At 60.4% G+C, this 228,830-nt stretch carries 200 protein-coding genes, 1 tRNA gene and 4 pseudogenes (2 of these 205 only partly in view); 89 read left to right on the forward strand and 116 right to left on the reverse strand.

Going from position 1 to position 228,830, the window contains the following annotated elements:
• The 3 genes from IF189_RS13585 to IF189_RS13595 form a co-directional block, all read right to left on the reverse strand.
• Positions 1-250, reverse strand: the 5' portion of a protein-coding gene (locus IF189_RS13585) for an efflux RND transporter permease subunit (RefSeq protein WP_085709791.1). It extends 2,942 nt beyond the left edge of the window; 250 of the gene's 3,192 nt are visible here — the first part of the coding sequence; its start codon is at positions 248-250; its stop codon lies off the left edge, out of view.
• A gap of 15 nt (positions 251-265) precedes the next feature.
• Entirely contained in the window at positions 266-1,519 is a 1,254-nt protein-coding gene (gene mexE / locus IF189_RS13590; RefSeq protein ID WP_085709792.1) for a multidrug efflux RND transporter periplasmic adaptor subunit MexE, read from the reverse strand.
• Positions 1,520-1,711: 192 nt separating this feature from the next.
• Positions 1,712-2,638 carry an HTH-type transcriptional regulator ArgP gene (locus IF189_RS13595; protein WP_134826781.1) on the reverse strand — a complete coding sequence of 309 codons (927 nt, stop codon included), beginning with the start codon at positions 2,636-2,638 and terminating at the stop codon, positions 1,712-1,714.
• A 190-nt stretch (positions 2,639-2,828) separates the two neighbouring features.
• On the opposite strand from IF189_RS13595, the gene IF189_RS13600 reads away from it, so the two are divergent.
• The 3 genes from IF189_RS13600 (at position 2,829) to IF189_RS13610 (ending at position 4,761) form a co-directional block, all read left to right on the forward strand.
• Complete coding sequence (locus tag IF189_RS13600; RefSeq protein WP_134826782.1) at positions 2,829-3,107, forward strand: hypothetical protein; 279 nt, start codon at positions 2,829-2,831, stop codon at positions 3,105-3,107.
• Positions 3,108-3,141: 34 nt separating this feature from the next.
• On the forward strand, positions 3,142-3,426 hold the full coding sequence (locus IF189_RS13605) for a hypothetical protein (RefSeq protein ID WP_134826783.1): 285 nt from the start codon (positions 3,142-3,144) through the stop codon (positions 3,424-3,426).
• 150 nt (positions 3,427-3,576) lie between these two features.
• Entirely contained in the window at positions 3,577-4,761 is a 1,185-nt protein-coding gene (locus IF189_RS13610; RefSeq protein ID WP_192553484.1) for a sugar transporter, read from the forward strand.
• Between the two features lie 153 nt (positions 4,762-4,914).
• Here the strand turns inward: IF189_RS13610 and hxsA are convergent, their stop codons facing one another.
• The 5 genes from hxsA to IF189_RS13635 form a co-directional block, all read right to left on the reverse strand.
• Positions 4,915-5,523 carry a His-Xaa-Ser repeat protein HxsA gene (gene hxsA, locus IF189_RS13615; RefSeq protein ID WP_192553485.1) on the reverse strand — a complete coding sequence of 203 codons (609 nt, stop codon included), beginning with the start codon at positions 5,521-5,523 and terminating at the stop codon, positions 4,915-4,917.
• On the reverse strand, positions 5,520-6,755 hold the full coding sequence (gene hxsC, locus IF189_RS13620; RefSeq protein WP_192553577.1) for a His-Xaa-Ser system radical SAM maturase HxsC: 1,236 nt from the start codon (positions 6,753-6,755) through the stop codon (positions 5,520-5,522). Before hxsC ends, hxsA begins: the two co-directional genes overlap by 4 nt.
• Entirely contained in the window at positions 6,755-8,242 is a 1,488-nt protein-coding gene (hxsB, locus tag IF189_RS13625) for a His-Xaa-Ser system radical SAM maturase HxsB (protein WP_192553486.1), read from the reverse strand. Before hxsB ends, hxsC begins: the two co-directional genes overlap by 1 nt.
• On the reverse strand, positions 8,239-8,538 hold the full coding sequence (gene hxsD, locus IF189_RS13630) for a His-Xaa-Ser system protein HxsD (protein ID WP_192553487.1): 300 nt from the start codon (positions 8,536-8,538) through the stop codon (positions 8,239-8,241). Before hxsD ends, hxsB begins: the two co-directional genes overlap by 4 nt.
• Positions 8,539-8,895: 357 nt before the next feature.
• Positions 8,896-9,810, reverse strand: a complete 915-nt coding sequence (locus IF189_RS13635; protein ID WP_085709803.1) for a LysR family transcriptional regulator — start codon at positions 9,808-9,810, stop codon at positions 8,896-8,898.
• 270 nt (positions 9,811-10,080) lie between these two features.
• Between IF189_RS13635 and IF189_RS13640 the strand changes: the two genes are divergently transcribed.
• From IF189_RS13640 to pgm, 4 genes are all read left to right on the forward strand, one after another.
• On the forward strand, positions 10,081-11,103 hold the full coding sequence (locus tag IF189_RS13640) for a zinc-dependent alcohol dehydrogenase family protein (RefSeq protein WP_085709804.1): 1,023 nt from the start codon (positions 10,081-10,083) through the stop codon (positions 11,101-11,103).
• A 546-nt stretch (positions 11,104-11,649) separates the two neighbouring features.
• Positions 11,650-13,104 carry a hypothetical protein gene (locus IF189_RS13645; protein WP_134826785.1) on the forward strand — a complete coding sequence of 485 codons (1,455 nt, stop codon included), beginning with the start codon at positions 11,650-11,652 and terminating at the stop codon, positions 13,102-13,104.
• A gap of 46 nt (positions 13,105-13,150) precedes the next feature.
• Complete coding sequence (locus IF189_RS13650; RefSeq protein ID WP_134826786.1) at positions 13,151-14,551, forward strand: PLP-dependent aminotransferase family protein; 1,401 nt, start codon at positions 13,151-13,153, stop codon at positions 14,549-14,551.
• Between the two features lie 109 nt (positions 14,552-14,660).
• Entirely contained in the window at positions 14,661-16,307 is a 1,647-nt protein-coding gene (gene pgm / locus IF189_RS13655) for a phosphoglucomutase (alpha-D-glucose-1,6-bisphosphate-dependent) (protein ID WP_134826787.1), read from the forward strand.
• 62 nt (positions 16,308-16,369) lie between these two features.
• Here the strand turns inward: pgm and IF189_RS13660 are convergent, their stop codons facing one another.
• Positions 16,370-17,065 carry a pirin family protein gene (locus IF189_RS13660; RefSeq protein ID WP_134826788.1) on the reverse strand — a complete coding sequence of 232 codons (696 nt, stop codon included), beginning with the start codon at positions 17,063-17,065 and terminating at the stop codon, positions 16,370-16,372.
• A gap of 279 nt (positions 17,066-17,344) precedes the next feature.
• On the opposite strand from IF189_RS13660, the gene IF189_RS13665 reads away from it, so the two are divergent.
• Positions 17,345-19,819 carry a UvrD-helicase domain-containing protein gene (locus IF189_RS13665; protein WP_192553488.1) on the forward strand — a complete coding sequence of 825 codons (2,475 nt, stop codon included), beginning with the start codon at positions 17,345-17,347 and terminating at the stop codon, positions 19,817-19,819.
• Between the two features lie 57 nt (positions 19,820-19,876).
• Here the strand turns inward: IF189_RS13665 and IF189_RS13670 are convergent, their stop codons facing one another.
• The gene (locus tag IF189_RS13670) at positions 19,877-20,149 is read right to left on the reverse strand and encodes a DUF1652 domain-containing protein (protein ID WP_096820481.1); all 273 of its coding nucleotides are present in this window, start codon (positions 20,147-20,149) and stop codon (positions 19,877-19,879) included.
• A 263-nt stretch (positions 20,150-20,412) separates the two neighbouring features.
• Between IF189_RS13670 and IF189_RS13675 the strand changes: the two genes are divergently transcribed.
• From IF189_RS13675 to IF189_RS13740, 14 genes are all read left to right on the forward strand, one after another.
• The gene (locus tag IF189_RS13675; protein WP_114882900.1) at positions 20,413-21,228 is read left to right on the forward strand and encodes a helix-turn-helix domain-containing protein; all 816 of its coding nucleotides are present in this window, start codon (positions 20,413-20,415) and stop codon (positions 21,226-21,228) included.
• A 51-nt stretch (positions 21,229-21,279) separates the two neighbouring features.
• On the forward strand, positions 21,280-22,686 hold the full coding sequence (locus IF189_RS13680; RefSeq protein ID WP_192553489.1) for an NAD(P)/FAD-dependent oxidoreductase: 1,407 nt from the start codon (positions 21,280-21,282) through the stop codon (positions 22,684-22,686).
• 29 nt (positions 22,687-22,715) lie between these two features.
• Positions 22,716-23,060 carry a cupin domain-containing protein gene (locus IF189_RS13685; protein WP_085709811.1) on the forward strand — a complete coding sequence of 115 codons (345 nt, stop codon included), beginning with the start codon at positions 22,716-22,718 and terminating at the stop codon, positions 23,058-23,060.
• A gap of 56 nt (positions 23,061-23,116) precedes the next feature.
• Positions 23,117-24,202: a polyamine ABC transporter substrate-binding protein gene (locus tag IF189_RS13690; protein ID WP_114882904.1), complete on the forward strand. Its 1,086-nt coding sequence runs from the start codon at positions 23,117-23,119 to the stop codon at positions 24,200-24,202.
• A gap of 403 nt (positions 24,203-24,605) precedes the next feature.
• Complete coding sequence (locus tag IF189_RS13695; RefSeq protein ID WP_134826791.1) at positions 24,606-26,063, forward strand: serralysin family metalloprotease; 1,458 nt, start codon at positions 24,606-24,608, stop codon at positions 26,061-26,063.
• A 92-nt stretch (positions 26,064-26,155) separates the two neighbouring features.
• Positions 26,156-26,584, forward strand: coding sequence for an AprI/Inh family metalloprotease inhibitor (locus tag IF189_RS13700; RefSeq protein ID WP_167748758.1), 429 nt, complete (start codon positions 26,156-26,158; stop codon positions 26,582-26,584).
• Between the two features lie 204 nt (positions 26,585-26,788).
• A complete protein-coding gene (locus IF189_RS13705; RefSeq protein WP_134826792.1) occupies positions 26,789-28,573 on the forward strand; it encodes a type I secretion system permease/ATPase in 1,785 nt (594 codons plus the stop codon).
• Positions 28,570-29,919 carry an HlyD family type I secretion periplasmic adaptor subunit gene (locus tag IF189_RS13710; protein ID WP_134826793.1) on the forward strand — a complete coding sequence of 450 codons (1,350 nt, stop codon included), beginning with the start codon at positions 28,570-28,572 and terminating at the stop codon, positions 29,917-29,919. Before IF189_RS13705 ends, IF189_RS13710 begins: the two co-directional genes overlap by 4 nt.
• 2 nt (positions 29,920-29,921) lie before the next feature.
• The gene (locus IF189_RS13715) at positions 29,922-31,289 is read left to right on the forward strand and encodes a TolC family outer membrane protein (RefSeq protein ID WP_134826794.1); all 1,368 of its coding nucleotides are present in this window, start codon (positions 29,922-29,924) and stop codon (positions 31,287-31,289) included.
• 42 nt (positions 31,290-31,331) lie between these two features.
• On the forward strand, positions 31,332-34,283 hold the full coding sequence (locus IF189_RS13720) for an autotransporter serine protease (RefSeq protein WP_192553490.1): 2,952 nt from the start codon (positions 31,332-31,334) through the stop codon (positions 34,281-34,283).
• Positions 34,284-34,381: 98 nt separating this feature from the next.
• A complete protein-coding gene (locus IF189_RS13725) occupies positions 34,382-37,468 on the forward strand; it encodes an autotransporter serine protease (protein ID WP_192553491.1) in 3,087 nt (1,028 codons plus the stop codon).
• Between the two features lie 57 nt (positions 37,469-37,525).
• The gene (locus IF189_RS13730) at positions 37,526-39,214 is read left to right on the forward strand and encodes a polyurethanase (protein WP_134826797.1); all 1,689 of its coding nucleotides are present in this window, start codon (positions 37,526-37,528) and stop codon (positions 39,212-39,214) included.
• Positions 39,215-39,364: 150 nt separating this feature from the next.
• Positions 39,365-41,218: a polyurethanase gene (locus IF189_RS13735; RefSeq protein WP_192553492.1), complete on the forward strand. Its 1,854-nt coding sequence runs from the start codon at positions 39,365-39,367 to the stop codon at positions 41,216-41,218.
• 163 nt (positions 41,219-41,381) lie between these two features.
• Positions 41,382-41,756 (forward strand): hypothetical protein, encoded by a 375-nt coding sequence (locus tag IF189_RS13740; RefSeq protein WP_134826799.1) that lies wholly within the window; start codon positions 41,382-41,384, stop codon positions 41,754-41,756.
• A 60-nt stretch (positions 41,757-41,816) separates the two neighbouring features.
• Here IF189_RS13740 and IF189_RS13745 read toward each other — a convergent pair whose 3' ends face one another.
• On the reverse strand, positions 41,817-42,041 hold the full coding sequence (locus tag IF189_RS13745) for a YgdI/YgdR family lipoprotein (protein WP_192553493.1): 225 nt from the start codon (positions 42,039-42,041) through the stop codon (positions 41,817-41,819).
• Between the two features lie 198 nt (positions 42,042-42,239).
• Here IF189_RS13745 and IF189_RS13750 point away from each other — a divergent pair, with 198 nt between their 5' ends.
• The 3 genes from IF189_RS13750 to IF189_RS13760 are packed head-to-tail and all read left to right on the forward strand — an operon-like array spanning position 42,240 to position 48,137.
• A complete protein-coding gene (locus tag IF189_RS13750; RefSeq protein WP_192553494.1) occupies positions 42,240-43,892 on the forward strand; it encodes a VRR-NUC domain-containing protein in 1,653 nt (550 codons plus the stop codon).
• The gene (locus IF189_RS13755; protein WP_192553495.1) at positions 43,889-46,207 is read left to right on the forward strand and encodes an ATP-dependent DNA helicase; all 2,319 of its coding nucleotides are present in this window, start codon (positions 43,889-43,891) and stop codon (positions 46,205-46,207) included. The genes IF189_RS13750 and IF189_RS13755 overlap by 4 nt, the downstream gene beginning before the upstream one ends.
• A gap of 10 nt (positions 46,208-46,217) precedes the next feature.
• A complete protein-coding gene (locus tag IF189_RS13760; RefSeq protein WP_192553496.1) occupies positions 46,218-48,137 on the forward strand; it encodes a PAS domain-containing sensor histidine kinase in 1,920 nt (639 codons plus the stop codon).
• A gap of 2 nt (positions 48,138-48,139) precedes the next feature.
• Here IF189_RS13760 and IF189_RS13765 read toward each other — a convergent pair whose 3' ends face one another.
• Both IF189_RS13765 and IF189_RS13770 read right to left on the reverse strand, forming a co-directional pair.
• Positions 48,140-49,483 carry a cation:proton antiporter gene (locus tag IF189_RS13765; RefSeq protein ID WP_192553497.1) on the reverse strand — a complete coding sequence of 448 codons (1,344 nt, stop codon included), beginning with the start codon at positions 49,481-49,483 and terminating at the stop codon, positions 48,140-48,142.
• A gap of 141 nt (positions 49,484-49,624) precedes the next feature.
• Positions 49,625-50,779, reverse strand: a complete 1,155-nt coding sequence (locus IF189_RS13770; RefSeq protein WP_192553498.1) for a MalY/PatB family protein — start codon at positions 50,777-50,779, stop codon at positions 49,625-49,627.
• Between the two features lie 312 nt (positions 50,780-51,091).
• On the opposite strand from IF189_RS13770, the gene fdnG reads away from it, so the two are divergent.
• The 7 genes from fdnG to IF189_RS13805 all read left to right on the forward strand — a co-directional run bounded on the left by fdnG (position 51,092) and on the right by IF189_RS13805 (position 60,146).
• Positions 51,092-54,157 carry a formate dehydrogenase-N subunit alpha gene (gene fdnG, locus IF189_RS13775; protein ID WP_192553499.1) on the forward strand — a complete coding sequence of 1,022 codons (3,066 nt, stop codon included), beginning with the start codon at positions 51,092-51,094 and terminating at the stop codon, positions 54,155-54,157.
• A complete protein-coding gene (fdxH, locus tag IF189_RS13780; protein ID WP_134826807.1) occupies positions 54,158-55,093 on the forward strand; it encodes a formate dehydrogenase subunit beta in 936 nt (311 codons plus the stop codon).
• Complete coding sequence (locus tag IF189_RS13785) at positions 55,090-55,743, forward strand: formate dehydrogenase subunit gamma (RefSeq protein WP_114882931.1); 654 nt, start codon at positions 55,090-55,092, stop codon at positions 55,741-55,743. Before fdxH ends, IF189_RS13785 begins: the two co-directional genes overlap by 4 nt.
• A gap of 3 nt (positions 55,744-55,746) precedes the next feature.
• Complete coding sequence (gene fdhE / locus IF189_RS13790) at positions 55,747-56,673, forward strand: formate dehydrogenase accessory protein FdhE (RefSeq protein WP_134826808.1); 927 nt, start codon at positions 55,747-55,749, stop codon at positions 56,671-56,673.
• A 48-nt stretch (positions 56,674-56,721) separates the two neighbouring features.
• Positions 56,722-58,128, forward strand: a complete 1,407-nt coding sequence (gene selA, locus IF189_RS13795; protein ID WP_134826809.1) for an L-seryl-tRNA(Sec) selenium transferase — start codon at positions 56,722-56,724, stop codon at positions 58,126-58,128.
• Positions 58,125-60,044, forward strand: coding sequence for a selenocysteine-specific translation elongation factor (selB, locus tag IF189_RS13800; RefSeq protein WP_192553578.1), 1,920 nt, complete (start codon positions 58,125-58,127; stop codon positions 60,042-60,044). The genes selA and selB overlap by 4 nt, the downstream gene beginning before the upstream one ends.
• Before the next feature lie 6 nt (positions 60,045-60,050).
• Positions 60,051-60,146 (forward strand) — tRNA-Sec (locus IF189_RS13805).
• Positions 60,147-60,156: 10 nt separating this feature from the next.
• Here IF189_RS13805 and IF189_RS13810 read toward each other — a convergent pair.
• The 3 genes from IF189_RS13810 to IF189_RS13820 form a co-directional block, all read right to left on the reverse strand.
• On the reverse strand, positions 60,157-61,452 hold the full coding sequence (locus tag IF189_RS13810; protein WP_192553500.1) for an OprD family porin: 1,296 nt from the start codon (positions 61,450-61,452) through the stop codon (positions 60,157-60,159).
• 79 nt (positions 61,453-61,531) lie between these two features.
• Positions 61,532-62,866, reverse strand: coding sequence for an ATP-binding protein (locus IF189_RS13815; RefSeq protein WP_192553501.1), 1,335 nt, complete (start codon positions 62,864-62,866; stop codon positions 61,532-61,534).
• Entirely contained in the window at positions 62,863-63,588 is a 726-nt protein-coding gene (locus IF189_RS13820) for a response regulator (RefSeq protein WP_134826812.1), read from the reverse strand. The genes IF189_RS13815 and IF189_RS13820 overlap by 4 nt, the downstream gene beginning before the upstream one ends.
• A gap of 146 nt (positions 63,589-63,734) precedes the next feature.
• Here IF189_RS13820 and IF189_RS13825 point away from each other — a divergent pair, with 146 nt between their 5' ends.
• Positions 63,735-64,061: a hypothetical protein gene (locus IF189_RS13825; protein ID WP_192553502.1), complete on the forward strand. Its 327-nt coding sequence runs from the start codon at positions 63,735-63,737 to the stop codon at positions 64,059-64,061.
• Entirely contained in the window at positions 64,061-64,741 is a 681-nt protein-coding gene (locus IF189_RS13830; protein WP_192553503.1) for a DUF3313 domain-containing protein, read from the forward strand. Before IF189_RS13825 ends, IF189_RS13830 begins: the two co-directional genes overlap by 1 nt.
• Positions 64,742-64,752: 11 nt before the next feature.
• Here IF189_RS13830 and IF189_RS13835 read toward each other — a convergent pair whose 3' ends face one another.
• The 3 genes from IF189_RS13835 to IF189_RS13845 form a co-directional block, all read right to left on the reverse strand.
• On the reverse strand, positions 64,753-66,039 hold the full coding sequence (locus IF189_RS13835; RefSeq protein WP_192553504.1) for a carbohydrate porin: 1,287 nt from the start codon (positions 66,037-66,039) through the stop codon (positions 64,753-64,755).
• An 83-nt stretch (positions 66,040-66,122) separates the two neighbouring features.
• Positions 66,123-68,528 (reverse strand): glucose/quinate/shikimate family membrane-bound PQQ-dependent dehydrogenase, encoded by a 2,406-nt coding sequence (locus tag IF189_RS13840; protein ID WP_192553505.1) that lies wholly within the window; start codon positions 68,526-68,528, stop codon positions 66,123-66,125.
• Positions 68,529-68,796: 268 nt separating this feature from the next.
• Positions 68,797-69,930: an aminotransferase class V-fold PLP-dependent enzyme gene (locus IF189_RS13845; protein ID WP_192553506.1), complete on the reverse strand. Its 1,134-nt coding sequence runs from the start codon at positions 69,928-69,930 to the stop codon at positions 68,797-68,799.
• A 148-nt stretch (positions 69,931-70,078) separates the two neighbouring features.
• On the opposite strand from IF189_RS13845, the gene IF189_RS13850 reads away from it, so the two are divergent.
• Positions 70,079-70,690 carry a dTMP kinase gene (locus IF189_RS13850; RefSeq protein ID WP_192553507.1) on the forward strand — a complete coding sequence of 204 codons (612 nt, stop codon included), beginning with the start codon at positions 70,079-70,081 and terminating at the stop codon, positions 70,688-70,690.
• Here the strand turns inward: IF189_RS13850 and IF189_RS13855 are convergent, their stop codons facing one another.
• A complete protein-coding gene (locus IF189_RS13855; protein WP_192553508.1) occupies positions 70,691-71,257 on the reverse strand; it encodes a TetR/AcrR family transcriptional regulator in 567 nt (188 codons plus the stop codon).
• Between the two features lie 118 nt (positions 71,258-71,375).
• On the opposite strand from IF189_RS13855, the gene IF189_RS13860 reads away from it, so the two are divergent.
• From IF189_RS13860 to IF189_RS13870, 3 genes are read left to right on the forward strand one after another with little or no spacing between them, the layout of a single operon-like run.
• A complete protein-coding gene (locus IF189_RS13860; RefSeq protein ID WP_192553509.1) occupies positions 71,376-72,533 on the forward strand; it encodes a MexC family multidrug efflux RND transporter periplasmic adaptor subunit in 1,158 nt (385 codons plus the stop codon).
• Positions 72,534-72,560: 27 nt separating this feature from the next.
• The gene (locus IF189_RS13865) at positions 72,561-75,692 is read left to right on the forward strand and encodes an efflux RND transporter permease subunit (protein WP_192553510.1); all 3,132 of its coding nucleotides are present in this window, start codon (positions 72,561-72,563) and stop codon (positions 75,690-75,692) included.
• 4 nt (positions 75,693-75,696) lie between these two features.
• Positions 75,697-77,100, forward strand: a complete 1,404-nt coding sequence (locus tag IF189_RS13870) for an efflux transporter outer membrane subunit (protein WP_192553511.1) — start codon at positions 75,697-75,699, stop codon at positions 77,098-77,100.
• A gap of 83 nt (positions 77,101-77,183) precedes the next feature.
• On the opposite strand, the gene IF189_RS13875 is transcribed toward IF189_RS13870, so the two are convergent.
• The 3 genes from IF189_RS13875 to IF189_RS13885 all read right to left on the reverse strand — a co-directional run bounded on the left by IF189_RS13875 (position 77,184) and on the right by IF189_RS13885 (position 79,816).
• Positions 77,184-77,750 (reverse strand): TetR/AcrR family transcriptional regulator, encoded by a 567-nt coding sequence (locus IF189_RS13875; protein ID WP_192553512.1) that lies wholly within the window; start codon positions 77,748-77,750, stop codon positions 77,184-77,186.
• A gap of 134 nt (positions 77,751-77,884) precedes the next feature.
• A complete protein-coding gene (locus tag IF189_RS13880) occupies positions 77,885-78,805 on the reverse strand; it encodes a LysR family transcriptional regulator (protein WP_192553513.1) in 921 nt (306 codons plus the stop codon).
• A gap of 36 nt (positions 78,806-78,841) precedes the next feature.
• On the reverse strand, positions 78,842-79,816 hold the full coding sequence (locus IF189_RS13885) for a quinone oxidoreductase family protein (RefSeq protein WP_192553514.1): 975 nt from the start codon (positions 79,814-79,816) through the stop codon (positions 78,842-78,844).
• A 274-nt stretch (positions 79,817-80,090) separates the two neighbouring features.
• On the opposite strand from IF189_RS13885, the gene IF189_RS13890 reads away from it, so the two are divergent.
• Positions 80,091-80,750 carry a carbonic anhydrase gene (locus IF189_RS13890; protein WP_085709845.1) on the forward strand — a complete coding sequence of 220 codons (660 nt, stop codon included), beginning with the start codon at positions 80,091-80,093 and terminating at the stop codon, positions 80,748-80,750.
• A gap of 189 nt (positions 80,751-80,939) precedes the next feature.
• Here IF189_RS13890 and IF189_RS13895 read toward each other — a convergent pair whose 3' ends face one another.
• From IF189_RS13895 to IF189_RS13910, 4 genes and pseudogenes are all read right to left on the reverse strand, one after another.
• The gene (locus IF189_RS13895) at positions 80,940-81,299 is read right to left on the reverse strand and encodes a DUF6124 family protein (protein ID WP_085709846.1); all 360 of its coding nucleotides are present in this window, start codon (positions 81,297-81,299) and stop codon (positions 80,940-80,942) included.
• Positions 81,300-81,954: 655 nt separating this feature from the next.
• Complete coding sequence (locus tag IF189_RS13900) at positions 81,955-85,035, reverse strand: AAA family ATPase (protein WP_192553515.1); 3,081 nt, start codon at positions 85,033-85,035, stop codon at positions 81,955-81,957.
• A complete protein-coding gene (locus IF189_RS13905; RefSeq protein ID WP_225739964.1) occupies positions 85,032-86,849 on the reverse strand; it encodes a hypothetical protein in 1,818 nt (605 codons plus the stop codon). The genes IF189_RS13900 and IF189_RS13905 overlap by 4 nt, the downstream gene beginning before the upstream one ends.
• Positions 86,850-87,039: 190 nt before the next feature.
• Positions 87,040-87,300: pseudogene (locus IF189_RS13910) on the reverse strand (PhnE/PtxC family ABC transporter permease); the annotation flags it as partial.
• 343 nt (positions 87,301-87,643) lie between these two features.
• Between IF189_RS13910 and IF189_RS13915 the strand changes: the two are divergent.
• The 3 genes from IF189_RS13915 (at position 87,644) to IF189_RS13925 (ending at position 90,310) form a co-directional block, all read left to right on the forward strand.
• Positions 87,644-87,916 carry a hypothetical protein gene (locus IF189_RS13915; RefSeq protein ID WP_192553516.1) on the forward strand — a complete coding sequence of 91 codons (273 nt, stop codon included), beginning with the start codon at positions 87,644-87,646 and terminating at the stop codon, positions 87,914-87,916.
• Between the two features lie 358 nt (positions 87,917-88,274).
• A complete protein-coding gene (locus IF189_RS13920) occupies positions 88,275-88,622 on the forward strand; it encodes an effector-associated constant component EACC1 (RefSeq protein WP_192553517.1) in 348 nt (115 codons plus the stop codon).
• Positions 88,619-90,310, forward strand: a complete 1,692-nt coding sequence (locus IF189_RS13925; RefSeq protein ID WP_225739965.1) for an OmpA family protein — start codon at positions 88,619-88,621, stop codon at positions 90,308-90,310. Before IF189_RS13920 ends, IF189_RS13925 begins: the two co-directional genes overlap by 4 nt.
• A 228-nt stretch (positions 90,311-90,538) precedes the next feature.
• Here IF189_RS13925 and IF189_RS13930 read toward each other — a convergent pair whose 3' ends face one another.
• From IF189_RS13930 to IF189_RS13955, 6 genes are all read right to left on the reverse strand, one after another.
• Positions 90,539-91,132, reverse strand: a complete 594-nt coding sequence (locus tag IF189_RS13930; RefSeq protein ID WP_192553519.1) for a hypothetical protein — start codon at positions 91,130-91,132, stop codon at positions 90,539-90,541.
• Positions 91,133-91,230: 98 nt separating this feature from the next.
• Positions 91,231-91,998, reverse strand: coding sequence for a phosphonate ABC transporter, permease protein PhnE (gene phnE / locus IF189_RS13935; protein WP_192553520.1), 768 nt, complete (start codon positions 91,996-91,998; stop codon positions 91,231-91,233).
• On the reverse strand, positions 91,995-92,822 hold the full coding sequence (locus IF189_RS13940) for a PhnE/PtxC family ABC transporter permease (RefSeq protein ID WP_192553521.1): 828 nt from the start codon (positions 92,820-92,822) through the stop codon (positions 91,995-91,997). Before IF189_RS13940 ends, phnE begins: the two co-directional genes overlap by 4 nt.
• Positions 92,816-93,613, reverse strand: a complete 798-nt coding sequence (locus tag IF189_RS13945; RefSeq protein ID WP_192553522.1) for a phosphonate ABC transporter ATP-binding protein — start codon at positions 93,611-93,613, stop codon at positions 92,816-92,818. The genes IF189_RS13940 and IF189_RS13945 overlap by 7 nt, the downstream gene beginning before the upstream one ends.
• Positions 93,610-94,470 carry a putative selenate ABC transporter substrate-binding protein gene (locus IF189_RS13950; RefSeq protein WP_085709856.1) on the reverse strand — a complete coding sequence of 287 codons (861 nt, stop codon included), beginning with the start codon at positions 94,468-94,470 and terminating at the stop codon, positions 93,610-93,612. The genes IF189_RS13945 and IF189_RS13950 overlap by 4 nt, the downstream gene beginning before the upstream one ends.
• Positions 94,471-94,570: 100 nt before the next feature.
• Positions 94,571-95,467, reverse strand: a complete 897-nt coding sequence (locus tag IF189_RS13955; RefSeq protein ID WP_192553523.1) for a LysR family transcriptional regulator — start codon at positions 95,465-95,467, stop codon at positions 94,571-94,573.
• A gap of 165 nt (positions 95,468-95,632) precedes the next feature.
• Between IF189_RS13955 and IF189_RS13960 the strand changes: the two genes are divergently transcribed.
• The gene (locus IF189_RS13960; protein WP_192553524.1) at positions 95,633-96,382 is read left to right on the forward strand and encodes an SDR family NAD(P)-dependent oxidoreductase; all 750 of its coding nucleotides are present in this window, start codon (positions 95,633-95,635) and stop codon (positions 96,380-96,382) included.
• Between the two features lie 10 nt (positions 96,383-96,392).
• Here IF189_RS13960 and IF189_RS13965 read toward each other — a convergent pair whose 3' ends face one another.
• Together IF189_RS13965 and IF189_RS13970 are read right to left on the reverse strand one after the other, a co-directional pair.
• On the reverse strand, positions 96,393-97,064 hold the full coding sequence (locus IF189_RS13965) for a paraquat-inducible protein A (RefSeq protein ID WP_085709859.1): 672 nt from the start codon (positions 97,062-97,064) through the stop codon (positions 96,393-96,395).
• On the reverse strand, positions 97,061-97,657 hold the full coding sequence (locus IF189_RS13970; RefSeq protein WP_134826832.1) for a paraquat-inducible protein A: 597 nt from the start codon (positions 97,655-97,657) through the stop codon (positions 97,061-97,063). The genes IF189_RS13965 and IF189_RS13970 overlap by 4 nt, the downstream gene beginning before the upstream one ends.
• A 166-nt stretch (positions 97,658-97,823) precedes the next feature.
• Here IF189_RS13970 and IF189_RS13975 point away from each other — a divergent pair, with 166 nt between their 5' ends.
• Entirely contained in the window at positions 97,824-98,510 is a 687-nt protein-coding gene (locus IF189_RS13975) for an alpha/beta hydrolase (RefSeq protein ID WP_134826833.1), read from the forward strand.
• A gap of 23 nt (positions 98,511-98,533) precedes the next feature.
• Here IF189_RS13975 and gstA read toward each other — a convergent pair whose 3' ends face one another.
• Complete coding sequence (gstA, locus tag IF189_RS13980; RefSeq protein ID WP_134826834.1) at positions 98,534-99,145, reverse strand: glutathione transferase GstA; 612 nt, start codon at positions 99,143-99,145, stop codon at positions 98,534-98,536.
• Between the two features lie 107 nt (positions 99,146-99,252).
• Here gstA and IF189_RS13985 point away from each other — a divergent pair, with 107 nt between their 5' ends.
• Both IF189_RS13985 and IF189_RS13990 read left to right on the forward strand, forming a co-directional pair.
• Positions 99,253-100,149 carry a transcriptional regulator GcvA gene (locus IF189_RS13985; protein WP_192553525.1) on the forward strand — a complete coding sequence of 299 codons (897 nt, stop codon included), beginning with the start codon at positions 99,253-99,255 and terminating at the stop codon, positions 100,147-100,149.
• Between the two features lie 122 nt (positions 100,150-100,271).
• Complete coding sequence (locus IF189_RS13990) at positions 100,272-100,697, forward strand: cupin domain-containing protein (protein WP_134826836.1); 426 nt, start codon at positions 100,272-100,274, stop codon at positions 100,695-100,697.
• Between the two features lie 98 nt (positions 100,698-100,795).
• Here IF189_RS13990 and IF189_RS13995 read toward each other — a convergent pair whose 3' ends face one another.
• The gene (locus IF189_RS13995) at positions 100,796-100,957 is read right to left on the reverse strand and encodes a hypothetical protein (RefSeq protein ID WP_167748760.1); all 162 of its coding nucleotides are present in this window, start codon (positions 100,955-100,957) and stop codon (positions 100,796-100,798) included.
• Between the two features lie 185 nt (positions 100,958-101,142).
• Between IF189_RS13995 and IF189_RS14000 the strand changes: the two genes are divergently transcribed.
• Both IF189_RS14000 and IF189_RS14005 read left to right on the forward strand, forming a co-directional pair.
• Positions 101,143-101,601, forward strand: coding sequence for a GNAT family N-acetyltransferase (locus IF189_RS14000; RefSeq protein WP_134826837.1), 459 nt, complete (start codon positions 101,143-101,145; stop codon positions 101,599-101,601).
• A gap of 108 nt (positions 101,602-101,709) precedes the next feature.
• A complete protein-coding gene (locus IF189_RS14005) occupies positions 101,710-103,140 on the forward strand; it encodes an amino acid permease (protein WP_134826838.1) in 1,431 nt (476 codons plus the stop codon).
• A 13-nt stretch (positions 103,141-103,153) separates the two neighbouring features.
• Here IF189_RS14005 and IF189_RS14010 read toward each other — a convergent pair whose 3' ends face one another.
• A complete protein-coding gene (locus tag IF189_RS14010) occupies positions 103,154-103,573 on the reverse strand; it encodes an organic hydroperoxide resistance protein (RefSeq protein ID WP_065258996.1) in 420 nt (139 codons plus the stop codon).
• Positions 103,574-103,698: 125 nt separating this feature from the next.
• The gene (locus IF189_RS14015) at positions 103,699-104,316 is read right to left on the reverse strand and encodes a LysE family translocator (protein WP_134826842.1); all 618 of its coding nucleotides are present in this window, start codon (positions 104,314-104,316) and stop codon (positions 103,699-103,701) included.
• A 66-nt stretch (positions 104,317-104,382) separates the two neighbouring features.
• On the opposite strand from IF189_RS14015, the gene IF189_RS14020 reads away from it, so the two are divergent.
• Positions 104,383-105,300, forward strand: a complete 918-nt coding sequence (locus tag IF189_RS14020) for a LysR family transcriptional regulator (protein WP_192553526.1) — start codon at positions 104,383-104,385, stop codon at positions 105,298-105,300.
• Positions 105,301-105,313: 13 nt separating this feature from the next.
• Here IF189_RS14020 and IF189_RS14025 read toward each other — a convergent pair whose 3' ends face one another.
• Positions 105,314-106,687, reverse strand: a complete 1,374-nt coding sequence (locus IF189_RS14025; protein ID WP_192553527.1) for a sensor histidine kinase — start codon at positions 106,685-106,687, stop codon at positions 105,314-105,316.
• Positions 106,665-107,357 carry a response regulator transcription factor gene (locus IF189_RS14030; protein ID WP_119430041.1) on the reverse strand — a complete coding sequence of 231 codons (693 nt, stop codon included), beginning with the start codon at positions 107,355-107,357 and terminating at the stop codon, positions 106,665-106,667. Before IF189_RS14030 ends, IF189_RS14025 begins: the two co-directional genes overlap by 23 nt.
• Positions 107,358-107,473: 116 nt before the next feature.
• On the opposite strand from IF189_RS14030, the gene IF189_RS14035 reads away from it, so the two are divergent.
• The 4 genes from IF189_RS14035 (at position 107,474) to IF189_RS14050 (ending at position 113,923) form a co-directional block, all read left to right on the forward strand.
• Positions 107,474-108,163: a response regulator transcription factor gene (locus IF189_RS14035; protein ID WP_114882989.1), complete on the forward strand. Its 690-nt coding sequence runs from the start codon at positions 107,474-107,476 to the stop codon at positions 108,161-108,163.
• Positions 108,164-108,267: 104 nt separating this feature from the next.
• Positions 108,268-109,686, forward strand: a complete 1,419-nt coding sequence (locus tag IF189_RS14040) for an efflux transporter outer membrane subunit (RefSeq protein WP_192553528.1) — start codon at positions 108,268-108,270, stop codon at positions 109,684-109,686.
• The gene (locus tag IF189_RS14045; RefSeq protein ID WP_192553529.1) at positions 109,683-110,849 is read left to right on the forward strand and encodes an efflux RND transporter periplasmic adaptor subunit; all 1,167 of its coding nucleotides are present in this window, start codon (positions 109,683-109,685) and stop codon (positions 110,847-110,849) included. The genes IF189_RS14040 and IF189_RS14045 overlap by 4 nt, the downstream gene beginning before the upstream one ends.
• On the forward strand, positions 110,846-113,923 hold the full coding sequence (locus tag IF189_RS14050) for an efflux RND transporter permease subunit (protein WP_192553530.1): 3,078 nt from the start codon (positions 110,846-110,848) through the stop codon (positions 113,921-113,923). Before IF189_RS14045 ends, IF189_RS14050 begins: the two co-directional genes overlap by 4 nt.
• A gap of 3 nt (positions 113,924-113,926) precedes the next feature.
• On the opposite strand, the gene IF189_RS14055 is transcribed toward IF189_RS14050, so the two are convergent.
• Together IF189_RS14055 and IF189_RS14060 are read right to left on the reverse strand one after the other, a co-directional pair.
• A complete protein-coding gene (locus tag IF189_RS14055) occupies positions 113,927-114,991 on the reverse strand; it encodes a YncE family protein (RefSeq protein WP_192553531.1) in 1,065 nt (354 codons plus the stop codon).
• Between the two features lie 37 nt (positions 114,992-115,028).
• Positions 115,029-116,888, reverse strand: coding sequence for an ABC transporter ATP-binding protein (locus IF189_RS14060; protein WP_192553532.1), 1,860 nt, complete (start codon positions 116,886-116,888; stop codon positions 115,029-115,031).
• A gap of 296 nt (positions 116,889-117,184) precedes the next feature.
• Between IF189_RS14060 and IF189_RS14065 the strand changes: the two genes are divergently transcribed.
• Entirely contained in the window at positions 117,185-117,625 is a 441-nt protein-coding gene (locus tag IF189_RS14065; RefSeq protein WP_085709877.1) for a hypothetical protein, read from the forward strand.
• 60 nt (positions 117,626-117,685) lie between these two features.
• Here the strand turns inward: IF189_RS14065 and IF189_RS14070 are convergent, their stop codons facing one another.
• From IF189_RS14070 to IF189_RS14120, 11 genes are all read right to left on the reverse strand, one after another.
• Entirely contained in the window at positions 117,686-118,231 is a 546-nt protein-coding gene (locus IF189_RS14070; RefSeq protein ID WP_192553533.1) for an NADAR family protein, read from the reverse strand.
• Positions 118,232-118,326: 95 nt separating this feature from the next.
• Positions 118,327-118,932, reverse strand: coding sequence for a hypothetical protein (locus IF189_RS14075; RefSeq protein WP_192553534.1), 606 nt, complete (start codon positions 118,930-118,932; stop codon positions 118,327-118,329).
• A 669-nt stretch (positions 118,933-119,601) separates the two neighbouring features.
• Entirely contained in the window at positions 119,602-120,006 is a 405-nt protein-coding gene (locus IF189_RS14080; RefSeq protein ID WP_134826852.1) for a DUF4259 domain-containing protein, read from the reverse strand.
• A gap of 107 nt (positions 120,007-120,113) precedes the next feature.
• Positions 120,114-120,569, reverse strand: a complete 456-nt coding sequence (locus IF189_RS14085) for a hypothetical protein (protein ID WP_192553535.1) — start codon at positions 120,567-120,569, stop codon at positions 120,114-120,116.
• A gap of 250 nt (positions 120,570-120,819) precedes the next feature.
• Positions 120,820-121,839 carry a 4-hydroxy-2-oxovalerate aldolase gene (gene dmpG / locus IF189_RS14090; RefSeq protein ID WP_114883010.1) on the reverse strand — a complete coding sequence of 340 codons (1,020 nt, stop codon included), beginning with the start codon at positions 121,837-121,839 and terminating at the stop codon, positions 120,820-120,822.
• A 10-nt stretch (positions 121,840-121,849) separates the two neighbouring features.
• A complete protein-coding gene (locus tag IF189_RS14095) occupies positions 121,850-122,791 on the reverse strand; it encodes an acetaldehyde dehydrogenase (acetylating) (protein WP_192553536.1) in 942 nt (313 codons plus the stop codon).
• A 58-nt stretch (positions 122,792-122,849) separates the two neighbouring features.
• On the reverse strand, positions 122,850-123,641 hold the full coding sequence (locus IF189_RS14100) for a 2-keto-4-pentenoate hydratase (protein WP_192553537.1): 792 nt from the start codon (positions 123,639-123,641) through the stop codon (positions 122,850-122,852).
• Positions 123,638-125,389 carry a bifunctional 3-(3-hydroxy-phenyl)propionate/3-hydroxycinnamic acid hydroxylase gene (locus tag IF189_RS14105; RefSeq protein ID WP_192553538.1) on the reverse strand — a complete coding sequence of 584 codons (1,752 nt, stop codon included), beginning with the start codon at positions 125,387-125,389 and terminating at the stop codon, positions 123,638-123,640. Before IF189_RS14105 ends, IF189_RS14100 begins: the two co-directional genes overlap by 4 nt.
• Before the next feature lie 13 nt (positions 125,390-125,402).
• On the reverse strand, positions 125,403-126,413 hold the full coding sequence (locus IF189_RS14110) for a VOC family protein (protein WP_134826857.1): 1,011 nt from the start codon (positions 126,411-126,413) through the stop codon (positions 125,403-125,405).
• 9 nt (positions 126,414-126,422) lie between these two features.
• Positions 126,423-127,292 (reverse strand): alpha/beta hydrolase family protein, encoded by an 870-nt coding sequence (locus IF189_RS14115; RefSeq protein ID WP_134826858.1) that lies wholly within the window; start codon positions 127,290-127,292, stop codon positions 126,423-126,425.
• Positions 127,293-127,461: 169 nt separating this feature from the next.
• The gene (locus IF189_RS14120) at positions 127,462-128,067 is read right to left on the reverse strand and encodes a TetR/AcrR family transcriptional regulator (protein WP_085710178.1); all 606 of its coding nucleotides are present in this window, start codon (positions 128,065-128,067) and stop codon (positions 127,462-127,464) included.
• Positions 128,068-128,262: 195 nt separating this feature from the next.
• On the opposite strand from IF189_RS14120, the gene IF189_RS14125 reads away from it, so the two are divergent.
• Positions 128,263-129,336 carry an amidohydrolase family protein gene (locus IF189_RS14125; protein WP_134826859.1) on the forward strand — a complete coding sequence of 358 codons (1,074 nt, stop codon included), beginning with the start codon at positions 128,263-128,265 and terminating at the stop codon, positions 129,334-129,336.
• A gap of 110 nt (positions 129,337-129,446) precedes the next feature.
• A complete protein-coding gene (locus IF189_RS14130; RefSeq protein WP_134826860.1) occupies positions 129,447-130,742 on the forward strand; it encodes an OmpP1/FadL family transporter in 1,296 nt (431 codons plus the stop codon).
• Here the strand turns inward: IF189_RS14130 and IF189_RS14135 are convergent, their stop codons facing one another.
• The 11 genes from IF189_RS14135 to IF189_RS14185 all read right to left on the reverse strand — a co-directional run bounded on the left by IF189_RS14135 (position 130,743) and on the right by IF189_RS14185 (position 143,122).
• Positions 130,743-131,696, reverse strand: coding sequence for a fumarylacetoacetate hydrolase family protein (locus IF189_RS14135; RefSeq protein ID WP_134826861.1), 954 nt, complete (start codon positions 131,694-131,696; stop codon positions 130,743-130,745).
• A 67-nt stretch (positions 131,697-131,763) separates the two neighbouring features.
• On the reverse strand, positions 131,764-132,882 hold the full coding sequence (locus IF189_RS14140; protein WP_413038523.1) for a VOC family protein: 1,119 nt from the start codon (positions 132,880-132,882) through the stop codon (positions 131,764-131,766).
• A gap of 163 nt (positions 132,883-133,045) precedes the next feature.
• Positions 133,046-134,287, reverse strand: coding sequence for an OprD family porin (locus tag IF189_RS14145; protein WP_134826863.1), 1,242 nt, complete (start codon positions 134,285-134,287; stop codon positions 133,046-133,048).
• A 103-nt stretch (positions 134,288-134,390) separates the two neighbouring features.
• The gene (locus IF189_RS14150; protein WP_225739967.1) at positions 134,391-135,446 is read right to left on the reverse strand and encodes an amidohydrolase family protein; all 1,056 of its coding nucleotides are present in this window, start codon (positions 135,444-135,446) and stop codon (positions 134,391-134,393) included.
• Between the two features lie 101 nt (positions 135,447-135,547).
• Positions 135,548-136,756 carry a 3-(3-hydroxy-phenyl)propionate transporter MhpT gene (gene mhpT, locus IF189_RS14155; RefSeq protein WP_192553539.1) on the reverse strand — a complete coding sequence of 403 codons (1,209 nt, stop codon included), beginning with the start codon at positions 136,754-136,756 and terminating at the stop codon, positions 135,548-135,550.
• A gap of 85 nt (positions 136,757-136,841) precedes the next feature.
• Complete coding sequence (gene dmpG, locus IF189_RS14160) at positions 136,842-137,852, reverse strand: 4-hydroxy-2-oxovalerate aldolase (RefSeq protein ID WP_192553540.1); 1,011 nt, start codon at positions 137,850-137,852, stop codon at positions 136,842-136,844.
• Between the two features lie 10 nt (positions 137,853-137,862).
• Positions 137,863-138,798, reverse strand: a complete 936-nt coding sequence (locus tag IF189_RS14165; RefSeq protein WP_192553541.1) for an acetaldehyde dehydrogenase (acetylating) — start codon at positions 138,796-138,798, stop codon at positions 137,863-137,865.
• A 12-nt stretch (positions 138,799-138,810) separates the two neighbouring features.
• Positions 138,811-139,599, reverse strand: coding sequence for a 2-keto-4-pentenoate hydratase (gene mhpD, locus IF189_RS14170; protein WP_134826867.1), 789 nt, complete (start codon positions 139,597-139,599; stop codon positions 138,811-138,813).
• Positions 139,600-139,613: 14 nt separating this feature from the next.
• On the reverse strand, positions 139,614-140,492 hold the full coding sequence (locus tag IF189_RS14175; protein WP_134826868.1) for an alpha/beta fold hydrolase: 879 nt from the start codon (positions 140,490-140,492) through the stop codon (positions 139,614-139,616).
• 16 nt (positions 140,493-140,508) lie between these two features.
• Positions 140,509-141,462 (reverse strand): 3-carboxyethylcatechol 2,3-dioxygenase, encoded by a 954-nt coding sequence (mhpB, locus tag IF189_RS14180; RefSeq protein ID WP_192553542.1) that lies wholly within the window; start codon positions 141,460-141,462, stop codon positions 140,509-140,511.
• A gap of 1 nt (position 141,463) precedes the next feature.
• Positions 141,464-143,122, reverse strand: coding sequence for a bifunctional 3-(3-hydroxy-phenyl)propionate/3-hydroxycinnamic acid hydroxylase (locus tag IF189_RS14185; protein ID WP_192553543.1), 1,659 nt, complete (start codon positions 143,120-143,122; stop codon positions 141,464-141,466).
• Between the two features lie 135 nt (positions 143,123-143,257).
• Between IF189_RS14185 and IF189_RS14190 the strand changes: the two genes are divergently transcribed.
• Positions 143,258-144,052, forward strand: coding sequence for a DNA-binding transcriptional regulator (locus IF189_RS14190; RefSeq protein WP_192553544.1), 795 nt, complete (start codon positions 143,258-143,260; stop codon positions 144,050-144,052).
• Between the two features lie 579 nt (positions 144,053-144,631).
• Here the strand turns inward: IF189_RS14190 and IF189_RS14195 are convergent.
• The 4 genes from IF189_RS14195 to IF189_RS14210 form a co-directional block, all read right to left on the reverse strand.
• Positions 144,632-144,865, reverse strand: a complete 234-nt coding sequence (locus IF189_RS14195) for a hypothetical protein (protein ID WP_134826873.1) — start codon at positions 144,863-144,865, stop codon at positions 144,632-144,634.
• A gap of 135 nt (positions 144,866-145,000) precedes the next feature.
• Positions 145,001-146,488, reverse strand: coding sequence for an aldehyde dehydrogenase family protein (locus tag IF189_RS14200; RefSeq protein ID WP_134826874.1), 1,488 nt, complete (start codon positions 146,486-146,488; stop codon positions 145,001-145,003).
• Between the two features lie 201 nt (positions 146,489-146,689).
• Positions 146,690-147,511 (reverse strand): molybdenum cofactor biosynthesis F family protein, encoded by an 822-nt coding sequence (locus tag IF189_RS14205; RefSeq protein ID WP_192553545.1) that lies wholly within the window; start codon positions 147,509-147,511, stop codon positions 146,690-146,692.
• An 85-nt stretch (positions 147,512-147,596) separates the two neighbouring features.
• Positions 147,597-148,253 (reverse strand): helix-turn-helix transcriptional regulator, encoded by a 657-nt coding sequence (locus IF189_RS14210; RefSeq protein WP_192553546.1) that lies wholly within the window; start codon positions 148,251-148,253, stop codon positions 147,597-147,599.
• Between the two features lie 232 nt (positions 148,254-148,485).
• Between IF189_RS14210 and IF189_RS14215 the strand changes: the two genes are divergently transcribed.
• The 4 genes and pseudogenes from IF189_RS14215 to IF189_RS29145 form a co-directional block, all read left to right on the forward strand.
• Positions 148,486-149,655: a p-hydroxyphenylacetate 3-hydroxylase oxygenase component gene (locus IF189_RS14215; RefSeq protein ID WP_192553547.1), complete on the forward strand. Its 1,170-nt coding sequence runs from the start codon at positions 148,486-148,488 to the stop codon at positions 149,653-149,655.
• 73 nt (positions 149,656-149,728) lie between these two features.
• Positions 149,729-150,679: a p-hydroxyphenylacetate 3-hydroxylase reductase component gene (locus IF189_RS14220; protein ID WP_192553548.1), complete on the forward strand. Its 951-nt coding sequence runs from the start codon at positions 149,729-149,731 to the stop codon at positions 150,677-150,679.
• 579 nt (positions 150,680-151,258) lie between these two features.
• A pseudogene (locus tag IF189_RS29140) lies at positions 151,259-151,474 on the forward strand (PAS domain-containing protein); the annotation flags it as partial.
• A gap of 105 nt (positions 151,475-151,579) precedes the next feature.
• Positions 151,580-151,762, forward strand: a pseudogene (locus IF189_RS29145) (methyl-accepting chemotaxis protein); the annotation flags it as partial.
• A gap of 83 nt (positions 151,763-151,845) precedes the next feature.
• On the opposite strand, the gene IF189_RS14230 reads toward IF189_RS29145, so the two are convergent.
• Complete coding sequence (locus IF189_RS14230; protein ID WP_192551736.1) at positions 151,846-153,174, reverse strand: hypothetical protein; 1,329 nt, start codon at positions 153,172-153,174, stop codon at positions 151,846-151,848.
• Positions 153,175-153,453: 279 nt separating this feature from the next.
• Here IF189_RS14230 and IF189_RS14235 point away from each other — a divergent pair, with 279 nt between their 5' ends.
• From IF189_RS14235 to IF189_RS14255, 5 genes are all read left to right on the forward strand, one after another.
• Positions 153,454-154,953 carry an APC family permease gene (locus IF189_RS14235; protein WP_134826881.1) on the forward strand — a complete coding sequence of 500 codons (1,500 nt, stop codon included), beginning with the start codon at positions 153,454-153,456 and terminating at the stop codon, positions 154,951-154,953.
• Positions 154,934-155,533: a DUF3156 family protein gene (locus IF189_RS14240; RefSeq protein ID WP_134827120.1), complete on the forward strand. Its 600-nt coding sequence runs from the start codon at positions 154,934-154,936 to the stop codon at positions 155,531-155,533. The genes IF189_RS14235 and IF189_RS14240 overlap by 20 nt, the downstream gene beginning before the upstream one ends.
• Positions 155,534-155,632: 99 nt before the next feature.
• On the forward strand, positions 155,633-156,595 hold the full coding sequence (feaR, locus tag IF189_RS14245; protein ID WP_134826882.1) for a transcriptional regulator FeaR: 963 nt from the start codon (positions 155,633-155,635) through the stop codon (positions 156,593-156,595).
• Between the two features lie 99 nt (positions 156,596-156,694).
• Positions 156,695-157,915 (forward strand): multidrug effflux MFS transporter, encoded by a 1,221-nt coding sequence (locus IF189_RS14250; protein ID WP_192551737.1) that lies wholly within the window; start codon positions 156,695-156,697, stop codon positions 157,913-157,915.
• Between the two features lie 54 nt (positions 157,916-157,969).
• Positions 157,970-158,572 carry a TetR/AcrR family transcriptional regulator gene (locus IF189_RS14255; RefSeq protein ID WP_134826884.1) on the forward strand — a complete coding sequence of 201 codons (603 nt, stop codon included), beginning with the start codon at positions 157,970-157,972 and terminating at the stop codon, positions 158,570-158,572.
• Positions 158,573-158,720: 148 nt separating this feature from the next.
• Here IF189_RS14255 and IF189_RS14260 read toward each other — a convergent pair whose 3' ends face one another.
• Together IF189_RS14260 and IF189_RS14265 are read right to left on the reverse strand one after the other, a co-directional pair.
• On the reverse strand, positions 158,721-159,086 hold the full coding sequence (locus IF189_RS14260; protein ID WP_192551738.1) for a cupin domain-containing protein: 366 nt from the start codon (positions 159,084-159,086) through the stop codon (positions 158,721-158,723).
• Between the two features lie 32 nt (positions 159,087-159,118).
• Complete coding sequence (locus IF189_RS14265; protein WP_134826886.1) at positions 159,119-160,417, reverse strand: NAD(P)/FAD-dependent oxidoreductase; 1,299 nt, start codon at positions 160,415-160,417, stop codon at positions 159,119-159,121.
• Between the two features lie 336 nt (positions 160,418-160,753).
• On the opposite strand from IF189_RS14265, the gene tyrS reads away from it, so the two are divergent.
• Together tyrS and hpaR (IF189_RS14275) are read left to right on the forward strand one after the other, a co-directional pair.
• The gene (gene tyrS / locus IF189_RS14270) at positions 160,754-161,989 is read left to right on the forward strand and encodes a tyrosine--tRNA ligase (RefSeq protein WP_192551739.1); all 1,236 of its coding nucleotides are present in this window, start codon (positions 160,754-160,756) and stop codon (positions 161,987-161,989) included.
• 66 nt (positions 161,990-162,055) lie between these two features.
• On the forward strand, positions 162,056-162,478 hold the full coding sequence (hpaR, locus tag IF189_RS14275) for a homoprotocatechuate degradation operon regulator HpaR (protein ID WP_192551740.1): 423 nt from the start codon (positions 162,056-162,058) through the stop codon (positions 162,476-162,478).
• 128 nt (positions 162,479-162,606) lie between these two features.
• Here the strand turns inward: hpaR (IF189_RS14275) and IF189_RS14280 are convergent, their stop codons facing one another.
• From IF189_RS14280 to IF189_RS14320, 9 genes are all read right to left on the reverse strand, one after another.
• Positions 162,607-164,061: an NAD-dependent succinate-semialdehyde dehydrogenase gene (locus tag IF189_RS14280; RefSeq protein ID WP_192551741.1), complete on the reverse strand. Its 1,455-nt coding sequence runs from the start codon at positions 164,059-164,061 to the stop codon at positions 162,607-162,609.
• Positions 164,062-164,075: 14 nt separating this feature from the next.
• Positions 164,076-164,876 (reverse strand): 4-hydroxy-2-oxoheptanedioate aldolase, encoded by an 801-nt coding sequence (hpaI, locus tag IF189_RS14285; protein ID WP_192551742.1) that lies wholly within the window; start codon positions 164,874-164,876, stop codon positions 164,076-164,078.
• A 15-nt stretch (positions 164,877-164,891) separates the two neighbouring features.
• Entirely contained in the window at positions 164,892-165,695 is an 804-nt protein-coding gene (gene hpaH, locus IF189_RS14290; protein ID WP_192551743.1) for a 2-oxo-hept-4-ene-1,7-dioate hydratase, read from the reverse strand.
• A 12-nt stretch (positions 165,696-165,707) separates the two neighbouring features.
• Positions 165,708-167,012: an MFS transporter gene (locus IF189_RS14295; protein ID WP_192551744.1), complete on the reverse strand. Its 1,305-nt coding sequence runs from the start codon at positions 167,010-167,012 to the stop codon at positions 165,708-165,710.
• 60 nt (positions 167,013-167,072) lie between these two features.
• On the reverse strand, positions 167,073-167,483 hold the full coding sequence (locus IF189_RS14300) for a 5-carboxymethyl-2-hydroxymuconate isomerase (RefSeq protein WP_192551745.1): 411 nt from the start codon (positions 167,481-167,483) through the stop codon (positions 167,073-167,075).
• 76 nt (positions 167,484-167,559) lie between these two features.
• Complete coding sequence (gene hpaD, locus IF189_RS14305) at positions 167,560-168,483, reverse strand: 3,4-dihydroxyphenylacetate 2,3-dioxygenase (RefSeq protein ID WP_192551746.1); 924 nt, start codon at positions 168,481-168,483, stop codon at positions 167,560-167,562.
• Positions 168,484-168,551: 68 nt separating this feature from the next.
• Complete coding sequence (gene hpaE / locus IF189_RS14310; RefSeq protein ID WP_134826895.1) at positions 168,552-170,012, reverse strand: 5-carboxymethyl-2-hydroxymuconate semialdehyde dehydrogenase; 1,461 nt, start codon at positions 170,010-170,012, stop codon at positions 168,552-168,554.
• A 5-nt stretch (positions 170,013-170,017) separates the two neighbouring features.
• Complete coding sequence (locus IF189_RS14315) at positions 170,018-170,800, reverse strand: fumarylacetoacetate hydrolase family protein (RefSeq protein ID WP_192551747.1); 783 nt, start codon at positions 170,798-170,800, stop codon at positions 170,018-170,020.
• A gap of 13 nt (positions 170,801-170,813) precedes the next feature.
• The gene (locus IF189_RS14320; RefSeq protein WP_134826897.1) at positions 170,814-171,473 is read right to left on the reverse strand and encodes a fumarylacetoacetate hydrolase family protein; all 660 of its coding nucleotides are present in this window, start codon (positions 171,471-171,473) and stop codon (positions 170,814-170,816) included.
• A gap of 180 nt (positions 171,474-171,653) precedes the next feature.
• Between IF189_RS14320 and hpaA the strand changes: the two genes are divergently transcribed.
• From hpaA to hpaR (IF189_RS14335), 3 genes are all read left to right on the forward strand, one after another.
• Positions 171,654-172,556: a 4-hydroxyphenylacetate catabolism regulatory protein HpaA gene (hpaA, locus tag IF189_RS14325; RefSeq protein WP_192551748.1), complete on the forward strand. Its 903-nt coding sequence runs from the start codon at positions 171,654-171,656 to the stop codon at positions 172,554-172,556.
• A 215-nt stretch (positions 172,557-172,771) separates the two neighbouring features.
• Positions 172,772-173,986 (forward strand): Bcr/CflA family multidrug efflux MFS transporter, encoded by a 1,215-nt coding sequence (locus IF189_RS14330; protein ID WP_192551749.1) that lies wholly within the window; start codon positions 172,772-172,774, stop codon positions 173,984-173,986.
• Between the two features lie 222 nt (positions 173,987-174,208).
• Positions 174,209-174,631 (forward strand): homoprotocatechuate degradation operon regulator HpaR, encoded by a 423-nt coding sequence (gene hpaR / locus IF189_RS14335; protein ID WP_192551750.1) that lies wholly within the window; start codon positions 174,209-174,211, stop codon positions 174,629-174,631.
• Positions 174,632-174,740: 109 nt separating this feature from the next.
• Here the strand turns inward: hpaR (IF189_RS14335) and IF189_RS14340 are convergent.
• The 20 genes and pseudogenes from IF189_RS14340 to IF189_RS14435 form a co-directional block, all read right to left on the reverse strand.
• Positions 174,741-174,932, reverse strand: a pseudogene (locus IF189_RS14340) (D-amino-acid oxidase); the annotation flags it as partial.
• Between the two features lie 175 nt (positions 174,933-175,107).
• A complete protein-coding gene (locus tag IF189_RS14345) occupies positions 175,108-175,623 on the reverse strand; it encodes a cupin domain-containing protein (protein ID WP_134826950.1) in 516 nt (171 codons plus the stop codon).
• Between the two features lie 119 nt (positions 175,624-175,742).
• Positions 175,743-177,353 (reverse strand): gamma-glutamyltransferase family protein, encoded by a 1,611-nt coding sequence (locus IF189_RS14350; RefSeq protein ID WP_192551751.1) that lies wholly within the window; start codon positions 177,351-177,353, stop codon positions 175,743-175,745.
• Positions 177,354-177,378: 25 nt separating this feature from the next.
• Positions 177,379-178,470, reverse strand: a complete 1,092-nt coding sequence (locus IF189_RS14355) for a polyamine ABC transporter substrate-binding protein (RefSeq protein WP_192551752.1) — start codon at positions 178,468-178,470, stop codon at positions 177,379-177,381.
• A gap of 20 nt (positions 178,471-178,490) precedes the next feature.
• Positions 178,491-179,270, reverse strand: coding sequence for an amino acid ABC transporter ATP-binding protein (locus IF189_RS14360; protein ID WP_119428152.1), 780 nt, complete (start codon positions 179,268-179,270; stop codon positions 178,491-178,493).
• Between the two features lie 2 nt (positions 179,271-179,272).
• Positions 179,273-180,049, reverse strand: coding sequence for an amino acid ABC transporter permease (locus IF189_RS14365; RefSeq protein ID WP_085709894.1), 777 nt, complete (start codon positions 180,047-180,049; stop codon positions 179,273-179,275).
• An 11-nt stretch (positions 180,050-180,060) separates the two neighbouring features.
• Positions 180,061-180,867 carry an ABC transporter substrate-binding protein gene (locus tag IF189_RS14370; protein ID WP_192551753.1) on the reverse strand — a complete coding sequence of 269 codons (807 nt, stop codon included), beginning with the start codon at positions 180,865-180,867 and terminating at the stop codon, positions 180,061-180,063.
• A 79-nt stretch (positions 180,868-180,946) separates the two neighbouring features.
• On the reverse strand, positions 180,947-181,615 hold the full coding sequence (locus IF189_RS14375) for a GntR family transcriptional regulator (protein WP_192551754.1): 669 nt from the start codon (positions 181,613-181,615) through the stop codon (positions 180,947-180,949).
• A gap of 270 nt (positions 181,616-181,885) precedes the next feature.
• Positions 181,886-182,761, reverse strand: a complete 876-nt coding sequence (locus IF189_RS14380; protein WP_192551755.1) for an SDR family oxidoreductase — start codon at positions 182,759-182,761, stop codon at positions 181,886-181,888.
• Between the two features lie 25 nt (positions 182,762-182,786).
• On the reverse strand, positions 182,787-183,935 hold the full coding sequence (locus tag IF189_RS14385) for an acetyl-CoA C-acetyltransferase (protein ID WP_192551756.1): 1,149 nt from the start codon (positions 183,933-183,935) through the stop codon (positions 182,787-182,789).
• Between the two features lie 24 nt (positions 183,936-183,959).
• Positions 183,960-185,015, reverse strand: a complete 1,056-nt coding sequence (locus tag IF189_RS14390) for an acyl-CoA dehydrogenase family protein (protein WP_134826957.1) — start codon at positions 185,013-185,015, stop codon at positions 183,960-183,962.
• A gap of 10 nt (positions 185,016-185,025) precedes the next feature.
• Positions 185,026-186,192 carry an acyl-CoA dehydrogenase family protein gene (locus tag IF189_RS14395; protein ID WP_192551757.1) on the reverse strand — a complete coding sequence of 389 codons (1,167 nt, stop codon included), beginning with the start codon at positions 186,190-186,192 and terminating at the stop codon, positions 185,026-185,028.
• 10 nt (positions 186,193-186,202) lie between these two features.
• A complete protein-coding gene (locus IF189_RS14400; RefSeq protein ID WP_192551758.1) occupies positions 186,203-186,958 on the reverse strand; it encodes an enoyl-CoA hydratase family protein in 756 nt (251 codons plus the stop codon).
• An 11-nt stretch (positions 186,959-186,969) separates the two neighbouring features.
• A complete protein-coding gene (locus IF189_RS14405; protein WP_192551759.1) occupies positions 186,970-188,037 on the reverse strand; it encodes an NAD(P)H-dependent flavin oxidoreductase in 1,068 nt (355 codons plus the stop codon).
• 2 nt (positions 188,038-188,039) lie between these two features.
• Positions 188,040-188,912, reverse strand: a complete 873-nt coding sequence (locus IF189_RS14410; protein ID WP_192551760.1) for an enoyl-CoA hydratase — start codon at positions 188,910-188,912, stop codon at positions 188,040-188,042.
• A gap of 24 nt (positions 188,913-188,936) precedes the next feature.
• Complete coding sequence (locus IF189_RS14415; protein ID WP_192551761.1) at positions 188,937-189,731, reverse strand: CoA-transferase subunit beta; 795 nt, start codon at positions 189,729-189,731, stop codon at positions 188,937-188,939.
• 12 nt (positions 189,732-189,743) lie between these two features.
• Positions 189,744-190,625, reverse strand: coding sequence for a CoA transferase subunit A (locus IF189_RS14420; protein ID WP_134826962.1), 882 nt, complete (start codon positions 190,623-190,625; stop codon positions 189,744-189,746).
• 11 nt (positions 190,626-190,636) lie between these two features.
• On the reverse strand, positions 190,637-191,533 hold the full coding sequence (locus IF189_RS14425) for a VOC family protein (protein ID WP_134826963.1): 897 nt from the start codon (positions 191,531-191,533) through the stop codon (positions 190,637-190,639).
• Positions 191,534-191,865: 332 nt separating this feature from the next.
• The gene (locus IF189_RS14430; protein WP_134826964.1) at positions 191,866-192,987 is read right to left on the reverse strand and encodes an LLM class flavin-dependent oxidoreductase; all 1,122 of its coding nucleotides are present in this window, start codon (positions 192,985-192,987) and stop codon (positions 191,866-191,868) included.
• A gap of 124 nt (positions 192,988-193,111) precedes the next feature.
• On the reverse strand, positions 193,112-194,296 hold the full coding sequence (locus IF189_RS14435) for a flavin-dependent monooxygenase (protein WP_192551762.1): 1,185 nt from the start codon (positions 194,294-194,296) through the stop codon (positions 193,112-193,114).
• A gap of 257 nt (positions 194,297-194,553) precedes the next feature.
• Here IF189_RS14435 and IF189_RS14440 point away from each other — a divergent pair, with 257 nt between their 5' ends.
• The 6 genes from IF189_RS14440 (at position 194,554) to IF189_RS14465 (ending at position 201,073) form a co-directional block, all read left to right on the forward strand.
• Positions 194,554-195,069, forward strand: a complete 516-nt coding sequence (locus tag IF189_RS14440) for a flavin reductase family protein (protein ID WP_085709909.1) — start codon at positions 194,554-194,556, stop codon at positions 195,067-195,069.
• A 9-nt stretch (positions 195,070-195,078) separates the two neighbouring features.
• The gene (locus IF189_RS14445; RefSeq protein ID WP_192551763.1) at positions 195,079-196,758 is read left to right on the forward strand and encodes an FAD-binding protein; all 1,680 of its coding nucleotides are present in this window, start codon (positions 195,079-195,081) and stop codon (positions 196,756-196,758) included.
• Positions 196,746-197,501, forward strand: a complete 756-nt coding sequence (locus IF189_RS14450) for a glucose 1-dehydrogenase (RefSeq protein WP_085709911.1) — start codon at positions 196,746-196,748, stop codon at positions 197,499-197,501. Before IF189_RS14445 ends, IF189_RS14450 begins: the two co-directional genes overlap by 13 nt.
• Before the next feature lie 13 nt (positions 197,502-197,514).
• The gene (locus IF189_RS14455) at positions 197,515-198,600 is read left to right on the forward strand and encodes a ferredoxin--NADP reductase (RefSeq protein WP_192551764.1); all 1,086 of its coding nucleotides are present in this window, start codon (positions 197,515-197,517) and stop codon (positions 198,598-198,600) included.
• A gap of 100 nt (positions 198,601-198,700) precedes the next feature.
• Positions 198,701-199,447, forward strand: a complete 747-nt coding sequence (locus tag IF189_RS14460; RefSeq protein WP_114883131.1) for an SDR family NAD(P)-dependent oxidoreductase — start codon at positions 198,701-198,703, stop codon at positions 199,445-199,447.
• A gap of 69 nt (positions 199,448-199,516) precedes the next feature.
• The gene (locus IF189_RS14465) at positions 199,517-201,073 is read left to right on the forward strand and encodes a FadD3 family acyl-CoA ligase (RefSeq protein WP_134826970.1); all 1,557 of its coding nucleotides are present in this window, start codon (positions 199,517-199,519) and stop codon (positions 201,071-201,073) included.
• Positions 201,074-201,112: 39 nt separating this feature from the next.
• On the opposite strand, the gene IF189_RS14470 is transcribed toward IF189_RS14465, so the two are convergent.
• Complete coding sequence (locus IF189_RS14470) at positions 201,113-201,982, reverse strand: SDR family NAD(P)-dependent oxidoreductase (protein ID WP_134826971.1); 870 nt, start codon at positions 201,980-201,982, stop codon at positions 201,113-201,115.
• On the reverse strand, positions 201,979-203,724 hold the full coding sequence (locus IF189_RS14475) for an FAD-dependent oxidoreductase (protein ID WP_192551765.1): 1,746 nt from the start codon (positions 203,722-203,724) through the stop codon (positions 201,979-201,981). Before IF189_RS14475 ends, IF189_RS14470 begins: the two co-directional genes overlap by 4 nt.
• Positions 203,725-203,985: 261 nt before the next feature.
• Between IF189_RS14475 and IF189_RS14480 the strand changes: the two genes are divergently transcribed.
• The 3 genes from IF189_RS14480 to IF189_RS14490 all read left to right on the forward strand — a co-directional run bounded on the left by IF189_RS14480 (position 203,986) and on the right by IF189_RS14490 (position 207,993).
• On the forward strand, positions 203,986-205,563 hold the full coding sequence (locus IF189_RS14480) for a DUF1302 domain-containing protein (RefSeq protein WP_192551766.1): 1,578 nt from the start codon (positions 203,986-203,988) through the stop codon (positions 205,561-205,563).
• 23 nt (positions 205,564-205,586) lie between these two features.
• Entirely contained in the window at positions 205,587-206,966 is a 1,380-nt protein-coding gene (locus tag IF189_RS14485; protein WP_192551767.1) for a DUF1329 domain-containing protein, read from the forward strand.
• Positions 206,967-207,042: 76 nt separating this feature from the next.
• Positions 207,043-207,993, forward strand: coding sequence for a 5'/3'-nucleotidase SurE (locus IF189_RS14490; protein WP_192551768.1), 951 nt, complete (start codon positions 207,043-207,045; stop codon positions 207,991-207,993).
• Positions 207,994-208,039: 46 nt separating this feature from the next.
• Here IF189_RS14490 and IF189_RS14495 read toward each other — a convergent pair whose 3' ends face one another.
• The 3 genes from IF189_RS14495 to IF189_RS14505 are packed head-to-tail and all read right to left on the reverse strand — an operon-like array spanning position 208,040 to position 210,901.
• The gene (locus tag IF189_RS14495; protein ID WP_192551769.1) at positions 208,040-209,152 is read right to left on the reverse strand and encodes a 3,4-dihydroxy-2-butanone-4-phosphate synthase; all 1,113 of its coding nucleotides are present in this window, start codon (positions 209,150-209,152) and stop codon (positions 208,040-208,042) included.
• Entirely contained in the window at positions 209,149-210,075 is a 927-nt protein-coding gene (locus tag IF189_RS14500; protein ID WP_134826977.1) for an alpha/beta hydrolase, read from the reverse strand. The genes IF189_RS14495 and IF189_RS14500 overlap by 4 nt, the downstream gene beginning before the upstream one ends.
• Positions 210,062-210,901, reverse strand: a complete 840-nt coding sequence (locus tag IF189_RS14505) for an SDR family NAD(P)-dependent oxidoreductase (RefSeq protein WP_192551770.1) — start codon at positions 210,899-210,901, stop codon at positions 210,062-210,064. The genes IF189_RS14500 and IF189_RS14505 overlap by 14 nt, the downstream gene beginning before the upstream one ends.
• 144 nt (positions 210,902-211,045) lie before the next feature.
• Between IF189_RS14505 and IF189_RS14510 the strand changes: the two genes are divergently transcribed.
• The 3 genes from IF189_RS14510 to IF189_RS14520 all read left to right on the forward strand — a co-directional run bounded on the left by IF189_RS14510 (position 211,046) and on the right by IF189_RS14520 (position 213,649).
• Positions 211,046-212,089, forward strand: coding sequence for a Rieske 2Fe-2S domain-containing protein (locus IF189_RS14510; RefSeq protein ID WP_192551771.1), 1,044 nt, complete (start codon positions 211,046-211,048; stop codon positions 212,087-212,089).
• 132 nt (positions 212,090-212,221) lie between these two features.
• Positions 212,222-213,352 (forward strand): helix-turn-helix transcriptional regulator, encoded by a 1,131-nt coding sequence (locus IF189_RS14515; RefSeq protein WP_192551772.1) that lies wholly within the window; start codon positions 212,222-212,224, stop codon positions 213,350-213,352.
• Between the two features lie 129 nt (positions 213,353-213,481).
• Positions 213,482-213,649 (forward strand): hypothetical protein, encoded by a 168-nt coding sequence (locus tag IF189_RS14520; protein WP_167748764.1) that lies wholly within the window; start codon positions 213,482-213,484, stop codon positions 213,647-213,649.
• Between the two features lie 79 nt (positions 213,650-213,728).
• Here IF189_RS14520 and dmpG (IF189_RS14525) read toward each other — a convergent pair whose 3' ends face one another.
• The 4 genes from dmpG (IF189_RS14525) to IF189_RS14540 are packed head-to-tail and all read right to left on the reverse strand — an operon-like array spanning position 213,729 to position 217,334.
• Positions 213,729-214,763, reverse strand: a complete 1,035-nt coding sequence (dmpG, locus tag IF189_RS14525; protein WP_096821416.1) for a 4-hydroxy-2-oxovalerate aldolase — start codon at positions 214,761-214,763, stop codon at positions 213,729-213,731.
• A 13-nt stretch (positions 214,764-214,776) separates the two neighbouring features.
• Positions 214,777-215,685: an acetaldehyde dehydrogenase (acetylating) gene (locus tag IF189_RS14530; RefSeq protein WP_085709925.1), complete on the reverse strand. Its 909-nt coding sequence runs from the start codon at positions 215,683-215,685 to the stop codon at positions 214,777-214,779.
• 18 nt (positions 215,686-215,703) lie between these two features.
• The gene (locus IF189_RS14535; protein WP_134826981.1) at positions 215,704-216,495 is read right to left on the reverse strand and encodes a fumarylacetoacetate hydrolase family protein; all 792 of its coding nucleotides are present in this window, start codon (positions 216,493-216,495) and stop codon (positions 215,704-215,706) included.
• Positions 216,492-217,334, reverse strand: a complete 843-nt coding sequence (locus tag IF189_RS14540; protein ID WP_134826982.1) for an alpha/beta fold hydrolase — start codon at positions 217,332-217,334, stop codon at positions 216,492-216,494. Before IF189_RS14540 ends, IF189_RS14535 begins: the two co-directional genes overlap by 4 nt.
• Positions 217,335-217,496: 162 nt before the next feature.
• Between IF189_RS14540 and IF189_RS14545 the strand changes: the two genes are divergently transcribed.
• Both IF189_RS14545 and IF189_RS14550 read left to right on the forward strand, forming a co-directional pair.
• Entirely contained in the window at positions 217,497-218,270 is a 774-nt protein-coding gene (locus IF189_RS14545) for an SDR family oxidoreductase (RefSeq protein WP_192551773.1), read from the forward strand.
• A gap of 23 nt (positions 218,271-218,293) precedes the next feature.
• Entirely contained in the window at positions 218,294-218,749 is a 456-nt protein-coding gene (locus IF189_RS14550) for an SRPBCC family protein (protein WP_134826984.1), read from the forward strand.
• A gap of 42 nt (positions 218,750-218,791) precedes the next feature.
• Here the strand turns inward: IF189_RS14550 and IF189_RS14555 are convergent, their stop codons facing one another.
• The 6 genes from IF189_RS14555 to IF189_RS14580 are packed head-to-tail and all read right to left on the reverse strand — an operon-like array spanning position 218,792 to position 224,024.
• Complete coding sequence (locus IF189_RS14555; protein WP_192551774.1) at positions 218,792-219,175, reverse strand: steroid Delta-isomerase; 384 nt, start codon at positions 219,173-219,175, stop codon at positions 218,792-218,794.
• The gene (locus IF189_RS14560; protein ID WP_134826986.1) at positions 219,176-220,378 is read right to left on the reverse strand and encodes an acetyl-CoA C-acyltransferase; all 1,203 of its coding nucleotides are present in this window, start codon (positions 220,376-220,378) and stop codon (positions 219,176-219,178) included. It lies immediately after the preceding gene.
• Positions 220,375-220,863 carry a MaoC family dehydratase gene (locus IF189_RS14565; protein WP_134826987.1) on the reverse strand — a complete coding sequence of 163 codons (489 nt, stop codon included), beginning with the start codon at positions 220,861-220,863 and terminating at the stop codon, positions 220,375-220,377. The genes IF189_RS14560 and IF189_RS14565 overlap by 4 nt, the downstream gene beginning before the upstream one ends.
• Before the next feature lies 1 nt (position 220,864).
• Complete coding sequence (locus IF189_RS14570; protein ID WP_192551775.1) at positions 220,865-221,647, reverse strand: SDR family oxidoreductase; 783 nt, start codon at positions 221,645-221,647, stop codon at positions 220,865-220,867.
• Between the two features lie 14 nt (positions 221,648-221,661).
• Positions 221,662-222,855, reverse strand: a complete 1,194-nt coding sequence (locus tag IF189_RS14575; protein WP_134826989.1) for an acyl-CoA dehydrogenase family protein — start codon at positions 222,853-222,855, stop codon at positions 221,662-221,664.
• Positions 222,852-224,024 carry an acyl-CoA dehydrogenase family protein gene (locus tag IF189_RS14580; RefSeq protein ID WP_192551776.1) on the reverse strand — a complete coding sequence of 391 codons (1,173 nt, stop codon included), beginning with the start codon at positions 224,022-224,024 and terminating at the stop codon, positions 222,852-222,854. Before IF189_RS14580 ends, IF189_RS14575 begins: the two co-directional genes overlap by 4 nt.
• Before the next feature lie 636 nt (positions 224,025-224,660).
• Here IF189_RS14580 and IF189_RS14585 point away from each other — a divergent pair.
• The 4 genes in view from IF189_RS14585 to IF189_RS14600 are tightly spaced (at most 36 nt apart) and all read left to right on the forward strand, a layout consistent with a single transcriptional unit that may run on beyond the window.
• Positions 224,661-226,535, forward strand: coding sequence for a 3-dehydroquinate synthase (locus tag IF189_RS14585; protein ID WP_192551777.1), 1,875 nt, complete (start codon positions 224,661-224,663; stop codon positions 226,533-226,535).
• Positions 226,532-227,422, forward strand: coding sequence for a UbiA family prenyltransferase (locus IF189_RS14590; protein ID WP_134826992.1), 891 nt, complete (start codon positions 226,532-226,534; stop codon positions 227,420-227,422). Before IF189_RS14585 ends, IF189_RS14590 begins: the two co-directional genes overlap by 4 nt.
• Positions 227,419-228,174: an EboA domain-containing protein gene (locus IF189_RS14595; protein WP_192551778.1), complete on the forward strand. Its 756-nt coding sequence runs from the start codon at positions 227,419-227,421 to the stop codon at positions 228,172-228,174. Before IF189_RS14590 ends, IF189_RS14595 begins: the two co-directional genes overlap by 4 nt.
• A gap of 36 nt (positions 228,175-228,210) precedes the next feature.
• Positions 228,211-228,830, forward strand: partial view of a TatD family hydrolase gene (locus IF189_RS14600; RefSeq protein WP_134826994.1) — the 5' portion only. The gene runs 265 nt beyond the window's last position; the window shows 620 of its 885 coding nt (coding positions 1-620); it begins with the start codon at positions 228,211-228,213; its stop codon lies off the right edge, out of view.

Here is a 228,830-nt window from a genome sequence, read left to right on the forward strand (position 1 = left end):
ACTGCGAGGACATGTACAGCATGTTCTCGACGCCGGTGATGGCTTGCTCCAGTGGAGCGGCCACGGTTTCACCGATGACTTTGGGGTTGGCGCCCGGGAAGTTGGCACGTACCACCACGGTTGGCGGCACGACTTCCGGATATTCGCTGATCGGCAACTGGAACAGCGAGATCGCACCGGCAATCAGGATCAGCAGCGAAAGCACCGCTGCGAAGATCGGCCGTGAAATGAAGAATTGGGAAAAATTCATCGGAGTTGTCGTCCCTTAACCGCGTGGGGTCGCAGCAGCCAGTTTCACAACCGATCCCGACGCGCCTTTGGCAGGTGCGACTTTGGGCAGGTTGCTGGCTTCCAGCGCTTGTCGTTGTTGAGCGAGAGCGGCAATGGTTTGCTCGCTGGCCATCGGGATCACTTCAGGGGATACCGGAGAACCAGGGCGAACCCGTTGCAGACCCTTGACGATGATGGTGTCGTCCTTGTTCAGGCCGCTGCGCACGATGCGCAGACCTTCGATCTTCGGACCGAGCTCGACGGCGCGGTAGGCGGTCTTGTTGTCGCCATCCATCACCAGCACGAACTTCTTGCCGAGGTCGGTGCCGACCGCTTCATCGTTGATCAACATGGCGTTGTAGGTGCCGCTGCCGACCAGTTTCAGACGCGCATACAGGCCCGGGGTGTAAGTGCCGTCGCTGTTGTCGAACACGGCGCGACCACGAATGGTGCCGGTCTTCGGGTTGACCTGGTTGTCGACGAAGTTCATCTGGCCCAGGTGCGGATTGCCGTCTTCGTTGGACAGACCCATGTACACCGGAGTGGTCGCGCCGCGCTGACCCTGACGGGCGAGTTGGGTGTATTTGAGGAAAACACGCTCATCCGCGTCGAAGTAGGCATAGACCTTGTCGGTGGAAACCACGCTGGTCAGCGGGGTGGTGTCGGCGGTCACCAGGTTACCGGCGGTGATCTCGGCCCGGCTGACGCGGCCACTGATCGGTGCGGTTACACGGGTGAAACTCAGGTTCAGTTTGGCCAGATCCAGTTGCGCTTGCAGGGCGCCGACAGCGGCACGTGCTTCCTGTGCAGCACTGGTGCGCGAGTCAGCCAGTTCGGCGGAAATGGCGTTGCTGGCACGCAGGCGTTCGCCACGGCCGGCTTCGTTTTCACTGCGGGTGGCGTTGGCGCGAGCCTGGGCTACGAGGGCTTCAAGGCGGCGAACCTCGGCCTGGAACGGACGCGGGTCGATCTGGAACAACAGGTCGCCTTTCTTGACCAGTGCACCTTCGGTGAAGGCGACTTCGTCGATCTGGCCGGAGACCCGTGGACGGATTTCAACGGTTTCCGGCGCCTCGAGGCGCCCGGTGAATTCGTCCCACTCGTTGACCGGTTGTTCCAGCACCTTGGCCACGCTGACCTTGGCAGCAGGCATGGCGGCGGCGGTTTCTGGAGTCTTGCCGCAGGCGCTCATCACCATCACGGCCAACAGAGCCAACGGGAAGCGCAAATGTTTGAGTGATTGTTCCATGGATGCATCCGCCAATGTATTGAAGATGGGCGGATGATGCTCGGCAGGTAGATAGCAAACGAATCGAATGACACGAAGGTAACTATCATTCGGAATGATATAAGACCGAGCGAAGCCCTCTAGCATGCACCTTTCGTTAGGGGGCTATCAATATGGTCGATGACAAATCTGTGTTGCCGCGAATGCAACGGTTCATTTTTTCGGCATGGTGGAGCGTTTGATCGCCGTTTTGCTGCTCAAGATGCGGCGCGCGGCATGTACTGCACGTTCGGAGAGCATTTCCATGCGCGGTGATTGCAGGTCCCAGGCGTGCCAATAGAGCTCGACATCAGTGAAATGACCCGGCGCCAGATCCACCAGATCCCGATTTTTCAGCAGGTCGCTCACCTGCATGTACGGCACCATCCCGTATCCGAGGCCGCGACGTATGGCTTTGAGGCGGGCCTCGGGAAGTGACAGGTAATGGGTCGGATAAGCATCTGCCTGCAGACCGAAACGTGACCGCATGAAATCAGACTGCAAAGTGTCCTTGCGCGAATAAGCGAAAACAGGTGCCTTTCGCGCAGCCGTGCGGGTCAGACCCTTGGCAAACCAGCGCTCCTGAAAGGCGGGCGATGCCACCAATTGGTAGCGTACCGATCCCAACAATTCTGCAAAACATCCACGCATCGGCTGTGAGCGCGTGCCGATGCAACCGATGACCTGGCCACTTTCCAGTAATGCATAGGTGTGGTCCTGATCGTCGACCACGACGTCGAGCAGGATTTTTTCGCTGACGAATATCTCGGCCAGCGCAGGGAAAAACCAGGTCGCCAGCGTGTCCCCGTTGACGGCTATGACAACCCGCAGATGGTCTTTTTCGTCACCGGTCAGGTCGTTGAGGAGTTCCTCTTCGAGCACCGTTGCGCGGCGAAGATAGAGCATCAGCTTGCGTCCGGCCTGAGTGGGTTCGCACGGTCGCCCGCGCACTACAACCGAGCTGCCCAGGCGAACTTCCAGTGCGTGTATCCGTTGCGATACCGCCGACGGCGTCACGTTGAGCCGTTCCGCGGCCTTTTCGAAACTGCCGCTGTCGACGACGGCAAGGAACGCCTGCATCTGTTTTGCATCGAGTTGCATGGCCGCCAGTCTCGTTAAGTTTTTCTAATCCGCACTGAAAGATACTTCGTTTTTCTTCATCTTGGTACCGAACTGCTCAATCATTTCATCACCGCGATCTGACAGATTCAGACCCGCACAGACGTTGCGCTATTGACCACACAGGGGGGCGCGTTATGAGGAATGAAATGTCCAGCGATCGATGCCTGCCATGAAACTCAACATGATCATTGCTGTGAGCGCTGTCGCATTGGTCGGCAACTATATCTGGCAGTCCCACGACTTGAAGCTCGGCCCCTACGAATATCAGGCGTCGGCGAATGCTCTGCTATCGAGACACACCCACTCAGGGGCGCGTCAGCTGGCCTTGGACAAGGCCTGCAAAAAGTGTGCATCGCTTGGCAAGCAGCTCGGCGAGTTTGAAGTTCAATCTCGCTTGCCGCTGGATCCTGAGAATGAAGTCGCCCACGTGACGTTCGTCTGCAAGTGATTTCAAACAGCGCCTTTTACCGATGGAGAAAACCATGAAGTTCATTATTTTCACGTTGTGCGCGATGCTTTTGAGCGCTTGTGCCACCTCTGTTCAGAACTGGTCCAGGCCGGGCGCAAGTGTCTCTGACATCCAGCACGACAAAGCTGAATGCCAGTATCAGGCCAAAGCCGCAACGGCCAGCTACCACTCCACACCGGCAGCAAATGACCAGACTCACGGCATGGGCAGCGCCGTGGGGGATGGCATCGTTATCGCTGAAAAACAGATCGATCTGACCAATGATTGCATGCGGGTCAAAGGCTATGCCGGCCAATGACGCACGCCTGTATCCCGAGCGCCGAGAGTTTCACCCCCATGATGAACCCGTCCGCGTTTCTTTATAGTAGAGTCGCCATCGAACCACCTGTCGTCTGAGGCTTTCCGGCAATTGGTGTACGCAAAACCGACAGATGGACACGACTTTCAAATGAGCAACTCTACGACGACCACCAGCGGCAATTGGTATGCGGTCATTGCGCTGGCACTGGCAGCATTCGTCTTCAACACCACCGAATTCGTCCCGGTCGGCCTGTTGAGTTCGATCGGCAGCAGCTTCGACATGACGTCGGCTCAGGTCGGCCTGATGTTGACCATCTATGCCTGGGTGGTGTCGCTGACGTCGCTGCCCATCATGCTGCTGACGCGCAACGTCGAGCGGCGCAAGTTGTTGATCGTGCTGTTTGCGATGTTCATCGTCAGTCACATTCTGTCGAGTGTGGCGACCAGCTTCGCCGTCCTGTTGCTGAGCCGGATCGGCGTGGCGTTATCCCATGCATTGTTCTGGTCAATCACCGCTTCGCTGGCCGTGCGCCTGGCGCCGCCGGGCAAGCAGGTCCAGGCGTTGGGCTTGCTGGCGACCGGCACATCCCTGGCGATGGTGCTCGGTATTCCCCTCGGCCGGATACTGGGCGAGGCGATGGGCTGGCGAGCCACCTTCATCGCGATCGCAGTCTTGGCGGCTACGCTGGTGTTCTGGCTGGCGAAGGTCTTGCCGTTGTTGCCGAGCCAGAACTCGGGCTCGCTCAAAAGCTTGCCGTTGTTGTTGAAGCGACCGGCGCTGGTGGCGATCTATGTCCTGACGGCCATGGTCGTGACAGCTCACTTCACCGCCTACAGCTACATCGAGCCTTTCGTTCAGGTCGTAGCGGGCATGAGTGGCGAGACGGTCACGCTGATCCTGCTGTTATTCGGCGGCGCGGGGATTTTCGGATCGCTGTTGTTCAGCTGGCTGCACCGGTACAGCCCGCAGCGCTTTCTGATCGTCGCCGTGTCGTTGCTCGCGTTGTGTCTGGCGTTGCTGTTGCCTTTGAACGGCGAGGTTTCCTACCTGTGCACCCTGAGCCTGTTCTGGGGAATGGCGATCATGGGCTTCGGTCTGGCATTGCAGTCCAGAGTTCTGGTGCTGGCACCTGACGCGACCGATGTGGCCATGGCGCTGTTTTCGGGGATCTACAACATCGGCATTGGCGGCGGGGCGTTGATGGGGAGTTGGGTGGGGAGCCAGTTTGGTTTTGCTTATGTTGGGGTAGTAGGCGGGATGCTGGCGGGGTTGGCGTTGTTGATTTACTGCCTGTCGGTCTATCGCTTGGCCCGGCCTGGGGCTTCTGGTTGAGTTTTTGAACCGCTTTGCTACAGGAAAAATACCGATGGCAAAGCGGTTTCGGCAATACTTCAGAGACTATCCGGATCCCCTGTTTTAGCCATTTCTACAGCTTTGCCGGGTCGAAATGATTGTTGCTGGCGAGGCGCTTTAACTTGAAGCGGTTTATGGAATCTTGATCCCCAATGCATTCAGCGATGGGGTATCCATCCGACCATGCACGGTCAGCCCACTATCTGACTGAAAGGCCATCAATGCACCACGAGTTGCCTTGCCCATAACCCCATCAATGGTGCCTTGGTAATACTGGCGCACCATCAGCGCGGTCTGCACACGGGTGACCAGGTTGCTTTTCTGCTCGTTGGTTGCGCGACTCTTTGAAGTGCTCGAACTTGTCCCGCTGGTAGTGCCAGACGACTGATAAAGGCTGTTGCTGCTTGAGGTGCTGCTCGAAGTACTCGGCGTGCTGTAACTCCGAGTGCTGGTAGCGGGTGGGCTGTAGTAGCGAGGTGCGCTATACCCACCGGAGCCGCTGTAGTGAGAACTGTGCGAACTGTGGGACCGGTGTGAACTGTGCGAGCGATGTGCCGCGTAGATGTTCACGGCGTCTGGCGCATTGAGTGTATCGATAAACACCGGAGGCTGAATCTTGTCGCTAGGTTGCCAGCTCGTATCGGCGAGCGGCATATGGCCTGCCTGTGCCAGGGTAGTTCCTGCAATTGGCAGAAGGGTGATTCCACTGATCATGACTTTCCAGCGATCAAGCAATTTCACTGTGCACTCCTTGCGTAGGCGCTAAAGGCCTCGGGCGATAGTCGTTGTATGCCGCGGCTTTGCCAGCGGTCGGTGTGGGATTTGAAGAAGCCAGAGCAATGTTTGACGGCAGAGCATTGCCGGCAGGTATCGATGAATAGGTTCTTCCAGTCCGAGATGCTCTGGCGGGCGAAACGCGAGAGGTGGGCCGGGATCAGGCACAGGGGCAAGTTGTAGATCGAAACCGGCACTCCGCGGTTGAACAGGAAATACACGGCTTGGCTCAACGACTCCTGATAGTCCAGCGGGTCAATCCACAGTTCTTCGTAGTTCTTCCTGGCCAGGCCGGTACTTTCGATACCCATCAGCGCAACATGCCGCACGAAGGGCAGGTTCCTGAACACATAGTGGGCGAGCTCTGGCAAGCGTGGCGTGGTCAGGCGATTGAGCACTACGCGTATCTCGATGATCTGGTTGGCTCGGGCCAGGTTGTAAAGGCCCTGCAGGGTTTCGCTGAACGCGCCCGGAGCCTGTACTACATGATCATGGTCTTCGGCATTGTCCGCATACAGTGGAATGCCCCAGCTCAACTGAGGATGGCCAACGGCAGTAAGTGAAGCGCCCCAGCTCGGGTCGTTGAACAAGCGGCCATTGCTGAGCACATGAATGGATTTCTGCGGTAAGACGACTTTGCACTTGGCCAGGATTTCGAGCAGGCCGTCGCGATAAAGCGTTGGCTCTCCGCCACTGATTCCCAGATTTTCCTCGCCTGGGTCCATCAGGTCTATCAGCCGTAGGTTCTCTTCGATATGCCAACGGTCATCGATATCTTTGGGCGGCTGCGAGCACATCAGGCAAAGGCTGTTGCAACGATCTGTCATGAACAACAGGTTGCTGTCCGAGCCGCGTCGATAAAGCACTCTTACCAAAGCGTTGCCCGGTGTGATGGCGATAACATCACCGGGCTGTACAACTTCCGCATCTTTGGGGGTGTGCAGGTGTAGCCGTTCGCTGTCGAATTCGCCTATCAATGGCTCTGGAGTCAGAAATCCACCCAATGGCAACGAAAGCATGTGCGGATTCCGTTGCAGTTCATCATTTGGCAACCAAAGCAATAGGTCGCCGAACTCGGCGTTACCGGCACAAACAGCCAAGCCTTGCTCGATGAACTCATTCAGAGTGATGACCTTGAGCAGTTTTGGCTCGTGCAGGTGAAGGATTTCGAAATGGGTATCTTTGCGTAGCATCGCTATCAGGTCCTGTAACCCGGAAAACGAACATCGCTGTAGGAGCGTCTGTTCAACCAGGACAGCAGCACTCTTTGTACATTGTCGTCGCCGTCGCGAAGCAAACCGAACAAATGCTTCAGCAGCCCCATGTTCTTCTTGCAGAAGTTGCTGAATACTCGGTGTCCGATCGGATCGCCCTGGCGAGCATAGTGTTCGACAGGGTCTGCACCGCAGTAGGGGACCAGCGCGCAGTCCGAGCAACCGGGCAGTGCTTCCGCAATGCCACTGGCAAGCAATGCATCCATGACGGGCGATGCCAGCAGCTCAGGTAAGGGTTGCCGGACGGTACCAAGCCTCAAGCCGTCTTCGCCCATTTCCAACAACATCCGGGCTTCGTCCGAGGGATAGACATAGCCGTCATAGTTGTAAACCAGCGCTGCGGTACCCGCGCCGGTGGGGGAGCGCAAGTCCACGTAGCCAGAGGAGAAGGGCGTCAGGATATTCTTCAGCAGCAGGCTCGTGTAACTCTCCGAAAGGTATACGCCTTGCTGATTGATCTTCAACAAATAGGCCAGTGCTTTATGGTAGAAGGCCAGGTAGCGCTCAATCGGGTAATCAAGGCGATGGGCACTCTTGGTGGCGAACCCATAAGGGCTCAGTGGCCGAAGCGAGATGCTGGAAAAGCCCTGGCTTACATACTCGTCGATGATCGCTTCAGGCTGTTCGAGGCTTCTTGATGTCAGTGTGGTCAGCGCGGAAACCGCATCATGCCCAAGACGCTCACGGACCCACTGGATGCCTTTCACAGTGCGCTCGTAGGAGTCTCGTGAAGGGGTGGGGCGGTTGGCATTGTGCAAGGCTGCCGGCCCATCAAGCGAGGTCGAAAACTGGATGCGATTTTGTTCTGCGAAGTCGAGTATTTCCTCCGTCAGATGGTGCAGCGTGGTGGTGATGACGAACTGGATATCCCGTTGTTCGACCACGTTTCGCTCAACGACTGATTCGACAATCTGGCGGACGCGCTCGAAGGCCAGAAGCGGCTCGCCACCTTGAAACTCCACAGTCAGGGCAGGAGCGTTCGATTCGAACATGCGATCGACCGCTGCCTGTGCATCCGCTTCCGTCAGGTCGTGGCCGGATCCTCCCAGAGGGGCTCGCGACACCTGGCAGTACTGGCAGGTGTGGTTGCAGCGCAATGTAACCACGAACAAGTGCAGTGCAGGGCCCTGGAAAAGAAAGTCCTTGCGACTGCGATACTGCGCGGCCATTTCCGGGAGCGGGTCGTGGCGGCCTGGTTCGTAGATGAAGTGGCGAGCCAGCAGGTCCTTGTAAAAAGGCGTACCTGTTTGGACATCGAAGTAACTTAGGGCTCGTAATTGCGCGTCGTTCACGTGCATGAACTCACCGGTATCGGAGGTGAGCAGGATGTCACGATCATGTCCCGTGTTCATGCGCATGAATCGGAAAGGCAGCAAGCGGTAGTGCTTGGCGTCTGTCGCAATAATGGTCACTGGGAAATCCCACATCCAGCGAGCGCAGCTCGGGCCAGGACTTCGCGCAACCCTACTGTTTCTCGGTTGATATGGTCGCGTAGGGCGAAGTCGTTCAGTTGCTGAAGGATCAGCGAGTGAACCCGCTCCGGGGAAAGCGTTAGCCTTGTTTCAACGGGGTGAGCCGTGAGAGTTATCTGATTGGTCTCACTACCGACCTGGATCGTGACGGTGTCGGCCAGGGAATAAGCTGCGCGTTGCACCACACTGAGCGGGTAGGCTGCGCTGTCGAGTTTCAGCGTGACTGGCCATGTCATCGGAACCGATCCTTCAAATCCGTTGGAAACGTGTGGATTTTGCCGGTTGCCGAGGCATTGTGCCATCACATTTTTTATATTTGCACACATTTGTCCGGCGAGGCGGTGCTGTACTCACTCGGTTAAGCTATCGATAAGAGATAAGGCCAAGGGCTCATATAAACCTCGCTGCGAAGCGTGAATGAGCGAGTAGCCGCTGCACAAAAGCACGTCTAACGAGCTTGCATGGAGCAGTCATTTGAGCAGGGCAAGGAACTTGTCGAAGGGGGCGCCGCCGGAGAGGCGATGCCCTTTGTCTCGACCAGAAAACTCGTAAATGAGCGGAATATAACGGGCGCCGATGTAGTTGAAGTTGGCTTACAGGCTATCCGGATCCCCAAAAAACATCTGAATCCGCGACCGCAACCACCGTTCCCCCGGATCGTTATCCTGCGACCCACGCCACGCCATGTGCAGTTCAAACGTGCGCGTCGGCAGCGGTGGATCTTCCGCTCGAACGCCACCCGCAGACGTCAGCGCATCAGCCGTGTAATCCGGCACGGTCGCGACGATGTCGGTTCCGGCCAGCAACGTGCTCAAGCCGTTGAACTGCGGCACGGCCAGCACCACGTGGCGTTTGCGGCCGAGTTTTTCCAGTTCTTCATCGATAAAGCCGCTGAGGTCGCCGGCGAACGACACCAGCGCATGGGGGCGGGCGCAGTAGTCGTCCAGGCTCAGTGGTCCCGGCACGGTGTCGGCGCGCAGCAGTTTTGGCTGGCTGCGGCGCAAGACCTTGCGCTTGGCGTTGGCCGGCAGGTCGGTGGTGTAGCTGACGCCGATGGAGATTTCGCCGGAGGCGAGCAGGCCGGGCATCAGGATGTAGTTGACGCGGCGCACCACCAGCACGATCCCCGGTGCCTCGGCACGCAGGCGCTTGAGCAGCATGGGCAGCAACGCGAATTCGACGTCGTCCGACAAACCGATCCGGAATACCGAGGTGCTGGTGGCCGGGTCGAATTCGGCGGCACGGCTTACCGCTGTCGAAATCGAGTCCAGGGCAGGCGAGAGCAGGGCGAAGATTTCCACCGCACGGGCGGACGGTTCCATGCTGCGCCCGGTGCGTACAAACAGCGGATCGTCGAACAGACCGCGCAGGCGCGAAAGCGCCGCGCTGATCGCCGGCTGGCCGAGAAACAGCTTTTCCGCCGCGCGGGTTACGCTGCGTTCGTGCATCAGGGTTTCGAATACGATCAACAGGTTCAGGTCGACACGACGCAGGTCATTACGATTCATCTGGAGTCCTGGCAGAGTCATCAAGCTTGACGAGAGCGACCATATGAGAACAATGGCCGGCATGAATCTTACGGGGAAAGGCTGGTACTCTGCACCGGGTAATTCAGCTTTACTGAGAAGGATGCAGCAGTTTTTTCATGGATTTGCTCAATGCTGGCCATACTGCGGAATCAATGACAGGCATGTCGACTATTAATAGCCACTGATAGTCTTGGCTGGAAAGCCCAGATAGAGTTCAGGGCATTAGAGGTTACTTTGACGAGGTTTGCGATGTCCCGCACGATCCGTTTTCACAAGTTTGGTCCGGCCGAGGTGCTCAAATGCGAAGAGCATGCGGCCGCTCAGCCAGGTCCTGGCGAAGTGCAGGTGCGTGTCGAGGCGATCGGCATCAGCTGGTATGACACGCTCTGGCGTCAGAACCTGGCGTCGTCGCAGGCTCGCCTGCCTTCGGGCCTGGGCCATGAAATGGCGGGTGTGGTCACGGCCATTGGCGACGGTGTCGAAGACCTGATCGTCGGTGACAAGGTGGCCAGCTTCCCGGCCGAGAGCCCCAATGACTATCCGGTCTATGGCGAACTGATCGTTCTGCCACGTACCGCGCTCACCCGTTATCCGGACGTGCTGACCCCGATCGAGGCCAGCGTGCATTACACGCCGCTGTTGATCGCCTATTTCGGTTACGTCGATCTGGCGCGAGTCAAACCCGGGCAGTTTGCCCTGGTCACTGACGCCAGTCATTGCGCCGGTCCGTCGTTTGTCCAGCTGGGCAAAGCGCTGGGTGTGCGCGTGATTGCCGCCACGAAAACCGCTGAAGAGCGCGAATACCTGCTTTCCCTCGGTGCCGAGAAAGTGATCGTCACCGAAGAAGAAGACCTGTTGATGCGGATCAACAAGATTACCGACAACCGCGGCGTCAACGTCGTGTTCGATGGTCTCGGCGGCCCGCAGATGTCGCTGCTGGGCGATGTACTGGCTCCTCGCGGCAGTCTGGTGCTGTATGGCCTGCAAGGTGGCAACCAGACGCCATTTCCGGCGTGCGCAGCGTTCCAGAAGAACATTCAGTTCTTCGTGCACTGCATCGGCAACTTCACCGGCAAGCCGGAGCTGGGCATCGTCCAGGATCACGTCGCGCTGCAACGTGCCCTGCGTGACATCAACCAGCTGACGGCCGACCGCGTGCTGGTTCCGCTCAAGACCCGGGTCTTCCCGTTCAACGAGTTTGTCGAAGCACACCGCTACATGGACGAATGCCCTTGCCGTGAGCGGGTCGCCCTGCAAGTCGAACCTGCCTGACTTTTGTGATCAGAGTCCGTGGCCCCACGGACTCTTGTGCGTTCCATCCCTCAGACCATGAGAAACCCTGGGCGCGATGCCTGGGGGCGTTCAGCAACTGAACTGGTTTTTACTCTTGATCTGTATCTTCTAATCGCCATCCAGACCCTGATAATTGAATGACTACTTTCATCTCAAGGAATGAGCTATGTCTGTGCATTCTGTTTACTTTGCGCAATACCGGACAATAGTGGCTAGCCGATATTTCAGATTCTGTTTAATTGCTGTAGGGCGACCCGGTAATCCCTTCTTTTTTTCTTGTACTCATCATGTGCAAGCCATTGTAAGAATTTTCCTAGGAAAACTTCTGTGTCGAGAAAAGCCTGTAAAGACGCGGGCTTGCGGCGTGCGGTTGGTGAGTTTCAATTGTTGCGAGCTTAACTGTTTCAAATAACTACAAAAACTTAAGTGTTAGCATTTCAGCGTCTATTAATTAATGAAGAGTGATTGCGTATCCGGCGTTCGTGGCTGCGCAATATAAAACCTTTGATATCGGGTGAAGTACTGATGAGCACGATCCATGACCAGGCAATGAACTATGTCTACCAGCAAGTATTGCAACGATTGCTGAGTTTCTTTTCCCGTGCCGAACGCACGGCATTGCAGCTGTTGATTCAGCGATTGGCGGTAGCCGCCGGGGGCATGGATCGTATCGGTGAGTTCAAGGTGCTGGTCACGCAATCGGGCACTCGGGATTGCTGCTACAGCCTGGCCCTGTTGCGTGCTGCGCAACTGAGTATCGCCGGACGGGCTCCGGGGACCTTTCAGTTACGGGTGGCGACCCTGCGTGGTTGCGCGACACCAGCGTCGGCATTGCACAACATGCATCGCAGCTACAGCGCCCTGTTTCTGTATGACGACCCAAGGATCGAACTGCTGATGATCGACAACCGGGAGGTCCTGCCTTTCAATCATCACGAACCCCTTTCCGACGACGGGCGCGAGGCGAACCGCATCAATTTGCTGATGGTTGGCCATCGCCGCTGCTGGAGTGAGAGCCTGGAGCTTTGGGACGATGCGTACCTGGCCACGGCCGAGTTCTACGGACAGGTCGCTCGATGGAGCAATGGTGTCGATGCACTGGTCAGCAGCGACTCCGCACGCCGTCAGGCGCACTTCCTGCAAGGTCTGGATCGTGCAGCGCAGAAGGCCGGCATGGGCGCGCTACCGAAGCGGACCGGCGGGTTCGATGAGTTGTTCGAGGTGCTGGACGGTATGGGAGGTGACTGTTATCGGGAACTCCGTGCACCAGACGACCTGCCGCCGTGGCGGCCGCTTGGCCAGTTCGAAGCCTGTCGACGCACCAGTTATATCGGTATCGATGACATCGTGGTGGGCAAGATGGAGGAGCGGTGGCCCTTGCTCAGCGATTTTCTCGGGTTTCAGACTGACGATCTGCTGTTCGAACCGGGTACCGGTGAGTCGGCGGATCCCTTGATCGCTGCCTACCTGAGCGGTCTTCAGGCTTGCTGCATCGAGGGTCGCAATTACGAAAGTGGCGTATCCGAATACCTGCAGCGTTGCCTCGCATTGATGCGTCGCCAGCATGTACCGGAGCAAACCTGCGAGCGTTTCATGGCGACGTTCGGCTCCTTGTCGGATCCGGGTGAGCATCGATCACTGGCCGCCACCGCCTTGCAAAAGAATTTCGGGCTCAATGAAGCGCAGCTGGTCTGTCTGCTGTTTGCGCCTTTCATCGAGGGCGGTGCAGGACTCGAACGTTTTCTGCGAACCTGCCATCCGGGCATGCTGGTGGCCATGCCGGACCTGCATCGCGCGATGCAGGGCTTGCACGCCCCTGAACAGGTTTTGCAATGGATGACCGATGTCAGCGGCCTGTCCGTGCAACTGATCAGCCGGTTGTATGCCATGACACCTGTCAGAGTGGCTGAGCAGGCGACGCACGCTCCGGACCTTGCCGACATCGAGGTTGCCGCAGGCGACCGCTCGGCGGAAGGTTGAGAGTGAGTGTGGTGCCCGATCGCCAAAGAATGCCGGACGCCCGCTCATGAATGCCTCGCGGGAAACCGATTTCGCCTATCAGGCGGTCTATCGCTATCTCACCCAACTGATCGATGGGCCAGGAGGCGAAGGCGCGATGCGGCTGCCATCCTTGAGGCAACTGGCCGAACGGTTGAATGTGTCGATTTCGACCATCCAGTACGCCTACGCGCTGCTCGAGAGAGAAGGCCGGGTCTATTCCGTGGCCAAGTCCGGCTATTTCGCACAGCCGGCATCCGCGGTCATGCCGCCGGGGCGAGGCAATGACTTGCTGGAAACCGTCTACGTCAACGCCAGGTGTTTCGGCATGCGCGTATTGAGCGCCGACGATCCGGCCTCGATCCAGCCGCTGGACAGCCCGCTGCTGATGCTCGAACGGGAGTTGATGCGGCAATACCCTCGGCAATCACAGGTACCGGCCCAGCCTTGTGGCGAGCTCGAGTTGCGCATGCTGCTGGCGGCTCGATACACCTCGTCGCCGACCCACTGCTGGCACGCCGAGGACGTCTATATCGGCGCTGATGTGAGAGGGGTGCTCGAGATCCTGATCGCTGTCCTTGAGCTGCGTAACGCAACCGTGGTGGTTGAATCGCCCTGTGACTGGATGGTGTTGCGCCTGTTCCAGTCTGCCGATGTGAGGGTCATCGAGCTGCCGGTGCAATCGGGCGGGGAGCTTGATCCACGGCAATTGAAGGTGCTGCTGGAAACCGAGCCGGTTCGACTGATCCTGCTGTCTTCTGTGTTGAACATGCCCCGTGGCAGTCTGACGCCTGAGGAAAATCGCGAAGCCATCGCGCAATTGCTCAGGGATCATGGAACCTGGGTGCTGGAAAACGACAGTTACAGCGAACTGGGTGACGACTGTGAACGTCGGCCTCTGCGGGATTTGCTGGACCCGGATCGTCTCCTGGTGTTTTCCACCTTCGAAAAGGTGATCGGTGTCGAAGCACCTTACGGTTTCGTGCTTGCTCGGCAGTGGCGCACCGACTTGCAACGGCACTTTCTGCTGCGCTCGTTTCGACTTTCGCCGATTCGCCAGAAGGCTATTGCCCGACTGTATGCCAGTGGTCGCGTCGATCAGCATCTCCCTGTGTTGAAGCGCCTGCTCAAGGAGCGTCGTTCCCGGTTGATCGAGTTGCTGCGCGAGGGGCTGGGCGATGCGCTGCAGATCGATGAGCCGCAGGGCGGCGCGACGGTCTGGGTGCGCTCGTCGCGCCGAGTGGTGATGGGGGCGGTGTTTCAACGTCTGCTCAAACAGCACGTGTTGATCGCACCGGGCGAGCTGTTCAGTGCACAAGGCATGCATGGGCAACACATGCGGCTGAGCGCAACAGCCAGCAGCGGGCCTGAACTGGAAGGCGTCGTCGGTTTGATCGGCGACGCGTTGCGACTGGCGCCCAATGGCTGAGCTGTTAAAAAACATCGGGGACGCACTGGATAGATCCCATCGCACTACGGTCAAACTGCCAGTAAACTCCGCTGTAATTTCCTGAACCACTCTATTTCAGAGGTTTTGCATGACACTCAGTCCTTTTGCGGGCAAACCGGCACCGGCAGAGTTGTTGGTCGACATCCCGCGACTGGTAACGGCGTATTACACCGGTCAACCCGACGCTTCGATTTCCACTCAGCGTGTGGCGTTCGGTACTTCCGGTCATCGTGGCAGCTCCTTCGACTTGAGTTTCAACGAGTGGCATGTTCTGGCCATCAGCCAGGCAATCTGCCTGTACCGCGAAGCCCAGGGCATCACCGGCCCGCTGTTTGTCGGCATCGACACTCACGCGCTGTCGACTCCGGCCGGGGCCAGTGCCCTGGAAGTGCTGGCAGCCAACGGCGTAACCGTGATGATCGCCGAAGGTGACGAGTACACCCCGACGCCGGCCGTGTCTCACGCCATTCTTTGCTACAACCGTGGTCGCACTACCGGCCTCGCTGACGGCATCGTCATCACTCCGTCGCACAACCCGCCACAAAGCGGAGGCTACAAATACAACCCTACCAACGGTGGCCCGGCCGACACCCACATCACCAAGTGGATCGAAGCCAAGGCCAACGAGCTGCTGGCGAACAAATTGGCTGGCGTAAAACGCATCGGTTACGAACAGGCGCTCAAAGCCCCGACTACGCACCGCCACGATTATGTCAACACCTACGTTGCCGACCTGATCAACGTCATCGACTTCGATGCCATCCGTGACGCCAAACTGCGTCTGGGTGTCGATCCATTGGGCGGAGCAGGGGTGCGCTACTGGTCGGCCATCGCCGACCACTATCGTCTTGACCTCGATGTGGTGAACAAGGAAGTCGATTCGACGTTCCGCTTCATGACCGTAGACTGGGATGGCCAGATCCGCATGGACCCATCGTCCAGCCATGCCATGCAAGGCCTGATCGGCCTCAAGGAGCGCTTCGACGTCGCGTTCGCCTGCGATCCGGACCACGACCGTCACGGCATCGTTACTCCGTCCGGCGGCCTGCTGGCGCCGAACAATTATCTGGCCGTGTCGATCGACTACCTGTTCCAGAATCGTCCGCAATGGCGCGCCGATGCGGCCGTGGGTAAAACCGTGGTCAGCAGCGGTCTGATCGATCGTGTAGCCAAGCGTCTGGGCCGTCGTCTGTACGAAGTGCCGGTCGGCTTCAAGTGGTTTGCCGACGGTCTGTTCGACGGCTCGCTGGGGTTCGGTGGTGAAGAAAGTGCTGGAGCATCGTTCCTGCGCAAGGACGGTGGCGTCTGGAGCACCGACAAGGACGGTCTGATCCCGGCCCTGCTGGCTGCTGAAATGACTGCCCGCACCGGTCGCGACCCAAGCCAGGCTTACCGTGCACTGACCGAAGAGCTGGGCGAGCCGTTCTCGGTACGTGTCGATGCCAAGGCCAACCCTGAGCAGAAAGCCCTGCTGAGCAAGTTGTCGCCGGAGCAGGTGACTTCGACCGAGCTGGCGGGCGAGAAGATCCAGAGCATCCTCAGCAAGGCGCCGGGCAACGATCAGGCCATCGGCGGTCTGAAAGTGATGACCGAGAACGGCTGGTTCGCCGCGCGTCCTTCGGGCACCGAGGACATCTACAAGATCTACGCCGAGAGCTTCATCGGCGACGACCACCTCAAGCAACTGGTGGCCGAAGCGCAAACCCTGGTCGATGGTGCAATTTCCACCAAGTGATCAGTGCTGAATAAAAAAGGGCGACCATGAGGTCGCCCTTTTTTTGCCCACAATCCAGCCGATCAGGCCAGATCCACCAACACGATTTCACTGTCTTCAATGGCCGTGACGGTCAGCACCGGCTCCTGGCTCACCGCGACACCGTCTCGAGCTTGTGCACGCAAGCCGTTGACTTCAATAACGCCGGTGGCCGGTACGAGATAAGCGCGGCGTCCGGCATCGAGTCGATACTCGGCGGTTTCCCCGGCCTTGATGGTGGCCGCCACCAAACGTGCGTTGGCGCGAATCCGCAGGCTTTCATCGTCACCGTCCTTGCCGCTGGCAAGCGTCACGAAACCTTCGCGCTCACCTTTGGGGAACGGTTTGGCGCCCCAGGATGGCGGTGCACCGGTTTCGGTCGGCAGAATCCAGATCTGGAAGATCTTGGTCGGGGTCGCTTCCAGGTTGTATTCACTGTGGGCGATCCCGGTGCCGGCGCTCATCACCTGAACGTCGCCTGCTTCAGTGCGGCCCTTGTTGCCCAGGTTATCCTGGTGGGTAATCGCACCTTCACGCACGTAAGTGATGATCTCCATGTCCCGATGCGGGTGGGTGGGGAAACCGGTGCCCGGGGCAATGATGTCATCGTTCCACACCCGCAGGTTGCCCCAGCTCATGCGCTGTGGATCGTAGTACTCGGCGAACGAAAAATGGTGATGGGCATCCAGCCAGCCGTGATGGGCGCCGCCCAGCGAGCTGAAGGGTCTGAGTTCAAGCATGATCTTCTCCTCATAAGGTTCGTCATGGGGCGTTTCGGCCGCAGCCACGAAGCGAGACCGGTGATTGATGGCGAGCATCATCTATCAACCAATGATCGATAAAAAGCGTAAAAAGTGCTGCATTCTCATCGAATTGACTGATGTTATAAATCTCGAAACGCTCTCATGCAGCCTTCAGTTCATCGCCTAACTCAATGACCCGTAAGCATTTCGCTAGAACTCAACGGCAAATGCAGACACCATAGCCCTCAACAGCCTCAGCCTCTGGAGTCCGTCAGCGTGGCGCAACACACCCCCGATCTTCCTCCCGAACTTCGTCCCCTGGCTGAGATGCCGTGGTTCAAACGCCTGGCGGCGCGTTTCCTCGGGCATGGTCTGACGCAATTGCGCGCCCAGCATCGGGCATCGTGGCTGCACGGCCAGGCCGATGGCTTTCGCAGCGGGCACACCGCCGGGTTCGATTACGGCTACAAGGAAGGCAAGGCCGAGGGGCTGGAAGAGGGCCGTCAGGTCCTGTTGATCCGCGACAGCCGCAGCACCGAGCACCGCGCGCCGGGGATCGACAATCACTTGTTCGATGACTGGCGCCTGCCGCTGACTGCCGAGCTGAAGAAGCGCATCAAGGCTGACGTTGCCCGCTTGCTGCCGGTCCACGCTCAGCCAAGTGTGGCGCAGTGGAAGATGATCTTCAGTGATACACCGTCAACGTCGGTGGTCGCCGGGGCGGGGGCTGGCAAATCGACCACGCTGGTGTTGCGCATCCTGCTGCTGACGCACTACCTGGGCTTTGAGCTGGATTCGATGACCGTGGTGACGTTCACCCGGGAGTCGCGCAAAGACTTCATCAGCAAACTGATCGAGCTGTTTGCCCTCTGGGGTCATTCCCTGAGCCAGAAAACCGCCCGGGATCTGGTGCGCACCTTCCATTCGCGGATTCTGCCGATGGTGCGCAGCCTGCCGGGGTTCGAGCGTTTGCAGGCGTTTGAAAACCTCAGCTTGCGACCACAGGGCGGGGACGATGACGTCGACAGCAATCCATTCGATCTGCGGATCAACGACGCCCAGCGCCAGCAGCTCAACGCCTGTTATCACCGCCTCTACACCGAAGACGAGCGTTTCCGGCAATTGATCCAGCCATTGTCCCGGCATGCCTTGCAGCTCAAGGAACTGGAGCGCGATCACCCGGACGTGCAAAAACGCATGGCAGTGACCGAACTGGCGGCCAAGCGTGACGAAGAACTGTGCGATGTGATCGAGGATCTGTGGTTTCGCGCCGGTGCCTGGCCGATCAAAGGGGTTGAGCCGAATCGTCAGACTTTCGAGATCAACGGCTCGACCTTTCACTGTCATGGCTACATCCCGAGTCTCGATGCCTGCGTCATTCTGGGTTTCGACCCCAAGGAAAACCCTCAAGTCTGCCGTCCCGATGCCAAGCTGACGGTCCGCGCAGAATGGGCCGTGAAGCGCACCCTGTTTCAAGCTTTCTGCCGTAAGCCATTGATTTGGATAGATAGTTACGAATCATCAAAGCGTGTTTTGGCCACGTTGGCCGGTGATGCCAGTGCGGGTCCCGGTTTCGATTACAAGGTCAAGGGAGAGCTCGCATCTGCCCCGTTGCTGGACTGTTTTGTCGCTGCCGCCGGTTTTATCGAGAACCTGGGCCTGGATGTACCGGACGCCGTTGGCCGCATGAGTTTCGCCAAGGATGATCCGGACCGGTTTTTCTTCGAGGCGCTGAGCCTGTTCTGGCGCGCACTGGAAGATCACTTGCTCGATCAGAAGCCGCCGGTCATGACCTACAACCGCATGTTCGCGCTGTTCAGCGAGCACTCGCCGGAAAACCTCAAGCTACTGAGCGATGAACTGCTGCGCCCCATGTCGCACCTGATGATCGACGAATTTCAGGACGTTTCACCGCAGATCGTCTCGTGGATTCGCGCCAGTCTTGCAGAGATCCGCAGCCGTGGCCCGGCGATGCACGTCGGGCGCGGTGCGCAACGTTCATCCTTGCTGTGCGTGGGCGATGACTGGCAGTCGATCTACGGCTGGCGCGGCAGTTCGCCGAGCTACTTCATGGAGTTCAACAAGGAGTTTTCCTCGCCAAGCACCACGCGAGTGATGCTCAGCGACAACTACCGCAGCCATCAGCACATCATCGACGCAGCCGAGCACATCGTTCGTGCAGCACCGGCGATTCCCGGCAAAAAAGCCAAGGCCAGCGGCGAGGAAAAGCCGTTGCAACCGGTCAACGTGCTGGAGCGCGACGACGAGGCATTGGGCCAGCGCCTGGCGGAGCACTACAGAAACGGCGATTCGATCTTGATGCTCTATCGAAAAAGTAGCGATAAGTCATTGATAGAACAACATATTCAGTCGGTAGTTAATGTTGATTCGAGCTTGCCGTACGAGTCCCGACGCTTGAAACAGCTGACCTATCACAGCGCCAAAGGCTTGCAGGCCGACGCGGTGTTTCTGCTGGGCGACTGCCAGCACCTCACCAGTTCGCCCTACAAGAATCAGGTTTACCGCATGGCCGGGCTGGGCAAGGCCGGTGACAACGAGCCTTACGACACGGCGCAGAAGGACGAAATCCTGCGTCTGGCCTATGTCGGCATCACCCGGGCGGTGAGTCATTGTTACTGGTATGTCGAACCGCAGGACGTCCAGGCAGTGAACATGCCGCGTGCGTCCGATCGGGTCGCCAAGGGCAAGCCGTTCTTCATGGACCACCGGCCAGAAAAGAAAACCGCCTGAAGCAATCGCCCACAAAAAAGCCCGCACGTAGCGGGCTTTTTATTTTATATCAATAACTTAGGCGTAACTCCTGAGCGACTCTGGAGGAACGAAAGCTTCCAGTTCATCCTCAACAGCTTCGATTATTCGTTCGACATCCGCCGCATTCATGACCGTGGCACAAGGAATGCCGGCAATGGCGATCAGGGTTTCGCCGCTGGCCCGATCGAACAGGCGGGCGATCATGCTGCCCGGTGCGTCCATCGTGGCTTCGAAACCCATGGGATGAAAATGCCAGCGCATAAGCTGGCAGGCATTGGGGAACGTGACCTTGCTTGAACCTTTGTTCATGTGTTGCCCGCCTTCTTCATCGAGCGCTTCCGTTTGCTCATGGTAGGTGGGAAGAGCCTTCATTGGCTCAACCGGTGACTGTCCTTAAAAGTAGCATCTGGATGTGAAAACCCTGTGAGAATTTTCAGGCTGTTTGGCGATTGCAGGGATTTTTTTGATGTAAGTCACGGCTGATGAAATTGTCGCCAAAGTGCCATCACGTCCGGATTGTTGATGCCGCGCCCGAAGTTGGGCAAGCTCGGTTCTTTTGCCAAGAGTCCCTTATGCACGCCGATGATGACGGCCCGCAGCAGACCCCGGCCACGGCCGAAACGGTCATGCGCTATCACCTTTGCTGGAAACACCGGGATCTGGATGGCGTCATGGCGCTGTACCACCCTGACATTCAGTACAACGATTTTTTCCAGAACCGCGTGCTCGGCCTCGACGAACTGCGCGAGTACGTTCGTGTCAGCATGCCCCGTGAATCCGACGAAGCGCTGGAGCATTGCGACCGGATCCGCATCGACGGCAATACGGCGTTCATTCAATACGAAGTGACCCTGCGTGGCGGTAATGGCCTGGTGTCTTTCCGTTCCAGCGAAGCGATTACCGTCAAGGACGCGAAAATCTGGCGGGTCAACGAATACGCATCACTGGTGCGCGAGCAGGGCTCCAGTACCTCGACGCCGAGTCAGCGTCCGGCGGCGAGCCGACTGGGCCTGTCGCCACGTCAGTTGAGTTTTATGGCCGAAGACCTGCAGCAGTATTTCCAGCGTCAACAGCCGTACCTCGATCCCGAACTGGACCTGCAACGGGTGGCGAAGGAGTGTGGTTACAGCCGCAATCAGATTTCCTATCTGCTGAACCAGGTGCTGGGGCAGAGCTTCTACCGCTACGTCAATCAGGCGCGGCTCCAGCATTTGCTGCAATCGCTGGACAACGCCACGCCGCCGCTGCGCATCGATGAGCTGGCGTTCGCTGCCGGGTTCAACTCGATTTCGGCGTTTTATAGCTGTTTCCGCCAGCACACCGGCCAGTCGCCCAAGGCTTATGCCAAACAAATTTCTTTGCGGACACGCGCGCAAGACAGTCCCTGAGGTCAGCCACTAGGATCGACGCCATCGAAATCTGGATTGGCGGAGTCTTGCATGCCGGCGTGGCGCACTATCAGTTTGTGGATGGACCAACTCGACGAGCCGCTCACCGCGCGCCCGGCGCTGGAGCAAGACCTTGACGTCGACGTGGCAATCATCGGCGCCGGTTACACCGGGTTATGGACCGCGTACTACCTGAAGAAATACGCGCCAGGCCTGGACATTGCCATTGTCGAGGCGCAAACCGCCGGTTTTGGTGCGTCCGGCCGCAACGGCGGCTGGTTGATGGGCAATCTGCTGGGCGAGGATCGCCTGCTGGCGGGCCTGTCGCCACAACAGCGCCGCGCCTCATTCGATCTGCTGCACAGCATTCCCGATGAAGTCGAAGTCGTCCTCGAACGCGAAGGCATCGACTGCGATTACCGCAAGGGCGGAGTGCTTTACTGCGCCGCGCGCTATCCCGAGCAGGAAGCCAGCCTGCGCGAGTATCTGAACAAACTGCACGCCCAAGGCCTGACCGACGACGATTATCGCTGGCTCAATCCTGAGCAACTGGCGCAGCAGATTCGCGTCGCCAAACCTTACGGCGGGATCTTCGCCCCGCATGTGGCAACCATTCAGCCGGCAAAACTGGTGCGCGGCCTGGCCCGGACCGTTCAGGGCATGGGCGTGAAGATCTACGAAAACAGTCCCGTAACCCATTGGCAGTCGGGCAGTTTGCGTACCGACAAGGCCAGCGTGCGCAGTCGCTGGATCGTACCGGCCATCGAAGGTTATTCGGTGACGTTACCGCCGCTGGGTCGTTATCAATTGCCGGTGCAGAGCCTGATTGTCGCCACCGAACCGTTGTCGGCGGCAACCTGGGACGAAATCGGCCTGAATCGTGGCCAGGCTTTCAGTGAGTTCAGCCGTCAAGTCACCTACGGCCAGCGCAGCGCCGACAACCGGCTGATCTTCGGCGCCCGTGGCGGCTATCAGTTCGCCGGCCAGTTACGGCACAACTTCGATCTGACCCGGGACGAAGTGGAGCTGCGGCGCTATCTGTTCGGCGAGCTGTTCCCGCAACTGAAAAACACCACGATCACCCACGCCTGGGGCGGCAACCTCGGCATGTCCCGGCATTTCAAGCCGCACATGCTCTGCGACCGGGCCAACGGTATTGCGCTGTCCGGCGGTTATGGCGGGGAGGGTGTCGGGGCTTCCAACCTGGGCGGCCGCACCCTGGCCGATCTGATTCTCGAGCGCGATACCGAACTGGTGCATCAGCCCTGGGTGCTGCCGGATGGTGGAATCCATGCGCTGCGCGCCTGGGAGCCGGAACCGTGTCGCTGGCTCGGCTACAACGCGATCATCAAAAGCTTCGTTCACGAAGACCAGACCCTGGCCAACCCGGCGACCGCGCCCTGGCGGCGCAAGCTTGCCAGTCGGGTGGCGGGGTTCATGGAAGGTTTCATGCACTAAACGTCGTTCAATTCCAAATAGGTAACGCAATGAGCATCACCCAATTCAAGAACACCGCCACGCTCCAACTGGACGAATCCAACCCGGTGGCCGTACCGCTCGGCACGCCGGTCGCGGTGGCATCGACCACCAGTGTCGAGCGCGACGACGGCGTCGAAACCGGCGTCTGGGAATGCACCCCCGGACGCTGGCGGCGGCAGATCACCGCCCAGGAGTTCTGCCACTTCATTTCCGGCCGCTGCACGTTCACCCCGGACGATGGCGGTGAAACCCTGCACATACAAGGTGGCGACGCACTGATGTTGCCGGCCAACACGCTCGGCATCTGGGACATCCAGGAGACCGTGCGCAAGACCTATGTCCTGATTTTCTGATTGCTTGATCCTTTTGATTGCCTGCCAACAACAATAGCCAATACAGGAATCGATCCATGATCCGAAAGACCCTCGCTCTCGCCCCCTTGATGCTCGCTGCTTCCCTTGCTCAGGCAGCGGAAACGGTCAAGGTCTACAACTGGTCCGACTACATTGCGCCGGACACCGCGAAAAACTTCGAAAAAGCCACCGGTCTCGGCGTCACTTACGACGTCTACGACAGCAACGAAACCCTCGACGGCAAATTGATGACCGGCAAATCCGGTTATGACGTGGTGTTTCCGTCCAACCATTTCATGGCGCGGCAGATTCAGGGCGGGGCGCTGATGAAGCTCGACAAGAGCCAGTTGCCGAACTGGAAGAACCTCAACCCGGTATTGCTCAAGGCCTTGCAGACCAACGACCCAGGCAACGAGCACGGTTTTCCTTACCTGTGGGGCAGCACCGGCATCGGTTACAACGTCGCCAAGGTCAAGGCCGTACTGGGCGATAACGCGCCAGTAGACTCTTGGGATCTGATCTTCAAGCCCGAATACATGGAAAAGCTGCAGAAGTGCGGCGTGGCGATCCTCGACAACGGCCCGGAGTTGCTGCCGGCAGCGCTGAACTACCTGGGGCTGCCGCATCACAGCAAGAACCCCGAGGACTACAAGAAGGCCGAAGCGCTGCTGATGAAAGTGCGCCCGTATGTCAGCTACTTCCATTCCTCAAAGTACACCAGCGACCTGGCCAACGGCGATATTTGCGTAGCGGTCGGTTTCTCCGGCGACATCCTGCAGGCGGAAAACCGCGCCAAAGAGGCGAAGAACGGTGTCGATATTGGCTATGCGATTCCCAAGGAAGGCGCCGCGATCTGGTTCGACATGGTCGCCATGCCCGCCGACGCCCCGGATGCCAAGGCCGGTTACGCCTTCATGAACTACCTGCTGCAGCCCGACGTCATGGCCGGCATCAGCAACTACGTGCATTACGCCAATGGCAATGAACAGGCCGACAGCCTGATCGACCCGGCCATCAAGAACGACACCAAGGTGTATCCGAGCCCGGAAATGATGGGCAAATTGTTCGCACTGGAGGCCATGCCGCTGAACATCGACCGGATCCGCACGCGGGTCTGGAACAAGATTCGTACCGGTAGCTGAAAAAACTGATGGAGCGGGTTTTTCCCCGCTCCGTCAGAGGCATATGACGCCCGCTGCATATGTTTATTTGTTTGATGTCACTTCGCTGGCACTGCACTAATAAAGTGCAGGAAAGTGAGACGCGGCTAACAAAAAGCAACTTACCGATATTTAATATTTAAATAAGAAATCGTAAGACAATTAGGCAAACTCACCACACTTACAACATTCTTTCAGCGGCACGCGCTTTGTTTACGGGACTTTCCCGGAATAGTTCAATTTGATCTCGAAAAATCGCTAGACGACAGATTTCAAATTGTGTCAGGTTTCTTACGCCTTCATTGGGCGAGTGATAGGACAATCTCGCCAGAGGTTGTCGCTATCGGACAAAAACTGTTCCATTGCTAAACAAGGAAGTGTGTTTATGTCGAAAGTAAAAGCTAATGCTATTGATACCGCCGAACAGGCTTTCCAGCTGAACGCGGCACCACTGGCGGCGCCAAGCTCGGCGTTCAACCAGATCAATAGCTTCAGCCATCAGTACGATCGTGGCGGCAACCTCACGGTCAATGGCAAACCCTCCTTCTCGGTGGATCAAGCCGCAACTCAACTGCTGCGAGACGGTGCTTCCTGGCACGACCTCGACGGTAGCGGCAAGATCGAACTGACCTACACCTTTCTGACCTCCAAGACGGCCAACTTCGGCGGCCTGGGTGTCACCGGTTTCAGTCAGTTCAGTGCCCTGCAAAAAGCCCAGGCGGTGCTCGCCATGCAATCCTGGGCCGATGTCGCCAACGTGACCTTTACCGAAGCAGCCAGAGGTGGCGACGGCCACATGACCTTCGGTAACTACAGCGGCGGTCAGGAAGGCGCGGCGGCATTCGCGTTCCTGCCAGGCACCGAGCCAGGCTATGACGGTCAGTCCTGGTACCTGACCGGCAGTGGATATGACGTCAACAAGAACCCGGGCGTGAACAATTACGGGCGTCAGACCCTGACCCACGAAATCGGCCACACCCTAGGCCTGTCTCACCCTGGCGACTACAACGCCGGCGAAGGCAATCCGACGTACAAGGATGCTTCTTACGGGCAGGACACCCGCGGCTACAGCCTCATGAGTTACTGGAGTGAAAGCAACACCAGCCAGAACTTCAGCAAGGGCGGTGTCGAAGCCTATGCTTCGGGCCCGTTGATGGACGATATCGCAGCGATTCAGAAGCTCTACGGCGCGAACATGTCCACCCGTACCGGTGACACCACCTACGGCTTCAACTCCAACGCCGGTCGCGATTTCCTCAGCGCGACCTCATCGTCGGACAAGCTGGTGTTCTCGGTGTGGGATGCGGGCGGCAAGGACACCTTCGACTTCTCGGGTTTCACCCAGAACCAGAAGATCAACCTCAATGAAGCCTCGTTCTCCGACGTTGGCGGTCTGGTGGGCAACGTGTCCATCGCCAAGGGCGTCACCATCGAGAACGCCATCGGCGGTTCGGGCAACGACCTGATCATCGGCAACAGCGCAGCCAACGAGCTCAAGGGCGGTGCCGGCAACGACATCATCTGGGGCGGCGGCGGTGCCGACAAGCTGTGGGGCGGTTCGGGTTCGGACACTTTCGTGTTCGCGGCCAGTTCCGATTCCAAGCCGGGTGCGATCGATCAGATCCTCGACTTTGTCAGCGGTCTGGACAAAATCGACCTGAGCGCGATCACCAATGGTTCGGGCCTGCACTTCGTCAGCGCCTTCACCGGTGCGGCGGGCGATGCCATCCTGACCTCCTCGGGCGGCAACAGCCTGCTGTCGGTGGACTTCTCCGGGCACGGCGTGGCGGACTTCCAGGTCAGCACCGTTGGCCAGGCGGCGATCAGCGACATCGTAGCGTGATGTAAAAAAGAAGGCGGCGCGTGATGCGCCGCTTTCTTTACTTGCATCGCTTTGGCCGGTAAGCAAGGCTACACGCCGGAGTGAAATTTCCTATGATCCAATTCGCTTTTACCCGCAAAGCGGCGGCGTATCTGTTGCCGGTGCTGATGATGATTTCTGGAGAAACAACCATGGCAAGCAGCCTCAGACTCGAAGATCCATCGGTATTTGCCGGGCAGTGGCAAGCGACCCTGACCGCTCGCAGCGACGCCCCCGAAGCGCAGGCGCTGCAAGACAAACCGTCAAACATCTGCCAGATCGACCTCGAAGCGAACCAGACCCTGGGCAAGGGCGCCGACTGCTTGAGCGCGTGGCTGCAGGACAGCGCCATCGGCTGGTTTCCCGACCCGGACGGTCTTTCGATCACTGGAAAGGAAGGCTCAAGAATCCAGTTTTTCAGCCGACAACGTGATGGGCTTTATCTGAGCACTTTGAAGTCAGGCCTGGTGATTACACTCGAGCGAGCTGCCAAACAGCCCTGATCACCGGAACCGACTCACAGTTTAAATATAAGGCGCCCCGTTACAGTTATAAGCGAGTCCGCAATAACGCCAACGCCGGATTTAGTCGGGAAAGTTGTTATTGAAGTGTAAGCCAATACTGACGGTGTATGTCCCGTCCTCTGTACGGGCAATTAATTGAAGTCTCGCCAAGTACGGCGGGAAATATCATTTCAGGAATAATCAATGAAGATGGCGAAGGCCCCGGCCACCGCTCCCTTATTCAAGGCGTTGGGTGACTATAAAAGTATTCTGATCAGCGTCGGATGCTTTACCGCACTGATTAACGTGCTGATGCTGGTGCCCTCCATTTACATGCTCCAGGTCTATGACCGAGTGCTGTCTTCGCAAAACGAAACCACGCTGGCGATGCTGTCGTTGATGGTGGTGGGGTTCTTTGCGTTCATCGGCCTGCTGGAGGTGGTGCGCAGCTTCATCGTCATCCGCATCGGCAGCCAGCTGGAGCGCCGTTTCAACCTGCGGGTCTATCAAGCCGCGTTCGAACGCAACCTGTTCAAGGGCGAGGGCAACGCTGGCCAGTCTCTGGGCGACCTTACCCACATCCGCCAGTTCGTCACCGGACCTGCGCTGTTCGCGTTCTTCGATGCGCCGTGGTTCCCGGTCTATCTGTTTGTGATTTACCTGTTCAATGTCTGGCTCGGCGTGCTGGCCACGGCCGGCGCGCTGCTGTTGATCGCCCTGGCGTGCCTCAACGAATACATGACCAAGAAACCACTGGGCGAAGCCGCCGGTTTCTCGCAGAAGTCCAGCCAGTTGGCCACCAGCCACCTGCACAACGCCGAAACCATTCAGGCGATGGGCATGCTTGGCTCGCTGCGCAAGCGCTGGTTCCAGGTGCATTCACGCTTCCTCGGTCTGCAGAACCAGGCCAGCGACACTGGCGCGGTGATCAGCTCGCTGAGCAAGACCTTGCGCCTGTGCCTGCAATCGCTGGTGCTGGGCCTGGGTGCCTTGCTGGTGATCAAGGGCGACATGACCGCCGGGATGATGATCGCCGGTTCGATCCTGATGGGCCGGGTGCTCAGCCCGATCGATCAGCTGATTGCCGTGTGGAAACAGTGGAGCGGGGCGAAGCTGGCTTACCGCCGTCTCGATTCCCTGCTGCAATCGTTCCCGCCGAGCGACGACGCCATGGCACTGCCGGCACCGAAAGGCCAGATCACCTTTGAACAGGTCAGTGCCGGCCCGCCCGGGCAACGCGCCGCGACCTTGCACATGATCAATTTCAATCTGGCGGCCGGTGAAGTACTGGGCGTGCTCGGGGCCTCCGGCTCCGGCAAGTCGACCCTGGCGCGGGTGCTGGTCGGCGTGTGGCCGACACTCGGCGGCACGGTGCGCCTGGACGGCGCTGATATCCATCGCTGGAACCGCGACGAACTCGGTCCGTACATCGGCTACCTGCCGCAGGATATCGAACTGTTCAGCGGCACCATCGCCGAGAACATCGCTCGCTTCAGCGAGACCGATCCGCAGAAAGTCGTGGCCGCCGCGCAACAGGCCGGGGTCCACGAAATGATCCTGCGCATGCCGCAAGGCTACGACACGCAACTGGGCGAGGACGGCAGCGGTCTGTCCGGCGGCCAGAAACAGCGTGTGGCCCTGGCGCGGGCGATTTACGGCACACCAAGCCTGGTGGTGCTGGATGAGCCGAACTCCAACCTCGACACCGTCGGCGAAGCGGCATTGTCCAGCGCCATCGTGCAACTCAAGGCCCAGGGCACCACGGTGGTGCTGGTGACGCATCGTTCTTCGGTGCTGGCCCAGGCCGACAAATTGTTGGTGCTCAACGATGGTCGCCTGCAAGCCTTCGGCCCGAGCCATGACGTGCTCAAGGCGCTGTCCGGCAACCAGCCACAACAGTCGCAACAAACTGAAAAAACCGCGCAGGCACCGGCCGGGCTCAGCATGAGCCGACAGTATCAGCCGACGACAAGGAATTCGGGTGTATGAGCAGCGCGAGCATGAACACGCAAAACGAAGCCAGCATGGAACACGACTACATCACCGAACGCCCAGAGCGCGACGCAAAGTTCTTCGCCCGCATGGGCTGGATTCTGGCACTGGCCGGCGCCGGCAGTTTCTTTGCCTGGGCGGCACTGGCGCCGCTGGATCAGGGGATCCCGGTGCAAGGCACGGTGGTGGTTTCCGGCAAGCGCAAGGCCGTGCAGTCGATGAGCAGCGGTGTGGTCAGCCGGATCCTGGTGCGCGAAGGCGAGATCGTGAAGCAGGGCCAGCCCCTGTTCCGCCTCGACCAGACGCAGGTCGCCGCCGACGTGCAATCGCTGCAGGCCCAGTACCGCATGGCCTGGGCCAGCCTGGCACGCTGGCAGGCCGAGCGCGACAACCTCAAGCAGGTGACATTTCCGGCAGAACTGAGCGACAACGCGGACCCGCGTCTGGCGCTGGTACTGGAAGGCCAGCGTCAGCTGTTCAGCAGCCGTCGTGAAGCGTTCTCCCGCGAGCAGGCTGCATTGCGCGCCAGCATCGAGGGCGCCACTTCGCAACTGGCCGGCATGCGCCGCGCCCGTACTGATCTCAATGCTCAGGCCGATTCCCTGCAACAGCAGCTGAGCAATCTGCAACCGCTGGCGGACAACGGCTACATTCCGCGCAACCGCTTGATGGAATACCAGCGTCAGCTGTCGCAAGTGCAGCAGCAACTGGCCGAGAACACCGGCGAAAGCGGCCGGGTGGAGCAGGGCATTCTCGAGTCGCGCCTGAAACTGCAACAGCACGGTGAGGAATACCAGAAAGAAGTCCGCAGCCAACTGGCCGACGCGCAACTGAAAAGCGTCACCCTGTCCGAGCAACTGACCTCCGCCGGTTTTGACCTGCAACACAGCGAGATTCTTGCGACCTCGGACGGCATCGCCGTCAATCTCGGCGTGCACACCGAAGGCGCCGTGGTGCGTCAGGGCGAAACCCTGCTGGAAATCGTCCCGCAAGGCACGCGCCTGGAAGTGGAAGGGCACCTGCCGATCAACCTGATCGACAAGGTCGGCACGCACCTGCCGGTGGACATCCTCTTCACCGCGTTCAACCAGAGCAAGACCCCGCGCGTTCCCGGCGAAGTCAGCCTGATTTCCGCCGATCAGATGGTCGATGAGAAAACCGGCGCGCCGTATTACGTGTTGCGCAGCAGCGTCAGCGATCAGGCCATGGAGAAGCTCAACGGCCTGGTGATCAAGCCCGGCATGCCGGCGGAAATGTTCGTGCGCACGGGCGAACGTTCACTCCTCAACTACCTGTTCAAACCGCTGCTCGACCGGGCCGGCTCCGCATTGACTGAAGAATAAGGATGTTCGGCTGTATGAATAAGCTTTCCATGCTGGCGGCAGCGTTCGCGCTGCTCGCGGGCAACAGTGCGGTGGCGGCCATGGGGCCGTTCGAAATCTACGAACAGGCATTACGTAACGACCCGGTGTTTCTCGGCGCGATCAAGGAACGCGATGCAGGCCTTGAAAACCGGGCCATCGGCCGCGCCGGGTTGTTGCCGAAACTGGGTTACAACTACAACAAGGGCCATAACACGTCGAAGGCCACGTCCCTCGACTCCCGGGCAAGGAACAACACTGAAGAGCGTAACTACAACAGTTACGGCTCGACCCTGACCCTGCAGCAGCCGCTGCTCGACTACGAAGCCTATGCGGCCTATCGCAAAGGCGTGGCGCAGTCGCTGTTTGCTGACGAGAACTTTCGCGGCAAGAGTCAGGAGCTGCTGGTACGGGTTCTGGACAACTACACCAAGGCCCTGTTCGCCCAGGATCAGATCGATATCGCCCAGGCCAAGAAAAAGGCCTACGAGCAGCAGTTCCAGCAAAACGAACACATGTTCAAGCAAGGCGAAGGCACGCGGACGGACATTCTTGAAGCCGAATCGCGCTATGAACTGGCGACGGCCGAGGAAATCGAAGCGCGCAACGAACAGGATGCCGCGTTGCGTGAATTGGGAGCACTGATCGGTGAGCAAGCGGTGAACATCACCGATCTGGCGCCACTGGATCAGAACTTCCAGACCTTCGCCCTGATGCCGGCCAACTACGACACCTGGCACGAACTGGCAATCAGCAACAACCCGAACCTGGCGTCCCAGCGTCAGGCTGTGGAAGTGGCGCGTTTTGAAGTGGAGCGCAACCGCGCCGGGCATCTGCCGAAAGTCAGTGCCTACGCGGCAATGCGCAAGAACGAATCGGAAAGCGGCAACACCTACAACCAGCGCTACGAGACCAACACCATCGGTTTTGAAGTCAACGTGCCGCTGTACGCCGGTGGCGGTGTGTCAGCATCGACTCGTCAGGCCAGCCGCAACATGGAGCAGGCGGAATACGAACTGGACGGCAAGACCCGCGAGACCCTGATCGAGCTGCGTCGCCAGTTCAGTGCCTGCCTGTCCGGCGTCAACAAACTGCGCGCCTATCAGAAAGCCCTGACCTCGGCCGAAGCGCTGGTGGTGTCGACCAAACAAAGCATCCTCGGCGGTGAGCGGACCAACCTGGACGCGCTGAACGCCGAACAACAACTGTTTACCACCCGCCGCGATCTGGCCCAGGCACGCTATGACTACCTCATGGCCTGGACCAAGCTGCATTACTACGCCGGCACCTTGAGCGAGCAGGATCTGGCTCGGGTGGACGAAGCATTCGGGCAAGGCCCTCGGACGCAATAACACCGTAGTTTTTACACCAAACAACAAAAACGAGTGGTGAACATGGACGTACGCTTCAAGCCGGCATCGGTCGGCACCCTGTTGCTCGCAATTTCTGTCAGCCAGGCTCAGGCGCAATACCTCGAATCCGGTCAACCCGGCGATCCAGCCAGTTGGCGTTCCGCCGAATTCCTGCGGGACTGGGGACTGGACCGGATGCAGGCCGATCAGGCCTACGCCGTCGGCATCACCGGCAAGGGCGTGAAGATCGGCGCGCTGGATTCCGGTTTCGACGCCGCCCATCCCGAGTTCGCCAGCGACCGTTATCATCCGGTGTTGAGCAGCGGCAGCTATGTCGATGGTTCGCTCTTCAGCGTCAACGGCACGCTCAATCCGAACAACGATTCCCACGGCACTCACGTGGTCGGCACCATGGGCGCCTCCCGCGACGGCACCGGCATGCACGGCGTGGCGTTCAATGCGCAGATCTACGTCGGCAACACCAACAAGAACGACAGTTTCCTGTTCGGCCCCAATCCCGACCCCCGCTATTTCAAAGCGGCGTACGACGCCCTGGCCGATGCCGGCGTGCGGGCGATCAACAACAGCTGGGGCAGCCAGCCGCCGGATGTCAGCTATCGGACCCTGGACGATCTGCACGCCGCTTACGCCCAGCACTGGAACAAGGGCACCTGGCTCGATGCCGCCGCCGACGTTTCGCGTCGCGGTGTGATCAACGTGTTCAGTGCCGGCAACAGCGGCTACCCCAACGCCAGCGTGCGCTCGGCGCTGCCGTACTTTCAGCCGGATCTGGAAGGCCACTGGCTGGCCGTGTCGGGGCTGGATCAGAGCAATCAGCAGAAGTACAACCAGTGCGGCATCGCCAAGTACTGGTGCATCACCGCACCGGGGGCAAAGATCGACAGCACCGTTCCCGACGGCGGCTACGGGATCAAGTCCGGTACCTCGATGGCTGCGCCCCATGCCACTGGCGCCCTGGCGCTGGTGATGGAGCGATACCCGTACATGAACAACCAGCAGGCGCTGGAAGTGCTGCTGACTACCGCCACCCAACTCGACGGCTCGGTGACCGATGCGCCGACCGAGCGGGTCGGCTGGGGCGTGGCCAACCTGAAGCGGGCGATGGGCGGGCCGGGGCAGTTGCTCGGCGCGTTCGACGCAAATCTGGCCTCCGGGCAACGCGATGTGTGGAGCAACGACATCTCCGACAAGGCACTGATCCAGCGCCAGAGCGAAGACCTCGCCGAACACACCGCCTGGCAGCAGACCCTGCAGGACAAGGGCTGGCAGAACGGCGTTCCGGTCGGCGCCAGCCAACAGGACCAGACGGATTACGCCGTCGGCACGGCCCGTGAGGCGGCGGCTGCCAACCGGGTGTATCAGGGCAGCCTGATCAAGTCCGGCGCCGGGCATTTGATCCTGACCGGCGACAGCACCTATCGCGGCCCGACCACGGTCAATGGCGGCCTGCTGAGCGTCAACGGCTCGCTGACGTCGGCGGTCATGGTCAATGACGGTGGCACCCTCGGCGGTTCCGGGCGGATCGGCGCACTGACCGCCAACAGCGGCGGTCGTGTGGCACCGGGCAACTCCATCGGCACCTTGAACGTCGCCGGTGACGTGACCTTCGCACCGGGCTCGACCTACGCGGTGGAGCTGTCACCGACGGCCAGCGACCGCATCGTCGCCGGCGGCACCGCGACCATCAGCGGTGCCACCGTCAGCCTGTCACTGGAAAACAGCCCGACCTTGCTCAGCACCGCCGAAGCGAAAAGCCTGCTCGGTCATCAGTACGATATTCTGCAAGCGGTGGGCGGTATTCAGGGTCAGTTCGGCGCGGTGGTGCCGGATTACCTGTTCATCGGTGGCAGCCTCGCGTCCACCGGTAACGGGATCATGCTGAGTGTCGAGCGTAACGCGACGTCTTTTGCCAGTGTCGGTCAGACGCCGAACCAGCGGGCCGTGGCCCGCGCCGTCGAAGGCATGGGTGCCGGAAATTCCGTGTACGAAAGCCTGCTGCTGTCCGCCACTGCCAGTGATGCACAGCAAGCCTTCCAGCAATTGAGCGGAGAAATTTACCCGGCCCTCGGTTCGGTGCTGATCAATGACAGCCGTCAGTTGCGCGACGCCATCGGCGAACGCCTGCACGATGCGAACAGCGCGCAAGGCAACGGCTGGGTCAAGGCCCTCGGCGCCTGGGGCACAACCGACTCGCGACACGACACCGCCGGCTACAGCACCTCGATTGGCGGCCTGCTGGCCGGTGTCGACGGTGCGCTGGACGAGCAGACCCGCATCGGTCTGGTCACCGGTTACAGCGACAGTTCGTTGAGCATGGGTTCCGGCACGCATTCTTCGGCCAAGGTCGACAGCTACCACCTCGGCGCCTATGCCGGGCATGACATCGGTGCCTGGCGTTTGAGCACCGGCGCGGCCTACAGCTGGCATCGCGCCGACGTGAAACGGGACCTGCAATACGGCGACGTCAGCGCCAAACAGAAAGCCAAGGTCGATGCCGCCACCACTCAGGTATTCGGCGAGGCAGCCTACCGGCTGAACGTGCAACCGCTGGCTCTGGAGCCGTTCGCCAATCTGGCCTACGTGCATCTGGACAGCGACGGTTTCACCGAGAAGGGCGATGCTGCGGCATTGAAAAGCAGCGGCGACCAGCGTGATGCGGTGCTCAGTACCCTCGGCGTCAGGGCGATCAAGACGATCAACCTGTCGGGCTCGCAGACACTCGATGTCAGTGGACGTCTCGGCTGGCAGCACAGCCTCACCGACATTGAATCCGAACAGCATTTGCGCTTCGCCAGCGGCAGCGCGCCGTACAGCGTCGAAAGTTCGCCGCTGGTACGCGACGCCGCGCTGGTGGGGGTACAGGCCAGCCTGGCCCTGAGCCGCGACGTACGGGTAAACCTTGATTACAACGGACAATTGGCCAGCCGCGAGAAGAGTCACGGCGTCGGCCTGAGCCTGAACTGGCAGTTCTGATGGAGCGTGATTGATCGTTCCCACGCTCCTGCGTGGGAACGATCAATCAAATGCTGAACACACGGATTTTGTGCAACATCACTAAGGAAGGTCGCTGGATGAAAAACAACAACACCCCCGCGCAATCGGGTGGATGCTTTCGCCTGAAAACCCTCAACTGCGCCTTGCTCTGCGCCATGGCCACCTGGAGTAGCGCACACGCCGCGCCCTACGTGGAAAACGGCCGGGCAGGGGACCCGGCCAGTTGGCGAAGTGCCGAGTTCAAGGCGGACTGGGGCCTTGGCGCGATCGGTGCGGATTACGCCTACGCCGCCGGTTACACCGGTAAAAACGTGAAACTGGGGATCTTCGACCAGCCGGTCTATGCCGCACACCCGGAGTTTTCCGGCCCGAACAAAGTGATCACATTGGTCACCAGCGGTATCCGCGAATACACCGACCCGTATATCCCGGTCAAAGCCGGGGATGCCTTCCTCTATGACGGTTCACCCTCGGTAGGCTCCAACGGCAAACTCGGCGCTCACGGCACCCACGTCGGCGGTATCGCGGCGGGGAGCCGTGATGGCGGGCCGATGCATGGCGTGGCGTTCGGGGCGCAGATCATCAGTGCCGACAACGGCGACCCGGGCCCGGAAGACGGCATCGTCCGTGGCAACGACGGCGCGGTGTACAAGGCCGGCTGGGATGCCCTGATCGCCAGCGGCGCGCGGATCATCAACAACAGCTGGGGCATCGGCATCACTGACCGTTTCGACCTCGGCGGCCGCGACCCGGCGTATCCGCACTTCACCGTCAACGACGCGCAATTGCAGTTCAACGAAATCCGCACGCTGCTCGGCACCAAGCCCGGCGGCGCCTATGAGGGTGCAATCGCTGCCGCACGCAGCGGGATCGTGACCATTTTTGCCGCCGGCAACGACTACAACCTGAACAACCCGGACGCCATCGCCGGCCTCGGTTACTTCGTGCCGGAAATCGCGCCGAACTGGATGACCGTCTCCGCCCTGCAGAAGAACCCGGATCAGACCAGCGCCAACCCGTACATCATGAGTACCTTTTCCTCGCGTTGCGGTTACACCGCGAGCTTCTGCGTCTCGGCGCCGGGTACGCAGATCTACAGTTCGATCATCGGCGGCACCAACGCCAGCGATCTGACCACCGGCTACGCCAACTACAACGGCACCTCGATGGCCGCGCCACATGCGGCCGGCGCCGTGGCGGTGCTGATGGAGCGTTTCCCGTACATGACCGGTGCCCAGGTCGCCAGCGTGTTGCGCACCACCGCCACCGACCTTGGCGCTCCGGGCATCGACGCCCTGTACGGCTGGGGCATGATCAACCTGCGCAAGGGCATCGACGGCCCGGCGATGTTCGTCACCGAGCAGGACATCCCGGCGGAGTTCCGCATCGAAGGTGCCTACGGTTCCAGCCAGTTCGTGGCGGATCTGCCAGGCATCGGCGCGATCATCGACGCCGGCAAGCCCACCGAGCGCGTGTGCACCGACATCACTTGCGGGCTCGACACCTGGCGTAACGATATTTCCGGCCACGGCGGTCTGACCAAGCAGGGCATCGGCACCCTGGTGATGACCGGCGCCAACACCTACACCGGCCCGACCCTGGTGAACGGTGGCCGACTGGCAATCAACGGCTCGCTGCAATCGGCGGTCACGGTCAACGACGGCGGTATTTTGGGCGGTAACGGGCGCATCGCTGCGCTGACCGCGAAAAGCGGCGGTATCGTGGCGCCGGGCAACTCCATCGGCACCTTGAACGTGGCCGGCGACGTGACCTTCGAACCGGGCTCGACCTATGCCGTGGAAGTCTCGCCCACCAGCAGCGACCGTGTAGTTGCTGGCGGCACCGCCATCATTGACGGCGCAACGGTCGCCCTGACCCTGGAAAACAGCCCGACGCTGTTGACCACGACTGAAGTGAAATCACTGCTGGGCAGCCAGTTCAACATTTTGCAGGCGGCGGGCGGCATTCAGGGGCGCTTTGGTCAGGTCTTGCCAAACTACGCGTTCCTCGGCGGCACCCTCGATTACTCCTCGGGCGGTGTTCAACTGAATGTCGGGCGCAACGGCGCTTCATTCGCCAGCGTCGGCCTGACCCCGAACCAGCGCGCCGTTGGTGCGGCCGCCGAACGTCTGGGGGCGGGCAATGCGTTGTTCGAAACCCTGCTGCTGTCGCCGACCGCGGCCGTTGCGCAGGACGCGTTCCAGCAACTGTCCGGCGAGATTCACCCGGCCATCGGCACATTGCTGATCAACGACAGCCGTTACCTGCGTGATGCGGTGGGCGAGCGTCTGCGCGAACGGGATCTGTTCGATGCCGGTGCGCCGACCGATGACCGCAGCAACGCCTGGTTCAAGGTGCTCGGTGCCTGGGGCAAGACCGATGGCGGCCATGAAAATGCCAATTCCAACAGCTCCATTGGCGGGCTGTTGCTCGGCGTTGATGGCCTGATTACTGAAGATACTCGCTTGGGTTTCGTTACCGGTTATAGCGACAGTTCTTTGAACATGGGCAGCGGCACGCACTCGTCGGCATCGATTGACAGCTATCACCTGGGTACATACCTGGGGCACCAGATCGATGCCCTGCGCCTGACCGCCGGCGCGGCTTACAGCTGGCATCGCATCGACGTCAAACGTGACCTGCAATTCGCCGGAGTCAGCGGCAAGCAGAAAACCAAACGCGATGCGACCACCGCACAACTGTTCACGGAAGCTGCCTACGATCTCGGTCTGCAGCCGATGAACCTGGAGCCGTTCGCCAATCTGGCTTACGTGCACCTGAACAGCGACAGCTTCACCGAAAAGGGTGATGCCGCCGCACTGAAGGGCGGTGAGGACAACCGTGACGCGGTATTGTCGACCCTCGGCGTTCGCGCCAAGCGCACGTTTGCCCTGTCGGACAAACATCAGCTTGAACTGGGCGCGACACTGGGCTGGCAGCACAACCTGAGCAGCGTGGATTCCGACAGTCACTTGGCCTTCGTCAATGGCAACAGTGCGTTCAACGTGCAAAGTGTGTCGATGGATCGAGATGCAGCGGTGGTCGGCGTTCGTGCCGGTCTGGCGCTGAATCGCGATGTCCGGGTCAACCTGGACTACAACGGACTGATCGGTTCGAACGAGAAGGACCACGGTGTGGGCCTGACGCTGGACTGGCAGTTCTAAGGTGTAGCGGCAGTTCTGCAGAGAACTGCCGTTTTTGAAAGGAAGAGAGAGCACGACATGGGATTGTTCGATTACAAAAATGCCGACGGCAAAGCGCTGTACAGCGATGCGATCGCGCTGACGCTGTATTCCTACACGCCGACCGGGCAGACTTTGCCCGGCACCGGGTGGTCGCCACTGGGCGCCTCGGCCCTGGGTTATCAAGGAAAGACCGACGCGAAAGGAACGTTCTTCGGCGAGAAGGACGGCTTCACCAGCGCCGAGGCGGAAGTGCTCGGCAAATACGACGCCACCGGCAAGCTGATCGGTATCGGTGTGGCCTTTCGCGGCACCGGCGGTCTGGGCTACAGCGACACCTTTGGCGACATGAAAAACAACCTGCTGGCCGCCATCGGGCCGGTGGATTACGCCAAGAACTATGCGAAGAATGCTTTCGACAACCTTCTCAAATCCGTCGCCGCGTTTGCTTCGGCCCATGGCATCGCTGCCAAGGACGTGCTGATCAGCGGCCACAGCCTCGGCGGCCTGGGGGTCAACAGCGTGGCGGAGCTGAGCGCGAGCGACTGGGGCGGTTTCTTCAAGGACGCCAACTACATTTCCTTCGCCTCGCCGACCCAGAGCAGCACCGGCACCAACGTGCTGAACATCGGCTACGAGAACGATCCGGTATTCCGTGTGCTCGACGGCACCACGTTCAGCACGGCGTCGATGGGCAAACACGACAAGCCGCACGACTCGACCACCGACAACATCGTCAACTTCAACGACAACTACGCGTCCACCGCGCAGAACCTGGTGCCGTTCAGCATCGTCAATCCGCTGAACTGGTCGGCCCACAGCTCGCTGGGCTATGCCGATGGCCTGAACCGGGTGATCGATTCGAAGTTCTACAACCTCACCAGCCAGGACTCGACCATCATCGTGTCCAACCTGGAAGCCTCGTCCCGGGGCAAGACCTGGGTCGAGGATCTGGGCCGCAGCGGCGAGCCGCACACCGGCAGCACCTTCATCATCGGCACCGACAGCAACGACTGGCTCAAGGGCGGGGCGGGCAACGACTTCCTCGAAGGTCGTGCCGGCGATGACCTGTTCCGCGATGACGGGGGCTTCAACATTCTGTTGGGCGGTCAGGGCCACAACATCTTCGACCTGCAAAAACCGTTGCAGAACTTCAGCTTCGCCAACGACGGCGACGGCACGCTGTACGTGCGCGACGCCTACGGCGGCATCAGCATGACCCGTGACATCGGCGCAATCGTGAGCAAAGAGTCCGGTTCGATGTGGAGCAGCAAGGAAATCACCTGGACCGTCACCGGCAAAGGCCTGGCCAACGGCGCCGAACTGACCCAGTACAACCATTCGCTCAACGGCGGCGCACTCGGCGACACGCTGAAAGCCACCGCTGACGGCGACTGGCTGTTCGGTCTGGGCGGCGACGATCACCTGGTCAGCGACAAGGCCCACGTGACCTTCGTCGGCGGTGCCGGCAATGACGTGATGAATGCGGTGGGTGGCAACAACACCTTCCTGTTCAGCGGCGCCTTCGGCTTCGACTCGATCAATGGCTACCAGGGCAGCGACAAACTGGTGTTCATGGGCGTGCAGGGCGCGGGGCAGGGCTACGACTACAAGCAACACGCTTCGCAGTCCGGCGCCGATACCGTGCTGAAGATTGGCGACTATGCCGTGACCCTGATCGGCGTGGGGGTGGCTAACCTGTCGGACTCGAGTTTCGTGTTCGCCTGATTCCGTGCGGGAACCACCGTGGCTTGCGGCGGTTCCCATTGGAGTTGCATGACAGAAGTGTTGTAAGGAAATGCTCCGGGGCGCCCCGAGAGGGGCGTTCTGGTTGTGAGCTATCTCTGAATAATTCCAACAAAGAGAGAGGCAACAGCAATGGGTGTGTATGACTACAAGAACTTCAGCACAGCGGATTCCAAGGCGTTGTTCAGCGATGCCATGGCCATCACGCTGTACTCCTATCACAACCTCGACAACGGTTTCGCGGTCGGCTATCAGCACAACGGCTTCGGCCTCGGGCTGCCGGCCACGCTGATCAGTGCGCTGATCGGCGGCACCGATTCGCAAGGGGTGATTCCCGGAATCCCGTGGAACCCCGACTCGGAAAAACTTGCCCTTGATGCCGTGAAGAAAGCCGGCTGGACACCGATCACCGCCTCGCAACTGGGCTATGACGGCAAGACCGACGTGCGCGGAACCTTCTTCGGCGAAAAGCCCGGTTACACCAGCGCGCAAGTGGAAATCCTCGGCAAGTACGACGCCCAAGGGCATCTCACGGAAATCGGCATCGCCTTTCGCGGCACCAGCGGCCCACGGGAAATCCTCATCGGCGACTCCATCGCCGACGCCATCAATGACCTGCTCGCAGCGTTCGGCCCCAAGGATTACGCCAAGAACTACGTCGGCGAAGCCTTCGGCAATCTGATGAACAATGTGGTGGCCTTCGCCAAGGCCAACGGCCTCACCGGCAAGGACGTATTGGTCAGCGGCCACAGCCTCGGCGGTCTGGCGGTCAACAGCATGGCGGACCTGAGCGGCAGCAAGTGGGGCGGGTTCTTCCAGGACTCCAACTACATCGCCTACGCCTCGCCGACCCAGAGCAGCACCGACAAGGTGCTCAACGTCGGCTACGAGAACGACCCGGTATTCCGTGCCCTCGACGGCTCGACCTTCACCGGCGCCTCGCTGGGCGTGCACGACGCGTCGAAAGTCTCGGCGACCGACAACATCGTCAGCTTCAACGACCACTACGCCTCGAACGCGTGGAATGTGCTGCCGTATTCGATCGTCAACATCCCGACCTGGATCTCGCACCTGCCGACGGCTTACGGCGACGGCATGAACCGGGTCATCGAGTCGAAGTTCTACGACCTCACCAGCCGTGACTCGACGATTATCGTGGCCAACCTGTCGGACCCGGCGCGGGCCAACACCTGGGTGCAGGACCTCAACCGCAACGCCGAGATCCACAAGGGCAGCACCTTTATCATCGGCAGTGACGGCAACGACCTGATCCAGGGCGGCAGCGGCAACGATTATCTGGAAGGCCGTGCCGGCAACGACACCTTCCGTGACAGCGGCGGCTACAACATCATCCTCGGCGGTTCAGGCAACAACACCCTCGAGTTGCAGCAGTCGGTGAACAAGTTCGACTTCGCCAACGACGGCGCCGGCAACCTATACATCCGCGATGCCAACGGCGGGATCAGCATCACCCGCGACATCGGCAGCATCGTCACCAAGGAGCCGGGCTTCCTCTGGGGCCTGTTCAAGGACGACGTGACCCACAGCGTGACAGCCGATGGCCTGAAGGTCGGCAACAACGTCACCCAGTACGAATCGAGCGTGAAGGGCACCAGCGGCGCCGACACCCTCAAGGCCCATGCCGGTGGCGACTGGCTGTTCGGCCTGGACGGCAACGATCACCTGATCGGCGGCGCGGGTAACGACGTGTTCGTCGGCGGCGCGGGCAATGACCTGATGGAGTCCGGTGGCGGGGCGGATACCTTCCTGTTCAGCGGCGCATTCGGCCAGGATCGGGTGGTGGGCTTCAACGGCAACGACAAACTGGTGTTCCTCGGCGTGCAGGGCGTGTTGCCGGGCGATGACTTCCGCGCCCATGCCACGTCGGTGGGGCAGGATACGGTGCTGAAGTTTGGTGCTGATTCGGTGACGCTGGTCGGGGTTTCGCTGAGCAGTCTCAGCGCCGATGGCATCGTGATCGCCTGAGGGTGACTGTGGAGAGGGAATTCTTTCCCTCTCCCTGTCAAAAGTGACTCATTGGCCACTACCTGACTCAAACCCCTGCACCAACAGGAAATGCGGACTAAAGCCATCGCATGCGCACTCGTCATGTATGGGCAAGCCGCCATTGAGTACAGGAGATTCAAACGTGAAAGGTTTCAAGGGGTATATCGGTATTGTCGGGTTGGCGCTGCTGTCGGCCAACGTCTGGGCCGATTTGCCTCACAGCTCGATTCTGAGCCGTTACGGTGTCAGCTCCGATGAATTGCCGAAACCGGCACCCACCGAGAACAGCGAACCGGTCGAAGAGAAAAGCCGCTTTCATATCCAGCCCGAACAACCGTTCGTGACCGTTCGCATCGGCGAGAACAATGAGCCCGAAATGACCGGCAACCTGAGCATCGACCGCATGGCGCAACAGGAGCGCCAACGTTGCCAGCGCCTGCAGGAAGAAATGGTCCGGCGCGGTGAACGCCCGTTGAACTGCGACGGCTCCCTTCCGGGCATGGCGTTACCCCGCTGAAGAATTAAAAAAAAGGCTGCGTTCCTACAGGATTGCAGCCTTTTTTTGTGGGAATAATCGTCAGTCTTCCTTGCGCACCGTGGCCACTTCATCGGCCTTGACCCGGATCTTCGCGCCGGAAATATCCCGGAACTCATAGAAGCCGTCTTCGGACTTGGTTTTCGGCATGTCCTGGGTCAGATACTGCGTGCCGTTCTGCAAGGTGACCACGGTCGGGGTGGAGCAACCGGCCAGCGCCATCAGCGCTACGACGGTCATCGGCATAAACAACGTCTTGAAATTCATACCCGGTAATTCCTCATTCATTTCGACCGGTGTCGGTCCTCTAACGCGGTTGGTGCCAAATCCCCGGTAAAAGTTCGATGGACTGGCGAAAAAACCTCAATCGCGGATGCCACTGATCCTTTTCCGTTTGCGCCCGTCGGGGCAGAACTGTTATCTGTACGCATAACCAGTATTCGCTTGCCATGGCCCGTTATCACCGTGACTTCCAGCCCCCTCGACGATCCGTTCTATTACCTCAACAACTTCCGGCAAGTGCTTGACTGGCTTGAGCTTCGTTATGCCGACGTGATGAGCGAAACGGAGCATGCCTTCATCCGCAACTTCAAGTCACTGCCGCGCGGCTCCCAGGGCTTGCTGGTGCGGATGGTGATGCGCAAGGGCGTGCACTTTCGGGCGGGCAAACTCAGTTATCCGGAGATTGGCAACATCGCGTTGGCTGCGCAGCCGTTGCTCGATCATGGCTGGCTGGACGAGCAAGCGCTGCTGGCGATGCCGGAGCTGTTCGATCTGCTGCTGAAGGCTGAAGTCATGCAAGCCTTCGGCCCGGCCATCGATGATCCAAAGGGTCGCAAGGTTGACTGGTTGCCGATCCTGCAAGAGCAGTTTCCCGAGTCACGCTGCTGGCATGACTGGTGCCCGGCGATTGCAGACCGATTGTTCAGCCTGACGTTGATGGAACTGTGCGACCGGTTTCGCCTGATGTTCTTCGGCAATCTGTATCAGGACTGGTCGGAGTTCGTCCTCGCCGATCTCGGGATCTACACCTACGAAAAAGTCGAGCTCGGCGCCGATTCCCGAGGCTTGCGCAGCCGTGCCGACGTCGATGCCTGCCTGTTCCTGCACGATTGCCAGCAGCGTTTCGAAGCGGGCGAGGCGATCGAGCCGATTGCCGAAGAGCTGAGCGTTTTGCAGTTCGACAACCCGTGGTTGCAGCGCCGGCTCGGCAAACTACTGTTCCAGATCGGCCAGCATTGCGAACGCATCGCCGAATTTGCCCTGGCCCTGAGCCTTTATCGCGGCTGTGCCTATCCCGGGGCGCGGTTGCGGATGATCCGGGTGCTGGAACGCTGCGGCGAATATGCCCTGGCGCTGGAGTTGGGCACGCTGGCCGAACAGGCGCCGGAAAGCGCTGCTGAACACCAGGGCCTGCAACGGGCGCTGCCACGGCTGCGGCGTAAACTTGGCGGGCCGGCGCTCAAACGCGTGGCGCCAAGACCGGTGGAACGCCTGGATCTGCACCTGCCTCGGCTCGATCCGGCGCTGTCGGTGGAATATCACGTGCAGGCGCATCTGCATGAGGACACAGGCCCGGTGCATTACGTCGAGAACAGCCTGATCAACTCGCTGTTCGGCCTGCTGTGCTGGCCGGCGATTTTCGCGCCGCTGCCGGGGGCGTTTTTCAACCCGTTCCAGCGCGGGCCGGCGGATTTGCTCCACGAGGATTTTCAGGGGCGCCGGGCCGAGCTGTTCGAGGCCTGCCTGACGGAACTCGATGACGGCCGTTATGCCGACACCATCCGCAACCGGTTTGCCGCCAAGTGGGGCATTCAATCGCCGTTCGTGTTCTGGGGCGCGCTCAATGAAGAACTGCTGGAACAAGCGCTGACCTGCCTGCCAGCCGAGCACCTCAAACACTGGTTCAATCGCCTGTTGCTGGACATCAAGGCCAACCGCGCCGGCATGCCCGACCTGATCCAGTTCTGGCCGCAGCACAAGACCTACCGGATGATCGAAGTCAAAGGCCCCGGCGACCGCTTGCAGGACAATCAACTGCGCTGGCTGGAGTTCTGCCACACGCACCAGATGCCGGTGGCGGTGTGTTACGTGCAATGGGCGGAGCAGGGCGCTTGAGCTACAGCATTGCGGTGCGGGCGTTGTGCGAGTTCACCGCCAAGAGCGGCGACCTCGACTTGCGTTTCACCCCGTCGCCCACGGCGCTGGAGGGCATCGCCGGTCACCGCACCGTCGCCTCGCGGCGTAATGACGCCTATCAAAGCGAAGTGGCGCTGGAGGGCGAGTTCCGCACCTTGAAGGTCAAGGGCAGGGCGGACGGCTACGACCCGACGCAGAACTGCCTGGAGGAAGTCAAAACCTACCGTGGCGACCTGAGCAAACAGCCGGCCAACCACCGCGCGCTGCATTGGGCGCAGGCGAAAATCTACGGCTGGCTGATGTGCTGCCGGTTGCAGCTGGAACAGATCAATCTGGCGCTGGTGTACTTCGACATCGTCAGCGAAAAGGAAACCTGCCTGGTCGAAGCCTTCAGCGCTGAAGCATTGCGCGAGTTCTTCGAACAACAGTGCGGCTTGTTCCTGGCATGGGCCGAGCAGGAAATGGCCCACCGTGAAGCGCGCAATCAGGCGGCGCAGCAACTGGGCTTTCCCCACGACAGTTTCCGCCCCGGCCAGCGTCATCTCGCCGAGTCGGTGTTCAAGGCCGTCAGTACCGGCCGCTGCCTGATGGCCCAGGCGCCCACCGGCATTGGCAAGACCCTCGGCACGCTGTTCCCGATGCTCAAGGCGTTGGCGCCGCAGCAGCTGGACAAGGTGTATTTTCTCACCGCCAAGACACCGGGGCGCAAACTGGCGCTGGATTCGGCGCAAGTGCTGTTCGATCACCATGCAACCCTGCCGTTGCGGGTGCTGGAGATGGTCGCGCGGGACAAGGCTTGCGAGCATCCCGACAAGGCCTGTCACGGCGAATCCTGCCCGTTGGCTCAAGGCTTTTATGACCGGTTGCCGTCGGCCCGTGAAGCCGCCAGTCGATTGAAGTTGCAGGATCAGGCGGCAATCCGTGAAGTCGCCGCGCAACATTCGGTGTGTCCGTATTACCTGAGCCAGGAAATGGCACGCTGGGCCGATGTGGTGGTGGCGGACTACAACTATTACTTCGACTTCACCGCGCTGCTGTTCGGCCTGGCCCAGCTCAATCAATGGAAGGTCGCGGTGCTGGTGGACGAGGCGCATAACCTGGTCGAGCGCGGGCGGCAGATGTACAGCGCCACCCTCGATCAGGGAATCTTCAACAGCGTGCGCAAAACCGCACCCGAGGCGTTGAAGAAGCCCCTGCAACGGGTCAATCGTGAATGGAATGCCCTCAATAACGCACAACTGGCGCCGTATCAGGCCTACGACAAGGCACCGGAAAAACTGCTGCAGGCGATCACGTCGTGCAGCGCGAGCATTGGCGATTACCTCAATGATCACCCGCAAGGGCTCGACAGCGGCTTGCAGAATGCCTGGTTCGAGATGCTGCAATTCGGCCGGGTCGCGGAGTTGTTCGACGCGAACTACCTGTTCGACATCAGCAAGCGCGACCTCGACCGCAAACGTCCGCTGTCGCAACTGTGCCTGCGCAACGTAGTGCCCGCCGCGCTGCTTGGCCCACGCCTGAAAGCGGCCCGCAGTTGCGTGCTGTTTTCCGCGACCCTCAGCCCGCGTCACTATTACGCCGACCTGCTCGGCACTCCGGCCGACACGGTGTGGATCGACGTTGAGTCGCCGTTCAGCGCCGAACAGTTGCAGGTGCGGATCGTCAGCCAGATTTCCACCCGGTTCACCCATCGTCAGGCGTCACTGGAGCCGATTGTCGAATTGATCGCCCGCCAGTTCGGCGAGCGCCCGGGCAACTATCTCGCGTTCTTCAGCAGCTTCGATTACCTGCAACAGGTTGCGCAGTTGCTCGCCGAACGGCATCCACACATTCCGATCTGGCAGCAATCACGGGGCATGGCCGAAGGGCAGCGGCAGGCGTTTCTCGATCAGTTCACGGCCCACAGCCAGGGCGTCGGGTTCGCTGTCCTCGGCGGTGCATTCGGCGAAGGCATCGATTTGCCCGGCGCCCGGTTGATCGGTGCCTTTGTCGCCACGCTGGGTCTGGCACAGCTCAACCCGGTCAATGAACAGATGAAACGGCGCATGGCAGCGATCTTCGGCGCCGGTTACGACTACACCTACCTGTTTCCCGGCATGCAGAAAGTGGTACAGGCCGCCGGGCGGGTGATCCGCACTCAGCAGGATCGCGGCGTGGTCATGCTGATCGACGACCGCTTCGCCGAGAGCCGCATCCAGCAGCTGTTGCCGCGCTGGTGGCAGCTCGATCATGCAGATGCGGCTTTTCAATCCGCCGGTTTGACGCATACTCCTGTTATTGAAAATCTGCTTTGAGCCAAGCCTGATGAGCGAGAACAAGAAGTCCGCTGCGATCGAAGAAATGCGCTTTCGCCTGTTGATCGATGCCGTGGTCGATTATGCGATCTACATGATCGACCCCGGCGGCATCATCACCAGCTGGAACTCCGGGGCCAAACGCTTCAAGGGTTATGAGGAAGCCGAGATTCTCGGCGAACACTTTTCGCGGTTCTACACCGATGAGGACCGCGCCGTCGGCATGCCACAACGGGCACTGGACACGGCGATCCGCGAAGGACGGTTTGAAGGCGAAGGCTGGCGGGTGCGCAAGGATGGCACGCACTTCTGGTGCCACGTGGTGATCGATCCGATCTACAGCCCGGACGGGCAACTGCTCGGGTTCGCCAAGATCACCCGCGACCTCACCGACCGCAAGATGGCCGAAGAAACCCTCAAGCAAAGCGAACAGCAATTCCGCCTGCTGGTGCAGGGCGTCACCGACTACGCAATCTACATGCTCAGCCCGGAAGGCCGCGTGACCAACTGGAACCCCGGCGCGCAACGGATCAAGGGCTATGCGCCCAACGAAGTCATCGGCAAGCATTTCTCGATGTTCTACACCCCGGAAGACCGTGAGACCGGGGAACCTCAACGGGCGCTGGAAACCGCCGTGCGTGAGGGCCGTTTCGAGAACAAGAGCTGGCGTCTGCGCAAGGACGGCACGCGGTTTCTGGCCCATGTGGTGGTCGACGCGATTCGCGGCGAAACCGGCACGTTGCTCGGTTTTGCCAAGATCACCCGTGACGTGACCGAAGCCTACCAGGCGCAACTGGCACTGGAGCAGACCCGAGAGGCACTGTTCCAGGCGCAGAAGATGCAGGCCATCGGTCAGCTCAGTGGCGGTATCGCCCATGACTTCAACAATCTGCTGACAGTGATCCTCGGCAATCTGGAAATCGTGCGTAAACGCGTCGGCGACGACCCGAAAGTCAGCCGTCTGCTGGAAAACGCCACCCAGGGCGCGCTGCGTGGCGTGTCACTGACCCAGCGCATGCTGGCCTTCGCCCGGCGCCAGGAGCTCAAGACCGAACCGGTGGACATCCCGAAACTGGTGCAAGGCATCACCGGTCTGTTGCGCAGTTCACTGGGGCCGGGGATTCGCATCGAAACGCAGTTTCCCGACGATCTTGAAGCGGTGCTCGCCGACACCAACCAGCTCGAACTGGCGGTCCTCAACCTGGCCACCAACGCCCGCGATGCAATGCCCGAGGGCGGCAGCGTGGTCATCGGCGCCGAGCCGCGAGTGGTTTTGCAGCAGAGCCAGTCAACACTCGCTGCGGGACGCTATGTCTGCCTGAGCGTGACCGATACCGGTGAAGGCATGGACGACGCGACGCTGGCCTCGGCGACCGATCCTTTCTTCACCACCAAAGGCCTCGGCAAGGGCACCGGGCTGGGGTTGTCGATGGTGCATGGTTTCATCGAACAGTTGGGCGGCCGTTTCATTCTCAAAAGCGTGAAGGGGCAGGGAACTTGCGCCGAGCTCTGGCTGCCGGTCGCCGTCGACGGCATGGCGGCCAAGCCTATGAGCCCGAGGCCGTCCATGGCGTCGGTGCCGCGACTCAGCGTGCTGGTGGTGGACGACGACAGTCTGGTGCGCACCAGCACCAGTCTGTTGCTGGAGGATCTGGGGCATCGGGTCATCGGCGCGGCCTCCGGTGCGCAGGCACTGGAGTTGTTTGATCAAGGGGAAGTGATCGACTTGATGATCACCGACATGGCCATGCCGAAAATGAACGGCGCGCAGCTGGCCCATGCCGTGCGCGTGCTCAAGCCGGATCTGCCAATCATCCTGGCCACCGGTTATGCCGAGCGCCTCGAAGGTTTTGCGGCACAACTGCCACGGCTGTCGAAACCGTTCAATCAGATGCAACTGGTGGAGATCATCGCCCAGTCGATGAAGTGAGGTCAGGCATCAGCTTGTTTACGCTGTTCGTAACGGGCAAGGAGCGGCTGGGTGCTGATCCCGTGCAGCAAAATGCTCAGGGCCACGACTGAAAGGGTGAGATCGGTACACTGCGCGGCCATTGTCTCGCCCAGGCCGTGGTTCAAGGCGTAGAACAGATAGAACAGGCTGCCGATGCCACGAATGCCGAACCAGCCGATCAACATCCGCTGACGCCACACCAGCAGTGATCCCCATGGCATCAACGCCACACAGGCCGGGCGGATGACACAGAACAGCACAGCGCCGACCCAAAGCGCCCGCCAGTCCCAATGGGTGACCAACACCACGCCGAGCAGGGTCACCAAAAACACTTCCATGGCCCGTTCCACCAGACCACCGAAAGCGAGCATGTCGCCCATCATGATCCCGGCGGCCACCTGACTGCCTTCCAGGCCTTCTGTGTCGCCATGCACGGCGTGTTGCGGTTCGACGTTCTGGTGGCCGACCACCGGTTGCACCAGATGCTCGGCCGGCGGCTGATGGGCGCCGGTGGACTTCACTTCCTCCTGCCGCAGGCCCAGTCCGGCGGCGAACACCGACAGAAAACCGTAGCCGCCCACGGACTCGGCCACCACAAAAGCGAGGGCGATCAAGGCCAGTGCCAGATAGTCGTTCGGGCTGACGGTGCTGTCTTCATTGCGCGTCTGTAACGCCAGCGTGGCCCGACCAAGGCCGCGACCCATCCAGTAACCCGTCAGCAAACCGACAGGGACCGCCCAGAACAGATCGCGCAATACCCAGTGGCTCCATTGCGCGGCCAGGCCATCGCCTTGCAGCAGCAACAGCCCGAGAATCACAAAGGGGAAGGCCACGCCGTCGTTCAAGCCGGCTTCGCCGGACAGTCCAAAGCGTACGCTGTCGACATCCCGCGCATCGTTGACCTGCACCAGCGCCGCCAGCACCGGGTCGGTTGGCGCCAGAATCGCAGCGATCAGCAACGACGGCCCCCACGACAGTTTCAGAACGTAATGCAGCAGCAGGCTGACGCCGATGATCGTCAGCACCATCACCGGGCCTGCCAGACCGAAGGCTATCCGCCAATGCTTGTCGCGCAACGGCAGCCGCAACTTCAAACCGCAGACGAACAGCGAAAACAGCACCGCGACTTCAGTCAGGTGCTCCATCCACGAGGCGGCATGCTCCAGCGGCAGTTTCAGCAGATCGAGCCCGCTCGGGCCGATACCGATGCCGAGCAACAGGCACACGGCCGATGTCGTGACCGGCATCCAGCGCAGGTACGACGAGGTCAACGCCAGCATCAGCAGGACGGCGCCCAGCACCGTTACCCAGATAATGAATGTCATGGTTCGCGGCCCGCCCTGACCATCGCGACCCGACAGGGCCATGAAGTATGGAGAGGTGCTCGCGGCGACGGTTCAGTTTTTCTCGGGGAAGAGGCGGCGGGCGCTGACTTGCACGGCGCCCGCCGTGATTGACGCGATGACTCAGGCCTGGCGCTGGACCAGCGCACGCTCCATCCGCGCAATGCCTTCTTCCAGCAGCGAACGCGGGCAACCGAAGTTCAGGCGCACGAATTGCTGGCTAAGGTCACCGAAATCGATGCCCGGGCTGAGGCCGACGCGGGCCTGTTCGAGGAAGAACTGCTGCGGATTGTCCAGGCCCAGGGCCGAGCAATCGAGCCACGCCAGATAAGTGCCCTGCGGCACGTTGATCGTCACGCCGGGCAGACGACTGCGAACCGCGTCCACCAGCCAGTCACGGTTAGCTTGCAGGTACTGTTTCAGTTCCTTAAGCCACGGCCCGGCCTCGCTGTAAGCCACGCGGGTGGCTTCCATGCCCAGCGGATTGACGCTGTCGACCATGCCGCAACGAGCGTGGTTGACGCGCTCGCGCAGGGCGCTGTCCTGAATGATCATGAACGAGGTCTTGAGGCCGGCAATGTTGTAGGCCTTGCTCGCCGACATCAGGGTGATGGTGCGTTGGGCGATTTCCGGGCTCACGGACGCGGTCGGAATGTGCACGCGACCGTCGTAGCACAGCTCGGCGTGGATTTCGTCGGAGATGATCCAGGCGTCCTGCGCCATGCAGATGTCGGCCACCGCTTGCAGTTCTTCACGGTCGAAGACCTTGCCGATCGGGTTGTGCGGGTTGCTCAGCAGCAGGGCGCCGCCACCGGTCAGGGATTCACGCAAGGCATCCAGCGGCGTGGCGTAGGTGCCGTCGGCCTGAGCGTTGAATTCCAGCTCGACCTTGTTCAGGCCCCAATGGCCCGGTGCATGGCGCAGCGGCGGGTAGTTCGGGGTTTGTAACACGACATTCTGCTGTGGCTGCACCAGCGCCTTGAGCGCCATGTTGAAACCCGACTCGACGCCCGGCAGGAAGATCAGCTCCTGCGGCTTGACCCGCCAGGCGAATTTGTTCCAGAGGTCGGCAACGATGGCCTCGCGCAGGTTGTCCTGGGCGACGCTGTAGCCGACCAACGGGTGCAGCAGACGCTGTTGCAGCGCCTCGATGACCACCGGTGGTGCCGCGAAATCCATGTCAGCGACCCACATCGGCAACACATCGGCCGCATAGCGGCTCCATTTGGTGCTGCCGGTGTCGTGGCGGTCGAATACCTGATCAAAATCGAAAGTCATGCGCGGTCTCTGAGGGCGGAGATGGGTCGTGCCGGCGATGATAAACCGCAAGTACTGCGGGAGCCACATTACCTGTGGGAGCTGGCTTGCCAGCGATAGCGGCGGGTCAGCACTATCAATGTCGGATGTGCCGACGTCATCGCTGGCAAGCCAGCTCCCACAGGGATTCATATATTTGCCCGACGGTCGGTTTTCACACAGACCACGGCGACGTTGTCTACAGTGAAAAAGTCGGCACTCGCTTGCCGCCACCGTGATTGTCCAGAAAAAACCCGGCTCAAGTACCGGGTTCCACCTGATCAGGAGTGCACGATGGATCTCAGCCGTCGTCAGTTCTTCAAGGTCGCCGGTATCGGCCTTGCAGGCTCTAGCCTGGGCGCGTTGGGCATGGCCCCGACGCTGGCCTTCGCCGAGCAGGTGCGCCACTTCAAGCTTGCCCACACCCATGAAACCCGCAACACCTGCCCGTACTGCTCGGTCGGTTGCGGGTTGATCATGTACAGCCAGGGCGATGCCGCGAAGAACGTTGCGCAAAACATCATCCATATCGAGGGCGACGCCGACCATCCGGTCAACCGCGGCACCCTGTGCCCGAAAGGCGCCGGCCTTCTGGACTTCATTCACAGTCCGGGCCGCTTGCAGTACCCGCAGGTGCGCAAGCCCGGCAGCAGCGAATGGACCCGGATCACCTGGGACGAAGCCCTCGACCGCGTCGCCGACCTGATGAAGGCCGACCGCGACGCCAATTTCGTCGAGAAGAACGCTCAGGGGCAGACGGTAAACCGCTGGCTGACCACCGGGTTCCTCGCAGCGTCGGCGGCGTCCAACGAAGCGGGTTACATCACCCATAAGGTGGTGCGCAGTCTCGGCATGCTGGGGTTCGATAACCAGGCGCGTGTCTGACACGGCCCGACGGTGGCAAGTCTTGCCCCGACGTACGGCCGTGGAGCCATGACCAACACCTGGACCGATATCGCCAACGCGAATCTGATCCTGGTGATGGGCGGCAACTCCGCTGAAGCGCACCCGTGCGGCTTCAAATGGGTGACCGAAGCCAAGGCGCACAACGCCGCGCGGCTGATTGTGGTCGACCCGAGATTTACCCGGACCGCCTCCGTGGCCGATTACTACGCGCCGATTCGTACCGGCAGCGACATCGCGTTCATGGGCGGGCTGATCAATTACCTGCTGACCGAGGACAAGATCCAGCACGAGTACGTGCGCAACTACACCGACGTATCGTTCATCGTCAAAGCCGGGTTCGGCTTCGAGGACGGGCTGTTCACCGGTTACGACGCGGCCAAACGCAGCTACACCGACAAATCCAGCTGGGGTTACGAACTGGGCGAGGACGGCTTTGCCAAGGTCGACCCGACCCTGCAGGATCCGCGTTGCGTCTATCAACTGATGAAGCAGCATTACAGCCGCTACAACATCGACCTGGCGAGCCAGATCTGCGGCATGCCGGTCGATGCGATGAAAAAGATCTGGGAGGAAATCGCCACTTGCTCGACGCCGGGCAAGACCATGACCATCCTTTACGCATTGGGCTGGACCCAGCACTCGATCGGCTCGCAAATCATCCGCAGCGCAGCGATGGTGCAATTGTTGCTGGGCAACGTCGGCATGCCCGGCGGCGGGGTCAACGCCTTGCGCGGGCACTCGAACATTCAGGGCCTGACCGACCTCGGGTTGTTGTCGAACTCGTTGCCGGGCTACCTGACCCTGCCGATGGATGCCGAGCAGGACTACAACGGCTACATCAAGAAACGCACGCAATTGCCGTTGCGGCCGGGGCAACTGTCCTACTGGCAGAACTACAGCAAGTTCCACGTCAGCCTGATGAAAGCCTGGTACGGCGCCAACGCGACTGCCGAAAACCAGTGGGCCTACGACTACCTGCCGAAACTCGACATCCCCAACTACGACATCCTCAAGGTGTTCGACCTGATGGGGCAGGGCAAGGTCAACGGCTACATGTGCCAGGGCTTCAACCCGATTGCTGCGCTGCCGGACAAGAACCGGGTGATGGCTGCTCTCGCCAAACTGAAATGGCTGGTGGTGATGGATCCGCTGGCCACCGAAACCTCGCAGTTCTGGGAAAACGTCGGGCCGTACAACGATGTGAAAAGCGCCGACATCCAGACCGAAGTCATTCGCCTGCCGACCACCTGCTTTGCCGAAGAGGACGGCTCGCTGGTCAACAGCAGTCGCTGGCTGCAATGGCACTGGAAAGGCGCTGACGGTCCGGGCGAGTCACGCACCGACGTGCGGATCATGACCGAGCTGTTCATGCGCCTGCGGCAGCGTTATCAGACCGAGGGTGGGGCCTATCCCGATCCGATCCTCAAACTCTCCTGGCCGTACAAGATCCCAGAAGAACCGTCGCCGGAAGAAATCGCCAAGGAGGTCAACGGCTACGCCACCATCGATTTCACCGACGCCACGGGCGCGGCGATCAAGGGCAATTCGCAACTGGCCGCTTTCGCCCAGCTCAAGGACGACGGCAGCACCGCGTCCGGTTGCTGGATCTTCTGTGGCAGCTGGACCGAGGCCGGCAACCAGATGGCCCGGCGCGACAACGCCGACCCTTACGGCATGCATCAGCATCAGGGCTGGGCGTGGGCCTGGCCGGCCAACCGGCGGATTCTCTACAACCGCGCCTCGGCGGACATGCAGGGCAAACCCTGGGACCCGAAAAAACGCCTGGTGTGGTGGAACGGCAAGGCCTGGGGTGGCACCGACGTGCCGGACTACAAGGCCGACGTGCCGCCGGAAGCCGGAATGAACCCGTTCATCATGAACCCCGAAGGCGTGGCGCGGTTCTTCGCCGTCGACAAGATGAACGAAGGGCCATTTCCCGAGCACTACGAGCCGTTCGAAACGCCGATCGGCATCAACCCGCTGCACCCCGAAAACAAGAAAGCCACCAGCAACCCGGCGGCGCGGATCTTCGATTCGGTGTGGGACAGCCTCGGCGTGGCCAAGGATTACCCGTACGCCGCCACCAGCTATCGACTGACCGAGCATTTCCACTTCTGGAGCAAGCATTGCCGGTTGAACGCGATTGCCCAACCGGAGCAGTTCGTGGAAATCGGCGAAGTGCTGGCGAAAGAGAAGGGCATCGCAGCCGGTGACCGGGTGCGGGTCAGCTGTAAACGCGGGTTCATCGAAGCGGTGGCGGTGGTGACCAAAAGGATCCGGCCGTTGCAGGTCAACGGTCAGGTCGTGCATCAAATCGGCATCCCGCTGCACTGGGGGTTCACCGGCCTGACGCGTCACGGTTACCTGACCAACACCCTGGTGCCGTTCCTCGGCGATGGCAATACACAGACCCCGGAATCCAAGTCATTCCTGGTCAACGTGGAGAAAATATAGATGGCCAGCCAAGACATCATCGCCCGCTCGGCCACCACGACCCCGGCACCCTCGGTACGCAATCAGGAGGAAGTCGCCAAGCTGATCGACACCACCAAATGCATCGGCTGCAAGGCCTGTCAGGTCGCGTGCTCGGAATGGAACGAGCTGCGCGACGAGGTCGGCCACAACCACGGCACCTACGACAACCCGCAGGATCTGAGCGCGGAGTCGTGGACGCTGATGCGCTTCACCGAGCACGAAACCGACGCCGGCAACCTCGAATGGCTGATCCGCAAGGACGGTTGCATGCACTGCGCCGAGCCCGGTTGTCTGGCCGCGTGCCCGAGCCCGGGGGCGATCATCAAACACGCCAACGGCATCGTCGATTTCGATCAGGACCACTGCATCGGTTGCGGTTATTGCATCACCGGTTGCCCGTTCAACATTCCGCGCATTTCGCAGAAGGACCACAAGGCCTACAAATGCACCTTGTGTTCGGACCGCGTAGCGGTGGGACTGGAGCCGGCCTGCGTGAAAACCTGCCCGACCGGGGCGATTGTCTTCGGCAGCAAGGAAGACATGAAAACCCACGCCGCCGAACGCATCGTTGACCTGAAGAGCCGAGGCTTCGATAACGCCGGTCTGTACGATCCCGAAGGCGTCGGCGGCACCCACGTCATGTACGTGCTGCACCACGCCGACACGCCGAAGATCTACGCCGGCCTGCCGGAAAATCCGGCGATCAGTCCGCTGGTGGGCCTGTGGAAAGGCATCAGCAAACCCCTGGGCCTGCTGGCCATGGGCGCGGCGGTGCTGGCCGGGTTCTTCCATTACGTGCGGATCGGCCCGAACCGCACCGAAGAGGATGACCATCCGGAACCGCCCGACACCTCGGTCCACGTGGTCGACCCGGCGGTGCACACCTTCGATCCACGCAGGGAGGACCGGCCATGAGCAACAAGACGATCCTGCGCTACACCGCCAACCAGCGCACCAACCACTGGCTGGTGGCGATCCTGTTCTTCATGGCCGGGCTTTCGGGACTGGCGCTGTTTCATCCGTCGATGTTCTGGCTGACCAACCTGTTCGGCGGCGGGCCGTGGACACGAATTCTGCATCCGTTCATGGGCGTGCTGATGTTTGTGTTCTTCCTCGGCCTGGTGTTCCGTTTCTGGCGTTCCAACTTCTTTATCGACAACGACTGGAAGTGGCTGCGGCGTATTGACCGGGTGCTGGTCAACGACGAAGAGACCGTACCGCCGGTGGGCAAGTACAACGCCGGGCAGAAGATGCTGTTCTGGACTTTACTGCTGTGCATGCTCGGGCTGTTGTTCACGGGGCTGGTGATCTGGCGCGCGTACTTCAGTCATTACTTCGGCATCACCACGATTCGCTGGGCGATGTTGCTGCATGCACTGGCCGGGTTTGTGCTGATCCTCAGCATCATCGTGCACATCTATGCCGGCATCTGGATCAAGGGCTCGGTGGACGCGATGCTGCACGGTTGGGTCAGCCGCGCCTGGGCGAAAAAACATCACGCACTCTGGTATCGCGAAGTGGAATCCCAGGATCCGCCGGAGCGACCGGTCACCAAAAAGGGCTGACACTTGCCAACCATTCTTGAACCCGGGGAAATCGAAGCGGCGGCCAGTGCGCCGCCGTTTCTGCACTTGCCGCCGCACAACCTGTTCACGCTGCGCGCCGAACGTCTGGAACACCTGGCGATCGGTCATCCGCTGGCCGACTACCTGCGCCTGATCGCCGGACTCTGCCGCGTACAGCAGCAAGTCCTCGACGATCCGCCCTCGAATGCCCCGATTGATGAGCAACGCCTTGAAGTCTGCCGACAACACGGCATGCCGCCGTTCGCCGCTGACACTCTGATCCGCGAGGACGGCTGGCAGGCGTATCTCGATGCCTTGCTGCAACGCTACGGTGCACCGGAACAACCCGCCGTCGCCGATGCCGTCACCTCGTTGCGGGTTGCCAGCTCCGGCCAGTTGCGGGCCTGGGCGGTGGCGTTGGTCAGCGGCCAGTATTCGCTGGTGCCGGCGGCGCTGGTGCCGTTTCTTGGCGCGGCGCTGCAAACGGCCTGGAGCCATTGGTTGCTCAGCGCACTGCACCTGCAACTGGCGCCCGGCAATAGCCTCGGCCAGTGCCCGGCCTGTGGTTCGCCGGCGATGGCCGGAGTGATCCGCCATCGCGGCAAACACAACGGCTTGCGTTATCTGGTGTGCTCGCTGTGCGCCTGCGAATGGCATGTGGTGCGGGTCAAATGCGTGTATTGCGAGCAGAGCAAAGGGCTGGAATATCTGAGCCTTGAGGATGATCGTCACGCTGCAAATCAGGCGCCGTTGCGGGCCGAGGTCTGCCCAAGTTGTAACAGCTACCTGAAACTGCTGTATCTGGAAAACGATGCGGACGCCGAAGCGCTGTCGGCAGACTTGAGCAGTCTGCTGCTGGACATGCGCCTGGCCCAGGACGGCTATCAGCGGCTGGCACCGAATCTGTTGCTGGCACCCGGAGACGAATAAGCAGAGCGTCTACACTCTGGCGCAACGGCTTTTTATCCGGAGCGTCTGATGCCTGCCAGTGTTGCCCAGCGTTTGCCTTCCATCGACAGTCTGTTGCGTCACAACGCCTTCCAGCCCGTGGCCGAACGACACGGGCGCGAGGCGCTGCTGGCGATGTTGCGTCAGTTGCTCGACGACTTGCGCGACTCGGTCGTGGCGGGGCAGCTCTCCGCCGTCGAGATCAGCCCTGAAGCCCTGGCCGGCAGGATTGCCGAACGTCTGGCGCTGCAACAGCGCAGTCAGGTGCGGCGGGTGTTCAACCTGACCGGCACGGTGCTGCACACCAATCTGGGCCGCGCCCTGTTGCCGGAAGAAGCCATCGACGCCGTGCAACTGGCGGCCCGCTATCCCTTGAACCTCGAATTCGATCTGGCCAGCGGCAAGCGTGGTGACCGCGATGATCTGATCGAAGGCCTGATCCGCGAGCTGACCGGCGCCGAAGCCGTCACCGTGGTCAACAACAATGCCGCCGCGGTGCTGCTGACCCTCAACAGCCTCGGCGCGCGCAAGGAAGGCATCATCTCGCGCGGCGAACTGATCGAAATCGGCGGCGCGTTCCGCATCCCCGACATCATGGCCCGGGCCGGCGTGCGTCTTCACGAGGTCGGCACCACCAATCGCACCCATGCCCGGGATTACGAAGCGGCGATCAGCCCGCGCAGCGGCTTGATCATGCGTGTGCATGCGAGCAATTACAGCATCGAGGGTTTTACCGCCCGCGTGCCGACGGCTGAATTGGCGGAGCTGGCCCATCGTCATGGCCTGCCGCTGCTCGAAGACCTTGGCAGCGGCAGCCTGCTGGACCTGACCCGCTGGGGCCTGCCGGCGGAACCGACGGTGCGTCAGGCACTGCTCGATGGTGCGGACATCGTCACCTTCAGCGGTGACAAACTGCTCGGCGGGCCGCAGGCAGGGGTGATTGTCGGGCGCAAGGATCTGATCGCGAAGATCAAAAAGAACCCGCTGAAACGTGCCTTGCGGGTCGACAAGATGACGCTGGCAGCGCTGGAAGCGGTGCTTGGGCTCTATCGCGATCCTGATCGGCTGGCCGAACGGTTGCCGACCTTGCACCTGCTGACCCGCCCGCAAGATGACATCCTCGCCCAGGCTGAACGCCTGCAACCGGCATTGGCCAGGGTGCTCGGTGAAACCTGGACTGTGACGGCGGAGAAAACACTGGGCATGATCGGCAGCGGCAGCCAACCGGTGGCGCGGCTGCCGAGCGCAGCATTGTGCGCCCGCCCTCAAGTGTCGAAACGCCTGCGCGGACGCTCGCTGCTGAATCTGCAAAGCGCATTGCGCGAATTGCCGATCCCGGTGCTCGGACGCCTCGACGATGACGCGCTGTGGCTGGATCTGCGGCAACTCGACGACGAGCCGGCGTGGCTCGCGCAACTCGGGCCGTTGCAGACATGATCGTCGGCACTGCCGGGCACATCGACCACGGCAAGACCTCGCTGCTCCAGGCCCTGACCGGACAATCCGGCGACCGCCGCCCGCAGGAGCGCGAGCGGGGCATGACCATCGACCTCGGTTATCTCTATGCCGAACTGGCGCCCGGAGCGGAGTTGACCGGGTTCATCGACGTGCCGGGCCACGAGAAATTCACTCACAACATGTTGGCCGGCGCCCAGGGCATCGATCTGGTGTTGCTCGTTGTGGCGGCGGATGACGGCGTGATGCCGCAGACCCGCGAGCATCTGGCGATTGTCGAGTTGCTGGGCATTCCCCGGGCGCTGGTGGCGATCACCAAGTGCGATCGTGTCGAGGCGGGCAGGTTGGTGGAGGTTCGCCGGCAAATCGAACATCTGTTGGCGCCCGGTCCGTCTGCAGGCGCGCCGATGCTTGCGGTTTCCAGCGTGACGGGTGAGGGCGTCGATGCCCTGCGGCAAGCGTTGCTGCAGGCGCAAGGTGAAGTGTTGAAGCGGGGGCGCGAGGGGGGGTTTCGTCTGGCCATCGACCGGGCATTCAGCGTCGCCGGTGCCGGGATTGTGGTGACGGGCACGGCGTTGTCGGGAATGGTCGCCGTGGGCGACAAACTGATCCTCGGGCCGACGGGCAAAACGGTGCGGGTGAGGGGGCTGCACGCGCAGAATCAATCCGCAGAGCTGGCGTTTGCCGGTCAACGGGTTGCCCTGAACATCAGCGCTGATCGCCTGGAGCTCGGGCACATCCATCGCGGTCAGTGGCTGCTCGCCGAAGCACTGTTCGCGCCGACTCAACGTCTGGACATCGACTTCCAGCTGCTGCCCGATGAGACGCGCACCTTCGAACACTTTCAGCCCGTGCATCTGCACCTCGGCACGCAAGACGTGATCGCCCGCGTAGCGCTGCTCGAAGGACCACGACTGCTTCCGGGCGAGCGCATGCTCGCGCAACTGCTGACCCATGTCCCGGTGCACGGCGTGAAGGGGGATCGGTTGATCCTGCGCGATCCCAGTGCCCAGCGCACGCTCGGCGGCGGTCAGTTGCTCGACCCGTTCGCTCCGGCCCGGCAACGGCGCAGCCCCGGGCGTCTGGCGCAATTGCGGGCACTGGCGATCAGCTCCAGCCTTGAGCAAGCGCTGCCAACGCTGCTGGAATACAGCGAAAGCGGCATTGATTCCCAGCGTCTGGAGCGTCAGTTCAACCGCCCGCGTGAAGGCTGGTCACTGCCGGACAACGTCCGTCTGATCGAAACCCGTCAGGGCCAGGTCCTGTTCAACGCCCAGCGCTGGGGCATTCTCAAGTTCACCTTGCTGGAGCAACTGGCGCGTTTCCATGAACTGGAGCCCGACCAGATGGGCCCGGACCGTGATCGTCTGCGGCGCTTCAGCGGACTGAACATCGAGCATTCGACCTTCATCAGCCTGCTGGAAGAACTGCGCAGCGCCGGTTCGCTCACCGCCAGCGGCCCATGGCTGCATTTGCCGGATCATCAGGTGCGCCTGAATGCCGACGACGAAACCCTATGGCAGGCGTTGCAGCCGCTGTTCGAGCAGGCCGGATTCGATCCGCCCTGGGTGCGCGATGTGGCCAAAGCCGTGAACCAGGAGGACGCCACTGTCCGGCTGTTGCTGCGCAAACTGGCGCGGCTCGGCGTGGTGCATCAGGTGGTGCGGGACTTGTTCTTTACCGACATCACCTTGCGGCAGATGGCGGCTGTGTTGTTGCGTCTGGGTGAAGAAAATCCGCCGATTCAAGTCACGGCGTTCCGTGATGCGCTAGGCTTGGGACGCAAACGCAGTATCCAGATCCTCGAATACTTCGACCGCCTCGGCCTGACCCGGCGTCTGGGCGAGGGTCGGCAAATCCGCTTCGACAACGCGCTGGCCAACCCCGGCGCCGACTGAGTTCAAGGAAGGCAATCGCGCCCGGTGGCGCGGCCGGGCTTCAAACCCGGTTGGGGACGGCATCCGTTCCCGGGCAGGTTCGACTCCGGCTGCCTTCCGCCATTTTCTGCATTCAGAAGCCCAACGGGTACTGAATCACCACGTAGATCCGGTCGATATCATCCCCCGCCTGAGCACTGTTGGCCCGATGTGAGACGTGGGACAGCTGCACCGAAAGATCCTTGGCCGCGCCGGACTGGACGATGTAGCGCAGATCGATGTCGCGCTCCCAGTGCTTGCCGCCGTCCCCTTGCTGTGGCTGGTACTGGCCGCTGTCCGGGTCGAACGGGTTGTAGGCGCCGCCCTTGGGCGCGTGGGTGCCGTCGATGTGGCTGCCGGAGACGTAGCGGGTCATGAAGTTGAGTCCGGGAATGCCGAACGCACCCAGATCCAGATCGTAGCGGGCCTGCCACGAGCGCTCGCGGGCGCCGTTGAAGTCGGCGTATTTGATCGAGTTGGCCAGATAGATCGAGTCGCCACCGACGAAATCGAACGGCGTGTCACCGTTGATGCGTTGCCAGCCGAGCATCACCGCGTGTGGGCCGAAGGCGTATTTGCCCGAGAGGCTGAACGCGGTGTTATCGATTTCCCCGGCCAGTGCCTGCCCGGTGTCGCGGGTGTGGTAGACGTTGGCGTCGAGCAGCACGCCGGACTGTTTGAAATGCAGGTTGGCGTAGTACTGGTGCCAGGTTTCGCTGAGGTCGGACGCGTACAGCGCGCCGCCGACCGGGCTGTCACTGAACAGATCCGCGCCGATGAAGCTGATTCCGCCGGCCTTGGTGTTGGCGCCGTAGCCCTGGAAGTCGCCTTGGCCGGATGAGCTGTCCTGATTCTTGAACGCGGTGAAATGCCCGGCCACCAGATTGACGTTGTCGATTTCATGGCTGTTGAGCAGAAACCCGGTGGCGTATTCCGGTTGCAGGCGTTTGTCCGAGGTGTCGAACACCGGCGTCTCGACGGTCATTTCGCCGAAGGCGAGGGTGGTGCGCGAGGCTTTCAGTTTCAGGGCGCCGCCGGCGCTGGAATAGTCGCTTTCGCTGCGACCGTCACTGTCCACCGGCAACAGACCGGTGCCCGAATGCCCCCGGCCGCCATCCAGTTTCAGGCCATAAAAGGCATGGGCGTCGAGGCCAAAACCGACAGTTCCTTCGGTGAAACCGGATGCGAAAGTACCGATAAACCCCTGAGCCCATTCCTGTTTGTAGTTCTTGCCGCTGGGCGAGGGCGAGCGATAGTCGTTGCTCAGGAAGAAATTGCGGCTGAGCACTTCGCCCTTGGCGTCATCCAGAAAACCGCTGGCCAACGCTGTGTTGGCGACACCGCCTAGCAGCAAGGCCAGCGTGATACCCGAGGGCGAGAAACCTTTCATGTGTCAGTGACCGGCGATGGTGGAATGTCGCCGGATTGTCGTGCGGGCTACCTCTTAATGATTGAGCGGATGTGCTGAGTCAATCGACCACCGGCAAATCGATCCTCGCCACCAGCCCCGAGCCCTTGCGATTGCTCAATGTCAGCTCACCACCCTGTTCACGCACGATCGCCCGGGCCGCCGAGAGGCCGAGGCCGACGCCGCCGGTTTCACGGTTGCGCGAAGTTTCGAGGCGGAAGAACGGGTCGAACACCCGCTGCAGCGCCTCCTCGGGAATGCCCGGGCCTTCGTCGCAGATTTCGATGCAGATCGAGTGCGCGTTGCGGCTGAGTGCAATGCGCGGGCGCTCGGCGTATTTCACGGCGTTTTCCAGCAGGTTGACGATCACCCGCTTCAGGCTCAGCGGCCGGCCATCGTAGACCAGGTGGGCCGGGCCGTTGAAGTCGATGAGGATGTGCTGGTCGCGGTAGTCGTCGAGGATGGTTTGCAGCAGTTCCGACAGATCGAACGCCGTGGGTTGCTCGAGCTGTGTACCTTCGCGGAAAAACGCCAGGGCGGCGTTGATCATCGATTGCATTTCTTCGATGTCGCGAATCAGTTTCTGCTGATGATCCAGGTCTTCCATGAATTCGCTGCGCAGGCGCATCCGGGTCAACGGCGCGCGCAAATCATGGGAGATGGAGGCGAGCATATGCGTGCGCTCACCGATGAAATGCTGGATCTGCGCCTGCATCGCGTTGAAGGCGATGATGGCCTGGCGGATTTCGTGGGGCCCTTCGATCTCGATGGGCGGTGCGTTCAGGTCGACGCCAAAACGCCTGGCGGCACCGGCAAAGCGTTGCAGCGGATTGGCCAGCTGGCGGGTGGCGATCCAGGCAACCAGCAAGGTGGCGATCAGGCCCAGAGAGGCAATCACCGCGATCCGGGCGTTCAGGGTAAGGCCCCAGCTGCGTTCCGGCGGCGTGAAGGACAGCCAGCTGCCATCGGTCAAAGGGATGAGGGCGACATAGTGCGCCTGGGCACTGCCTGGCGGCCAGTCATCGGGGTTGAACACTTCGATTTCCCGGTGGCTGCCCAGCAATTGCTCCAGCGCCGGAATCTTCGAGGTCTCGACCGCTGCGCCGTCCCCGGGGAAATTGAATGAGGCGCGCTGTGCATTCCACACCACTTCAAGCGTCGGGGTGCTGGCGGCGCTCGCCAGCTGCGGGCGCAATGGGGCGGGCGCCGCCTCGATCACTCGCGTGGTCGCCGCAATTCGTTCCAAAAGGCCGGTGCGTTCGATGGGCGGGCGGGCCCAGATACCTGCTACCTGTACGAACAAGGCATTGAAAGCCAGCGAGGCGAGCATGGCCGCGACAATCGTCAGGGCGATCCGGCGACTGAGGGTGTCGCGGCGCAAGAGTCGACCGATCATGAGCGGCTGACCTTGGCGGTGAACATGTAGCCGCCATTGCGCACGGTGCGGATCAGGTCCGGGCGTTTGCTGTCCGGTTCGATCTTGCGCCGCAAACGGCTGACTTGTACGTCGATGCTGCGATCAAAGGCGTCGTGGCCCTGGCCGTGGGTCAGGTCGATCAGTTGCTCGCGGGTCAGGATCCGTTGCGGATGTTCGAGAAAAACCAGCAGCAGATCAAATTCCCCGCCGGACATCGGAATCATCACGCCCTCGGGTGAGCGCAGCTCGCGGCAGGTAATGTCCAGGTGCCAACCGGCGAAGGTCATGACCGGGCGTGCGGGCTCGCTGGTGCGATGGCCGTGTTCGCCGGCGCGGCGTTGCAATGCGCGCACCCGGGCCAGCAACTCCTGAGGTGCGAAGGGCTTGGTCAGGTAATCGTCGGCTCCCAGTTCCAGACCGACAATCCGGTCACTCAGCTCGGCCATGGCCGTCAGCATGATGATCGGGATCCCCATCTGCGCGCGGATTTTCTGGCACAGGCTCAAACCGCCTTCACCCGGCAGCATCAGGTCGAGAATGATCGTGTCCGGCCGCGCCCGGTCAATGGCCGCCCACATGGCCTGGCCATCCGTTACCACTTCGACTTCGTAGGCGTGCTGAACGAAGAACTTCTTCAGCAGGGACAGAATTTCCACGTCGTCATCGACGATCAGCAGTCTGCTCACGTTTGCAGGATCCATGAATCAAAAGAGGGCATCTAAAACCATTTCGATCGCGGGGTCATTTATTTCAATTCTGCAACATTCCTTCCGGGCGGACATCAGCCGGACATCCTCGGGCAAAAAACCTCGGGCACTCTGCCGGCATTCCATCCAAGGGGGTTCATATGAAGGATATGAAAAGCGCTTATTCGACTCAGGGGCATGGTGCCGTGCGCCCGTTGATCCTGACCCAGCGCACCACAAGCAGTGTTCTCAACGCGCCGATCTTCTTCCAGGAAACCTGCCTGGGAATCGCTCCGGACCAGAGCCAACTCGTCATGCGCCGCTACTTCGAGCGCTTCAGCCCGGCCGACAGTCATTGGGTGGAATACATCCACTCCATCCCCACGACCGAATTCATCCACTGGATCATGACCCACGGCCAGTTGCGCATCGAGTGTTCTGAAAACACCCCGTTCGGCCAGATTCAGACCGCTGGGGAAGCTCATTGATGAGAAGCACTCATTCACTGGCGCTGTTGTTGGCCGCCACATTGAGCCTGTCGGCTTGCAGCAGCAAGAAAGTCGAACCGGAAATGTATTCCGGGTTTCTCAACGACTACAGCATGTTGAAAGAGCAGCAGGCGCCGTCGGGTCAGACGGTTCTGAGCTGGGTCAGCCCGGCGTTGGCGACTGGACGTTACACCCGGGTTTATTTGGCGCCGAGTCAGTTCTATCCGCAGGTTCAGCCCACGGGGCGAATCCCACAGAGCACGTTGTCCGGTGTGACCCGCTACTACGACGCAGCCCTCCGGCAGGAACTGGGCAAAACGCTGCCGCTGGCATCCGCGCCCGGCCCGAACACGCTGGTTGTGCGGCCAGCCATCACGCAAGTCGCCACCAGCACCCAGGGCCTGCGGTACTACGAATGGCTGCCGATCACGCTGGTTGCGGCCGGCGTGAGCACCGCTGCCGGCATTCGTGATCAGGACAGTGAGATCGCCACGGAAGTGTCGATCGAGGACGGATCCACCGGTGAGGTGGTGGCGAAAGTCGTGCGCAAGGGCACGGGCGTGCCATTGGAAAACGATAAACAAGTAATGACCGCCGAGAACGTCAAAGGCGTGCTCGACGGTTGGGCCAGCGATCTGAGCCAGACCTGTGTCGCCGCGCGCAAGGTGACCGCGCGGTGACCGCCGCTACGTCACAGCGCCGCTTTTACCTGTAGACCCACCACCAGTGCATTGTCGATGTCCTGACCGGAGAACGCGCCCGGCTCGATGATGTACTGCAGGTTCGGGCGCAGGGTCAGCCACGGGGTGGCTTGATAACCGTAACCGAGTTCGATCAGCTGTTCAGCGCCGTCGATATTGGAGAGCGGCGTGCCATTGGCCAGTGCGGCGTCTTGTTGCACGTCGCGGCTGCGCGGGTTTTGCACGGCGCGGCCGTATCCCAGGGCGACGGTGTCACGCGGGCGGCCTTCGAACGGTTTGTACAGAACCAAGCCGGCGCCATACCACTTGCTGAACGGCGAAGCCGCTTCGCTGGCCGCCGAGTATTGACCGAAAGCGTGCAGGCTGCGGCCTTCGGAGGTCGGCGAACTCCACACGGCCTGATCGATCAGCAGGTAATGGCCGCCGCGACCGGACACTTCCTTGTCGCTGCCGATGCGTTTCACGTCGGAGCTGTCGTAGTAATAACCGAGCTTGTACTCGCCAGGCAGGGTGCCCGCGTGTTTGTAGACCAGTTCGACAGGCACCACGGTGCCGGTGGTGTGTTTCGGCCCCAGGTGCCAGGCGCGGCTGGAGTTGCCGTTGCTTTCGGGATCGACGTTGAACGCGGCCACGCGCAGTTGCCATTCCGGCGACAGGTCGTATTTCACCCGCACACCCAGGTGCGCGTTGGGGTAGTTGGTCCAGCCGCTGCCGCCGGACATGTTCAGCGGATGGCCGCAGAAACCGGCGTTCATGAAGTTGCAGAGAATGCCGCTGTCGAGGCCGCCGAGGTCGTTGCCCATGGCCATGTAGCCGAGTTTGACGTTCAGCGCCGGGGTGAACAGGGTGCGCTCGTAACTCAGTTCGGTCAGGCGGGTGTAGAGCCCGCCGTAGTTTTCCTGGATCGGCAGACGGTTGCCGACCAGATCTTCCGAGGCGCTGTTGCCGCGCCGGTCGTTGATGGTCAACTGGACCTTGCCGGCGTTGTCCACGCCATAGATTTTGCTCAGATCAAATTGCGCGCCGAGCTTGATGTTCTGTGAGTAACGGGCGGAGCGATGCAGGCCGCCGTCGGCGTTGTAGGCGGTTTCGCCGGTGTAGTCGCCGGTGAACTTGACGCCGTCTTCGTCGAGCTGGTGACGCAGGCCGCCCCAGTCGCCGGTCAGGGTGTTGCGGGTGAACACATTCGAATCGGTGTCAGCGAAAGCGGGCAGGGCGGTGCTGCAGGCGAGAGCGAGCAGTACGCCAGTGTGGGAAAAACGAACAACGAATGACATTGCTGAAATCCAGAGCCAAGGACATGAAACGGCGCGACACCCGAAGGTGCCGCGCGCAGTGAAATGAAGGAGGGCGCAGCGGTTTACGGCAGGGCGTACGCCATGACGTAGTCGCCACGATCAGTCGACTGACGGGCGCCACCGGCGGTGATGACCACGTACTGCTTGCCGGTTTTCGGCGACACATACGTCATCGGGCCACCCTGACTGCCGACTGGCAGACGGGCTTTCCAGATTTCTTCACCGTTGCCGCTGTTGTAGGCGCGCAGGTAGAAGTCCTGAGTGCCGGCGATGAAGATCAGGCCACCTTGAGTCGACAGGGTGCCGCCGAGGGTCGGCAGACCGATCTTGATCGGCAGGTGCATGCGGATGCCCAGGGGACCTGTGTCTTCAACGGTGCCGACCGGAACCTGCCAGGCGACTTTCTGGGTCTTCATGTCGATCGCGGTCAGGGTGCCGAACGGCGGTGCCTGGCACGGAATGCCGGCCACCGACAGGAAGCGGTTCTTGTTGACTGCGTACGGCGTACCTTTCAGCGGAACGGCGCCCATGCCGGTGTTCAGCGCTTCGCCACCGGAGGTCGCTTCACCTTTGTTCTGCGACGGAATCATCTGAATCCACAGGCCCAGACGCATGTCGTTGACGAAGATGAAACCGTGCACCGGGTCAGTGGAGATGCTGCCCCAGTTCATGCCGCCCAGCGAACCCGGGAAGCTCAGGGACTTGTCGGTGCCCGGCGCGGTGTACAGGCCTTCGTAACGCATCGACTTGAAGTCGATGCGGCACAGCAGCTGGTCGTACGGGGTAGCGCCCCACATGTCCGACTCGGTCAGGTGCTGAGCACCGATCTGCGGCATGCCCACGGATTTCGGCTGGGTTGGCGAGTACGGTTCGTTCGGAATGTTCGACGCCTTGACCGGTACTTCCTTGACTTCGGTCAGTGGCTTGCCGGTGGCGCGATCCAGCACGTAGATCTGCCCGGCCTTGGTGCCGATCACCAGCGCCGGTACGGTTTTGCCGTCCTTGGTGAAGTCGATCAGGCTCGGCTGCATCGGCAGGTCGAAGTCCCAGAGGTCGTTGTGCACGGTCTGGTACACCCACTTTTCTTCGCCGCTGTTGGCGTCCAGCGCCAGGATCGAAGCGCCGTAGGTGTGATCGAGTTTGTTGCGTTCAACACCGTAGATGTCGGTGGACGAACTGCCCATCGGCAGGAAGACCGTGTTGGTTGCCGGGTCGTAAGACATCGGCGCCCAGCTGTTCGGCGTGCTGCGAACATAGGTCTTGCCATCGGCCGGGGCCTTTTTATCCTGCGGGTTGCCCGGGTCGAAGGCCCAGCGCATCGCACCGGTCATCACGTCGAAACCACGGATCACGCCGCCCGGCATGTCGGTCTGCACGTTATCCGCCACGCGACCGCCAACGACCACGGTGGTGCCGGCCATCAGTGGCGCGGAGGACAGTTGATAGTAGCTGTCCGGGACATCACCCAGACCGGCCTTCAGATCGACCTGGCCATTGTTACCGAAACCCTGGCAGAACTCGCCTGTGTCGGCATCGACCGCGATCAGGCGGGCGTCGATGGTGTTGGTCAGCAGACGGCGGGTGCAGTTGGCGGCCGGAGCGACCGGGGTTTCGGTGACTGGCGAGCTGGCCGGTTTGGCGACGGCTGCGCTGGCATCGAAGTAGGCCATGCCACGGCAACGCTGCCAGACTTTCGATTGGGCGTTGATCGCGTTTTTCCAGAGTTCCTTGCCGGTGTCGGCATCCAGCGCAATCAGGTTGTTGTGCGGGGTGCAGATGAACACCTTGTTGCCGATCTGCAGCGGGGTCAGCTGGTCTTCGGCGCCATTGCCGTCGCTCTCGGCGATGTCGCCGGTGTGGTAGGTCCACGCGACTTTCAACTTGTCGACGTTGCTGCGATTAATCTGGTCCAGCGCAGCGAAGCGGCTGCCGCCTTCGGTGTTGCCGTAGTGCGCCCAGTCTTTCTGCGCTTTTTCCGGCTCGACCGGCGTCAGGCCCGGGCCGGTGCCGGTAGGGGCGACGGTCGGGTGAGCCACGAACATGTTGCCGGCAGCGACGGCCAGTCCAACTGCCAGCACAGCGGCAACGCCATATGCACCGCGACCCGCAACGCCGCCATTGGCGCGTTTCAGCATCGGGTAAACCAGCGCAACCGCCAGACCTACGGCGCTGAACATGAACAGACGCGAGAACACCGGCCAGAACACCAGGCCCGCATCGCTCACTGCCCAGATCGCAGTCCCGACCAGAAACGCTGCGAACAGCCAGGCGCCGGCAGGCTTGCGGCGAGCGATCAGCAGACCGGACAGGGCCATGACCAGACCACCCACCAGGAAGTACCAGGAGCCTCCCAGGCTGACCAATTTCACACCGCCAGCCGCCAGTGCCAGGCCGAGCAGGGCGATGATCACCCCGAGCCCGACCAGAATGAATGTTGATATGCCCGAGAGGCGTTGACTCTGCTTCACGTTGAATGTCCCGTTGAAATGAGGCGGGCAGTATATCGTTAGGTAACTACCTAGTTAAATCACTAATTCAGAATGAAAGGGTTTTTTGCGCTCAATGGTGCGACGAATCGACGCTGGCCTTGTCCTCGCGGGTCTTAAGGGACTATTGAAACGGTGGGAAAGTCTTTTATTTGCCAGCAGATATGGAATTTATGACAGGTTGCTCGCGGCCTGGTGGTTCCCGCCGAACAGGATCGGCGGGAGCGGGATTTGCGGACAAGATAAGAGCTTAGCTAACCATCACTTCTTCCAGTGCCTGCTCAAGCGTGCTGACCGTACGCTCGATGTTGTGCAGCTTTTCCAGTCCGAACAGACCGATACGGAAGGTCTGGAAGTCGGCCGGTTCATCGCACTGCAGCGGCACCCCGGCGGCGATCTGCAGGCCGTGGCTGGCAAATTTCTTGCCGTTTTTGATATCGGCATCATCGGTGTAGCTCACCACCACGCCCGGGGCCTGAAAGCCGACGGCGGCCACGCTTTTGAAGCCTTTGCCGGTCAACATGGCGCGCACCCGATCACCCAGAACCTGTTGTTCGCCGCGGACCTTTTCGAAACCGTAGGCTTTGGTCTCGTTCATTACGTCGTTGAACCGCGCGAGGGAATCACTGGGCATGGTCGCATGGTAGGCATGTCCGCCCTGTTCGTAGGCCTGCATGATCTGCAGCCACTTCTTCAAGTCGCAGGCGAAACTGCTGCTTTGCGTGTGCTCGATGCGCTCGAGGGCCAAGGAGCTGAACATCACCAGGGCGCAGCAAGGCGAGGCGCTCCAGCCTTTCTGCGGTGCGCTGATCAGCAGGTCGACGGCGCATTTGTGCATATCAACCCAAAGTGTGCCGGAAGCGATGCAGTCCAGCACGAACAGCCCTCCCACCGCATGCACAGCGTCGCCGACGGCCCGCAGGTAATCGTCGGGCAGGATAATCCCTGAAGAAGTTTCAACGTGGGGTGCAAAGACAATCTGCGGCTTGTGCGTGTGAATGGCTGCCAGGACTTCGTCCAGAGGCGGCGGGGCATAAGCCGCCTGGCGACCCGTTTCGACCGGTCGGGCTTTCAGCACCGTAGTCGCCGCCGGGATATTGCCTGTCTCAAGGATCTGGCTCCAGCGATAACTGAACCAGCCATTGCGTATCACCAGACATTGCTGGCCGGTGGCGAACTGTCGTGCCACCGCTTCCATGCCGAAGGTGCCGCTGCCCGGAACCACCGCAACGCCCTCAGCGTTGTAGACCTGTTTCAGGGTCCTGGAAATATTCTTCATCACCGCCTGAAATGACTGCGACATGTGGTTGAGCGAGCGGTCGGTGTAGACCACGGAGTACTCGACCAACCCCTCAGGATCGATACTGGGGTATAGCTTTGACATGGGGTGACTCCTTCTGTGATTCCCTGGCAGTCAAAAGGTCTGGCGAACATCATCGGGAAGCAAGTTTAGGCAAAGGGCACGGATGAGCTGAGTGAATTGCAGAAATGAGGATAGAGTGGTCATCAATGCCTCAATCGTTGTGTGAAAAATGAATCGTCCGCTGTTTGTTTCTCTGGATGGGCCAAAAGGAACCGGCAAAACCACATTACTGGAAGCGGTGACGGCAGTCCTGAGGGCCGACAACAAGAAAGTCATCCGGCTTTGCGAGCGAAAAAGCGATCCGCACCGGGGTGCCACCATGGCCCTCGTCAACGAACTCGCCAGAAATCACTCCCGGGATCTGGAGTGGTCTGTGTGTCAGCGCTTTGCTGATAGCCGTAGCTGGATCTCCCGGCATGTGCTGACTGAACAACCGCCGGGCAGCATTATCCTGATCGATCGCTGGTATCCGTCGGACGCCGCGTTTCGCCATACTGTCTCGTTTGCAGAGATTCTCCGGTTGAACATCGAGCGAAACGTGCAGGTGCCAGACCTGCATGTCGGCGTCGTCACCGCGCCGGATATTTCATGGGCCAGGGCCAAGGCACGGTCCAGAGGACTGGGCGGTACTGTGATCCAGAGGCACGCGGAGCATGTCGCGTGTACGGAGATGTTCGAGCAAGCGGCTGTCGATAACGGCTGGGTTTTGTGCCGCAATGAAGGCACGATCGAAGACGCAACGATGCAGGTGGTTTCCGAGATCCGTAAATTGTTTGGCTGATCAAGAAAGACACCGAGCAGCCAGCACCCCATTCAAAAACATTTGTTCAAGCGTCCGCGCCGAATCGGCGTGGGCCGCGCGCCCGCGCAGTTCGGCATCCACCAGTCCGTAGACCAGCGATATGAACAGCTCGGTAAAGATTGCCGCGGTGATATCGATGCGAAACAACCCTGCCTGCTGGCCTCGCAAAAAGAACCCGTCCAGCGCCTCCAGATAAAACAGCCAGCGCCTGCCACCCTGTTCCAGGTCGAGGAAGTCAGGGCGGTATTGCGCCATCAGAAAGGCCAGCAGCTCGCGGTGGGCGAGGTGTCCCCGGATCAATCGGCGCAGCGCCTCCAGCGGTTCCAGTTGCTGCAGGTCGGCGTTGTCGATGATCAGCTTCAGCGTGCCCTCGGCGTGTTCCTCCAGTTTGGCTGTCAGGTTTTCCCGTGTTCCGCAGTAGCGGTGCAGGGTGGCCTTGCTCACGCCTGCCTGTTGCGCCAGTTCCTTCATCGTCGCCCGCGGCCGGTTGGCCACGGCCAGGGTCAGCGACTTGAGCAGCTGTTCATCATGGGAAATCGAGTTCATCAGAGGCCTTGAGCGGTGTTCATATAAGATTCACAAAATACCCACATGAGACATAATTGACTCATTAGGATTTGAAACGTAGCATTCGCGCCAAATTCGATCAAGCCTTGGGTGAGTTATGGGCAATTTGCGTGCGGTAGGAATGGCGGGTTCGCTGGCAGTCGCCATTGCGTTGGCCGGGTGTGGGCCGGCAAGTGAACAAGCGGCGGTGGCGGAAGTGGCGCGCCCGGTAGAAGTGGTGGCGGTGAAGACCGAGCCTTTGGCGCTGACGTCGGAGCTGCCGGGCAGGGTGGAACCGATGCGCGTCGCGGAAGTGCGCGCACGGGTACCGGGCATCGTGATGCAGAAGCGTTTTGAAGAAGGCGCGGATGTGAAGGCCGGGGATCTGTTGTTCCAGATCGACCCGGCACCGCTCAAAGCGGCGCTGTCCCGGGCCGAAGGTGAACTGGCCCGCGCCCAGTCCGTTGCGCTTGAGGCTCAGGCTCGGGTCAAGCGTTATGAACCGCTGGTGAAGATCGAGGCGGTCAGCCAACAGGATTTCGACAGCGCCATGGCGGATCTGCGCAGCGCTCAGGCAGCTACGCGTTCGGCTCAGGCCGATCTGCAAAGCGCCCGGCTGAACCTCGGTTATGCCTCGGTAACCGCGCCGATTTCCGGCCGCGTCGGCCGTGCGCTGGTCACTGAAGGAGCGTTGGTCGGGCAGGGGGACGCGACGTTGATGGCGCGGATTCAGCAACTGGATCCGGTGTATGTCGACTTCACCCAATCGGCTGCCGACGCGCTGCGTCTGCGCGAATCGCTCAAGGACGGAAAACTCTCCGCCGACGACAACAAGGCACTGTCGATTCGCGTCGACGGTACCAACTACGAGCGTCAGGGTGCGCTGATGTTTACCGATGTCGCCGTGGATCGCGGCACCGGGCAGGTGTCGTTGCGCGGCAAATTCACCAATAGCGACGGCGTGCTGTTGCCGGGCATGTATGTCCGCGTGCGTACGCCACAGGGCACCGACAGCCAGGCCATTCTCGTGCCGCAACGCTCGGTGCAACGGGGCAGTGATGGCACTGCTCAGGTGATGGTGGTCGGCGCAGACGAGCGGGTCGAAGCGCGCAGTGTGGTCACCGGCGCCATGCAGGGTTCGCGCTGGCAGATCAGTGAGGGCTTGAAGGCGGGCGATCAAGTGATCGTCGGTGGTCTTGCCGGACTGCAACCGGGGGCCAAGGTCGTACCGGGTCAGTCTCAGGCCGTGGCTCAGTCGTCCGAGTCGAAACAATAAGGGCGCCGTCGCCGCGAGGATTTCCCGATGTCCAAGTTTTTCATCAAACGCCCGAACTTTGCCTGGGTGGTGGCGTTGTTCATCTCACTGGCCGGCCTGCTGGTCATCCCGATGCTGCCGGTGGCGCAGTATCCCGACGTTGCGCCGCCGCAGATCAAGGTCACGGCGACCTATCCCGGTGCCTCGGCGAAAGTGCTGGTGGACTCGGTCACCAGCGTGATCGAAGAGTCGCTCAACGGTGCCAAAAACCTGCTGTATTTCGAGTCCACCAACAACTCCAACGGCATCGCCGAAATTGCGGTGACGTTCCAGCCGGGCACTGATCCGCAGCTCGCTCAGGTCGACGTGCAAAACCGCCTGAAAAAGGCTGAGTCGCGCATGCCACAAGCGGTTCTCACCCAAGGTCTGGAGGTGGAGCAGGCCAGTGCCGGTTTCCTGCTGATCTATGCGCTCAACTATAAGGAAGGCACCCAACACACCGACACGACCGCGCTGGGCGACTACGCCGCGCGCAACATCAATAACGAACTACGTCGGGTGCCGGGCGTCGGCAAGCTGCAATTCTTCTCCTCTGAAGCCGCGATGCGCATCTGGCTCGACCCGCAGAAACTGGTGGGCTACGGGCTGTCCATCGACGACGTGAGCACCGCGATTCGCGGGCAGAACGTTCAGGTGCCGGCCGGCAGTTTCGGCAGCACGCCAACCAGCAGCCAACAGGAGCTGACCGCCACGCTGGCAGTGAAAGGCACTCTGGATAATCCGGAAGAATTCGCACGCATCGTTCTGCGCGCCAACGAGGACGGCTCGACGGTCAAGCTGGGTGACGTCGCCCGCGTGGAAATCGGCCAGGAGAGTTACAACTTCAACTCGCGTCTGAACGGCAAGCCAGCCGTGGCCGCGGCGATCCAGTTGTCGCCCGGTGCCAACGCAATCCAGACCGCAACCGCCGTCAAGGAACGCCTGGCCGAACTGTCGGCGTACTTCCCGGACGACGTGGAGTATTCCGTTCCCTACGACACCTCGCGTTTCGTCGACGTCGCCATCGAGAAGGTGATTCACACCCTGATCGAGGCGATGGTGCTGGTATTCCTGGTGATGTTCCTGTTCCTGCAGAACATCCGCTACACGCTGATTCCGTCGATTGTGGTGCCGGTGTGTCTGCTCGGTACGCTGGTGATGATGAACCTGCTGGGCTTCTCGGTGAACATGATGACCATGTTCGGCATGGTCCTCGCCATCGGCATTCTGGTAGATGACGCCATCGTGGTGGTGGAAAACGTCGAGCGGATCATGGCCGAGGAAGGGTTGTCGCCGGTCGACGCGACGATCAAGGCCATGGGGCAGGTATCCGGCGCGATCATCGGTATCACCTTGGTGCTGTCGGCGGTGTTCATGCCGCTGGCGTTCATGTCCGGATCGGTGGGTGTGATTTACCAACAGTTCTCGGTGTCGCTGGCGGTGTCGATCCTGTTCTCGGGCTTCCTCGCGCTGACGTTTACGCCGGCGCTGTGCGCCACGCTGCTCAAGCCGATTCCGCAGGGGCATCATGAAAAGCGCGGCTTCTTCGGCGCCTTCAACCGTGGCTTTGCGCGGCTCACCGAGCGTTACTCGATCCTCAACAACGGACTGGTCGCTCGTGCCGGCCGCATGATGCTGGTGTATGTGGGCATTATCGCGATGCTCGGTTACTTCTACCTGCGTTTGCCGGAGTCGTTCGTGCCGGTGGAAGACCAGGGCTACATGATCGTCGACGTCCAGTTACCGCCGGGCGCAACCCGTACCCGTACCGAAGCCACTGGTGAACAACTGGAACGCTATCTCGCCTCCCGTGATGCGGTGCAGTCGATGTTCCTGGTTTCGGGCTTCAGCTTCTCCGGGATGGGCGACAACGCGGCGCTGGCATTCCCGGTGTTCAAGGACTGGTCGCTGCGCGGCGAAGATCAATCGGCGATGGCCGAGGTCATGGCGCTGAACGAACAATTTGCCGTGACCAACGACGGCGCCGTGATGGCGGTGCCACCGCCACCGATTGACGGCCTGGGCAACTCCGGCGGTTTCGCGCTGCGTCTGCAGGATCGCGGCGGCCTCGGTCGCGAAGCCTTGCTCGCCGCCCGTGACCAGGTGCTCGGTCAAGCCAACGGCAACCCGAAAATCCTCTACGCCATGATGGAAGGCCTGGCTGAATCGCCGCAATTGCGCGTAGTGATCGACCGTGACAAGGCGCGCACCCTGGGCGTGAGTTTCGAGTCCATCAGCAGTGCGTTGTCCGCCGCGTTCGGTTCCGAAGTGATCAACGACTTCACCAACTCTGGCCGTCAGCAACGAGTGGTGGTGCAGGCCGAGCAGGGCGACCGGATGACCCCGGAAAGCGTGCTCAAACTGTACGTGCACAACAGCGCCGGCAATCTGGTGCCGCTGAGCGCCTTCGTCACCACGCATTGGGAGGAAGGCCCGGTGCAACTGGTGCGCTACAACGGTTATCCGTCGATCCGCATTGTCGGTGACGCCGGGCCGGGTTACAGCACCGGTGAAGCCATGGCGGAAATGGAGCGAATCGCCGCGCAATTGCCGGCCGGTTTCAGCTACGAGTGGACGGGGCTGTCGTATCAGGAAAAGGTTTCCAGTGGTCAGGCGACCCAGCTGTTCGCGCTGGCGATCCTGGTGGTGTTCCTGTTGCTGGTGGCGCTCTACGAGAGCTGGGCGATTCCGTTGACGGTAATGCTGATCGTGCCGATTGGTGCCATCGGCGCAGTGCTCGCAGTGATGGTCGCCGGCATGCCCAACGACGTGTATTTCAAGGTGGGCCTGATCACCATCATCGGTCTGGCGGCGAAGAACGCGATTCTTATCGTCGAGTTCGCCAAGGAACTGTGGGAGAAGGGCTACAGCCTGCGTGACGCCGCCATCGAGGCCGCACGGCTGCGCTTCCGTCCGATCGTCATGACTTCCATGGCCTTCATCCTCGGTGTAGTGCCGCTGGCATTGGCCACCGGGGCAGGGGCGGCGAGTCAGCGTGCCATCGGTACCGGTGTGATCGGCGGGATGCTCAGCGCGACGTTGCTGGGTGTGCTGTTCGTACCGATCTGTTTTGTCTGGGTGCTGTCGCGGTTGCGCAGCAAACCCTCGCCTGTCGAACAACCCGCTTTGGTTCAGGAGTGATTCCATGCGTATTTCAGCTTTCTCTACGCTGGTGATCGCCCTGCTGTTGGGCGGTTGCTCGCTGGCACCGACTTATGAACGTCCAGTAGCGCCGGTTGCGGAGCACTGGGCGGGAGAGACGACGAAGCAGGGCAGTCCGATCAATCAACTGGCGTGGCAGACGTTTATCGTCGACCCCGAACTGCGCCGCCTGGTGGTGATCGCCCTGGATAACAACCGCTCACTGCGCCAGACGCTTCTGGACATCGAACAGGCCCGGGCGCAATACCGCATTCAGCGGGCGGACCGGGTGCCGGGCTTGAATGCCGGCGCATCCGGCAATCGTCAACGCTTGCCAGCGGATCTGGCCAGCAACGGCCAGGCAGGCGTTGCCAGCAGTTATCAGGTCGGCGTGTCGCTGCCGGAATACGAACTGGATCTGTTTGGCCGGATGAAGAGCCTCACTGACTCTGCGTTGCAGGAGTACCTGGCCACCGAAGAGGCGGCCCGCGCCGCGCAGATCGCCCTGATCGCCGAAGTCAGCCAGGCGTATCTGATTCACGATGGCGCCCAGCGTCGTCTGGATCTGACGCAACAAACCTTGATCAGTCGCGAGTATTCCTTCGCGCTGATCAGCCAGCGCCGCTCGAACGGTACGGCTACCGCGCTGGACTATCAGGAAGCGTTAGGGCTGGTGGAGCAATCACGCGCCGAACAGGAAAGCAATCTGCGGCAGAAACAGCAGGCCTTCAACGCGCTGGTGTTGTTGCTCGGCACCAAGGATGCGGCGAAGTCGATTCCTGAACGGCTGTCGACGGAGCCAATGCTGGTTCAGGACATTGCGCCCGACACCACCTCGACCTTGATCGAACGCCGTCCGGACATTCTCGCCGCCGAGCATCGATTGCAGGCGCGCAATGCCGACATCGGGGCGGCACGGGCGGCGTTCTTTCCGCGTATCAGCCTGACCGGCAGCTTCGGCACGTCCAGCGCGCAGATGTCCGGTTTGTTTGACGGCGGCTCGCGGTCCTGGAGTTTTGTGCCGAACCTGTCGCTGCCGTTGTTCGACGCCGGGCGCAACAGTGCCGGCCTGAGCCTGGCCGAAGCGCGCAAGGACTCGGCGGTGGCGGCTTATGAGGGCACGATTCAGACGGCGTTTCGCGAGGTCGCCGATGCACTGGTCGCCACCGATACCTTGCGCCGGGAAGAGGCGGCGCGACGCGCATTGGCCAACACCAGCAGCGAAACCCTGAAACTGGCCAAGGCACGTTATGAAGGTGGCATCGACAGTCACCTGCGTTACCTCGATGCCCAGCGCACCAGTTTCGTCAACGAAACGGCGTTTATTGAAGTCAGCACTCAGCGGCAGATTGCCCTGGTCGATCTGTTCCGCTCGCTGGGTGGAGGCTGGTCGCCGGACAAGTCCTGACAACAGCTCCTTTGGGTTGGCACGTCCAGCCATTCAGCCCCGTGAACCGAAAGGTCGCGGGGCTTTTTTTGCCTGGCGGAACGTTATTGAGGACGGGCGGGATTGGCAGCGCCATGCAGGAACATCTGTTCCACCACATTGGCCGAGTTGGCACTGGCGGCACGCCCACGGCGCTCGGCATCGACCATGGCGAAGATCATGGTCAGGAACAGCTCGGTGAAGACCGCCGCCGTGATATCGATACGGAACGCGCCCAATTGCTGGCCGCGCAGAAAAAAGGCATCGAGGGCATCGAGGTAAAACTGCCAGCGCTTGCCTTCATCGGTGTCCGTGAACGTGTCGGGGCGATACTGAAAGAGCAGGAAAACCAGCATTTCACGATGTGCCAGATGCTCATTGACCAAGCCGCGCAGGGCTTGCACCGGATCGCCATTCAACAGGTCGGTCGTGGTGGTGATCTGGTTCAGAACGGTCTCACCGTGGCTTTCCATGATCTGCACCAGATTGTCACGGGTGCCGCAGAAACGGTGCAGCGTCGCCTTGCTGACGCCGGCGGCTTCAGCCAGTTCCTTGAGCGTCGCGCGTGGACGATCAACGATGGCCAGGGCCAGTGCCTTGATGAGTCGTTCGTCTTGGGGAGTCAGGGACATCAGTGGGTCTCGGAGCGAATTTCAATGCGAGGGATTGTGCAGGAAAAGGCCTGTACCCGACCAGTTGAAATTCCCCCGGAACCGCGGCCTGCCTGAGTTTTCGTAGAGTTCTCGCTATTTCGGCGCAGGCTTTGTCATGTCCGCCAGGGTGCACCTTCGGCAAATGCTCTCTCGATCCAGTCCTTGAACGCCGTAGTTGTCGCCGTGTTGAACCGCGCCGACGGCCGCACCAGATATACCCCCGCGTCGGTATCCAGCTGCCATTCGGGTAGCACCCGCACCAGACGTCCCTCGCGCAGGTCTTTGGTCATCAACCAGTCACCACCGGCCAGAATCCCCACCCCCATGCGAGCGGCACACAGCTGTGCTTCATTGTCGTTGCTCACCAGACGGCTCGGCACCCGAATGGCGATTTTCTCCCCGGCACGTGTCAGTTTCCACTCGGGGTACGAATGCAAACCGGTGAATCCCAGACAATGATGGGCGGCGAGATCAGTCGGTGTTTTCGGTTCGCCGTGCTGTTGAAGGTAGGAGGGCGCGGCACACAGGATCCGGCGGTGATCGCAAAGTTTTTTCGCCACCAGTCGATTGTCTGCCAGCTCGCCGATACGGATCGCTGCGTCGAAGCCCTCAGCGACGATATCGACGAAGCGCTCGGCGTATTCAACTTCAAGCGCCACATTTGAATGTGCCAGGGCGAAGGCTGAAACGATGTCGCCCAACCACAGCCGTCCCATGGCAGCCGGCAGAGCAATGCGCAAACGCCCGCGAATTTCGGCAGCGCCCTCGCGGGCATCCTGCTCCGCTTCGGCGATCAGACTGACCGCATGCCCGAACCGGGCCACCAGACGTTGCCCTTCATCAGTGAAGCGCAATTGCCGGGTAGTACGCTCGACCAGCCGTACCCCCAGCCGCGACTCCAGAGCGCCAAGGCGTTTCGAAAGCACCGAGGGATGGCGCTGCAACATTCGACCCGCTGCTGCAAACGAGCCGTGCTCGGACAGGGCCAGCAGGGTGGCGACCTCATCAGCCTGACGGCTATCGAACAGATCCATGCAGCGGCAACCCTCGTGAATGACGCGGTAAAAAACTCAAGGCACCAGCACAACTGCACCCGATAGACCGCCCCGGTGCAAGTCGGCGTGGGCCTGGGCAGCCTCCGACAGCGGATAACGACGCCCGACGTTGGGCCGGATGATACCGGCGTCAATGGCTTGCAACACGTCTTTTGCGCGCTGCTGGTATTCCTCCGGCGTAGCGGTGTGGGCGGCAAGGGAGGGTCGGGTCAGGAACAGCGAACCCTTGGCATTCAGAGTACTGATCTCCACTGGCATCGGCGCGCCCGACGACATGCCGAACGACACCAGCAATCCGCGTGGGCGCAGGCAGTTCAACGATGCCTCGAAAGACACCCGGCCAATCGGGTCGTACACGACATCCACTTTCCTGCCTCGCGTAATGTCGATCACCTTGTCGGCCAGCGTCGCTGCATCGAACACCAGCACCTCATCACACCCCGCCAACCTGGCTTGCTCGACACTTTCAGCGCGGGACACCACCCCTATCACAAACGCCCCCAAATGCCTGGCCCACGGCACCATGATTTGTCCCAGTGCACCTGCTGCGCCGTAGATCAGCACCGTCGAACCCGGCCCGACGGGGTAAGTGGACTTGAGCAAATACTGCGCGGTGATGCCCTTGAACAACGAGGCTGCAGCGTCCTCGAAGCTCAGGCTGTCGGGGATCTTCACCAGCCGATTGGCCGGATAGAGGCGGGCGCCGGCATAAGCCCCGATGGGGCCAGTGGCATAGGCGACCCGGTCGCCGACCACCACATTCGTCACATCGGCCCCTGTTGCCACGACCCGTCCGGCACCTTCAAGCCCCAAACCGGAAGGCAGCGCCAACGGCACAGCACCGGAACGTTGGCTCAAATCGAGCGGATTGACACCAATGGCGAACTGCTCCAGCCAGACCTCGTCGGGGCCTGGTGCCCGCACCTCGGTGTGCTCGAACTGAATGATCCGAGGCTCACCGGTTTGGTTGATGACGGCGGTGGTGACCATGTTGAACGCTCCCTTGAGTTGATGGTGGGGAGAGTTTAATCACGTGCACGGGAAGCACTAGTGGGGATGGTTGCAGTTCATACGTGCACACTGTGCAGCAACGGGCAAAGGTTTCGTGATTTGAATCGATACCCAACGCCTCGACTCAATCCACCGACCGCCATTGATTGAATACATCCAATGCGCGCGAGGTCTGCAATAATGACCACCATTGCGGCGCGAGGGCATGTCGAGTGCTCGTGTCGGTATCCGGCATTTTGATTTGGAGGATTCCATGCGTGACATCATTGATGGCTTTCTGCGTTTCCAGCGCGAGGTCTATCCGCAACGTGTCGAGCTTTTCAAGCAGCTCGCAACAGAACAGAACCCCAAGGCGTTGTTCGTCACCTGCTCGGACAGCCGTGTAGTACCTGAACTCCTCACACAGCGCGAACCGGGCGAGCTGTTCGTGATCCGCAACGCCGGCAACATCGTGCCGTCGTACGGCCCTGAACCGGGTGGTGTTTCGGCCACCGTTGAATATGCGGTTGCCGTGCTCGGCGTTAAGGACATCGTGATCTGCGGCCACTCGGATTGCGGGGCCATGGGCGCGATTTCACGCTGCACCTGTCTGGATCATCTTCCGGCCGTAGCGAACTGGCTTCGCCACTCGGACGCCGCGAAAGCGATCAACGCCGCGCATGAATTCGATACGCCGCGTGACAAGCTCGATGGCCTCGTGCGTGAAAACGTGATCGCACAACTGGCGAATCTGCGCACTCACCCATCGGTGGCACTGGCGCTCGAGCAGGGGCGTTTGAACCTGCATGGCTGGGTCTACGACATCGAGGCAGGCTGCATCGATGCGCTGGATGGCGCCACTCGCCGCTTCATCAAGCTTTCCGACTCACCGACCACCGTTGCCGTCGCTGCGCGCAACGTTGATCAGGTGTAACGCTGAGGGACGAGTCAGGACGGAGATCGCTTCGTCCTGTCGTTCGGGCTCGGGGCGTTTTTGATTCCGGATATGTTTTTCTTCAATCCGGTCACCTGTTGATCGAGCCTGCGCCGAAGTTTTTGCCGTACTGGTTTGAGTGAACAGCTGTAGAAGCAGCCATCGACCGCTTCTACAGCCACCGACCGCTTACGCCACTTCGACGTGATCCAGCGCCTGATTCACCGCCAACCCGGCGACCATCACCACCTGCGCAATCCCCAACGCCGTCTTGCGATGCGAGGGTTCGAGCGTGGACGCAAAGTTATTCAACATCTCGGTGGCCGAACCCAGGGATTCGCTGGCATTGGCCAGCAGGGATTCAGTGTTGTACTTGGGATTGGCCCGGAACATCGGCTCGGGATCGACGCAGCACGACATCACCCGGGAAGACGGGGAGAGGTAGTGATCCAGAGCACGCTCGGCGGCGTCGTGGAATTTCTTCGAATCGGGAAATTCGTAAGGGGAGGTTGGGTCGGTTTCGGGTGGGTTGGGTGTTGGTTTGATCATGGTGTAACTCCTTGTGTCGTCATCAGGAGCCATCACCCACTCGCTACCAAACGATGGGTGGTGGCCATACGCAGGTTGGTAGACCGGGACACAAGGAGACCGGCGCACTCGAAAGTGCCCTGTGCATGGCCACCATAAAACCGGGGCGATTGAACGCCGCAATGGTGTGCTCTGCATCTTGTGTTTGTCTCGGGCTACCAAACCCGATCACTGTTTTTCAGTGACCCAGGAACGATAAAACCCGCAGTGTAGACGCACAAGACGGCGGATTCTGGCGTAGTCGTAGGCAATGACGCAAGGCGTTGTAGCCTTGGGGAAGTTACGGCAGGTTGCTTTAAACGCGGCTGTGTAAAACGCTGATTACTGACATGAGTACCGTCAGTCAGCCCTCCGATCAAGGTGGGTTTCAAGACCAAGTTGCACGTTGCGAATGTCCACTATCGGCCAAAAGAGGCCGTCTGAGCCAAGCAAACAAATTTTTGTGCTAAGCGTAAAAAAAGGAAGTTAAGGCAAAAAAATATTTGCCTTAACTTTATGCCGAATCTACCCGGTAAACGCGGCCAGCGATTCCGACTACGTGGCTGGCAGCGTCGCCCAGCTCCAATGCTCATCACTGATTAGCAAGACGGCTAGAGCGACTCTCGCTTGCTCATCTTCACGAAGCTCGCGATAGCCGCAGTTCCTTAAAGTCGTCCTCCAAGAATCGGAATTTGTGACGAAACAGCCCAGCAAGCTTGTTGTCCGCCGTCGCGAAGAAAATTTGACGAGAACCGCTGATTGCCAGATCTCGCAGATGATCAAGGAATGACAACATGTTGATATCGTCGATGTGTGCCACCGGATCATCGAAGAGCAAAATGGGTGGCCCTGACTGCAGGCGGCCATTCATTGCCAAGAACAACGACAAGGCGAAGGCAGCCCGCTGGCCGGTACTCATTTGGTGAAGCTGAACCTCTGCGCCGTTGCTCCTGCGAATAATTGCAAGCTTGCCTTGATCGGTTTTAAGCTCAAATTCGTTGGGCATGTGGATGCTTGCAAAGGTGCGGGCGATCTCCGCAGCATTTTCAGTCAAAATCTGGTTTGTCAATTCCCCACTAGAACGCTGCTGTGCAAGTTCCCCCAGTACTGCGTCGGCTTCAACTGCACGCTTTATCTGCGTGTCCAATTTGCCGATCTTGGCTTCGAGATCAGCGATAGTCGACGCCTCTTGATTGAATTCCGTATCGTTTGAGGTCTCCACAGCTTCCGCTGTGGCGACGTTGATAAGCATTTGCCGCATTGTGGCAAGGTTGATACCAACCTGTTCGGTGGTCGATTCAGTATCGATTGCTAGGATCGAGGTTAGGGTCTGTCGAGCACCCAAAGCAGCATCCAGATCCTGAAACTGCTTTTTGACAGCCTGGGCGAACTGCTCAGTATCGTCTAGCACTTCAATCGATAAGCGTGCGGCCAAGGCTTCACTTTCTTGCCTTATCTCATTCAACTCCTCAATCGCGGAAGCGGAGGAAGCCTGAGTGGCACTTAGCAATTCCTTCTTGTCAGCCTGCACTTGGAGCAACGAATCGAGAGACGTTAACTCAGTTAGTCCTGCGATCAGTAATTTCCGGGAAAGATCTTCACTAGAAAGACCTTCTGCCGAGAGGTTTTTGATTTTCGATAGACAGGCATCAAGCTCGTACCGGTCTTGCTCCAACGTCCTTTTTTCCTCATCGATCAGCCGGATAGCCTCTTCAACGGTGATGAGCAGATCAGAATGACCGACAAACGATTTCACTGGAATCAGAGTCGCCATCATCACTTTAGCTTTAGCCAGCTCCTCGCTTTCGAACGTGATCGTCGCTTGCAACATCGCTGCATGCTCCGATGTGCTGCCTTCAATATCAGACATCATGCGGGCAAGTAACTGACCTTCCTCAAACTCTGTTTTGCACAGCGGGCAATGGTTCGGATCAACCTGAACTAGTAGTAACTCTTGGGCAGCTACCAGAAGTCGCTGCTTCAATACAGTCATGGCGCTTTGGCTTTTTTCAAAAGTCTGAAGAGACAATCGCGCTGATTCAAGTCGGCGCTCGGACTCCTCTACTTGACCGGTTACCGAAGCAATCACGGCTGCCAGTGGCTGGCTCAGGTACGTCTGGATCGGCTGCATATCTATGAGGCTGGCGATGTTGGCTAACCTCGCGCTCGAAGCACGCACACGCTCTTGAAGATCCTGTGTCTCTTGAGTCAAACGTGAAAAGTCAGTGCGAGCATACGGTAGTAGTGACTCTGTTACAGCGATCGACTCCACGGCGGCCTGCGCTTCCCTGTTCGCATTCGATTGCGCCAACCGAGCGGCATGGGCGCGCTGATCTAGTGCTTCTGCTTTTCTAGCCTCGTCCTCCAAGCTTGCGAGGATCAGTTGAGCGTCACTGAAATTACTGTGAAGTACATCGATCGATGATCGCCGGATAAGTACGAATGCGGATGTGGCCTTTTGAAGTTCATCCCTGAACGCGTCGAGCTGCCCCTTTTCTGCCGGTGGCTGAATCCAGCCCGACGCTCGGGTCGCTGTCAGCAACTCCAGGAACAAACTGTCAGACAGTTTGGGGATTGTTTTGAGGTAGTCCAGGCGCTTTTGAGATGACTCTTTTAACCGCTGATTTGTAACATTTTCTCGGTTTAAACCCTTCAGTCCGTCCTGCAACTGCGTAAGGACGCGGCGCAGCCGATCCCCAAGCTGTTCTGACGCGGCGCCGAGCACCAACCGAGTTACGTCTTCACCAATTTGATCCGAACTCGAAGTAACGCTGAGCTCGACGGCTGCGTCGGTATCGAGAAAGTTGAACTTCGCAAAGCTGTACTGAATAGTGGCGTTCTTTAGGTCGGTTTTGGCGTACCAGCTTGAGTGTCGCGCACGCAGGCGCGTCGTATTCGTGGTCGAATTCAGCTTTTCTCCCGTATCCCCAAAATCCAGCACCACAGATGTTTTCGGGAGAACGGGAGATTCCCGACGATTTGTTCCGCAATAAGCGAACTCAATTGCTTCGAGAAGTGAGGTTTTTCCAACTCCGTTACTGCCGACTATCAGATTGACTCGGCCAAGCTCATGAACCTTTTGCTCAGGGTGAGAGCGAAAACCTGTGATGGTCAGGCTCTGGATAAAATTATCGACTGCGGCCTGTTCGCCGGAAAGCAGGGAAACCGGAGAAACGGTCTTCCCCACCGTGTCGGTTGCACCAGCGACAATTCTGCGTACCGCCTCGGGCACCGTGATATCGCTGTCAAGGATGAAGTTCAGCTTATGCTGGGATAGCACCTCCGACCATATTGTCGCGAGGTCGATAGGCATGGTTCTGACAGCCTGCGGTGTACCTGCATCTGCAAGCAGTGGAGCGATCTCATCTTCTTGAATGACTCGCTTTCGAGCATATTCCCGATCTGCTTCGATCGTTGCTTTCAGCCGACCGAACTCACCACCGTGGGCCTCTTCTTCACTGGTGACGAAGTACAGATAATGGTTCCAGCGCAGATCCGTCGAGACATCACTCGAAAAGTACATCCCGGAGAGAACGTCTTCCTGGTAACTCTTGAGAGAGACCGCAGCTTGCGCTAGCTGATCATTCAGATCGAAGTAGCGCACGGCATAGTCACGCTTACCAAAACGGTCAATACCTCGAAATACGCCATTTCCGACATGCTCAAGATCAGGGTATCGGTCCTTGAGCATTGCCTCAACACGTTGCGCATTGATCATTCTCTGTCCTCTGAAAAATCCACCGGAGACGCGCTGGCGGGTGTGTCGATGAGATTCATCCCCTCAGGGCCTCTAGCGCCGTATTGATTGTCCCTGCGGAACACGACACATATCCTGTCTTGGGCACGTACGATGGCATTGCTAATTTCTTCGGCGCTCAAATCTGCTTTTATGGCCTTATCGGCCGCTTGCGCGATGAGGGCTGAGCGAAGCATCTGGTGTGCGCTTTCGATGGCCGCATCGTTCGCTTGGTCAGAGAGGTAGACAAGTGCCGCAGAACCGAAGCCACCGGCGGTGGGTTCAATGTTGTGATGCGGAGCTTGTCGGCGCCACGAGAATTTGAAACCTTGGGCCAAGTCACGAACCGCCGCCGGCCAGGGAACGGCAGACTGGGCAAGCCCAATTGCGTCGTGTGCGCGCTGCAATCTTTGAGTGCGATATGACACTCCAGGCCGGTTCACGTCCTTATCTTGATGGACTGTTACGCGGCGAATGGATTCTTCATCCCTATCGAGGCGCAGAGCATCCAATTCCTTAGTGGTGTACCACGTGGTTGGTTTGCCTCGAGGCCCCATGAGAATCTCAATTGCACGCTCCACTGCAAGTGGGCTGGCCGTAGATGCTCGAAGTAAATCTGCACTGATCGACCGGTACCCCGCCAGCGCTTCGGCAAAACCGTCATTTGCGACGGCGCCCGGCACCCAATTGCTGGTGTCCGCGTTCCAGGTCCAGCGCTCTTCAACCTGGATGAAGTTCTTTGTAACCAGTGCTTGCTCACCCGGAAACAGGAGCTTCTGCTTTTGCAGAAGAATGACCTGTCCTTCGTAGTTAAGGAAGAAGGCATGCCAACGTTGATCCAGCAGGCAGTAGTACAAACCACCACGATGCAGAGCATCGATCAGACCATCATCGGCGCTGAACTTAGCCGGAGGAGCATACCAAGCCGATCCTGCAACGTTGTTCCATTCAGAAAACCTCCCTCCACCTTTGACTTCCTTGACGTTTTGAGCCCAATTCAAGCACAAAAGCTCTACGTGACTGTTCGATCCAACAGAACAAAGTCTGGTGCGATAGCTTGCGTAATCAGCATGTGCAGGCTTGGGATTGAGCTGGATATGGATCAGAAGACAATTGGTATGGAGGTGATCTACGTGCTCCGTGAAATCGAAGGCGTCGGAACATATGATGGAGGCAAGGCACATGTTTCCGACTGCACGATTGAAGACGTACACCGCTTGCCCTAAGCACAACGAGGTTTGCTCTACATCCAGAGAGTCTCGACAGGCGACAGTCTTGAATTGTGCCAAAAGCACCAACACGGATTGACCATTATGGTCATGAGCCCAGAAGACGTAGAGCAGTGTATCGACATAACGGCGTTGCGCCTCCTGTCTTGGATCGAGCCGCTCGTGAAGAAATACGCAATGGTCTGCACCCTGAAAACGATTTTCCAAGTCCCGCAAAGCATTCGGGGAAATGCTCTCGCATCCAAGCACCCATATAGAGCCGTGTCGCGGTTGATAACGTCCGGCAACTATTTCCTCTACGACAGTCCAGGGGACACAGTATTCGGGGGCGACTACCAGATCCGCATGCTGTTGAACGGCAGATTCGAGAAAGCTGCTACAAAGGGCATGCCCAAGCTCCCTGTCCGCATGGCCAATACGCTGTTCGTTGGCTTCAATCACACCGGTAGGTTGGAGAAGGATGGCCCTATAGGGTTCGCGGGCTGGGTTTAACGCCTGCAAGCTCATCAGCCTAAGGGGGGACACTTGCTCCCGCAGCACTTGTTCTACTTCTACGATCCTTATCACCAACCAATCTCCCGGACCAGATGCCGACGAATTACTTTCGGTACACGCGAAGTGCTCAGGTGATTCAGTATCCTTCTGTCCGTCGAGTGTAAAAAAGAACAATGGAGTTTCGCCGAATCGTGGATTGACCGCTTTTGGCCGAAAACGAACCTTGGCGAACCCCTGTTTTTACTCGGCTTTAGTATCCCACTTACGCCTTAACCCACCGCCCCCGACTCCACGCACTCAACGAATCCACCCCCAATACCAAAACCAGCATAGCCAAAATCACCGTCCCCGCCTGCGCCTCCTGAAACAGGCTCAAGCTCACATACAACATCTGCCCCAGCCCCCCAGCGCCGACAAACCCCAGCACACTGGCCATCCGTATATTGTTCTCCCACCGATACAAACAGTACGCCAGCAACTGCGGCGCCAGGTTCGGCAGGGTCCCGTAACAGAACGCCACAACCGGATTCCCCCATCAAAAATGGACAGATTTATTTTTCAGTGGATGAGGCAAGGGACGGGGCTATTTCTTGAAAGATAGTACTGGGCTTTATTGGCAGAAAGGGAATGGGGGGCAGGGCGACAAATAAATCTGTTCCCTTTGATTTCGGTTTCGATCTGGGGTTTAGGCGGAGTCATCCGCTGCAACACAGTCGCAGTTGGCGAATTTACGAGCCTTTTAGATTGATGATCCGGCGCCATACCTCTTCACTCCCAAGACCCTTTGCGCCGCCAGAGCCAAAGGTGGGTAATGAACTGCTATACCTTCACCTGCTGCGCCGCAGCATAGGGGAGGGTGAATAAGCATGGGATTTTTGGGTGACTCCTATCAGCAGATCATCACCTGGCGCCGGCTGAGCGATTCGAGGGCTGTAAGATACGTCTGTTTCTTGAGTCTCCAGACTGCACAGTACGCGGTGCAAAGCGCTGACTTTTACAGCCTGCCGTTGGACGACGCTGCGCAGACCTTCCTTGATCGCCAACTGATTGAGCTGTTCATCGAGACTTCACCGAGTGAGCGAAGTGAATGGTATCCGAGCCTGACGCAAGCCATGGACGCTCATGATGCAGCATTCTGAAAGCTGAACGGGTGCTAGACATCTCACACAAATCGCGCTGTAGAAGCAGCCACCGGCTGCCGCTCGGGTTCGTTCAAGGACGACAAATAAATCTGTCCCCATTCTCGTTCTGTCCCCATTCTCGTTCTGGAACGGAGTAGAACAACGCGTACATGACCGCCGCGAGCGAGCTGCGGTCTTTGATGTGGCCGAAGCTTAAATCGGCAAAGCTTGCGTGCGCTCAAATGGACTATCCTTTTCAAGTGAGGTGTTAGGGCCCATTTGCTTTAGCCCACACCGCTCTGAGGAAAAACATAGAGCTCTTGGTTGACGCTGGATTGAACGTTAATAAGAAACCGTGTCGCTCAACGAGGTGGAAATGAACACTAATCAGTATCTCTTAACGATTGAAGCCGAAAACGATAGAGACTCAGATTCACAAGCAAGAGCTCTTGCAGATAAAGTCCGAGAATTGAAAGGTGTAGAGAGTTCTGATCGGAAAAAATCTAATGAAAATACAATGGATCTGGGCGCGATTATTAGCGTAATTGCAACGTCTGGAGCTTCACTTGCATTGGCGCAAGGTTTGGCTGATTGGTTGAGGATGCGACGTACAACAAATTTGACTATTGAACGGAATTTGTCGACAAATAGCATAAAGGTAATTGTGGAGCGAATTGATCCAGAAACAGCTAAGCAGATTGTAGAGTTGGTCAGAAGTGCATGATGCGTACTTTGCTCGGCTCTGAGAGCACAATAGCAATAATTCTAGGTGCCAGCGACTGGACGAGAGCCGGCCTAAATAAGGCGAAGTCATTCCATAAGTCTGCCGCCTTTGTTAATAAGTATTTACTTCAAAGCCGTCCTTATGGGTTAGCTATCAATCCAGGACTTGTATTGAATCTATTTGATGACACTGCCCCTCCGAGTGAGCAACTGACGCGCGTACGCGATTTTGTCAGGGAGATCGTTATCGAGAGGCGAGGTACTCAGGATCCTATTGAGGATGTCTTGATTTATTATATTGGTCACGGCACATGCGATGATGGGAATACATTGCACCTTCTTGTACGCGATACACGTGAAGGCATAGAAACCCAGTCAAGCATTTCTACTCCAGACTTAGCAAAAGTTTTAAAAGTGGCAGCTCCCCAACAGCGAAGAATTTGCATATTTGATTGCTGTTTTTCGGAGGGGGCAGTAGATGCTTTCGGTGCTATGGGAGGGTTAGATGAGGCAGTGACAAAAATAGGTGCTGCTAATTTAGTTGCGGACCCACCCAGCCCCCAACGCGGGACAATGCTTCTTTGCTCAAGCCCACGAGGGACTTCGTCAATTGGACTACCCAATGCCGAAAGAACTCTTTTTACTGGAGCCTTGCTACAGGTTCTTCAGAGTGGTTCAAGAGTTTGTAACTCAATGCTGTCTTTCTCAGATGTAAAAGATGCAGTCTATGAAATTATGTTACTGCAGCACGCAGGAATTATAGTCCCCCGCCCCGCACTACATCAGCCACATCAACATGATGGCGACTTGACGAGGCTTCCAGCATTCCCAAACGTACAAGTATTGAGAGAACAGGAAGCTGTACCGCTTGCAAGAGAGGACGAGCGTCAGAAGTACGAACTGCCCCAGAGACAAATAGAGCGCTCGCAGGAAGAGCAGCAGCCGTTAGAGATAAAGAACCGCAAGTATATAGAGAAGCTCAGGCGTGGGCTTAAAGTGTCTATTGAGAGAAGTAGTTTTTTGTTGGCTTTTTTGGTTTCTCGTTTCGTTTTCGTACTGTTGCTAGTACTTGTATTGTCTACAACGCTATTGTTTGCAGTGCTTCGCTCCGACTCTAAAGATGATGTTTTTTTACCGCCAGAGTTGAAAAATCTAAATGACCATATCAATGAATATTTCGAAAGCTCTAGAGAAAAATTTGCAAGGGAGTGGCATGAGTCCTTTGAACAACACGCCAATCCTTCTGCGGAGGTTTCTACGACCAATCAGTCCATTGAGACCAATAGGAGTGATGTGCCTGATGCGCAGGAACAGGAGGAACCGGATTTTAGTGTTTTTAAGATTGTGACTCTTGCCAGTATTTCGTTTGGTTATGATAAGTCAAATATCACAAAGGAGGGTGCGGAGGAGCTGCAAGGGGTGCTGAATTGGATGGCGCGTAATAAAGACTCCATTATTATAGTTGAAGGATATTCTGCTAGAGAGCAGAATGCTGATGGGGTATGGAGTAGCGATGAATATGAGAAGGCTATGTCCGAACGACGTGCAAAAGCAGTGAAAAGTTGGTTGGTAAATAGCGGGGCTTCACCTTCAAAAATTGAAACCGTCGGCTACGGCGTATCGAAAGTTCCGGTCAAAGGTGATGGAAGTGTGGCGTCCAGACGGCGTGTGGAAATTAGAGAAAAGTAAATTCAGTAACATCTCTAGAAGTCTGGCTTGGCTACTTTTGGCAAGCTTGGGCACCATTGAGTACAGGGCAACCCAATCTAAGCCTTACCCCCCCCCGACTCTAGGCACTCAACGAATCGACGCCGAGTACCAACCCCACATCGCCAAAATCCCCGTCCCCGTCTGCGCCAATCTGCTTCTTTAGCAGTGGCTGAAAATAAATCTACCTCCTCGTTTATTGTTATTTCGTCAGCTTTCGTTGATGTGCTGACTATGAGAAAACGCATAGCCAATAATGTAAGAGCCCATTTTATTCATACGAGCCGTCACCCATACGGCATCCATGCCTCGTTTTTTCTGCTCATCCAAGTCTGACTTTGTTGTGCAGAGGTGAATCTTGCGCCGTGTGTTCGGGTCCTCTATCCAAATGCCTGCCTCACAGCGACCGGTCTTTCCGGTGGCGGGCCCTGGAAAGGTTATTTCATACGTTGATTCGTAATTAACGACTTTGCCAGGTAAAAGGTAGGTGCCGACATCATAAGCATGGAGAGAAAAGAAGAAACTTATGCAGAAGCCCCCAAGAAAAGAATCTATTACACGTTTCGCCATTTTTTCGGCAGGGCGGCTGTAGAACGTCCTGCCAGCAAAAATAACTCCAACAAGAGCGCCAAACAGCAGGTATGTCGTCCATTCGGGGATTTCGCGCATTAAAATCGTGCGTGCTGAAATGCGTAAGGCCCAGGACATATAAAAAAACCAAAGGCCCAAAAGCAAAAATACAATGGCTGCACCAGCTATCTTTTTTGAAGTTTTTACAGGTGAGCCAGGTTTCGTTTCTTGCATGTTGTTCTTACTTATGTGTGGCTGATTTATTAAGGTTTTTTGGGGTTTCCTACGTCTCCCCAAGGTTTCGGGTGACGCCGTTCCAGCAGTGTTCAAACCTACGCCTTAACCCACCGCCCCCGACTCCACGCACTCAACGAATCCACCCCAAGTACCAACCCCAACATCGCCAAAATCACCGTCCCCGCCTGCGCCTCCTGAAACAGACTCAAGCTCACATACAACATCTGCCCCAGCCCCCCAGCGCCGACAAACCCCAGCACGCTGGCCATCCGGATGTTGTTCTCCCACCGATACAAACAATACGCCAGCAACTGCGGCGCGAGGTTCGGCAGGGTCCCGTAACAGAACGCCACAACCGGATTCCCCCCTTGCAGCCGAATCGCTTCCGCCGGTTCCGGCGGCGTGTTTTCCAGTGCCTCAGCAAACAACCGCCCAAGCACCCCGGTGGTATGCAGTGCCAGGGCCAAGGTGCCGGCGTTAGGCCCAAGGCCAGCTGCAAACACCATCAACGCAGCCCACACCAATTCAGGAATGGCGCGCAGGCCGTTGAGCAGCAGGCGGGCGGCGCTCTGAAAAAACCAGCCAAAGCGCCCGGCGGCCGGGAGTGCCAACAGCAGTCCCAAGACGGCGGCGAGGAGGGTGCCGAGGGCGGACATGGCGAGGGTTTCCATGGCGCCGTGGAGGATGGCGTTGAGGTAACCGGCGCTGAAGTCGGGGCTCAGGAAGCGGCCAACGTACGAGCCCATTTGTTTCAGGCTGGTGGCGCTGCCGAGTTCTTCGAGGTCGAGGCCCAGGTAGGCGAACGAGGCGATGACGGCGAAGACGATGGCGAGGATCAGCGCCGTATTGATCAGGCGCTTCATGTCAGTCTCCAGCGCAGCAGGCGGCTGAGTTGGTCGGCGCCGAGCACCAGCAGGAGGAAGGTCAGCAGCATGCTGGCGACTTCGCCGCCGGCGAACATGCGGATCGACAGGTCGATCTGTTGGCCGAGGCCGCCGGCGCCGACGAAGCCCATCACTACCGAGGCGCGGATCGCGCATTCCCAGCGGTACACGGTGTAGGAGAGCAGTTCCGCCGCGACGTTGGGCAGCACGCCGTAGGCGAAACTGGCCAGGCGTCCGCTGCCGGCCTGGAGCAGAGCGTGGGCCGGGCGCTGGTCGGTGGATTCGAAGATTTCCGCGTAGACCTTGCCGAGCATGCCGCTGTAGGTGATGGCGATCGCCAGCACGCCCGCCGCCGGGCCGAGGCCGACGGCGCGCACGAACAGCAGCGCCCAGACGATTTCCGGCACGCTGCGCAGGAAGATCAGCAATCCGCGCACGGGCCAGCGCAGCAACCGGCCCAACAGGTTTGGGCGGCCGCCGTGGGACGCGGCGGACAGTGACAAGGCGCGGCTGGCGAGCAAACTGGCCGGCACCGCCAATATCAGTGCCAACGCCATGCCGGCGGTGGCGATGGCCAGGGTTTGCAGGGTGGCTTTGAGCAGCAGTTGCAGAAAGTCCCGGTCATGGGCCGGCGGCCAGAAGGTCGAGACGAAGCGGCCCATTTCGCTCTGGCTGTCGGCGTGCAGCAACACGCCGAGGTCGAGTTCGCTGAGCTGAATCCCCGGCCACAGCAGGGCAATCGCCAGCAGTGTCAGCAACAGGCGTGGCAGTGCGGCGGGGTCGCGGGTGTCGGCGCTCAGCATCGTGGAATCTGCACAATCAGCGGCGTCAGGGCCGGCGCCGGGGATTGCAGTTGTTCGTTGGCGTACAGGCTGTCGAGCATGTCGTGGCTGACTTGATCGGACGGGCAATCGAACAGGATCTGTCCCTCGCGCAAACCGATGATGCGCGGGAAGTGCGCCAGCGCCAGATCCACCGCATGCAGGCTCGCCACCAGCGTGACGTTGTGCTCTTGGGCATGGCGCGACAGCACCGTCAGGGTGTGCCCGGCGAGGACCGGGTCCATGGCGGACACCGGTTCGTCCGCCAGCAATACCTCCGGCGCCTGATACAGCACGCGGGCGATGCCGACCCGCTGCAATTGGCCGCCGGAGAGTTGCTGGCACTGGCTGAAGAGTTTGTCCGCCAGATCCAGCCGCGCCAACGCGGCGCGTGCGCCGGGAATGTCCAGTGGATGCAGCAGGTTGATGAGGCTTTTGCCCAGGCTCCATTGCCCGAGTTTGCCGGCCAGCACCGCCGTCACCACCCGTTGCCGGGGCGGCAGGGGCGGTGCCTGATGCACCAGGCCGATTTTTGCGCGCAGGTGTTGGCGTTGGCGGGCGGACAAGTGCCAGGCCCGCTGGCCCAGCACCTCGATGTCGCCGCGGCTCGGCCGAATGGCGGTGGCCAGCAGGTTGAGCAGGCTGGATTTACCGGCGCCGGACGGGCCGATGATCGCCACCTGCTCGCCGCTGTTGATCTGCAAATCCACACCACGCAGGGCTTCGACGCCGTTGGCGTGGTGCAGAAAGACTTGCTTGAGGCTCAGGGTCATTTCAGCAGTTCGGCGGCGCGGGCGGCTTCCTCGATGCCTTTGTAGTTGTCCGGGCTGGTTTCGATAAAGCGGCTGGCGGCCTGCAGGTCGAGGATTTTCTTCTGCTCGGGGTTGGCCGGGTCGAGGGCGAGGAAGGCTTTTTTGATTTTCGCCGCCAGCGCCGGGTCGAGGGTGCCGCGCACGGTCCAGTTGTAATCGAAGTAGGCCGGGGTGGTGGCGAAGACCTTGACCTTGTTGGTGTCGACCTTGCCGGCGTCCACCAGTTTCTGCCAGACGCTGGCGTTCAGCACACCGGCATCGACCTTGCCGGCCTGCACCCAGGCGACGGTGGCGTCGTGGGCACCGGAGTAGCCGACGCGGCTGAAATAGGTTTCCGGTTTGATGCCGTCCTTGAGCATGAAGTAGCGCGGCATCAGGCTGCCGGAGGTCGACGATACCGAACCGAAGGCGAAGGTCTTGCCCTTGAGGTCGGTGAGGCTTTTCACGTTCGGGTCGGCGGTGATGAATTTGCTGGTGAACTGCGCGTCCTGCTCGCGCTGCACCAACGGAATCACCGGGGTGGTGGCATCGGTTTTCAGCCGTGCCTGGACGAAGGTGAAACCGCCCAGCCACGCCATGTCGAGGCGGTCGGTGGCCAGGGCTTCAACCACGGCCGGGTAGTCGGCCACGGGAACGAATTGCACTTTCATGCCCAATTGCTGCTCCAGATAAGCCCCCAGTGGTTCGAACTTGCGCAGCAGTTCGGTCGGGGCCTCGTCGGGAATCGCGCTGACTTTCAACACGTCTGCGGCCTGGGCCAGCAGGGTGGAAAAGGACAGGGCCAGACCTGCAGTCAGTGCCAGGGTGCGTTTGAGCATGGGAATCTCCGTTTCATGGGCGTCAGGATCGGTGCGTAGCCTGCGGAAAAACGTCGGCGGCTGCAACGTCAGGTTAGACGAATCGGCGCGACAGCGAGGCTCAGTCCACCTGCGCGAAGCGCTCCACCAGCCAGTCGATGAACACCCGCACGCGGTTGCTCAGGTGCCGGTTCGGCGGATACAGCAGGTGGAACGGGTACGCCGGCTGGCGCCAGTCGGTGAGGATCGGCACCAGTTCACCGCGCTCGATGGCCGCCCTGACTGTGTAGCTGAATGTGTGAATGATCCCCAGCCCCGCCAACCCGGCCGCCAGATGCGCGTTGCTTTCGTTGACGCTGACCAGGCCTTTGCCTTCGATTTGATGGCGTTCGCCGTTGCGCTGGAAGTTCGACGGCAGGATGCGCCCGGTGGAGGCCGAGCGATAGGCGATCATTTGATGCCGGGCCAGCTCCAGCGGATGCATCGGCGTGCCGTGACGCTGCAAATAGTCGGGGGTGGCGCAGGTGGTCCAGGACACCTCGCCCAAGCGGCGCACGGCCAGAGCCTGCTCGGTCAGCGGGCCGCCGCGAATCACGCAGTCGACGCGCTCGCTGATCAAGTCCACCGGGCGGTCGCTGACGCCCAGATCGACCTGAATGTCCGGATAGCGCTCGAAAAACTTCGGCAGCTCGGGAATCACCAGCATGGTCGCGGTGGAGCCGCCGATGTCCACGCGAATCCGGCCACGTGGCAAGCCCTGGGCCTGGCTGAAACCCTGATCGATGTCGTCCAGTTGATGCAGCAGTTGCTGGGTCAACTGGTAGTAGGAGGCGCCGTCGGCGGTGACGGTCAGGCGCCGGGTGGTGCGTTGCAGCAGGCGCACACCGAGGTGGCTTTCCAGTTGCCCGATCAGTTTGCTGACCGTGGTTTTCGGCTGGTTCAACGAGTCGGCGGCTTTGGTGAACGAGCCGCTTTCCACGACGCGGGCGAACACGCGGATCGCCAGTAACTGATTCATCGGGCTGCACTCAAGGATCGAAGACAGGGCTGAGTATTGTGCATATCTGTGCACAAACAAAACCGATTTTGCGGATTTTTCAAATCAATCCATCGGCCTAAAGTCGCTTCCAACGGCTCACCTACGACCCGTCACCTTCCTTGAAACGGTTATTGGAGACACATCATGAGCAACAGACTTGAAGGCAAAATCGCACTGATCACTGGCGGCACCACCGGCATCGGCCTGGCTTCGGCGCAGGAGTTCGTCGCCCAGGGCGCCATGGTATTCATCACCGGCCGTCGTCAGGCCGAACTGGACAAAGCCGTCGCCGCCATCGGCCCTCGTGCCATCGGCATTCAGGGCGACGTGGCAAAACTGGACGATCTGGACCGCATCTACCGCGAAATCGCCGAGAAGGCCGGGCACCTCGACATTCTGTTTGCCAATGCCGGGGGCGGTGACATGCTGCCGCTGGGTTCGATCACCGAAGAACACTTCGACCGGATTTTCGACGCCAACGTGAAGGGCACGCTGTTCACCGTGCAGAAGGCGCTGCCGCTGCTGCGCGATGGCGCTTCGATTCTGCTGACTTCATCGACCACCTCGGTACAAGGCACGGAAAACTTCAGCGTCTACAGCGCGAGCAAAGCCGCCGTACGCAACTTCGCCCGGTCGTGGCTGCTGGACTTGAAACCTCGGCGCATCCGCGTCAACGCCATCAGCCCCGGCCCGGTGCGTACGCCAGGTCTGGCAGGGCTGGTTCCGGCGGAACACGCGCAAGGGCTGTTCGATCAACTGGCGTCGGTGGTGCCGATCGGGCGTCTGGGCGAGCCGAGCGAGATTGCCAAGGCTGCGTTGTTCCTCGCTTCGGATGACAGCAGCTTCGTCAATGGCATCGAGCTGTTCGTCGACGGCGGCACCGCACAGATCTGATTGAAATCCATCAATGCCCCGGCACTTGTTCGTTCGAGTGCCGGGGCTCGTCTGTTTCATCGGTTTCTTCGGCCGGCGCCTTGTCCCAGATCAGGCGCGGGTCGAAGCTCATGGCCGAGAGCATGGTGAACACCACCACCAGCCCGAAAAACAGAATCCCCGGTCGCGGCTCGATATCCCCCAGCGCCTGAAACTTCACCAGCGCCGCCACCAGTGCGACCACCAGCACGTCGAGCATCGACCAATAGCCGATCAACTCGACGAAGCGGTACAGCTTCGAACGTTCCCGGCGCGCCCAGTGGCTGTCCCGTTGCACGGTGACCAGCAGCAGCGTCAGCGCAATGAACTTGATCCCCGGCACCGCGATGCTGGCGATGAAGATGATCAGCGCAATGTCCCACGCGCCGTGCTCCCAGAACTCCAGCACCCCACTCATGATCGTACTGTCGGCGCCGTTGCCGAGCAGGGTGGTGTTCATCACCGGCAGCAGATTCGCCGGCACGTAAAACGCCAGGGCGGCGAACATGTAGGCCCAGGTGCGGGCCAGCGAGTTGGTCTTGCGCCGGTGCAGCGGCGCATCGCAGCGCGGGCACTGGTGCGGCTCATCGGTCATGTCGCAGGCCAGTCCGCAGCTGTGGCACAGGCAGAGGTTGAGTTCGCTGGCGGTCGGTGGTCGTTTCACAGGATGTCCCACAAATCACGTATGTCGCGTCCGGCGACGCGGATCAGCAACAGGCTGAGCACGGCCAGCGCAAACAGGCCGATGCCGGGAATCACATCGAGCATGCCCGCCAGTTTGAACACCGCCACCATCGCCCCGAGCAGGCAGACTTCGAGCATGCTCCACGGCCGCAGCGCTTCCAGCCAGCGCATGCACAGTTTGAAGGCCGGCGAGCGGCTCGAGGCGAGGGCGAAGCTCAATACCCAGATGAGTAAAACCAATTGAAAGGCCGGGGCGATGATGATCGAGATCGCCGCGACCATGGCCATGAAGGTGATCGGCCCCTGACTCAGGGCCAGCACCGAATCCCACAGGGTCGCGCTGTTTTTCAGGCCCTTCATGCTGATGCTCATCACCGGGTAGAAATTGGCGAACAGCCACAGCATCGCGGCAGTGAAACTCAGGGCCAGACGCTGCTCCACGCTCAGGTTGTTGTGGCGCTGGAGCACGCCGCCACAGCGGGCGCAGAGGGATTTCTGGTAGCGGGCGAGCGTGGCTTTTTCGTACACGCAGTCGCAATGCTCGCAGATGATCAGGTGATCAGTCGTGGCCATGGGGCGCTCGAGGGGAGGAGGGCTTGAACCTTCTTCAATATAGGCGCGTTGGGGCATCCGACAACTGTCACATCCCGAAATGCACCTTTGGTCTGCCGGCCCGCCGGGTTTGTGGAAGCGTTCCATACTCCTTGGCGCCGAATTCATTACGAGCAGGAGCAGGGCCATGAGTGAAAAACCGACGATTGTGCTGGTACACGGGTTCTGGGGCGGGGCCGCGCATTGGGGCAAGGTGATTGTCGAACTGTCGCGCAAGGGCTACCGCGCGATTCAGGCGGTGGAGATGCCGCTGACGTCGCTGGCCGACGATGCCGAGCGCACGCGAAAAATGGTCGCTCAAATCAGCGGGCCAGTGCTGCTGGTCGGGCATTCCTACGGCGGGGCGGTGATCACCCAGGCCGGCAATCAACCGAATGTGACGGGGCTGGTGTACATCGCCGCGTTCGCCCCGGATCAGGGCGAAAGCCCCGGCGGCATTACTCAGGAACATCTGCCCGCCGCCGCGCCGAATCTCGCCCCGGACAGTGACGGGTTCCTCTGGCTCAAGGCTGACAAGTTCCATGAAAGCTTTTGCCAGGACCTGCCGGCGGATGAAGCGCTGGTGATGGCCGTCACCCAGAAAGCGCCGCTGGCCAGTACCTTCGGCGATGTCATCAGTGATCCGGCATGGAAGCACAAACCGTCGTGGTATCAGATTTCCAGCCAGGACCACATGATCCACCTGGACAACCAGAAACGCATGTCGGCCCGGCTCAATGCGAAGAAAGTCATCACCCTCGACGCCAGCCACGCCTCGCTGGCCTCCCGCGCTGCCGAAGTCGCGGCGCTGATCGATGAGGCCGCAAAGGCCTGACAGCGACCACGCAACCGGGCGATTCACACCGATTGCGTGGCTTCCTCTTCCGCTATCGCAGCTATCACGCCGGGCCGCTCGGCGATACGCGTCATGTAGTTCGCCAGCGCTGGCCAGTCTTCGATGGCGATGCTGAAAGTCGGCAACCACTTCAATACCGTGAACAGATAGGCATCCGCCACGCCGAACACCTGCATCAGAAAGGGTTGGGTCGCAAGGATGCGGTTCAGGTAATCCAGTCGCTTGAACAGTTTGTGTTTGAAAACCGTTTTGCTGGATTCCGGGATTTCGCTGCTGAACAGCGGCGCGCTGCCGCCATGGATTTCCGAACTGATGAAGTTCAGGTGCTCTTGCAGGCGCGAGCGCTCCCAGGTGCCATTGGCCGGGGCCAGTCCTTGGGCGGGAGCAAGGTCGGCGAGGTATTGCAGAATCGCCGGGCCTTCGGTCAGCACCTCGCCGTTATCGAGCATCAGCGCGGCCACGTAGCCCTTCGGATTGATCTCGCGAAAGTCGCGGCCGTCGGCGGTGCGCTTGGTCTGGTTGTTGACCCGGATCAGCTCGAACGGCAGCGCCAGTTCTCGCAGCACAATGTGCGGGGCCAGCGAGCAGGTCATGGGGGCGAAGTACAGTTTCATGGGTTCTCCTTCAAGTGAGAGCCCAGAATCCGGGATTTTGGAGACGCTTCGCAAAGGACATCTGCGGTGCTAGCGTATGACAAAATCTCATGGACTGAAGAAACCCCATGCTCACCCGATTACCGTCGCTCAACGGATTGCGCGCCTTCGAATGCGCGGCCCGCCACCTGAGTTTCACCCGCGCCGCCGAAGAGCTGAACGTCACGCAAACCGCGATCAGCCATCAGATCCGCCGCCTCGAAGATGAACTGGGCGTGCGCCTGTTCATGCGCTTGAAGGACGGTTTGGCGCTCACGGAAGAGGGCAGCGCTTATTTTCCCGGTGTTCGTTCGGCGTTTATGGAACTGCGCCATTCGACCGAGCGTTTGCTGGAGGCGAACAACCACAGCGTCCTGACTATCAGCACTCTGGTGTCGGTGGCCTCGAAATGGCTGTTGCCGCGCCTGCCGTCCTTTCGCGAGGCGTTTCCCGAGATCGATGTGCGCATCAGCGCATCCACCGAGCTGGTGGACTTTCGCAAGGGTGGCATCGATGCGGCGATCCGCTACGGCAACGGAAACTGGCCGGGACTGCGCGCCGACTGGCTGATGGCCGACGAGATATTCCCGGTGTGCAGCCCGCGTTTGCTCACCGGGCCGGATCCGATCAAAGCGCCGGCCGATCTGGCCCGGCACACTTTGCTGCACGTCAGCGGGCAGACCGACGATGACTGGAGCGCCTGGCTGAATGCCGCAGGTCAATCGCCACCATCGGCCAAAGGCCCGCGCCTGACCTTCGATCTGGCCATGATGGCGGTGCAGTCGGCGATTGACGGGCAGGGCGTGTGCATCGGGCGGTCGACCTACGTCGAGGACGATTTACGCGCCGGGCGGTTGGTAGCGCCGTTCGATTTGCGGCTCAAGTCCGACGCGGGTTTCTACTTCGTCACGCCCCATGAAAACGCCGGCTCGAAAAAGATCGCCGCCTTCAGGCAGTGGCTGTCGCAGGTGGTGAGAGTTGTATGAGCGTGTATCAATCCCGCCCTGGTACACAGTGAGCTAACAAGCGCCGATATCGGGACACATTCCCGGTACATGCCCTCTTCAAAGTAGAGGCGTCACTTCACTACTTCCAAGAGGGCAACACCATGCGCCGTACACTCCTGATGACCGCAGCCGCCGTACTGGTTTCAATGACCGGCCTGGCACACGCCGCCGATACTCAATCTGCTGCCCCGGCGAAGAGCTGGCAACAAGGCCTGAGCCGCACGGATCTGGTCCATCAGGACCTGGGCGCTGCGGATCGCGAAGTGATCCAGGCCCGGGTCGATTTCGAACCTGGCATCACTTCGCCTCGACATGCCCACCCTGGCGTTGAAGTTGCTTACGTCATCAGCGGCACCTTCGAATACCAGCTCGAAGGCCGGGCGCCGGTGACGCTGAAGGCCGGCGATTCGCTGTTCATCCCGGAAGGTGTGGCGCACATTGCGAAGAACGTCGGTAATGACAAGGGCTCGGAACTGGCGACTTACATCGTCAAGAAGGGCGAGCCGTTGCTGATCCTCAAGCAATAACTCTCCGGGCACTGAAAAGGCCTGCCAATGTGGCAGGCCTTTTTGTTGTCGGCGGATTCAACGCAGGCTGATGCCGCCCGATTCAAACTGAAAGAACTTCAGCGCGCATCCACCTCTTTTACAACCCCGGTCGATGCCCTTTGCTTGCGCCGCTTGAGCCAGCTGAAAAACGCATGCACCGGATGCAAAACAGCCGTCAGCACGCCCATCAGCAGGATGATGAAAAGGATGATCAGCGGGATGCTTTCGTGCGAGAACATGGTGGGTTACTCCTGTAGTCACTATGTTGGAACCCGCAGACTAGACGCATCCGGCGAGGTTTTTGGTGAACGTATGTTCATCCTCGGGCGCTTCGATTGTGCTACGGGCAGGTGATGCATTTGCTCAAGGATCGTCATCCATCGCATGCTGAGCGCCTCAATCACCATCACTGAAGAGGCTCACCTTGCAGACTCTCCGCCGCGCCCGACCCGAAGACGCTGCGCCCATCGCCGCACTGGTCGATGAGGCCTACAGCCCTTACATCCCGCGCATCGGCCGCAAACCCGCGCCCATGCTCGACGACTACGAGCAAGTGCTGCGCGAAACCGATACGTTCGTGCTGACCGACAACGATGAAATCCTCGGTGTGCTGGTGATGAGTCAGGAAGGCAAGGAGCTGCTGCTGATCAACGTCGCGGTATCGCCTCGGCACAAGGGCAAGGGCCTCGGCAAAGTATTGATGACCTTCTGCGAAACCCATGCACGGAGCCTCGGTTGTGATGCGGTGCGGCTGTACACCCACGAGCGGATGAGCGAGAACGTGGCCATCTATGAAAAGCTCGGTTTTGTGGAAACCCATCGCGCTACCGAGGACGGATTTGCCCGGGTTTTCATGCGCAAGACACTTGCCGGTTCTCGCTGACCGTCATCCGGGCATGTCGAAATCAGGCATCGGCATGCCGCACCCGGGCTATTTGCGTTCAACTTCAGCCACGTAAGGTGAGGCGTCCATCAGAGAACAACAAAAACAATGAACAGCCTGAATTCGAAGGAATCGAGCGGTCAACTGGCGCAGGGGTTCAAGCCTCGCCACGTGACCATGTTGTCAATTGCAGGAATCATCGGCGCGGGGTTGTTTGTCGGATCCGGGCACGCCATCGCGGCGGCGGGGCCGGCGGTGTTGCTGGCCTATCTGTTTTCCGGCCTGTTGGTGGTGCTGGTCATGCGCATGCTGGGGGAAATGGCGGTGGCCCGACCGGACACCGGATCGTTCTCCACCTACGCCGATCAGGCCATCGGCCGCTGGGCCGGCTTCACCATTGGCTGGCTCTACTGGTGGTTCTGGGTGCTGGTCATTCCCATCGAGGCGCTGGCCGCCGGGCATGTCTTGAATCAGTGGTTTCCCCAGGTCGATGCGTGGCTGTTTGCGCTGGTGTCGATCATTCTGCTGGTAATCACCAATCTGTTCAGTGTCTCCAAATACGGAGAGTTCGAATTCTGGTTCGCCATGGCCAAGGTCGTGGCGATCATCGGCTTCATCGGCGTGGGTTTTGCCGTGCTGATGGGCTGGATTCCCGAACGTGAAGCCAGCGGCCTCAGCCGCTTGATGGAAGAACATGGCGGGTTCGCCCCCAATGGCTTGTCGGCAGTGGTCGGCGCCTTCATCACCATCATGTTCAGTTTCATCGGCACCGAGGCGGTGACCATCGCCGCCGCCGAATCGGACAATCCGGCACAGAACATCGCCAAAGCTACGCGCTCAGTGATCTGGCGCATCGGCGTGTTCTATCTGCTGTCGATCTTCGTGGTGATTTCCGTGGTGCCGTGGAACGACCCGCTGCTGGCGTCCGTCGGTTCCTATCAGCGCGCACTGGAGTTGATGAACGTTCCCCACGCCAAATTCATGGTCGATGTGGTGGTGTTGATCGCCGTGGCCAGTTGCATGAACTCGTCGATCTATATCGCTTCGCGCATGCTGTTTTCACTGGGGCTGCGCGGCGATGCACCGCACGCGTTGAAAGTGACTTCCGGCGCAGGCGTGCCGAGGGCGGCGGTGATTGCCAGCAGCGTCATCGGCGCCGGGGTGACGCTGCTCAGCTACTTCATGCCTGCCGGCCTGTTCCAGTTCCTGCTCGCCAGTTCCGGTGCCATTGCGTTGCTGGTGTACCTGGTGATCGCGGTTTCCCAGCTGCGCATGCGCCGGATGCTGTTGCGACAGAATGTCGAGCTGACCTTTCGTATGTGGCTGTTTCCGTGGCTGACCTATCTGGTGATGGCATTCATCTGCGCCGCGCTCGCGGTGATGATGCTGACGCCGGAACATCGTCTGGAAGTGACATCGACCATTGGCCTGGCGCTGGCCATTTCCTTTATCGGGCTGGTGACCACGCGTCAGCATGGGCAGGCGAGCGCGTCTGTTCCGGTCAAACAAAACGCCCGAGGCAGTGCCTCGGGCGTGTAGGGAGGATCGGGATTCAGATCAGCCGCAGGGTCACGTCGATGTTGCCGCGCGTAGCCTTGGAGTAAGGGCAGGTCTGGTGCGCGGCTTCCATCAGCGACTGAGCGACCGAAGGCTCCAGCCCCGGCAGGCTGACATTCAAGCGTGCCTGCAGGAAAAACGCGTCGCCGGTCTTGCCCAGATCGATTTCGGTCTCCACCGCCACATCCGCCGGCAGCCTGATCTTCAGCGCAGCCGCCGCTTTGCCCATGGCGCCGATGAAACAGGCCGACCAGCCGGCCGCCAGCAGTTGTTCCGGGTTGGTGCCACTGCCGTTGGAACCCGGTGGCGACAGCTTGACGTCCAGATTGCCGTCGGAACTGCGCGAAGCGCCATCGCGTCCGCCGGTGGTGCGGGTCTTGCCGGTGTACAGCACGGTGTCGATTTGATTGATCATGAGAAGGCCTGCCTGTGTGAGTGGTTGAGTCGGAGGGAAGGTTCCGATGGCCCACACTTTTGCATCGGCATGTACCGGGGATGTGTCATGAAACGGGGGTTATGTATCGCTGTGTAGCAATGCGTTCAGCCTGATCGCTGAGACAGCGTCAGCAGAACCCCGAAGCCCACGAGCAGGCCGCCGAACGCCCGGTCAATCCACTGCCGTGCCGCCAGCAGTTTCTCCCGCACCCGCCCGGCCGAGAAACACAGCGCCACCAGGCTAAACCACAGCACATGCGCCCCGGCAATGAACACCCCGTAGGCCATTTGTACCGGCAGGCCGGTGTCCGGCCGGACGACGCCCATGAACAGGCTGACGATGAAAATCGAGGTTTTGGGGTTCAACGCATTGGTGAGAAAACCTGAACGCAACGCGGCCAGGTCCGACAGGGCAGGTGACGCAGCATCCGGCTGCTGAACGTCAGGTGTGGAGCGAAGCATATTGATGCCCAGATAAACCAGATACGCAGCCCCCGCCAGTTTCAGTGCATTGAACAACCAGGGCGATTGTTGAAGCACCAATCCGAGCCCGAGCAGGGTGTAGCCGACATGCACCAGCACTCCAAGACCAATGCCCATCGCGGTGAGTACGCCTGCGCGTCGAGAGAGCAGCAAGCCGTTGCGCGAGACCAGGGCGAAGTCCGGTCCGGGGCTGATGCATGCCAGCAGGGTGATGGTGATTACGACTATCCATTCGCTCATGGTGGAACCTTGGGTGGGTTGGTGATAGAAAGCCATGCTTACAGATAGCGAACGCTGGAACTAACGATGATTTCTGAAGCAAATGGTGACTCTGACTCACCGTTTTCCGAGGGGCGTATGCCGTCTCTGCTGGCGCTGCGTTGCTTTGAATCCGCTGGCCGATTCGAGAATTTCGCCCGTGCGGCTGATGAGCTGCATCTGACACCCGGTGCCATCAGCCGGGCGGTGCGTCTGCTTGAAGAGGATCTGGGCGTTGACCTGTTCGAGCGGCGCCAGCGAAGGGTTTTCCTGACGGAGCCGGGCAGGCGACTGCTGAAAGCGGTGAGCGAAGGTTTGGGGGTGATGAACCAGGCCGTCCGCGAGATCCGCACTGAGGCGCGTCGTACGCGGCGGCTGGTCTTGTCCTGCGAACCCACGCTGTTGATGCGCTGGTTGATTCCGCGCTGGAGTGATTTCCAGAAACAACATCGCGGCCCGGACATTCATCTGGTGGCCGGCGGCGGTCCGTTTTCATTTGAACAGGGAATCGACCTGGCCATTCGCCGCGACGATTTCCCCCGGCCTCCGGGTTACCACGCCGAGCGCTTGTTTGCCGAGAAGGTCGGGCCAGTCTGCCGGCCGGACAAGGTCAGTGAGTGGTTCGATGAAAACGGCAAATGCCTGCGTGCCACGGCGCCTCTGCTGCAAACGAGCAGCCGACTCACGGCCTGGCAGGAGTGGGCCGCCGCAGCGGGCCAGTCGGTTCCTGCGACGCAGGGGCAGTCTTTCGAACACTTTTATTTCAGCATTCAAGCGGCTGTCGCGGGCCTGGGGGTGGCCATTGGTCCGTGGCATCTGGTCCGCGACGATATCGAAAGCGGGGTGTTGGCCGCACCGGCAGGCTTCGTTGAAGACGGCTCGCATTATTGCCTGCTGTCACCCACGCCTCCCAAACCGGGCAGTCTGGAACTGGATTTGCTGGAGTGGTTGCGGTCGGTAGGTTGAGGCCTGTCGGTTTTCAATGGCTGGTCGGTGTTGCCTTGCCCAGCAAATCAATCCGGCACCCCGGCGCCGCATCGTTCACCGTCACCCGCATGTCATGCAGGCGCGCGACCGCTGACACCATGCTCAAGCCCAACCCGTTGCCCGGCGTATGGCGGCTGGATTCGGCGCGGTACAACCGGCGCAACACCGCTTCGCGCTCGGCCGGGGGAATGCCGGGCCCGTTGTCGGTGACGCGGATTCCGACGTTGTCCTGATCGGCAATCACGCTCAGGCACACCTGGCTGTGGTCGGGCGAGAACTTGATGGCGTTGTCGAGCAGGTTGCACAGCGCGTCGAACAGCAGTTGTGCGTCGCCGGCCATGATCGCGGGGGCCTGACTGTTTTCGATGGTCAGGCTGATGCCGCGCTCTTCGGCCAGAGGTTCGTAGAGTTCAGCGGCATCGGCGCTGATCAGGTTCAGGTCCAGCGGCGCGAAGTGACTGCGCCGGGCGCTGTTTTCGATTTCCGAAATCCGCAGCAGGGCCTTGAAGGTCAGCAGCAAGGCCTTGGCCTCGGTAAGCGCCGCATCGATGCTCGCGGCGTATTGCGCTTCATCCAGGCCCCGGCGCTGGGTGCGTTCCAGGCCCGCGATCAGGCGCGTCAGCGGGGTGCGCAAGTCGTGGGCGATGTCGTCGCATACGCCTTTGACTTCACTCATCAAACGCTCCAGCTCATCGAGCATGCCGTTGACCACCGAGGCGAGGCGGTCGATGTCATCGTTGTTGCCCTTGACCGGCAAGCGTCCTTTCAAATCGCCCTCGATGATGCCCTTGATCGAGCGACTGACCTTGTCCAGCCTCCGGTGCGCCGAATAACCCAGCACCACGGCGCCGAGCAACCCCACCAGCAACAGCAGCAGGCCACCGGAAATCAGCGCATTGATCAGCAGTTCGTCGAATTCGCGGATGTCGTGGACATCCTGAGCGACCAGCAACGTTTTACCGTCCGCCAGTTTATGCACGATGAAGCGCACCGGCCGGTGATGGCCGTTGGACTTGAGCCAGCGAAACTCCTGCGGTTTGTCATAGGCGGAGAAGGGCGGCAGTTCTTTGATCACGCCGGCAATGAATTTGCCGTCGGCGTCGAACAGGCTGTGGGGCAGGCGCGCTTCGACATCCTGCAGGGCGTGTTTGCGGATTTCCTGCAATTGCAGTTCCGGCGGCTGGGAGCTGCGGTTTTCCACTTGTCGATACAGGGCCGTGTCGGCTTCGGTCTTCAGGTAGAACGCGGTCTGCCAGTAGACGTAACCGAACAACGCCAGAAACGAGCAGCCGAACAGCCCGAGGAACAGCAACGCCGTGCGAAAACTGATGGTGCGCGGGATTTCACTCAGGTGAACGGAGGACATACCCGGCTCCACGAATGGTATGGATCATCGGCGGCTCGCCGTCGCCGTCGACCTTGCGGCGCAGGCGGCTCATGTGAACTTCGATCACGTTGGTGCGTTCGTCATAGCTGTAATTCCACACCGCTTCGAACAGCATGGTGCGGGTCACCACCTGATCGGCGTGGCGCACCAGATGTTCGAGCAGCGCGTATTCCCGGGGCACCAGATCGATGGTGCGCTCGCCACGGCGTACGGTACGGCTCAGCAGATCGACGTCCAGGTTACCGACCTTCAGACGGGTTTCCTGAGTCACGGCCACCGGTTCCGCCCGACGCCGGTTCAAGGCGTCCAGGCGGGCGGTCAGCTCGATGAACTCGAAAGGTTTGGTCAGGTAGTCGTCGCCCCCGGCGCGCAAGCCGCGTACCCGTTCGTCCAGCGCACTCAGGGCGCTGAGAATCAGCACCGGGGTGTTCACGCTGGCGGCGCGCAACGCGGTGAGCACGCCCAGACCATCGAGGCCGCCGGGCAGCATGCGGTCGAGCACGATCAGGTCGAACGGCTCGCCGAGGGCTTTCAACAGGCCTTCACGGCCATTGTCGACGCTGCTCACGGTGAAACCGTGGTCAGTCAGCGCCGCTTCGATTTCGCGGCGGGTGGGCAAGTCGTCCTCGACGACCAGAACATGGGTCATGGCTTTGAACCACTCACATCATCAGGCAGAGATGGCATAGTGTGGCAAAGCCTGCGGTTGCGCCACGTTCCCGCCGGATAAATAAAAGTTCAGGTTGGCTTGATGGAGTAGGTGCCTTGCGCATTCTCGTGGTTGAAGATGATGCCCAGACCGCCGCTTACCTGCTGCGCGGTTTGAGCGAAAGCGGGCATGTGGTCGATGTCGCCGGCGATGGCAACAGCGGTCTGGACATGGCGCTGGAAGGCATTCACGACGTGCTGATTGTCGACCGGCGCCTGCCCGGCCTCGACGGCATCGGCCTGATCAAGGCCTTGCGCGCACGACAGGTGCGGGTGCCGATCCTGATGCTCAGCGCCCAGGCCTCGACCGAGCAGAAGGTCGAAGGGCTGCAGGCCGGTTGTGACGATTATCTGGCCAAGCCTTATGCGTTCGCCGAGGTGCTGGCGCGGCTCGAAGCCTTGCTGCGCGGGCGCGATCAGGTCGCGGGGCCGGCGCGGCAACTGGTGGTCGGCGAGTTGCAGCTGGACTGCGCCACGCGCACGGCCGTACGTCGAGGCAAGGTGATTGCCTTGCAGCACCGCGAAGCCCTGTTGCTGGAAAAACTCATGCGCCACAGCGGCCAGATCGTCACCCGTGACATGCTGCTCGACAGTGCCTGGGATTACGATTTCGACCCCAACAACAACGTCATCGACAAACACATCCACCGCTTGCGGCGCAAACTCGATGACGGTTTCGACTATTCGCTGATCAGGACCATCCCCGGCGCCGGCTACAGCTTCCAGACGACGCCCGAGCAAGGCTAAACAAAAGTTTATCTGCCGGGGAACGCTCTGGCAGGCACCCCTCGCTATCTTCGACGCATTCGTGGATCGCTCCACAAAGGCTCAAGCGGGGAGACAGCTTGCTCATGTCGGTTTCAAAGACCAAGGCGCGCAGACGGCGCGTTGCATTTCAATCATCGGCGACGCTGATTCTGCTGGGCGTATTGACCCTCGGCGGCTGCTCGATGGTGCCCGAGTATCGGCAGCCCGAGTTGCCGCTGGCCCAACAATGGAACGCGGCTTCTGGCGGTCAATCCGCTGCGGGCGGGCAATGGTGGCGCGAGTTTCACAGTGCCGAGCTGGATCAGTTGATCGACCGTGGGCTGGCCTCCAACTTCACCCTTAAAGCGGCGATCAGCCGTATCGACGAGGCGCGGGCCTCCGCGCAGGTCACCGGCGCCGGGCAATATCCGGCGTTGAACCTGGGCGGCAACTATCAGCGCCAGAACAACTACGGCACCACGCAAAAACGCAGCGTGTTTGCCGAAGCGACCTATGAAGTGGATTTCTGGGGCAAGCAGCGTGCGGCCGCCGATTCGGCCGATGCCCTGGCCAACGCCACCGCGTTCGACGCCCAGACCCTGCGCATGAGCCTGAGCGCGAGCATCGCCGACAGTTACTTTCAGGTGCTGTCGCTGGAAGAACGTCTGCGTCTGGCCCAGTCCATCGCTGACGACGCCCGTCAGGTGCTGGACCTGGTGGAAATCCAGGCCAGTCAGGGCGCCGTTTCCAACCTCGAAGTCGCCCAGCAGCGCAACGCCATGCAGACCTTCGAAGCGGCAATGCCGCCGCTACGGCAGCAGCGGGATCAGGCGCTGTATCAACTGGCGGTGCTGGTAGGCGCGCCGCCCGAGGGTTTCCATTTGCAGGGCGACAGCCTCGGCGCCGTGCAGGTGCCGCAACCGGCGACCGGTCTGCCCATCGGTCTGCTGCGTCAGCGGCCAGACATTCAGGCTGCCGAAGCACGGCTGAAGTCTGCCAACTTCGACGTCGGCGTGGCCCGTGCCGCGTTCCTGCCCAATCTGTCGCTGGACCTGCTGGGCGGTATCGACACCCTGGCTGGCGGGCAGATCTGGAGCGTCATCGGCACCCTCGGCCAGCCGGTGTTTGCCGGTGGCCAGCTCAAGGGCCAACTGTATTTCGATCAGGCTCACGTACAGGAACTGACCGCCAGTTATCGCGAGTCCATCGTCGAAGCCCTGCAAGACGTCGAAACCCAGATCAGTGCCGCCCGCGAGCTCGACAAGAGTTACGCGTTGAACGCCTCGGCAGTGGATTCGGCGCGGGAAGCGGCGCGTCTGGCGCAGGTTCGCTATCGCCTCGGCTCCACCGACTTCCAGACGCTGCTGATCGTCGAACGTACGCAATATCAGGCCGAAGACACGCTGTTGCAGGTGCGTCTGCAACACCTTCAAGCGGCGGTCGGCCTGTTCCGGGCCCTGGGCGGGGACTTTTCCGCTGACGCTCTGGCACTCAATTCTTCTGTTCAGGTGACTCATCCATGACTGTCCTGCACCCACGTCGTCGCATCGTTTTCCTGGGCGTCGCGGCACTTTCGCTGGCGGTGGCCGTCGGCGGTTTTCAATGGATCAAACAGGCCCACGCTGCGCCGGTAAAAACTGATGCCGGCGCGATCCCGGTACAGATGAGCAAGGTCAGCCGTCAGGATCTGCCGGTGTGGATCAGTGCCATCGGCAACGTGCAGGCGCTCAACAGCGTCAATGTGCGGGTGAGGGTGGACGGCGAGTTGCAGAAAGTCCTGTTCAACGAAGGGCAGACCGTCACCGCCGGCAGCCTGTTGGCGGTGATCGATCCACGGGTCTATCAGGCCCAGGTCGCCCAGGCGCAGGCGTTGCTGGCCAAGGATCAGGCGCAACTGGCGAACCTCAGGGTCAACCTCGACCGGGCCAGCAAACTGGCCGCCGCCAAGGCTGGCCCGACCCAGGACGTCGACACTTACCGCGCGCAACTGGCCGCGCAACAGGCGACGGTGCAGGCTGACCAGGCGGCGCTGGATGCGGCGCGGCTGCAACTGGAATTCACTCAGGTCAAGGCGCCGCTGACCGGCCGCACCGGCCAGCGTCTGCTGGATGTCGGCGCGATTGCCCACGGGGCCGAGGCGACGGGGCTGGTGACGATCACCCAGATGAATCCGATCTCCGTCGCGTTCGCTGTCTCTCAGGACGAACTGGCGGAGATCCTTGAGGAAAACGCCAAAGGTGCCTTGCAAGTGGTCGCCATGACCCGCGATGGCCAGCAGGAAATCGCCAAAGGTCATCTGAGCTTCATCGACAGCCAGGTGACGGCGGCCAGCGGGCAGATCCAGCTCAAGGCGCAGTTCGACAACGCCGATGCCAAGCTGTGGCCGGGAGAACTGGTGAGTGCGCGCCTGCTGGTGCAGACCCATCGCGACGTGGCCGTTGTCCCGGCCGATGCCGTGCAACTGGGGCGTCAGGGTAATTTCGTCTACGTGGTCGACGCCGATCAGCGGGTACAGCCGCGTCTGGTGGACGCCGCCAATGTGGTGGACGGCAAGCAGTGGATTCGCCAAGGCCTCAATGCGGGCGAAACCGTCGTGGTGCAGGGCCAGTCGCGGGTGGCGCCGGGGTTGAAGGTGATGCCGGTCAAGACTGACACCACCGCCGATCTGGCGGAGGCCGCCCGATGAATGCGCTGGCCGGACTGATTCAACGGCGTGTGGGGCTGAGCCTGCTGGCGCTCGGCGTCATGCTGCTCGGGGCTTTCGCGTACTTCCAGTTGCCGGTGGCACCACTGCCGACGGTGGACTTCCCGACCATTCAGGTCACCGCCAAACTCTCCGGGGCGAGCGCGGAAACCATGGCCTCGTCGGTGGCAACACCGCTGGAACGGGCCTTCGCCGCCGTGCCGCAAGTCACATCAATGACCTCGTCCAGCGCCGCCGGCAAGACCCAGGTGGTGCTGCAGTTCGACCTGTCGCGAGACATCGACGGTGCCGCCCAGGACGTACAAACGGCGATCAACACCGCCACCCCGAACCTGCCCAAGACCATGTCCAGCGCGCCGACCTTCAACAAGGTCAACCCGGCCGAAGGCACCGTGCTGTCGCTGGCGGTGACGTCGCCGACCCGCACGCTGCCGGAGCTGGATCGTTACGCCGACAACTACATCGCCCAGCGCCTGTCGCAGATGCCCGGCGTCGGGCTGGTGGATTTTCATGGTGAGCAGAAGCCTGCCGTGCGCGTGCAGATCGACCCCGATGCGCTGGCCGCTCGCGGCCTGACCCTGGAAGATGTGCGCAGCGTGATCGGCGTCAGCACACTCGATCAGCCCAAAGGCACGCTCGATGGCCAGAGCCGTTCGATCACCCTGGGCGCCACCGATCAGTTGCTCGATCCGCAGCATTATCGCGATCAGGTCGTCGCCTATAAAAACGGCATGCCGATCAAACTCGGCGATCTGGGCCGGGTGATCGCCGGGGCCGAGGACACCCAGCAAGCCGCGCAACTGGGGGGCGAACCGACGGTCATCGTCGACATCCACAAGCAACCGGGTTTCAACCTGCTGTCGACCATCGCCACGATCAAGGCCAAGTTGCCCGAGCTGACCGCGTCCTTGCCCCGCGACGTGCAGGTGCAAGTGGTGGGCGACCGCACCCAGACCATCGAAGCGTCGGTCAATGACATGCAGTTCACCTTGCTGTTGTCGATTGCGCTGGTGGTCGTGGTGATCTTCGTGTTCCTGCGCAAGGCCACCGCCACGCTGATTCCCAGCCTGACCATTCCGCTGTCGCTGGTGGCCACGTTCGGCGTCATGTATCTGCTCGGCTACAGCCTCGACAACCTGTCGATCATGGGTCTGGCGATTGCCGTCGGGTTCGTGGTGGACGACGCCATCGTGGTGATGGAAAACATCGTCCGACACCTGGAGATGGGCAAGTCGCGCCTGCAATCGGCGGTTGATGGTTTGCGCGAAGTGGGCTTCACCATCGTCTCGATGACGGTGTCGCTGATTGCGGTGTTCCTGCCGATCCTGTTGATGTCCGGCATCGTCGGGCGCTTGATGCGTGAGTTTGCGGTGACTGTCAGCGTGGCGATCATCATGTCCGGCATCGTCTCGCTGACCATCACCCCGATGCTCTGTGCCTGGCTGCTCAAACCCCATGCCGATCAGGAAGAGGGGCGTTTTGCCCAGGCCTGCGAGCGGGTGTTCGACCGGTTGCACAACGGCTATCGGCGCAGCCTGGACTGGGTGCTCGATCATCAGCGCATCACCATGGCGGTGGCCATCGCCACGCTGGCGGCCACGGCGGTGCTGTATGTCGGGATTCCCAAGGGCTTCTTTCCGCAGCAGGACAACGGTCTGATTCAAGGCGTGGCGGAAGCGGCGGCGGACATTTCGCCGACGGCCATGCGCGCGCAGGTCAACCGTGCGGCGGAGATCATTGGTCAGGACCCGGCAGTGGCGCGAGTGTATTTCTGGATCGGCCCGAACCCGACGGTCAGCCAGGGCAAGGTGATGATCAACCTCAAGCCGTTCAGCGAGCGCACGGCCAGCGCCGCGCAGGTGATCCAGCGCCTGCAACCGGCGCTCGACGGGTTGTCCGGGGTCAAGGTGTTCATGCAGGCCAACCAGGACATCCAGATCGGCGGCCGGGCCAGCAAGACCCAGTATCAATACACCCTACAGGACCCGGACAGCGTCGAGCTGGATCACTGGAGCGGAGTGCTGCTGGCCAGGCTCAAGACCTTGCCGCAATTGCAGCACGTGACCTCCGACCAGCAGCAGGCAATTCCTCAGTCGACGCTGGTGATCGACCGCCCGACCGCTGCGCGTCTGGGCGTGACGGTGCAGGCCATCGATGACGTGCTGTACGACGCGTTCGGTCAGCGGCAGATCGCGACCATGTTCACCCAGCTGGATCAGAACCATGTGATTCTCGAACTCGATCCGAGCTGGCAAACGTCCACCGCGACCCTTGAGCATCTGTTTGTTCGCGCAAGCTCCGGGGCGTTGGTGCCGCTGAACCTGTTGGCCAGCCTCAAGACCGAGCAGGTGCCGATCATCATCAACCACCAGGGCGTGTTCCCGGCCATTACCCTGTCGTTCGACCTCGCGCCGGGCCATGCCTTGAGCGAGGCGGTCAGCGCGATCAATCAGGCGTCGCTGGCGGTCGCGATGCCTGACACCGTGGCGGGCAGTTTCCAAGGCACCGCCCAGGCATTTCAGGACTCGCTGAAGTCGCAACCGTGGCTGATTCTGGCGGCGATCCTGACGGTCTACATCGTGCTCGGCGTGTTGTATGAAAACGCGATCCACCCGCTGACGATCATCTCGACCTTGCCGTCCGCCGGTTTCGGCGCGCTGCTGGCCTTGATGCTGTGCGGGCAAGACCTGTCGGTGCTGGGAATGATCGGAATCATTCTGCTGATCGGCATCGTCAAGAAGAACGCGATCATGATTGTCGACTTCACCCTGCAGGCGCAGCAGCGTGGCTTGTCGCCGCGTGAAGCGGTGAGGGAAGGGTGCCTGTTACGTTTGCGGCCGATCCTGATGACTTCGCTGGCGGCATTGCTGGGTGCTGTGCCGCTGGCGTTCGGGCACGGCGCCGGTTCGGAGTTGCGTCAGCCGCTGGGCATCGCGATTGTGGGTGGCCTGGCGGTTTCGCAGATCCTGACGCTCTACACCACGCCGGTGGTTTACCTGTGGTTCGAGCGTCGGCGGCGCAAGACGCAAGCCGCCGAGGTCATCGAGGCTTCCTGACGCTTACTGCGCCTTGTAGGTCAGGACGGTGAAGGTGTCGGGGTGAAATGCCGGGTCGGGCTTGGGTTGTTCCCGGCTCGGCGCCGGCTGGGTGAAGTCGGCGGTGAACAGGTAGGCCTGACCGCGTTGGGTGTCCAGCACCATGTTGTGCGCCCATGGCCGGGTCCCGACGCTGCCGCGCAACTGGTATTGCCCTTGATCGTCGCGCTGGACAATCGCAAGGCTGGCGTCGGCGCCACTGGGCACCAGCAACTGGTCTTTCACCCGATCGTAGGCCAGCGCGTTGACGGCGCGGCCGATGGGCAGGGTGCTCAAGGCCTTGCCGGTTTTCAGGTCGGCGACCACCAGAATCGGGTCAGCGCCACGGCAGGCCACGAACAGGCGTTGACGCGGTTCGTCCACGGCCAGTGCGCTGGGTTTGCTGCAACCCTTGAATGTCCAGAATTGCTGCTGTTCAAGCTTCGCCCCTGAAAGCACGGCGACTTTATCCTCGTCGCGCATGGGGACGATGAAGTGACCGTTTTCAAGGATCACCGGGCCGTCGAGCTTTTGCGCTGGAATGTCCACCGCATCGGTCAGGCGATCGGTTTTCGCATCGATCAGGTACAGCGTCGAATGATCGCCGCGCCGGCCGCTGGTGACGATCAACCGGTCGCGGCTGGCGTCGTAAACCAGGTTGTTGAGGTTGCCCGAATCGAGCTTGAGCCGTTGCAGCACTTGCAGGCGGTCCAGCGCCACGATGCCCAGCGTTCCATCCATGTTGGCGACATAGGCGCGGTTGCGTTCCGGCACGAAGGCGACGGCGTTGGCGCCGGCGGAGTTGTCGAGGGTCTTCAGCAGTTTCTGCTGGTCGACGTCGAACACCGACAGGCCGTTTTCGCGGCGGGCCACGAACAGTTGCGCGCTCTGTGGTTGCAGGGCGGCGAAGCCCCAACTGTGACCGTCACCGGGCAATGCCTTGGCAGCGTTCAGGGTGTACAGCAGCGGCGCGTCGGCCTCGGCATATTGGGCGCCGGACAGGCAGACCGTCAGGACGGCAAGCGCTCGCCAGGTTTTTGCAAATACCATTCAAAACCTCAAAATTTCAGTGTTCGGCAGGAACGGTTCATGCCCGGTCCATTGCTTCATCCAGCCCTTGATCTTCACCGAGAAAACCGCCGCTCTGATGCTGCCAGAGCCGCGCGTAGGTGCCGTTTCGTTCCAGCAGTTCGGCGTGGGTGCCTTGTTCGATGATGCGGCCCTCGTCCATGACAATCAGCCGGTCCATGGCGGCAATCGTCGACAACCGATGGGCAATGGCGATGACGGTCTTGCCCTGCATCATTTCATCGAGGCTTTCCTGGATGGCGACTTCGACTTCGGAATCCAGTGCACTGGTGGCCTCGTCGAGCAGCAGGATCGGCGCGTTCTTGAGCATCACCCGGGCGATGGCGATACGTTGGCGCTGGCCGCCGGACAGCTTGATGCCGCGTTCGCCCACCAGGGTGTCGTAACCGGTGTGACCCTGGCGGTCGCTCAGTTGGCTGATGAAACCGTCGGCCTGGGCGTTGATCGCGGCGCGGTGAACCTGCGCATCGGTGGCGTCCGGGCGTCCGTAGGCAATGTTGTCGCGGATCGAGCGGTGCAGCAGGGACGTATCCTGAGTGACCATGCCGATGGCGCTGCGCAGACTGTCCTGCGTCACTTGTGCGATGTTTTGCCCGTCGATGCGAATCGTACCGCTGTCGACGTCGTAGAAACGCAGCAGCAGATTGATCAGCGTCGACTTGCCGGCCCCGGAGCGGCCCACCAGACCGATTTTTTCACCGGCGCGGATGTGCAGGCTCAAGCCGTCGAGCACCTGGCGCTCACCGTTGTAGTTGAAGTGCACCTGGTCGAAGGTCACCGCGCCGCCGGAAGGCACCAGAACGCCGGCGTCGGGTGCGTCTTGCACCTTGGGGCCGCGGGTGAGGGTGGCCATGCCGTCCTGCACGGTGCCGATGTTTTCGAACAGCGAGGTCATTTGCCACATGATCCAGTGGGACATGCCGTTGATCCGCAATGCCATGGCAGTGATCGCAGCCACCGCACCCGCACCGACCTGACCCTGATGCCAGAGCCACAGGGCATAACCGCCGGCACCCAGGATCAAACCGACCACCAGGGCCTGATTGACGATTTCGAACTGACTGACCAGACGCATCTGGCGAAAACCGGTGAGCTTGAAATCCTCCATCGCCGCCCGCGCGAAGTGCGCTTCACGGTTGGAGTGCGAGAACAGTTTGACGGTGGTGATGTTGGTGTAGGCGTCGGAAATACGCCCCGTCATCGACGAGCGCGCATGGGCCTGTTCCTGCCCGACCTGTCCCAGGCGCGGCACGAAATACAGCATCGCCAACCCGAACAATGCGACCCAGGCAAGAAAGGGCAGCATCAGTTTCAGGGCAAACCCACCGGCCAAAGCGATGATCGCAATGAAGTAAACGCCGATACCGGGGGCGATTTCGATGATCGTGAACAGAACTTCGCGTACCGCCAGCGCGGTCTGCATCACTTTGGTCGTGACCCGGCCGGAGAACTCGTCGGAAAAGAACGAAAGGCTTTGCCGCAGCATCAGGCGATGGAAGTCCCAGCGCAGGCGCAGCGGCAGGTTGATCGCCAGAATCTGGTGCTGGACCATCGTGCGCAATGCCACCAGACCGATGCTGGTGAGCAAGACGATGGCGATGCCCCACAGAACACGGCTTTCCTGACCGCTCGCGGCGCCGCCGGCCTGCCAGGTCGAGAGCAGATCCACTACTTGCCCGAGAAACGAAAACAGCCAGGCTTCGTAGATCGACACACTGGCACTGAGCAGCGCCAGCGCAAGCACGTAGCCACGGGCACCCCGGGTGCAGGCCCACAGAAAACGCATCAGGCCAACGGGCGGTGGCGGCGCCTCGTCGGGCGGGAAAGGATCGAGCCTGCGTTCAAACACGCGAAGCATAAGGATCTCCGAAATGATCAGGTTCAGGGGAGTATGCCATCTTCGCCGCTGGCCCCGGATAGGAGGACAGCGATCGCTCGGCCATCTTTGACCATTGGTCAGTTCTCAATACTATCCAACAGGGTAAAGACTATTTTTTATCCGGGTCAGCGAAGTGACAGCAGCCCTTGGGAAACGATCACTTTAGCTGAACCCGGTGATGCAGCTTTCAGGATGGATCTTGAAAGGCGCGGAGCATCGTTCGCTCGATGCGTAACGGAGATCCCGCGCCTTTTCACTTGTTAAGGAGAACGCAGATGGCAAGCAATCGAGTACTCGAAACCTCAGACAAAACAGCGCTCGTCGAAGCCGAGGTGTATCGCTGGTACAACCTGTTTTTCCCGTGGTCACGGGGCATGTCTTCGCAATCGGAAGGCGCCATTAAGCCTTTGTACGATGCGCTGGCGGACGATTTTCGCGTGGTGCTCACGGATGGCCAGATCATGGAACGGGCCGACTACTGGGAGCGACTGTGGGGCCTGCATGGCAAGCGTGCCGGAAGCCCCGAATCGCATATCACCAATCTCTCGATCACGCCGCTACCCGGTGGCTTCTTCCTGACGGTGTTCGATCTGGTCAAGGACGGGATCACCAAGAAGAAAGTCGACTCGGCGCTCATGCGTCTTGATGAGAACTCCCCATCGGGTATCTCGTGGATTTACGTCCATGAAAGCGAGCATGAGAGGGCGGCCGCGTAAGGTTTCCGACTTCACTTCTGTGCGCCGGTCGCGGTGTCAAATCGCCGCGACCTGGGCGAATCATTTTTCGTCGCGGATCTGCATCAGCGCGAATCCCAGCAGATTCAGGCCTTGCCACAGGTCGGGATTGCTCGCGTTTTGGTGATCCTGGGCGAGGCCGATGCCCCAGATGCTGTCAACCGGGCTTGCCTCGACGATGATGCTGGAACCGGTTTCCTTGAGGAATGCATGCAGTTCCGGGTTTTGCGAGAACTTGGCCCGGTTGGCCCGGACGACAATCTCGTATCGATGTTCCAGCCATTCGTGTTCGTTGAAACCGCGCACCTTGCGGCCAAGCGCCTTGGCTGCGTTGGGTGTGGGCGCCAAAAGTACTTGAGCACGAATGTCCTGATCGCCGAACAAGGCAGCCTTCTCGGCCATCATGAAATGTTCGGCAGTCGCGTAGCGTTGCCCGTCGACAACAAATTCGGCTTCGAACCACTGACTGAAGCACGAAGCAGTGACGCCGTGCTTGCTGCGCTGGTGTCCCCAGAAAAAGACATAGTTCAGATCCTCTCCGGCGTTGAAGCGGGAGCGGAGGTTTTCCAGGTATTTGGAGTCTTGCAATTGGGCTTCCTTGGCAATTGGGTTTTGGCGCGGGAGGTTTACCACATCATTCACTTGTGTTGAAACTCGTGCGAGTTCGGAGCATTTCAAACCTATCAACACAATTTTTTGCGCACAGCCTTCAATACCGCTTCGGTGTACCAGGTCTCGACATCGATGGCGATGGCTTCACCCGCATCGGGCACTAACTCGATTTGGGTGTTTATGCCTTGCTCAAGAAGCATTCGCTGCGCGTCTTGAAGTAGCCGGCGTTTGCCCGTGAGCCAAAGTCGTTGTTCCCCCGTGAGCAATGCAAAGGTTTGCGGGTAGTTGCATTGCAGTTTTCGGCGCAAGTTGACCAGTGCCGGTTTGTCAGTCCGGTCAAATATTGGAGTCAGTACATACGGGTTGCCCGAGGCTGCCTCCAGGTCGTATTTGTCTTGCAGATGATCATCGACACTCCAACCGACGACCATCTCATGCTCGCCCGTCCTGACGTTGATCAAGTGCGCATTAACACCGACGTAACAGTGCTCCGTCATGCCGTGGACGACGAAATCCTCACTGTTACTGCGAATGACCCAGTAATCACCGTTGGCCGAAAGCTCACAGAACTGAATGACAAAACGTTCGGGCTTGCCATCTCTCATGACGCCGTCAGACAGGCCGAGCACAAATTCACAGGCCTGTTCTGCGGTCAGTCCGGCGTTATGCTCCGTCATGCCTTGCCAAAACCAAGCAATTTACCCAGCCAGCCTGCTGACGCAAGCCTGAGTGACTTTTCGAGGGTGTTCTTTTGCTGGGTATCCATGATGTCCATCGGCAGTTCCATCGATGCAGGCAAAAAAGAGTTACGAGAGCGCGCAGTTTTTCACGCTGCTGTGAAAACAGGAAGAACAATAGGGAGGCCAAGCCTGCGCACACTTGGCCGTTGCGCTTCACGTTTGCGCACCTCCGGCTGTATCGTGATGCCTGCGGGCACGTCTCACGCCGATACCCACTGAGCGGCGCTGCGTTAGAATCGCGTCATGTAAATGAGCGATCAGGTCTGTTCGATGGATGATGCAACAAAGGCGCGCCTACAGTGGCTGGACGAGTCGGCCAGCGATCATGGTTGGAACAATCGTGAGGAAATTAACGCGAGTGAAAAATGCATTTGCAGCGCCTGCGGCCAATGGTCAGAACCCGCCCAAATCACAAAGTGGTACAACGAAAGGCACGCCTGTTGCCCTCATTGCGGGTTGACCGGTGTTGTTGTTGGCTCCAGGTCGGGGCTGCCGCTTGAGGCGTACGAGAACTGCCGAATCCCTGAGTAGAAGTAGAAAAGGGGACTCAGTAGAAAAGGGGACTGATTTATTTTCTGAGAAGTTAAGTCAGTCCTCTTTTCGATACTATCGACCTAGCGATGCTTTTATAAGGCGCAGTCCGTCTTGCCAAGACTCGTATTCGTCACTCTCGATCCAAAGCTCCGCGAGCTCTGAGTTTTCGGATAACACACGCTCAATGACCACTTGTGCTTTGGTGAGCAGAGCCGAACCTGGTTTAGTCGTTTGACTCTTCACCCAAGTAGATAGCGCCTCATCAAGGGTTCCAGGGATTTCCTGGCCGTTGAGCAAAGCCAAAACCGCTGCAGCAGCTATCCCACGGTCTGCCTCTGGGGCCTCCAGATACTCAGCCGCTACAATTACATCCTCCAGCGCTGACTGGATCAGGTCGAGATTGCTGGACTCGCTCAGTTCAATAGCAAAATCAGCTGCTTCGTCGTTCCCAAATGCATGAATTGACCATGTACCCATCGATTATTCGTCCTTTAACATCGGTGCTGCAGCACCAAGAATTTACGCAGTTCGGAAGTGCGGTTGCAACTTGCGGTTTTTTTTCGTACACGGAGTAAACGTGCTGATTACTTGCTCCGCATCAACACATACGCTTCACCGCCGTTCCGGTCATGCTGAAGAATAAAGTTGTTGTCCCGGATACGCACCTTCGATGGCACACGACCTGCTACCGGCGTTTGCGAGTAAGTCTGCGCGGCGCTCAGCAGCTGGCGGGTCAGACTGTCGTCGGGTTGGTTCGGAGTGGTAACGACGCATTCCTTTTCGGAAAGTTGCACGGAAAGGTTTTTGTCTGCGGTGAAGCCGATGCGCGTAAAGCCCATGTCCTGGAGGTCATTGATGCCGAACCGCTTGGCCGCTTCAGCGGAGCCGGCGAATGAGGGAGCGGTCTTCAGGCAGATGTCGACGAAGGCTTCGATGGCCTTGGAGGTGACCGGCGTCGATGCGGTTGGCGTTGCAGTGGTGCAACTGGCGAGGACTAGCAGGCTGGAAAAGGCGAGGGGGCGGAACAACATATTGGACATGCAGCGGGGTCCTTCCATTTGAAATTCGAAATACAGGCGTAGGCTGAGCGGCACCGGAACGGACCGCTTGCGGATGGTAAATTAAAATCAAGTACGGGGCTTACGACTTTATAAACCCCGGCGTTTGCTGGCAGCGCACTCGTGACGTGAGCCGGTGCGCACCAGGGCTGGCCTGACAAGGGTCGGCACATTGGCTCATCCAGGACCGACCCACCGCTGCGTGGGCGGCAGGCCGGCAATGTTGCCCGGTTCAGCGCTTGAGAAGGTCCAGCGCGACGTCGACGATCATGTCTTCCTGACCGCCAACCATGCGACGTCTGCCCAGTTCGACCAGTATGTCCAGGGTCTTGAGGCCGTACCTGGCGGCGGCATTTTCGGCATGCCGCAGGAAGCTTGAATAGACGCCGGCATAACCCAGTGCCAGGGTTTCACGGTCGACCCGCACCGGGCGGTCCTGCAGCGGACGCACGATGTCGTCGGCGGCGTCCATCAGGGTGTAGAGGTCCGTGCCGTGGTTCCAGCCGAGACGTTCGGCGGCGGCAATAAAAACTTCCAGCGGTGCGTTGCCGGCACCAGCCCCCATCCCGGCCAGACTTGCATCGATCCGGTCGCAACCTTCCTCGACGGCGGTGATCGAGTTGGCGACGCCCAGCGACAGGTTGTGGTGGGCGTGCATGCCGGTTTCGGTTTCCGGTTTCAGCACGGCTTTGAAAGCCCGGAAGCGCTCGCGAACATCCTGCATGTTCATCGCACCACCGGAGTCGGCCATGTACACGCAGGTCGCACCATAGCTTTCCATCAGCCGGGCCTGGGCCGCCAGGTGCTCAGGGGCGATCATGTGGCTCATCATCAGGAAACCGACGGTGTCCATGCCCAGCTCGCGAGCGTATTCGATGTGCTGTTTCGAAACGTCGGCTTCCGTACAGTGCGTGGCGATGCGCACCACGCGTGCGCCGGCGTCATAGGCGGCCTTGAGGTCGTGCACCGTGCCGATCCCCGGCAGCAGCAGGGTGGTGATTTTGGCGTGCTCGATGACATCGGCCGCCGCTTCGATCCACTCCAGGTCGGTATGGGCGGCGAAACCATAGTTGAAGCTCGAGCCCTGCAGGCCGTCGCCGTGGGCGATTTCAATCGAATCGACCCTGGCCTTGTCCAGTGCGCGCGCAATGTCCTGCACATTCTGCAGCGAGTACTGATGGCGGATGGCATGGCTGCCGTCGCGCAGGGTCACGTCGGAGATGTAGATTTTCTTGCCGGGATTGAATGTCATGTCGGGCCCCTCAGGCGTTGAGCATCGACTGCGCCATGCGCTCGGCGGTGGCCAAGGCAGCGGAGGTCATGATGTCGAGATTGCCGGCGTAGGCAGGCAGGTAATGGGCGGCGCCTTCGACCTCAAGGAATACCGAGGTCTTTAGGCCGCTGAAGCGTCCCAGCCCCGGAATGTTCAGGGGTGCCGATTCGGCAATGACGTCAAACTGAACCTTCTGTTTCAGGCGATAACCCGGCACATAGGCCTGGACGGCCGCCACCATCTCCTCGACGGAAGCCTCTATCTGCGCCTGATCGGCGGTTTCGGACAGCACGAACACCGTGTCACGCATCATCAGCGGCGGTTCGGCGGGGTTCATGATGATGATCGCCTTGCCTCTGGACGCCCCACCCACCATTTCGATGGCTCTGGACGTAGCTTCCGTAAACTCGTCGATGTTGGCGCGGGTGCCGGGACCGGCGGATTTGCTGGCGATCGAGGCGACGATTTCGGCGTAGTGAACCGGGGCAACACGGGATACGGCGGCGACCACTGGAATGGTCGCCTGACCACCACAGGTGACCATGTTGACGTTGAGTCGATCCAGGTGTTGCTGCAGGTTGACCACTGGAATGCAGTAAGGGCCGATAGCCGCCGGAGTGAGGTCGATCAGGCGGATACCCGGCTTGATCGAGCGCAGGCGTTTTTCGTTCTCGATATGGGCACTAGCCGAGGTGGCATCGAAGACGAAATCGATGTCCTTGAACGCGTCCATGCGGATCAGGCCTTCAACCCCCTCGTGGGTGGTCGCGACGCCCATGCGTTCGGCGCGGGCGAGACCGTCGGATGCAGGGTCGATCCCGACCATTACCGCCATTTCCAGGTGTCTGGCGTTGCGCAGAATCTTGATCATCAGGTCGGTGCCGATGTTGCCGGAGCCGATGATGGCGACCTTGAGTTTGGTTTGACTCATGGGAGCAATCTCTCAAATTGGCCAGGCCACGACAGCCTGGCGCAGAAGGACGGGCAGGTCAGATGAAGCGGCAACGGATCTGGCCAAGTCGGGTCAGGTGCAAGTGCAGACTGTCCCCGGCCACGACAGGCGTCATCGGCCCCAGGGCGCCGGAGAGCAGCACGTCGCCGGCCTGCAAGGGCCGGCCCATCCGGGCCATGGTGCGAGCCAGCCACAGGCAGGCGTCCACCGGATTGCCAAGGCATGCGGCACCGACACCGATCGAAGTCGTGGCGGCATTTTTTTCCAGCAGCATGCCTTCCAGCCGAAGGTCCAGCGAGGCGAGTGGAGTCGGCTGTTTACCCAGCACATACAGCCCGGATGAAGCGTTGTCCGCCACCGTGTCCACCAGCGATATGTTCCAGTTCTCGATGGCCGAGTCGACGATTTCCAGCGCAGGCACCACGTACTCCACCGTCCGCAGCAGTTCCGCGAGGGTCGTATCTTCATATGGAAGTTCGCGGCCCAGCACGAACGCAATCTCGCCTTCGGCCTTGGGCTGGATCAACTGACTGATCTGGATCTCACCGCCATCGGCGATTTCCATATCGGCGAACAGCATGCCGAAATCCGGTTGATCGACGCCCAGTTGCTGTTGCACGGCAGCCGAGGTCAGTCCGATTTTACGGCCGACCAAGCGCCGTCCCTGGGCCAGGGCCCGTTGGGTGTTGATCTCCTGTACGGCATAGGCGCCGGTCAACGAATCGATACCGAAAGTGGACGAGATCCGTGCACAGGGTTCGCGTTGCTCCCGTGCTCTGGCCAGGGCTGCGGCGGCGTCTTGCAGAGGCTGCAAAGGGAACTGGCTCATGCGATTTTCCTCAGCAGTCGAGGCTCGTCTGCGACGACTTCAGCACTGGGGCTCCATTGCAGCTGGAACTTGAGTTCGTTGATGGCCCGATCCAGATCCGCGGCCTCGACCATGGCGAAGGTGAATTTGTCCGGGCGCACCACGGCGACGGCTCCGCTGGAGAACCCCGAGCGTTTGAACCAGGCGACCATCTCGCCCTGCACGTCCTCCAGCTCGAGCAACTCTTTAGTATTGGAGCGATCGGTATTGGCGCCCTGCGGACGGGTGCCGAACGGGAAGAGGGTGGCGAAACGCGTGTTCTGGATGTCCAGCAGTTTCCGGGAGGCCTGACTCAGGTGGGCCCGTGGATCGACTTCAAGACCGATCAAGGCAAAACCGTCGCCCAGCAGGTCATCGAGCAATACGCGCCGGCCCTTGAAGGTGCGGACTTCGGGTTGCGGAATCATCCGGCCTTCAGGCGAGCGCCGGTGGCGGCGTGGCATGCCCAGATAGCTGTCAGGGGCATAGGTGGGGGCCGGTTTGAAACGGCCTTCACGAACATAGCGGCCGAGAAATGGCGTCGCCAGGACGGTCTTGACCAGCAGGTTGCGCATCAGGCTGGAAACCGGGCTCGACATCGAGACGAAGTCTTTCATCTGCACCGAAATATCAATCATCGCCTTGGCATGGTGGAAGCGTTCGCTGCCATAGGTGTCGAGCAGTCGCTCACCGGCTTGCCCCTTGATCACGGCGTCGATTTTCCAGGCCAGATTATAGGCGTCACGCACACCGGAGCTCATGCCCTGGCCCATGAACTGCGGCGTCATGTGGGCAGCATCGCCGGCAATCATTACCCGACCCTTGCGCCAATCTTTCGCCACCAGGGCGTTGAAGGTGTAGACCAGCTTGCGTTTGACCTCGAACTTGTCCGGATCGACGTAACGGCTGATCAGGCTGCGCACCACGGTCGGGTCTTCCATCTGTTCGCGAGTCTGGCCGGGCATCAGCATGAATTCGAAACGATGGAAACGACCGGGCTGAGGACAGCAGACCGTCGGGCAATCCGGGTCGCAGATAAAGCTGAAGTAGGGCAGATGACGCAAGGCATCCTCGCCTTCCTTCATCTCCAGGTCGACCACCAGCCAGGGTTCGGGAAAGTTCTTGCCGCTCATGCCGATGCCCAAGGCCTCACGGACCGTACTGCGGCCGCCGTCAGCCCCCACCAGATAGCGCCCGCGAATGGTTTGCGGGTCCGGATCGACTTCGGATACCTGACGGGCATCCGTCGCATCACTGAAGCGGAAGGTGCTGGTGGCCTGATGGGTCACGGTCACCCCATGTTCATCCTGGGTGAACTGCGTGAGTTCACGACCACGGGCAACCCGCACATTGGGGTAACGCTCGAGCAGATCGCTCAGCGTGGTTTCCAGCCAGGGCTGGTAAAGGAAGTTGATGATCGGCCAGCCATAGGGGCGATCGAGGCGCCAGTACTGGCCGAGGATCTTGCCATTGGCCAGCACCCATTGAGCAGGTGTATCGACTTGCATGTTGGCTGAAAGCTCGGCGGCAACACCGGCCGCCTGCATGACGCGCATGCATTCGTCGTCCGTATAGACCGCCCGGGCGTTGCCATAAAACATGGGCTCGCGTTCCAGTACCAGCACCGACAGACCACGCTTGCCGAGCAGATGCGCGAGCGTGGCGCCCGTCGGGCCGAGCCCGGAAATAATCACGTCGACGCTCGTTACAGACTCGTTTTTGTTATTCATGACGATATCTCTCTTACAGCGGTGAATATTCGGGCTTGAGCAACGAGCGCGTGCCGCGGGCGAAGTTGGCCAGGTTGGTGGTCAACGTGTGCCAGGCACCGCTTTTCTCCGGGCGATGCCCCCACAGACTGATGCCTTGATAGGAGGTTGTGCGCCAATGCGCCTCATCGACCACCCTGGCGTTGCAACCCAGTTCCAGCTCGAAACCGCTGGGGCTCATCACGTAGAACGATTGCTCACGGTCGTTGGGGTGCTCTCCGATTTCGTGGGCCATTTCGAAACCGAGGGTCCGGCAACGCAAATAGGCGTTGGTCAGTTCACCGACCGAGGTGGTCAGCATGTTCATGTGCTGTATGCGGGTACGAATCGGATCCATCGGCAGGCCACGCAAGCGGGCGATGGCAATCGAGTGGTGACGTTCGTTGACCCGGAAGAAGTCAATGTCCAGGGTCACTCCGGCAATCCGCTCGACGATGTGGTCGCTGGCTCTGGCATCAAATATTTCCTGCCAGAAGCGCTGCATCTGCTGTGGTTTGCGCGAGGTGATCGCCAAGTGGCCCATTCCGGCGGAACCGGTGATGAAACCTGCACTGAGCATGTTCAGTGGCTTGTCGGTCAGCAGCGGCTCCCAGAACAGCTCGACGGCCATGCGTTTGGGGCCGAGCACCCGCCAGAACCTTTTCACCCCTCGTTGTGCGGCTTCTTCCGGCTGGCTGGGTTGCGCTTCGATACCGAGGCGTTGCAGGCGCTTGAGCACTTCGTCGAGAGTGGACTGGTCGCGTAATTGCCAGCCGACGGCAAGAAAATCTTCCTGCGGACCGCGCTGGATAATGATCCGCCGCTGGTGTTGATCCATACGAAAAGCCAGGGTTTGCTCGTCCGAACTGGCCAGGTGCAGGCCGATGCCGTGCTGGAGCAGCTCACGCCAACGCGCCAGGTGGCGGGACTCGATCAATGCATAGCCCATGCTGCTGGCGCCGAAGATGTCCGGCGTTGTCCGACTGATCGTTGCTTGATTATTCATGACGACAACTCAGCGCGCGGTGCGACTGGCGAGGAACGCCAGAGTCACGGAGTTGAATTCGTCCGCACGTTCCCACTGCACCCAATGACCGGTCCGGCTGAACAGGTAGAGGTTGCAATCCGGCATGCGACTGCGCAGCGCCTCGCCGCCGCTGGGACGATTGACCTTGTCGTCCGCGCCCCAGAGCACGAGGGTCGGAACCTGGCAATGCTTGAGGCGTGAATCGCGGGTGAAGTCCCAGCGCGAGAACCGGGGAATGCCCGTTGGCCGGCGCAGGGGAGGAGCTGCAACGACCTGCGGGTCGATACTCGCCTCAAAACGCTCGCGGATCATCTCGTCACTGACCTGGCTGCCGTCATACACCAGGTAGTCGCGGATAAAACGCGTGATCTTGGCCAGCGTCGGGCCTTCACCGTTGTAGTAGTCGAGCAACAGCTTGAGACCCGGTGTCGGCAGACTGCGAGTGGTATTGACGCCACCGGGGCCCATCAGCACCAGAGCCGACACCCGGCCGGGTGCATCCAGCGCCATGCGCAAGGCACAGGCACCACCCAACGAGTTGCCCACCACGTGGGCGCTGCTGATGTTCAGAGTGTCGAGCAGGCCGAGCATCGCCCCCGCCAGATCGCCGAAGGGGTCTTTGCGATCCACACCTTTGGTGGATCGGCCGTAACCGGGCATGTCGACCACAATGACCCGGAACTGCCGGGCAAGGGATTCGATATTGCGCGAGTAGTTGGAGAGCCCCGAGGCTCCCGCTCCGCCACCGTGAAGCATCAGCAGGGGATGGCCGACGCCCGTTTCGCTGATGAAAATCTGCCGACGACCCACTTGTACCGTTCGCGAGGTCAGGGCAGGAAGAGGTTCTTTATTGTTCATTGTCAGTTCCTGGCGTAAGGCACTACGACCCGGGCGGTGGGTCAGTGCTTGCGGCAGACTCTAACACTCAAGATTAGAATTGAACAACAGTGTTCAATTGTCTTTTTGCGGGCAATAAAAAAGCCAGATTCCCCAAGGGATCTGGCTCAAGAAAAATCAGCGGAGGACATCAGGCTGCGAGAAGGGGCAGATCCTGAGTAGCGATGCCGCGCGCTTCATCGGCCGGCACGCCGAGCGCCCTGAGTACGAATTCGGCCATATCGGAACCCGCGTCGCGCCAGGTCTTGTGACCCTGAAGTACCAGCATCGTGGCCCCCAGTACGCCACCTCCGATCATCGCCATTACCGAAGGCAGTTGCTCCTGTCGAAAGCTGTATTGCTCACTGCTCAGGCCGCTGAGCACATCGTGCATGGGCGGACCGCTCCACATCTGTTGCAACGTCTCATTGCTGGCCCCGTAGCGCACGATGAAGGCTCCCCAGTGCGGCTCTTCATGGGCGCGGCGGATATACAGGCGGATACCGGTGGCCAGGCGGACGGCAGGGGACGCATGGGGATCTGTACTGCGCGCGGCCCTGTCGTTCATTTCGGCACTGAGCTGGCTGGCGACATCTTCGAACAGCGTCTCCACCGAGTTGAGGTTGTTGTAGATCGTGCCGCGCGCTACCCCGGCGATCTGTGCCAGTTCGCTGACATTGACCTCTTCGACACGTTTCTCGACAAACAGCCGGATCGCAGCTTCATGGATGCGCTTCTGCACGGGACTGAGTTTCAAAGCAATGAGCTCCAACGGAGAGATTCCGGACATTGAACAAGCGCGTTCAAAATAAAGCAAATCAGCGTTTGTCGATCATTGACATGATTGAACACAAATGTTCAATATTGATCTCGAAAGTTGTACGCCCACCGAGCACGGTTCTTTTCCCAGTAGCCGCAGGCGCTCGGTCGAAGCCCAAACAAGAGAGTCAGCATGTCAATCAAGCAAGGCCGTATCGATGTCCACCATCACATCATTCCACCCGCATTCGTCGATGCGATGAATGCCAGAGGGCTGCACTCCGTTGCGGGAGCGCCTCTGCCAGACTGGACCCCGGAAAAATCCATTGAGGTGATGGATGCGAACGGCATCGAGCGGGCGATCACCTCGCTGTCTGCGCCCGGCGTCCACTTCGGTGACGGGGTCCAACAGGCCAGCGAGCTTGCGCGACGCTGCAACGAGTTCGCCGCGCAGATGCGCACGCGCTACCCGAGCCGCTTCGGCAACTTCGCGGTGCTGCCGATGCCGTTCACCGAGGCCGCCTGCCGTGAAGCCGTCTATGCGCTGGACGTACTCAAGGCCGAGGGCATTGTTTTGCTGGGCAGCACCGACGGGGTGTTTCTGGGTGATCCGCGCTTCGACGAACTGATGGCCGAACTCGACCGCCGAAAAGCCGTGGTATTCATCCATCCCAACATGCACCAGACCAGCGAAAGCATCGGTCTGCAGACCCCGGGATTTCTCATTGAGTTTCTCTGCGACACCACGCGCGCGGCGGTCAATCTGATCCTCAGCGGGACCATGGAGCGCTATCCCGGCATTCGCTGGATTCTGTCCCACTCCGGCGGCTTCCTGCCGTTTGTGGCCTGGCGTGTCTCGCTGGCCAACATGTTGCCGGAATTTCAGCAACACGCGCCGCAAGGGGTCATGACCTACATCCGTCGCTTTTACTTCGACACGGCGTTGTCGCCATCACCTTATTCCATGGCGGCGCTCAAGGAGCTGGTGGAACCGTCACACATTCTTTTCGGCAGTGACTATCCCTTCGCCCCGGCTCCCGCCACGGCGCTGCAGTGCCGGACGCTGGAAAGCCTGGAGATGTGGTCGCCGGCGATCATGCATGGCATCAACCGTGCCCATGCACTCAGTCTTTTTCCGCAGTACAGCCAGCCCAATGAAGTGGTCACCCCGGCACCGGTCTATGAGGGTGAATCCTTCTCTCAACGCTTGCGACGCAGCATGACCCGACCGATCGGTGCGCTGGCCGAGCGGATGCGCAAACGCTGAACCAACCCGTCGCCAAGGAAGGCCGGCGACGCTTCACATCATTGAATCCAACGATCCATCCGCGTGCCTTGGGTGTTCGCGCCCACCAAAAAAATAACAAGAGCCAAATCATGACAATAAGAAATCAGCTTTGTGTGCTGGGGCTTTGCCTCACCTCCACTCAACTCCTGGCCAACGGCCTGCAAATCAACGAACAGAGCATCAGCTCGGGAGGCAAGGCTTATTCCGGTCGGGCTTCTGATGTTCAGGACGCCTCCATCGTTTACGGCAACCCCGCCGGCATGTCCCGCCTGGCGGGTGAACACGTCAGTGGCGGTCTCAGTTTCATCGATGTCAGTTCGCGCATCAGCAAGGTCAATACCACGGTGTCGGGCACGTCACACGGCGACATGGTGCCTGATCCGATCGTCGTGCCATCGGGCTTCTACACGCTGCAACTCAACGAGGACTGGCACGTTGGGTTCGGGGTTTACGCCCCGTTTGGCGGGAGCACGGACTACGAAAGCAACTTCCAGGGACGCTACCGCAGTTCGCAGACCCAGGTGAAGGTCGCCACCTTGCAGCCGACGGTCAGTTACCGGATCAATGATCGACTGTCCGTGGGTTTTGGGCCGACGATCAACCGCATCGACGGGCTGCTCGAAAGCAAGATCGCCAACAGCGCGGTGGGCGGGCAGGGCGACGGGACTGTCAAAGTCACCGGCGACGACACGGCCATGGGCTTCAGTCTGGGCATCCTGTTCGACCCGCTCGACGACCTGACCCTGGGGCTCACCTATCACTCCAGAGTCGATTACAACCTGAGCGGAAAGACCAAGGTCTCAGGTGCCAATGGATTGCTGGCACCGATCCCGGGGCTGGGGCTGCCGGGGCTCAACGGCAAATATGACGCGAGCCTGGATTTCACTTCACCGGAAACGGTCGATGCCTCGGCGACCTGGCGCATCAATGATCGACTGGATGTCTCCGCCGGCGCGTTGTGGAGTCGCTGGAGCCGCGTGCAGGAATTGAGGGTGCTGAACTCCGGCGTGCCACAGGCCTATGGCCCTTTCGATACGATCCTCGAAACCCTGAAGTGGCGTGATACCTGGTCGTTCTCCACCGGCATGTCCTATCGCCTGAACAAGCAATGGAAGGTTCGTGGCGGGATCGCCTATGAGCCGACGCCGATGCCCAATCAGTACACGTCCACCCGTGCACCAACGGGAGACCGGAAGATTTTCACGGTTGGCCTGAACTGGCAGATGACCGATCAGACTTCGCTTGATCTGGGATACGGCTACATCCACGAAGATCCGGTGAAGGTTTCACAGGGCACGTCCCAGGGCGGGCTGCGTCCGGGTTACAGCGCCACCTACCAGAACACGGTCAACGGCCTTGGGCTGCAGTTGAATCACAGCTTCTGATCAGTCTTGCTCGACGACAAGATTGCGCTGGACACCCAGATCGACAATGCCGTCCGCGCTGCGGATTCTCGCCTCGACCCTGTCGCCCGGCTTGAGGTAGCGCTCGCGACGGGCCTGGGCCTTCAGAAACAGTTTCCACTTGAGGGCCTCGGGCAGCAGGGCGGCAATGCGCAGGGTGGCGGGTGATGGAATGGCCAGCGCACAGCCGGCCGGAGTGCCTGTGGCAATCAGGTCTCCGGCCGCGAGGTCTTGCACGGCAGACAGTTCCGTCAGGGTCTGCGCGGGGGTGTACACCATGTTCGCGGTATTGTCGTCTTGGCGCAGTTGGTCGTTGACGGTCAGGCGCAGCTGCAAGGCCTTGAGGTAGTGCATCTGGTTGGCTTCGAGCAGGCACAAATATGGCCCGACCGGGCCGAAGGTGCGGAAACTTTTGCCTTTGTAGAACTGCATCTGCGGAATCTGGATGTCCCGCGCCGAATAGTCATTGACGATGACCAGCCCGGCCACGAACTGGTGCAGGTTGCTGTCGTCAATCTGGACCGGGCCGTTGATGTCGCTGCGCATGACCAGGCCCAGTTCAATCTCGTAGTCGAGAAAGCGGACATGGCGTGGCTTGATCAGGTCGCTGTCGGCCGGGCAAATGCAACTGGCTGCCTTGGTGAACATCATGTTGTACGACTTGGCGTTCGGATCCATCCCGGACTCGATCATGTGCTGACGGTAGTTGGCACCCTGACAGACAAACTGCTGGTTGCGGGTGACCGGGGAGAGCAGCCGCACTTGATTGAGTTCGAGTGTCGGGCTCTTCAGGTCGCGCAACTGCTCGATGCTGACTTGCCGGATGAATTCGCCGGTTGTCGCGTATTGCCCAGAAACGGGCGTGATGCGCTGATTGTGAATACGTCCCCATTGGACGGTGTTCTGATATTCGAAACGGACAACCTGCACAGCCATGACAACGACTCCTGGGGGGTGAGGAGGGGGCCAGCGCCAACCTCGTGTGGTTTGTGACGCTGCAAAATCAGGCGAACAGGCGTGCCAGTGTGATCAGCTTGCGCACGCTCAGATCCGGACTGCGGCGAAGATGGCGGAACAAGGAAAGAACATTCGCCGGTGTCAGTTTCGGTTTGGTAAAACTTCTGGGCATGGATTCGCCCCACTGGGACATCGCCGCTGCGCTGACACTGTGCAGGCCTGTAGGCTGGTCGGCAGTGAACCGGTCACCATCACAATAGTGCTCGTGCTTGTCGCCGAACGGGTCCTGCCAGTAATCGAAGATCTGGCTTCCAAGAATGTGCCGGCCAATACCCCAGGCATGGCGCCAACCCTGGTCCCGAAGAACCTTCTGGCCCATTCCGACGGCGTCCAGATCGACCACCTCATAAGCGCTATGGCTGTAGGCCGGCATGAATCCCTGGGCCAGGGCCAGCGTGTGATGGTCGGCTGGCGTGTCGCCCAGATTCAGACGCAGGAAGGCCACCGCCGGCGAACCGTCAGGCAACAACTGCACATCGCTGGGAATGAATCCGAAGTGTTGTGTGTACCAGGCGCAGGTGCGCTGGAAGTCCGCCACTTCCAGCACGAGATGGCCAAGGCGGATGATCTCCGGTGGAGCAATCGGCGGACGCTGGGTTGCATTGATGCGCACCACACTATCCCCAAGGTTGAGTGGCAAGGGCGAGCGATGGGGCCTGGAGCCAACCACCGACTGGCCATGAAGGGCCTCGACGAGGAAACCGGACGGGTCGCGCAAGGTGACTTGTTCGCCACCTCCGGGGTGATCGCACGGCATGATGGGTGATGCTTGTGGTAACAAGCTCAGACGCTCCAGGTCGGTACGGGAACCGACACTCAGACCGAAACCAATAAAACGTGGCTTCTTGCCGCGGTGTACGCGATAGCAATAGGGAGTCGGTCCGGTGCCACGTAAAAGCAGCAGATCCGCATTGCGCAGAACCGTCAGCAGCCCGAAGTCCTGGAGAAAGCGCTCGGTTCGTTCCAGATCCGGCCGTTCGAAAATCAGATGAGTCAGTGCACGGGCGCGTACAGTGGGAGCCACGTGGCGTGCTGGCTGTGCGGGATTGAGCTTCACTATGGGAGCCTCTAGGCGCAAGAGTATGGCGTAGCGCAAGTTGAACATGGTCGTTCAATTTGAGTCAAATGTGTCGCCTTGGTGGATTCCGGAAAACATAAATTTTCCGGACCAGGCCGAGATCGATTTTGTGAAGGTCTCTACTGATCTCAAGAAATCAGACCCGCGAACATTGACTGTCTGCTTTTGCCCGAAAGCTCCCATTTCATACTCACCACAATTGGACAGAGTAATCCACATTGACTCTCAACTCGCCGACGTTACGCGCAAAGTCACTGTTGTAGTCGGCTTGACGAATCCTGAATGCCACATCCTTGAACGTGCCGCTTTGAATCACGTAGGAGAGCTCTATTCCACGTTCGCGTTCTTTGCTGCCTTTGGCATCACCCGGCAGTTCAATGTGATCGCCCTTGATGTAGCGCCACATACCGCGCAGCCCGGGAATGCCTAAAGCCGCAAAGTCGTAGTCGTACCGAACTTGCATCACACGCTCGTTGGGATTAACGAACTCGGAGACCAATGCGCCTTCGGTGTTGACGTTGACACTCGTACCTGAAACGTAGGGCAGGGCCGTATCGCCCGTGAGTTGCATGTAACCCACGCCCAGGGAATGAGCACCCGCCAGCCAGGTAAACATACTGCTCAGCGTTTGGTTATCGACGGCTCCTGCTTTTTCATTGCCGTTTTCACGACTGTTGAAATAACGTAAATCGGTCTTGAAACGGCTGTGCCCAAGGTCCAGGAAATGCACCAGGTCGATATAGTCCTGCTCATACAGATCGTTAAGCGTGGCGTGGTAATAGCGGGTAGTAAGGGTTTTCGACCAGTTGTAGTCAGCCCCGACAATATTCAAATCGTTTGAGGTCGCCCCGGCCTTGAATCGGCGGTTGGGATTGGCGATTGCCATGGGTTCAAAATCAGTGGAGTCGCGATATTTGATGCGATCCAGATGCGCAACATGCAACGTTAACCCATCCATTTCTTTGGACGTCAGGTAGCCCCCCCGCAGTAAAGGCGGGAACAACCGCATGGTGTTAGCCAGCAACACAGGCATCAAGGGTTGCAGTGTGCCCAGTTGCACCTCTGTCTTTGAGTAGCGCGCCTTGGCAGCCAGGCCGAATTTGGAATAATCATCTGCAACTTCGTGAGTCGAGGCGTTATACGCCAGTATTCCGGTGCCGGTTCTACCAGGGCCTGAATCAAGCTTCACGCCGAGCATTCCGACGGCATTCAAACCCAAACCGATCGTGCCTTCGGTATAGCCCGAGGCATAGTTGAAAATGAAACCCTGTGCCCACTCTTGTGCCTGGGACTGGCCACTGCCATCGCGATAATCCCTATCGTAATAGAAGTTGCGTAACGTCAGTTTTGCAGAGCTATCGCTGATGAAGTCATTTGCCTGCAAGGATGAACTCATGGCGACGAGGGTCGTCAGTACGAAATATTTATTCATTTTGGCCTTCATTTTGTTGTTATTGATAGGCGTGTACTGAATGAAAGGCGAACGAATCCGCCTCGCCGACAAACGAGGTCGGCGAGGTGGATTTATTGCGTGTTCAGTTTTTTAGATGTGGAAATAACGTCAGGCCGGATTGACGATTGATGGCACTTAACTGACCTTTGGAGAAACCCTGGTAAGTGTCCAGGTTACGTGTGAACCATTTGACCTTGTCGTTGATTGCATAGGGTATGTCACTGCCAAAAAGCACATGGCCGGGGCGCGCGAACGCCATCAGGCTCGGCAGCACGGTCGCACTGGCGGACAGTGCAGTATCGAAATAGAAGTTCTGCATCTGGCTGATCAGTTCTTGAGGGGTAAATCCCAGGCCAAGATTGCCCAGGCTTTGCGCAAATCGGTCAGCCCCGTAGGGAATGAACCCCCCAGCGTGGGACAGAATGATTTTGACGTCAGGGTATTTGGCAGGTACTCGATTCGCCAGCAGGCTCAGTGCCGCGCGGGTCGTATCAAAAGGATAATCGGCCGTGGGGCCAGGAATGCCAGGGATAAGCTCCAGCCTGGGTTGAGTTGGGTGGATGAGCACGACAGCCTTGTAGGCTTCCAAAGCCTGCCAGACCGGATCGAAGTGGGCGTCGCCCAGGTAGAGACCGTCGTAATTTGAAAGCAGAATCACGCCTTCGGCTTTCAACACCGTCATGGCGTGTTCCAGCTCCTTCAAGGCACCTTCGATGTCTTGCATCGGCAGGGTCACAAAACTGCCAAAGCGCCCTTTATGATCACTGGCAAGTTGCGCGGCGTATTCATTGACGCGACGCGCCATGTCCAGGGCCGCTTGCCCCTTCCAGCCCGCGACACCCGGCGCAGTGAGCGAGAGCATGGCCATGTCGATGCCCAGGCTGTCCATGAACTCGATGTCCGAGACGGGGTTCCAGGCTGGCATTTTCCAGCCTGACGGATCGCCGCCATTTTTAGCCAGGTCGGCAGCCCAGAAATCCGGAACGAAGTGATGGTGTACGTCAATGCGCCGGGCATTCGGGTTGATCATTCCATCCGAAAACGGTGAAGCGGTAGAAGCGGCGGCAGGCATTACGGACATGACAGCACCTGCGGAAATGGCTACGCCTGTAGCGTTCAAGAAGTCTCTGCGTTTCATGGCGGTTTCCTTGTCAGCGACGAATTTGAACAGGGTTGTGTTCAATTCAGGGTTATGGAACAACCCCGTACTGTTCTTGCGCGGGGTTCGAAAAAGGGGGGTTAGTCGACTTGAGCGCCGTTGCGCCGTACCGACAGGTAGAACATCGCCAGGGCGGCGATGACGATGCCCGGTGCCGAAGCCATCATCACCCCGGTGGTGCCGGTGCCTAGTGCGAGCATTTTGGCGGCGACCAAGGGGCCGCTCATGGCACCCAGGCGACCGATGGCGACGGCGCTGCCGACGCCTGTCGCGCGGATCGACGGACGATAGAAGTGCGGTGCCAGGGCATACAGCACGCATTGACCGCCGGTGGCAAAGAAACCGGCGACGAAACCGGCTGCCAGCATGCTTTCCCACCGACTGGCCAGACCCAGAGCTATCAGTGAACCGAGAATGCCGACGTAGATCAGCGCGGACAGGGCCCAGGCCGGCAACCGGTCCATCACCCAACCCAGCGACAAAGTGCCGAGGGCCGCGCCAAACTGCAGTGCCAGCATGACCCAACTGGCCTGGCGGCCGCTGAAGCCCTGGCCGACCAACAGGCTGGGCAACCAGTTGATCAGGATGTACACCACCATCAGGGTGAAGAAGTAACTGACCCAGATCATTAGCGTCGGCAGCGCCGCTCCTTCTTGGAACAGACCCCGGACCACTCCGGTCGGGGCAGATTCACGGGCGTCGCGAAACTGCGTCGACTCCGGCAGATATAGCCCCAGCAGCGGCACGATCAACAGCGGCACCACGCCACCGACGTAGAACACCACCTGCCAGCCTCCGGCGAGCTCAGCGATGCCGATGCTGGCTGCCAGCGCCGCACCCAGCGGCACGCCGCAGTACATCAGGCTGACGGCAGTGCCACGCAGACGCGGGCCGGCCACTTCACTGGTCAGGGCGATCAGGTTGGGCAGGGCGGCACCGAGCCCCACGCCGGTGAGGCAACGGGCAATCATCAAACTGTTGAAGTCCCAGGCCATGGCCGTGATCAGGGAGAACAGCCCGAACAGTGCCACCGAGGCCATCAGTACCCGTTTGCGGCCGATGCGATCGGCCAGCAGGCCACCGAGGAATGCACCGGGCAACAGACCGAAAATCCCGGCGCTGAAGACCCAGCCCATGTGCAGTTTGTCCAGCTGGAAGGCTGCCGCCATGCCTTGGGCGGCGATCCCCGAGGCTTGCAGGTCGAGACCTTCCATCAGGGCGACGAGGAAGCAAAGACTAATGGTCCGTGCCATGTACAGCGTGGTGGTTGTCACGTTCAGCGATGTCATGGGAAGTACCCGTTTTATTGTTGTAATGGGCAAAGCAGAACCGACCGACCGCTGCGTGGACGGTCGGCCGGGGGTGGTACAGGGGTCAGCGTTTGAGCAGGTCCAGCGCGACGTCGACGATCATGTCTTCCTGGCCGCCGACCATGCGCCGCTTGCCCAGCTCGACAAGAATGTCGAGGGTCTTGAGGCCGTATTTGGCGGCGGCAATTTCGGCGTGGCGCAGGAAGCTGGAGTAGACCCCGGCGTAACCGAGGGCCAAGGTTTCGCGATCGACCCGCACCGGGCGGTCCTGCAACGGACGCACGATGTCGTCGGCGGCGTCCATCAGGGTGTAGAGGTCGGTGCCGTGGTTCCAGCCCAGGCGCTCGGCGGCGGCGATGAACACTTCCAGCGGCGCATTGCCGGCGCCGGCACCCATACCGGCGAGACTGGCGTCAATGCGGTCGCAGCCTTCCTCGACAGCGGTGATCGAGTTGGCCACGCCCAGCGACAGATTGTGGTGGGCATGCATCCCCGTCTCCGTTTCCGGTTTCAGAACGGCTTTGAAAGCCCGGAAGCGCTCGCGAACGTCCTGCATGTTCATCGCACCACCGGAGTCGGCCATGTACACGCAGGTCGCGCCGTAGCTTTCCATCAGCCTGGCCTGCGCGGCGAGCTGCTCGGCCGGGATCATGTGGCTCATCATCAAAAAACCGACGGTGTCCATGCCCAACTCGCGGGCGTATTCAATATGCTGTTTCGAGACATCCGCTTCGGTGCAATGGGTGGCGATGCGCACGACTCGTGCTCCGGCGTTGTAGGCGGCCTTGAGGTCATGCACGGTGCCGATACCGGGTAACAGCAAGGTGGTGATCTTCGCGTGCTCGATCACGTCGGCGACCGCTTCGATCCATTCCAGATCGGTGTGTGCGGCGAAGCCATAGTTGAAGCTCGACCCTTGCAGGCCATCGCCGTGGGCCACCTCGATCGAATCGACCCTGGCCTTGTCCAGTGCGCGCGCGATGTCCTGAACATTTTGCAGCGAGTACTGATGTCGGATGGCATGGCTGCCGTCGCGCAGGGTCACATCGGAGATGTAGAGTTTTTTGCCGTTCATGAAATTCTCCTCAAGCCTTTTGCATCGACTGCGCCATGCGCTCGGCGGTAGCCAAGGCAGCGGAGGTCATGATGTCGAGGTTGCCGGCGTAGGCGGGCAGGTAATGGGCAGCGCCTTCGACTTCGAGGAACACCGAAGTCTTGAGCCCGGAAAATTGTCCGAGGCCCGGAATGTTCAGTGGCGCGTGTTCTGGAATCACGTCGAACTGCACTTTTTGCTTGAGGCGATAGCCCGGCACATAGGCTTGCACTGCCGCCGCCATCTCCTCGACGGAAGCCTCTATTTGCGCCTGATCGGCGGCTTCGGACAGCACAAACACGGTGTCGCGCATCATCAGCGGCGGCTCGGCCGGGTTCATCACGATGATTGCCTTGCCCTTGGCTGCACCGCCGATCACTTCAATGGCCCTGGAAGTGGTTTCTGTGAACTCGTCGATGTTGGCACGGGTGCCGGGGCCGGCGGATTTACTGGCGATCGAGGCGACGATCTCGGCGTAATGCACCCTGGCCACCCGCGACACCGCCGCGACCATAGGGATGGTCGCCTGGCCACCACAGGTCACCATGTTGACGTTTGGCTGAGCCAGATTCTGTTCCAGGTTGACCACCGGCACGCAATACGGGCCGATGGCTGCCGGGGTCAAATCTATCAGGCAGATGCCGGGTTTGACCGAGCGCAAGAACGCATCGTTCTTCACGTGGGCGCCAGCCGAGGTAGCGTCGAAAACAAAATCGATGTTCTTGAACTCGTCCATGCGCACCAGGCCTTCGACACCCTCGTGGGTCACTGCCACACCCATACGCTGGGCGCGGGCGAGGCCGTCGGAGGCAGGGTCGATGCCGACCATCACCGCCATTTCCAGATGCCTGGCGTTACGCAGGATCTTGATCATCAAATCGGTGCCGATGTTGCCCGAGCCGATGATCGCGACTTTGAGTTTGTTCATGGTTGTTGCCCCTTATGCAAAGTCGACCGCGACACGACCGATACCGTCGATCTCGGCTTCAAAACGGTCACCGGCAGCGACCGCGACCATCGGCCCGAGTGCGCCGGTCAGAATGATGTCGCCGGCGCGCAGCGGATCGCCCAGGCGGGCCATGGTGCAAGCCAGCCAGACGGCAGCGTTGAGTGGATGTCCCAGGCATTCGGCGCCGCTGCCGCTGGATACTTCCTCGCCGTTGCGGGTCATGCGCATGGTGGCTGCCTGCAGGTCGAGGCCGTCGATCTGGCGGGTGCTTTCGCCGAGGACGAAACAGCCACTGGAGGCGTTGTCGGCCACGGTGTCGACGAAGCGGATGTTCCAGTTCTGGATCCGGCTGCCGACGATTTCCAGCGCCGCAGCGACCCAACCGGTGGCGGCCAGTACATCGGCAAAAGTGGTCTCGGTGCTCGGCAGGTCACGCTCGAGGATCAGGGCGATTTCCGCCTCGATCTTCGGCTGCATCACGCGACCGATCGGTACACGGTCGTTGTGGTCATAGCGCATGTCGGCGAGCAGGGTGCCGAAGTCAGGCTGATCCACACCCAGTTGCTGCTGGACCTTGGGATTGGTCAGGCCGATCTTCCGGCCGATCACGGGGTTGCCATTGCCCACCGCGTGAGCAATGTTCAGGCGCTGGATGGCGTAGGCGGCGTCTGCATTGTCTTCGCCGATCAGTTCGCGCAAAGGCGCGATGGCTTCGCCGTGGGCCTGGGCCTGGCGCAGGTCGCTTGCCAGTTGCTCCAGTGTGGCTTGAGTCAGGGTCATGGTGGCCTCGGTCATCAATGGGTCAGGAAATCCAGCACCAGGCGGTTGTAGGTGTCGGCGTGTTCCCACTGGGCCCAATGGCCGCAACGGTTGAACACGTGCAGTTGCGCGTCGGGCAGGCCGGCCAGCAGGCGCAGGCCGGTGTCCATCGGCACGAAGCGGTCCTCGCGGCCCCAGACAATCAGGGTGCGGGCCTTGATCTCGTGCAGGCGATGGCTGAAGTCCGGGAACTGCTTGGGGTTCAGGGTGCTGCTCTTGACGAAGTTATCCAGGTGATCGCGGCGCGCCAGGATGTTGTCCAGGCGGGTCTGGAACATCGCGTCGGTGATGCTGCTGGCGTCGAAGACGAAGACGTTCATCATCTTCTTCAGGTTCTCGATGGTCGGCTCGCGGTACAGCGCGCCGATCAGCTTGATGCCCTCGGTGGGTTGCGGGACGAAGGCGCTCGGGCCGCCGGTGCCGCCGCCCATCAGGATCAGTTTGCCGATGCGTTGCGGGTAGGCGAGGGCGAACGCCACGGTGCTGTGGCCGCCCATGGAGTTGCCGATGATGTGCACGCGGTCCAGGTCCAGCACGTCGATCAGGCCTTTCAGGGCGCGGGCATTGAGGTCCGAGCGCGAGCCATCGCAGACCACCGGATCGCTTTTGCTCCAGCCAGGACAGTCCATCAGGATCACCCGGTAGCCGGCGTTGACCAAAGGCTCGATGTTGCAGTGAAAGTTGGCCCAGCCGCTGGCACCGGGACCAGAACCGTGGAGCATGACCACGGTTTCGGCGCCCGGATTTTCAGGGATTGGACTGACATCGTTGTAATGCAGTTGCAGGTCCAGGTCGCCTTCCTTGATGCGGGCAAAGCGGCTGGTGGAAGCTTCGGTGAATCCAGTGGCAGTCATGGCAGTTCCTCGAAATTCAGTGATGGTTGTGCTGTGGTCGTGCGCCGAGGCTGGCGAAGCCGGCGATCCATTCAGGGATCGGTCGGTAGTAGCGGTCTTCGGCCTGGTACGGGCCGAAGGTGGAGAGGGCGGCGAACGCCGCGACCCAGGTTTTCACTTCGTGGGTGGACTTGCCGGCCAGTGCCGACAGTTCGTCATTGCCCAGCCCATCGAAATCGCTCAGGCGACCCTGTTCGAGACTGTCGAGAAAGCCCTGGTCCCAGGTCGGGTTGAGCGGATGCAGGCAGTGCTGGTCCTGAACGAAATCCCTCGCGGCCTGGATGACCCGGTCCTGGCGGGCCAGGCGCTCATCGGCAGGCAGATCACGGCCGCTCCCCATCAGTCGGTCCGCCATGCGCGCATCGACCTTGGCCAGCTCCGGCACCGGAGGCTGGTGCGACAAGCCGCCGGAGGCCAGAAACAGCACACGTTTGTTCAACGTTTTAGCCCATCGACCGATGGCCTCGCCTAGCAAGCGGGCACGCTTGAAGCCGGGCAGAGGGACCGCCACTGAATTGATGAACACCGGGATTACCGGACAGCCTTGCAAACCGCCAAGCAACAATTCCAGTGGCTGAGCGAAGGCATGGTCGACCTGCATGCAATACGAGACGGCGGTGTCGACCCCGGCATTGAGCACCGCCTGGGCGCACGATTCAGCCAGCGCCTTGGGCACGTCGAGTTCACCGGCAGCCGTGCCGAAATCGCCGATTGCATGGGCAGCCATACCGATGCAGAACGCCGGCATCACGTCGTAGAAAAAGCCGTTGTAGTGGTCCGGGCCGAACAGCACGATCAACTCCGGGGCGAAGCGGGCAATACGCTCACGGGCCGCGGCGGTCATGCCGTCAATTTCGGCCAGCACCTGCGGTTCGGGGTCGACGAACCCCACCAGCGGCGTGTGGGACATGCAGTGCAGATAAGCGCTCATCTCAGGCCACCTTGCTGGCGACGAAAGTCGCGGCCGGTTGCGGCAGAGCCTTGAGCGCAAGGATCAACTGATCGCAGGCCTGACCCACGGTTTGCGGAATGGCCAAACCGGCAACAAAACGGTCCGGGCGTACCAAGGCGATGGACGAGGCACCGTGGGCGAACCACTCGCGGATCCGGCCGGTGCTGTCACCGACGCGAATCACGCCTTTGCCGGCATCGCTGGCGGCCTTGAGTTGGACGTCCGGCAGCACCTGAATGAAGCGCGTACCCAGCGCCTGCCACTGTTCGATTTGCGCAGCCGAAAGGCCCCAGGTCGGATCGCAGCCCCAGGCAATGATTGCGAAATGCTTGCCGATCACTTCATCGAGCAGCAGCCGCTCGCCGGCTTCGGTGAGCACCTGCGGCTGGATGAACATTTTGCCCACCGGCGAGGCGCTGTCTTGTGCGGCGATCAGTGCGCCCTTGGTGTATTGCGGCATCGGCTTGAAGCGCATTTCCAGGAAGAAGCGTTTGACCGGCGGCAGATAGTTCAGCAACCAGGACACGCCATCGCGTAAGGTGCCTTGCCAGCGCTTGGGCGGCGCCAGTACGTGACCGGCGAGCACTGACAAATCGATCATTGCCTTGGCGTGGTCGCGACGTTCCTGTTCGTAGCTGTCGAGCAGGCTATCGGCGGCCAGGCCTTGGATCACCATCGCCAGTTTCCACGCCAGATTGGAGGCGTCGCGCATGCCGCTGTTGTAACCCTGGCCTTGCCAGACCGGCATGATATGCGCGGCATCGCCGGCCAGCAGCACCCGACCCTGACGGAAACGTCCGGCCAGACGGGCGTTGTGGGTGTAGACGCGGCTACGGATCAGCTCGATGTGGTCCGGGTTGGGCAAGACTTTGCCGAGCAGCTTGCGCATGTTTTCCGGTTTGCTCAGCTCGGCTTCCGTCTCTCCGGGCATGACCATGAACTCGAAACGCCGAACGCCATGGGGCAGGGCAGCGGAAACGTAAGGACGCACCGGGTCGCAGCACAGGTAAACGTGAGGAGTGCCCAGCGGATCGTTGGCGATATCGACCACGATCCACTGGTTCGGCGCGGTCTTGCCTTCGAAGCTGATATCCAGGCTGCGCCGCACCAGGCTGTTGCCGCCGTCGCAACCGATCAGGTAGCGGGCATTCAGGCGCTCGCCGCGACCGTTTTGATCTTTGAGGTTGAGCACAACAGCGCTGTCGCTTTGTTCGAAGCTCTCCAGTTCGCGATTGAAAAGCACTTTGACGTTATCGAAGCGTTGCAGGCCGTCGAACAGCACGCGGTCGGCCAAGGGCTGGATGAAGGCGTTGCGTCGTGGCCAGCCGAATTCATCGGTCTTGGGCTGGATATCGGCGAAGCAGCGACCCTTGGGAGTAAGGAAGCGCATTGCGTGCCAAGGGGTGGTGTGGGGCAGCACGGCGTCGGCCAGGCCCACCGCCTGAAAGGTACGCAAGCTTTCATCGTCCAGGCCAATGGCGCGGGGGTAGTCGATCAGGCTGTCGAGTTTTTCCACCAGAGTGACTTTCACGCCACACTGGCCAAGGTAATTGGCGATCATCAAGCCGACGGGACCGGCGCCGACGATGGCGACGTCGGTGCTCAGCTCCAATGGGGTAGGCGTGGGTGCAGAACTCATGGATATCTCCCTACAGCGCTTTTGGATTTCTTGTTGGGCGCAGTATGGAAATGGTCGGGCTGGTCGACAACGACAACCCTTGTTAGTGTGCACCAGGTGCACAACGTTGATTTACAAGCAGAACGGAGCGATTCGATGAGCGAGACCGAATACAAGGCCGTGCGTGGATTGATGCGCGGGCTGGCCCTGATCAACGGCCTGAATCGCTTCGACGGCGGCGCCAGCACGGCTCAACTGGCCGAGCAGAGTGGGCTGCACCGCACCACCGTCAGGCGCTTGCTGGAGACCTTGCAGGCTGAAGGTTACGTGCGGCGCAGCGAGTCCGACGACAGCTATCGGCTGACCCTGAAAGTGCGGGAATTGAGTGAGGGTTTTCGCGATGAGCAGTGGATTTCCTCCATCGCGGCACCGCTGCTGGGCGAGCTACTGCAAGAGGTAGTCTGGCCCACCGATCTGTGCACCCTGGACGGCGACGCCATGGTGATTCGCGAGACTACCCATCGCTTCAGTCGCCTTTCGTTCCACCGTTCCATGGTCGGGCGGCGCCTGCCGTTGCTGATGACCGCCACCGGGCGTGCCTACTTCGCCTTTTGCCCGCCGGCCGAACGTGAAGAACTGATTGAGTTGATGATCAGCCGCGAAGACGAGCAATCCGCGCTGGCAGCGGACCGGCGGTTTGTTGAGCGATTGGTTGAGCATACGGTAAGCAAGGGATACGGAGAAAATAACTCCCACTGGGGCCAGGAGCGCAAGATCGCCGCCATCGCCATTCCGATCACCCATGAGGAGCGGCTAATGGGCTGTCTGAACCTGGTGTACATCGCCAAGGCGATGTCGGTGGAGGAAGCGGCTCGGCGTTACCTGCCAGCGATGCACAGTGTGGTGCGAAAGATCCAGGTTAAGTTGGGTGGCGAAGGTGAATGTGTCTAGTTATCCGTTTTTTGAGGTGCCCAGCGATGAATGGGCTGGCGCAGTGGTTCAAGCAGCTCGTTCAATTTTGAGGCTGAAGGCTGAAGGCAAGATAAGCCAGCCATTCACAGTGGAATCGAGTCGAAAATGTACCAGTTAGCGGGTCGGCCTACGGCTCAGATAATTTTTGAGTTAAAGCTGCTTATCCAAGTCAATACCATCACCGTTATAGAGTCTCTCTACTAGACCAGCCCTGCGAATCGGCACCACTACAGTTTGGAAACAGCGCGGCCAGGGCGCCGAAGATTTCCGCTACTTTGAACGGGCTGTAGTGGGTCAACATCACGCCGCCGCTGCCAACGCGCATGCGTGGCACTGGTAATGCGGACGATGAGGATCTCGGGGGCAGTGCCCGCGAAATGGATGCTGTCGTGATATTCCCCGAGCAAGTACCTGAAATAACCGACGGCCTCGCCTGCGGAGCGGTCGCCGTGGATGGGGATTGGTCGATAACGGTCAGTTTGAGTGTCACGGCATCATTCCTCATGCCGTGACGGCTCAATCATTGTGGCAGCAGTGGGATGGCCGGGGTGGCCTTCCTCAGTTTTTGGCTTGTTCGGGTTTACGGGTTTGCGTGGGCAGTCGATCCAGGTTTACGGCTTTGGTGTCCTGGCTGGCCACTGCCTCGTCATTTTTCCGGGCGGTGGCTTCACGAGCTTGTGTCAGGAGCACTTGTTGTCGTGCTGCAACGCGATCACCGCCATCCTGTGCAAAGGTTTGGCTGGTCGCAATCAGAAGAACGGGCAGCAGAGCAAGTGTGCGGAATTTCATCATTGTGATCTCAAGTTAGGAAAGCGCGCCTTAGGGCGCTGGCTCGCATACTGAGATCTGATGATTAACGCGGCATTATTATCGATAAGATGTTAATGATAGGTGCTCGCCGCCGTCTCTTGGGGTCGTCTCGGGTGATCAGTACCTAATCATGACTGACTTGAGCTCGGTGTAGTCGTCGATGAACGCGGCTCCGAACTCCCGGCCGATGCCGGAGGCTTTGATGCCGCCGAAAGGCACCGCCGGATCGAGCATCGTGTGCATGTTGACCCATACAGTGCCTGCCTCAATCTCCGGAATAAGCCGCAGGGCCTTGGACAGGTCGTTCGTCCAAAGGCTGGCGCTCAGCCCGTAAGGTGTGCTGTTCATCAGGTGAAGCAGCTCGTCTTCGGTGTCATAGGGGAGAAAGGTCGCGATGGGGCCGAACGTCTCCTCGTTCAGCAGCGTGTCGTTGACCGAGTTCGCCAGAATGATGGTGGGTTCAACGAAGCAGCCCGGGCCGTCGGGGATATTGCCGCCGTGAATGATCGTGCTTTTCTCAGCGCGGGCGGTTGCGAAGAAGCCGGCCAGTTTCTGCTGGTGCTGTTTGTTGGTGACCGGGCCGAACTGGGTTGTTTCATCCAGCGGAGAGCCGATCTTCAATGCGCCGAGGCGCTGGGAGAGCTTGTCCATCACTGTTTCGATTTGCGAGCGGTGGACAAAGAATCGCTCGGCGGCGGCGCAGATCTGTCCGGAGTGCAGGAAGCCCGCTTCGATGATGCCGTCGGCCGCTTTGTCCAAATCGATATCACGCAAGAAACCCACGGAGTTTTTGCCGCCCAGTTCAAGGGTGGCGCGGGTGAGTTTCGCTTCCATCGCACCTTTGCCCACGGCGATGCCGGTCGGCACGGAACCGGTGAACGAGACCTTGTCAGTGCCCGGGTGTTCGATCAGGGTTTTACCGACCCGGCCAGAGCCGGTCACCACGTTCAACACACCGGCTGGAACACCGGCTTCGATGGCCAGCTCCGCGATGCGCAGAATGGTCAGCGGGGTGAACTCGCTGGGTTTGATGATGATGCTGCAACCAGTGGTGAGCGCCGATGCGAGTTTCCAGATCGCAATCATCGTCGAGAAGTTCCACGGCACGATCCCGACGACAACGCCGATGGGCTCGCGCAGGGTGTAGGCGCTGTAGCGCTCACCGGCAAAGGACGGCAGCGACGGGGTGATGGTTTCTCCGGTGATCTTGGTGGCCCAGCCCGCGTAATAGCGCAGGAAGTGCGCCGCCTGATCGACTTCGAAGGCGCGGGAAATCTGGATGATTTTCCCCGACTGGCAGGTTTCGATCTGGGCCAGTTCCTCGCGGTGCGTCTCCATCAGGTCAGCCAGTTTGAACAGCGCTGCCGCCCGTGCGGCGGGGCTGGTGCGGGACCAGACTTGAAAGCCCTGATTGGCTGACACCACGGCATCGTTGATATCTGCGTCGGAGGCGTCACTGACATGAGCCAGGACTTCACCATTTGCCGGGTTGATGACGCTGATCTTGTTGGAAGACGTGCTTTGAACGTGGCGTCCGTCGATGAATAGGCCGTGGTCACGGCGCAAGAACGCGGTGACGCTTGGGAGAAGGGCGATATCGCTCATGCTGGCAGCGCTCCAAAGAGGATAAGCAGGCGGCCAGGGGCAGCCTGCAAACAGTTTCAGTCGCTTGGAGGTTACGCTCGCAACTGCCGGTATTCATGATTGTGGCTGCCACGGATATGACTCTCTTTGCCATGTCTGGACAATCGTCATGCCGAGAGTTCTAAAGCCGCCACAGCATCGCTGAGCGTAACGCTTAGATGCTTAATCGGCGTCGTACTTCGTGACGTTGAGCACATCGCAGTAAGAGCTGACCGGGAAGTTTGAAAGGGTGGTGAAGTCGCCGTCTGCGTAGCCGAAAATCTTGCCGTCGCTGCGATGCTGCTGCATGTCGATGAGCACCAGACCCAGCGTCGGGACGATCTTCTCACGCCAAACGAACAGGTAAAGCTGATCGGCGATTTTGTAGTAATGACAGCGGTCGGTGTCGCACAGGCCCGCTTCCACGCCCTCAAGGCATTGCCAGCTGTAAAAGCGCGAATTCAGGTATACGTGCTCATAAACTTCCGTCGGGCTGTATCGATACCGGTTTCGCAGCCCCACCAGTTCTTGGGTCTCGACGTGAGGGCAAGCACCGGGCTGCCAAGGCCGATCCAGCGTGCCATGGAGGAAATCGACGGTGACACCGGTCAAGGGTTTGTCCGCCAGGGCTTTTTTGTACAGCCCTTCGTTAATCGTGTCGGCGTCAGGCAGGTGGCCGATCACGGCAGTGAACGACTGGGTTTTGGTGTCGAGCACCATGCTGATGGAATATTCGGACCCGCTCTCGTGCTTGATGAAGTCTACCAGGTAGAGTCCGGGGCGAACTGAGGTGGCGCGGTACGGTGCGCTCCCGCTGGAGTGTCCATCGGCAGCGTGCCAGTGCACTTGCTGAGCATCGAAGCGATGAGCGATTTCCCAGCCGTTGGCAAAGTTGAGGGTGAACTGCATTGCTGCCAGGTCAACCGCATTCGGCAAGATGAATGCCTCAGGGGCAAAGCCGTCGGCCAGTGCTCCGACGGTGATCCAGGGGGTGGTGGCTGTCATTGTTATGGACCTTGCGTGATGAACGGAGAGTTCATGATGGATGTCCGCCCCAGGTCCGGGTATCCACCAGATGGTGGAGGCAGCGTTACAGGAACAGTCTGCTGACCAGTTCGGTGCGATTGCTCACGCCCAGTTTCCGGAACAGATTCAATAGATGTGTCTTGACCGTCGCGAGTCCCATTTGGAGGTCGCAAGCGAGTTGTTTGTTTGTGGCTCCCTGGCGCAACAATAAGGCTATTTGCTGTTCTCTAGGTGTGAGGAAGTCGAGTTCTGGCTCGACGGGTAGATGCGCTACAGCGATTTCCAACAACCCCTGTAATCCGGCGAGGCATGTTAAATGTGCTTCTGTGAACGGGCCTTGGGCACTGTTGCGCATGAGGGAAATGGCGGCTCTGGGCGCGGTGTTGGTGTAGGCAATGACCTCGACCACATCGGCCACTTCATAGTGTTGCAAAAAACGGCGGTAGTGACGGCAGTCACTGCGCCGCTGATCACGCATGGCTCGTTGTAATGGAACCACGGTGTGTCCAATAGCCAGGCAATGGTGCGGTTGCAGCGGATCCAGGGGCCGGTAGTTGTCCAGGTAGTCGCGGTGCATCGTGGCGCTCAGTGCATGCAGATGGAAGTCTTGGGCCTGGAGCTTGCGATCGATGTAATAGAAGGCGCCCTGGCTTTCCGGAATTATTTGAGTGACGGCGTGCAGGCAACGCTGCGCGACATTATCAAAGTCAGTCATGTGCATGGTGGTTCTCCCGCGACAAGGTAAGTTCAAGCGTAGAGCGATTGTGGCGAGGTCGTCTTGTCTATGGCTGCCATTTGAGTTTATGGGACTTATCCACGCTTGCTTGGTCAACTTGATGTGGTGCGGGTAAGTCCATGGAAAGTGCAATTTTCCTTCTGGAAGTTGCATTTTGGGGCTCGGGGGCAGTCGGCATACTGGGCTCATGAACTCCAATAACAATGAGCGTCTTTCCATGAAAAAGCCAAACCCTCTGCTCGAAGACCTGAAGTCAATCCTGCCTGCCATTGCCGCCAATGCGGCGTTTGCCGAGCTTGATCGCTCTGTGCCTGCGCAGAACATTGCACTGCTCAAGAGCATTGGCATGCACCACGCCCTTCAGCCGAAGAAGTACGGCGGGCTGGAAATTTCTCTGCCCGAGTTTGCCGATTGCATTGCCTTGTTGGCCGGCTCTTGTGCCAGCACGGCATGGGCGATGAGCCTGTTGTGCACCCACAGCCATCAGCTCGCAATGTTCTCGCCCGTGCTGCAAGAGGAAGTGTGGGGTACCGACCCGGACGCCACCGCCAGCAGCAGTATTGCGCCCTTTGGACGCACCGTTGAAGTAGAGGGTGGAGTCACATTTTCTGGCGAAATGGGCTGGAGTTCGGGTTGCGATCACGCGGAATGGGCCATCATGGGATTCCGTCGCAAAAACGCCGAGGGTACCCAGGACTACTGTTTTGCCGTGCTTCCACGCAGCGACTATGAAATCCGCGATGACTGGTTTGCCGTTGGCATGCGCGGGAGTGGCAGCAAAACGCTGATCGTCAACGAAGCGTTTGTTCCCGAGCATCGCATCCAGAAAGCCAAAGACATGATGGAGGGCAAGTCGGTCGGATTTGGCCTGTACCCGGACAGCAAGATCTTCTTTGCGCCGTATCGTCCGTACTTCGCCAGTGGCTTCTCTACCGTCAGCCTGGGCGTGGCGGAACGCATGCTGGAGGTGTTCCGCGAAAAAACCAAAAACCGCGTGCGTGCCTACACCGGCGCAGCGGTGGGCGCCGCTACTCCTGCATTGATGAGACTCGCCGAGTCGACTCATCAAGTGGCGGCGGCCCGGGCGCTACTGGAAAAAAGCTGGAACGAGATCGCCGATCACAGTGAGCGCCACACCTATCCGAGCCGCGAAACCCTGGCGTTCTGGCGGACCAACCAAGGTTACGCCACCAAAATGTGCATCGAGGCTGTGGATCGGTTGATGGCCGCTGCGGGTGGTGGTGCCTGGTTTGAAACCAATGAGCTTCAGCGCTTGTTCCGCGATGCGCACCTGACCGGTGCCCATGCGTACACCGACTACGACGTGTGCGCCCAGATTCTGGGTCGTGAACTGATGGGGCTTGAGCCCGATCCGACCATGGTTTGATCGACGGCCTGTCGATTCCGTTCTCTCATAAAAACAATGAGGGCTGGCCCATTTGTCAGCCCAGGAGATACTTATGTCTAGCGCCTCTGAAACAGTTGAACAGGTACCCTTCGACGCCCGCGCATTCCGTCGTGCATTGGGTAATTTCGCCACCGGTGTCACGGTGGTCACGGCCGCCACCGCGTGTGGTCGCAAGGTCGGTGTGACCGCCAACAGCTTTAACTCGGTTTCGCTCGATCCGCCTCTGGTTTTGTGGAGCCTGGACAAGCGTTCGACCAGTCACGAAGTGTTCGAAAGCGCCTCGCACTTTGCGGTCAACATTCTGGCAGCGGATCAGATTGACTTGTCCAATAACTTCGCTCGCCCGAAAGAGGATCGTTTTGCCGAGATCGAGTTCGAGGCAGGCGAGGGCGGGGCGCCAGTGTTCGCTGACTGTTCTGCGCGTTTTCACTGTGAGAAGTACCAGCAAGTGGACGGTGGCGATCACTGGATCATGATCGGGAAAGTGGTGGCATTCGACGACTTCGGTCGCTCGCCGCTGCTGTACCACCAAGGGGCTTACTCCATGGTCTTGCCGCATACTCGCATGACCAAGCGTGAGGAAGGGCAGCCGCCCAGCAGCCACTTTCAGGGGCGCCTGAGCCACAACGTTTACTACCTGATGACTCAGGCGCTGCGGGCATATCAGGCCGGTTATCAGCCTCGCCAACTGTCGACAGGATTGCGCACCAGCGAGGCACGCATGCTAATGGTGCTGGAGAACGACGCTGGCCTGCCGGTCGCGGATCTGTTGCGGGAAGTCGCAATGCCGGCCCGTGAAATCGATGAGGCTGTCGCCAATCTCAAGCGCAAGGGGTTGGTGTGCGACGAGAACGGGCGCGTGCGCCTGACCGTCAAGGGCATCGATGAAACTGAGGCGTTGTGGACCATTGCGCGGGAGCAGCAGGACAAGGTGTTCGGTCAGTTCTCGGACGAGCAGATGGAAACCTTCAAGACGGTCCTCAAGGCGGTGATTGCCAGCTAAGCGCCGGTGGTCGGGAGCAGGCATGGACAGACAACTGCGATGGCAGCTGTGTTCAAGCCTGTACCCGGGCGAGGGCGTTACAACACGGCTATCCAGGACAGATAGCCAAACGGTGTGCAGATGTTCACGAAAACCACGCAGTGGGTCCAAGAGCTGACGGCAATCGTCAGGCGCATACACCGGGCCGAACCCACGCAACTCCATTCTACGAAGCTGGTGACACGGCACCCCCCATTGCTCGATGCTATCAACGAACTTGAAACCCTGTTTCTGGCGCATCGCTGCGCTGCCGAGGCGCAACGAGTTGCGCGTGTCGATCTTGAAGACGCGTTGTGTGTCTGCTGCGAAAACGTCGCACAGCTCACCGAGCGCAACGAACGGCTGCGCACCGATTATGCCTCGATAGAGAGCGCTCTAGCCGATTGCATGGGGCTTGCAGATCAGCACCGGTCGGACGTCCAGATATGGGAGTTGATGCAGTCAACTCTGACGGAAGGCCTGTGGGACATCATGGTTGTCCAAGGTGATCTTCAACATCCTGCCAGCCAGATGCGCATTTCCAATCAATTCAGGGTTTTGATGGGGTATACACAGCATGAGCTACCGGACGGGTGGGACAGTCAGGTGGGCATCACCCATCCTGACGACCTGAAAGGGATTCTTGCGGTCTTCAAACGGGAGATCGTCGCGCCCGGCGGCAGCGGCGAGTACGTGTTTGAGTACCGCATGCAGCACAAACTACGCGGTTATATCTGGTGCCGGGAGAGAGGGCGGGCGGTACGCGACCCTCAGGGGCGATTGACCCGGGTGCTGGGAGCCGTGCGCGATATCAGTGATGAACGCGCGGCACAGGCCAGTCATCAGCATGCGCGGTTGCAGAATCAAGCGACTTACGGGCAGATCGCGACGGTGGTGGGCGTGATCAAGACCATTGCCGAGCAGACCAATCTGCTGGCGCTGAACGCCGCCATTGAAGCTGCTCGCGCCGGTGAAGTGGGCCGAGGCTTTTCGGTGGTCGCCGATGAAGTGAAAAAGCTCGCCGACAGTACACGGCAGGCCACTCAGCAGATTCAGAGCATGCTTGCCGAACACAAGAAAGACAGTGTCTGAGGTTGCGTTGTTGCAGACAGTTGCGACGGGGCGATCGGTTGATCGCCCCGTTTTTATCAGAAGGGTACCGCCACCGTCAGTTGGCTATAAACGTTGGTGCCATTGCCACCTACTTGATTGCCACCGCTCGCCTCATCCTGTTTCGGTTTGTACAGGCCCAAGAGCGGCGTGATGATCAGATGCTCGTTGACCGCCCACTCGACGAACAGGTCGGTTTCCTGGCCGTCCAGGTTCAAGTTGCCCTGTTTGTGCAACGTTGAGTAATCAAACAGCAGGGCACCCACCGTGACGCCTTCCAGCGGGTGGACTTTCAAAGCCAGGTGGTGAATTCCTGTGTTGCTGTTGAACGGACCTGCGTAATTGGCGGCGACTTCGCCCTGGAACCAGGTGCCGTAACCGGTGCTATAGCCATTGAACATCGAGTCCCAGCCTTCTGAGTAGCGGCTGTAGCGATACGTGATGTCAGGTGCCCAGGGAGTGTCGGCAAAGGTGTAACCGGCTTCTGCGTACCAGGCTTTTTCGGCGCCCGCGTCTTTGTCTTGCCAAGCGTATTCAAATCCGAAATGCGCATTCTTGATCCCGGCATCACCGCTGCCTCGCAGGCTATAGATGTTCATGCCTGCACGCTGCTTCTGGAAGTCACTGGCGTAACGGTCGTCGACGTCGATGCCGTGAATATAGGTCAGGCCCAAGGTGCCAGGGGCGGCAGTGTAATCCAGCGTGCCTGCGGCCATTTCGGTATTGGCCTGGGCGTGGTTGTCCGATTTAAGCCACATCACGCTACCATGCAGCCCGTCTTTACCGCCCAGGCGAAGCACGGCAGTCTGATCGAACGCGTGGCGCGCAGCCAGGTAATAGGCACCTCCGCGATTGAGTGAGCCGTCAGCCGGCCCCTTGCCGAAGTTCAGGCCATCGTCGTTGATGATGAAGCCATTACCCAGTTGGATAATCTGGCGCCCGAACGACACATCGACGCCGTCCTTGCCCAGTACCGGAAACAGGTCGCCTGACTTCCAGCCAGCAAAGGCTTCATCGAACTTGGTGGTGCGTTCGCTACCGTCGGTCAACCCGGCGGCGTCGCCGTCTCCCCAGGTGCCGGAACTGACCAGGTTGGCCGTTCCGTAAACCGTGCCCAGCTCGCCAAACGTGTGATCAGCGCTTAGCCCGTACTTGATGAAGCCCTCCCGCCAGCTTGAGCCACCGATGGTGCCGTCGTAGTTCTTGCGGCTGTTGAACAGCCCGTAGACCGCAAGAAAATTCGCATTGACGTGCGTGTCAGCGTCCGAGTAAAGCTCATACGCGTCAGCCGATGGCGCTGTCAGTGCCGCCAAACTCATGCTTGCAGCGAAAAGAGCGCGCGAACAGTTCCTGGATGTGTGCCCCATTGTTATTTCCCCTGTTGTTTGGACACTGCTTGATGGCAGTGCCGCCATTAGCGGGGGTAGTGGGGGAGGCGTCTTTGACGACGCTGCCACGGCATTGACTCAGCTCGCCACACCCATTGCGTTGGCAGGCTGCTACAAAGCCTGCGGCAGCCACGGGCAAGACGATGTTTTTCGCGCAGAGCAAAGTGTCCGTCAGCGGTGACAGGAGCATCATGGATGGGCGGATATACAATTAGCTTGTCGCCATTACGCCAACCTTGACACAGAGGCATTTGCAAAATGTCGATCAACAATAAGCTCACAGAGCATCTGAATCGCGGAACGGTAGGCTTCCCGACCGCGCTGGCCAGTACAGTCGGTCTTATCATGGCCAGCCCCGTGATCCTCACCGCAACCATGGGGTTCGGTATCGGCGGCAAGGCGTTTGCGGTCGCGATGTTGATCGCGGTTGTGATGATGCTCGCTCAGGCAACGACTTTTGCCGAGGCCGCTGCAATTCTGCCCACCACTGGCTCCGTTTATGACTACATCAACTGTGGCATGGGGCGCTTCTTTGCAATCACCGGTACGCTGTCTGCTTATTTGATCGTGCATGTATTTGCCGGTACGGCCGAGACGATTTTGTCGGGCGTCATGGCTCTGGTGAATTTCGAGCATCTCAATACGCTTGCGGAGTCTGCCGGTGGCTCCTGGTTGCTGGGCGTGATCTTCGTGATCGGCTTTGGCATCCTCAATGCGTTTGGCGTGAGTGTTTTCGGACGTGCGGAAATCATCCTCACCTTTGGCATGTGGACCACTTTGATGGTGTTCGGTGTGCTGGGCCTCGTGGCGGCCCCGGCGGTGCAGCTCGATGGCTGGTTTGGCGAGTCGCTGGTCGGTTCTGACCCGATGACCATCCTTTCGCTGGTGGGTATGGCGATGTTCATGTTCGTCGGCTGTGAGTTCGTCACGCCGCTGGCACCGGACCTGCGCAGATCAGCGTCGGTGATGCCCAAGGCGATGTTGCTGGGGCTGATCGGGGTTGCGTCGTGCATGTTCATCTATGGCGCCGCGATGAAACGTCAGGTCGAAAACCTCGTTCTTGATCCGGCCACCGGTCTGCATTTGTTGGACACGCCGATGGCTATTCCGAAATTTGCAGCTCAGGTGATGGGAGATATCGGCCCGCTCTGGCTGGGCATTGGCTTTCTGTTCGCGGGGGCAGCCACAATCAATACACTGATGGCGGGCGTGCCGCGCATCCTGTACGGCATGGCGGTCGACGGCGCGCTGCCCAAAGTGTTCACTTATCTGCATCCACGCTTCAAGACACCGCTGCTGTGTATTCTTGTGGCAATGTTGATTCCATGCCTGCATGCATGGTACCTGGGCGGCAACGCGGACAACATTCTGCACCTGGTGCTGGCTGCCGTGTGTGCGTGGAGTACCGCCTACCTGCTGGTGACGCTATCGGTAGTGATCCTGCGCCTGCGCCGCCCGGATCTGCCTCGCGCGTACAAGTCGCCGTTCTTTCCGCTCCCGCAAGTCGTCTCCAGCGTCGGTATTTTGTTGGGCATGTGGTTCATCACACCGCCGGGCATGGACCCGGCCCAAGTCTATGTGCCTTTTGGTGTGATGCTCGGTGGTACCGCGCTTTACGCGTTGTTCTGGACGCTGGTGGTGCAGAAGGTCAATCCGTTCGTGCCAGCACGAGTCGAGGATGTCCTTGCCAAAGAATTCGCCATGGAACCGGGCATTCATCAAACTGAGCATTCTCAACATGTTGCTAAAGCTATCTGAATGGTTCGGCGCCCAGCGTGCGCCCACCGGCTATCGCCCCGGGGTCACGCTGGAGCATCTGCGCCGCAACCTCGCGCAAGATAGTTTTGAAGGCGTGGGGGCGGGGCGTGGGCAGTTTCGTTTTCGGTCTGACGGGCCGTTGATCCACGTCTGTGAAAAAACCGAATCCCAGTTGCTCATGCACGTGGTCAAGACTGAGTTTGAATTTGAGGTAGAGGCGTTACATCAGGGGGCAGGGTGTTACGAACTGCACCATACCGGGACGATTTCACGCACTGGCATTCGCTGCCGGCGCCTCAATGGTTCAGTCGACATTGGTGATGCGCTGTCCCGGGCGTTGATTGAAAAACCGGCACTGCGCGCGACGTTGATGCCGCTGGATTTCAAGCGGTTGACAATTCGCTGCGCTGAAGGGCGCTGGCACGTTGCGTTGGAGCATATGGGCGGTAGTGAAGTTGTTAACAGAATGCCGGCTTTTCGCCGATACATTGCTTTGTCAGCCGAGCAGAAAAATCACTTGATGCTGTCGATCCTTGCGCTTGATGAAGCGATTAAAGGGATTGGATCAAAGGTGGCATAAACAGTGCTTGCTCTACACGTTATGCATAACAGTTGCGTGACAATTGATAACATGTTAACAATTGCAGCACAAAAATAAGCATTACGTGTGGAGGTTTCTATGAGCACCCATGAAGCTACCCGTGACGGGCTGGATCGTTGGACCTCGACCATGCAGGCATTGTGTGGTCGTTTCGAAACACACTTGGCGTCCAACCTGTCGCTGTTCATTGGCGAGATTACGACTTGGTCGCACGGCGGGCTGTCGCTGGCGGGGATGCGCACCAATGCCGGGAAGATTGTCCGGTACGGCGATCATGCCGACTATGACGACGATGAGCATTGTTTTCTGGTCAGCCAGCGTTCGGGGCACTGTCAGGTCACGCAAGCGGGGGTGACAATTCAACTGGCACCCGGCGACATGATGCTGATGGATTCGGTGGGGCCATGCTCGATCATGCCGATGGGGTTGATCGATCATGCTTCACTGTCCCTGCCAAGGAGTCTGGTGCACAAGCAATTGCAGATCAGTGGGCAAGCCTTTGGCAAGGTTTCCTCCACTAAAGCCTGCGGACGCATACTGCATTTGCTCATGGACCAAGTGTGCAGGGGTGCAGATGGCAATGCTTATGCGCATACCCAAGGCGAAGCGTTGCAGAGCGCATTCATCACCTTGTTGAGTTCCGGGCTGGAGCAAGCTGAAGAGTGCACCGGTCCAGGCATGCTGGCCGGAATTGATCTTCGCGGGTATGTGCAGAAAGTCATCGATGAATCCCTGACCCAACCGAATCTCACCCCCGCGTCGCTCGCCGGTCGCCTGAACATTTCGGTGCGGCACTTGTACCGGCTTTTCGAAGAGCAAGGCGACAGCGTGTGCCGTTACATCCAGCGTGCGCGCCTCAAGCGCAGTGCCGATGATCTAGCCAATCCCTTCCTCAAAACTGAATCCATCACCTCAATCGCTTACAAGTGGGGGTTCACGGATTCGGCGCATTTCAGCCGCTCGTTCAAAAAGCAGTTCGAGCAATCACCCAAGGATTTTCGGGCTACCAGCTTGCATCATCCCTTGGTCGGCGCCGCTTGAGCCGCACCACAACGTGCTGACGACTTGACTGGGTTTTACGGCAATCGCTATGCTTATGCCTTCCTACCGACCGGTAGGTTGTAGAAAAGGAAGCATAGCGTGCCTGATCCATTGTTGAGTAAACCTCCCCTGAAATTTGCCGTGTCGCTGGCCGTCGTGGGCGCACTCGGACCTGCGGCCGTGGACATGTACCTGCCCAGCCTCCCGGAGATGGCCCGCGATCTGGCAACCGGTCATGCCAGCATTCAATTGACCTTGACCGTGTTTCTGTTTGCCATGGGATTCGGCCAGTTGTTGTTTGGGCCGTGCGTTGATGCGTGGGGGCGTCGTGGTCCGTTGATAGCAGGTTTGCTGTTGTTCAGCGGCAGCGCATTCGGTGCAGCACTGGCCTCCAGCCTGGAAGCATTGTTGCTGGCGCGCGGGTTACAGGGGTTGGGCAGTGCGCTGACGCTGGTAGTGATCATGAGCATGGTGCGCGATGTCAGTCAGGGCGTGCAGGCGGCCAAGCTGTTTGCTTTGTTGATGACTATCGAAGGCGTTGCACCGATCATCGCTCCTGCGGTCGGCGGGTTTATCGATGGTCAGGCGGGCTGGCGCGGTGTGTTGTTCACCCTCGCGGTCCTGGGCGTATTGGTGACGATCAACTCGCTGCTGTCGTTGAAAGAAACGCTGCCTGCCGAGCGACGTGAGCCGCTGAACATTCCCATGATTGCCCGAACCTACGCACGTATTGCCAGTGACCGACAGTTCCTGCTGCCCACGATGGCCGTTTCGGCGGTGTTTTTCTTCCTCTTCGCCTACATTGCCGGGGCAACCTTTGTATACCAGTCGGTGTACCAGTTGCCCGCCGCGCAGTTCGGCTTTCTCTTCGGCACCACCGGTATTGCGATTTTACTCGGCGCCATGCTTGCAGGGCGTTTGGTCAGTCGTCACGGGTTAGGGCGGATGTCGATCATCGGTGTCAGTTGCATTTTGCTGGGAGCCTGCCTGGCGCTGATCAGTGCCATGGTGGGCGCAGGCCTCATAGGCATTGTGGCGGGCATGGCCATTGCGCTGTTGGGGCTGGGCATAGCCGAAACCACGCTGATGTCGCTGGTCATGTCGTCGCAGAAGAAATCCCTGGGTTCTACCGCCGCCTTGCTTGGAGCGTTTCAACTGGGTATTTCCGCTTGCGCGACGCCGATCAGCGGGCTGTTGAGCAGCTTCGGTGCCGAGGCCTGGTGTGGCCTGCTGGTTGCCAGTGCCGCGACGGCATGGTTGCTGACGGCGCTCAGCGTCAGGCGCGCGGCAATGGTGCATTCGCTGTCAGTCAGCCATTGATCGATCGCTCAGCAGATGTTCCCCTTTACTCAATCTTGCTCCTGAGGAGAAACAATGAAACCGCTCAGCCCTTCGGCCGAACGTATCTGTGTCATCGCGATCACGCACTTTGCCGAACGTGGGTATGACGCGTCATCGCTCAACGATATTGCTGTTGCAGCAGGGATGCGTAAGCCTTCTTTGTACGCACACTTCGCCAGTAAAGACGCGCTGTTTGATGCGGCGTGGTCAATGGCCCTGGCCGGCGAACGAATCTACGTCGAGAGCTGTTTTTCTGAAACGGCCGATGATGAGACCGCGGGCAAGCGCTACACCCAATTGCTGTCCGAGCGTTATCAGGAGTCGCCTTCGCTGCGTTTTTTGCTGCGCACGGCATTCTTCCCGCCTGTCGAGCTAAGGCCCATTGTCAGCGCAGGGTTCGAGGCTTACCTGGAGCGCATGAGTGAACTCTTCAGCGCCAGCCTGGTTAAAAGCTACCCATTGCTACCGAGCGTTGAAGTGGCGATGTTCAAAGACGCCTACATTGCCGTCATCGACAGCCTTCACGTCGAACTGATCTACGGTAATTCGCAGGTCTTCGAGCGACGCCTGAGTGCGCTTTGGCGCATGCTGGGTGACTCGTTAAGCCTGGCCACGGGGGAGGTGGCCCGTGGATAACGAATCCATTGGTCTGCTGATTTGTGCCCTGATCATCACCAGCGGTGTGCTCATTCACTGGAAGGGCTGGCGGCCGTAACGCGTTTGCAGACATAAAAAAGCCGCTGGCATTATCCGCCAGCGGCTTGAGAGATCACGTCGTTATTCGTTAGACGACGGCGAAATAGTGCTTCACGAAGCTCTCGCTTACGATTTCCCACAGCACCGGGGTACCTTTGGTCACGAACCAGCTGTCACCGGCTTTGTAGACGCTGCTCTTGCCGGTGCTTTCGTCCGTCAGAATCAACTCGCCGGTGACCACAGTGGCGTGTTCGTTGAACGGGTAGGTCATGCGGAATTTACCTTGGGTGGTGCCAAAGTAGGCGGCGCTGATTGGATCGGTAGGGGCGCCGAAGGTCATTTTGCCGAAGGCTTTGACTTCGCCTTCCAGGATGGTCGAACCCAAGTCGGCCACGGTGCCCCAGGCATCGAGTTCGGACAGTTCAACGCCTTTCTGAAGTGTGGTAATGGTCATGGTAGTTTCTCCAGTGAGTAAGTAATGAGGCATCAACGACGGCCGTTGAAATAACCGGAAAGCTGATGCAGGCTTTTTCCTGCGGTCAGGATCAGGGGGCGGATGTGATCTTTGCCCAGGATCTGGGCGTGCTTGACCGAGCTGATCAGGTTGTAGCGCGACGAGCCATCGCTCATTCCCTCTGCCAGCACTTTGCAAATGATGTGGCTGGGGGTCACGCCAAAACCTGCGTAACCCTGAACGTAGAAGGCGTTGGGGCGGCCGCTCAAGGTGCCGATTTGCGGGAACAGGTTGGCGCCGGTGGCCATGGGGCCGCCCCACGCCAGATCGATCTTCACGTCTTTCAGGTACGGGAAAATCTTTAACATGAGGTTGCGATTCCAGGCTTTGAGGTCGAGCGGTATGTGCTCGACGAAAGGCGTCGCAGCACCGAACAACAAGCGATTTTCGTTGGTCACCCGGTAGTAATCGATTACCGGGCGGATGTCGCTGTAGGCACCGCGAATCGGGCTGATACGGTTGATTAGCTCCTCAGGCAATGGCTCGGTCATCATCTGGAAGGCGTAGGTGTTGAGCGTTGTCTTATGCAGTTCGGGTTCTAGCTTGTTGAGAAAGCTGTCGCACGCCCATAGCAGCTTGGCGGCTTTGACCGACCCACGACCGGTGCGCACGGTGATCTGCTCGCCGTACTTCACTTCCAGTGCGGGGCTGTGTTCGAAGATGCGGGCGCCCAGGCCGACCAGCGCCTGCGCCTCACCCAGCAGCAGGTTCAGCGAATGCACGTGGCCGCCACCCATGTGCAGCAAGGCGCTGCTGTAGGCGTTGGAGCCAATGATCTGTTTGACTTCGTTACCGGCCAGGTAGCGGATTTCATCTTTGGTGTTGATGGACTTGAAGTCGCGCTCCCAGGTTCGAAGGGTCTTGGCCTGACGCTCGTTAAAGCCCATATAGCCGTAGCCATGGCAGAAGTCGGCATCAATGTTGTACTTGGCGATACGGTCTTTGATGATGCCGGCGCCGAGTTCGCTGATTTCGAAGATTTCCCGCAGACCCTGCTCGCCGACGCTGCTTTTTATCTTCTCCAGGTCATGACCGATGCCTGCCATGATCTGTCCGCCGTTTCTGCCGGTGCCGCCAAAACCCAGATAGCGGGCTTCAAGCACCACGATGTTGGTCACGCCTTTTTCTGCCAGCTCCAGTGCCGTGTTGATGCCGGAAAAACCACCGCCAATCACTACGACCTCAGCTTCGATGTCGTTTTCCAGGGTTGGAAACGAGAGGTTGTATTTTTTAGTGGCGGAGTAATAGGTGGGCGTTTCGATAGTGATCATGGCGCAGCCTGAATAGTCGAACGGACGTGATAAACGGGCGTCTCTGGCGCCCAATCCCAAGGTGCTTATTAAGTTCCTAACGATCGGTAGGTGTCTTGATTTTGTCTGCCCTCAAAGTTGACCATGCCTGCCAATGGGAATGCGCGGCAACGGCAGGCTTGACTGTTGAAAATCGCTCCATGATGATGGCGTCATGAATGTATTAACGAAAATTATTGTTGCGTATTACGGCTATCGACTCAACCTTTGAGGCGATGACGGCTGCACGCGTCCCATTCGCCTGAGGCGAACAGGATGCCCTTCCTCTCTCCTCGGGCACTTTCCCTGGAGAGCACCATGACTGAACCTTCCCCGGACCTTATAGCCCATTTGCAGGCGCGCGGATTTATCCACCAGAGCACCGACCTGGACGGTCTGCGCAAACACCTCGCCACTGGCCGCCGGACGATCTATCTAGGCTTTGACGCCACCGCCGATAGCCTGCATGTCGGCCATTTGCAGGGCTTGATGCTGATGCGCTGGTTACAGAAGGCGGGTCACCGGCCTATTCTGCTTATCGGTGGCGCAACCACGCGGATTGGTGATCCCAGCTTCCGCGATGAGAGCCGCCCGATCCTCGACGAGGCGCAGATTCAAGCCAATATCACCGGCATCACACGCACCTTCGCACGTTACCTGACACTCGCCGCCGACGCCGGCAAGGTCGTGGACAATGCTGAGTGGCTGGATGGCATCGGCTACTTGCGCTTTCTTGATCAGGTCGGACGCTACTTCTCGATCAATCGGCTGCTGACCTTTGATGCGGTCCGGCAACGTCTGGATCGCGAGCATTCACTGTCGTTTCTGGAATTCGGCTACACGCTTTTGCAAGCTCATGACTTCACCGAGCTGGCCAAACAATACGATTGCACGGTGCAATTGGGGGGCGCTGATCAGTGGGCGAACATCATCAATGGCGTCGAGCTGGGGCGGCGGCGTGATAATCGCCAGCTGTTCGGGCTGACGATGCCTCTGCTGACCAGCAGTGACGGCAAAAAGATGGGCAAGTCCGTCAGTGGTGCGGTCTGGCTCGACGGCAGCCGCTTGTCGCCCTTTGATTTCTGGCAGTTCTGGCGTAACTGTGATGACCGCGACGTGGCGCGATTTCTGGCGTTGTTCAGCGAACTCTCGCTGACGGAGATTCAAACGCTCACCGCTGAGCAGGGTGAAGCCCTCAATCACGCCAAGTGCGTGCTCGCCGATCAGGTCACGGCACTGGCCCATGGCGCTGAGGCCGCGAGACAGGCACGTGCGGCCGCGCTGGCTATTTTTGCCGAAGGCGGTGACGCAGAACTGACGCCGATGACCATCGACCGGCGCAGCGTGCAGGCAGGAATCAGTCTGGCCGAGTTGTTGGTGCGTCTGGGCATCGAAAAGTCACGTGCGGCGGTGCGCCGACTGGCCAGTGGTCGCGGCCTGCGCCTGGACGGGATGATCGTGGAAGCGGGCGACGTCTTGTTGAACCCCGAAGCCTTGCAGTGGCGCATTAGCTTGGGGAAAAAGCGTCATTTCCATGTGCAGGTTGTGGATTGATCCGGTGCAGTGACTGAGGATTCATGGTAATTTCGTTAAAATATTAACCAAATTATTATGCTCTCTATGAACAGTCCTCGTCAGTCGTTGACGCTTAATCTTTTGCAGGCACGGGATGTGGCCATGGGGTTCTTTCGGCCGTCGCTCAACGAGCACGGTCTGACGGAACAACAGTGGCGCGTCATCCGCATTCTCAGTCAGCAGGGCGAGTTGGAAACCAATCGCCTTGCCGATCTGGCATGCATCCTCAAACCCAGCATGACAGGCGTATTGTCGCGCATGGAGGAGGCCAGGCTGATCTCACGGCGCAAACGGGACTCGGATCAACGTTGCGTGCTGGTCCGTCTGGATGACGCCGGCATGCAATGCTTCAACACCATGAGTGAGCGTATGGAGCAAAACTACCAGCGATTGCAGGCTCGCCTTGGCGAGCAAAAACTGCAGACGCTGTTGGGTTTGCTCAATGACTTGAAAGCGGTCAAGCCGTGAATGCCTGAACAAGGCGCCTGCCGATTGGCGCGCTGTGCCATGAGCCCCGGAACTGTGTTTCCAGTGAAGTGAAAACGGCCGTTGCGCGAATCCGCAACGGCCGTTTTTGTCCTACCTGGCCGGACGTGTTACTTGATGCCCAAGCACATGTACTTCTGCTCGATGTAGTCGTCGATGCCGTATTTGGAACCTTCACGGCCCAGACCCGACTGCTTGATACCGCCGAAGGGTGCCACCTCTGTCGAGATCAAGCCTTCGTTGACGCCGACCATGCCGTATTCCAGGGCTTCGCTGACGCGCCATGCACGGCCCAGGTCGCGGGTGTAGAGGTATGAGGCCAGGCCGAACTCAGTGTCGTTAGCGAGGGCGATGGCCTGCTCTTCAGTGTCGAAGCGGAAAATCGGCGCCAATGGACCGAACGTTTCGTCACGGGCCACCAGCATGTCCGGGGTGACGTCACCCAGAACGGTCGGTTCGTAGAAGTTGCCACCCAAGGTATGTGGCTGACCACCGGTCAGCAGTGTCGCGCCTTTTTCCAGCGCATCGCTGACGTGTTCTTGGACCTTGGCCACGGCCTGTGCGTTGATCAGTGGCCCTTGCTGGGCGCCTTCGGTGGCTGCGTCGGCCACCTTCAGCGCTTTGACTGCCGCCACCAGTTTCTGGCTGAAAGCGTCATAAACGCTGTTCTGCACCAGCAGCCGGTTGGTGCAAACGCAGGTCTGACCGGTATTGCGGAATTTCGAACCGATGGCGCCTTCGACGGCAGCGTCCAGATCGGCGTCTTCGAAGACGATGAACGGCGCATTGCCGCCCAGCTCCAGGCTCACCTTTTTGATGGTTTCTGCGCATTGCGCCATCAGCAATTTGCCGATACCGGTCGAGCCGGTGAACGACACTTTCTGCACCAGCGGATTGCCGGTCAGCTCGGCGCCGATCTCCCGCGAGCTTCTGCCGGGAACGATGTTCAGCACGCCCGCCGGAATGCCTGCGCGCTCGCCCAGCTCGGCCAGTGCCAGTGCCGACAACGGCGTTTCGGACGCTGGTTTCAAGACCACTGTGCAGCCCGCCGCCAGTGCCGGACCCACCTTGCGAGTGATCATTGCGTTGGGGAAGTTCCACGGTGTGATCGCCGCCACCACGCCGATGGCCTGTTTGATCACCAGCAGGCGGCGACCGTGTTTGTCATGGGGAATGATATCGCCATACACGCGCTTGGCTTCTTCGGCGAACCACTCGATGAAACTGGCACCGTAGGCGATTTCGCCACGGCTCTCGGCCAATGGCTTACCTTGCTCCCAGCTCAACAGACGAGCGAGATCTTCCTGATTGGCCATGATCAGGTCGAACCATTTACGCAGCACTGCGCTGCGCTCTTTAGCGGTTTTGCTGCGCCAGGCGGGCAGGGCGCAATGGGCTGCGTCAATGGCACGGGCGGTTTCGACCTGGCCCATGGAGCTGACTTCGACGATCACTTGACCGTTGGCTGGGTCCGTCACGTTGAAGCAGCCGCGGTTGTCCGCATCTGTCCATTGACCGTTGATGTAGCCTTGCGTACGCAGCAGATTCAGATCGTTGAGTTTCATGGTGTCTTCCAGTTTCAATACACGCCGCCGCCGGTGTTCACCGCGACAGTTTCTTTGAATTTGCCTGCCAGGCTCTGCAGCCCGCGCATCAGAACGGTGGTGTCGACACCCACCGCAACAAACGCCGCGCCCAGTTCTATGTAGCGGCGCGCGAGCGTCTCGTCAGCGCTCAGAATCCCGGCGGCTTTACCGGCTTTCTGGATACGTACGATGGCGTCCTCGATGGCCGCTTGCACCTCGGGATGCCCCGGGTTGCCGCGATAGCCCATGGACGCGCTGAGGTCTGCCGGACCGATGAAGACACCGTCGACACCTTCGACTCCTGCGATGGCATCGAGATTTTCCAGGCCTTCGCGGTTCTCGATTTGCACCAGCAGGCACATTTGCTCGTCAGCCTGATCGAGGTAGCCGGGGATGCTGTTCCAGCGTGAGGCCCGGGCCAGTGCACTGCCAACACCGCGCACGCCGTAAGGCGGGTAGTGAATGGCGCGAACGAGCTGGCGTGCCTGCCCGGCGGTTTCAACCATGGGCACCAGCAGGGTTTGCACGCCGATGTCGAGCACCTGCTTGATTAGCGCGGTGTCGCCGATGACCGGGCGAATCACCGGCTGGCTGGCGTAGGGCGCCACGGCCTGCAATTGCCCCAGCATGCCGCGCAGGTCGTTGGGCGCATGTTCGCCGTCGATCAGCAGCCAGTCGAAACCGGCGTTGGCCGCCAGCTCCGCGCAATAGGGATTGGCCAGGCCCAGCCACAGCCCGATTTGGGCTTGACCGCTCTTGAGGCGCTGTTTGAACGTGTTGATGGGCATCTTCATCAGGCAGTTCTCCACTCAGACAAAGCGGCAGGAAATGGAACCCAGCATGTCGTAGTCGACATGAAAGGTGTCGCCCGGATTGGCGGCTACCGGACGCGTGAACGAACCGCCCAAAATCACTTGGCCAGGCAGCAATGTGACGTCATAAGGGGCGAGTTTGTTGGCCAGCCACGCTACGCCTTTGGCCGGGTGGTTGAGCACGGCGGCCGAGACGCCGGACTCTTCAATCACGCCATTGCGATACAGCACGGCGGGTACTTTGCGCAGATCGATGTCGGAGGGGCGCACGGCGCGTCCACCCATGACCACACCGGCGTTGGCTGCGTTGTCCGAAATGGTGTCGAAGACTTTGCGGGTGGCCTTGGTTTGCGGGTCGACCTGCTGAATCCGTGCGTCGATGATCTCCAGCGCCGGGATCACCCATTCGGTGGCGTCCAGTACATCGAAGACCGTCACGTTCGGTCCCTTGAGCGGTTTGCCGAGAATGAACGCCAGTTCCACTTCCACGCGAGGCACGATGAAGCGGTTGAACGGGATATCTGTACCTTCGTCGAAGAACATGTCGTCCAGCAGCGCACCGTAATCCGGTTCGGTGATATTCGACGACACCTGCATGGCGCGGGAAGTCAGGCCTATTTTGTGGCCGACCAGCTTGCGCCCGTCCTTGATTTTCTGCGCGACCCAGGCGCGTTGAATGGCGTATGCGTCGTCGATGGTAATGTTGGGGTGGTCCAGGGAGAACTGGCGCACTTGTTCTCGTGAGCGTTCTGCGCTGTCCAGTTGCGCAGCGGCTTGTTGGATCAGGCTGATGTCGAGCATGGGGAGGATCTCTTATTGAGGATTGACGATGGCGGCGTTGGTGCGCAGCACCAGAAAGCCGCCGAAAGCGATGAACAGGGCCAGTAAGTAGAGGGCGAGGCTGGCGCTCTGGGTGGTGTCGCGCATCCAGCCGATCAAGTAGGGCGCGAGAAACGATGCGATGCTGCCAAACGAGCTGATCAGCGCGATGCCCGAGGCCTGGGTGGCACCCGACAGAAACGCCGGTGGCAGTTGCCAGAACATCGGCAAGGCGGCGCTTGCACCCATGCCGGCAATGATCAGCCCGCTGAGCACGACCATCGCGTTATTCGGCGCGATACCGGCAATGCTGATGCCAATGGCAGACATCAGCAGCGGCACGCACAGATGCCAGCGACGTTCCCGACGACGGTCCGAGGAGCGACCGCAGCCGATCATGAAAAAACAGCCCGCCAGATAAGGCACGGCGCTCAAAAGACCGACCTTGCCGTCGCTGCCGATACCCGCACTGTGGATCAGCGTGGGCATCCAGAACGCCAGGGTGTTGACCGCCAGCATGACCGCAAAATAAATGGCAACCAGCAGCCAGACCTGCGGATCCTTGAGGATGCCCGAAAACGAGGTGATGGTTTTGCGCTGTTCTTCTTGGTCCAGTTGCTCACGCAGTTGCTGTTTTTGCTCGGTGCTCAACCAGTTCACGGTTTCAAAATGGTCCGGCAGGCACTTGAGCACCACCAGCCCCAGCAAGACCACTGGAGCGCCTTCCAGCAGGAACATCCACTGCCAGCCACGCAGGCCGCCGAAATCGTGAAAGCCTTGAAGAATGCCGCCCGACAATGGGCCGCCAATCACGCCTGCCATGGGAACGGCAATCGCAAACAATGCAGTGATCTGGGCGCGGCGTCTGGCCGGGTACCAGCGATTGAGAAAGACCAGAATGCCGGGGAAGAAGCCGGCCTCAGCCACCCCAAGCAGAAAGCGCAGGATGTAAAAGCCGTTGGCGCTTTCGATCCACAACATGCCGGTGGACAGGGTGCCCCAGACCACCATCAGTGAGGCTATCCAGCGACGGGGGCCGACCCGGTCCAGGGCCATGTTACTCGGCACCCCGAACAGCGCGTACGCCACGAAAAACAGACCGGCACCAAACCCGTAAACGGTGTCGCTCAGGTGCAGGTCGGCGCTCATCTGCATCTTGGCAAAGCCAATGTTGATGCGGTCCAGGTGGGCAAACAGGTAGCAGATCAACAACAGCGGCATGAGCCGCCAGGTGACGATGCTGTGGGTGGTATTGCGTGCAGCGCGCAAGGTACCGGTTGCAGTATTGGCTGGGCTCATGATGTTGTACTTTTTGTTGGATGAGGTTTGCGCAGGGGCGTGGCAGCGCGGGGTTGCGCGTCAGACCGTTTTGTTGAATAGCGGATGCAGGGAACTGTGCTTGCCGTCGTAGACCTGGCCGGGGCTTTCATCGATTTGCAAGGTGATGCCGAGCGGGCGTTGCTTCAGCAGTTCACCCAAATGAGCGCTCAACACGGCGAGCAGGCTGTCGCCTACGGCCTTGTGCACGGCAGCGCTGCGACCCGCGCCCATGCGAAGATTGGCGTAAAGAAAGCCGTACTGGCCTTTGCCGTCGGCCACCGCGCTATGGGCGGCCGGGTAGGCCAGAACGCGAGTGCCGCCGGTGGGGAACACGGCTTTACCGGATTCATCGCGCTGTTCGAGCATGCTGTCGGCCAGGGCGCGGCACAGGCTGGAGACGTCGGCCTGCTGTTCCAGGTCCGGGGTATAGAGAAGCACCAAATGAGGCATGTTGGTTTTCCTGCGTCGTGATCAAGTCAGGTGCCAGGCGCTCATGGCCCGGCAACCGGTTGCGTGCGTCGCCGGGCTACAGGCGACTGGTGGGCACAACGGCACCGGGGTTGGCGGCTTGGGCCAGAGGAATGTTGGCGCCGTTCTGTGGCGTCACCGGAAACACCGCGTTGATCTGGCCAGTGCCCGAGGAGCCGAAGTAGGGCGTCACCACTTCGGCCTTGCCGTCGTAGTCACTCCAGCCCAGCGCTCCCAGCAGCATGGCGGTGTCATGCATGAAGCCTTCGCCGTGGCCTTTGGCGGCGTACTCGGGGAGCATGCCGCAGAACTCAGCCCATTCAGCGTTCTCCCACATGCTCACCACGCGGTGATCGAGGGTTTCAAGGAACGGGCTCCAGACTTTGGTGGCGAAGTCTGGCGCTTGGCCGTTCTGGGCAAAACGGTGCGACAGCGAGCCGCTGGCGAGAAACGCCACGGTGCCGTCGTAGTGATCTTCCACTGCTTTGCGCATGGCCCAGCCCAGACGGGCGCTGTCGGCAAGGTAGTGCGAGGTGCACAGCGCAGAAACCGAGATCACCTTGAAGTGCTGGTCTTTGTTCATGTAGCGCATTGGCACCAGCGTGCCGTACTCCGGACCCAGCGTGGTGGCGTGGTGCGCCATGGTTTCGACGTTGAAGCGGTTGCAGGTTTCGGCCAGCAACAGGCCCAGTTGGGTGTTGCCCGGAAACTCGTATTCCATGTTGCTGATGAAATGCGGCAGTTCGTTGCTGGTGTATACGCCCTTGAAATGGGGCCCGCACAGAACGTGATAATTGGCGTTGACCAACCAGTGAGTGTCGAACACCACGATGGTGTCCACTCCGAGTTCCCGACAGCGCCTGGCGATCTCGTAGTGCCCGTCGATGGCAGCCTGACGGAAGCCCTGGCGAGGACCCGGCAGTTCTGAAAGGTACATGGAAGGAACGTGTGTGATCTTGGCGGCTAATGCCAGCGTGCCCATGATGAGGCTCCTTTCTTGTTGTGTGGTGCTCTCGCGCCGGGTGTCTGGCCCGGCGTGAGAGGCGGTTGTCATACGCCCCAGCGAGGAATGTGGTGGCTGCCCATGGAGATACAGACGTTCTTGATTTCGGCGAAGACTTCAAAGCTGTACTGACCGCCTTCACGGCCGGTGCCCGAGCCCTTGACGCCACCGAAAGGCTGACGCAGGTCACGCACGTTCTGGCTGTTGATGAACACCATGCCCGCCTCAATGCCTCGTGCCAGGCGGTGCGCCTTGCCGATATCCTGGGTCCAGATGTAGGAGGCCAGGCCGTACTCGGTGTCGTTGGCCAGCTTCAGCGCTTCAGCTTCGTCTTTGAACGGGATCAGGCACACCACCGGGCCAAAGATTTCTTCCTGGGCGATGCGCATGTTGTTATTCACGTCAGCAAACACGGTGGGCTGAATGAACTGGCCACGGCTCAGGTGAGCGGGCAGGTTGGCCGGACGCTCCAGACCACCGGCGAGCAGGGTGGCGCCTTCTTCCAGACCAATCTTGATGTAGCCGGTGACCTTGTCGTAGTGCGCCTGGGTAATCATAGAACCCACTTGGGTTTTCGGGTCTTGCGGATCCCCGACGATCAAGCGTTTGGCTCGCGCGGCAAATTCGGCGACGAACTGCGGATACACGCTTTCCTGAATGAAGATCCGGCTACCGGCGGTGCAGCGTTCGCCGTTCAACGAGAAGATAGTGAACAGCGCCGCATCCAGTGCGCGCTCAAGGTCGGCATCTTCGAAAATCAGCACCGGAGACTTGCCGCCCAGTTCCATCGAGTATTTTTTCAGGCCAGCGGTCTGCATGATCTTCTTGCCGGTGGCGGTGCCGCCGGTGAACGAAATCGCACGCACATCGGGATGGCGCACCAGCGCATCACCGGCGGTCGCGCCATAGCCCTGAATCACGTTGAGCACACCGTTGGGAATCCCGGCTTCCACGGCCAGGCGACCGAGTTCGTTGGCGGTCAGGGGCGACAGTTCCGACATTTTCAGAACAGCGGTGTTGCCCAGCGCCAGGCACGGCGCAGTTTTCCAGGTGGCGGTCATGAACGGCACGTTCCACGGCGACACCAGACCGCAGACGCCCACTGGCTGGTACAGGGTGTAGTTGAGCATCTGGTCGTCGACCGGGTAACTGTGGCCATCCATGCGGGTGCAGACTTCGGCGAAGAAGTCGAAGTTGTGCGAGGCGCGTGGAATCAGCACGTTTTTGGTCTGGTGAATCGGCAGGCCCGTGTCCAGGGTTTCCAGCTCTGCCAGACGTGGCACGTTCTGCTCGATCAGCTCACCCAGTTTGCGCATCAGTTTTGCGCGCTGCGCCGCCGGAGTGTTGGCCCACTTGGGGAATGCTTCTTTGGCCGCTGCAACCGCCTGTGCCACTTCTTCGGCGCCACCGCTAGCGACTTCACCGATGGCCTCGCCGGTGGCCGGATTGTAGTTGACGAAGACGTCTTTGCTTTCGACTTCGCGGCCGTTAATCCAGTGCTTGATCATGGTGCTTACGCCTCTTGCTCAGCGAGCTTTTTGTTCTCGAAGAAGTCAGCTTCGCTGACGATACGGTTTACCAGACGGCCTACGCCCTCGACCTCGACAATCACTTCATCACCCGGCACCACATCGGCCAGACCTTCCGGCGTGCCGGTGGCGATCATGTCGCCTGGTTGCAAGGTCATGAAGCTGGACAAGTATTCGATCAGGTATGGAATGTCGAAAATCATGTCTTTGGTGGAGCCTTCCTGACGCAGCTCACCGTTGATCCAGGTGCGCAGAGTCAGGTCGGAAACGTCTGGCACATCGGCGACGTCGACGATCCATGGGCCGACCGGAGTCGTGGCGTCACGGTTTTTCACCCGCAGGTTGGGGCGGTAGTAGTTTTCCAGGTAGTCGCGAATGGCGTAGTCGTTGCAGACGGTGTAGCCAGCCAGATACTCCAGGGCGTCTTCGCGTTTGACGTTGCGTGCCGGCTTACCGATTACCGCCACCAGTTCGCACTCGTAGTGCATGTAGGCAACGTTGTCAGGGCGCCAGGTGGTCTGGTTATGACCGGTGTAGGTGCCGACCGATTTGACGAAGGCCAGTGGCTCGGTGGGTGGTGCAAAAGCCAGCTCTTTGGCGTGGTCAGCGTAGTTCAGACCCAGGGCGAACATGCTGCCGGACGCCGGAGGCAGCCACTGGACGTCCGATTCCTGCAGCAGTCGGCCATCGGCCAAACGCAGGGCGTTGTTGTCTTCGACCGTGGCGGCGTACACCTGGCCGTCGTAACGGATGCGTGCGTGTTTCATGGTGGGCTCCTCTTTACTCGGCCACGATGTGGTTGACGAGGCGGCCCAGGCCGCTGATGTCGACTTCGACTTTGTCGCCAGGCACGACATCGACGCGGCCTTCGGGGGTGCCGGTGATCAGCACGTCACCTGCGTGCAGGGTCATGAACTCGCTGATCTCGCTGATCAGGCGTGCCACGTCGCGCACGAAATGCGCGGTGCTGCCCTGTTGGCGCAGCTCGCCGTTGACCCACAGTTTCAGGGTCAGGTCATTGGGGTTAGCCACTTGATCCCGTGGCACCAGTTCCGGGCCAATGGCGCAAAAACCATCGCGGCATTTGGCTTTTACGGCCGGACGGTAGTAGCTGTTTTCCGGCAGGCTGAACTCGTTGACGATGGTGTAACCGGCGACGTGCGCCAGTGCATCGGCCTCACTGACGCGGCTGGCACTCTTGCCGATCACCACGCCCAGCGCCGGGCCCGGTTGCAGACGCAGGTCGCCACCAGGGTGGACCACTGCCTGATCATGACCGTTGCGGGTATTGGGTGTTTTGATGAACAACACCGGTTTGACGGGCGGCTGCTTATAGGGCGTTTCGTGGAACTGAGCGAGGTGCTCATCCACCAGACCTTGGTAATTCAGCGCAACGCCGAACAAGGTGCCGGCCGCAACGTCATGCAATGCATGGCTCATGCTTGTCTCCTGGCAGTGGCGAAGCAAACGCTGCCTCGCTCAAATTGTTAACATGTTAATGTTATAGTTAATATATTAATGATCGTCAACCTTTCCTGTGTGCTAGCCGCCATCGGGCGAGCGGTGCACCATGGGCAAGCCGTAACGTCGCCACGACAAAAAAATAATGAGTACACCGCAATGAATGACCGCCATCCGATCCCGAACATCAACATCGGCAAGGTCTACGATCAGCGCTACAGCGACAGCGAAGTCCATTACGACAGCCTGGGTAATCTCGCGGGTTTTTTCGGTCGCAACATGCCGGTTCACCGCCATGACCGGTTCTTTCAGGTGCATTACGTCAAGAGCGGCACCGTGCGCGTTTACCTGGATGACCAGCAGTACGTGGAATCGGGGCCAATGTTCTTTTTCACTCCGCCAACGATTCCGCACTCGTTTGTCACCGAGGCCGACAGCGATGGGCATGTGCTCACCGTGCGCCAACAATTGGTCTGGCAACTGATAGAAAGCGAGCCCGGCTTGGCTTCCGGTCCGCATATACCGGCGGCGTGTGTGGCGCTGGAGCGTATTGCCCCGGAATTCAAAGCGGAGGCACGTCGGCTGGAGTTTCTGTTCGATGAGTTGCACAGCGAGATGGGTAGTCAGGCTGCGGGGCAGGGTACGGCGGTATTGAACCTGACCCGGCTGGTGTTGATCAGCCTGCTCCGGTTGTGTGCCAACTCGCTGACGGCGACGCCTGCCAAGCATGAGGATTTGCAGATTTTTCATCGTTTCAATGAACTGATCGAGGCGCACTACCTGGAGCATTGGGCGCTGGGTAAATACGCGGACTCGATGGGGGTAACGGAGGCCCGGCTCAATGACGTGTGCCGCAGAGTCGCCGACCTGCCTTCCAAGCGTCTGGTTCTGGAGCGGGTGATGCAGGAAGCCCGGCGCTTGCTGTTGTTCACCGGGCACTCCGCCAATGAGATCTGCTACCAGCTCGGCTTTAAGGATCCGGCGTATTTCAGCCGTTTTTTCCAGCGCTATGCGCAGATGACCCCAGGCGAATTTCGTTTGCGTCAGGCCGGGTTGCGTTAGGCAGCAAAGGTGTTCAGATCCCATTCTTGGTTCTCAGAACGCAAAAAAACCGCGCATGGCGCGGTTGAAGAAGGTGAGAGCATTCAGACTGATCGAAACCCGGCGTGGGGAACATGCCTTTTACGGACTACCGATTGCACTTTTCAAAGCGCCCTCAGCAGGCCTTAAAGATAACATGTTAACGTGTCTGCCCGATGCCAACGCAGGCTCACCCGATGCTCTCTCTGAACCGCCCCGAACGCTTGATTGTGCTGCTGGCTGCACTGGTTGCTTTTGCGCCGCTCTCGATTGATACCTACCTTCCGAGCTTGCCACTGATTGCGCGAAGCCTGGCCACCGACCCGAGCCATGTGCAGATGACAATCGGGGTTTTCTTGCTCGGGCTGTGCCTGGGGATGTTGGTATACGGGCCGCTCTCTGACCGCTTTGGGCGGCGGCCCGTGTTGCTGACAGGCATGGTGATTTATCTAGTCGCGACGCTGGGCTGCGTCTGGGCGTCCAGTATTGAGCAGATGATCCTCTGGCGTTTCATTCAGGCACTGGGCGGCGCGGCGGCAGCGGTTCTGGCCCGTGCCATCGTGCGTGATCTGTTTGCGCTGGATGAGGCGGCCCGGGTCTTGTCAATGATGCATCTGGTGACGATGGTCGCGACGTTGGTGGCGCCCCTTGCCGGAAGCGTGTTGATGGAGTGGAGTGGATGGCGTGGCATTTTTATCGGGCTGCTGCTATTTGCAGGGGTGTGCTTCGCCGCAACCCTTAAATGGATCCCAGAAACCTCTGCCGTCGAGCACCGTGGCCGCTCGATCGGGCGCGCGTTCGCTGCCTATTGGCACATCGCCGCGCAGCCCCGGGCTTGGGGCTATATGCTGTGCATGGGGCTCTCGTTCGGTGGCATGTTTGCGTTCATCACCGCTTCGCCTTTCGTTTACGTCGACTTTTTTGGCGTTTCACCCCAGGCCTACGCGCTGTTGTTTGGCGCGAACATCGCCGGTGTTATCGTCGTCACCTTCTCCAATGCCCGGTTGGTCAAGCGTATCGGCACGTTGCGCATGCTCGGTGCCGGAGCCGTAATCGCAGGGGTGGCCGGCATTTCGCTGTTGGTGCTGGGTGTGTCGGGCCAGGCGAGTCTCGCCTCGATTGTCGGCTGCGTGATTGTCTACGTCAGTGTCACGGGCTTGTTGGGTGCCAACAGCGTGGCTAGCCTGTTGGGGCTGTTCCCTGGGCAAGCGGGCGCAGCGGCGGGGCTGGCGGTATCCGGCCAGTTCGCGCTGGGTGCTGGGTTCAGCGCGATGACCAGTGCATTTATGGATGGCTCCCCGTTACCCATGTGCGTGGCAATGGCAGTGGCCGGCATCGGGAGCTGGGGTGCTTTCATGCTGGTTTACCTTTCACATCGCACAACCACAGCGACAGGTTGTGTCCCACAATAAGTCGCTTTCGTTATTGTTTTTATCGGGATCGTTTTTTCAAGTAAGTGCGTAAGTTGCTAACATATTATTTATATTCAGCCAGGGTATTTCCTCTGCTTTCATCGTGTCGTGATCAAAACACAAGGTCCGTACTTGTGAGGTATTCTGTCGTTCGTGAATCAAGGTTGCGTGTGCCGATCTGCGCCCTTAAGCTGCAAATTCATTCACTTCACAACATGTGCCATGACAAACCCCAGACCTTCGCTGACCCTGACACTGCTGCAAGCGAGAGAAGCGGCAATGGCCTTTTTTCGTCCTGGCTTGAATGCCCATGACCTGACCGAGCAGCAATGGCGGGTAATCCGCATCCTGCGCCAGCAAGGCGAGTTGGAAAGTCATCAGTTGGCCCATCAGACGTGCATCCTGAAGCCGAGCATGAGTGGCGTACTCAAGCGCCTGGAGCGGGACGGGCTGGTAGCCCGTCGCAAATCGGCCGAAGACCAGCGACGGATCTTTTTGAGCCTGACCAACGACGGCCATCAGTGCTTCCTGTCGATGAGTGAAGGTATGGAGCGTGGTTATCAGGAGATTCAACGGCAGTTCGGCGAAGAGCGGCTGCAGCAGTTGCTAGAGCTGCTGGGCGAACTGAAAAAAATCAAGCCCTGAACCTTCCGAGGCTGCGCACAGGGCTATTTATTCAGGCGATTTTATCAGGCGCCTGAATGGGGTGGGGTGGGTTTAACTGAATCGTTCGAAACGATACAGGGCGGGGTCTGCTCAGCGCGTCGTTGTTCAACCGGGAATTGACCTTGGAATTCTGGACACGCACGCGTTCGAACGGTGAGACGTCCTCCGAGCGCCAGCGGCGCGCCAGTGCAACATCCTTGAAGAAGTACTTACCCAGTGAAATACGCAGGAAGTCACGTTGCGCACGCAGTTGCGGCAGGTACTGGCGTCCGAGCAACAGAAGGCAGGTTTCGTAAAGTTCCGCTCTGATACATCATTTAACATAATATACATTACACGTAACTATATGTTGCGAGATCAGCCCGGTTGCGCACCCGATTTCAATCTCCACCATGGCTCTTCGAAGCACCTTGCCTTTGATGCGCGGTGATCTCTCAATTTCAAATGTACGGCTCTCAATCCTCATCACGCGTCAGCTTTTCAATCAGCGCTCGATGCTGTGGATACTGCGCTGTGAGTTTCCTTCGATTCCCCATTTCCATATCCGCGAAATCAAACCCTGGCGAAACCGCTTCGCTGATCAAGCCGAATCCGTTCTCGCCATTGAGCAGTCTGGAGGCTTTCCAGATTCCGCCCGGTACGTGCAGTTGCAGATGTTGTCCTGCCAGAATGTCGCTGCCCATCACCAGCGTCTGCAGCGAGCCGTCGGCATGAATCAGGCTGTACTCGATGGCGTCGCCCAGATGGAAATAATGCAGGATGTCCGACTGGTTGAAATGAAACTGGCCAACCGGTGATTCTTCGGTCAACAGATAGTAAATCGACGTCATCAGATAACGCGGTCCGTCCGTTGTTTCGAGCATATCCCGGTGGTCGGCCTGATAGGTTCTGCGAAAAAATCCGCCTTCGACGTGAGGTTCAAGGTCCAGTGATGCGATCAGGTTTGACGCAGTAATCGAGCGTGGATTCATGACACTGCTCCAACGATTTCCAATACAGCCTGCAATAACTCGACTAAACGGTCATTTAGTGTAGTTAACCTATAATGGCTTCACATTCGAAGACGTTCGCTGCACTTCTGCTCTTGACTTTACCAAACCGCAATATGCGAATCTGCCCTCGGCTCAGTCCCTCCGCACAACACGCCACTGACCGGATCACGAAGAATGATTTGCCCCCGGCCGTAATCCGTCAGATCACAGGCGATCTGCACATTATGCCCCCGTCGTACCAAGGCATTGGCCAGATCCCTCGAAGCTCCCTGTTCGATCCCAACCTCCATTCCTCCCAGCCATTGCCAACGCGGAGCGTCCAGCGCTGACTGCGGATTCAATCCGAAATCCACCAGGTTCATGACCATCTGCACATGCCCCTGAGGCTGCATGTACCCGCCCATTACGCCAAACGGCCCAAGTGCCTTTCCGTCCTTGGTCAGGAAGCCCGGAATAATCGTATGAAACGTCTTCTTGCCCGGCGCAAGGCAGTTGGCATGTTCCGGATCAAGACTGAATTCCTGCCCCCGGTTCTGCAGTGCAATGCCGCTGTCAGGCAGCACCACACCCGAACCAAAGCCGTGGTAATTGCTCTGGATGAACGAAACCATGTTGCCTTGCCCATCGGCCGTCGCCAGATAAACCGTACCGCTGGCATGAGGATCGCCTGGCTTGGGTGGCTGTGCTTTATCGCCGATCTGCCCACGTCGCCGTGCGCTGTAGTCGTCACTCAACAGATCGGCCACCGCCACGCGCATATGCAATGGATCAGTGATGTAGTGCAAGCCATCGCTGTAGGCCAGTTTCATGGCCTCCAGCTGGCGATGCCAGGTCTGTTGACTGTCGCGATGATCGAAGTCGAAACCTTCGAGAATCTTCAGCGCCATCAGTGCAACCAGACCCTGGCCGCTTGGCGGAATTTCCCAGACATCCACACCGCGATAATTGACGTGGATCGGCTCCACCCACTGCGCCCGGTACTGCTCGAGATCCGTGGTTCGTAAATACCCGCCAGTCGCCCGTGAATGAGCGTTCAGCCGTTGGGCCAACGCGCCGCGGTACAAACTCTCGCAGCGGCTCTGCGCCAACTCTTCAAGCGTCCGCGCTTGTGCCGGATTGCGAAACAGCTCCCCTGCCCTCGGCGCCCTGCCCTCAATCAGGAACGTATCGAACCAGGCATCCAGCACTTCATCGCGATGGGGACTGAATTCGTCCAGAGCAACCTGCCACTGATGGGCAACCACGGGCGACAGCGGAAAACCATCCCGCGCCAGGCTGATCGCTGGTTGCAGCAAGTCAGCGAACGGCAACACCCCGAAGCGTTGAGAAAGCTCGGCCCAGGCCGATGGGCAACCGGGCACCGTCACCGGCGTCCAGCCATACAGCGGCATTTGTTCATGACTGGCCGCCTTGACCGCTTCGATGCTCAAAGCTGCAGGCGCATGGCCGTTGGCATTGAGGCCATGCAACTGATCCTTGAACCAGACCAGGGCAAAAGCATCACCGCCAATACCGCAACCCGTAGGCTCGACCACGGTCAGCGCTGCCGCAGTGGCGATGGCGGCGTCGATCGCATTGCCACCCTTTTGCATCATCTCGATACCGGCCTGAGCGGCCAGCGGCTGGGACGCCGCCACCATGCCTCGACGGGCAAACACGCTTTGGCGTTGCGACGGATACGGATACTCGTGAGCAGAAAATTTCAGCATGGCAAAGACTCTTCAAAACAAGGATTCATTGGCCGGACTTGATCCGGTTCCATTCGCGGGTCATCAGGCGCTGGATGTTTTCCGGCAGATCGGCGGAGACAAAGGTGTGACTGATCACTTCATCGCCCGGGTAGATCCCCGGGTTGCCGCTGACCTTGGGATCCATCAACGGCGTGGCGTCCTTGTTCGGGTTCGCATACCCGACGTAGTCACTGACCGACGCAATCACTTCGGGTCGCAGCAAGTAGTTGATCACGGCATGGGCGTTGGCCACGTTGCCGGCATCCTTGGGGATCGCCAGCATGTCGAACCACAGGTTCACGCCTTCCTTGGGAATGACGTAGCGGATATCGATGTTTTTCCCGGCCTCGCGAGCCCGGGTCTGGGCCTGCATCACGTCGCCGGAGTAACCGATCGCCACGCAAATATCGCCATTGGCCAGGTCGGCGGTGTACTTCGATGAGTTGAAGTAAGTCACCGACGGCCGCAAGGACATCAGCAATTTCGACGCCTGCTTGTAGTCGTCCGGCTTGACGCTGTTGGGGTCCAGCCCGAGATAAAGCATGGCTTGAGGAATGATTTTCACCGGAGCATCGAGAAAGGCCACGCCGCAGCTTTTGAGCTTGGACAGGTTCTGCGGATCGAACACCATGGCCCAGGAATCCAGCGGCACGTCCTTGCCCAGCACCGCGCGGACTTTCTCCTCGTTGTAGCCGATGCCCACCGTGCCCCACATATAAGGCACGGCATAACGATTGCCCGGATCGGCCGCTTCCAGACGCTGCATCAGACGCGGGTCGAGGTGCTTCCAGTTATCCAGCAACTCACGCTGCAGCGGCTGATAGGCACCGGCCCGGATCTGTTTTGACAGAAACTGGCTGGAAGGCACCACCACGTCATACCCCGAGTGCCCGGAAAGCAGCTTGGCCTCGAGCATTTCATTGGTGTCGAAGATGTCGTACTGCACCTTGATGGCGCTGTCTTTCTCGAAGTTTTTCAGGGTGTCGGGGCCGATGTAGTCGGACCAGTTATAGACCTTCACTACCGGGTCGGCAGCCTGAGTAAAGGGCACCACGGCAGCGCAGTACAGGGCCGCAAACACGCTCGATAAACGCATCGTCAATTTCCTTGTGAGTCTCACAGCACGCGGCTGAGAAAGGCTTGGGTACGGGGATGAGAGGGGTGACTGAAAATCTGTTCCGGTGGGCCCTGCTCGATCAGTTCACCTTGATCGAGCACCACCACACGGTCCGCGACCTCACGGGCAAAACCCATTTCATGGGTGACCACCACCATCGTCATGCCCTCCTCCGCCAATTCCTTCATCACCTGCAAGACTTCACCGACGGTTTCCGGATCAAGGGCGCTGGTGGGCTCGTCGAACAGCATCGCCTGGGGCTTCATGGCCAAAGCCCGGGCAATCGCCACCCGTTGCTGTTGGCCACCGGAAAGCATCGACGGGTAATGGTTGGCCTTCTCGGCCAGTCCGACACGCTTGAGCAACGCCCGCGCCTGTTCCTCCGCCGCTTTGCGCGGCACACCCAACACCTGAATCGGTGCTTCGATGATGTTTTCCAGCGCGGTCATGTGCGGGAACAGATTGAAGCGCTGGAACACCATGCCGATGTCCCGCCGCTGACGGGCAATATTGCGTTCCGAATCCCGCACTAGGCTGCCATCGGCCTTCGTGCGATAGCCCATGGACTGCCCGTTGACCCGGATCTGCCCGGACTGAATGTCTTCCAGCAAATTGATGCAGCGGATAAACGTGGTTTTGCCGGAGCCCGAGGCGCCGATCAGCACCACCACTTCACCGCGCCGGACTTGCAGGGAAATGCCCTTGAGAATTTCGAGGTTGCCGAACGACTTGTGAATGTTCAGCGCTTCGATGATCAGTTCGTCACTTTGATGCGCCATGGTTAACGTCCCCTCAGCAGTTTCAGTGTGCTGCGACCGAACATCCGGCTGGATGCCGGCGGCGGCGACGAAGGTCGGTCCGACTGGCCGAAACGTGTTTCCAGCCAGCGCTGGAAGAAGCCCCACAGCGTCGTGAGCAACAGGAAATAGATCGCCACCACGAGGTATAACTCGAACACCCGGAAGGTCGCCGAAGTCACCATCTGCGTACTGAGTAGCAACTCTTGCACACCGATCACACTGACCAGCGTGGTGTTTTTAAGCATCACGTTGAACTCGTTGCCCAGCGGCGGCACGATGACCCGAAACGCCTGCGGCAAGACAATCCGGCGCATCAGCTTGGCGAAGGTCATGCCCAGCGAGCGTCCGGCTTCGTATTGCCCCTTGTCGACGGCGCCGATACCGGCGCGAATGATCTCGGCCATGTACGCGCCTTCGTTCAGACCCAAGGCGATGATCGCAGCCTGGATATTGCCGGGGACCACCAGACCGAACAGCTCGATGTCTTCGAAGCGGAAAATCCCGCCCGCCGCCAGCGCCGTATAGAGAAAGACGATCTGCACCAGCAGCGGCGTCCCGCGCATCAGCCACACATAAAAGCGCACCGGCAGATGCAGCAGCGGGTTCTTCGATAAACGCAGCAACGCCGCCGCCAATCCCAAAACACAACCCAATAACATGGCCAGCACACTGATCAGGCACGTCAGCCAGAGCCCGGTGAGGTAGACCCCGCTGGGCTGTAACAGGTACTGCCAGAACACATCCCAATTGAAATTCATCAACGCCTACCTCAATCAAGGGTGTCGCTGGAGACGTGCCATTTACTCAGGAGCTGGTTGTAGCTGCCATCGCTGCGCATGTCGGTAATCACCTGCTGCACGGCGGCGCTCAATTGCGGATCGTCCTTGCGAATGCCCAGGCCGGTGAGAATCCGGCTGAAGGCCGGAACGCCTTCCTCGAACAGGTCCGGAGCCATGGCGGCGTAATATCCGGCGGTTTCCACTGTGGTGCCGTAAGCGTCGACCTGACTGATGCGCAGCGCCTGGAACGCATCGGTGTCGGTGTTGTAGACCACCAGTTTCATCGGTGGCTTGCCGGCCTTGGTCAGGTTTTCATTCTCGGTGTCGAGCAAGGTCTTGATGGTCGACCCGTTGAGCACCGCAATCTTGTGCCCGCTGAGATCGGGCAGCGTCTTGAGCCCTTTCGGATTGCCCTTGGGCACTACCACCGCCTGGCTGGAATACATGTAGTTGACGATGTCGATCACCTCGCGGCGCTCGTGCTTGTCGAACAACTGGTCGACGATCATGTCGCACTGCTTGGCCAGCAACGCTGGCAGCAATCCGGAAAACGGGATCACCCGCCACTCGACTTTCTTGTCCCCCAGACGCTTGGCAACTTCCAGGCCCAGATCGACGGTCAGGCCCTTTGGCTTTTGCGCTTCATCGAAGGAAACCAGAGGCGGCGAATCCATGCCCGAGCAATAGGTGAGTTTGTCGACCTTGAGCAAACGCTCCGGCACGGTGGGTGCGGCAACCGCCCACTGCGTACAGAGCCCCAGGGAAATTGCAGCCAACAACAGGCGAGACGTATGCATGACCAGACACTCCAGTTCGGTTAGTAACGGGGCAGTACTCAAAGTCAAAACATCGGCGGGTTCGTTGCCCGCTCTGTGGTTATCGTTCCGATTGCAGGAACTTGATCAGCTCGGGGACCGTGCCTTCGATATGTTCGCGCACCACCGCTTCGGCCTTGACTGCATCGCCGGCGCGAATCGCATCGAGGATCACCACGTGTTCCTCGCGTGCACTCAACGGCTTTTCACCGTGTTGTAGCCAAAGGCGCATGGGAGCTTCGATCAGCGAGTAAAGCGCGCTGATCTGTTTCACCAAACGAGGTCTTCCGCTGAGGCTGCACAGGTATTCATGGAACTTGCGGTGACGACTGACCCACTCCGCGCTTTCGTCGCGGTAGTCATCCATTTCATCGAGCAGTCGTTCCAGGGCCGTCAACTGGCGCTCGCCGATCTTCGGCACCGCCACCCGAATCGCCAGCCCCTCCAGGGCGCTGCGCATCTCGAAGACTTCGTGCATTTCCTCGACATCCAGACCGCTGACAATCGCACCGCGATTGGGCCGCAGCGTCACCAGGCCCTGTGCATCGAGACGGCGAAAGGCTTCACGCACGGGCATCCGGCTCATGCCGATTTCACCGGCGATGTCCTCGGCGATCAGCCGGTCACCCTTGCGGTAACGACCGCCGCAGATACCTTCCAGAAGAAAGTTGTAGGCCTCCTCCTCGGCGGTCATCGGTTGGCGCTGGTCGTAGGCGGGAGCGAATTGCATGGCGGCACCTTTTGTCTTTTTGTATCCAATTATCCACGGATACATAAAAGCAGAATGCGTGCCAGAACCTGCTGCACTCCGCCAAGCGTTTGATTCGGATGAATTAAGGAGAAATTGCGCCGTGCACAACCACGCACGAAGATCGGGATTTGCTACCTATTGGCTCATTGCGAGCCCGGAAAAGGTGCAAAACGGTAGCTGAGTAACACCCATGGAAACGGCAGCACACTCGCCTGCCATAACAGCAGACGAGTGCCAGGAACCCGAATCTCAGCTGCCATACACCTTTGCAGCTGGCACCGCCCGGTTCAGCAATTGCGCGACCGCCCCGCCGACTTCGTCCACGGCCCAACGACCCTGCCTGTCCAGCTCCGGCCCGCGACGCCAGCCATCGGCAATCGACAGCTTGCCGCCTTCCACTTCGAACATCTGCCCGTTCACCGACGTGGACTCCTGCGAACCGAGCCACACCACCAGCGGCGCGACGTTCTCCGGCGCAAAGTAGTCGAAGCCCTCCTCCGGTTTTTTCATGACGTCGGCAAACACCTCTTCGGTCATGCCGGTGCGCGCGGCCGGGGCTAGGGCGTTGACGGTAATCCCATAGCGCCCGAGTTCTGCCGCTTGCACCAGCGTCAGCGCGGCGATGCCGGCCTTGGCTGCCGCGTAGTTGGACTGACCGATAGAACCCTGCAAACCGGCACCGGAGCTGGTGTTGATGATCCGCGCACTCACGGTCTGGCCAGCCTTTACCTGCTCACGCCAGTACCGCGCAGCGTGGCTGGATATGCAGAAATGCCCCTTGAGGTGCACCGCCATCACCGCATCCCAGTCGGATTCGCTCAGGCTGGTGAACATGCGATCACGGCAAATGCCGGCGTTGTTGACCACCACGTCCAGCCCGCCGAAGGTCTCGATCGCCTGGCGCACGATCAGCGCCGCATCGTCATAACGGGTGATGTCGTTGCTGTTGGCCACCGCCCTGCCACCCTGGGATTCGATGGCATCCACCACCGCCAGTGCGGCCTCACGGTTGATGTCGTTGACCACCACTTTCGCGCCCTCGGCGGCGAACGCCAGCGCATACGCCCTCCCCAACCCTCCCCCGGCACCGGTGATGATCACGACGCGGTTTTTACAGATCTGCATGGTGCTGCTCCCTTCAAAACTTCATTCACAAACGTTCGATGATGGTCACGTTGGCCTGCCCGCCGCCTTCGCACATGGTCTGCAAACCGAAGCGGCCACCGCTGCGCTCCAGCTCATGCAACAGGCTGCACATCAAACGCGTGCCGGTGGCGCCCAACGGATGGCCGAGGGCAATCGCGCCGCCGTTGACGTTGGTCTGTTCGTGGGGATAGCCGGTTTCTTTCAACCATGCCATGGCGACGGAGGCAAAGGCTTCGTTGATCTCGACCCGATCAATGTCTTCCAGCTTCATGCCAGCGCGCTTCAATGCATAAGCCGTGGCCGGGATTGGCGCGGTGAGCATCCAGATCGGGTCTTCGGCACGTACGCTGAGGTGGTGGATTCGCGCGCGCGGCGTCAGCCCGTAGCGTTTGAGTGCCGCTTCGGACACGATCAGCATCGCGCTCGCCGCATCGCAGGTCTGACTGGACACCGCCGCCGTCACCCGGTCGCAGCCAAACAGAAAATCCAGCTCGGCCATTTTCGCCAGGCTGGTCTGACGCGGTGTTTCGTCGTGAACCACGTCGGCCAGCGGCACGATTTCCCGCAGAAACCGTCCCTCTTCGATGGCGTGCAATGCGCGCTGATGGGACTGCAGCGAATACGCTTCCAGTTGCTCGCGAGACAATCCCCACTTCTCGGCAATCATCTGCGCCGAACGAAACTGGGTCGGCGGTTGCGCGCCGTAGCGCCGCACCCAGCCTTCGGATCCGCTGAACGGATCGCTGAAGCCCAAAGGCTCGGCCGCGATCATGGCGGACGAAATCGGGATCTGCGTCATGGTCTGCACGCCGCCCGCGATGACCACATCCTGGGTGCCACTCATCACCGCTTGCGCAGCAAAGTGCACCGCTTGCTGGGACGAGCCGCACTGGCGATCGATCGTGGTGCCGGGCACGGATTGCGACAGTCCGGCAGCCAGCCAACTGGTGCGGGCGATGTCCCCGGCCAGCGGGCCGATCGTATCGACGCAGCCGAAGATCACGTCGTCGTAATCCTCGTCGGGAATGCCGTTGCGCTCGACCAGCGCACGCAAAACATGGGCGCCCAGATCGGCCGCGTGAATATGGCTCAAACCACCCTTGCGCCGCCCGGTAGGCGTGCGCAGGGCGTCGACAATATAAGCTTCAGGCATGATTTTTCTCGGTAAGTGGTGCCGTCAGAACGTCTGGCCGGCACCCAGTGCGCAACGACCGTCGAACAAGGCTGTGCGGATGCGTTCTTTGTGGAGACCGCGATCGCCCCAGACCTTGTCCAGCGCCCAGGCGCGTTTCATGAACAGATGCAGATCGACTTCCCACGTGTAGCCCATGGCGCCGTGGGCCTGAATGGTGTTTTTCGCGGCAAGCATGGCGGCCTCGGAGGTCGCCAGTTTGGCGTGGGACACCAGCACCGAGCGGTTCGGCTGCTGTTCGGCGACAGCATAGGCCGCGCGATACAGCGGCCCCTTGGCGAACTCGATCTGCACCGCGACATTCGCCATCAAATGCTTGACCGCCTGAAACGACCCCACCGGTTTGCCGAACTGTTTGCGCTCGAAGGTGTAGTCCACCGCCAGATCGACCATGCGTTTGGCCAGCCCCAACATCTGCGCGGCATTGCCCAGCGCACCACGATCAACCGCCTCCGCCCACAGTCGCCGGCCCTGTTCGCCGGAGGCCACGCAGGTCGCGGGCGACGGAATCCAGGAGACCTGGAACAGTTGCCGAGCCGGATCGACCGACACGTTGCGAGTCAACTGCACCGCACCCGGTTCGACCGCATGTACTTCATCGCCATGGGCCAGCAACAGCAGATCGGCGACATGGGCATCGCTGACCAGCGGATTGCCCGGTTCGGCAACCGCCAGTCGTGCGCTGCCTTCTGCGATACGCCCGAGCCAGTCCTGCTTGAGTGCCCCGTGGCGCTCATCAAGTCCGGCGAGCAATGGCACGCCGACCAGCATCGTCTCCACCAGCGGTTCGGGCAGCCCGGCATACCCGCATTCCTGAGCGAGCAGCACGAAGTCCAGCTCGTTCATGCCCATCCCACCAAACGATTCGGGAACGGTCAGCGCAGTCAGCCCCAGCTCGACCAATTGCGCCCACAGCTCATCGCTGCGCCCGCTCTCGGTCTGCCAGAGTTCGCGAATGCGTTCCGGCGTCACCTCGTTGATCAGAAAATGCCTGACGTTGTCCTGGAACAGCAGTTGGTCGCGGCTGAAATTAAAGTCCATGGTCTCTTCCTCAAGCACGCGGCATGCCGAGCATGCGTTCGGCAATGATGTTGCGCTGGATCTCGTTGGTGCCGGCGTAGATCGGCCCGGCCTGGGCAAACAGAAAACCTTCCAGCCAGTGGCCGACATCGCCCGCCGCCGGGGCTTCGGGCAACAGCTCGCCACGCAGGCCGAGAATGCTCATGGCGGTGTCGTGCATGCGCTGATCGAGTTCCGACCAGAAGATTTTGTTGGTCGAGGATTCCGGCCCGATCTTGCCGCCCTGCACCAGTTGCGAGGCGGTGCGGTAGGTGTTGAGGGTGTAGGCCTCGGCGTCCAGCCAGGCGCGCATCACCGCCTCACCAATCGCCGGGTCACGGTCGGCCTGCTCGCGATTGGCCTGATACAGCTGCACCAGACGCCGGGCCGTTTCCTGAAAGCGTGCAGGCGAACGCAGCAGCAAGCCGCGTTCGAAACCGGCGGTGGACATCGCCACATGCCAGCCCATGCCCTCGCCGCCCAGTGCGTTTTCCACCGGGACCTTGACGTCGTCGAAGAAGATCTCGGCGAAGCCCGGCAAGCCGTTCAGCTGCGGAATCGGCCGTACCGTGATCCCCGGCGTATCCAGCGGCAGAAGAATGAACGTCAGGCCATGATGACGCTGGGAGTTCGGGTCGGTGCGGAAGATCCCGAACACCCAGTCGGCCCATACCGCGCGGGTCGACCAGGTCTTCTGGCCGTTGATGAGATAGTGATCGCCGACTCGTTCAGCCCGCGAACGGATCGCCGCCATGTCGGAGCCCGCCCCCGGCTCGGACCAGGCCTGGGCCCAGATATCCTCACCGGTGGCCATGCGCGGCAGAAAGCGCGCTTTCTGGGCTTCGCTGCCGTACTCCATCAGCGTCGGGCCGAGCAGGAAGATACCGTTCTGGTTGACCCGTGCAGGCGCCTCGGCGCGGTAATACTCTTCCTCGAAAATCAGCCACTCGATCAAGTCGCAACCGCGCCCGCCCAGCTCGACCGGCCAGGTGACCATGCCCCAGCGCCCGTCGTTGAGGCGGTTTTCCCAAGCGCGGTGTTGAGCAAAACCTTGCTCGGTGTCGAATGATTGCAGCGGCTCGCGCGGCACGTTGGCCGTCAGCCACGCGCGCGCTTCGGCGCGGAAGGCCTGTTGGGCCGGGGTATAAGTCAGATCCATGTGCGCACCTTCAGCCGTTGAACCGGGCATCACGTTTCTCGATGAACGAGTCCCGTGCTTCCTGTGAATCCAGTGAGCGATAAGCCTCAAGCGTGAAGCCCTGCTCCCAGCGATACTTGTCTTCCAGATTGCCGTCCTCGACGCCGTTCAGCGCCTCTTTGGCGAGGCTGATCATGGCCGGGCTCTTGGCGGCGATGGTGCGGGCGATCTGCAACGCGGCTTCGCGCAAGTCTTCGCGCTTGACCACACGTTCCACCGCCCCGAGGCGCCAGGCTTCGGTCGCGTTGATCGGCTCACCGGTGAAGTACATGTGCCGGACCTTCTGCACCGGGAACAGCCGCTGCAGATGCGCGCCACCGCCCATGGCGCCGCGATCGACTTCGGGCACGCCAAAAGTCGCGCACTCGGAGGCCACGACAATGTCGGCAGCGCCGCAAAGTCCGATGCCACCGCCGAGCACAAAACCGTGCACCGCCACGATCACCGGTTTCGGGTTGCGGTGAATGGCCTTGAAGCTGTCGTAGTTGCCCTTGTTGACCGCCACGATCAGGTTGCCGTCTGCGGCCAGTTCCTTGATGTCGACCCCGGCGCAGAAGCCGCGACCTTCGGCGCGGATCACGATGACCCGCACCCGGTTGTCGGTGCCCAGGCCTTCGATTTCACGGGCGATATCGGCCCAGGTACGGCAATTGAAGGCGTTGACCGGCGGCTGGTTGAACACCAGTTCGGCAATGCCGTTATCGATACTGACGCTGAATGGATGCATGCTTTTTCCTTTCACGACACGCGACGGCAGAGTTCGTCCAGACGCAATTCGGCGTCACGAACGATCTGCTCAATCAATTGGGCACAGCTGGGCAGGCTGTCGATGGAGGCCGCGACCTGACCCGAAGGCAACACACCTTCGGCCGGCAGCCCGTCGACCATGGCTTTCTGGATGACCATCGGCGCGTTGGCGGCCATGATGCTTTGCGCGGCAGTCAGGTCTCCGCTGCTGCGCATTTTCAGAGCGCTGGAAAGCAACTGGGTCAAACTCATGCCGCTGTGGCGGCGGTAAGCCAGACCGCTGCGCACCGCCAGCACCCAGCGTTTGAACACGCCGCTGGTTTCCAGTCGGTCGAGAAGTTCGTTGCGGATCATCCGTTGCGGCATGCCGTCGATGGCGCGGCTGACGATAATCGCCGCCGGGTCCTTGATCGCCAGATAACGCGCCAGGGTCTGCGCCGGCACCGGGCTTTCGGCACACATCAGAAACCGCGTGCCCATGGCGATACCTTCGGCGCCATAGACCAGGGCCGACACCAGCCCCCTGCCGTCCTTGAAACCGCCGGCCGCCACTACCGGAACCGACACCGCGTTGACCACTTGATCAAGCAGCAACGACGTCGGCACCGAACCGGTATGCCCCCCGCCCTCGCCGCCCTGAACGGTGACGGCGTCGGCGCCCATTTCCACGGCTTTCTGCGCGTGTTTCAGCGCGCCAACCGTGGGAATGCACACGACACCAGCATTCTTCAGGCGCTGGATCATCTGTTTTCCGGGCGACCGGCTATAGCTGACCGCCCGCACTTTGTGGCGTAGCACCAACTCGACGATGTCGTCGGCGTTGGGCTGGTACATATGGAAGTTGACCCCGAATGGCTGATCGGTCAGGCGCCGGGTTTCGAGGATCGCGGCCTCCATGTGCTGCGGCTCGATGGTGGCGCCGGCGAGAAAACCGAAGGCGCCGGCATTGCTCGTGGCCGCGACCAGTTTCGGGTCAGCCACCCAGCCCATCGCGGTCTGGATGATCGGATAACGGCAGCCGAGCAACTCGGTCAGCCGGGTATTCAAAGAGATCGCCATATTCACGCCCCACCCGTCGCGCGTTGCGAGCTGGCCATGGCCTTGGCGTCGTAGCCCCCGAGCCGGTCGCCGGACACCAGTTCATTGTGGGCATGGGCGAAATGGTGCAGACCGAAGACCATGTCCATGGTCGCGCGCTTGCCCATCAGGTCCTCGGCGTTGTTCACCGCCTGCTTGCTCAATTGCAGGCCCAGGCGCGGCATCTGGGCGACGCGCCCGGCGATCTCGAGGGTTTCCTGTTCGAGGGATTCGCGAGCCACCACCCGATTGAGCATGCCCATCTGGTAGGCGCGAGCCGCCGGCATGCGTTCGCCGAGGAACAGAAATTCCTTGGCGATGCGCGGATTGAGTTCATGCACATGGGCAAAATACTCGACCCCGGGAATGCCCATGCGCACCACCGGATCGGCAAAGTACGCATCCTCACTGGCCACAATCAGGTCGCAGACCCACGCCAGCATCAACCCGCCAGCAATACACGCACCCTGGACCATGGCGATGCTCGGCTTGGGCATGTCGCGCCAGCGCCGGCACATGCCCAGATAGACTTCCTGCTCCCGGGCGTAGAGAAACTCGCCGCCGGGTTTGTTGGTGTGGTCGTACCAGAGGCTCGCGCGGTCGAACGTCTTGTGAACGTCCCGCCCCGGCGTGCCGATGTCATGCCCGGCGGAAAAGTGCTTGCCGGCGCCGCGCAGCACGATGACTTTCACTTCGTCGTCATCGCAGGCACGGCGAAATGCCGCGTCCAGCGCGTAGGTCATCTGCGAGTTCTGGGCATTGTGGTACTCGGGGCGATTCATGGTGACCAGCGCCACCTCCCCCCGCACCTCATAGAGCACCACGTCGGCGGCATTATTATCGTTATGTTCAGCCATCACTTTTCTCCGAAACGGTGCGACTCAGCGCTGGCCCGGCGGGTTGTCTTTGAGCTGGCTGGCACGCAGGTTATGCGGGTCCAGACGCCCGATCAGTTGCAACTGTTCAACCGTGGGTGCCGCTGTCGTCGGGCAATCCTGTGGCACATGCAGCTCGAAACCGGTGTTGTCCTGCACCTGCTCGACGGTCACACCGGGGTGCAGCGAACGGATGCGCACTTGCCGTTGCGGGCCGAGAAAATCCAGCACGCACAGATCAGTCACGATCAAGCGGATATCGATCTCGTCCAGCGACCAGCCCCGGGCCAGACGCGCCGGGTTGTAGCCGACCGAAGCGACCATATCGACCTCGCCTTCGACGAACACCCGACGGTTGTGGCTGGGCACGCAGAAGGAGTTGGCATGGCTGATCGAATTGCCGGGAAAGCCCCGCACGCCGAGCATTTGCGCCTTGGGCTTGGCGTAATCACCGATGCAGGAAATGTTTGCCTGGCCGAAGCGGTCGATTTGCGTCGGACCCACCAGCGCATGACGCTTGCCGCTCCAGACGTTGTCGAAAATCCGCGAAAAGCCCATCCAGCTGTCGCGCTTTGGCTCGTAGCCGTTGCGTGCACCCAACGGCACAGGCTCGGCGACCATGTAGGCCTCGGAGTCAGTCATCAGCAGCTGCGGATTGCTGGTCAGCATGCTCAATGAAGCCGCCAGTCGCGGAATCACCCCGATCCCGGTGGCGAGCACCTCGCCGTCATCGCGCCAGGCTTCGGAAGCGGCGCAGATCATCAGCTCGGCGAGGCTGTAAGTCGTTGCAGAAGTCGTCATGTCTAGGCTCGCTTAGTAGACCGGCAGAGGAAGCTGGCGGATGGCGTTCAGGCCGCCGACCTTGTCCAGGTACTGTTCGTGGGTGCAGTCGACATAGTTGCGGATGTAGTCCTGCCAGCCTTCGCCAGCCTGGGCCGACGCGTTGTAGGCCTTGAAATGCGCTACATCGAAGCCGTACAGCGGCGCGCAGGAAGACGGGTGCGCACCGCCCGGCACGTGCGCCACGGCGGTGGTCAGGTTGCGTTCCCAGAACACCTGATGCGCCCGCGCCGGATCGGCATGGAAGTAGTCGCTGTCGACCAGTTCGTCACAGGTTACGTAGCTGTGGGTCGCAGCCCGGACGAGCAAGTCGTCCATGTAGTGATCGGGACCGCTGATCTGGCACACACCGCGCGTATCGGCGCGATCGACGTGAATCAGCGCCGCATCAAGCTTGAGCGCCGGCATCGCGACCCATTGCTTGTTGTCGGCATAAGGCGAGTCGATCAACTTGATCTGCGGGTTGTGCCGCAGCACATCGGTGCCCAGCCCCACGGCCGTGGGAATGAACGGCACCTTCATCGCAGCGGCACGCAGGCCGAGCAGGAGCATGCCTTCATCGATTTCCATCACTTCCAGCGCCGCGTCCTGACGTGCCTTGCGGAAGTACGGTTCCAGCGGGATGAAATCCAGCGACACGAAGGCAAACACCAGTTTGCGGATCTTGCCGGCCGCGCAAAGCATGCCGACATCCGCGCCGCCATAGGCGACCACGGTCAGGTCCTTGAGGTCGGAACGCAGGATCTCCCGCACCAGTGCCATGGGCTTGCGTCGCGGGCCCCAGCCACCGATGCCGATGGTCATGCCGTCACGCAGTTGGCCGACCATCTCGGCCGTGGTCATTCGCTTGTCCATCGTCGTATTCCTCATTGGCGACCGACACTGAAGTCATGGCCCCAGTGGCTGACCACGGTGCTTTCGAACGGGGTGTGCTGGTCCCAATCGACCACCAGGCCATCGCAGCCGTATTCCAGGTCAAACCCGGACGGGGTCTTGATGTAGAACGAGATCATCTGGTCGTTGGTGTGCTGGCCGAGGGTGGCGGACATCTTTACGCCGTTGGCCTGCACCCGGTCGAGGGCACGACCGACTTCATCCAGGGCGTTGACCTCGACCATCATGTGCACGCAGCCGTGGGGCATCGGGCACTCGAAAATCGCCAGCGAGTGGTGGCGGCCGTTGTTGCAATGCAGGAAGTGAATGCGTTTTTGCGGCTCGGCCGGGTCCGGTGTGAAGCGGACTTTCATCAAGTCTGAGAGGCCGAAACCGAGCACCTGTTCGTAGAAATCCCGGCAACGGTCGAAGCCCGGCGCCGGCAGCACCACATGGCCCATACCCAATTCATTGGTGACGAAGCCCTTCACGCCGACCGGTGAAACGAAGCGCGCGAAGTCCTGCAACGGCCCCCAGAACAGTTCATGACGGTTGCCGTCCGGGTCGCTGAAGTGCACCAGTTCCTGGACTTTGCGGTCCCGGGCCTGAGCCTCGGTGCCACGGAGGACTTGCACATCGGCCTGCTCCAGCTCGCTGACCGCCTGTTCAAGCGCCGCTTTGCCCGACACTTCCCAACCGCAGGCGCCGAAGCCGTTCTCGGTGCTCTTCTCCACCAGAATCCGGTGGTGGCGTTCGTCCATTTTCAGGTACAGACGCTCATCGTCATCGCTGCCGGCCACCATCATGCCGAGCACCTGACTTGCGTACTGCCGCCACTGCGCCAGATCGCTGGATAACAGGGTGACGTAACCCAGACCACGGATATCCATGGATGCACTCCTCGTTGTTCTCAGGCCGAGCCGCCCGACGGCGTTTGCCGGGGAGACTGTATCGAGGCCTATTCAAACGGGTTCGCAGAGGGGAAACATCGTCCAATGGGACTAGCGTAGCCCCGGAACGCAGGCATAAAAAAACGGGCCTTGGGGACCCGTTGGAAATGGGGACTGGATTCCGTTCCAGCCCTTGATGAAGCGAGGAAGAGCAATACAAAAACCTGTGGGAGCGGGCTTGCCCGCGATGGCGGTGTTTCTGACAACAGAGATGCTGGATTTAATTGCCTCATCGCGGGCAAGCCCGCTCCCACAGGTTACGGGGCGTTTGATCAGGATTTGCGGAAGTGCGGAATGACTTTCTCGCCAATATTCTTCAACGTCTCCAGCTGCGCCCACTGCGGCACGGTGCCCATCTGGCAAATAAACAGAATTTCGTCGGCACCCGCATCAATCAGCCGCTGCACGTAGCCGATACAATCCTCAACAGTGCCGTAGGCATGGTTCGGGTTCATCATGGCCATGGTCGGGTCGGAGAAATCGACGCTGACCTCTTCCGAGGCAAACCGCGACTTGATCACGCTCTGCCCGTTGCCATCGACGAAAGTGTCGTCCTTCCACTTTTCCGGGTCCGGACGCTCACCGCCGCCGTACCAGTAACCCAGCGACTCCATGAAATACCGCTGGCCACGGATGCCGATGCGCCGCGCCTCTTCGTTGTTTTCCAGCACGATCGCCGGGCACAGCGCGGCGATGTGGCGGTTGGGACGGAAGCCCACCTGATGTTTCACGTCACGGTTGTCCCAGGCCTGGTGATAGACCTCGACCTTCTTGGCGATTTCTTCCGGGCCGCCAAAACCCAGCACCAGTGCGCCCATGCCGCGACTGCCGGCCTTGTTCAGCGAATCGGTGTTGGTGCAGGCGAGGTACATCGGCGGGTGTGGATCCTGGTAAGGCTTGGGATGGATCGGCCGTTTCGGGATCTGCACGAAGTCGCCCTGATGCTCGATCTCGTCGAATACGAACATTTTCGGGATCAGGTACATCATCTCGTCGATCTGCGGCTGCAACGTCGTCAGGTCGTAGCCGAAGGTGCCGGCCTCCTGCTGGGTGCCGCCCTTGCCGACGCCGAAATGCACGCGGCCCTTGGACAACAGGTCGAGGGTGGCGATGCGCTCCGCGACTTTCACCGGGTGGTTCATCGCCGGCGGCAGGCAGACCACGCCGTGGCCGATGCCGATCCGCTCGGTCTTGCCAGCGACGAACGCCAGCATGGTTTCGGGCGCGGACATGTGCGAATAGTTGCTGAGCGCCGTGTGCTCCACGCACCAGAATGTATCGAAGCCCAGTTTGTCGGCCAGCACGGCCTGCTCGACGGTGTCTTCGAAAATCTTGCGATCGCCTTCACGGCTGGAATCCACCGTCTGGGCTTCGTAAATCAGGGAAAATTTCATGGTTGATCCTTGTACTTGTTGGATGCGCAACCGGCGCGGGTGAGCGACGCCTTGGCGCTCATGCTCAGGGAAAGCCCGGGCGCCGGAATCCTGCAAACGGACTAGCCGATTCAGCGCAATGGGCTCAGAGGAAAAAGTCGCTGCTGTCCTGGCCCATGCTCACGGCGCCAAGGTTCCAGGCGTACTTCGCCGGGCTGTTGGCGACGTGGGCGCGACCGGTGTGAATGTCGCGGAACGCACGGTTGATCGGGTGGCTGCGGAAAATCGTCGAGGCGCCGCTGTTGAACATCAGCTCGCCCACCGCTTTCGCGCACTTGTCGGCGACCAGCGCGGAGTCGTAACGCATCCTCACTCGCTCGGGCATGCTCAGCGGCTCGGTTTTTTGCGCCCGCTCCAGCATCAAGGCGAAGTTGCGATAGAGCACGGTCTTGCATTCGTCGACGCAGACCATGGCGTTGGCCAGCGCCGATTGCGCCGCCGGGTCCTGAACCATCTTGCGGCCGTCGTTGACCCCGACCCGCGCGCGGTTGTGTTCGACAAACTGATTCACCGCGCCTTGCAGCGCACCGATGGCCGCCGACGACACCGCCCGCACGAAAATCTGCCCGAACGGCAGACGAAACAGCGGCGCGGTGTTCACCGCATTCCCGGGGCTGTTCTGCATGAAACCGTCGAACGCGCGATGGGTGCGGTATTCGGGAACGAAGGCGTTCTCCACCAGGATGTCGTGAGAACCGGTGGCTTCCAGCCCCATGACGTTCCAGTTATCGACGATTTGATAGTCACTGCGCGGCACCAGGAACGTCCGGTAATCCGGCGCACCACCCGCCTCCTCAGCCGGCACCAGGGCCCCGAGAAACGCCCACTCGCAATGCTTGCTGCCGGAAGAAAAGCCCCAGCGACCGCTGAGCCTGAAACCGCCCTCCACCCGTTCGACCTTGCCCACCGGCATATAGGAAGAAGAAATCAGCACGCTGGAGTCATCGCCCCAGACATCCTGCGCCGCACGGTCGTCGAACAGCGCCATCTGCCAGTTATGAATCGCCACGACGCCAAGCACCCAGGCCGAAGACATGCAGCCCTCGGCGAGGGTCATCTGCACTTCGAAGAAATCCTTGGGTTCCAGTTCATAGCCTTCCCAGCGTGCCGGCTGCAGGATGCGGAAGAACCCCGCTTCCTGAAAATCCTTCAGGGTCTGTTCCGGCAACTGGCCGGCGTGTGCGGCGTCCAGGGCGCGCTCACGCAGAATCGGTACCAGCTCGCGGGCACGCTGGCTCAGACGCTGGCGAATCAGGTCTTGGTTGAGCATTTTTATTGTTCTCCATTGTTCACCCCGTCCGCCGGGGCGCGCGTGCAGCGAGGCACGTGCCGCACTTGCGGTGTCTGCCTCCTGTGCGGCATTCAAACAATGTGAAAAGAGGCGGACATCCCTCAAACGGACCATGTCGCTGATGATCCGAGGCACGTACGCGGAACACCCAAAGGCCTAGTCCCCTCGGACGATGCTGCACAGGCACGCCAGCGCAAAAATCCATCGCACTCCAGTACAACCACAGGACGAGTGCGATGAACGACGACAATCTGAAAGCCGACATGCTCCAGGCCATGCGCCGTCTGGCCAAGTCAGTCACCATCATCAGTACCAGCAACGGCTCCGAGCGTTTCGCCATGGCCGCCACGGCGGTCGATTCCCTCAGCACCGAGCCGCCGTCGCTGCTGATCTGCGTGAACAAGACCGCCTCTTCCCACGCGGCATTGGCTACCGGCGCGGACTTCTGTGTGAACATCCTTGGCGTAGAGCAGCAAGGTCTGGCCCATCGCTGCAGCGGTTCGATCAAAGGCGAGGCACGTTTCGACCAGGGCAACTGGCTGACCAGCCCCGGCGGCATTCCGTACCTGAGTGACGCTCAGTCGGCGATCCTCTGCCGTCAGGACGGCCATTTCAGCTATGGCACCCACACCGTATTCATCGGGCGCATCCTGCAAATCCACACCAGCGACGCCATCACTCCGCTGGTCTACCTCGACGGCAGCTACACCACCACCGCCAATCCGGCATCTGCCTTTGCTGCTGCGGGCTGAGGCCGGGCCATGGACGCTCAACAACAGTTGTCGCCATTGCGCGTGAACAGCGCCGAGCAGTTGGATTGGGATGATCGCAGCGATTTGCTGGTGGTCGGTTTTGGCGGTGCCGGCGTCTGCGCGGCAATCGAGGCGGCCAGTCGCGGCTTGTCGGTGTTGGCACTGGACCGCTTCGCCGGCGGCGGTGCCACGGCCATCAGCGGTGGCGTGGTGTATGCCGGGGGCGGCACGCCGTATCAGCGCCAGGCCGGTTACGAAGACAGCCGCGGCGCGATGTTCAACTACCTGCGTCAGGAAGTCGGCGAAGCCGTGAGTCCACAGACCCTGCGCGACTTCTGCGAAGGCAGTTGCGAGCAACTGGCCTGGCTCGAACGCCAGGGCGTGGCATTCGAATCCAGCGTGCCGCCGCACAAGACGTCCTACCCGAGCGACCAGTTCTACCTTTACTACTCCGGCAACGAAGCCGTCCCGGCCTACGCCGCGATCGCCAAAGCGGCACCCCGCGGCCATCGCACCAAAGGCCCCGGCCTGTCGGGCGCGAGCCTTTTCGCCCCGTTGAAAGCCAGCGCCTTGCGCCTCGGCGCACGCCTGCGCAGCCAGTGTGAAGTCCGGCGTCTGGTGATTGATGCCAATGACCGCGTGGTCGGCGTTGAAGCCTGGCAGTTGCCACCGGGAAGTCGGGCAGCGAGGCAACATGCCCGCTTGTCACGCTGGGCCACGGCGATTCACATGTACGCGCCGGCAGTGGCCGATCGGTTGCGCGCTCGCTTGCGGCGCATCGAACTCGCGAGTGCCGAACGGCAATTGATTCGCGCCGACCACGCCGTATTGCTCAGCAGCGGCGGTTTCATCTTCAACCGCGAATGGGTGCGTCAGCATGCGCCGCGCTATTTGCCCGGTCTGCCGCTGGGCACCACCGGTTGCAACGGCAGCGGCATCGCCCTGGGCCAGAGTGCCGGCGGCCGCGTGGCGCGGATGGACAAAGTCAGCGCCTGGCGTTTCATCAATCCGCCGCTGGCCTGGGCCCGGGGCCTGATCGTCAATGCCCGTGGCGAGCGCTACGCCAACGAAGAAATCTACGGCGCGACCCTCGGCCATTCAATGGTGGAAGAACAGGACGGCCGCGCCATCCTGATTCTCGACCGGGCGCTGGTACGCGAGGCGTTGCGTCAGGTCGGCCCGGGCAAAGTCTGGGCTTTCCAGCGTTTGCCGGTGCTGCTCAATCTGCTGTTCAACGCCAGACGCAGCCGCAGTCTTGCCGATCTGGCCAAGCGCTGCGGATTACCGCCCGACAACCTGCAACGCACCGTGAACACCTACAGCCGCGCCGCACGCGCAGACATCGTCGATCCGTTCGGCAAGTCGCCAGCGATGCTCGCCGACATGGACCAAGGCCCGTGGTACGCCCTCGACCTGTCCTTCGCCAGCCGCCTCTTCCCCTGCCCCGTCATCACCCTCGGCGGGCTGAAAGTCTGCGAAACCAGCGGTCAGGTGCTGAACCACGCCGACCAGCCGATTGCCGGCCTGTACAGCGCCGGGCGCAACGCGGTCGGGGTCGCTTCGAATCTGTATGTCTCGGGCCTGTCCCTGGCCGATTGCATTTATTCCGGCCGGCGCGCCGCCGCTTATGTGGCCGAACAACTTGCTGCTCAAACCACACGCTCAGGAGAACAACAATGCAACGTGTAGAAGGCAAAGTCTGCATCATCACCGGCGCCGCCAGCGGCATCGGTCGCGAAGACGCCCTGCTTCTGGCCCGCGAAGGCGCCAAGGTGGTGCTGACCGATCTCAACGACAGCGCCGGCCGTGAAGTGGCCGCGCAAATCGGCAGCAACGCGCTGTTCATCCGTCACGACATCGCCAGCGAAAGCGACTGGCAGAACGTGATCAAGACCACCCTGGAACACTTCGGCCGCCTCGACGTGCTGGTCAACAACGCCGCAATCCTGGCGTTGGGCAGCATCGAAGACACCACGCTGGAGCTGTGGCAGAAGGTGCAGAAAATCAACGGCGACGGCTACTTCCTCGGCTGCAAGTACGCGATTCAGGCGATGAAGGAAACCGGTGGCGGTTCGATCATCAACATGTCCTCGGTGGCCGCGCTGGGCGCGATGCCGATGTTCTGCGCCTATTCGGCGTCCAAGGGCGCGGTGGCGGCGATGACCCGTTCGATTGCCCTGCACTGCAAGCAGCAGGGTTACCGTATTCGCTGCAACAGCGTGCACCCGGACGGCGTCAACACACCGATGACTCAAGCCCTCACCGGCGGCGTGGCGATCAATCAACAGGACCTCGACCAAGACCCGATGAACCGCATGTGCGCGCCGGCCGACATTGCCAATGTGGTGCTGTTCCTCGCCACCGATGAGTCGCGTTTCGTCAACGGTGCCGAGATCCGCGTCGACAACGCCCAATTGATCAGCGGGCTTTGAGGCCGAGGTGAAAATGGGCACGCAACAACAGAACCTGACACCGGCCCAGGCCACGGCAGCCAGCTATTCCTTGAAGGTGTGCGCGGTGATCGACGAAACCGCCGATGCCCGCTCGCTGGTGCTGGACATCCCGCCAGACCTGCGTGAGCGCTTTGCCTATAAACCGGGGCAGTTCCTGACGTTTCGCGTGCCCTGTGCCGGCAAGCTGCTGACCCGCTGCTATTCCATGGCCAGTTCGCCGCTGACCGATGAGCGCCCCAAAGTCACGGTGAAACGGGTCGAGGGCGGTCGGGTGTCGAACCGGATGAACGAGGTGCAGGTCGGTGACTGGCTGGAAGTCTTGCCGCCGGCCGGGCATTTCTGCCTCGATGAGCATCAGCCGGATGACGATAAACCTTTGGTGCTGTTCGGCGGCGGATCGGGCATCACCCCGGTGTTTTCCATTCTCAAATCGACGCTGCAGCGCAGCCGGCGGCCGATCAAGTTGATCTACGCCAATCGCGATGAAGCGTCGGTGATTTTCAAGGATGAGCTGCGGCAACTGGCCCAGGCCCACCCGGAACAACTGCAAGTGCTGCACGCGCTGGATTCGGTGCAAGGTTTTCTGACCGCCGACCAGGTGCGCCATTTGCTGAATGGGTCTGCCGGCGGCGATTACTTCATCTGCGGCCCGGGGCCGTTCATGGACACCGTTGAGCGGACTTTGCTGGAACTCGGTGAGGCCGCTGAACGCATCCACGTCGAACGCTTCGTCTCGCCGCCCGACCCCGACGAGTTGCTGGCTGAAGAAGCCGCCGCCCGGCAAGCCTCCCTCGGCTCGCGCTGCGAATCGCTGGTGATCGTACTCGACGGCCAGCAACACGAAATTGCCTGTCAGCCCGGCGACACCCTGCTGCAAAGCTGCAAGGCCGCCGGCCTCGACGTGCCCTCCTCCTGCGAAGAAGGTTTTTGCGGCGCCTGCATGTGCGTGGTCGAGGAAGGCGAAACCCATATGGCCCGCAACGACGTGCTGAGCCCCAGAGAGCTGGCCGAAGGCTGGACCCTGGCCTGCCAGAGCCGCCCGAGCGGTGCGCGGGTGCGCTTGAAGTTCCCGGATTGAGCGCCCGTCGACAATAGTCTCAACGGACGATCTCCCGGATGCGATCTGCAGTTAGACTCGGCCAGCCCATTGGCCCAAAAACAATAAAAGAGGTGCAGTTATGGCTCGTTTGCAAAACAAGGTCGCGGTGGTTACCGGCGGCGCATCGGGGATCGGCCTGGCCTGCGTGCGGCGCTTTGCCGCCGAAGGCGCGCAGGTTGTCGGCCTGGACATCGGCAACGCCCCGGCGGATTTTCCGGGCCTGTTCATGACCCTGGATGTGCGCGATGAAGCGCAGGTGCAACAGGTCATGCAGGAAGTCGTGAACCATTTCGGCCACATCGACGTGTTGGTCAACGCGGCCGGCGTCGCCGACCAGGGCAGTGTCACCCAGACCAGCACCGCCAACTGGCAACGGGTGCTGGACATCAACCTGACCGGCAGCATGCTCACCAGCAAATACGCGCTGGCTTCGATGGAGCCCCGACGCAGCGGCTCGATCATCAATATCGGCTCGATCTTTGGCTTGCAGGGTTGCGACGGCAACGTCGCGTACAACGTGTCCAAGGGCGGCATCAACCAGCTGACGCGCTCGATGGCGATCGACTTCGGTTACGCCAATATTCGCGTCAACGGTCTGTGCCCCGGCCTGATCGAAACCCCGATGACCAGCATGGTCCGCGAGCACGAAGCCTTCCACGCCTTCTTCGCCTCGCAACACATGCTCAATCGCTCCGGGCAGCCGGAAGAAGTGGCCAATGTCGCGCTGTTCCTGGCCTCGGACGAAGCGTCCTTTGTCAGCGGCCAGATGATCGCCGTGGACGGCGGTTTCTCCGCCGGTCGCCGCTTCGCCCCGCCCGCCGCCTGATTCGCCTTGCCGGGCGCCTGCCCGGCACACCCCTTTCTTCCGCACCTGTCCTCTGGCCGAGGAGGCCCCATGCTGCCTGTCGAAAACGCACTGACCATCGTCCAACTGTTCGCCAACGCTGCCCGCAACTATGGCGACCGCCCGGCCATCGAGGATGATGGGCGCTCAATCAGCTACCGGCAACTCGATCAACTGCGCAGCCAGGCTGCCCGGGCGCTGTTGGCGTTGAACATCCAGCCCGGCGACCGCGTGGCGATCTGGGCACCGAATCTCTGGGAATGGATTGTCGCCGCCGCTGCGCTGCAAAGCGTCGGCGCTGCACTGGTGCCGCTCAATACGCGCATGAAAGGCAGCGAGGCCGGTTTCATCCTGCGCCAGAGCGGCGCCTGTGTGCTGTTTGCCATTGGCGAATTCCTCGGTGCCGATTATCCGCGCATGCTCGCCGCCGAAGATTTGCCGGCGCTGCGCCACATCGTCACCTTACGCAGCGACGGCTGGGACGCGTTTCTGGCGCTGGCTGGCAAAGTCTCGCCCGAATCCCTGCAAACACGCGAACAGGCGCTCGGCCCGCAAGACCTCTCCGACCTGCTGTTCACCTCGGGCACCACCGGCAAGCCCAAAGGCGTGATGAGCAATCACGGGCAAACCCTGCGAGTGGTGCGCGACTGGAGTGAAGTGGTCGGTCTGCGCGAAGGCGATCGCTACCTGATCGTCAATCCGTTCTTCCATTCCTTCGGGTACAAGGCCGGTTGGCTGGCGGCGCTGATGCGCGGCTGCACCATCGTGCCGCAGCAGGTGTTCGAGGTGCAGGCCGTGCTCGAATGCGTGCAGCGCGAACAAATCACCGTGCTGCCCGGCCCGCCGACCCTCTATCAATCCTTGCTTGCCCATCCGCAGCGCGATGTATACGACCTGACGTCCTTGCGCATTGCTGTCACCGGCGCTGCAACAATTCCGGTGGAGATGATCCGCCGCATGCGTGATGAACTCGGTTTCGCCACCATCGTCACGGCGTATGGCCTGACCGAAACCTGCGGTTTTGCCACGATCTGCCGGCCGGGAGATTCGCTGGAATTGCTGGCGTCCACCAGCGGCCGGGCCATGCCGGGGGTGGAAGTGCGCTGCATCGGCGCCAACGGTCGCAGCCAGCCGGTGAACGTTCCCGGCGAAATCCAGGTGCGCGGCTACAACCTGATGCAGGGTTATTTCAATGATCCGCAGGCCAGTCAGGAAGTCCTCGACGCCGACGGCTGGCTGCACACCGGTGATATCGGCGTGCTCGACGAACAGGGTTATCTGCGCATCACCGACCGCCTCAAGGACATGTTCATCACCGGCGGTTTCAACGTTTACCCGGCGGAAATCGAACACTGTCTGTTGGGTTATCCCGGCGTGGCGCAGGTGGCGGTGATCGGCATTCCCGATGAACGTCTGGGCGAAGTGGCCATGGCCTTCCTGCTGCCGGCGCCGGGTGTCGAGATCGAGCAGGCCCGGTTCCTCGCCTGGTGCCGTGAGCAGATGGCCAACTACAAGGTGCCGCGTCGGGTGCAGGTGCTGGAAAGCATGCCGCTGAACGCGGCGGGCAAAGTGACCAAGAATGTGTTGCGGGAGTGGGCGCTGAGCTGACTGCTGTCCCCCAGTGGACGCCCACTGGGGGAATGACCTTCAGATCACCCGGGCCGGATGCTGCTGACGCGGGTCGCCCAGCAGGGCGCGATGGGACGGTGGCTGGCGACCGCCGTCTTCGCTGATGCCGTAACCGGCAGCGATTTCGGCAGTGATCAGCGTCTGCCCCGAGAGCGCCATCAACTGCGGATCATTGAGCAACGCGTGAATCACCCGGCCGTTGAATTGCGGGGTTTCGGCGTGCGCCAGAAAAGCCTTGTATTGCTCGCCATGCTGTTCGCCGGCAATCCGCGTGCGTTCGGTCAATTGCGGCCCGAGCCACAGCGATAACGCCGCCACGCCACGGCCCTCGAAATCGATGGCCATGTCTGCCGCCAGTTTGTCGCAACCAGCCTTTTGCGCACCGTATGCAGGGCCGTGCATGTAGCAACCGCCGCCAAAGGACGAGGTGAAGCAGATCAGCCCTTGTGCACTGTTCAACAACAGTGGCGCGGCGTGGTAACTGGCGATGTACGCCGAGCGCAGGCCGACGTCAAGGATGCGCACCAGATCCAGCGGTTTCTCCCAGAACGGCCCCGCTTCGATCAACTGGTCATGAATGAACGCTGCATTGTTCACCAGCAGATCCAGCCGCCCGCATTCACGTTCGACCTGAGCGAACAGTGCCGCCACCTGCCCATCGTCGGCATGATCGCAGACCACCGCAACGCCCTCTCCGCCCGCCGCTGTAATCGCGGCGGCCGTGTCGTGCAGCGAACTGGGCAATGCCTGTCCATACAGATGCGCACCTGCAGCTTCCGGCGCACGCCCGGTGACGTAAACCCGCATGCCCGCCGCACCCAGCGCCAGGGCAATGCCCTGACCGACGCCGCGACTGGCGCCGGTCACTACTGCCACTTGCCGATTCATTTGACGCTCCCGAACTGACTGATCACTGCCCCGCTCTTCTGGCTCTGGCGCTTGATGTGATTGGCCGCCAGGTAACCGAAGGTCATCGCCGGGCCGATGGTCGAGCCTGCGCCCGGATAGGTGCGGCCCATCATTGATGCGGCGCTGTTGCCGATGGCGTACAGGCCTTTGATTGGCTGGCCGTCCTCGTGCAAGACCCGGGCGTGAACGTCAGTGAGCAACCCGCCCTTGGTGCCGATGTCGCCGGCGTCGATGCGCACGGCGTAGAACGGCCCCTTGAACAGCGGCGCCAGGCACGGATTGGGCGTTACATGGGGATCGCCGTAATAGCGGTCGAACAGCGACTCACCCTTGTGGAAGTCCTCGTCATGGCCGCGCACCGCCATGCCGTTGAAACGCTGCACGGTGCGCAGCAGCCCGGCTGCATCGATACCGATTTTCTCCGCCAGGGTCTGCAGATCCGGCGCCTTGAAGAAGTAATCACGCAAGTGTTCGGGCAGTTGCCAGTCGCGCTGGGCATACCCCGGCAACAGCGCGCCGCAGGGGTATTTACGGCGGAACTCGGCGTCGAACACCATCCAGCACGGCACGCTCTCGGCGCCTTCGCGGTTGCTGGCGTACATCGCCTCGACGATATCGGTGTAGGGCGCGGCCTCGTTGACGAAGCGCTCGCCCGCCGAGTTGACCAATACGCAACCGGGCAACGTCCGCTCGACGAACATCGCCCGTTGTTTTTCCTCGCCGCGAACATGGGTGGTCGGCGCCCACCAGCTGTGTTCCATCAGTGCCGTGCGGGCACCGATGGCTTGCCCTGCGCGAATGCCGTCGCCGGTATTGTGCGGCGGCGTGGCGCTCCAGCCGGTCTTTGACGGTTGCGGCAGATACTGCGTGCGCATCGCCTGATTGCGTTCGAAACCACCGGCGGCAATGATCACGCCGTAGCGCGCCTTGACGTTGAGGCGCTGCCCTTCGCGGCTGACCTGTGCACCGCCGACCCGGTCGCCGACAATCAGCAGTTCTTCCAGCCCGCAGTTCAGCCACAGCGATTTGCCGCGATCCTGCAACGAACAGCGCAAGGCGCCAATCAAGGCGTTGCCCAGGGTCAGGTAACGGTCACGCTTCGACAGACGCCGGCCCTCGCGGTCGCGCCAGTAACGCCACATGACCTTCAGCGTCAGGCGCAACCAGCCGGGGCCACGGCACAGCAGGACCTGCGCCTCTTTCATGGTCATCGCCATGCGCCCCATCATCAACGTGCCGGGGGATGGCGCACGCATGCGCAGGAATTCTTCACCCAGCTCGGCGGCGTCGAACGGTTGCGGGTCCATGGAGCGATAACCGGGTTTGCCGCCTTCGACTTCCGGGTAGTAATCGGCGTAGCTGGCCTGGGCCTCGAAGCGCACGCGGGTCTTCTGTTCGAGGTATTCGACCATTTCCTTGCCGTGCTCGACGTAGGCTTCGATGCGCCCGTCGTCGATCTCGCCGTGGGTCACCGCGCGGATATAGGCAATCGCTTCGGCGGCGCTGTCACTGCCGCCCAGCGCGGCGATCCGGTGGTTGCCGGGAATCCAGATCCCGCCGCCGGACACCGCCGAGGTGCCGCCGTACTCGTTGCTCTTTTCGATCAGCAACACGTTCAGTCCCAGGTCGTGAGCGCGCAGCGCCGCGGTCATCCCGGCCGCTCCGGAACCCACCACCAGCACATCGCAGCACTCATCCCATTTGATCTCGGCAGCTTTCATGCGATCACCCTTGCTCAGCGCCCTCAAGGCAAAAACCGCCGGCCGGATCTTCGTCCGGCGCGGTCGGTCTCGGGATTGTTGGGTGCGTGTGTCGGGTGGTCATCGTCCGATGGGACTAAGGGTTGTGCCCTCCGCCCCCGTGCAAATCGCTTAGTCCGCTTGGACGATGTTGCGTCAGATCGGTGACCGCATAGTCGCCCACGGCACCACTCCCCCCCTGAAATGCAGGTCGGGCAGGTCTGACCTGGGCATGAGGACGACATGATAAAAACAATAATCGCCCCACAATCGCTTCACCCTCTCGTACAACTGGCCGTGTTGCTGCTGGCCGGTGGACTGGGCAGCCAGGCCAGCGCGATGACCTTCCAGCCGAGCGAAGATCTGAGCGTCGACTGGGACACCACACTGACCTACAGCCTCGCCTGGCGGACCGAGGGTCGCGATCACAAACTGACGGCCAACGCCGATGCCAACGACGGCGACAATGCGTTTGCCAAAGGCAGCCTGATCAACAACCGCGCCGGCTTCCTCACCGAAGCCAACATCAAATGGCAGGACGACTACGGCGTGTTCGTGCGGGCCACGGGCTTCTACGACAACGTCTACGATCAGGACAACGACAACAACACCGGCACTTCGAACTGCTTTGCCGGCGGCCATTGCAGCCGGCCGGACCGTTTCTCCCAGGACACCATCGATCAGCACCGCAACGAATTGCGCATGCTCGATTACTACGCCTACGGCACCTGGGATCTGGGCGGGCACAACCTCAATGCGCGGCTGGGTAATCAGGTGGTGAGCTGGGGTGAAAGCCTGTTCTATCCCGGCATTTCGGCGGCGCAGAGCCCGGTGGACGCGACCAAGTCGACCACGCCCGGTGTCGAGGTCAAGGAGATCCTCCTGCCGGTCGGCCAACTGTTCACCCAGTTCAGCCTCACCGACAGCCTCGATATCCAGGCCTACTACCAATACAAATGGGAAAAGACCCAGTTGTTCGGAGTCGGCAGCTACTTCTCCACCACCGACTACATCGACGAAGGCGGCTACAACGACGCCAGCGGTTTCGTCACGCGTCTGGCCAACGACAAACCGAGCAATCAGGGCCAGTACGGTGTGGCCTTCACCTACGCCGCCGAATCGCTGAACAACACCGAGTTCGGCATCTACTACTCGCGCTATCACGACAAGACTCCGTCGCTGGACTTTCAGTCCGAGTTGGGCCGCTATCGTGCGGTGTACTTCGACAACATCGACCTGTTCGGCGCCAGTTTCTCCACGGTGATCGGCGATGTCAGTTGGGCCGGTGAAGTCAGCTACCGCGACGGCGCGCCGGTGATGGTCAACAACGGTTTCTCCAGCGCGGTACGCGGCAAAACCATGCAAGCGCAGTCGTCGATGATCTACGTGCTCGGCCCGACCTCCTTTGCCGACAACACCACCCTCACCGGCGAGGTCGTCTACAACACCGTCATCAGCAACGACAAGTCGCAACCCGTGACCCTGGCGCCGGGCTTCACGTTGCCGGGCACCGACAGCCTGGTCTACGACCGCGAAGCCTGGGGTTACACCGCCCAGGTCAGCTTCGATTACAACGACGTGTTCAGCGGCTGGGACATGTCCGTGCCGATCACCTACAGCACTGCGGCCCACGGCGACAGCTCGATTGTCGGCTCGATCAACCAGGGCGAAGGCGACGACCGCGCCAGCATCGGCAGCTCATGGCGCTACCTCGGCAACTTCACCGTCGAAGCCCGTTACAACGCCTACCTGGGCAACGCCAACAACAGCCCGTTGGCCGACCGCGACAACGTCGCCCTCAACTTCAAATACCGGTTCTGATTTCCCTGTCGGAGGAGCACAGCATGTCTCGATTCACCCAAACGTTATTGAGCACGGCGCTGACCGTCGGCCTGCTCGGCAGCGGCCTGGCCTACGCCAAGGTCAGCCCCGAAGAAGCCGCGCGACTGGGCCAGGACCTGACCCCGATGGGCGCGGAAAAAGCCGGCAACGCCGACGGCAGCATCCCGGCCTGGAGCGGCAAGTGGCGCGGTCTGCCACCGGGCCTGAAGTTTGCCGGCCCCGGAACGCCGTACCCGGACCCGTACGCGGCGGAAAAACCGCTGTTCGTGATCGATTCGAAGAACATGGACAAGTACGCCGAGAACCTGTCCGACGGCGAGAAAGCCTTGCTCAAGCGCTACCCGGAGACCTTCAAGATCCCGGTGTACCCGAGCCATCGCGACTTCCGCGCCGATCAGCGTCTGGAAGACCTGATCAAGAAAAACGCGGTGACCGCCGAACTCGACAACGATAACAACGACACCAAGAACGCCTGGGGCGCCTCGCCGTTTCCGATTCCGAAGAACGGCAGCGAGTTGATGTTCAACCACACCCTGCAGGGCCGGGCCAACACCGAAGAGGCCAACTATGGCCAGGCGGTGGTGTACGCCAATAAGGAAAAAGTGCTGGAAGAGGTCAACTACAAGATCTTCTCGATCTGGTCCAGTCCGGACAAGAACCTCGACTCCGCCAATGGCATCCTGACCAACTTCCTGATCACCACCCTGGAACCGGTGCGCAAGAAAGGCGAGATCGTCGTCGGTCACGAGTTCATCAACCCGACGGCCTCGCCGCGTCAGGCCTGGCAGTACAGCCCCGGCCAGCGCCGTGTTCGTCGCGCGCCCACCGTCGGCTATGACTCGCCGACCGGCGCCGGGGGCTTCCGGGTGTACGACGAAGACCGCTTGTTCAACGGTGCGCCGGACCGCTACAACTGGACCATCGTCGGCAAAAAGGAACTCTACATTCCGTACCACAACTACAAGATCGACGACCCGAGCGTGACGGCCGATCAGATCCTGTCGGCCACCGGCCACGTCGATCCACAATACATGCGCTACGAAAAACACCGGGTCTGGGTGTTGCAGGCCACGCTCAAGGAAGGCGCTCGTCACGTCTACGCCAAACGCGTGCTGTACCTCGACGAGGACACCTGGTCCGCAACCATGGCCGACAACTACGACGCCCGCGGCCAGTTGTGGCGCACCAACATGCAGACCTCGGTCTACGCCTACGACATTCAGCGCTACCACGCACGCCTCGGCATCTACCATGACCTGATTGCCGGCTCCTATCTGGTTGACCGCCTGCTGGTCGATCAGAAACCCGCCAAGCTCAATGCCACCGCCTTCTCCGAAGACGAATTCACCCCCGGCAACCTGCGCAAACTCGGCACCCGCTGAACCCGCCACGCCCCGACCGATTCATTCGGTCGGGGCGTTGTTTTTTTCTCAATTTGCACCTTGATGGAAACTGCCCATGAACAGATTACTCACTGCGGCCCTTGCCGTGGCCGGCCTCGGTTTGTCGATGCAGGCCAATGCCCTGAATATTTTGCTGACCAACGACGATGGCTGCCGCGCTCCAGGCATCGACGCGATGTACCGCGCATTGACCGTCGCCGGCCATACCGTCACCCTGGTCGGCCCGTTGAACGACAGCAGCGGCATCAGCGCTGCCAGCGTCGTGGTGCCCGGCCAGGCTCTGGCGGTGACTGAACTGGCGCCCGGCCGATTCTGCGTCGGCCCGCCCGAGGGCTACACGCCGCCGACCGGCAAGACTTCGGCCATCGGCACGCCGGTGGATGCGGTCAACGTCGGGCTGGACGTGTTGCTCAAGGACACGCCGCCGGATCTGGTGGTGTCCGGCATCAACTTCGGTGAGAACGTCGGCCCGCTGACGCAGATGTCCGGCACCCTCAACGCCGCCATTCGGGCCATGTTCAAAGGCGTTCCGGCGGTGGCGGTGTCGACGGCCATCGACATGGACCTGATCATGCGCGACCAGCAGGCCGGTTACCGCAAGACCCTGGGCGCCATGGATGACACGGCGAAGTTTGCGGTGAAAGTTATCGAACAGGCCCATCAGAGCTGCGCCAAACACAGCTGCAAACTGAATGTGCTCGGGCTGCCGGGCGTCAACGGGCTGAACCTCAACTACCCGGCGTTGCCTGCCAATCAAGTCAAAGGCGTGAGTTTTGCCCCGATCGGCAATTGGGACCGGGTGAACTTCACCTCTCAGCGCGGCACCGACGGTACGGTTCACGTCAATCTGGTCGCACCGCCAAAACCTACGGCCACCCAGCAACAGGCCGATGCGTATCAGCTGTGGCAAGGGCATGCAGTGATTACGGTAATCGCCGGCAATATGAGCGCGCCGCCGGCGGTGCAGGATCAGGCGAAGAAAATGCTCAAAAGCGTCCAGCCTTGAAACGACACAACCCCTGCAGGTGATCACCCTCAGGGGTTGAACGGTTTTATACAGCGGGTTGGAACGGCACGAACTCGGTGACTTCGAGATCAAACCCCGACACCGCTTTGTAAGGCACCGGCGAACTCATCAAACGCATCTTGCGCACATTCTGATCCCGCAGGATCTGCGCGCCGATGCCCAGCGTACGGTGCGGAAAATGCGGCGGGCGGGATTTGCCGCCGCTACGCAGACGCAATTGCTCGAGCACACCGTCAGCGGTTTCCTTCTGCGCCAACAACACCAGCACGCCGTTGCCGGCCGCCGCGATACTCGCCAGCGAACGTTCAAGGGTCCATTGCTGCGGTCCGCTTTCGCTTTCGCAGCCCAGGGCGTCGCGCAGGGTTTCGATGCTTTGCACCCGCACCAGTACCGGTTGAGTGCTGTCGATCCGGCCCTTGACCAGCGCCAGATGCAGCGCGCCTTGATAGGTGTCCTGATAGGCCGTCACCTGGAACTCGCCGTGGCGGGTCAGCAACGGATAGGCCTCGCCGCGCTCGATCGTGCCTTCGTGAAGGATGCGGTAGTGAATCAGCTCGGCAATGCTGCCGATGCGCAGGCCATGACGGCGGGCGAATTCGTGCAGCTGTTCGCCTCGGGCCAGTTCGCCGTCCTCGTCGAGAATCCCCACCAGCGTCGCCGCCGGTTGCAGGCCTGCGAGACGGGTCAGGTCACACGCGGCCTCGACATGCCCGGCCCGCTGCATGACGCCACAGGGCAAGGCCTGCACCGGAAAGATATGCCCCGGTTGCACCAGATCCGCCGGGCCGCTGGCCGGGTCCACCGCCACCTGGATCGAGCGCGCCCGGTCGGCGGCGCTGATCCCCGTGGACACACCGGTAGCCGCCTCGATCGACCGGGTAAACCCCACACCATGCTGCGCCCGCGAATGGGGCACCATCAGGTCCAGCCCCAGTTCGCGGCAACGCTGCTCCGTCAGTGCCAGGCAGATCAGCCCGCGCGCCTGTACCGCCATGAACGTCACTGCCTCGGCTCCGGCCCGTTCGGCGGCCATCAGCAGTGAGCCTTCGGCATTGTTCTCGTCATCGGTGATGACCACCATCTGCCCCGCCGCGATGGCTTCGAGCAGTTGCGGCACGCTGTCGAACGCCAGACTCATTGCAGCGCCTCGCGCAGGTCGGCAGCGGCTTCGGACAACACCTGGGCGGCGCCTTCGACAAACGGCGCCATGCTGATAAAGCCGTGAATCATCCCTTCACAGCGCTGCACCCGCACCGGAACTTCGGCTACACGCAAGCGCTCGGCAAACGCTTCGCCTTCGTCGCGCAGCGGATCGAATTCGGCGGTGATCAGGGTCGTCGGCGGCAAATGCGCCACGCTCCCGGCGCGCAATGGCGAAGCCAGCGGATCATCGCCCTGCCCGTCTTCCTGCAAATACTGCTGCCAGAACCAGTTCATCATGGCGCCGGTAAGGAAAAAACCATCGGCAAATTCCCGGTAGGAATGGCTGTCGCAACCGGCATCGGTGACGGGATAGAACAGGCACTCATAACGAATCTTCGGCCCCTGCCGCTGCACCGCCAACTGACTGACCGCCAGTGCCAGATTGCCCCCGGCGCTGTCCCCCGCTACCGCGAGCCGGCTGCCATCGACGCCCAGTTGCGCCGCATGTTCCACCAGCCAACACGTCGCCCGGTAACAATCCAGCGGCGCCGCCGGGAACGGGTGCTCCGGCGCCAGGCGATAGGCCACCGACACCACCACGGCGTCGGTCAGGTGGGCCAGCGAGCGGCACAGGTTGTCGTGGGTGTCGAGGTTGCCGACGACAAAACCGCCACCATGGAAATACACCAGCAACGGCAGATTGCTCTCTTCCGATGGCCGATACAGACGCGCATCCAGTTCGCCAATCGCCCCCTCGACCCGCAAGTTGCGTACCTCGGCCATCGGCACGCCGGGAATCGCCGGTTGCATGTTGTCGCAGAACTGCCGGTAGTGCGCCGCGTCGAGCTGGCTGTAATCGGGTGCCGGCAGGTCGCTGAATTGCTGGAGAATCAGCGCGATCTGTTTATCGAGCGGCATGGGCATCTTCCTCTACATCGGACATGTTGAATTGTGGGTTGGACTCTTCGAGGATGCTCTGCACCCGTTGCTGCAGCGCCACTTTGAAGCCTTTGTGGGGAAAGACCCAGAAGCGTTTTTCGGCGATGGCGGCGAACACTTGCTCTGCGAGTTCGGCAGGCGTCATGCCCTGGCGAATGCTGCTGTCGAGCAATTGACTGAACGACGAACCGGCGCCGTCGACCACTTGATTGGAAGCCATGATTTCACTGGCCACCGGCCCCGGGCACACCACCGAAACCGAAATGGGTGCACCGAGCATGCTCAGTTCGTAGTGCAGGGTTTCCGACAATGCGACCACCGCTTGTTTGGTCACGTTGTAAGGCGCCATCAACGGGCTGCTGAGCAGACCGGCCAGTGACGCGGTGTTGACCACATAGGCCGCACGGCCCTGACGCAGGAACAACGGCACAAAACAGCGAATGCCGTTGATGACCCCGCAGAGGTTGACGTCGAGCATGCGTTGCCATTGCTGCGCAGTGATTTCCCAGCTGTAGCCGGTCTGCATCACGCCGGCATTGTTGAACAGCAGATCGACCCCGCCGAACCGGTCGAGGGCAACATCGCGCAAGTGCTCCACCTGTTGCAGATCGCCGACGTTGGTGACGCAGGCGACCACCTGCGTTCCGCCGCTTCGCAGTTCTGCGCAAAGTGTTTCCAGCCGCAACCCATCGAGATCGGCCAACACCAAACGCATGCCCAACCTGGCCACATGTTCGGCCAGCCCTCGTCCTATGCCACTGGCGGCACCGGTAATGACCGCGACCGGCCCTGATTGCTGATTCATTGCCTGCTCCCGACATTAAGTCCAATGGTGTCAGTAGAGCGGGCGCCGCTCGGCCGGCCATCGTCCATTCAGACGATGCCCGCTTCTACAGGGGCGGCAGAATCTCCAGCAAGCTCAAACCCGTGAACCTGGGAGAATAACAAGATGAGTACCCTGCACCGTATCGAAGCCAAACTGCTGGAAGACCGCTACGCACGCGGCTGGCACTGTCTGGGCCTGGCCGCCCCCTACCGCGACGGCAAGGCCCACCGACTGGACGTGTTCGGCACCCGGCTGGTGGCGTTTCAGGGCGAGGACGGCGAGTTGCATATCCTCGACGGTTATTGCCCGCACATGGGCGCCGACCTCAGTACCGGTTGCGTCGAAGGCAATTCGATTCGCTGCCCTTTCCATGCCTGGCGCTGGGGCGCCGATGGCGTGTGCGATGACATTCCCTACGCCAAGCGTATTCCGCCTCGGGCCAAGCTCAAGAGTTGGCCGCTGATGGAAGAAAACCATCTGCTGTTCGTGTGGAACGACCCCGAAGGCAACCCGCCGCTGCCCGAGCAACGCATCCCGCGCATCGACGCCTGCTTCAGCAACGAATGGGCCGAGTGGGAAGTCGCCGAATTGCAGATCGACACCAACTGCCGCGAACTGATCGATAACGTCGCCGACATGGCGCACTTCGGCACGGTGCACGGCGCCCCGGTCGAGGCATTCAGCAACGTATTCGAAGGCCATCTCGCCACGCAAATCATGAGCGCCCGCAGCGAGCGGCTGTCCGGCGACAGTGCGTTGAGCACCGTGGCCACCTATTACGGGCCGGCCTACCAGATCACCGAAATGACCGGTGCCATGAACGGCCAGCCGATCCATTCGATCCTGCTCAACTGCCATGTGCCGATCGACCTCGACAGCTTCACCCTGCGCTACGGCGTGCTGGTGAAAAAGATCCCGGGCCTGAGCGAAGAACAGAATCAGGCGATGGCCAAAGCCTATGTGCAACAGGCCCAGGCAGCCTTTTACGAGGACGTGTCGATCTGGCACAGCAAGACCCGCGTCGATAACCCGTTGCTGTGCGATGGTGACGGGCCGGTCTATCAATTACGCCGCTGGTACGAGCAGTTCTACACCGACGTCGCGCTGCTTTCGGCGGAGGTGAAGGAGCACAAAGAGTTCATCGTGCGGGCCCGCGAACCCGCCTGATGACAGGGTTTTCGCGATCCTGGGCCTGACCGGCCGCCGCCGGTCAGGCCTCGTGCCCGGGCGTTGCAAGTGGTCGATACAGGCGCTTATTCTCGGGCACCGCAAACCACTAATAATAAGAACGGGTTCCCCATGCAGCAGAGCCTCAGCCTCGACACGTTCAGCGATCTCATCGGCAACCTGTATCAGGGGCCGCTGGAAACCATTCCCTGGGCGACCTTTCTCAACCAGCTCAACGTTCATCTTGAAAGCAAATACGTGACCTTCATCCTGCGGCCGCCCAGCACCCACGTGGACGGACTGATGGTCAACACCACCGGCACCTCGACCGAAGCGGTCGCTTCGTACAACACGCACTTCTTCACCCTCGACCCCTTCGTCGGCCTGCCCAATCGTCAGGTGGTGACCCTTGCCGAATTCGTCTCCAGCGATGACTGGCAGAAATCCGAGTTCTACAAAAACTTCCTCGAAGCGGTGGACGTGTTCCATATCCTCGGTGCCGACATAAATACCTGCGACGGCGCCCAGTGCCGGATCCGCATCAGTCGCGGCCGGGACGACAAGCCTTTCGGTGATGAAGAGAAAAACCTGCTCGCGCATTTCATTCCGCACCTTGAGCGCTCGATCAAGGTTCACATGCAGCTCAACCGCATCGAGGTCGAACGCAACCTCTACGCCGGTGCGGTGAATCAGATGGCGGTCGGCACGATCATCCTCGACGAAGCCGGCAAAGTGCTGCAGACCAACCAGGTCGCTGACCGGCTGATCCAGGAAAAGGACGGCATCAAACTGGTCAACGATGGCCTGCAGGTCGGTACGGACCGCGACACCCAGGAATTTCGCCGTTTGGTGAAGCAGTCGCTGCTCTCGCAGAAAAGCAGCAACCCGTCGATGGTCGAGGCACTGCGCGTGCAGCGGCCGTCCGGGCGCGCCGACCTGGGCATCATCGTGCGTTCAGTGCCGCTGTCGGAGTGGAGCGAAGGCAAACAGTGCCCGACGGTGGTGATCTTCATCAGCGACCCGGAGCAACAGTCCACCGCGCCCCAGGAGATCGTCCGTGCCCTGTTCGACTTCACCCCGGCCGAAACCCAACTGGCAATGTTGCTGGCCAACGGGCTGACCCTCGATGAAGCCTCGGAAGAGCTGGGCATCAGCCGCAACACCGCACGCGCCCACCTGCGTTCGACCTTCTCCAAGACCGGCGTGACCCGCCAGACCATGCTCGTGCGCCTGATCCTGCGCAGCGTGGCGACCCTCGGCTGATACGCCTCCCGCGCCATCGCCCGCCCGGGCGATGGCTTCTGTTCACAACTAGTCCATTCAGACGAAGCCGAAGATCTCTCGCCGTCTTACCTTGCCTCTACAACAATAAAAATCCGTATGAGGCCCGCCATGCGAAATTCCACCTGCGCCTTGCTGCTGATCGTCTGCGTCGGCAGTTCCGTCAGCCTGTGTCAGTTGTTCCGAAACGAAGCCTATCGACCGAGCGCCGCGCTTCTGGGTTGTTCGGGCACGGCGGTGAACTGCTACCCGCCGTTGGTGCGCAATCTGCTGCCATAAATCTGCGCCCATAGACCTGTTCAAATAGAAAAGCACCGGCCTGCAAGCAGCGCCGGTGCTTTTTGTTGTCTGTCGAGGATCAGGTCGGCAGGAAGCCCCGCGCCCGGGACAGGGTCAGCGCCAGGTCCTCGATCATGTCTTCCTGACCGCCAACGGTGCCGCGCCGCCCCAACTCCACCAGCAGCTCGCGGGCGGCCACCAGGTACTTTTTCTCCGCTCGTTTGGCGAACAGCAGGAACGAGCTGTAGACCCCGGCATAGCCCAGCGTCAGGGCATCGCGGTCGAGGCGGATCGGCTGATCCATCATCGGCACGATCAGGTCTTCGGCCACGTCCATGATCCCGTACAGGTTGACGCCGCTTTCCACGCCCATCCGCTCCAGTACCGCCACGAACACTTCCAGTGGCGTGTTGCCCGCGCCGGCGCCCAGCCCCGCCGCCGAGCCGTCGATACGCGCAGCCCCCGCTTCGATGGCGGCCAGGGAGTTGGCAATCGACATGCCCAGGTTGTGGTGGCCGTGAAAGCCTACTTCGGTCGCCGCGTTCAGGCCGGCGCGCAGCACGCCGATTTTCTCGCTGACCTCGTCCGGGAGCATGTAGCCCGCCGAGTCGGTGCAGTAAATGCAATTGGCGCCATAACTCTCCATCAGCCGCGCCTGTTCCAGCAGTTTTTCCGCGCTGACCATGTGGGCCATCATCAGGAAACCGACCGTGTCGAGGCCCATTTTTGCCGACATGCCGATGTGCTGACCGGAGACGTCGGCCTCGGTGCAGTGGGTGGCGACGCGGATGGTCGACACCCCGTGTTCATGGGCCATGCGCAGGTGATCGAGGGTGCCGATGCCGGGCAGCAGCAGCGCCGAGACTTTCGCCTGGCGCAGCCGTGGAATCACCGCCGAAAAGTATTCCTCGTCGCTGTGGGCCGGCATGCCGTAGTTCAGCGAGGCACCGCCGAGGCCGTCGCCATGGGTGATTTCGATCAGCGGCACGCCGGCCGCATCGAGGCCGGTGGCCACGGCGATCATCTGGTCCAGGCTGATCTGATGCTGTTTGGCATGCATGCCGTCGCGCAGGCTCATGTCGTGCAGACGAACGCGTTTACCTTGCAGATTCATGGTCATTCTCCACTTAACGGGCGGGCAGTTGCAGGGCGCCCTTGTGGGCTTCTTCGGCGAACATTTCGGCGGTGCGCAGGCCGGCGGCGGTCATGATGTCGAGGTTGCCGGCGGATTTGGGCAGGAAATCCCCGAGGCCTTCCACCTCGATGAAAATCGAGACCTTGCGGCCATCGAACACCGGGCCGTTGATCAGCTTGTAACCGGGCACATAGCGCTGCACTTCCTCGACCATCTGCAGCACCGAGGCGCGAATCCGCTGCTGATCCGGCTCGTCGTCCGTCAGGCAATGGATGGTGTCGCGCATCATCAGCGGCGGCTCGGCCGGGTTGATGACGATGATCGCCTTGCCGCGCCGGGCGCCGCCGATCTTCTCGACTGCGCCGGCCGTGGTGCGGGTGAACTCGTCGATGTTCTGCCGGGTGCCCGGACCGACCGAGCCGGACGACACGGTGGCGACAATCTCGCCGTAACTGACCGATTGCACCCGCGACACCGCCGCCACCATCGGGATCGTCGCCTGGCCACCGCAGGTGACCATGTTGACGTTCATTGCCAGCGACGCCGCGTGTTCCTTGAGATTGACCGGCGGCACGCAGAACGGGCCGATGGCCGCCGGCGTGAGGTCGATCATGATCACCCCCAGCTCGTTGAGCTTGCGGCTGTTCTGCTCGTGGACGTAGGCCGACGTCGCGTCGAAGGCAATGCGAATGTCATCGTCGAGGACATGGGGCAGCAATCCGTCGACACCTTCGGCGGTGGTTTTCACCCCCAGTTCGCGGGCGCGTTTGAGGCCCTCGGACTCGGGATCGACGCCGACCATCCACACCGGCTCGATCCATTCGGACCGACACATTTTCATCAGCAGGTCAGTGCCAATGTTTCCCGGGCCGATAATGGCCGCTCTGAGTTTCTTGTTCATCCGGTTAAACCCCACGGGTCAGGCGCAGAAAGACACCCGGGCAGCGCCCAGGCCATCGATGGTCAGAGAAAAACGGTCGCCCGCATGGGCAGGCTCAAGCGGTACAAGGGAGCCTGAGAGAATCAGCTCTCCAGCCTTGAACGGAATACCGAAGGCGCCCAGGGTGTTGGCCAGCCAGGCAACGGCAGTCAACGGGTTGCCCTGCACGGCCGAGCCCAGTCCTTCGCTCAGCGGTTCGTCGTTCTTGAATACGCGCATGTGCAGATTCGGCAGGTCCAGCGCTCGCGGATCGGCTTGTACGTCACCCAGCACGAACACACCGCAAGAGGCGTTGTCGGCGACGGTGTCCTGAATGCGGATGCGCCAGTCATGGATCCGCGAGTCGACGATCTCGAAGCACGGCGTCACGTACTCGGTCGCCGCCAGCACATCGGCCTCGGTCACGCCGGGGCCGATCAGGTCGTGCTTGAGCCGGAAGGCAATCTCGCCCTCGGCGCGGGGCTGGATCAGCCGGTTCGCCGACAGGGAAATGTTCGCGTCATTGGCAAACGACATCTGCCGGGTGATGAAGCCAAAATCCGGCTGATGCACGTTGAGCATTCGCTGGACCGCCGCCGAGGTCACGCCGATCTTCTTGCCGACGATTTGGTCACCGGCCGCGACCCGACGCTCGATGCAATAGAGCGAAACGTGGTAGGCGTCTTCGATGCTGATCGACGGCCAGCGCTCGGTCAGCGGGGCCACGGTATTGCCCGCAAGCAGCGCCTGATACAACTCTTCGCCGAACTGGCGACGCAATTGCGCGCTCATCGCTGGCCTTCCTGAAAGAAGAACAGACACTCGCGATTGAACAGCTCGCGGTACTCGACCATCACCCAATGCCCGCATTCGCTGAGCAGCACAAACCGGATGTTCCGGCAGTGCTGCATCATTGTTTGCGCCCCCGACACCGGACAGAACTTGTCGTCCATGCCCCAGAACCCGAGGATCGGGCACTGCAATTCCTTCAGGTGTTCGGTCATGTTCGGCACTTGCATGGTCGACAGCACGCAGACCGGTTGCTCACGCACCACCGCGACCCGTTCATTGACGGTTTCGGCGCTGATCAACGACTCGTCGAACAATTGCAGGGTCAGCAAACGGCGCATACCGTCGGCGTCGTGCAGTTCACCTCGGGCAAACGCGGCGCCCATTTTCTGGATGCCTTCCATTTGCAGGTAATACTGCTCCTTTTCCATCAACCCGCCCGGCGCCATCAGCACCAGTCGGCTGACCCGCTGCGGCTGGTCCAGGGCTTGTTTGATGGCGATGGCGCCGCCCAGGGAGTTGCCCACCAGGATGCAGCGCTGGATATCCAGGGCATCGAGTAGCCCGCTCAGGGCGGTGACGAAAAAGTCCAGGGTGTAGAGGGTGTCCGGTTTGTCGGAAGCGCCGTAACCCGGCAAGTCGGGCACGATCACGCGATAACCGGCGGTGACGAACAGCGGGTAGTTCTGCTTGAAGTTGCTGTGGCCGCTGGCACCGGGCCCGCTGCCGTGGATGAACACCACCGTCTCGGCGCTGCCGGTGCCCTCCCCGCCGATATCCAGATAATGCAGCCGCAACCCCTGCGGCAGCGTAACGAAGTGCCCTTGCGCCATTGCGCTCATAAGGTGTGCTCCCGGCTATTGTTGTGGCCGGATTATTTCCGCTGGTCAGCCCCCCAACATCGTCCGACAGGACTAGCCGTCCTAGTCTTTTCGGACGTTGGCCACCGGGCCCCGCGCCCCTAGCATCGAGGGCACTGATCTTTGACTGAACGAGGCTTTTGCATGCTGGATGCGCTGGATTTTCGCGGCAAAGTGGTGCTGGTCACCGGGGGCGGCAAAGGGGCTGGCCGGGGTATCAGTCAGCGGTTTCTCGACGGCGGTGCCGAGGTGGTGATCTGCGGTCGCGAGGCGCCGGAGTCATTGCCTTTTGGCGCAGGACGCGAGGCAGTGTTCCTGCCGTGCGATCTGCGTGACGTAGAGCAATCCGGGCGGTTGATCGACACCATCGTCGAACGCTTTGGCCGGCTCGACGTGCTGGTCAACAATGCCGGCGGCTCGCCCAATGCCGACGCCGCCAGTGCCTCGCCGCGTTTCAGCGAAGCAATCATTCGCCTGAACCTGCTGGCGCCGCTGAATCTCTGTCAGCAGGCTAATCGGGTGATGCAGGCGCAGGCCGACGGCGGTGCAATCATCAATATCTGTAGCGTCAGCGCGGTTCGTCCTTCACCGGGCACGGCGGCGTATGGCGCGGCCAAGGCCGGATTGCTCAACCTGACCCGCTCGCTGGCCGTGGAATGGGCACCGAATGTGCGGGTCAACGCGGTCACGGCCGGGTTGATCCTCACCGAACAGGCCGCCCTGCATTACGGCGATCAGGCCGGTATTGCCCGCGTGGCTGCAACCATTCCGCTGCAACGCCTGGCGGCGCCGGAAGACATCGGCGACACCTGCCTGTACCTCGCCTCCCCTTTGGCGCGTTATGTCAGCGGAGCGGACATCACCGTGCACGGCGGTGGCGAACGCCCGGCGTTTCTGGACGCGGCCCAATCTCATTGAGCTCAACAAAAAGGAAATCCAGCATGCCGGCAACTGCCTGCCACAGCGTTCTGCTCGAACTGTCTCCGCCCGCTGCCTGGGCCAAGCTGCGGGATCTGCGCCTGGCGCCCCACTATGTGCCGGGACTCACCGGCTGCCAGCTGCATCCCGGGCCAATTGAAGGGCTTGGCGCCAGTCGCCGGGTGTTTCGCAAGGGCGGCCAGTGGCTGGATGAAAGCGTGGTGCAATGGCAGGACGGCGTCGGCTTTGTCCTGGTGCTGCACAAGGCCAGTGCCGGCGCGCCCTTCCCGTTTCGCGAAGCCAGTTTCAGTTATGCCTTGCAGCGCGAGGGTGAATTCAGCCGCATGACCACCCGAATGCACTACAGCCTGCGCGGCGGCAGGCTGATGGAACAACTGCTGGGCAAGGCGTTCGACAAGGTGGTGCGGCAGATCGCCGAGAATCTCAAGGTCTATTACGAAAACGGTATCTCGCAATGAATCGGTTTGCAGGCTGCGATATGGCGCAGCCTGCAACCGGAATCAAGGCTGCGGCCCGATGTTGGCTTCGCTCCAATAGGCTTTCATCGAGCGGATCTTGCCGTCGTCATCGAACTCCATCACGTCGATCACATGCAGCGAGCATGGTTGCCCCGCCCACTGCATGTCGACCCGAAACGGCATCGCCCCGCATCCGTTCAAGGTCGCACGCACCGGGCCGGTCAACGTGGCCGACACCTGGCTCGCGCCCAGCCCCTGGCGGTAGAAACGCTCGATGTCCGCGAGGCCCTGAATGGGCGGCTGACCGACCGGGTCTTCGACCGTCGCATCTTCGCCGTATAGCGCAAGAATCCCGTCGATATCGCCCGCATCAACCAACTCCACATAACGGGCCATGGTGGTTTGAATCTGCTGTGCGCTGATCATTCAGACCACCTCGAACAGTGCCGCAGCGCCCATGCCGCCGCCGATGCACATGCTCACCACGACGTAGCGCAAGCCACGGCGCTGGCCTTCGATCAAGGCGTGGCCGACCATCCGTGCACCGGACATGCCGAACGGATGCCCCAGTGCAATCGCCCCGCCGTTGACGTTCAACCGCTCCTGAGGAATGCCCAGCGTGTCGCGGCAATACAGCACCTGACAGGCAAACGCTTCGTTCAGCTCCCACAGGCCGATGTGGTCCATGGTCAGGCCCTGACGCTTGAGCAGCTTGGGAATCGCGTAGATCGGGCCGATGCCCATTTCATCGGAATTGCAGCCCGCAACGGCCATGCCGCGATAAATCCCCAAGGGCTCAAGCCCGCGTTTCTCGGCCAGTTTGGCGCTCATCAACACCGAGGCCGACGCGCCGTCGGACAGCTGCGAAGCATTGCCGGCGGTGATGAAGCGGCCCTTTTCGGTCCATTCGCCACCGGCCCAGACCGGTTCCAGTGCAGCGAGATTCTCGCGGGTGGTGTCGACGCGATTGCACTCGTCGCGTTGCAGGCTGAGGGTTTCGAAGCGGGTTTCGCCGGTGGCCTTGTCGAAAATCGCCTTGCGGCTGGTCATCGGCGCCAGTTCCCGGTCGAACAGCCCGGCGCTCTGGGCCAAGGCTGTTCGTACCTGGCTGTGGTAGCTGTATTCGTCCTGTTCCTCGCGGCTGATGCCGTAGCGGGCGGCGACGATCTCGGCGGTTTCGATCATCGGAATGTAAGCGTGCGGATCGCGCTCTAGCACTGCGCCGGACTGATTGCGATAGAGGTTCTTGTGCTTGTTCTGCACCAGCGAAATCGACTCCAGGCCACCGGCCACGGCGATGTCGATTTCGTCGCACATGATGCTTTTCGCGGCCATGGCGATGCTCATCAACCCCGACGAGCATTGGCGTTCGACGGCCATGCCCGACACGGAAAACGGCAAACCGGCGGCAATCGCGCACTGACGACCGAGGTTGTAGGACTGCGTGCCTTGCTGCGCCGCCGCGCCGATGATCACGTCGTCCACTTCACCGGGCTCGATGCCGGCCCGGCGCACGGCTTCGCGCACCACGTGGCCACCGAGCAGCGGCGCTTCGGTGTCGTTGAATGCACCGCGAAAGGCTTTGCCGATCGGGGTACGGGCGGTCGAAACAATGACGGCTTCTTTCATGCGGGACTCCTCGAAGGTGCTGCTGGATCTTGCGGGTAGTAGCGGCTGATGGTGTCGACCACGCAGCCAGGGCGTTCTTCGCCGTCGATCTCGACGCTGACGCGGATGGTCGCCTGGACGCCGCCCTTGACCTCGTCGACGGCCATCAACTGCGCACGACCGCGCACACGAGTACCCACCGGCACCACCGTGGGAAAACGCACGCGCTCGCAGCCATAGTTGACGCCCATGGCGATGCCGCGCACTTCGACGATCTGCGGCAGAAACAGGTTGACCAGTGACAGGCTCAGATAGCCGTGGGCGATGCAGCCGCCAAACGGACCGCTGGCGGCCTTGAGCGGGTCGACGTGAATCCACTGATGATCGCCAGTGGCTTCGGCAAACAGATTGATGCGGTCCTGCGCCAGCAACAGCCAGTCGCTGACGCCCAGCTCTTCACCCACCGCGTCGCGCAGGGCGAAAGGCGTGTCGAAAATACGCGGCATGTCACGCCCTCTGGCTGGAGACCGACAACACTTCGCCGGTCATGTAGGAGCTGTAGTCGCTGGCCAGGAACATCATCACGTTGGCCACTTCCCAGACCTCGGCGGCGCGACCGAAGGCTTCGTTGGCCGCCAGCTGCTCGAGCACCGCCTGCGGCGCGGATTTGCGCAGGAAATCGTGCAAGGCAATGCTCGGGCTCACCGCGTTGATGCGGATTCCATAATCGGCGGCCTCGACCGCTGCGCAACGGGTCAACGCCATGACCCCGGCCTTGGCCGCGGCGTAGTGCGCCTGCTCTTTCTGCGCCCGCCAGCCGAGTACCGAGGCGTTGTTGACGATGACCCCGGCGCGGCGCTCCATCATTTTCGGCAGCATGGCGCGGGTCATGCGCATGGTGCCGGTCAGCGTCACATCGAGGACCCGGTTCCATTGCTCATCGGTCATGTCCACCAGCAACGCGGAACCACCGAGGCCGGCGTTGTTGATCAGCACGTCAACGCCTTCAAGGTCACGCTCGGCGCAGGCAATCAGCTGCTGCACCTGGGCTTCGTCGGCGACGTTGCAGACTTGCCCGAAAACCTGCTGCAGACCGGTGGCTTCGCGGATTTTCAGCACCGCTTCGGCCAGCCGGCCTTCGTGGATATCGCTGATCATCAAGGCACGACAGCCTTCCTCGGCAGCCCGCAACGCGGCGGAAAAACCGATACCGGCGCCGGCCGCCGCCGTGATCAGCACCGACTTGCCACGCAACAGACCGTGACCGGCGACATAGTGAGGAACAGACATGGAAAACTCCTTGATCACACAGGAAGGCGTGGCTCTTTGGGCATGCCCAAAGCGCGCTCGGCGATGATGTTGCGCTGGATCTCGTTGCTGCCGCCGTAGAGGGTGTCGGCACGGCTGAACAGGTAAAGCGATTGCAGGCGTGTGAGCTGATAAGGCGCGGCTTCGAGCAGTTCGGCATCGGCGCCAAGCACATCCATCGCCAACTTGCCGAGATTGGCGTGCCAGGTGGACCAGAACAGCTTGTAGATGGTCGCTTCCTTGCGCAGCGAACCGTCCTGGGTACCCGACAACATGCGCAGCGAGTTGTAGCGCATGATCCGCAGACCGCTCCAGGCCTGGGCCAGACGCTGACGCAAGGCCGGATCGCGCGCAGCGCCATTGGCCCGGGCGATGCCGATGATCTCGTTCAGTTCATTGTGAAATTGCATCTGCTGGCCGAGGGTCGACACCCCGCGCTCGAAACCGAGCAGCGCCATGGCGATTTTCCAGCCCTCACCCGGCAAGCCGACGATGTTTGCGGCGTCGGTGCGGGCGTCGTCGAAGAACACTTCGTTGAATTCAGAGGTGCCGGTCAGTTGCTCGATCGGTCGCACGGTGATTTCGGCCTGCGCCATCGGCACCAGCAGGAAGGACAGACCGCGATGGCCGACACTGCCGGGCTCGGTGCGGGCCAGCACAAAACACCAGTCCGACTCATGGGCCAGCGAGGTCCAGACTTTCTGCCCGTTGATGATCCAGCTGCCTTTGTCCTGATCCAGCACGGCCCGGGTCTTGACGTTGGCCAGGTCCGACCCTGCGCCCGGTTCCGAATAGCCCTGGCACCAGAACGCCGTGCCGTTGACGATTCCCGGCAGGAATCGCTGTTGCTGTTCTGCGTTGCCGAAGGCCGCGATGGTCGGGCCGGCCAGGCCTTCGCCAATATGACCCATGCGTCCGGGGCCGCCGGCGCGGGCGTATTCTTCGTGGAAGACCACTTGCTGACTGATCGACAGGCCACGGCCACCGTGTTCCGGAGCCCAGCCCACACAGGTCCAGCCGCCCTCGGCAAGTTTGCGCTCCCAGGCTTTGCGTTCCTCGGGGAACATATGCTCGTCACCCGGGCCGCCGCGAAAACGCAGGGCTTCGAACTCACCGCTGAGGTTGATGCGCAACCAGTCGGCCACTTCCTGACGGAAGCGTTCATCGTGTTCGCTGAAACTGATTTTCATGGCTGCTCCCCCAGAATCACCTCGGCGATACGCTCCAGATGCCAGGCCGGCAGACCGAGAAAACTCTCGCTGGCGCGGGCGCGTTTGAAATACAGGTGCACGTCGTATTCCCAGGTGAAGCCGACCCCGCCGTGCAACTGAATGGCCTCCGATGCGCAGTGGAAAAAGGTTTCCGAACACTGGGCCTTGGCCAGCGCGGACGCTGTCGACAACTCGCCGGCCACCTGCGGATCGCCCTCGGGATCGAGCACTTCCTGGGCAACGCACGCCGCGTAATAACTGGCCGAACGGGCGCATTCCACTTGCAGCATCATGTCGGCGGCGCGGTGTTTGAGGGCCTGGAAACTGGCGATCGGCCGGCCGAACTGCTGGCGTTCCTGCATGTAGGCGACGCTCAGATCCAGCACCTGTTGCGCGCCGCCGGTCTGTTCGCAAGCCAGGGCGATGCAGGCCAGTTGCAGCACGCGTTCAAGGTGCGGCCAGCCTGCGCCGAATTCGCCGAGCAGGCATTGCCCGTCGAAGTACACGCCGTTGAGCCGGATGCGTGCCTGACGACGGGTCTGATCCATCGTCGGCAGCATCTGCCGCTCGATTCCGGGGTGATCGGCATCCACGGCGAACAGGCTGATACCTGCCTCGCCAACGGATCCGGGCAGCCGGGCGGCGATGATCAGCAGGTCAGCGCCGTGTCCGTCGAGCACATGATTGAGGGTTCCATTGAGCACAAAACCGTCGCCCTCCTTCACCGCCGTGGCCTGCACGTCTTCGGCAGCCCGGCCGTTGGCGCTGCTGAATGCCAACGCGGCGGTGACGCTGCCGTCGGCAATCAACGGCAGCCAGCGCTGCTTTTGTTGATCGTCAGCGGCCAGCAACAGCGCCGGTGTGGCCATGCAGGCTGTGGCGAAGAAGGGAGAACACAGCAAGCGCCGGCCCATCTGTTCCAGCAGGATCCCCAGTTCGACAAACCCGAGACCCAGCCCGCCATAGACCTCGGGAATATGAATCGCCGGCCAGTACATTTCACTGCACAGGCGCTGCCACAACGCCTCGTCGAAACCCCGTTCACTGACCATCGCCGCCCGCACGGCGGCAGAATCCGAGACATCCGCCAGAAAACCTTCGGCGGATTCGCGGATCATTTCCTGTTCGTCGCTGAATGCAAACTCCATCGCGGCGCCTTCTACTCGTCTGGCGGAGCACCCGTGAAGTGGTGCCCCTTTGAACAGCGAGTCTGGTCCGGGCGGTGCACGGCAGAATCGTCAGGCTTGCCTAGTCCGAATGGAGGTTGTCGAAAGTTTTGAACGAATCGGCTTTCATCCGGATCTTTATTTCGAGTTTAACTTGCAAGTTCAAGGGCCAACTAACCGAGTAAATTACTCAACTATCAAGAACACTTATAGCCAGCCGCAATAACTCAAATAACAAAAAATAATGCCACATGGCCACCATCTAAGTAGCTTGCTAACAAATCCAGTTGAAATTATTTCTCATCTGGCGACTTAAACAGTATTTAAAGAACTTCAACAAAATCATTCATCTTGTTGAATAGGTTGAGTAAATCCACGAACAAATCCCGACACCTTCCGGCACTATCCCACCCACTAAACACCCTCTGAAAAACGCCATCATCCAATCGACTTGCAAAACCACGACAACCGTCTAGGTTCATGAATATCTTCGCAAGCGCTATCAATCGAATAATAAAAACAGCCCTCCCGGCGGGAGCGTTCATTCTTCTGAAACAAACAAGACGCTGCTTTAGTTGCTGAACGGAACTCAGTCATCACAATCAAGAGGGATGCTTGATGAAGCACAGCCGTTGGTATCGTGCGCTCTCGAAAATTGCGTCGGCCGGACATTTCTGGCTGTCACTGTTTTGCTTTGCAGTACTGGTGATTGCCAGCTTCCTGTTGTTCGAACAGCAGATCCAGGACTTCCTCAATCATCTCGACCTGTACCTGCCGAGTTCCCCCACCCAGCAACTCAACCTGGCGCTTTTACTGATCGCCCTGTTGGCGCTGGACGTTGTGTTGCCCGTGCCTTCCAGTGTGGTCTCGCTGCTGGCCGTGGCCATTTTGGGCAGTGTCGGCGGTTATCTGGTGATCTTCATTGGCCTGTGCCTGGGGGCCGGGTTGGGTTACGCATTGGGTGCCGGCTATTTCCGGATGCTGTCCAGTCGTCTCGGCCTGCATCAACGCAAGCCCGGGCAAATGGCCTATCGACTGGGCACGCTGTCGTTGATCTGCCTGCGCGGGGTGCCGGTACTGGCTGAAACCTCCGTGGTAGCGGCGGGCATGCAGCGTTATCCGCTGCGCTCATTCCTGCTGGTGACCACCCTGGCCAACGCCGGTCTGGCACTGGCCTACAGCGCCATCGGCACATTCCTCGTCGAGGAGAACGCGTTGCTGGTGACGATTCTTGCCAGCATGGTGTTGCCGGGCCTGTTCATCGCCGGCTACAGCCTGTTCAAGGCCTTGCGCAAACATACTGCCGAGCAAACGCTGCGCGGGCGATTCGAGGTCAGTTACGACTATCCGGTGGTGTTCACCGATCACCTCTTCGACGCTTCCAACCCCTGCCTGCATCAACAACTCACCAACCGGCAAAACGGCCGGGTGACGGTGATGGTGTTCGCCGATGAGCAACTGCTGAAAAGCGCGCCGCACCTGCTCGATCAGATCGATGGCTACTTTGCCGCCCATGCAGCGGACCTGCATTTGCAGGCGCCACCGATTGCCGTTCCGGCAGGAGAGCTGAGCAAGGATTCACAGGTGTTGCAGCAGCTCTACGCCGACATGCTGAAACACGGCCTGGACCGGCATTGTTATGTGCTGGCCCTTGGCGGCGGTGCGGTACTGGATTCCGTGGGCTACGCCTGCGCCACCTTCCATCGCGGCATCCGCCTGATCCGTGTGCCGAGTACCGTACTGGCGCAGAACGACGCCGGCATCGGCGTAAAAAACGGCATCAACGCCTTCGGCCAGAAAAACCTGCTCGGCGCCTTCTACCCCGCCACTGCCGTGATCAATGACTTCCAGTTGCTGAACAGCCTGACCCGCCGCGACCAGATTGCCGGGCTGGCCGAGGCGGTGAAAGTCGCGCTGATCAAGGACCGGGAATTCTTCGAATGGATGGAGCAACAGGCCGACGCCCTCGCCCGCTTCGATCATCCGGCCAGTCGCTACGCGATCCGCCGCTGCGCCGAACTGCACCTGGCGCACATCACCGGCGCCGGCGATCCCTTCGAACGCGGCAACGGACGGCCGCTGGATTACGGGCATTGGGCCGCACACAAACTGGAAAACCTCAGCCACCATCGCTTGCGCCATGGCGAAGCCGTTGCGGTGGGCATGGCCCTCGACGGGCTCTACGCCAATGCCCTCGGGCTGTTGAGCGATACCGACAGTGAACGGGTGATGAGTCTGTTGACCCGACTCGGTTTCAACCTGTGCCCGCCGGAACTGACCCTCAAAGATGCGCAAGGTCGCTCACCGGTGTTGCTCGGGCTGGAGGAATTCCGCCAGCACCTCGGCGGACAACTCTCGATTCCGATGCTCAGCGGAATCGGCCAGTCGGTGGACCTGCATGAAATCGACGACGCGCTGATGGAGCGGGCGCTGCAGAAGCTGTCCGCCCGCAGCATCCCGGTGCTCGACTTGAGCGAGGGCTTCGCGAAATGAGCCAGACCCCGCAAAGCCTCAAGACCTGGCTGACCCTCGGCCGGGTTTCCAACCTGCCCACGGTGTGGACCAACACCCTGGCCGCCGCGCTGCTGGCCAGCAGCGCCGGTGCACTGGCGCCGCCCTCGTGGCTGGTGTGGATTCTGCTGCTGTTCACTCTGTCGCTGCTGTATCTGGCCGGCATGTTGCTGAACGATCTGCTGGATGCAGACTGGGATCAGCAACACCACAACCCTCGGCCCATCACGCTGGGTCTGGTGAGCCGCCAGCAAGTGCGCCTCGCCACCGTGTTGTTACTGACATTGGCGGCAGCGTCGGTGCTGGGCCTGAGCCAGTTGATCGATCAGCCGCATTGGCTGCTGGCCAGTGTCACCCTGCTGGTGGGCTGCATTATTGGCTACAACGTGCTGCACAAAAAATACGCCCACAGCGTCTGGTTGATGGGCGCATGCCGCTCGGCGCTGTACCTCACGGCGGCGGCCAGCCTGGCGGTGCCGCCGGAGCCGATCTGGCTCTGCGCGATTTTGCTGGGTGTCTACATCAGCGGGCTGACTTATCTGGCACGCAATGAGCACAACAACCAGTTGCTCAGTCGCCTGCCCCTGCTCTTGATGCTGAGCCCGCTGGCCCTGGCGATCTACGCCGACAACCTGTGGTTCTGGCCGGTGCTGCTGCTCTGGCTCGGCTGGCTGGGCTGGCATTACCGACAGCACCTTGCCAACCCGCAGCAGCGCAAGGTCCGCGCCTTTATCGGTGCCGGGCTCGCGGCGCTGCCGCTGTTCGATGCCTTGGTGATGGCCGTGGCCAACCAGCCGTTGGGCAGCCTGCTGTGTGTTCTGGTGTTTTTCCTGCTCCCACACTTTCAACGCTGGATCAAACCGACATGAACATGGACGTCACCGCGCCGCCGACGGCGGCCCTCGGCATGCGCCGCGATTGCCTTGCCGAACACCATCAGGCCCTCGCCCGGCAACTCGATGACAGCGAATTGCACTGGTGGCGTCAGGCACAGGAACAACTGGCCCGGCAGCCGGACGCCAATACCGCATCGCTCCTGAGCGGCCAGTGCAAGCGTCATCTGCGTGACCGGGCGCTGCCCGACAGCCACTGGAATCTGATCCAGTTGGCACGTGCGTTATTGCTGGCACAGGTCCTTGAACAGTCCTCCGAGGGCGGACAATTGTCCTTGCTGCGCCAGCTTTTTCTATGGGGTGACGATCAGGAAAAGATCGCCGTCCTCAAAGCCTTCGACTGGCTCGACAGCCAAGGGCACTGCGTGGAGCTGGCGTTGCAGGCCGGGCGCACCAGCAACAGCCGGGTGTTTGCCGCCCTCGCCCTCGATACGCCCTACCCGTCCCGTCACTACCCGGAACGGGCCTTCCACCAACTGGTGCTGAAAGCGCTGGGCATGGGGCTGGATGTGAGACGCCTGACCGGCCTGAGCCAGCGACACAGCCTCACCCTCAATCAACTGGCCATCGACCTGCTGGAAGAGCAACTCGCGGCTGACCGGGCGGTGTCCGTCGGGTTGCCTCTGGCGATTGCCTTCGACCAGCTCGACCCGGCGCAACGCCAGCGATTGGTCGAGCTGGATCAACAGCAGCGCCTGCCGCCGGAATGGCGCGCCCACCTGAACTGATACCCAACGTCTCCTTTCCCTTGACGAGGATTCACCATGCCCAAGTATTTCGATCCGCATATTCACATGGTCAGCCGCACCACCGACGACTACCAGAACATGGCCGCCGCCGGCATTACCGGGGTGATCGAGCCGGCCTTCTGGCAGGGTCAGGCCCGGACCAGTGTCGGCAGCTTCATCGATTACTTCGACACCCTGCTGGGCTGGGAGCGCTTTCGCGCCAGCATGTTCGGCATCCATCACTTCTGCACCATTGGCCTCAACCCCAAGGAAGCCAATGACCTGTCGGTGGCCAACGAAGTGCTGGAGATTCTGCCGCGCTATCTGGTGAAGGACGGCGTGGTGGCGGTCGGTGAAATCGGCTACGACGACATTACGCCGGAGGAAGACCGCTTTCTCGCCGCACAGCTGGAACTGGCCAGACAATTCAACCTGCCAGTGCTGGTGCACACGCCGCACCGCGACAAGATCGGCGGCACCAAGCGCACGCTGGCGGTGATTCGCGAGGTGGGGATCAATGAGAATCTGGTGATCATCGACCACCTCAACGAACTGACGCTGCCGCTGGTACTGGACAGCGACTGCTGGCGCGGCCACTCGATCTACCCCAACACCAAAATGTCGGAACAGCGCATGGTCGCCCTGCTCCAGCAGTA

Origin of the sequence: Pseudomonas sp. IzPS59 (genome assembly GCF_014863505.1) — a bacterium.
Taxonomy (GTDB): domain Bacteria; phylum Pseudomonadota; class Gammaproteobacteria; order Pseudomonadales; family Pseudomonadaceae; genus Aquipseudomonas; species Aquipseudomonas kribbensis.

What these genes read in the sequence shown, in the direction of transcription:
- IF189_RS14495 (WP_192551769.1), bottom strand. Translation starts at nt 209,152, where the DNA reads ATGAGTCTGGCGTTCGACAGCGTGCCGCAACTGCTCGAAGCCATCGCG.
- IF189_RS14320 (WP_134826897.1), bottom strand. Translation starts at nt 171,473, where the DNA reads ATGAGCCATGCATTGCATGACGTTGCGGCCGGCACCTTGTTCGGCGTT.
- IF189_RS13670 (WP_096820481.1), bottom strand. Translation starts at nt 20,149, where the DNA reads ATGAACAAAGGTTCAAGCAAGGTCACGTTCCCCAATGCCTGCCAGCTT.
- IF189_RS14580 (WP_192551776.1), bottom strand. Translation starts at nt 224,024, where the DNA reads ATGGAGTTTGCATTCAGCGACGAACAGGAAATGATCCGCGAATCCGCC.
- IF189_RS14540 (WP_134826982.1), bottom strand. Translation starts at nt 217,334, where the DNA reads ATGAGCGCAATGGCGCAAGGGCACTTCGTTACGCTGCCGCAGGGGTTG.
- hxsD (WP_192553487.1), bottom strand. Translation starts at nt 8,538, where the DNA reads ATGACATGGCCAGTCACGCTGAAACTCGACAGCGCAGCCTACCCGCTC.
- IF189_RS13730 (WP_134826797.1), top strand. Translation starts at nt 37,526, where the DNA reads ATGGGATTGTTCGATTACAAAAATGCCGACGGCAAAGCGCTGTACAGC.
- IF189_RS13945 (WP_192553522.1), bottom strand. Translation starts at nt 93,613, where the DNA reads ATGACCCTGAGCCTCAAGCAAGTCTTTCTGCACCACGCCAACGGCGTC.
- IF189_RS13950 (WP_085709856.1), bottom strand. Translation starts at nt 94,470, where the DNA reads ATGCTCAAACGCACCCTGGCACTGACTGCAGGTCTGGCCCTGTCCTTT.
- IF189_RS14510 (WP_192551771.1), top strand. Translation starts at nt 211,046, where the DNA reads ATGAGTACCCTGCACCGTATCGAAGCCAAACTGCTGGAAGACCGCTAC.
- IF189_RS14095 (WP_192553536.1), bottom strand. Translation starts at nt 122,791, where the DNA reads ATGAGTCAAACCAAACTCAAGGTCGCCATCATCGGCTCCGGCAACATC.
- IF189_RS14040 (WP_192553528.1), top strand. Translation starts at nt 108,268, where the DNA reads ATGTCGGTTTCAAAGACCAAGGCGCGCAGACGGCGCGTTGCATTTCAA.
- IF189_RS13610 (WP_192553484.1), top strand. Translation starts at nt 3,577, where the DNA reads ATGAGCAACTCTACGACGACCACCAGCGGCAATTGGTATGCGGTCATT.
- IF189_RS13810 (WP_192553500.1), bottom strand. Translation starts at nt 61,452, where the DNA reads ATGAAAGGTTTCTCGCCCTCGGGTATCACGCTGGCCTTGCTGCTAGGC.
- hpaE (WP_134826895.1), bottom strand. Translation starts at nt 170,012, where the DNA reads ATGATCAAGCACTGGATTAACGGCCGCGAAGTCGAAAGCAAAGACGTC.
- IF189_RS13770 (WP_192553498.1), bottom strand. Translation starts at nt 50,779, where the DNA reads ATGACTTTCGATTTTGATCAGGTATTCGACCGCCACGACACCGGCAGC.
- IF189_RS14265 (WP_134826886.1), bottom strand. Translation starts at nt 160,417, where the DNA reads ATGATCACTATCGAAACGCCCACCTATTACTCCGCCACTAAAAAATAC.
- dmpG (WP_114883010.1), bottom strand. Translation starts at nt 121,839, where the DNA reads ATGACATTCAATCCCGGCAAGAAAATCTACATCTCCGACGTGACCCTG.
- IF189_RS14435 (WP_192551762.1), bottom strand. Translation starts at nt 194,296, where the DNA reads ATGCTCAACCAAGACCTGATTCGCCAGCGTCTGAGCCAGCGTGCCCGC.
- IF189_RS14125 (WP_134826859.1), top strand. Translation starts at nt 128,263, where the DNA reads ATGTCAATCAAGCAAGGCCGTATCGATGTCCACCATCACATCATTCCA.
- IF189_RS13990 (WP_134826836.1), top strand. Translation starts at nt 100,272, where the DNA reads ATGCGCCGTACACTCCTGATGACCGCAGCCGCCGTACTGGTTTCAATG.
- selA (WP_134826809.1), top strand. Translation starts at nt 56,722, where the DNA reads ATGCCTGCCAGTGTTGCCCAGCGTTTGCCTTCCATCGACAGTCTGTTG.
- IF189_RS14115 (WP_134826858.1), bottom strand. Translation starts at nt 127,292, where the DNA reads ATGAACAATAAAGAACCTCTTCCTGCCCTGACCTCGCGAACGGTACAA.
- IF189_RS14380 (WP_192551755.1), bottom strand. Translation starts at nt 182,761, where the DNA reads ATGCAGATCTGTAAAAACCGCGTCGTGATCATCACCGGTGCCGGGGGA.
- IF189_RS14385 (WP_192551756.1), bottom strand. Translation starts at nt 183,935, where the DNA reads ATGCCTGAAGCTTATATTGTCGACGCCCTGCGCACGCCTACCGGGCGG.
- IF189_RS14590 (WP_134826992.1), top strand. Translation starts at nt 226,532, where the DNA reads ATGAGCCAGACCCCGCAAAGCCTCAAGACCTGGCTGACCCTCGGCCGG.
- IF189_RS14215 (WP_192553547.1), top strand. Translation starts at nt 148,486, where the DNA reads ATGAAAAAGCCAAACCCTCTGCTCGAAGACCTGAAGTCAATCCTGCCT.
- IF189_RS13680 (WP_192553489.1), top strand. Translation starts at nt 21,280, where the DNA reads ATGCCGGCGTGGCGCACTATCAGTTTGTGGATGGACCAACTCGACGAG.
- IF189_RS13720 (WP_192553490.1), top strand. Translation starts at nt 31,332, where the DNA reads ATGGACGTACGCTTCAAGCCGGCATCGGTCGGCACCCTGTTGCTCGCA.
- IF189_RS14315 (WP_192551747.1), bottom strand. Translation starts at nt 170,800, where the DNA reads ATGAAACACGCACGCATCCGTTACGACGGCCAGGTGTACGCCGCCACG.
- IF189_RS13930 (WP_192553519.1), bottom strand. Translation starts at nt 91,132, where the DNA reads ATGCAAGAAACGAAACCTGGCTCACCTGTAAAAACTTCAAAAAAGATA.
- IF189_RS14020 (WP_192553526.1), top strand. Translation starts at nt 104,383, where the DNA reads ATGATTTCTGAAGCAAATGGTGACTCTGACTCACCGTTTTCCGAGGGG.
- IF189_RS14235 (WP_134826881.1), top strand. Translation starts at nt 153,454, where the DNA reads ATGTCGATCAACAATAAGCTCACAGAGCATCTGAATCGCGGAACGGTA.
- IF189_RS14555 (WP_192551774.1), bottom strand. Translation starts at nt 219,175, where the DNA reads ATGATCAGCGCACAGCAGATTCAAACCACCATGGCCCGTTATGTGGAG.
- IF189_RS14060 (WP_192553532.1), bottom strand. Translation starts at nt 116,888, where the DNA reads ATGCTTCGCGTGTTTGAACGCAGGCTCGATCCTTTCCCGCCCGACGAG.
- IF189_RS14445 (WP_192551763.1), top strand. Translation starts at nt 195,079, where the DNA reads ATGGACGCTCAACAACAGTTGTCGCCATTGCGCGTGAACAGCGCCGAG.
- IF189_RS13925 (WP_225739965.1), top strand. Translation starts at nt 88,619, where the DNA reads ATGATGCGTACTTTGCTCGGCTCTGAGAGCACAATAGCAATAATTCTA.
- IF189_RS13735 (WP_192553492.1), top strand. Translation starts at nt 39,365, where the DNA reads ATGGGTGTGTATGACTACAAGAACTTCAGCACAGCGGATTCCAAGGCG.
- IF189_RS14350 (WP_192551751.1), bottom strand. Translation starts at nt 177,353, where the DNA reads ATGCTGAAATTTTCTGCTCACGAGTATCCGTATCCGTCGCAACGCCAA.
- IF189_RS13845 (WP_192553506.1), bottom strand. Translation starts at nt 69,930, where the DNA reads ATGTCAAAGCTATACCCCAGTATCGATCCTGAGGGGTTGGTCGAGTAC.
- IF189_RS14135 (WP_134826861.1), bottom strand. Translation starts at nt 131,696, where the DNA reads ATGGCTGTGCAGGTTGTCCGTTTCGAATATCAGAACACCGTCCAATGG.
- IF189_RS13725 (WP_192553491.1), top strand. Translation starts at nt 34,382, where the DNA reads ATGAAAAACAACAACACCCCCGCGCAATCGGGTGGATGCTTTCGCCTG.
- IF189_RS13715 (WP_134826794.1), top strand. Translation starts at nt 29,922, where the DNA reads ATGTTCGGCTGTATGAATAAGCTTTCCATGCTGGCGGCAGCGTTCGCG.
- IF189_RS13825 (WP_192553502.1), top strand. Translation starts at nt 63,735, where the DNA reads ATGAAGGATATGAAAAGCGCTTATTCGACTCAGGGGCATGGTGCCGTG.
- IF189_RS14255 (WP_134826884.1), top strand. Translation starts at nt 157,970, where the DNA reads ATGAAACCGCTCAGCCCTTCGGCCGAACGTATCTGTGTCATCGCGATC.
- IF189_RS13900 (WP_192553515.1), bottom strand. Translation starts at nt 85,035, where the DNA reads ATGATCAATGCGCAACGTGTTGAGGCAATGCTCAAGGACCGATACCCT.
- mhpB (WP_192553542.1), bottom strand. Translation starts at nt 141,462, where the DNA reads ATGAGCGCTTATCTGCACTGCATGTCCCACACGCCGCTGGTGGGGTTC.
- pgm (WP_134826787.1), top strand. Translation starts at nt 14,661, where the DNA reads ATGACACTCAGTCCTTTTGCGGGCAAACCGGCACCGGCAGAGTTGTTG.
- IF189_RS13660 (WP_134826788.1), bottom strand. Translation starts at nt 17,065, where the DNA reads ATGCTTGAACTCAGACCCTTCAGCTCGCTGGGCGGCGCCCATCACGGC.
- IF189_RS14460 (WP_114883131.1), top strand. Translation starts at nt 198,701, where the DNA reads ATGGCTCGTTTGCAAAACAAGGTCGCGGTGGTTACCGGCGGCGCATCG.
- IF189_RS13915 (WP_192553516.1), top strand. Translation starts at nt 87,644, where the DNA reads ATGGGATTTTTGGGTGACTCCTATCAGCAGATCATCACCTGGCGCCGG.
- IF189_RS13885 (WP_192553514.1), bottom strand. Translation starts at nt 79,816, where the DNA reads ATGGTCACCACCGCCGTCATCAACCAAACCGGTGAGCCTCGGATCATT.
- IF189_RS14425 (WP_134826963.1), bottom strand. Translation starts at nt 191,533, where the DNA reads ATGGATATCCGTGGTCTGGGTTACGTCACCCTGTTATCCAGCGATCTG.
- feaR (WP_134826882.1), top strand. Translation starts at nt 155,633, where the DNA reads ATGAGCACCCATGAAGCTACCCGTGACGGGCTGGATCGTTGGACCTCG.
- IF189_RS14105 (WP_192553538.1), bottom strand. Translation starts at nt 125,389, where the DNA reads ATGAATAACAAAAACGAGTCTGTAACGAGCGTCGACGTGATTATTTCC.
- IF189_RS14030 (WP_119430041.1), bottom strand. Translation starts at nt 107,357, where the DNA reads ATGACCCATGTTCTGGTCGTCGAGGACGACTTGCCCACCCGCCGCGAA.
- IF189_RS13880 (WP_192553513.1), bottom strand. Translation starts at nt 78,805, where the DNA reads ATGGATCTGTTCGATAGCCGTCAGGCTGATGAGGTCGCCACCCTGCTG.
- IF189_RS14165 (WP_192553541.1), bottom strand. Translation starts at nt 138,798, where the DNA reads ATGAACAAACTCAAAGTCGCGATCATCGGCTCGGGCAACATCGGCACC.
- hpaR (WP_192551750.1), top strand. Translation starts at nt 174,209, where the DNA reads ATGACAAACCCCAGACCTTCGCTGACCCTGACACTGCTGCAAGCGAGA.
- IF189_RS14500 (WP_134826977.1), bottom strand. Translation starts at nt 210,075, where the DNA reads ATGCCGCTCGATAAACAGATCGCGCTGATTCTCCAGCAATTCAGCGAC.
- IF189_RS13890 (WP_085709845.1), top strand. Translation starts at nt 80,091, where the DNA reads ATGCGTGACATCATTGATGGCTTTCTGCGTTTCCAGCGCGAGGTCTAT.
- IF189_RS14575 (WP_134826989.1), bottom strand. Translation starts at nt 222,855, where the DNA reads ATGAAAATCAGTTTCAGCGAACACGATGAACGCTTCCGTCAGGAAGTG.
- IF189_RS14330 (WP_192551749.1), top strand. Translation starts at nt 172,772, where the DNA reads ATGCTCTCTCTGAACCGCCCCGAACGCTTGATTGTGCTGCTGGCTGCA.
- IF189_RS14085 (WP_192553535.1), bottom strand. Translation starts at nt 120,569, where the DNA reads ATGTCCAATATGTTGTTCCGCCCCCTCGCCTTTTCCAGCCTGCTAGTC.
- hpaH (WP_192551743.1), bottom strand. Translation starts at nt 165,695, where the DNA reads ATGCTCGACATCAGCCTGATCCAACAAGCCGCTGCGCAACTGGACAGC.
- IF189_RS14055 (WP_192553531.1), bottom strand. Translation starts at nt 114,991, where the DNA reads ATGGTATTTGCAAAAACCTGGCGAGCGCTTGCCGTCCTGACGGTCTGC.
- IF189_RS13850 (WP_192553507.1), top strand. Translation starts at nt 70,079, where the DNA reads ATGAATCGTCCGCTGTTTGTTTCTCTGGATGGGCCAAAAGGAACCGGC.
- IF189_RS13860 (WP_192553509.1), top strand. Translation starts at nt 71,376, where the DNA reads ATGGGCAATTTGCGTGCGGTAGGAATGGCGGGTTCGCTGGCAGTCGCC.
- IF189_RS13635 (WP_085709803.1), bottom strand. Translation starts at nt 9,810, where the DNA reads ATGAATCGTAATGACCTGCGTCGTGTCGACCTGAACCTGTTGATCGTA.
- IF189_RS14560 (WP_134826986.1), bottom strand. Translation starts at nt 220,378, where the DNA reads ATGAAAGAAGCCGTCATTGTTTCGACCGCCCGTACCCCGATCGGCAAA.
- IF189_RS14080 (WP_134826852.1), bottom strand. Translation starts at nt 120,006, where the DNA reads ATGGGTACATGGTCAATTCATGCATTTGGGAACGACGAAGCAGCTGAT.
- hpaD (WP_192551746.1), bottom strand. Translation starts at nt 168,483, where the DNA reads ATGGGCACGCTGGCATTAGCCGCCAAGATCACACACGTTCCTTCCATG.
- IF189_RS13895 (WP_085709846.1), bottom strand. Translation starts at nt 81,299, where the DNA reads ATGATCAAACCAACACCCAACCCACCCGAAACCGACCCAACCTCCCCT.
- IF189_RS14470 (WP_134826971.1), bottom strand. Translation starts at nt 201,982, where the DNA reads ATGAATCGGCAAGTGGCAGTAGTGACCGGCGCCAGTCGCGGCGTCGGT.
- IF189_RS14400 (WP_192551758.1), bottom strand. Translation starts at nt 186,958, where the DNA reads ATGCATCCATTCAGCGTCAGTATCGATAACGGCATTGCCGAACTGGTG.
- IF189_RS14390 (WP_134826957.1), bottom strand. Translation starts at nt 185,015, where the DNA reads ATGGACTTTAATTTCAGCCGCGACCAACTGCTGTTCCAGGACAACGTC.
- hpaR (WP_192551740.1), top strand. Translation starts at nt 162,056, where the DNA reads ATGAACAGTCCTCGTCAGTCGTTGACGCTTAATCTTTTGCAGGCACGG.
- IF189_RS13700 (WP_167748758.1), top strand. Translation starts at nt 26,156, where the DNA reads ATGATCCAATTCGCTTTTACCCGCAAAGCGGCGGCGTATCTGTTGCCG.
- IF189_RS13820 (WP_134826812.1), bottom strand. Translation starts at nt 63,588, where the DNA reads ATGGATCCTGCAAACGTGAGCAGACTGCTGATCGTCGATGACGACGTG.
- mhpD (WP_134826867.1), bottom strand. Translation starts at nt 139,599, where the DNA reads ATGACCCTGACTCAAGCCACACTGGAGCAACTGGCAAGCGACCTGCGC.
- IF189_RS13645 (WP_134826785.1), top strand. Translation starts at nt 11,650, where the DNA reads ATGAGCACGATCCATGACCAGGCAATGAACTATGTCTACCAGCAAGTA.
- IF189_RS14145 (WP_134826863.1), bottom strand. Translation starts at nt 134,287, where the DNA reads ATGAATAAATATTTCGTACTGACGACCCTCGTCGCCATGAGTTCATCC.
- IF189_RS13975 (WP_134826833.1), top strand. Translation starts at nt 97,824, where the DNA reads ATGAGTGAAAAACCGACGATTGTGCTGGTACACGGGTTCTGGGGCGGG.
- IF189_RS14005 (WP_134826838.1), top strand. Translation starts at nt 101,710, where the DNA reads ATGAACAGCCTGAATTCGAAGGAATCGAGCGGTCAACTGGCGCAGGGG.
- IF189_RS14520 (WP_167748764.1), top strand. Translation starts at nt 213,482, where the DNA reads ATGCGAAATTCCACCTGCGCCTTGCTGCTGATCGTCTGCGTCGGCAGT.
- IF189_RS14405 (WP_192551759.1), bottom strand. Translation starts at nt 188,037, where the DNA reads ATGGCGATCTCTTTGAATACCCGGCTGACCGAGTTGCTCGGCTGCCGT.
- IF189_RS14175 (WP_134826868.1), bottom strand. Translation starts at nt 140,492, where the DNA reads ATGACTGCCACTGGATTCACCGAAGCTTCCACCAGCCGCTTTGCCCGC.
- IF189_RS13920 (WP_192553517.1), top strand. Translation starts at nt 88,275, where the DNA reads ATGAACACTAATCAGTATCTCTTAACGATTGAAGCCGAAAACGATAGA.
- IF189_RS14375 (WP_192551754.1), bottom strand. Translation starts at nt 181,615, where the DNA reads ATGCAATTCGCTCCCGCCTACGACCAGCGCCAACCGATGACCGCCGAG.
- dmpG (WP_192553540.1), bottom strand. Translation starts at nt 137,852, where the DNA reads ATGAACGGCAAAAAACTCTACATCTCCGATGTGACCCTGCGCGACGGC.
- IF189_RS13995 (WP_167748760.1), bottom strand. Translation starts at nt 100,957, where the DNA reads ATGTTCTCGCACGAAAGCATCCCGCTGATCATCCTTTTCATCATCCTG.
- IF189_RS13600 (WP_134826782.1), top strand. Translation starts at nt 2,829, where the DNA reads ATGAAACTCAACATGATCATTGCTGTGAGCGCTGTCGCATTGGTCGGC.
- IF189_RS14260 (WP_192551738.1), bottom strand. Translation starts at nt 159,086, where the DNA reads ATGACCATTACCACACTTCAGAAAGGCGTTGAACTGTCCGAACTCGAT.
- IF189_RS13960 (WP_192553524.1), top strand. Translation starts at nt 95,633, where the DNA reads ATGAGCAACAGACTTGAAGGCAAAATCGCACTGATCACTGGCGGCACC.
- fdxH (WP_134826807.1), top strand. Translation starts at nt 54,158, where the DNA reads ATGGCCAGCCAAGACATCATCGCCCGCTCGGCCACCACGACCCCGGCA.
- IF189_RS14505 (WP_192551770.1), bottom strand. Translation starts at nt 210,901, where the DNA reads ATGAATCAGCAATCAGGGCCGGTCGCGGTCATTACCGGTGCCGCCAGT.
- IF189_RS14190 (WP_192553544.1), top strand. Translation starts at nt 143,258, where the DNA reads ATGAGCGAGACCGAATACAAGGCCGTGCGTGGATTGATGCGCGGGCTG.
- IF189_RS14465 (WP_134826970.1), top strand. Translation starts at nt 199,517, where the DNA reads ATGCTGCCTGTCGAAAACGCACTGACCATCGTCCAACTGTTCGCCAAC.
- hpaI (WP_192551742.1), bottom strand. Translation starts at nt 164,876, where the DNA reads ATGAAGATGCCCATCAACACGTTCAAACAGCGCCTCAAGAGCGGTCAA.
- IF189_RS14595 (WP_192551778.1), top strand. Translation starts at nt 227,419, where the DNA reads ATGAACATGGACGTCACCGCGCCGCCGACGGCGGCCCTCGGCATGCGC.
- IF189_RS14130 (WP_134826860.1), top strand. Translation starts at nt 129,447, where the DNA reads ATGACAATAAGAAATCAGCTTTGTGTGCTGGGGCTTTGCCTCACCTCC.
- IF189_RS13685 (WP_085709811.1), top strand. Translation starts at nt 22,716, where the DNA reads ATGAGCATCACCCAATTCAAGAACACCGCCACGCTCCAACTGGACGAA.
- IF189_RS13865 (WP_192553510.1), top strand. Translation starts at nt 72,561, where the DNA reads ATGTCCAAGTTTTTCATCAAACGCCCGAACTTTGCCTGGGTGGTGGCG.
- IF189_RS14450 (WP_085709911.1), top strand. Translation starts at nt 196,746, where the DNA reads ATGCAACGTGTAGAAGGCAAAGTCTGCATCATCACCGGCGCCGCCAGC.
- IF189_RS13595 (WP_134826781.1), bottom strand. Translation starts at nt 2,638, where the DNA reads ATGCAACTCGATGCAAAACAGATGCAGGCGTTCCTTGCCGTCGTCGAC.
- IF189_RS13675 (WP_114882900.1), top strand. Translation starts at nt 20,413, where the DNA reads ATGCACGCCGATGATGACGGCCCGCAGCAGACCCCGGCCACGGCCGAA.
- IF189_RS14150 (WP_225739967.1), bottom strand. Translation starts at nt 135,446, where the DNA reads ATGAAACGCAGAGACTTCTTGAACGCTACAGGCGTAGCCATTTCCGCA.
- IF189_RS14010 (WP_065258996.1), bottom strand. Translation starts at nt 103,573, where the DNA reads ATGATCAATCAAATCGACACCGTGCTGTACACCGGCAAGACCCGCACC.
- IF189_RS14140 (WP_413038523.1), bottom strand. Translation starts at nt 132,882, where the DNA reads ATGTTCAACTTGCGCTACGCCATACTCTTGCGCCTAGAGGCTCCCATA.
- IF189_RS13830 (WP_192553503.1), top strand. Translation starts at nt 64,061, where the DNA reads ATGAGAAGCACTCATTCACTGGCGCTGTTGTTGGCCGCCACATTGAGC.
- IF189_RS14050 (WP_192553530.1), top strand. Translation starts at nt 110,846, where the DNA reads ATGAATGCGCTGGCCGGACTGATTCAACGGCGTGTGGGGCTGAGCCTG.
- IF189_RS14100 (WP_192553537.1), bottom strand. Translation starts at nt 123,641, where the DNA reads ATGAGCCAGTTCCCTTTGCAGCCTCTGCAAGACGCCGCCGCAGCCCTG.
- IF189_RS14110 (WP_134826857.1), bottom strand. Translation starts at nt 126,413, where the DNA reads ATGAATAATCAAGCAACGATCAGTCGGACAACGCCGGACATCTTCGGC.
- IF189_RS14025 (WP_192553527.1), bottom strand. Translation starts at nt 106,687, where the DNA reads ATGTCCTCCGTTCACCTGAGTGAAATCCCGCGCACCATCAGTTTTCGC.
- IF189_RS14355 (WP_192551752.1), bottom strand. Translation starts at nt 178,470, where the DNA reads ATGCGTTTATCGAGCGTGTTTGCGGCCCTGTACTGCGCTGCCGTGGTG.
- IF189_RS13985 (WP_192553525.1), top strand. Translation starts at nt 99,253, where the DNA reads ATGCTCACCCGATTACCGTCGCTCAACGGATTGCGCGCCTTCGAATGC.
- IF189_RS14360 (WP_119428152.1), bottom strand. Translation starts at nt 179,270, where the DNA reads ATGGCGCATCAAAGTGACGAACTGATCATCGAAGCGCTGAACATTCAC.
- IF189_RS13875 (WP_192553512.1), bottom strand. Translation starts at nt 77,750, where the DNA reads ATGTCCCTGACTCCCCAAGACGAACGACTCATCAAGGCACTGGCCCTG.
- IF189_RS14295 (WP_192551744.1), bottom strand. Translation starts at nt 167,012, where the DNA reads ATGAGCCCAGCCAATACTGCAACCGGTACCTTGCGCGCTGCACGCAAT.
- dmpG (WP_096821416.1), bottom strand. Translation starts at nt 214,763, where the DNA reads ATGAATCTGCAAGGTAAACGCGTTCGTCTGCACGACATGAGCCTGCGC.
- hpaA (WP_192551748.1), top strand. Translation starts at nt 171,654, where the DNA reads ATGAATGACCGCCATCCGATCCCGAACATCAACATCGGCAAGGTCTAC.
- IF189_RS14065 (WP_085709877.1), top strand. Translation starts at nt 117,185, where the DNA reads ATGGCAAGCAATCGAGTACTCGAAACCTCAGACAAAACAGCGCTCGTC.
- IF189_RS14345 (WP_134826950.1), bottom strand. Translation starts at nt 175,623, where the DNA reads ATGAATCCACGCTCGATTACTGCGTCAAACCTGATCGCATCACTGGAC.
- IF189_RS14485 (WP_192551767.1), top strand. Translation starts at nt 205,587, where the DNA reads ATGTCTCGATTCACCCAAACGTTATTGAGCACGGCGCTGACCGTCGGC.
- IF189_RS13815 (WP_192553501.1), bottom strand. Translation starts at nt 62,866, where the DNA reads ATGATCGGTCGACTCTTGCGCCGCGACACCCTCAGTCGCCGGATCGCC.
- IF189_RS14045 (WP_192553529.1), top strand. Translation starts at nt 109,683, where the DNA reads ATGACTGTCCTGCACCCACGTCGTCGCATCGTTTTCCTGGGCGTCGCG.
- IF189_RS14475 (WP_192551765.1), bottom strand. Translation starts at nt 203,724, where the DNA reads ATGAAAGCTGCCGAGATCAAATGGGATGAGTGCTGCGATGTGCTGGTG.
- IF189_RS13765 (WP_192553497.1), bottom strand. Translation starts at nt 49,483, where the DNA reads ATGACATTCATTATCTGGGTAACGGTGCTGGGCGCCGTCCTGCTGATG.
- IF189_RS13650 (WP_134826786.1), top strand. Translation starts at nt 13,151, where the DNA reads ATGAATGCCTCGCGGGAAACCGATTTCGCCTATCAGGCGGTCTATCGC.
- IF189_RS14205 (WP_192553545.1), bottom strand. Translation starts at nt 147,511, where the DNA reads ATGACAGCCACCACCCCCTGGATCACCGTCGGAGCACTGGCCGACGGC.
- IF189_RS14240 (WP_134827120.1), top strand. Translation starts at nt 154,934, where the DNA reads ATGTTGCTAAAGCTATCTGAATGGTTCGGCGCCCAGCGTGCGCCCACC.
- gstA (WP_134826834.1), bottom strand. Translation starts at nt 99,145, where the DNA reads ATGAAACTGTACTTCGCCCCCATGACCTGCTCGCTGGCCCCGCACATT.
- IF189_RS14075 (WP_192553534.1), bottom strand. Translation starts at nt 118,932, where the DNA reads ATGACGGAGCATAACGCCGGACTGACCGCAGAACAGGCCTGTGAATTT.
- IF189_RS13940 (WP_192553521.1), bottom strand. Translation starts at nt 92,822, where the DNA reads ATGCTGAGCGCCGACACCCGCGACCCCGCCGCACTGCCACGCCTGTTG.
- IF189_RS13785 (WP_114882931.1), top strand. Translation starts at nt 55,090, where the DNA reads ATGAGCAACAAGACGATCCTGCGCTACACCGCCAACCAGCGCACCAAC.
- IF189_RS14480 (WP_192551766.1), top strand. Translation starts at nt 203,986, where the DNA reads ATGATAAAAACAATAATCGCCCCACAATCGCTTCACCCTCTCGTACAA.
- IF189_RS13745 (WP_192553493.1), bottom strand. Translation starts at nt 42,041, where the DNA reads ATGAATTTCAAGACGTTGTTTATGCCGATGACCGTCGTAGCGCTGATG.
- IF189_RS14410 (WP_192551760.1), bottom strand. Translation starts at nt 188,912, where the DNA reads ATGGCTGAACATAACGATAATAATGCCGCCGACGTGGTGCTCTATGAG.
- IF189_RS13760 (WP_192553496.1), top strand. Translation starts at nt 46,218, where the DNA reads ATGAGCGAGAACAAGAAGTCCGCTGCGATCGAAGAAATGCGCTTTCGC.
- IF189_RS14230 (WP_192551736.1), bottom strand. Translation starts at nt 153,174, where the DNA reads ATGGGGCACACATCCAGGAACTGTTCGCGCGCTCTTTTCGCTGCAAGC.
- phnE (WP_192553520.1), bottom strand. Translation starts at nt 91,998, where the DNA reads ATGAAGCGCCTGATCAATACGGCGCTGATCCTCGCCATCGTCTTCGCC.
- selB (WP_192553578.1), top strand. Translation starts at nt 58,125, where the DNA reads ATGATCGTCGGCACTGCCGGGCACATCGACCACGGCAAGACCTCGCTG.
- IF189_RS14530 (WP_085709925.1), bottom strand. Translation starts at nt 215,685, where the DNA reads ATGAACAAGAAACTCAGAGCGGCCATTATCGGCCCGGGAAACATTGGC.
- IF189_RS14490 (WP_192551768.1), top strand. Translation starts at nt 207,043, where the DNA reads ATGAACAGATTACTCACTGCGGCCCTTGCCGTGGCCGGCCTCGGTTTG.
- IF189_RS14015 (WP_134826842.1), bottom strand. Translation starts at nt 104,316, where the DNA reads ATGAGCGAATGGATAGTCGTAATCACCATCACCCTGCTGGCATGCATC.
- IF189_RS14565 (WP_134826987.1), bottom strand. Translation starts at nt 220,863, where the DNA reads ATGCCGCGTATTTTCGACACGCCTTTCGCCCTGCGCGACGCGGTGGGT.
- IF189_RS14570 (WP_192551775.1), bottom strand. Translation starts at nt 221,647, where the DNA reads ATGTCTGTTCCTCACTATGTCGCCGGTCACGGTCTGTTGCGTGGCAAG.
- IF189_RS14195 (WP_134826873.1), bottom strand. Translation starts at nt 144,865, where the DNA reads ATGATGAAATTCCGCACACTTGCTCTGCTGCCCGTTCTTCTGATTGCG.
- IF189_RS13955 (WP_192553523.1), bottom strand. Translation starts at nt 95,467, where the DNA reads ATGAATCAGTTACTGGCGATCCGCGTGTTCGCCCGCGTCGTGGAAAGC.
- IF189_RS13695 (WP_134826791.1), top strand. Translation starts at nt 24,606, where the DNA reads ATGTCGAAAGTAAAAGCTAATGCTATTGATACCGCCGAACAGGCTTTC.
- IF189_RS14395 (WP_192551757.1), bottom strand. Translation starts at nt 186,192, where the DNA reads ATGGATCTGACTTATACCCCGGCCCAACAGGCCTTCCGCGCCGAAGCG.
- IF189_RS14365 (WP_085709894.1), bottom strand. Translation starts at nt 180,049, where the DNA reads ATGAATTTCAATTGGGATGTGTTCTGGCAGTACCTGTTACAGCCCAGC.
- IF189_RS14185 (WP_192553543.1), bottom strand. Translation starts at nt 143,122, where the DNA reads ATGAGTTCTGCACCCACGCCTACCCCATTGGAGCTGAGCACCGACGTC.
- IF189_RS14220 (WP_192553548.1), top strand. Translation starts at nt 149,729, where the DNA reads ATGTCTAGCGCCTCTGAAACAGTTGAACAGGTACCCTTCGACGCCCGC.
- IF189_RS14280 (WP_192551741.1), bottom strand. Translation starts at nt 164,061, where the DNA reads ATGAAACTCAACGATCTGAATCTGCTGCGTACGCAAGGCTACATCAAC.
- IF189_RS13855 (WP_192553508.1), bottom strand. Translation starts at nt 71,257, where the DNA reads ATGAACTCGATTTCCCATGATGAACAGCTGCTCAAGTCGCTGACCCTG.
- IF189_RS13710 (WP_134826793.1), top strand. Translation starts at nt 28,570, where the DNA reads ATGAGCAGCGCGAGCATGAACACGCAAAACGAAGCCAGCATGGAACAC.
- IF189_RS14515 (WP_192551772.1), top strand. Translation starts at nt 212,222, where the DNA reads ATGCAGCAGAGCCTCAGCCTCGACACGTTCAGCGATCTCATCGGCAAC.
- IF189_RS14455 (WP_192551764.1), top strand. Translation starts at nt 197,515, where the DNA reads ATGGGCACGCAACAACAGAACCTGACACCGGCCCAGGCCACGGCAGCC.
- IF189_RS14545 (WP_192551773.1), top strand. Translation starts at nt 217,497, where the DNA reads ATGCTGGATGCGCTGGATTTTCGCGGCAAAGTGGTGCTGGTCACCGGG.
- IF189_RS13690 (WP_114882904.1), top strand. Translation starts at nt 23,117, where the DNA reads ATGATCCGAAAGACCCTCGCTCTCGCCCCCTTGATGCTCGCTGCTTCC.
- IF189_RS13835 (WP_192553504.1), bottom strand. Translation starts at nt 66,039, where the DNA reads ATGTCATTCGTTGTTCGTTTTTCCCACACTGGCGTACTGCTCGCTCTC.
- IF189_RS14200 (WP_134826874.1), bottom strand. Translation starts at nt 146,488, where the DNA reads ATGAGCGATATCGCCCTTCTCCCAAGCGTCACCGCGTTCTTGCGCCGT.
- IF189_RS14370 (WP_192551753.1), bottom strand. Translation starts at nt 180,867, where the DNA reads ATGCATACGTCTCGCCTGTTGTTGGCTGCAATTTCCCTGGGGCTCTGT.
- IF189_RS13870 (WP_192553511.1), top strand. Translation starts at nt 75,697, where the DNA reads ATGCGTATTTCAGCTTTCTCTACGCTGGTGATCGCCCTGCTGTTGGGC.
- mhpT (WP_192553539.1), bottom strand. Translation starts at nt 136,756, where the DNA reads ATGACATCGCTGAACGTGACAACCACCACGCTGTACATGGCACGGACC.
- IF189_RS14430 (WP_134826964.1), bottom strand. Translation starts at nt 192,987, where the DNA reads ATGAAATTTTCCCTGATTTACGAAGCCCAGACGGTGGATTCCAGCCGT.
- IF189_RS14420 (WP_134826962.1), bottom strand. Translation starts at nt 190,625, where the DNA reads ATGGACAAGCGAATGACCACGGCCGAGATGGTCGGCCAACTGCGTGAC.
- IF189_RS14300 (WP_192551745.1), bottom strand. Translation starts at nt 167,483, where the DNA reads ATGCCTCATTTGGTGCTTCTCTATACCCCGGACCTGGAACAGCAGGCC.
- IF189_RS14535 (WP_134826981.1), bottom strand. Translation starts at nt 216,495, where the DNA reads ATGAGCGCGCAATTGCGTCGCCAGTTCGGCGAAGAGTTGTATCAGGCG.
- IF189_RS14550 (WP_134826984.1), top strand. Translation starts at nt 218,294, where the DNA reads ATGCCGGCAACTGCCTGCCACAGCGTTCTGCTCGAACTGTCTCCGCCC.
- IF189_RS13705 (WP_134826792.1), top strand. Translation starts at nt 26,789, where the DNA reads ATGAAGATGGCGAAGGCCCCGGCCACCGCTCCCTTATTCAAGGCGTTG.
- IF189_RS13605 (WP_134826783.1), top strand. Translation starts at nt 3,142, where the DNA reads ATGAAGTTCATTATTTTCACGTTGTGCGCGATGCTTTTGAGCGCTTGT.
- IF189_RS14585 (WP_192551777.1), top strand. Translation starts at nt 224,661, where the DNA reads ATGAAGCACAGCCGTTGGTATCGTGCGCTCTCGAAAATTGCGTCGGCC.
- IF189_RS14210 (WP_192553546.1), bottom strand. Translation starts at nt 148,253, where the DNA reads ATGCACATGACTGACTTTGATAATGTCGCGCAGCGTTGCCTGCACGCC.
- IF189_RS13640 (WP_085709804.1), top strand. Translation starts at nt 10,081, where the DNA reads ATGTCCCGCACGATCCGTTTTCACAAGTTTGGTCCGGCCGAGGTGCTC.
- mexE (WP_085709792.1), bottom strand. Translation starts at nt 1,519, where the DNA reads ATGGAACAATCACTCAAACATTTGCGCTTCCCGTTGGCTCTGTTGGCC.
- IF189_RS14415 (WP_192551761.1), bottom strand. Translation starts at nt 189,731, where the DNA reads ATGACGACTTCTGCAACGACTTACAGCCTCGCCGAGCTGATGATCTGC.
- IF189_RS14440 (WP_085709909.1), top strand. Translation starts at nt 194,554, where the DNA reads ATGAACGACGACAATCTGAAAGCCGACATGCTCCAGGCCATGCGCCGT.
- tyrS (WP_192551739.1), top strand. Translation starts at nt 160,754, where the DNA reads ATGACTGAACCTTCCCCGGACCTTATAGCCCATTTGCAGGCGCGCGGA.
- IF189_RS13970 (WP_134826832.1), bottom strand. Translation starts at nt 97,657, where the DNA reads ATGGCCACGACTGATCACCTGATCATCTGCGAGCATTGCGACTGCGTG.